The 230,686-nt window shown below is 62.3% G+C and carries 190 protein-coding genes, 1 tRNA gene and 4 pseudogenes (2 of these 195 cut by a window edge); 101 read left to right on the forward strand and 94 right to left on the reverse strand.

Features of this window, described 5'->3' with window-relative positions:
- On the reverse strand, positions 1-554 hold the start of the coding sequence (aspT, locus tag ACYQ47_RS33415) for an aspartate-alanine antiporter (RefSeq protein ID WP_459909052.1). It extends 1,129 nt beyond the left edge of the window; only the first 554 of its 1,683 coding nucleotides appear in the window; it begins with the start codon at positions 552-554; its stop codon lies off the left edge, out of view.
- 481 nt (positions 555-1,035) lie between these two features.
- Between aspT and ACYQ47_RS33420 the strand changes: the two genes are divergently transcribed.
- Together ACYQ47_RS33420 and ACYQ47_RS33425 are read left to right on the forward strand one after the other, a co-directional pair.
- Positions 1,036-2,046 carry a LysR family transcriptional regulator gene (locus tag ACYQ47_RS33420; protein ID WP_250491978.1) on the forward strand — a complete coding sequence of 337 codons (1,011 nt, stop codon included), beginning with the start codon at positions 1,036-1,038 and terminating at the stop codon, positions 2,044-2,046.
- 61 nt (positions 2,047-2,107) lie between these two features.
- Positions 2,108-3,127: a 2-hydroxyacid dehydrogenase gene (locus ACYQ47_RS33425; RefSeq protein WP_250491882.1), complete on the forward strand. Its 1,020-nt coding sequence runs from the start codon at positions 2,108-2,110 to the stop codon at positions 3,125-3,127.
- A gap of 9 nt (positions 3,128-3,136) precedes the next feature.
- On the opposite strand, the gene ACYQ47_RS33430 is transcribed toward ACYQ47_RS33425, so the two are convergent.
- Positions 3,137-3,634, reverse strand: coding sequence for a plasmid fertility inhibition factor family protein (locus ACYQ47_RS33430; RefSeq protein WP_244827195.1), 498 nt, complete (start codon positions 3,632-3,634; stop codon positions 3,137-3,139).
- 171 nt (positions 3,635-3,805) lie between these two features.
- On the opposite strand from ACYQ47_RS33430, the gene ACYQ47_RS33435 reads away from it, so the two are divergent.
- From ACYQ47_RS33435 to pdeM, 4 genes are read left to right on the forward strand one after another with little or no spacing between them, the layout of a single operon-like run.
- The gene (locus ACYQ47_RS33435; protein WP_309961395.1) at positions 3,806-4,903 is read left to right on the forward strand and encodes a ligase-associated DNA damage response exonuclease; all 1,098 of its coding nucleotides are present in this window, start codon (positions 3,806-3,808) and stop codon (positions 4,901-4,903) included.
- A complete protein-coding gene (locus ACYQ47_RS33440) occupies positions 4,900-6,555 on the forward strand; it encodes an ATP-dependent DNA ligase (RefSeq protein ID WP_459909055.1) in 1,656 nt (551 codons plus the stop codon). The genes ACYQ47_RS33435 and ACYQ47_RS33440 overlap by 4 nt, the downstream gene beginning before the upstream one ends.
- A 22-nt stretch (positions 6,556-6,577) precedes the next feature.
- Positions 6,578-9,382: a ligase-associated DNA damage response DEXH box helicase gene (locus ACYQ47_RS33445; RefSeq protein WP_459909057.1), complete on the forward strand. Its 2,805-nt coding sequence runs from the start codon at positions 6,578-6,580 to the stop codon at positions 9,380-9,382.
- Between the two features lie 7 nt (positions 9,383-9,389).
- Positions 9,390-10,052: a ligase-associated DNA damage response endonuclease PdeM gene (gene pdeM, locus ACYQ47_RS33450; protein ID WP_244827191.1), complete on the forward strand. Its 663-nt coding sequence runs from the start codon at positions 9,390-9,392 to the stop codon at positions 10,050-10,052.
- A gap of 1 nt (position 10,053) precedes the next feature.
- Here pdeM and ACYQ47_RS33455 read toward each other — a convergent pair whose 3' ends face one another.
- On the reverse strand, positions 10,054-10,494 hold the full coding sequence (locus ACYQ47_RS33455; RefSeq protein ID WP_250463406.1) for a hypothetical protein: 441 nt from the start codon (positions 10,492-10,494) through the stop codon (positions 10,054-10,056).
- A 313-nt stretch (positions 10,495-10,807) separates the two neighbouring features.
- Between ACYQ47_RS33455 and ACYQ47_RS33460 the strand changes: the two genes are divergently transcribed.
- Complete coding sequence (locus ACYQ47_RS33460) at positions 10,808-11,980, forward strand: MFS transporter (RefSeq protein WP_244827189.1); 1,173 nt, start codon at positions 10,808-10,810, stop codon at positions 11,978-11,980.
- A gap of 52 nt (positions 11,981-12,032) precedes the next feature.
- Positions 12,033-13,205: an MFS transporter gene (locus ACYQ47_RS33465; protein WP_244827188.1), complete on the forward strand. Its 1,173-nt coding sequence runs from the start codon at positions 12,033-12,035 to the stop codon at positions 13,203-13,205.
- A gap of 201 nt (positions 13,206-13,406) precedes the next feature.
- Here the strand turns inward: ACYQ47_RS33465 and ACYQ47_RS33470 are convergent, their stop codons facing one another.
- Genes ACYQ47_RS33470 through hmgA form a run of 3 tightly spaced genes read right to left on the reverse strand, consistent with a single transcriptional unit; the run spans position 13,407 to position 17,376 of the window.
- Positions 13,407-14,741, reverse strand: a complete 1,335-nt coding sequence (locus tag ACYQ47_RS33470; protein WP_459909061.1) for an MFS transporter — start codon at positions 14,739-14,741, stop codon at positions 13,407-13,409.
- 2 nt (positions 14,742-14,743) lie between these two features.
- Positions 14,744-16,042: a fumarylacetoacetase gene (fahA, locus tag ACYQ47_RS33475; protein WP_250525466.1), complete on the reverse strand. Its 1,299-nt coding sequence runs from the start codon at positions 16,040-16,042 to the stop codon at positions 14,744-14,746.
- Positions 16,039-17,376, reverse strand: a complete 1,338-nt coding sequence (gene hmgA / locus ACYQ47_RS33480; RefSeq protein WP_459909063.1) for a homogentisate 1,2-dioxygenase — start codon at positions 17,374-17,376, stop codon at positions 16,039-16,041. Before hmgA ends, fahA begins: the two co-directional genes overlap by 4 nt.
- A 202-nt stretch (positions 17,377-17,578) precedes the next feature.
- On the opposite strand from hmgA, the gene ACYQ47_RS33485 reads away from it, so the two are divergent.
- The gene (locus ACYQ47_RS33485) at positions 17,579-18,400 is read left to right on the forward strand and encodes an EAL domain-containing protein (protein ID WP_244827185.1); all 822 of its coding nucleotides are present in this window, start codon (positions 17,579-17,581) and stop codon (positions 18,398-18,400) included.
- Here ACYQ47_RS33485 and ACYQ47_RS33490 read toward each other — a convergent pair.
- Positions 18,397-19,944, reverse strand: coding sequence for an FGGY-family carbohydrate kinase (locus ACYQ47_RS33490; protein ID WP_459909066.1), 1,548 nt, complete (start codon positions 19,942-19,944; stop codon positions 18,397-18,399). The two genes, ACYQ47_RS33485 and ACYQ47_RS33490, sit on opposite strands and share 4 nt — an antisense overlap.
- A gap of 50 nt (positions 19,945-19,994) precedes the next feature.
- Here ACYQ47_RS33490 and ACYQ47_RS33495 point away from each other — a divergent pair, with 50 nt between their 5' ends.
- From ACYQ47_RS33495 to ACYQ47_RS33510, 4 genes are all read left to right on the forward strand, one after another.
- Positions 19,995-20,201 (forward strand): hypothetical protein, encoded by a 207-nt coding sequence (locus ACYQ47_RS33495; protein ID WP_459909068.1) that lies wholly within the window; start codon positions 19,995-19,997, stop codon positions 20,199-20,201.
- A 78-nt stretch (positions 20,202-20,279) separates the two neighbouring features.
- Positions 20,280-21,659 carry a D-arabinitol 4-dehydrogenase gene (gene dalD, locus ACYQ47_RS33500; RefSeq protein WP_459909070.1) on the forward strand — a complete coding sequence of 460 codons (1,380 nt, stop codon included), beginning with the start codon at positions 20,280-20,282 and terminating at the stop codon, positions 21,657-21,659.
- Positions 21,660-21,767: 108 nt separating this feature from the next.
- A complete protein-coding gene (gene xylB, locus ACYQ47_RS33505) occupies positions 21,768-23,249 on the forward strand; it encodes a xylulokinase (RefSeq protein ID WP_250491870.1) in 1,482 nt (493 codons plus the stop codon).
- A 206-nt stretch (positions 23,250-23,455) separates the two neighbouring features.
- Positions 23,456-24,403, forward strand: coding sequence for a sugar-binding transcriptional regulator (locus ACYQ47_RS33510; RefSeq protein ID WP_250491869.1), 948 nt, complete (start codon positions 23,456-23,458; stop codon positions 24,401-24,403).
- A 55-nt stretch (positions 24,404-24,458) separates the two neighbouring features.
- Here ACYQ47_RS33510 and ACYQ47_RS33515 read toward each other — a convergent pair whose 3' ends face one another.
- The 6 genes and pseudogenes from ACYQ47_RS33515 to ACYQ47_RS33540 all read right to left on the reverse strand — a co-directional run.
- Entirely contained in the window at positions 24,459-25,607 is a 1,149-nt protein-coding gene (locus ACYQ47_RS33515; RefSeq protein WP_244827179.1) for an ABC transporter ATP-binding protein, read from the reverse strand.
- A 48-nt stretch (positions 25,608-25,655) separates the two neighbouring features.
- Positions 25,656-26,324 (reverse strand): HAD family hydrolase, encoded by a 669-nt coding sequence (locus ACYQ47_RS33520; protein ID WP_244827969.1) that lies wholly within the window; start codon positions 26,322-26,324, stop codon positions 25,656-25,658.
- 55 nt (positions 26,325-26,379) lie between these two features.
- Positions 26,380-27,237, reverse strand: a complete 858-nt coding sequence (locus tag ACYQ47_RS33525) for a carbohydrate ABC transporter permease (protein WP_459909074.1) — start codon at positions 27,235-27,237, stop codon at positions 26,380-26,382.
- The gene (locus ACYQ47_RS33530) at positions 27,234-28,169 is read right to left on the reverse strand and encodes a carbohydrate ABC transporter permease (RefSeq protein ID WP_244827177.1); all 936 of its coding nucleotides are present in this window, start codon (positions 28,167-28,169) and stop codon (positions 27,234-27,236) included. The genes ACYQ47_RS33525 and ACYQ47_RS33530 overlap by 4 nt, the downstream gene beginning before the upstream one ends.
- 74 nt (positions 28,170-28,243) lie before the next feature.
- Positions 28,244-29,605: an ABC transporter substrate-binding protein gene (locus tag ACYQ47_RS33535; RefSeq protein WP_244827176.1), complete on the reverse strand. Its 1,362-nt coding sequence runs from the start codon at positions 29,603-29,605 to the stop codon at positions 28,244-28,246.
- 539 nt (positions 29,606-30,144) lie between these two features.
- Positions 30,145-30,244 (reverse strand): annotated as a pseudogene (locus ACYQ47_RS33540) (L-iditol 2-dehydrogenase); the annotation flags it as partial.
- 301 nt (positions 30,245-30,545) lie between these two features.
- Here ACYQ47_RS33540 and ACYQ47_RS33545 point away from each other — a divergent pair.
- The 4 genes from ACYQ47_RS33545 (at position 30,546) to ACYQ47_RS33560 (ending at position 33,645) form a co-directional block, all read left to right on the forward strand.
- The gene (locus ACYQ47_RS33545; RefSeq protein WP_250463381.1) at positions 30,546-31,004 is read left to right on the forward strand and encodes a Fur family transcriptional regulator; all 459 of its coding nucleotides are present in this window, start codon (positions 30,546-30,548) and stop codon (positions 31,002-31,004) included.
- A 76-nt stretch (positions 31,005-31,080) separates the two neighbouring features.
- Positions 31,081-31,962: a metal ABC transporter solute-binding protein gene (locus ACYQ47_RS33550; RefSeq protein WP_459909430.1), complete on the forward strand. Its 882-nt coding sequence runs from the start codon at positions 31,081-31,083 to the stop codon at positions 31,960-31,962.
- Positions 31,959-32,870, forward strand: a complete 912-nt coding sequence (locus ACYQ47_RS33555) for a metal ABC transporter ATP-binding protein (protein WP_459909077.1) — start codon at positions 31,959-31,961, stop codon at positions 32,868-32,870. Before ACYQ47_RS33550 ends, ACYQ47_RS33555 begins: the two co-directional genes overlap by 4 nt.
- Positions 32,863-33,645, forward strand: coding sequence for a metal ABC transporter permease (locus tag ACYQ47_RS33560; RefSeq protein ID WP_459909079.1), 783 nt, complete (start codon positions 32,863-32,865; stop codon positions 33,643-33,645). The genes ACYQ47_RS33555 and ACYQ47_RS33560 overlap by 8 nt, the downstream gene beginning before the upstream one ends.
- 344 nt (positions 33,646-33,989) lie before the next feature.
- Here ACYQ47_RS33560 and ACYQ47_RS33565 read toward each other — a convergent pair.
- From ACYQ47_RS33565 to ACYQ47_RS33625, 13 genes and pseudogenes are all read right to left on the reverse strand, one after another.
- A pseudogene (locus ACYQ47_RS33565) lies at positions 33,990-34,574 on the reverse strand (type VI secretion system baseplate subunit TssG); the annotation flags it as partial.
- Positions 34,538-36,397 carry a type VI secretion system baseplate subunit TssF gene (gene tssF, locus ACYQ47_RS33570; protein WP_459909081.1) on the reverse strand — a complete coding sequence of 620 codons (1,860 nt, stop codon included), beginning with the start codon at positions 36,395-36,397 and terminating at the stop codon, positions 34,538-34,540. The gene tssF and the pseudogene ACYQ47_RS33565, both read right to left, overlap by 37 nt.
- A 14-nt stretch (positions 36,398-36,411) precedes the next feature.
- Positions 36,412-39,969: an ImcF-related family protein gene (locus ACYQ47_RS33575; protein ID WP_459909083.1), complete on the reverse strand. Its 3,558-nt coding sequence runs from the start codon at positions 39,967-39,969 to the stop codon at positions 36,412-36,414.
- Positions 39,926-41,248 (reverse strand): hypothetical protein, encoded by a 1,323-nt coding sequence (locus ACYQ47_RS33580; RefSeq protein ID WP_459909085.1) that lies wholly within the window; start codon positions 41,246-41,248, stop codon positions 39,926-39,928. The genes ACYQ47_RS33575 and ACYQ47_RS33580 overlap by 44 nt, the downstream gene beginning before the upstream one ends.
- A gap of 3 nt (positions 41,249-41,251) precedes the next feature.
- Positions 41,252-41,512, reverse strand: coding sequence for a PAAR domain-containing protein (locus ACYQ47_RS33585; protein ID WP_250463372.1), 261 nt, complete (start codon positions 41,510-41,512; stop codon positions 41,252-41,254).
- Between the two features lie 1,582 nt (positions 41,513-43,094).
- Positions 43,095-43,568 (reverse strand): hypothetical protein, encoded by a 474-nt coding sequence (locus ACYQ47_RS33590; protein WP_459909088.1) that lies wholly within the window; start codon positions 43,566-43,568, stop codon positions 43,095-43,097.
- A gap of 344 nt (positions 43,569-43,912) precedes the next feature.
- Complete coding sequence (locus ACYQ47_RS33595) at positions 43,913-44,557, reverse strand: hypothetical protein (RefSeq protein ID WP_459909090.1); 645 nt, start codon at positions 44,555-44,557, stop codon at positions 43,913-43,915.
- Positions 44,550-47,006 carry a hypothetical protein gene (locus tag ACYQ47_RS33600; protein WP_459909092.1) on the reverse strand — a complete coding sequence of 819 codons (2,457 nt, stop codon included), beginning with the start codon at positions 47,004-47,006 and terminating at the stop codon, positions 44,550-44,552. Before ACYQ47_RS33600 ends, ACYQ47_RS33595 begins: the two co-directional genes overlap by 8 nt.
- A 3-nt stretch (positions 47,007-47,009) precedes the next feature.
- A complete protein-coding gene (locus ACYQ47_RS33605; RefSeq protein WP_459909094.1) occupies positions 47,010-49,361 on the reverse strand; it encodes a type VI secretion system Vgr family protein in 2,352 nt (783 codons plus the stop codon).
- Between the two features lie 651 nt (positions 49,362-50,012).
- Positions 50,013-50,864, reverse strand: a complete 852-nt coding sequence (fghA, locus tag ACYQ47_RS33610; protein ID WP_459909096.1) for an S-formylglutathione hydrolase — start codon at positions 50,862-50,864, stop codon at positions 50,013-50,015.
- Between the two features lie 14 nt (positions 50,865-50,878).
- The gene (locus ACYQ47_RS33615; protein ID WP_244827166.1) at positions 50,879-51,985 is read right to left on the reverse strand and encodes an S-(hydroxymethyl)glutathione dehydrogenase/class III alcohol dehydrogenase; all 1,107 of its coding nucleotides are present in this window, start codon (positions 51,983-51,985) and stop codon (positions 50,879-50,881) included.
- Between the two features lie 32 nt (positions 51,986-52,017).
- Positions 52,018-53,232, reverse strand: a complete 1,215-nt coding sequence (locus tag ACYQ47_RS33620) for an AGE family epimerase/isomerase (RefSeq protein ID WP_459909098.1) — start codon at positions 53,230-53,232, stop codon at positions 52,018-52,020.
- Positions 53,233-53,408: 176 nt separating this feature from the next.
- Positions 53,409-54,821: a xylulokinase gene (locus tag ACYQ47_RS33625; protein ID WP_459909100.1), complete on the reverse strand. Its 1,413-nt coding sequence runs from the start codon at positions 54,819-54,821 to the stop codon at positions 53,409-53,411.
- A 335-nt stretch (positions 54,822-55,156) separates the two neighbouring features.
- On the opposite strand from ACYQ47_RS33625, the gene ACYQ47_RS33630 reads away from it, so the two are divergent.
- Entirely contained in the window at positions 55,157-56,533 is a 1,377-nt protein-coding gene (locus ACYQ47_RS33630) for a nucleobase:cation symporter-2 family protein (protein WP_459909102.1), read from the forward strand.
- Between the two features lie 96 nt (positions 56,534-56,629).
- Here the strand turns inward: ACYQ47_RS33630 and ACYQ47_RS33635 are convergent, their stop codons facing one another.
- The 6 genes from ACYQ47_RS33635 to ACYQ47_RS33660 all read right to left on the reverse strand — a co-directional run bounded on the left by ACYQ47_RS33635 (position 56,630) and on the right by ACYQ47_RS33660 (position 69,133).
- Positions 56,630-58,102, reverse strand: coding sequence for an efflux transporter outer membrane subunit (locus tag ACYQ47_RS33635; RefSeq protein WP_459909104.1), 1,473 nt, complete (start codon positions 58,100-58,102; stop codon positions 56,630-56,632).
- A gap of 1 nt (position 58,103) precedes the next feature.
- Positions 58,104-61,322, reverse strand: a complete 3,219-nt coding sequence (locus ACYQ47_RS33640; protein ID WP_459909106.1) for an efflux RND transporter permease subunit — start codon at positions 61,320-61,322, stop codon at positions 58,104-58,106.
- A gap of 18 nt (positions 61,323-61,340) precedes the next feature.
- Positions 61,341-62,555: an efflux RND transporter periplasmic adaptor subunit gene (locus tag ACYQ47_RS33645; RefSeq protein WP_459909108.1), complete on the reverse strand. Its 1,215-nt coding sequence runs from the start codon at positions 62,553-62,555 to the stop codon at positions 61,341-61,343.
- 526 nt (positions 62,556-63,081) lie between these two features.
- Positions 63,082-64,605: an efflux transporter outer membrane subunit gene (locus ACYQ47_RS33650; RefSeq protein WP_309841550.1), complete on the reverse strand. Its 1,524-nt coding sequence runs from the start codon at positions 64,603-64,605 to the stop codon at positions 63,082-63,084.
- 1 nt (position 64,606) lies between these two features.
- Positions 64,607-67,795 (reverse strand): efflux RND transporter permease subunit, encoded by a 3,189-nt coding sequence (locus tag ACYQ47_RS33655; protein ID WP_244827161.1) that lies wholly within the window; start codon positions 67,793-67,795, stop codon positions 64,607-64,609.
- Between the two features lie 18 nt (positions 67,796-67,813).
- A complete protein-coding gene (locus tag ACYQ47_RS33660) occupies positions 67,814-69,133 on the reverse strand; it encodes an efflux RND transporter periplasmic adaptor subunit (protein ID WP_459909111.1) in 1,320 nt (439 codons plus the stop codon).
- A 453-nt stretch (positions 69,134-69,586) separates the two neighbouring features.
- Here ACYQ47_RS33660 and ACYQ47_RS33665 point away from each other — a divergent pair, with 453 nt between their 5' ends.
- On the forward strand, positions 69,587-70,303 hold the full coding sequence (locus ACYQ47_RS33665; protein ID WP_244827159.1) for a TetR family transcriptional regulator: 717 nt from the start codon (positions 69,587-69,589) through the stop codon (positions 70,301-70,303).
- Here ACYQ47_RS33665 and ACYQ47_RS33670 read toward each other — a convergent pair.
- The 7 genes from ACYQ47_RS33670 to ACYQ47_RS33700 form a co-directional block, all read right to left on the reverse strand.
- Positions 70,250-71,041 (reverse strand): CoxG family protein, encoded by a 792-nt coding sequence (locus ACYQ47_RS33670; protein ID WP_459909114.1) that lies wholly within the window; start codon positions 71,039-71,041, stop codon positions 70,250-70,252. The genes ACYQ47_RS33665 and ACYQ47_RS33670 overlap by 54 nt on opposite strands.
- 85 nt (positions 71,042-71,126) lie before the next feature.
- The gene (locus ACYQ47_RS33675) at positions 71,127-71,504 is read right to left on the reverse strand and encodes a DUF427 domain-containing protein (RefSeq protein WP_250491846.1); all 378 of its coding nucleotides are present in this window, start codon (positions 71,502-71,504) and stop codon (positions 71,127-71,129) included.
- A gap of 151 nt (positions 71,505-71,655) precedes the next feature.
- Complete coding sequence (locus ACYQ47_RS33680; RefSeq protein WP_459909116.1) at positions 71,656-72,138, reverse strand: carboxypeptidase regulatory-like domain-containing protein; 483 nt, start codon at positions 72,136-72,138, stop codon at positions 71,656-71,658.
- Positions 72,139-72,469: 331 nt separating this feature from the next.
- On the reverse strand, positions 72,470-73,987 hold the full coding sequence (locus ACYQ47_RS33685; protein ID WP_244827155.1) for a DegQ family serine endoprotease: 1,518 nt from the start codon (positions 73,985-73,987) through the stop codon (positions 72,470-72,472).
- 191 nt (positions 73,988-74,178) lie between these two features.
- A complete protein-coding gene (locus ACYQ47_RS33690) occupies positions 74,179-76,023 on the reverse strand; it encodes a YadA family autotransporter adhesin (protein WP_459909118.1) in 1,845 nt (614 codons plus the stop codon).
- Between the two features lie 578 nt (positions 76,024-76,601).
- Positions 76,602-77,903 (reverse strand): ATP-binding protein, encoded by a 1,302-nt coding sequence (locus tag ACYQ47_RS33695; RefSeq protein WP_459909120.1) that lies wholly within the window; start codon positions 77,901-77,903, stop codon positions 76,602-76,604.
- On the reverse strand, positions 77,903-78,565 hold the full coding sequence (locus ACYQ47_RS33700) for a response regulator (RefSeq protein WP_244827152.1): 663 nt from the start codon (positions 78,563-78,565) through the stop codon (positions 77,903-77,905). Before ACYQ47_RS33700 ends, ACYQ47_RS33695 begins: the two co-directional genes overlap by 1 nt.
- Before the next feature lie 284 nt (positions 78,566-78,849).
- On the opposite strand from ACYQ47_RS33700, the gene dacB reads away from it, so the two are divergent.
- Positions 78,850-80,457 carry a D-alanyl-D-alanine carboxypeptidase/D-alanyl-D-alanine endopeptidase gene (gene dacB / locus ACYQ47_RS33705; RefSeq protein WP_459909432.1) on the forward strand — a complete coding sequence of 536 codons (1,608 nt, stop codon included), beginning with the start codon at positions 78,850-78,852 and terminating at the stop codon, positions 80,455-80,457.
- Positions 80,458-80,756: 299 nt separating this feature from the next.
- Positions 80,757-81,866, forward strand: coding sequence for an SGNH/GDSL hydrolase family protein (locus ACYQ47_RS33710; protein WP_250463320.1), 1,110 nt, complete (start codon positions 80,757-80,759; stop codon positions 81,864-81,866).
- Positions 81,867-81,971: 105 nt separating this feature from the next.
- Here the strand turns inward: ACYQ47_RS33710 and ACYQ47_RS33715 are convergent, their stop codons facing one another.
- The 6 genes from ACYQ47_RS33715 to ACYQ47_RS33740 all read right to left on the reverse strand — a co-directional run bounded on the left by ACYQ47_RS33715 (position 81,972) and on the right by ACYQ47_RS33740 (position 89,029).
- Positions 81,972-83,009 carry an L-threonylcarbamoyladenylate synthase gene (locus ACYQ47_RS33715; RefSeq protein WP_309961457.1) on the reverse strand — a complete coding sequence of 346 codons (1,038 nt, stop codon included), beginning with the start codon at positions 83,007-83,009 and terminating at the stop codon, positions 81,972-81,974.
- 21 nt (positions 83,010-83,030) lie between these two features.
- A complete protein-coding gene (locus ACYQ47_RS33720) occupies positions 83,031-84,218 on the reverse strand; it encodes a 5-(carboxyamino)imidazole ribonucleotide synthase (RefSeq protein ID WP_250525437.1) in 1,188 nt (395 codons plus the stop codon).
- Between the two features lie 102 nt (positions 84,219-84,320).
- A complete protein-coding gene (gene purE, locus ACYQ47_RS33725; protein ID WP_244827148.1) occupies positions 84,321-84,842 on the reverse strand; it encodes a 5-(carboxyamino)imidazole ribonucleotide mutase in 522 nt (173 codons plus the stop codon).
- Between the two features lie 72 nt (positions 84,843-84,914).
- Positions 84,915-85,805, reverse strand: coding sequence for a phosphoribosylaminoimidazolesuccinocarboxamide synthase (locus ACYQ47_RS33730; RefSeq protein WP_244827147.1), 891 nt, complete (start codon positions 85,803-85,805; stop codon positions 84,915-84,917).
- Between the two features lie 181 nt (positions 85,806-85,986).
- Positions 85,987-87,834: a pyruvate kinase gene (pyk, locus tag ACYQ47_RS33735; protein WP_459909124.1), complete on the reverse strand. Its 1,848-nt coding sequence runs from the start codon at positions 87,832-87,834 to the stop codon at positions 85,987-85,989.
- Positions 87,835-87,838: 4 nt separating this feature from the next.
- Positions 87,839-89,029 (reverse strand): phosphoglycerate kinase, encoded by a 1,191-nt coding sequence (locus tag ACYQ47_RS33740; protein ID WP_250525435.1) that lies wholly within the window; start codon positions 89,027-89,029, stop codon positions 87,839-87,841.
- 667 nt (positions 89,030-89,696) lie between these two features.
- Here ACYQ47_RS33740 and ACYQ47_RS33745 point away from each other — a divergent pair.
- The 6 genes from ACYQ47_RS33745 (at position 89,697) to ACYQ47_RS33770 (ending at position 94,487) form a co-directional block, all read left to right on the forward strand.
- A complete protein-coding gene (locus ACYQ47_RS33745) occupies positions 89,697-90,617 on the forward strand; it encodes a branched-chain amino acid transaminase (protein ID WP_244827145.1) in 921 nt (306 codons plus the stop codon).
- A 78-nt stretch (positions 90,618-90,695) separates the two neighbouring features.
- A complete protein-coding gene (locus ACYQ47_RS33750; protein ID WP_244827144.1) occupies positions 90,696-90,890 on the forward strand; it encodes a zinc-finger domain-containing protein in 195 nt (64 codons plus the stop codon).
- A gap of 169 nt (positions 90,891-91,059) precedes the next feature.
- Positions 91,060-92,136 (forward strand): lipopolysaccharide heptosyltransferase II, encoded by a 1,077-nt coding sequence (waaF, locus tag ACYQ47_RS33755; protein ID WP_244827143.1) that lies wholly within the window; start codon positions 91,060-91,062, stop codon positions 92,134-92,136.
- 180 nt (positions 92,137-92,316) lie between these two features.
- Positions 92,317-92,760: a nuclear transport factor 2 family protein gene (locus tag ACYQ47_RS33760; RefSeq protein WP_244827142.1), complete on the forward strand. Its 444-nt coding sequence runs from the start codon at positions 92,317-92,319 to the stop codon at positions 92,758-92,760.
- 55 nt (positions 92,761-92,815) lie between these two features.
- Positions 92,816-93,898, forward strand: coding sequence for a YheT family hydrolase (locus ACYQ47_RS33765; RefSeq protein WP_244827141.1), 1,083 nt, complete (start codon positions 92,816-92,818; stop codon positions 93,896-93,898).
- On the forward strand, positions 93,891-94,487 hold the full coding sequence (locus tag ACYQ47_RS33770; protein WP_250463308.1) for a DUF2946 family protein: 597 nt from the start codon (positions 93,891-93,893) through the stop codon (positions 94,485-94,487). The genes ACYQ47_RS33765 and ACYQ47_RS33770 overlap by 8 nt, the downstream gene beginning before the upstream one ends.
- A gap of 79 nt (positions 94,488-94,566) precedes the next feature.
- On the opposite strand, the pseudogene ACYQ47_RS33775 reads toward ACYQ47_RS33770, so the two are convergent.
- Positions 94,567-96,753, reverse strand: a pseudogene (locus tag ACYQ47_RS33775) (M48 family metalloprotease); the annotation flags it as partial.
- 648 nt (positions 96,754-97,401) lie between these two features.
- Here ACYQ47_RS33775 and moaC point away from each other — a divergent pair.
- Positions 97,402-97,878, forward strand: coding sequence for a cyclic pyranopterin monophosphate synthase MoaC (gene moaC / locus ACYQ47_RS33780; protein WP_309841509.1), 477 nt, complete (start codon positions 97,402-97,404; stop codon positions 97,876-97,878).
- 27 nt (positions 97,879-97,905) lie between these two features.
- Here moaC and ACYQ47_RS33785 read toward each other — a convergent pair whose 3' ends face one another.
- The 8 genes from ACYQ47_RS33785 to recA form a co-directional block, all read right to left on the reverse strand.
- The gene (locus tag ACYQ47_RS33785; RefSeq protein WP_459909129.1) at positions 97,906-99,714 is read right to left on the reverse strand and encodes a PglL family O-oligosaccharyltransferase; all 1,809 of its coding nucleotides are present in this window, start codon (positions 99,712-99,714) and stop codon (positions 97,906-97,908) included.
- 187 nt (positions 99,715-99,901) lie between these two features.
- Positions 99,902-100,450: a pilin gene (locus ACYQ47_RS33790; protein ID WP_244827965.1), complete on the reverse strand. Its 549-nt coding sequence runs from the start codon at positions 100,448-100,450 to the stop codon at positions 99,902-99,904.
- Positions 100,451-100,711: 261 nt separating this feature from the next.
- Positions 100,712-101,422, reverse strand: a complete 711-nt coding sequence (locus ACYQ47_RS33795) for a TerC family protein (RefSeq protein WP_459909131.1) — start codon at positions 101,420-101,422, stop codon at positions 100,712-100,714.
- A 110-nt stretch (positions 101,423-101,532) separates the two neighbouring features.
- Positions 101,533-102,414 (reverse strand): succinate--CoA ligase subunit alpha, encoded by an 882-nt coding sequence (sucD, locus tag ACYQ47_RS33800; protein ID WP_159835338.1) that lies wholly within the window; start codon positions 102,412-102,414, stop codon positions 101,533-101,535.
- 107 nt (positions 102,415-102,521) lie between these two features.
- A complete protein-coding gene (gene sucC, locus ACYQ47_RS33805; protein WP_244827136.1) occupies positions 102,522-103,688 on the reverse strand; it encodes an ADP-forming succinate--CoA ligase subunit beta in 1,167 nt (388 codons plus the stop codon).
- A 96-nt stretch (positions 103,689-103,784) separates the two neighbouring features.
- Positions 103,785-104,390 carry a DUF2889 domain-containing protein gene (locus tag ACYQ47_RS33810; RefSeq protein ID WP_459909133.1) on the reverse strand — a complete coding sequence of 202 codons (606 nt, stop codon included), beginning with the start codon at positions 104,388-104,390 and terminating at the stop codon, positions 103,785-103,787.
- 490 nt (positions 104,391-104,880) lie between these two features.
- Entirely contained in the window at positions 104,881-105,645 is a 765-nt protein-coding gene (gene recX, locus ACYQ47_RS33815) for a recombination regulator RecX (RefSeq protein ID WP_409014919.1), read from the reverse strand.
- A 357-nt stretch (positions 105,646-106,002) separates the two neighbouring features.
- Complete coding sequence (recA, locus tag ACYQ47_RS33820; protein ID WP_284502972.1) at positions 106,003-107,070, reverse strand: recombinase RecA; 1,068 nt, start codon at positions 107,068-107,070, stop codon at positions 106,003-106,005.
- Between the two features lie 258 nt (positions 107,071-107,328).
- On the opposite strand from recA, the gene ACYQ47_RS33825 reads away from it, so the two are divergent.
- The 6 genes from ACYQ47_RS33825 to ACYQ47_RS33850 all read left to right on the forward strand — a co-directional run bounded on the left by ACYQ47_RS33825 (position 107,329) and on the right by ACYQ47_RS33850 (position 113,336).
- Positions 107,329-108,069 (forward strand): response regulator, encoded by a 741-nt coding sequence (locus tag ACYQ47_RS33825; protein WP_459909136.1) that lies wholly within the window; start codon positions 107,329-107,331, stop codon positions 108,067-108,069.
- 6 nt (positions 108,070-108,075) lie between these two features.
- A complete protein-coding gene (locus tag ACYQ47_RS33830) occupies positions 108,076-109,665 on the forward strand; it encodes a sensor histidine kinase (protein WP_250463298.1) in 1,590 nt (529 codons plus the stop codon).
- A 230-nt stretch (positions 109,666-109,895) separates the two neighbouring features.
- Entirely contained in the window at positions 109,896-111,554 is a 1,659-nt protein-coding gene (locus ACYQ47_RS33835; protein WP_244827131.1) for an MFS transporter, read from the forward strand.
- 98 nt (positions 111,555-111,652) lie between these two features.
- A tRNA-Met gene (locus ACYQ47_RS33840) sits at positions 111,653-111,729 on the forward strand.
- Positions 111,730-112,046: 317 nt separating this feature from the next.
- On the forward strand, positions 112,047-112,715 hold the full coding sequence (locus tag ACYQ47_RS33845; protein ID WP_250525419.1) for a glycine zipper 2TM domain-containing protein: 669 nt from the start codon (positions 112,047-112,049) through the stop codon (positions 112,713-112,715).
- A 141-nt stretch (positions 112,716-112,856) separates the two neighbouring features.
- Positions 112,857-113,336, forward strand: a complete 480-nt coding sequence (locus tag ACYQ47_RS33850; RefSeq protein WP_459909138.1) for a hypothetical protein — start codon at positions 112,857-112,859, stop codon at positions 113,334-113,336.
- Positions 113,337-113,655: 319 nt separating this feature from the next.
- On the opposite strand, the gene ACYQ47_RS33855 is transcribed toward ACYQ47_RS33850, so the two are convergent.
- The 3 genes from ACYQ47_RS33855 to ACYQ47_RS33865 are packed head-to-tail and all read right to left on the reverse strand — an operon-like array spanning position 113,656 to position 115,540.
- The gene (locus tag ACYQ47_RS33855; protein WP_244827090.1) at positions 113,656-114,003 is read right to left on the reverse strand and encodes a hypothetical protein; all 348 of its coding nucleotides are present in this window, start codon (positions 114,001-114,003) and stop codon (positions 113,656-113,658) included.
- Between the two features lie 54 nt (positions 114,004-114,057).
- The gene (gene bamE, locus ACYQ47_RS33860) at positions 114,058-114,612 is read right to left on the reverse strand and encodes an outer membrane protein assembly factor BamE domain-containing protein (RefSeq protein WP_244827089.1); all 555 of its coding nucleotides are present in this window, start codon (positions 114,610-114,612) and stop codon (positions 114,058-114,060) included.
- A 37-nt stretch (positions 114,613-114,649) separates the two neighbouring features.
- Positions 114,650-115,540: a peptidoglycan DD-metalloendopeptidase family protein gene (locus ACYQ47_RS33865; RefSeq protein WP_250491829.1), complete on the reverse strand. Its 891-nt coding sequence runs from the start codon at positions 115,538-115,540 to the stop codon at positions 114,650-114,652.
- A 382-nt stretch (positions 115,541-115,922) separates the two neighbouring features.
- Between ACYQ47_RS33865 and ACYQ47_RS33870 the strand changes: the two genes are divergently transcribed.
- The gene (locus ACYQ47_RS33870; protein ID WP_244827961.1) at positions 115,923-116,174 is read left to right on the forward strand and encodes a GlsB/YeaQ/YmgE family stress response membrane protein; all 252 of its coding nucleotides are present in this window, start codon (positions 115,923-115,925) and stop codon (positions 116,172-116,174) included.
- 77 nt (positions 116,175-116,251) lie between these two features.
- On the opposite strand, the gene ACYQ47_RS33875 is transcribed toward ACYQ47_RS33870, so the two are convergent.
- Positions 116,252-116,911 (reverse strand): VTT domain-containing protein, encoded by a 660-nt coding sequence (locus ACYQ47_RS33875; protein ID WP_244827087.1) that lies wholly within the window; start codon positions 116,909-116,911, stop codon positions 116,252-116,254.
- A gap of 193 nt (positions 116,912-117,104) precedes the next feature.
- On the opposite strand from ACYQ47_RS33875, the gene mutL reads away from it, so the two are divergent.
- The 4 genes and pseudogenes from mutL to ACYQ47_RS33895 all read left to right on the forward strand — a co-directional run bounded on the left by mutL (position 117,105) and on the right by ACYQ47_RS33895 (position 120,727).
- On the forward strand, positions 117,105-119,039 hold the full coding sequence (gene mutL, locus ACYQ47_RS33880; RefSeq protein ID WP_459909142.1) for a DNA mismatch repair endonuclease MutL: 1,935 nt from the start codon (positions 117,105-117,107) through the stop codon (positions 119,037-119,039).
- Positions 119,036-119,980: a tRNA (adenosine(37)-N6)-dimethylallyltransferase MiaA gene (miaA, locus tag ACYQ47_RS33885; RefSeq protein ID WP_250491827.1), complete on the forward strand. Its 945-nt coding sequence runs from the start codon at positions 119,036-119,038 to the stop codon at positions 119,978-119,980. Before mutL ends, miaA begins: the two co-directional genes overlap by 4 nt.
- 101 nt (positions 119,981-120,081) lie before the next feature.
- Complete coding sequence (locus ACYQ47_RS33890; RefSeq protein WP_250463250.1) at positions 120,082-120,375, forward strand: nucleotidyltransferase family protein; 294 nt, start codon at positions 120,082-120,084, stop codon at positions 120,373-120,375.
- A pseudogene (locus ACYQ47_RS33895) lies at positions 120,372-120,727 on the forward strand (HepT-like ribonuclease domain-containing protein). Before ACYQ47_RS33890 ends, ACYQ47_RS33895 begins: the two are co-directional and overlap by 4 nt.
- 80 nt (positions 120,728-120,807) lie before the next feature.
- Here ACYQ47_RS33895 and purM read toward each other — a convergent pair.
- Positions 120,808-121,863, reverse strand: a complete 1,056-nt coding sequence (purM, locus tag ACYQ47_RS33900; protein ID WP_250463178.1) for a phosphoribosylformylglycinamidine cyclo-ligase — start codon at positions 121,861-121,863, stop codon at positions 120,808-120,810.
- Between the two features lie 267 nt (positions 121,864-122,130).
- Between purM and hda the strand changes: the two genes are divergently transcribed.
- The 7 genes from hda (at position 122,131) to ACYQ47_RS33935 (ending at position 127,774) form a co-directional block, all read left to right on the forward strand.
- Positions 122,131-122,934, forward strand: a complete 804-nt coding sequence (hda, locus tag ACYQ47_RS33905; protein WP_244827083.1) for a DnaA regulatory inactivator Hda — start codon at positions 122,131-122,133, stop codon at positions 122,932-122,934.
- Positions 122,935-122,945: 11 nt separating this feature from the next.
- A complete protein-coding gene (locus ACYQ47_RS33910) occupies positions 122,946-123,632 on the forward strand; it encodes a histidinol-phosphatase (RefSeq protein ID WP_459909145.1) in 687 nt (228 codons plus the stop codon).
- On the forward strand, positions 123,625-125,187 hold the full coding sequence (pcnB, locus tag ACYQ47_RS33915; protein ID WP_459909147.1) for a polynucleotide adenylyltransferase PcnB: 1,563 nt from the start codon (positions 123,625-123,627) through the stop codon (positions 125,185-125,187). Before ACYQ47_RS33910 ends, pcnB begins: the two co-directional genes overlap by 8 nt.
- Positions 125,188-125,285: 98 nt before the next feature.
- Complete coding sequence (folK, locus tag ACYQ47_RS33920; protein WP_250463170.1) at positions 125,286-125,846, forward strand: 2-amino-4-hydroxy-6-hydroxymethyldihydropteridine diphosphokinase; 561 nt, start codon at positions 125,286-125,288, stop codon at positions 125,844-125,846.
- Positions 125,843-126,523 (forward strand): deoxynucleoside kinase, encoded by a 681-nt coding sequence (locus tag ACYQ47_RS33925; RefSeq protein WP_244827079.1) that lies wholly within the window; start codon positions 125,843-125,845, stop codon positions 126,521-126,523. The genes folK and ACYQ47_RS33925 overlap by 4 nt, the downstream gene beginning before the upstream one ends.
- 47 nt (positions 126,524-126,570) lie before the next feature.
- A complete protein-coding gene (gene panB / locus ACYQ47_RS33930) occupies positions 126,571-127,386 on the forward strand; it encodes a 3-methyl-2-oxobutanoate hydroxymethyltransferase (protein WP_244827078.1) in 816 nt (271 codons plus the stop codon).
- A gap of 88 nt (positions 127,387-127,474) precedes the next feature.
- The gene (locus tag ACYQ47_RS33935) at positions 127,475-127,774 is read left to right on the forward strand and encodes a hypothetical protein (RefSeq protein ID WP_244827077.1); all 300 of its coding nucleotides are present in this window, start codon (positions 127,475-127,477) and stop codon (positions 127,772-127,774) included.
- A 15-nt stretch (positions 127,775-127,789) separates the two neighbouring features.
- Here the strand turns inward: ACYQ47_RS33935 and ACYQ47_RS33940 are convergent, their stop codons facing one another.
- The gene (locus ACYQ47_RS33940) at positions 127,790-128,731 is read right to left on the reverse strand and encodes a copper resistance D family protein (protein ID WP_459909150.1); all 942 of its coding nucleotides are present in this window, start codon (positions 128,729-128,731) and stop codon (positions 127,790-127,792) included.
- A 467-nt stretch (positions 128,732-129,198) separates the two neighbouring features.
- On the opposite strand from ACYQ47_RS33940, the gene ACYQ47_RS33945 reads away from it, so the two are divergent.
- The 4 genes from ACYQ47_RS33945 to ACYQ47_RS33960 all read left to right on the forward strand — a co-directional run bounded on the left by ACYQ47_RS33945 (position 129,199) and on the right by ACYQ47_RS33960 (position 133,837).
- Positions 129,199-129,942: a c-type cytochrome gene (locus tag ACYQ47_RS33945; RefSeq protein WP_244827960.1), complete on the forward strand. Its 744-nt coding sequence runs from the start codon at positions 129,199-129,201 to the stop codon at positions 129,940-129,942.
- A 21-nt stretch (positions 129,943-129,963) separates the two neighbouring features.
- Positions 129,964-131,262 carry a cytochrome c gene (locus ACYQ47_RS33950; protein WP_250463157.1) on the forward strand — a complete coding sequence of 433 codons (1,299 nt, stop codon included), beginning with the start codon at positions 129,964-129,966 and terminating at the stop codon, positions 131,260-131,262.
- 110 nt (positions 131,263-131,372) lie between these two features.
- A complete protein-coding gene (trhA, locus tag ACYQ47_RS33955) occupies positions 131,373-131,993 on the forward strand; it encodes a PAQR family membrane homeostasis protein TrhA (protein ID WP_250463154.1) in 621 nt (206 codons plus the stop codon).
- A 251-nt stretch (positions 131,994-132,244) separates the two neighbouring features.
- Positions 132,245-133,837: a DEAD/DEAH box helicase gene (locus ACYQ47_RS33960; protein WP_459909153.1), complete on the forward strand. Its 1,593-nt coding sequence runs from the start codon at positions 132,245-132,247 to the stop codon at positions 133,835-133,837.
- Positions 133,838-133,854: 17 nt separating this feature from the next.
- Here the strand turns inward: ACYQ47_RS33960 and ACYQ47_RS33965 are convergent, their stop codons facing one another.
- The 3 genes from ACYQ47_RS33965 to ggt form a co-directional block, all read right to left on the reverse strand.
- A complete protein-coding gene (locus tag ACYQ47_RS33965) occupies positions 133,855-134,367 on the reverse strand; it encodes a hypothetical protein (RefSeq protein ID WP_250463149.1) in 513 nt (170 codons plus the stop codon).
- A 65-nt stretch (positions 134,368-134,432) separates the two neighbouring features.
- The gene (locus ACYQ47_RS33970) at positions 134,433-135,257 is read right to left on the reverse strand and encodes a ferritin-like domain-containing protein (protein WP_244827071.1); all 825 of its coding nucleotides are present in this window, start codon (positions 135,255-135,257) and stop codon (positions 134,433-134,435) included.
- Positions 135,258-135,588: 331 nt separating this feature from the next.
- Complete coding sequence (gene ggt / locus ACYQ47_RS33975) at positions 135,589-137,226, reverse strand: gamma-glutamyltransferase (protein ID WP_459909155.1); 1,638 nt, start codon at positions 137,224-137,226, stop codon at positions 135,589-135,591.
- Positions 137,227-137,670: 444 nt separating this feature from the next.
- On the opposite strand from ggt, the gene ACYQ47_RS33980 reads away from it, so the two are divergent.
- Complete coding sequence (locus ACYQ47_RS33980; RefSeq protein ID WP_244827069.1) at positions 137,671-137,868, forward strand: hypothetical protein; 198 nt, start codon at positions 137,671-137,673, stop codon at positions 137,866-137,868.
- 48 nt (positions 137,869-137,916) lie between these two features.
- On the opposite strand, the gene ACYQ47_RS33985 is transcribed toward ACYQ47_RS33980, so the two are convergent.
- Positions 137,917-138,297 (reverse strand): hypothetical protein, encoded by a 381-nt coding sequence (locus tag ACYQ47_RS33985; RefSeq protein WP_250463143.1) that lies wholly within the window; start codon positions 138,295-138,297, stop codon positions 137,917-137,919.
- Positions 138,298-138,552: 255 nt separating this feature from the next.
- On the opposite strand from ACYQ47_RS33985, the gene glpK reads away from it, so the two are divergent.
- Positions 138,553-140,049 carry a glycerol kinase GlpK gene (glpK, locus tag ACYQ47_RS33990; protein ID WP_459909158.1) on the forward strand — a complete coding sequence of 499 codons (1,497 nt, stop codon included), beginning with the start codon at positions 138,553-138,555 and terminating at the stop codon, positions 140,047-140,049.
- On the opposite strand, the gene ACYQ47_RS33995 is transcribed toward glpK, so the two are convergent.
- Together ACYQ47_RS33995 and ACYQ47_RS34000 are read right to left on the reverse strand one after the other, a co-directional pair.
- Positions 140,046-141,227: an MFS transporter gene (locus ACYQ47_RS33995; RefSeq protein ID WP_250525406.1), complete on the reverse strand. Its 1,182-nt coding sequence runs from the start codon at positions 141,225-141,227 to the stop codon at positions 140,046-140,048. The genes glpK and ACYQ47_RS33995 overlap by 4 nt on opposite strands.
- A 19-nt stretch (positions 141,228-141,246) precedes the next feature.
- On the reverse strand, positions 141,247-141,624 hold the full coding sequence (locus ACYQ47_RS34000) for a VOC family protein (RefSeq protein WP_459909161.1): 378 nt from the start codon (positions 141,622-141,624) through the stop codon (positions 141,247-141,249).
- 103 nt (positions 141,625-141,727) lie between these two features.
- Between ACYQ47_RS34000 and ACYQ47_RS34005 the strand changes: the two genes are divergently transcribed.
- The 14 genes from ACYQ47_RS34005 (at position 141,728) to ACYQ47_RS34070 (ending at position 156,826) form a co-directional block, all read left to right on the forward strand.
- Positions 141,728-142,699, forward strand: coding sequence for a LysR family transcriptional regulator (locus ACYQ47_RS34005; protein ID WP_459909435.1), 972 nt, complete (start codon positions 141,728-141,730; stop codon positions 142,697-142,699).
- Between the two features lie 120 nt (positions 142,700-142,819).
- A complete protein-coding gene (gene miaB, locus ACYQ47_RS34010; RefSeq protein WP_244827063.1) occupies positions 142,820-144,199 on the forward strand; it encodes a tRNA (N6-isopentenyl adenosine(37)-C2)-methylthiotransferase MiaB in 1,380 nt (459 codons plus the stop codon).
- 21 nt (positions 144,200-144,220) lie between these two features.
- Positions 144,221-145,306 (forward strand): PhoH family protein, encoded by a 1,086-nt coding sequence (locus ACYQ47_RS34015; RefSeq protein WP_250463127.1) that lies wholly within the window; start codon positions 144,221-144,223, stop codon positions 145,304-145,306.
- A 4-nt stretch (positions 145,307-145,310) separates the two neighbouring features.
- Positions 145,311-145,772, forward strand: a complete 462-nt coding sequence (ybeY, locus tag ACYQ47_RS34020) for an rRNA maturation RNase YbeY (RefSeq protein ID WP_250463125.1) — start codon at positions 145,311-145,313, stop codon at positions 145,770-145,772.
- A gap of 35 nt (positions 145,773-145,807) precedes the next feature.
- The gene (locus tag ACYQ47_RS34025; RefSeq protein WP_244827959.1) at positions 145,808-146,485 is read left to right on the forward strand and encodes a gamma-glutamylcyclotransferase; all 678 of its coding nucleotides are present in this window, start codon (positions 145,808-145,810) and stop codon (positions 146,483-146,485) included.
- A 193-nt stretch (positions 146,486-146,678) separates the two neighbouring features.
- Complete coding sequence (locus ACYQ47_RS34030) at positions 146,679-147,584, forward strand: HlyC/CorC family transporter (protein ID WP_244827060.1); 906 nt, start codon at positions 146,679-146,681, stop codon at positions 147,582-147,584.
- Between the two features lie 84 nt (positions 147,585-147,668).
- Positions 147,669-149,333 carry an apolipoprotein N-acyltransferase gene (lnt, locus tag ACYQ47_RS34035; protein WP_459909165.1) on the forward strand — a complete coding sequence of 555 codons (1,665 nt, stop codon included), beginning with the start codon at positions 147,669-147,671 and terminating at the stop codon, positions 149,331-149,333.
- A 253-nt stretch (positions 149,334-149,586) separates the two neighbouring features.
- A complete protein-coding gene (glyQ, locus tag ACYQ47_RS34040; protein ID WP_244827058.1) occupies positions 149,587-150,603 on the forward strand; it encodes a glycine--tRNA ligase subunit alpha in 1,017 nt (338 codons plus the stop codon).
- Between the two features lie 17 nt (positions 150,604-150,620).
- A complete protein-coding gene (gene glyS, locus ACYQ47_RS34045; protein ID WP_459909167.1) occupies positions 150,621-152,720 on the forward strand; it encodes a glycine--tRNA ligase subunit beta in 2,100 nt (699 codons plus the stop codon).
- Positions 152,717-153,277 (forward strand): D-glycero-beta-D-manno-heptose 1,7-bisphosphate 7-phosphatase, encoded by a 561-nt coding sequence (gene gmhB, locus ACYQ47_RS34050; RefSeq protein ID WP_244827056.1) that lies wholly within the window; start codon positions 152,717-152,719, stop codon positions 153,275-153,277. Before glyS ends, gmhB begins: the two co-directional genes overlap by 4 nt.
- A gap of 25 nt (positions 153,278-153,302) precedes the next feature.
- A complete protein-coding gene (locus ACYQ47_RS34055) occupies positions 153,303-154,076 on the forward strand; it encodes a lysophospholipid acyltransferase family protein (RefSeq protein WP_244827055.1) in 774 nt (257 codons plus the stop codon).
- A gap of 91 nt (positions 154,077-154,167) precedes the next feature.
- The gene (locus ACYQ47_RS34060; protein ID WP_244827054.1) at positions 154,168-155,049 is read left to right on the forward strand and encodes a M48 family metallopeptidase; all 882 of its coding nucleotides are present in this window, start codon (positions 154,168-154,170) and stop codon (positions 155,047-155,049) included.
- A 124-nt stretch (positions 155,050-155,173) separates the two neighbouring features.
- Positions 155,174-155,560 carry a lactoylglutathione lyase gene (gene gloA, locus ACYQ47_RS34065; protein ID WP_244827053.1) on the forward strand — a complete coding sequence of 129 codons (387 nt, stop codon included), beginning with the start codon at positions 155,174-155,176 and terminating at the stop codon, positions 155,558-155,560.
- A gap of 336 nt (positions 155,561-155,896) precedes the next feature.
- On the forward strand, positions 155,897-156,826 hold the full coding sequence (locus ACYQ47_RS34070) for a DMT family transporter (RefSeq protein ID WP_250491808.1): 930 nt from the start codon (positions 155,897-155,899) through the stop codon (positions 156,824-156,826).
- An 86-nt stretch (positions 156,827-156,912) separates the two neighbouring features.
- On the opposite strand, the gene ACYQ47_RS34075 is transcribed toward ACYQ47_RS34070, so the two are convergent.
- From ACYQ47_RS34075 to ACYQ47_RS34085, 3 genes are all read right to left on the reverse strand, one after another.
- Positions 156,913-157,926: a DedA family protein/thiosulfate sulfurtransferase GlpE gene (locus ACYQ47_RS34075; protein ID WP_244827051.1), complete on the reverse strand. Its 1,014-nt coding sequence runs from the start codon at positions 157,924-157,926 to the stop codon at positions 156,913-156,915.
- A gap of 304 nt (positions 157,927-158,230) precedes the next feature.
- On the reverse strand, positions 158,231-158,434 hold the full coding sequence (locus tag ACYQ47_RS34080; protein ID WP_459909171.1) for a hypothetical protein: 204 nt from the start codon (positions 158,432-158,434) through the stop codon (positions 158,231-158,233).
- Between the two features lie 11 nt (positions 158,435-158,445).
- On the reverse strand, positions 158,446-159,126 hold the full coding sequence (locus ACYQ47_RS34085) for a FadR/GntR family transcriptional regulator (RefSeq protein WP_309845125.1): 681 nt from the start codon (positions 159,124-159,126) through the stop codon (positions 158,446-158,448).
- A 508-nt stretch (positions 159,127-159,634) separates the two neighbouring features.
- Here ACYQ47_RS34085 and dgoD point away from each other — a divergent pair.
- Entirely contained in the window at positions 159,635-160,783 is a 1,149-nt protein-coding gene (gene dgoD, locus ACYQ47_RS34090; RefSeq protein ID WP_244827048.1) for a galactonate dehydratase, read from the forward strand.
- A 39-nt stretch (positions 160,784-160,822) separates the two neighbouring features.
- Here the strand turns inward: dgoD and pabB are convergent, their stop codons facing one another.
- The 8 genes from pabB to hrcA all read right to left on the reverse strand — a co-directional run bounded on the left by pabB (position 160,823) and on the right by hrcA (position 170,421).
- Positions 160,823-162,622, reverse strand: a complete 1,800-nt coding sequence (gene pabB, locus ACYQ47_RS34095) for an aminodeoxychorismate synthase component I (protein ID WP_459909173.1) — start codon at positions 162,620-162,622, stop codon at positions 160,823-160,825.
- Positions 162,623-162,659: 37 nt separating this feature from the next.
- The gene (gene dnaJ / locus ACYQ47_RS34100; RefSeq protein ID WP_244827046.1) at positions 162,660-163,796 is read right to left on the reverse strand and encodes a molecular chaperone DnaJ; all 1,137 of its coding nucleotides are present in this window, start codon (positions 163,794-163,796) and stop codon (positions 162,660-162,662) included.
- 271 nt (positions 163,797-164,067) lie between these two features.
- The gene (gene dnaK, locus ACYQ47_RS34105; RefSeq protein ID WP_250463099.1) at positions 164,068-166,032 is read right to left on the reverse strand and encodes a molecular chaperone DnaK; all 1,965 of its coding nucleotides are present in this window, start codon (positions 166,030-166,032) and stop codon (positions 164,068-164,070) included.
- Between the two features lie 166 nt (positions 166,033-166,198).
- Positions 166,199-166,603, reverse strand: coding sequence for a thioredoxin family protein (locus ACYQ47_RS34110; protein ID WP_250491803.1), 405 nt, complete (start codon positions 166,601-166,603; stop codon positions 166,199-166,201).
- A 17-nt stretch (positions 166,604-166,620) separates the two neighbouring features.
- Positions 166,621-167,211, reverse strand: coding sequence for a nucleotide exchange factor GrpE (grpE, locus tag ACYQ47_RS34115; RefSeq protein ID WP_244827044.1), 591 nt, complete (start codon positions 167,209-167,211; stop codon positions 166,621-166,623).
- A gap of 576 nt (positions 167,212-167,787) precedes the next feature.
- Positions 167,788-168,195, reverse strand: coding sequence for an RNA-binding S4 domain-containing protein (locus tag ACYQ47_RS34120; protein WP_459909177.1), 408 nt, complete (start codon positions 168,193-168,195; stop codon positions 167,788-167,790).
- Positions 168,196-168,209: 14 nt separating this feature from the next.
- A complete protein-coding gene (gene hemH / locus ACYQ47_RS34125; RefSeq protein WP_244827042.1) occupies positions 168,210-169,277 on the reverse strand; it encodes a ferrochelatase in 1,068 nt (355 codons plus the stop codon).
- Positions 169,278-169,404: 127 nt separating this feature from the next.
- Positions 169,405-170,421: a heat-inducible transcriptional repressor HrcA gene (gene hrcA / locus ACYQ47_RS34130; RefSeq protein WP_244827041.1), complete on the reverse strand. Its 1,017-nt coding sequence runs from the start codon at positions 170,419-170,421 to the stop codon at positions 169,405-169,407.
- 189 nt (positions 170,422-170,610) lie between these two features.
- Between hrcA and ACYQ47_RS34135 the strand changes: the two genes are divergently transcribed.
- Both ACYQ47_RS34135 and recN read left to right on the forward strand, forming a co-directional pair.
- Positions 170,611-171,504: an NAD kinase gene (locus tag ACYQ47_RS34135; RefSeq protein WP_309961520.1), complete on the forward strand. Its 894-nt coding sequence runs from the start codon at positions 170,611-170,613 to the stop codon at positions 171,502-171,504.
- A 29-nt stretch (positions 171,505-171,533) separates the two neighbouring features.
- Positions 171,534-173,186 (forward strand): DNA repair protein RecN, encoded by a 1,653-nt coding sequence (gene recN, locus ACYQ47_RS34140; protein WP_250525396.1) that lies wholly within the window; start codon positions 171,534-171,536, stop codon positions 173,184-173,186.
- A gap of 47 nt (positions 173,187-173,233) precedes the next feature.
- Here recN and glnE read toward each other — a convergent pair whose 3' ends face one another.
- Entirely contained in the window at positions 173,234-176,035 is a 2,802-nt protein-coding gene (glnE, locus tag ACYQ47_RS34145) for a bifunctional [glutamate--ammonia ligase]-adenylyl-L-tyrosine phosphorylase/[glutamate--ammonia-ligase] adenylyltransferase (RefSeq protein WP_459909181.1), read from the reverse strand.
- Between the two features lie 205 nt (positions 176,036-176,240).
- On the opposite strand from glnE, the gene ACYQ47_RS34150 reads away from it, so the two are divergent.
- The 4 genes from ACYQ47_RS34150 to aroG all read left to right on the forward strand — a co-directional run bounded on the left by ACYQ47_RS34150 (position 176,241) and on the right by aroG (position 184,475).
- Positions 176,241-180,563, forward strand: a complete 4,323-nt coding sequence (locus ACYQ47_RS34150; RefSeq protein ID WP_459909183.1) for a YhdP family protein — start codon at positions 176,241-176,243, stop codon at positions 180,561-180,563.
- 57 nt (positions 180,564-180,620) lie between these two features.
- Positions 180,621-181,448, forward strand: coding sequence for a carbon-nitrogen hydrolase family protein (locus ACYQ47_RS34155; protein WP_250508573.1), 828 nt, complete (start codon positions 180,621-180,623; stop codon positions 181,446-181,448).
- Positions 181,449-181,581: 133 nt separating this feature from the next.
- Entirely contained in the window at positions 181,582-183,048 is a 1,467-nt protein-coding gene (gene tldD, locus ACYQ47_RS34160) for a metalloprotease TldD (protein ID WP_244827035.1), read from the forward strand.
- Between the two features lie 353 nt (positions 183,049-183,401).
- Positions 183,402-184,475 (forward strand): 3-deoxy-7-phosphoheptulonate synthase AroG, encoded by a 1,074-nt coding sequence (gene aroG / locus ACYQ47_RS34165; protein WP_250463084.1) that lies wholly within the window; start codon positions 183,402-183,404, stop codon positions 184,473-184,475.
- Positions 184,476-184,525: 50 nt separating this feature from the next.
- On the opposite strand, the gene ACYQ47_RS34170 is transcribed toward aroG, so the two are convergent.
- The gene (locus ACYQ47_RS34170) at positions 184,526-185,092 is read right to left on the reverse strand and encodes a cob(I)yrinic acid a,c-diamide adenosyltransferase (protein WP_309961529.1); all 567 of its coding nucleotides are present in this window, start codon (positions 185,090-185,092) and stop codon (positions 184,526-184,528) included.
- Positions 185,093-185,430: 338 nt separating this feature from the next.
- On the opposite strand from ACYQ47_RS34170, the gene ACYQ47_RS34175 reads away from it, so the two are divergent.
- The 6 genes from ACYQ47_RS34175 to proC all read left to right on the forward strand — a co-directional run bounded on the left by ACYQ47_RS34175 (position 185,431) and on the right by proC (position 192,570).
- Entirely contained in the window at positions 185,431-186,852 is a 1,422-nt protein-coding gene (locus ACYQ47_RS34175; RefSeq protein ID WP_459909186.1) for an FAD-binding oxidoreductase, read from the forward strand.
- 157 nt (positions 186,853-187,009) lie between these two features.
- The gene (locus tag ACYQ47_RS34180; RefSeq protein ID WP_244827031.1) at positions 187,010-188,563 is read left to right on the forward strand and encodes an FAD-linked oxidase C-terminal domain-containing protein; all 1,554 of its coding nucleotides are present in this window, start codon (positions 187,010-187,012) and stop codon (positions 188,561-188,563) included.
- A gap of 111 nt (positions 188,564-188,674) precedes the next feature.
- Positions 188,675-189,763, forward strand: a complete 1,089-nt coding sequence (gene glcE, locus ACYQ47_RS34185; RefSeq protein WP_244827030.1) for a glycolate oxidase subunit GlcE — start codon at positions 188,675-188,677, stop codon at positions 189,761-189,763.
- An 8-nt stretch (positions 189,764-189,771) separates the two neighbouring features.
- A complete protein-coding gene (glcF, locus tag ACYQ47_RS34190; RefSeq protein ID WP_244827029.1) occupies positions 189,772-190,998 on the forward strand; it encodes a glycolate oxidase subunit GlcF in 1,227 nt (408 codons plus the stop codon).
- A gap of 41 nt (positions 190,999-191,039) precedes the next feature.
- Entirely contained in the window at positions 191,040-191,735 is a 696-nt protein-coding gene (locus ACYQ47_RS34195) for a YggS family pyridoxal phosphate-dependent enzyme (protein ID WP_459909189.1), read from the forward strand.
- Between the two features lie 22 nt (positions 191,736-191,757).
- A complete protein-coding gene (gene proC / locus ACYQ47_RS34200; RefSeq protein ID WP_250491795.1) occupies positions 191,758-192,570 on the forward strand; it encodes a pyrroline-5-carboxylate reductase in 813 nt (270 codons plus the stop codon).
- A gap of 149 nt (positions 192,571-192,719) precedes the next feature.
- Here the strand turns inward: proC and ACYQ47_RS34205 are convergent, their stop codons facing one another.
- From ACYQ47_RS34205 to recG, 7 genes are all read right to left on the reverse strand, one after another.
- Positions 192,720-193,550, reverse strand: a complete 831-nt coding sequence (locus ACYQ47_RS34205) for an FkbM family methyltransferase (protein WP_250463073.1) — start codon at positions 193,548-193,550, stop codon at positions 192,720-192,722.
- A 114-nt stretch (positions 193,551-193,664) separates the two neighbouring features.
- Positions 193,665-194,522, reverse strand: a complete 858-nt coding sequence (gene ubiA / locus ACYQ47_RS34210; protein WP_244827025.1) for a 4-hydroxybenzoate octaprenyltransferase — start codon at positions 194,520-194,522, stop codon at positions 193,665-193,667.
- Between the two features lie 139 nt (positions 194,523-194,661).
- A complete protein-coding gene (locus ACYQ47_RS34215) occupies positions 194,662-195,150 on the reverse strand; it encodes a Dps family protein (protein WP_244827024.1) in 489 nt (162 codons plus the stop codon).
- A gap of 196 nt (positions 195,151-195,346) precedes the next feature.
- Positions 195,347-195,505: a hypothetical protein gene (locus ACYQ47_RS34220; RefSeq protein WP_244827023.1), complete on the reverse strand. Its 159-nt coding sequence runs from the start codon at positions 195,503-195,505 to the stop codon at positions 195,347-195,349.
- Positions 195,506-195,525: 20 nt separating this feature from the next.
- On the reverse strand, positions 195,526-197,010 hold the full coding sequence (locus ACYQ47_RS34225) for a catalase (RefSeq protein WP_459909193.1): 1,485 nt from the start codon (positions 197,008-197,010) through the stop codon (positions 195,526-195,528).
- Positions 197,011-197,345: 335 nt separating this feature from the next.
- The gene (locus ACYQ47_RS34230) at positions 197,346-198,305 is read right to left on the reverse strand and encodes a hydrogen peroxide-inducible genes activator (protein ID WP_244827021.1); all 960 of its coding nucleotides are present in this window, start codon (positions 198,303-198,305) and stop codon (positions 197,346-197,348) included.
- Positions 198,306-198,445: 140 nt separating this feature from the next.
- Positions 198,446-200,863, reverse strand: a complete 2,418-nt coding sequence (gene recG / locus ACYQ47_RS34235; RefSeq protein ID WP_459909195.1) for an ATP-dependent DNA helicase RecG — start codon at positions 200,861-200,863, stop codon at positions 198,446-198,448.
- An 84-nt stretch (positions 200,864-200,947) separates the two neighbouring features.
- Between recG and queA the strand changes: the two genes are divergently transcribed.
- The 5 genes from queA (at position 200,948) to secF (ending at position 206,994) form a co-directional block, all read left to right on the forward strand.
- Positions 200,948-202,000, forward strand: a complete 1,053-nt coding sequence (gene queA / locus ACYQ47_RS34240) for a tRNA preQ1(34) S-adenosylmethionine ribosyltransferase-isomerase QueA (RefSeq protein WP_459909197.1) — start codon at positions 200,948-200,950, stop codon at positions 201,998-202,000.
- A 111-nt stretch (positions 202,001-202,111) separates the two neighbouring features.
- Positions 202,112-203,272 (forward strand): tRNA guanosine(34) transglycosylase Tgt, encoded by a 1,161-nt coding sequence (tgt, locus tag ACYQ47_RS34245; protein WP_250491790.1) that lies wholly within the window; start codon positions 202,112-202,114, stop codon positions 203,270-203,272.
- A 222-nt stretch (positions 203,273-203,494) separates the two neighbouring features.
- On the forward strand, positions 203,495-203,821 hold the full coding sequence (gene yajC, locus ACYQ47_RS34250; protein WP_244827017.1) for a preprotein translocase subunit YajC: 327 nt from the start codon (positions 203,495-203,497) through the stop codon (positions 203,819-203,821).
- A gap of 123 nt (positions 203,822-203,944) precedes the next feature.
- The gene (gene secD, locus ACYQ47_RS34255) at positions 203,945-206,017 is read left to right on the forward strand and encodes a protein translocase subunit SecD (RefSeq protein ID WP_244827016.1); all 2,073 of its coding nucleotides are present in this window, start codon (positions 203,945-203,947) and stop codon (positions 206,015-206,017) included.
- Between the two features lie 26 nt (positions 206,018-206,043).
- Positions 206,044-206,994, forward strand: coding sequence for a protein translocase subunit SecF (secF, locus tag ACYQ47_RS34260; protein WP_250463062.1), 951 nt, complete (start codon positions 206,044-206,046; stop codon positions 206,992-206,994).
- A gap of 132 nt (positions 206,995-207,126) precedes the next feature.
- Here secF and ACYQ47_RS34265 read toward each other — a convergent pair whose 3' ends face one another.
- From ACYQ47_RS34265 to ACYQ47_RS34275, 3 genes are all read right to left on the reverse strand, one after another.
- Positions 207,127-207,645 carry a YceI family protein gene (locus ACYQ47_RS34265; RefSeq protein WP_244827958.1) on the reverse strand — a complete coding sequence of 173 codons (519 nt, stop codon included), beginning with the start codon at positions 207,643-207,645 and terminating at the stop codon, positions 207,127-207,129.
- Between the two features lie 124 nt (positions 207,646-207,769).
- A complete protein-coding gene (locus ACYQ47_RS34270) occupies positions 207,770-208,333 on the reverse strand; it encodes a YceI family protein (protein ID WP_244827014.1) in 564 nt (187 codons plus the stop codon).
- Positions 208,334-208,452: 119 nt separating this feature from the next.
- Positions 208,453-209,022: a cytochrome b gene (locus ACYQ47_RS34275; RefSeq protein WP_244827013.1), complete on the reverse strand. Its 570-nt coding sequence runs from the start codon at positions 209,020-209,022 to the stop codon at positions 208,453-208,455.
- A gap of 498 nt (positions 209,023-209,520) precedes the next feature.
- On the opposite strand from ACYQ47_RS34275, the gene ACYQ47_RS34280 reads away from it, so the two are divergent.
- The 5 genes from ACYQ47_RS34280 to ACYQ47_RS34300 all read left to right on the forward strand — a co-directional run bounded on the left by ACYQ47_RS34280 (position 209,521) and on the right by ACYQ47_RS34300 (position 213,932).
- Positions 209,521-210,186 (forward strand): paraquat-inducible protein A, encoded by a 666-nt coding sequence (locus tag ACYQ47_RS34280; protein ID WP_244827012.1) that lies wholly within the window; start codon positions 209,521-209,523, stop codon positions 210,184-210,186.
- Positions 210,183-210,872 (forward strand): paraquat-inducible protein A, encoded by a 690-nt coding sequence (locus tag ACYQ47_RS34285; RefSeq protein ID WP_250508562.1) that lies wholly within the window; start codon positions 210,183-210,185, stop codon positions 210,870-210,872. Before ACYQ47_RS34280 ends, ACYQ47_RS34285 begins: the two co-directional genes overlap by 4 nt.
- Positions 210,865-212,532 (forward strand): PqiB family protein, encoded by a 1,668-nt coding sequence (locus ACYQ47_RS34290; RefSeq protein ID WP_250463054.1) that lies wholly within the window; start codon positions 210,865-210,867, stop codon positions 212,530-212,532. The genes ACYQ47_RS34285 and ACYQ47_RS34290 overlap by 8 nt, the downstream gene beginning before the upstream one ends.
- The gene (locus ACYQ47_RS34295) at positions 212,529-213,251 is read left to right on the forward strand and encodes a PqiC family protein (RefSeq protein WP_250491787.1); all 723 of its coding nucleotides are present in this window, start codon (positions 212,529-212,531) and stop codon (positions 213,249-213,251) included. Before ACYQ47_RS34290 ends, ACYQ47_RS34295 begins: the two co-directional genes overlap by 4 nt.
- Positions 213,252-213,323: 72 nt before the next feature.
- Positions 213,324-213,932, forward strand: coding sequence for a glutathione S-transferase N-terminal domain-containing protein (locus tag ACYQ47_RS34300; protein WP_244827008.1), 609 nt, complete (start codon positions 213,324-213,326; stop codon positions 213,930-213,932).
- 422 nt (positions 213,933-214,354) lie between these two features.
- Here the strand turns inward: ACYQ47_RS34300 and ACYQ47_RS34305 are convergent, their stop codons facing one another.
- The 3 genes from ACYQ47_RS34305 to ACYQ47_RS34315 form a co-directional block, all read right to left on the reverse strand.
- On the reverse strand, positions 214,355-214,912 hold the full coding sequence (locus tag ACYQ47_RS34305; RefSeq protein WP_250463049.1) for a TetR/AcrR family transcriptional regulator: 558 nt from the start codon (positions 214,910-214,912) through the stop codon (positions 214,355-214,357).
- A gap of 195 nt (positions 214,913-215,107) precedes the next feature.
- Entirely contained in the window at positions 215,108-216,211 is a 1,104-nt protein-coding gene (mnmA, locus tag ACYQ47_RS34310) for a tRNA 2-thiouridine(34) synthase MnmA (RefSeq protein ID WP_459909203.1), read from the reverse strand.
- Between the two features lie 14 nt (positions 216,212-216,225).
- Positions 216,226-216,717 (reverse strand): NUDIX hydrolase, encoded by a 492-nt coding sequence (locus tag ACYQ47_RS34315; RefSeq protein ID WP_459909205.1) that lies wholly within the window; start codon positions 216,715-216,717, stop codon positions 216,226-216,228.
- 222 nt (positions 216,718-216,939) lie between these two features.
- Between ACYQ47_RS34315 and ACYQ47_RS34320 the strand changes: the two genes are divergently transcribed.
- From ACYQ47_RS34320 to ACYQ47_RS34330, 3 genes are read left to right on the forward strand one after another with little or no spacing between them, the layout of a single operon-like run.
- Entirely contained in the window at positions 216,940-218,085 is a 1,146-nt protein-coding gene (locus ACYQ47_RS34320; protein WP_250491784.1) for a Re/Si-specific NAD(P)(+) transhydrogenase subunit alpha, read from the forward strand.
- Positions 218,086-218,101: 16 nt separating this feature from the next.
- The gene (locus ACYQ47_RS34325) at positions 218,102-218,422 is read left to right on the forward strand and encodes an NAD(P) transhydrogenase subunit alpha part 2 (protein WP_244827003.1); all 321 of its coding nucleotides are present in this window, start codon (positions 218,102-218,104) and stop codon (positions 218,420-218,422) included.
- Complete coding sequence (locus ACYQ47_RS34330; protein WP_244827002.1) at positions 218,423-219,865, forward strand: NAD(P)(+) transhydrogenase (Re/Si-specific) subunit beta; 1,443 nt, start codon at positions 218,423-218,425, stop codon at positions 219,863-219,865.
- A 54-nt stretch (positions 219,866-219,919) separates the two neighbouring features.
- On the opposite strand, the gene ACYQ47_RS34335 is transcribed toward ACYQ47_RS34330, so the two are convergent.
- A complete protein-coding gene (locus ACYQ47_RS34335) occupies positions 219,920-220,639 on the reverse strand; it encodes a hypothetical protein (protein WP_309841352.1) in 720 nt (239 codons plus the stop codon).
- 179 nt (positions 220,640-220,818) lie between these two features.
- Here ACYQ47_RS34335 and ACYQ47_RS34340 point away from each other — a divergent pair, with 179 nt between their 5' ends.
- The 9 genes from ACYQ47_RS34340 to ruvB all read left to right on the forward strand — a co-directional run bounded on the left by ACYQ47_RS34340 (position 220,819) and on the right by ruvB (position 230,679).
- Positions 220,819-222,132, forward strand: coding sequence for a THUMP domain-containing class I SAM-dependent RNA methyltransferase (locus ACYQ47_RS34340; protein WP_250463021.1), 1,314 nt, complete (start codon positions 220,819-220,821; stop codon positions 222,130-222,132).
- Positions 222,133-222,460: 328 nt separating this feature from the next.
- A complete protein-coding gene (locus ACYQ47_RS34345) occupies positions 222,461-223,858 on the forward strand; it encodes an aminopeptidase P N-terminal domain-containing protein (protein WP_459909210.1) in 1,398 nt (465 codons plus the stop codon).
- A 1-nt stretch (position 223,859) separates the two neighbouring features.
- On the forward strand, positions 223,860-225,071 hold the full coding sequence (locus ACYQ47_RS34350; RefSeq protein ID WP_459909212.1) for a UbiH/UbiF/VisC/COQ6 family ubiquinone biosynthesis hydroxylase: 1,212 nt from the start codon (positions 223,860-223,862) through the stop codon (positions 225,069-225,071).
- A gap of 257 nt (positions 225,072-225,328) precedes the next feature.
- Entirely contained in the window at positions 225,329-226,420 is a 1,092-nt protein-coding gene (dusB, locus tag ACYQ47_RS34355) for a tRNA dihydrouridine synthase DusB (RefSeq protein ID WP_250491781.1), read from the forward strand.
- Positions 226,417-226,650: a Fis family transcriptional regulator gene (locus tag ACYQ47_RS34360; RefSeq protein ID WP_040052966.1), complete on the forward strand. Its 234-nt coding sequence runs from the start codon at positions 226,417-226,419 to the stop codon at positions 226,648-226,650. The genes dusB and ACYQ47_RS34360 overlap by 4 nt, the downstream gene beginning before the upstream one ends.
- 64 nt (positions 226,651-226,714) lie before the next feature.
- Complete coding sequence (gene purH, locus ACYQ47_RS34365) at positions 226,715-228,280, forward strand: bifunctional phosphoribosylaminoimidazolecarboxamide formyltransferase/IMP cyclohydrolase (protein ID WP_244826997.1); 1,566 nt, start codon at positions 226,715-226,717, stop codon at positions 228,278-228,280.
- Between the two features lie 111 nt (positions 228,281-228,391).
- Positions 228,392-228,934, forward strand: a complete 543-nt coding sequence (gene ruvC / locus ACYQ47_RS34370) for a crossover junction endodeoxyribonuclease RuvC (RefSeq protein ID WP_244826996.1) — start codon at positions 228,392-228,394, stop codon at positions 228,932-228,934.
- Positions 228,935-228,958: 24 nt separating this feature from the next.
- Positions 228,959-229,540, forward strand: coding sequence for a Holliday junction branch migration protein RuvA (ruvA, locus tag ACYQ47_RS34375; protein ID WP_244826995.1), 582 nt, complete (start codon positions 228,959-228,961; stop codon positions 229,538-229,540).
- Positions 229,541-229,620: 80 nt separating this feature from the next.
- Complete coding sequence (gene ruvB / locus ACYQ47_RS34380) at positions 229,621-230,679, forward strand: Holliday junction branch migration DNA helicase RuvB (RefSeq protein ID WP_244826994.1); 1,059 nt, start codon at positions 229,621-229,623, stop codon at positions 230,677-230,679.
- A 3-nt stretch (positions 230,680-230,682) separates the two neighbouring features.
- Here the strand turns inward: ruvB and ACYQ47_RS34385 are convergent, their stop codons facing one another.
- A protein-coding gene (locus ACYQ47_RS34385) for a histidine phosphatase family protein (RefSeq protein ID WP_459909217.1) crosses the window boundary here: on the reverse strand, positions 230,683-230,686 show its 3' portion. 644 nt of this gene lie beyond the right edge of the window; the window shows 4 of its 648 coding nt (coding positions 645-648); the start codon falls outside the window, past its right edge; its stop codon occupies positions 230,683-230,685.

Consider the following 230,686-nt stretch of genomic DNA (forward strand, 5'->3'; position numbering starts at 1 on the left):
TTAACGCGCAGGATGAGCGGCGCGAACTGGCTCGAAAAGAGCACGATCGTGACGAGCCCGAACAAGTAGCTCACGCTGTACGCGGTCACGATATTCGCCTGCAAGCGCGCGATTTCCGCGGCCGGAAGCCCAAGCCGCCCGATGGCCTCGGACGCCGTGCCGATCACGGCCGATTCGGTGGCGCCGCCGGCCAGAAGTCCCGCCGCCGTGCCTGGATCGAGCCTGAGCAGGCGCACGCTCAGGAGCACGAGCGCCACCACTACGACGACTTCCACGAGTGAGAGGATGCCGTAGCGCCAGCCGCGTCCGACATTCGCGAAAAACTGCGGGCCGCCCGTGAATCCGAGCGCAAAGATAAACAGCGCAAAAGCGATATTTTTCAGATCGGGGGAAATTCGCGCGCCGCTTTGCCCGAGAATCAATGCGACGATGAGCGTGCCGCAAACGCCGCCGAGCTGAATCGGCCCGAGTTTGAAAGAACCAATAAAAAAACCAATCGCGAGACTCGCGAAGAGGGCTATTTCCGGTTGCGCCTTTAACAGAGTCCACAGCATGGTTGGTGTAGATCCGGTTGATTGTCGACAAACCTGGGGATTTATTTATTAACACATAGGCCGGGAAAATCCCGATTGGATTTTATCCATTTCGGCAGAGCGGCGGTATGTTTCTTAACATTAACGCATTACTAATCTCACGGTTAATTAGAATGCTGCTTTTTAGTATCCGCACAATACTTCATACAAGTTCGTTATGGCTTAGCCAGCTTGCATAAGCGCAGTTCCGTGCGATATCGCACCTTCGCGAGCAGATTCGTATAAAAATCAACCATCAAGCCTGTACATCTTCGAAAAACCGAAATAAAAACCCGTCACGTGCGCAATTACTCGATTTACCTTAGAAAATTAAATATTGCATTTCTTTCGTCCTGTCAATATTATCCGTTTAAAGAACAAAACGAGGGTCAACAAAAGTGAACGGCCGTATCTTTGGATGCGCCTAACTCCCTCCATCGCTGTACAACCTGAGGGCTGCACAATGAATCAGATCCATGCAATGCGAGTTTTCGTTCGGGTAGCCGATACCGAAAGCTTCAGACGAGCCGCCCAGCAACTAGACGTCTCAAATGCCTTGGTGACACGGGCAATTGCCATGCTCGAAGCGCATTTGCGAACGCGTTTGATTAACCGGACCACGCGAAATCTTTCTCTCACGGAAGCCGGCACACGCTATCTCGAAGGCTGTCGGGCTCTGCTGGAAGAACTGGATCATCTTGAGTCGGCAGTTACCCATACTGAAGGCGAACCTAGCGGCACTTTGCGCGTGGTGGCATCGAGCGCGCTTTCACTCCTAACCCTTACTCCGTTAATCGACGGATTCAGAAAGCTTTATCCGAAAGTCAATGTGCGCCTGACGCTCGCCGAACGTCACGTCGATCTCGTCGAAGACGGCTATGACGTGGGAATCGTCACCGCGTTCATGGTGTCGAGCACCGCGCTCGTGGAACGTCCCGTCGGCAATAACGCGCTCGTGCCCGTTGCCACGCCCGCGTATCTCGCTGAACACGGCACGCCCGCCACGCCAACCGATCTACAGTCCATGCCGTCCGTTGGGCTACCCAGCGAGATACGAAGCTCTTCCTGGCATTTCCGGCACCGCCATGGAGCAGCGGACCAAGTTGCCCTCGCTCCCGTCTACTCGGTCAACAGTGCGCTGATGGTGCGCCTCGCGACGATGCGTGACATGGGCTTTTCGATCCTGCCCGAAGGCATCGTCAACCGAGATATCGCAGACGGCACGCTCGTGCGGCTCTTGCCCGAGTACACCATCGACGACCCGGAGATGAAAGTGTCGATCGTCTATCCGGGACGTCAATATCTGCCTGCCAAGACGCGCTTTTTCATCGACTACGCGCTTGAAAGGCTCACTCAGGAAGTGACCTCGGCATCGTCCAAGCCAGATGAAATCTATCGGCCGACGCCCCCCGCCTTTAAGCCCGCACCGGGCGCAGGCGTGACGCCTGCCGTCACCTCGGCGACCCACCACTGACCCCAAGGCGTGCGGCTTATCTCACAGGCCGGTACGCGTCGATTCTTGCCTGTGACGAAACATGTCGAGCGCCCATTCCCATCGCCTCATTCTCTTTAGCAGCCGTCAGTACGACGCCGATACGTTTTGTCAGGCTAACGAATCGTTCGGCGTCGAGCTCGATTTTCGCGAAGCTCATCTCGACGCGCAGACGGCCATCCTTGCGCAAGGTTTCACGGCCGTCTGCCCGTTCGTCAACGATCTCGTCGACGCCGCCGTACTCGAAAAGCTCCACGCAGGCGGCACGCGTCTGGTCGCATTGCGCTCGGCGGGCTTCAATCATGTCGATCTGCATGCGGCCAAGCGCCTTGGCATCGCCGTCACGCGCGTTCCCGCGTACTCGCCGCATGCGGTGGCGGAACACGCGGCCGGCATGATCCTCACGCTCAATCGCCGGCTGCATCGTGCGGTGGCGCGCACGCGCGAAGGCGATTTCTCGCTCAACGGCCTGCTCGGCTTCGATCTGTATGGCAAGACCGTCGGCGTGGTCGGCACGGGTATCATCGGGCGCACGTTCGGCAAGATCATGGCGGGCTTCGGCATGCAGGTGCTCGCCTACGATCCAGGACCGCCCGCCACGGACCTGCTCGAACGCGGCGCGCGCTATGTCGCTCTGGACGAACTGCTCGCGAACTCCGATGTCGTCTCGCTGCACTGTCCGCTCCTGCCCGCGACCTATCACATGATCGACGAACGCGCGCTCGCAAGCATGAAGCGCGGCGCCATGCTCATCAATACCGGTCGCGGCGGGCTCGTGGAAAGCAATGCGTTGATCGGCGCGTTGAAGAGCGGCCAGTTAGGGCATCTCGGACTGGATGTCTACGAGGAAGAAGGCGGTCTTTTCTTCGAAGACCATTCGGACCACTTGCTTCAGGACGACGTGCTCGCGCGTCTCCTCACGTTTCCGAACGTCATCATTACCGCGCATCAGGCGTTTTTTACGCGCGAGGCGTTGATCGAGATTGCATCGACCACGCTCGGCAACCTCATCGCATGGGCGAACGGCACGCCGCGTAATCTGGTCGATGCCCCCGCCGCCTGACCGGCGCAATCACATATCGCCGTATTCCGCGCTCGCTTCGCCGGGCGCGGCGCACATGGCAAGCAGCATGGCCGCTTCGCGCTCGTGCACTTCCACCGGCATGCAAAGCGCGCCCGCATGAGCCAGATAGCGCGCGCGATGCTGCCCGTTGCGAAACGCGATCACACCCTCACGATGCACGCCCAGCAAGCCTAGAAAACCCGACGAGCGGCGCACGCTGATGGTCACGTAAGGCATCTCCGGCACACGCGGATTGTCCGGGTCGAGAAACTCGCGGATACCGCGCACCTTGCCCGCGTGCCAGTCGGTGACGGCCTTGAGCACGTAGTCGGTGTCGTCGCGATTGGCGCATTCGAGCAGTTTCCTGACATCGACGAGTACGACCTGATGGCGGGAACCCGGGTCGTTGAAGACCCGTTTCAGGCGCACGAAGTCGTACTGAGGATGGCCTTGCAGCCTGACGATCCAGACCGCTTCTGCGGCGGTCGGCGCTACGATCGTATCCATGTTCGGCACCAAAAAGACGAGCGGCGCGCGCCCCGTGCGCGCGTATCGCGAGATGAAGCGGCGATAGATGAGTCAGTTAAACTTTTACACCCTAGCGGTTAATCGTGAAAGCACCATGACGGGCACGTGGCGTGCTTTTGTGGTCGGAATCGAACACTATTGGCAAGCTGCATGCCTCAACGTCTCGTGGACACCTCCTCCGACCTGATCGTCGCGCGGCCCGAAGGGCTGTTTTGCCCGCCGGGCGGCTTCTATATCGACCCGTGGCGACCGGTCGAACGCGCCGTGATCACACACGCGCATGCGGACCACGCACGCTTCGGACATGCGCGCTATCTCACCGCCGAAGCGGGACTGGGCGTGTTGCAGTCGCGCCTTCCGGGCATCGACGTTCAAGGTCTGCCTTATGGCGAGAGCATCGACGTGAATGGCGTGACCGTCTCGCTGCATCCCGCCGGACATGTGCTCGGCTCGGCGCAAGTGCGCGTGGAGCACGGCGGCCGCGTGTGGGTCGCATCCGGCGACTACAAGGTCGAGCCCGATCCGACTTGCGCGCCCTTCGAGCCCGTGCGCTGCGATACCTTCATCACGGAATCGACCTTCGGCTTGCCGATCTATCGATGGGAACCGTCCAAGGCCGTGTTCGATGGCGTCGATGCATGGTGGCGGCATAACGCCGCCGAAGGCCGCGCTTCCGTGCTCTTCTGCTATTCGTTCGGCAAGGCGCAGCATGTGCTCGCGGGCATCGACAGGAGTATCGGGCCGATCTTCTGTCATGGCGCGGTCGAGCCGCTGAATCGCGCCTATCGCGATGCGGGTGTCGACCTGCCGCCGACGCGCCTCGTCAGTGAAATCGCCGCGCGCGACAAGGCCGAGTTCAAGGGCGCGCTGATCGTCGCGCCACCATCCGCGCAAGGCAGCACGTGGATGCGCCGCTTCGGCGATTACAGCGATGCCTTCGCGTCCGGCTGGATGCGTCTGCGCGGCACGCGGCGGCGCAAGGGCGTGGACCGCGGCTTCGTGTTGTCCGACCATGCGGACTGGCCGGGCCTGCAACTCGCGATAGGCGCGACGGGCGCGGAACGCGTGATCGTCACGCACGGACAGATCGAGCCGATGGTGCGCTGGCTCACCGAGCAAGGTCTCGAAGCAGGCGCGTTCACGACCGAATACGGCGACGACGCCATCGAAGCCGATGCCGCCGATGCGCCCGCCGAAGTCTCTGCGCCAGCCGCGACCGACGCGTCAGCCGAGACGGCGCCGCAATGAAACGCTTCGCGACGCTCTATACGGCGCTCGACGCCACCACATCGACGAACGAAAAGCTCGAAGCGCTGATCGCCTACTTCTCGGGCGCCGCAGCCGAAGACGCGGCGTGGGCGTCGTACTTCCTTGCAGGCGGCAAGCCGCGCCAGTCGGTGCCGACGCGCCTTTTGACCGAACTCGCCCGCGAACGCGCGGGTCTGCCGGATTGGCTCTTCGAGGAGTCGTATCAGGCCGTCGGCGATCTCGCGGAGACGATTGCGCACGTGCTCCCGCCCGCCTCGCGCGAATCGGAACTCGGGCTTGCTCAATGGATCGAGGAGCGCGTGCTGACCTTGCGTGGCGTGTCGCCGGCGGAGTTGCGCGAGCGGCTGCTCGGTTACTGGGACGAACTCAACTGGGGCGAGCGCTTCCTGCTCACCAAGCTGATCGGCGGCGGTTTTCGTGTGGGCGTCGCGCGGCAACTCGTCGTGCGCGCGCTCGCGCAAGTGGCGGGCGTCGATCACAAGCGCATCGCGCAACGCATGGTCGGCTGGACCGATTCGCGCCAAAGCCCGAGCGCGGCGCGTTATCTTCGGCTGATCGCGCCGACAGCCGAAGGCGATGACGTCGATACCCCGCACGAAAGCGATATCGGCTTGCCGTTTCCCTTCTTTCTCGCGCATCCGTTGCAAATCGATCCGGCGACGCTCGGCGCGCCATCGGACTGGATCGCCGAATGGAAGTGGGACGGCATTCGCGCGCAGATCGTCAAGCGCGCGGGCCGCGTGTGGATCTGGTCGCGCGGCGAGGATCTCGTCACGGAGCGCTTTCCGGAGCTTGCCGCGCTTGGCGCCGCACTGCCCGACGGCACCGTGATCGACGGCGAGATTCTCGCGTGGGAACCGGGCGCGGACGCACCGCTGCCGTTCGCGCGTCTGCAGCCGCGCATCACGCGCAAGTCGCTGACGAAGAAAGTGCTCGCCGATTCTCCCGTCGCGATGCTCGCCTACGATCTGCTCGAAGCCGATGGCCGCGACCTGCGCACCGAGCCTTTGGAAACGCGTCGTGCGAAGCTGGATGCGCTGGCGGCATCGCTCGCGGTGGATGTCTTGCGCGTGTCGCCGCTCGTGGTGGCGCCCAATTGGGAGACGCTCGCCGGCTTGCGCGACGAAAGCCGCGCGCGCGGTGTCGAAGGGCTCATGCTGAAAGAGCGCATGTCGATGTATGGCGTCGGCCGCACAAAGGCGTCGGGAACCTGGTGGAAGTGGAAGATCGATCCCTACGCCATCGACGCCGTCTTGCTCTACGCCCAGCGCGGCCACGGCCGGCGCGCGAGCCTCTACACGGATTTCACCTTCGCGGTCTGGGACGAAGCGGACGGCGTGCGCACACTGGTGCCGTTCGCCAAGGCCTATTCCGGCTTGACCGACGAGGAAATGCGCAAGGTCGATGCAATCGTGCGCAAGACGACCATCGAAAAATTCGGTCCGGTGCGCAGCGTCACGCCGACGCTCGTGTTCGAGATCGGCTTCGAGGGCATTCAGGCGAGTCCACGCCACAAATCGGGCATCGCGGTGCGCTTTCCGCGCATGCTGCGCTGGCGGACCGACAAGACGATCGAGGACGCCGATACGCTCGACATGCTCAAGGGGTTTTTGAACGAGGCGGTGGCATGAGAAGCTCGCGCGGAGCATCGGCATGAGTGAACTCGACGATGCGGACGGTATCGACACGCCCGACACGCCCGACACGCCCGACACGCCCGACACGCCCGACACGTCGGCGCGATCCAGGCGCCGTGCGCCGCGTCCGCGTCGCGTGCCGCGCACGCAGGCGGCGCAGGCCAAGCTCGATGCCGCCGCCGAGCTATTCAAACCCGCGCCGTTTGAATACGACGCGCAGGAAGCCGCGAAGCCGATGGACGAACGCATCACGCGCTGGTTCGATTCGCGCGGCTGGCAGCCGTTCGAGTTTCAGCGGGAAGTCTGGCGTGAGATCGAACGAGGCGCGAGCGGCTTATTGCATGCGACCACGGGCGCGGGCAAAACATGGGCCGTGTGGCTCGGGGCGCTTGCGGCGTACGCGGGACCGCCGAAGCCCAAAGCGGGCGCGAAGCGTAAAGGCAAAACCGCCGGCAATTCCCGGCTCGACGAGAAAGGCCGCGCGCTTGCCGTTGCGGACCCTGAGGACAGCGCGCAATCCACCGCAAAGACCGCCGACCGCGTTGCCACCATCACTGACAAAACGCCCCTCCCCGCGCCGCTCACCGTGCTATGGATCACGCCGATGCGCGCCCTCGCCGCCGATACCGCCCGCGCCTTGCAAACGGCGGTGACGGCGCTCTCGGTGCCGTGGACCGTCGGCTTGCGCACGGGCGATACGTCATCCACGGAACGCTCGCGTCAGAACCGCCGCATGCCTTCCGCGCTCGTCACCACGCCGGAAAGCCTCACGCTCATGCTCACGCGCGCCAACGCGCGCGAAGAACTCGCGCACGTGCGGCTCGTCGTGGTCGACGAATGGCATGAACTGCTCGGCAACAAACGCGGTACGCAGACGCAACTCGCGTTCGCCCGCCTCGCGCGCTGGCGTCCCGAGGTGCAGATCTGGGGTCTCTCCGCCACGCTCGGCAATCTCGCGCTCGCGCACGACGCGCTGCTGCATCCCGTGCGCACGCCACGCGTCATCGTGCGCGGCGCGCAGCCGAAAACGCTCGTCGTCGACACGCTGATTCCCGAGACCATCGAGCGCTTTCCGTGGGGCGGCCATCTCGGCGTGCGCCAGGTCGGACCCGTCGCCGATGAAATCGAGCACGCGCAAAGCTCGCTCGTCTTCACGAATACCCGCTCGCAATCCGAGATCTGGTATCGCGCGCTTCTGGAGTTGAAGCCGGAGTGGGCCGGGCTCATCGCGCTGCATCACGGTTCGCTCGACAAGGAAGTGCGCGACTGGGTCGAACTCGGTCTGAAGAACGGGCAGCTGAAAGCGGTCGTCTGCACGTCGAGTCTCGATCTCGGCGTCGATTTTCTGCCGGTGGATCGCGTGTTTCAGATCGGCTCGCCCAAAGGCGTCGCGCGTCTCATGCAGCGCGCCGGACGTTCGGGACACGCGCCGGGGCGTGTGTCGCGCGTGACCATCGTGCCGACGCATGCGCTCGAACTCGTGGAGGCGGCCGCAGCGCGCTGGGCCATCGGCGAGCGGCGTATCGAAGGACGAGACATGCCGCTCAAGCCGCTCGATGTCCTCGTGCAGCATCTCGTGACCGTGGCGATAGGCGGCGGCTTCACGCCCGCCGACATGTTCGACGAAGTACGCACGGCGTATGCGTATCGCGATCTCACGCAGGCCGAATTCGACTGGGCGCTCGCCTTCGTCGAACGCGGCGGCACTTCGCTTTCGGCGTATCCGGATTATCACCGCGTCGTTCATGGCGACGACGGCGTGTATCGCGTGCCGCGCGAGGACCTCGTGCGCAGGCATCGGAACAATGTCGGGACCATCGTCGCCAATGCGACCATCAGCGTGGCCTACATGACGGGCGGACGGATCGGCGCGATGGAAGAATCGTTCATCTCGCGCCTGAAACCGGGCGATGTCTTCACCTTCGGCGGCCGCGCGCTCGAACTCGTGCGCGTGCGCGACATGACCGCCTACGTGAAACGCGCGACCTCCTCGCGCGGCGCGATGCCGCAATGGGCCGGCAGCAAGATGCCGCTCTCGTCCGAGCTCTCCGAGGCCGCGCTCGTCATGCTCGCGCGCGCCAACGACGGCATCTACGACGAACCCGAAATGCGCGCCGTGCAACCGCTGCTCGACTTGCAGGCGAAATGGTCCGCGCTGCCGGGACCGGGCGTGCTGGTCGTCGAAAGCGTGCGGTCGCGCGAAGGACATCACTTCTTTTGCTATCCATTCGCCGGGCGCATGGCGCACATCGGCCTGGGCTCGCTCATCGGCTGGCGCGTCGCGCGCGATCAGCCCAGCACCTTTTCCATTTCGATGAACGATTACGGCTTCGAACTGCTGTCGGCGCGGCCGTTCGACTGGGAAACGCTCATCGAGGAAGGGCTTTTCTCGGCGGAAAATCTCGAGCACGACATTCTCGCGAGCCTCAATGCCTCTGAATTGTCGGCGCGGCGCTTCCGGGAAATTGCGCGCGTGTCGGGCCTGATTTATCAAGGGCATCCGGGGCAGCAGAAAAGCGCGCGGCAATTGCAGGCGTCGAGCGGGCTTTTCTACGAAGTGTTCCGCAAGCACGACAGCGGCAATCTGCTGCTCACGCAAGCCGATCAGGAAGTCATGTTGCAGGAACTCGAACTCGGCCGCATCCGCGCCGCGCTGCAACGCATGAGCGAAAGCCGTCTCGCGCTCACGCATCCGAAGAAGCCGACGCCCTTTGCGTTTCCGCTGATCATCGCGCGTCTCCGCGAAAAGGTGAGTACCGAAAAGCTGTCGGACCGCGTGGAGCGTATGCTTGCCGATCTGGAAAAAGCAGCGCAAGCATAGGATGCAAATGGCAATTGAAGCACTGACGGTCGACGTGAACGGTCACGCGCTCCTGCTTTCGGCGGAGCGCGCGGCCTTCGATCCCATTCTGATGACGCTCTTCATCGCCGACGCCCACTTCGGCAAGGACGCCGTGTTTCGCGCGCGCGGCATTCCAGTGCCAGTCGGCACGACGGCGGAAAGCCTGATGCGGCTCGATACGCTCGTCGCCACGCATAAACCTGAAGCGATCGTGTTTCTCGGCGATCTGCTCCATGCGCGCGAGTCGCATGCCGATGAAACGCTTACGGCGCTACATGCGTGGCGCATGCGGCATCGGCAAATGCGGCTCGTGCTGGTCGAAGGCAATCACGACAAGCACGCGGGCGCGCTGCCCGAAGCGTTCGGCGTGGAACTCGTGAAGGAGCCGTATCGGCTGGGACCGTGGGCGCTTTGTCATCATCCGCAGACCGTGGACGATGCCTACGCGCTCGCCGGACATGAACACCCTGTTTACCGGCTCGCGACGCGTGCCGACAGCGTGCGGCTGCCGTGCTTTCGCTTCGGCCAACGCTCGGGCGTGCTGCCCGCGTTCGGCGCGTTCACTGGCGGTTTCGAGGTCAACGGCGACGTGCGCGGCGAGGCGGTTTATGTCGTGGCGGGCGAACGCGTCTTCAACGTGCGCAACTGAGTCAGTGATACGTCGACGTCGACGATTGCAGCTTGGTCAATGTCCCGCGCTGATAGCCGTACCAGCCGGACGACGTCTGCATGACGACTTCCTCGCCTTGCCAGAACACGCGTTTGACGACGAGCCTCTTGCCGATGCGCTGCACGAGCGGCGGCTTGTGACGAAAGTCGTAAAGCACGGGACCGACGTCGGTCTGCACGAGCGAGCGCGTGAGCGTGTCGGATGCGCCCGTCTGGTCGAAATGCACGACGCGCTTGGCGTCGAAGCGGTCGAAGGTATCGGTTCCGAGCACGGCGGCGAAGCCCGATTCGTCGCGCAGAAAATTGAGCGCGCCCGCCGACGTGGCAATGGGTCCGGTGGCGCTGCTTTGCGCCTGCGCGTGAACCGAGACGAGCAGCGCGGCAGCAAAGGCGGCGCCGAAAAAACTTTTGAGTTGGGACATGTCAATCAGTGGATGCTGCGTTTTTCCAACACTCGCCCAGAACTTCGCTCGCGCAAGCAATGGCGTCCTGTCAGAACATTACTAGAAACATCTGACGTCAACTAGCGGCCGCGCGGGTAAAACTCCGTCGACGAGGCGGCATTCGTCAAAATATCCGTTCGCGGGGGTGCATTGTCGGGGCCGAGCAGACTAAGGGTTTCCACCAGCATCAAAAATGACCTTTCGGTAGAATCCGAGCCTTCACTCGCCGACATTCGCGCCGCTCATTCCGACGACGCGCGCCGCGCGACACACCGCACTCGCAACCTCCGCCATGCCTCTGCCCCTTCTCGCTCTCGCCATCGCCGCGTTCGGCATCGGCACGACAGAATTCGTCATCATGGGCCTGCTGCCCAACGTCGCGCGCGATCTCGCGGTATCGATTCCGGCGGCAGGCATGCTCGTTTCGGGCTATGCGCTCGGCGTGACCATCGGCGCGCCGATTCTTGCCGTCGTCACGGCGAAGATGCCGCGCAAGAAGGCGCTCATGGGGCTGATCGGCGTGTTTATCGTCGGCAATACGCTTTGCGCGCTCGCGCCGAATTACTGGGTGCTGATGGGCGCGCGTATCGTCACCGCGTTCTGTCATGGCGCTTTCTTTGGTATCGGCTCGGTGGTCGCCGCCGATCTGGTCGCGCCGAACCGCCGCGCGCAGGCCATCGCGCTGATGTTCACCGGCCTCACGCTTGCCAACGTGCTCGGCGTGCCGCTCGGCACCGCGCTCGGCCAAGCGGCCGGCTGGCGCGCGACCTTCTGGGTCGTGACCTTGATCGGCCTCGCCGCGGCGGGCGCGCTCGCGGTTTGCCTGCCGAAGCACATCGAGATGCGCGAGACCAGCATCCTGCGCGAATTCGACGTGCTCAAGAACCCGCAGGTGCTGATGGTGCTCGGCATCAGCGTGCTGGCTTCGGCGAGCCTGTTCTCGGTCTTTACCTACATCACGCCGATTCTCGAGGATGTCACCGGTTTCACGCCGCACGCCGTGACCTACGTGCTGCTGTTGTTCGGCCTCGGCCTCACGGTCGGCAGCACGCTTGGCGGCAAGCTCGCCGACTGGAAGCTGTTGCGCTCGCTGCTGACATTTCTCCTGTCGATCGTCGTGATCCTCACGATTTTCGCGGGCACCATGCACGAACCGGTCTCGGCGATGATCACCATCTTCCTGTGGGGCGTGCTCGCGTTCGCGATCGTGCCGCCGCTGCAGATCCTGATCGTGAATCGCGCGAGCGATGCGCCCAATCTCGCCTCCACGCTCAACCAGGGCGCGTTCAATCTGGGCAACGCCACGGGCGCGTGGCTGGGCGGCTGCGTCATCAGCGCAGGCGCGCCGCTGACTTCGCTGCCGTGGGTCGGCGTGCTGATGGCGTGCTGCGCCTTTGCGCTCACGCTGCTTTCCGCGACGCTCGACAAGCGTGCGCGGCGCGTTGCGTTCGGGCAGGCCGCTTGAGGCTGCTGCAGATCCTCTCGGGTTCTCGGCGAAGCGAGCGGCACGGCGGTATATGAAGGGCATTCTTTCTCGCGACTTTCTCGCGCTCATACTGAGTGTCGCGGTGGTCGGCCTCGGGCTAGGCGCAACCATTCCGCTCACCGCGCTTGCACTCACGCAAGCCGGGTTCGGCACGGGCATCGTCGGCCTGATGACGGCGATGCAGGCAGGCGGCGGACTGGCCGTCGCGCCTTTCGCAAGCCGCGTTGCGAGTCGGCTGGGCGCACGCGGGACGATTGTCGGGGCGGTGATCGTCGCAGCGTTCGCGACCATCGCGATGCAGTTCACCGTGAATTTGTGGCTATGGGCCGTGCTGCGCTTTCTATGCGGCGCGGCGCTGATGCTGCTATTCACCATCGGCGAAGCATGGGTCACGCAGCTCGCCGACGACTCCACGCGCGGGCGCGTCGTCGCCATTTACGCGACCAACTTCACTCTGTTTCAGATGACGGGGCCGGTGCTCGTCAGCGCCATCGGCGGCTGGACTTCGGCGCGCTTCGCCGTCTGCGGCGCGATCTTTCTGCTGGCGCTGCCCGCGCTCGCCTCGATTCGCGGCACGCCGCACACGCTTGCATCGCACGACGAACACGCTACCGCTGGCGACTGGCGGCATGTGTTGCCGCGCATGCCCGCGCTCGTGATCGGCACGGGTTTCTTCGCGCTCTTCGACACGCTCGCGCTTTCGCTGATGCCGCTCTTCGCGATCTCGCACGGTGTCGGCGCGGACGTGGGCGTGCTGTTCGCCTCCGCCATCCTGTTCGGCGATACCTTGATGCAGTTTCCCATCGGCTGGCTGGCGGACCGTATCGGGCGCACGAAGGTGCATGTCGGCGCGGGCGTGGTGGTCACGCTGCTGCTGCCGCTGCTGCCGTGGGCGGTCGAGTATCCGTGGTTGTGCTGGCCGCTCCTGTTCGTGACCGGCGCGGCGGCGGGCAGCGTCTATACGCTATCTATCGTTGCGTGCGGCGAGCGCTTTCGCGGCACGGCGCTGGTGTCGGCGACGGCTATCGTCGGCGCTTCGTGGAGCGTGGCGAGTTTCGGCGGGCCGATCATCGCGGGGACATTGATGGATCGCGTGAGTCCGGATGCGCTGATTGGCGTGCTGGTGGTCGCGGCGGCGGCGTTTCTGGGCGCGGCGGCTTGGGAGAAGCGCGCTTCGACAGATGACGCTGATTGCGTTTCCTGAACGTCCAACGCACCGTCTTTCTGTCGCATCCGGTTGCGAGCGCGCCACCGGATGCGTCGCCCTAGCAGGCATGGCGCACACGCCGTTACGCGCGGGCCTTCGTTGCACATCTGGATCGTGCCGACCGAAGGCCACGCGGCGGCGTGGCGCGACATCATGCGCCGGCGCCGGCTTCGCTTGAGGAATCAAGTCTCCATCACATCAAGCCGTCTGCGCCGCCCCACTTCGCTCCCGCCGCACGAAAGCCAGCACGCCAACCAGCAACGCCGAGCAAAACACCGGCAACGCCGCCGCATGAAAGAGCGACGCATTGCTCCATCCGAGCGCGATCATCTGTCCGCCGACGAGCGGCCCGATCACCGACCCCACGCGTCCGATGCCCAGACTCCAGCCGATGCCCGTGGACCGCAGCGAGGTCGGATAAAAATGCCCCGCGAGCGCATTCACCGCAGGCTGTCCACCGACGATGCAGAACCCGCCGGCAAACACCGCGACGAATAGCCAGAACTGCACGTGCGCCACGCCGCCGATCATCCCTACGCTCACCGCGCCCACGAGAAAGCAGGCCAGCAACACACGCACGAAGCCGAATCGTTCGATGAACCAGCCGAGCATGAGCGTGCCTACCACGCCGCCCGTCTGCAACAGCGTGCCGACCAGCACGGCCATGCCCGGCGAGTATCCCGCATCGCGCATGACGGTCGGCAGCCAGTTCGACAGGAAGTACAGATCGATGAGATTCATGAAGCTGATCGCCCACAAGATCAGCGTGACCGGCCCGCGGCCCGCGCGGAACAGTTCGGCGACCGGCGCGCCCGAACTCGCTTTTTCGCGGACGACGAGCCGCGTCGAGGCATCGATGGCAAGCGACGGATCGAACTTCGCGAGCCAGTCGCGGGCGCGCGCCTCGCGGCCCTTCAGCACGAGAAATTGCAGCGATTCAGGCAGCGCGATGACCATCCATACCGCGAGCAACAAAGGCACCAGGCCGCCGACCCAGAACACCGAACGCCAGCCGAAAGCAGGGATCAGCGCCGCGCTCACGAAGCCGCCCAGCGCCGCGCCGAGCGTGAAGCCGCACGAGACGAGCATCATCCGCTTGACGCGATGCTCGGCCGTCGAAAACTCGCCGACGAGCGCCATTGCGTTCGGCATGATGCAGCCGAGGCCAAGACCCGTCACGAAACGCAAGGCCGTGAGCACCGGCAAGCTGTCGGTGAACGCGGTTGCGATCATCGAGAACGCGAAGAAAAACGTCGAGCCGATCAACACCGGCCTGCGCCCGATGCGATCCGCCAGCACCGACAAGCCGAGCGCGCCAAGCAGCATGCCGAAAAGACTCGCGCTGAAAACCGGCCCGAGCGCCGCCTTCGACACGTGCCAGTCCGCGATGACGGCCGGCGCGACGTAACCCATCGCTTGCGCGTCGAAGCCATCGATCACGAGGCATAGTCCGCACAACACGAGCAGCATCGCCTGAAAGCCGGGCCGGTGCGCCTGACCAAGCGCGCTCTCCACATCGACCGCATTCGCCATGTTCAATCCTTGAAATTATTGCGCGCCGCGAGGATGCGCCCCGCGCACTCGCCGAAACCAATGCGATAACCCTCGCCCTGACACCATCCGCGCAAGGTGACTTCGTCGCCGTCCTGCAGGAACGCGCGCTCGCCGCCTTCGACGAGGCTCAACGGCCGTTGTCCGTTCCACGTGCTTTCGAGCAAACTGCCGCACGATTGCGGTGTCGCGCCACTGATGGTGCCGGAGCCCATGAGATCGCCCACGCGCGTATTGCAGCCCGATGCCGTGTGATGCGTAAGCTGCTGCGCCATCGACCAGTACATCAGCCTGAAATTGGTGCGCGAGATGGTCGTGGCGCGGCTCGCGCCTTCCGGCCTCAGCGTCACTTCCAGGTCGATGTCGAACGCGTGCTCGCCCTCATGCCGCAGATACGCGAGCGGTTGCGGCTCCTGCACGGGCGTCGCGGTGCGGAAGGGTTCGAGCGCGTCGAGCGTGACGATCCACGGCGAAATGGTGGTCGCGAACCCTTTCGCGTTGAACGGTCCGAGCGGCACGTATTCCCATTGCTGGATGTCGCGCGCGCTCCAGTCGTTGAGCAGCACCATGCCGAAGATATGCGACTCCGCATCCGCGCAGGCAATCGGTTCGCCGAGCGCATTACCGCGCCCGATGATGAAACCCGTCTCCAGCTCGATATCCAGCTTGCGGCATGCGCCGAACACCGGCCGCTCTTCGTTGGGCGCTTTCAACTGGCCGTTCGGGCGGCGCACCGGCGTGCCGCTCACCACCACCGACGACGCGCGTCCGTTATAGCCGATCGGCATCTCGGACCAGTTCGGCAGCAGCGCATTCTTCGGATCGCGGAACATCGAGCCGACGTTGGTCGCGTGTTCCTTCGAGGAATAGAAGTCCGTGTAGCCGGGAATCTCGACGGGCAGATGGAGCGTTGCATCGGCGCGCGGAACGAGCGTGCGGCGGCGCAACGCGGAATCGTCGCGCAGCGTGGATGCGCCCTCTTGCAGCAGGCCGCTGAGCGCGCTGCGCACCGCGCGCCACGTATCGCGTCCGAGCGCGATGAAGTCGTTCAGACGCGGCGCGTTGAAGGTGCCGTGACCATCGACGAGACGCGCTTCTTCGAGCGCCGCCAGGTCCACGATCCAGTCGCCGATAGCCACACCCGCGCGCGGCCGCGGATTCACCGGGTCGCTGAAGATGCCAAACGGCAGGTTCTGGATCGGAAAGTCGCTCGCCGGATCGTTGGCGGAGTCGAGCCAGCTCTTGAGTTGCGGCGCACGCGTCGCGTGAAGCGCGTCGTTCATCGTTGCTCCGGGTTGAAGTGTTTCGTGAGCCCTTGCCAGCACTCGTAGTAATGCGCCTGCAATTGCGCGGTTTCGAGCGCGAACTGCGTCGGCTTGATGAGCGTGCGCGTCTCGAACATGAAGGCGAGTGTGTCGCCGACCTTCGCGGGCTTCGAGGTATCGCTTCTCGATGCCTTTTCGAAGGTATCCGCGTCCGGCCCGTGTCCCGACATGCAGTTGTGCAGACTCGCGCCGCCCGGCAGGAAGCCCTCGGCCTTCGCGTCGTAGACACCATGCACGAGGCCCATGAATTCGCTCGCCACATTGCGATGGAACCAGGGCGGCCGGAACGTGTCCTCGGCGGCGAGCCAGCGCGGCGGAAAAATCACGAAGTCGATGCTATCGACGCCCGGCGTATCGCTCGGCGATTGCAGCACGAGAAAGATGGACGGATCGGGATGATCGAAGCTGATCGAACCGATGGCGTTGAAGTGGCGCAGGTCGTATTTGTAGGGCGCGTAGTTGCCGTGCCACGCGACCACGTCGAGCGGCGAATGGCCGATATCCGCGCGCCACAGCACGCCGTTCATCTTGGCGATGAGTTCGAACGCGCCTTCGCGGTCCTCATAAGCCGCGTGCGGCGTGAGGAAATCACGCGGATTGGCGAGCCCGTTCGAACCGATAGGCCCGAGATCGGGCAGCCGCAGCAACGCGCCGAAGTTCTCGCAGATATAGCCGCGCGCTTCGCCATCCGGCAGCGCCACGGCAAAGCGCACGCCGCGCGGAATCACCGCGATCTCGAACGGCGCGATATCGAGCTTGCCGAGTTCGGTCCAGATCGCGAGCCGCCCTGCTTGCGGCACGATCAGCAATTCGCCGTCCGCGCTGTAGAAGAAGCGCTCGTGCATCGAACGGTTCGCCGCGTACAGATGAATCGCGCAGCCGCTCATGGATTCGGCGGCGCCGTTGCCGGCCATCGTCACCCAGCCGTCGATGAAATCGGTCGGCGCGGCGGGCATCGGCAGCGGGTCCCAACGCAACTGGTTCGGCGGCGTGGGCGGCACATCGGCGAAATTGGCGACGAGCCGCGCGCGCGAGGCATCGCCAGTCAGTTGCACGAACGGCCGATGCACTGCCGCCGGCCGGATGCGGTACAGCCACGAGCGCCGGTTATGCGCGCGCGGCGCGGTAAAAGCCGTGCCGGAAAGCTGCTCCGCATAAAGACCGTAGGCCGCGCGCTGCGGCGAGTTGCGGCCGATGGGTAGCGCGCCCGGCAACGCTTCGGTCGCGAAGTCGTTGTCGAAACCCGACTGATAGTGCGCGCTGGCGTCGGTATGCGTGTCGAACGTTGGCATGGTCGTGATCCTCGATGAGTGCCATCGCGTGGTATTTACGAATGGTAAAACCAATTACGTTTAGTGAAATTTGTCGTAAACCCTGAGCGTGGCTTATCCCACCCGCATATGAATATGTGAATTTGGCGCAAGCCACGGCGCCATGCGCTGGTACCATCGACGGAATTCGTCCCACCTTGGAAGCCTTAACGCCGAACGCGCCATGATCACCCCGTCCGTGACAGAACTCGTCAACCGCGCCAAGGCGCATCCGTTTCTCGGCGCGCATATCGTGCTGGGCGAAGGCGAGCACGCGGGACAAGCGGTCGCGAACTATGGCGAGTTGCGTATTGCAAGCGCGTATGAGCCGATCTTCGATGTCGGCACGCATAGCTTTCCGCAGGTGTTGAGCGCGTCGCCCGAGAGCGCCGAGCGTTTCGGCGACGAACTCGGCGTGCAGGCGCAGACGCTGATCGAAGGCGATACTCCGCACGATCCCTTTGGCCAACTGGACAACGACCGCGAACTCGTCGCGCTCGACCGGTTATCGCGCGCGCTGCATGCGTTCAATTTCTTCGGCGCGCAAAAGCCCGGTCTGCTGTTTTTGCGCGTGCATGAGCGGTTATTGAAGAGCGTGAAGTACGACCACGGTCTGCACTTCTCGTCGGTGTTGCTGGAGTTCGGCGTGAATCCCGGACGCATCGTGATCGAATTGCCGGCGGCGGCCGTCGCGCACAAGACGTTTCTCGGCTACCTCATCAAAAGCTATCAGCGCTACGGTTTCAAGGTAGCGGGCAATCTGCCCAATGCCGGGCAGATCATGGCGGTATCGGACATGGCGCGGCTCGACTTCATCAAGATGGATGCGCGCGCCGCCTTGCGCGATTCCGTGGTCAAGCATCTGGTGGCGTATGCGCATAGGCTGCGCATTCCGCTCATCTTCAGCAATGTCGCCGATGCCGCGCAGTTCAATGCGCTCGAACAATACGACGTGCACTTCGTGCAAGGGCCGGTGTTCGACGCGCATCCCGGAGAATTGCGTTAGCTGTCGCTGCGCAGGCGATGCATCAGCGGCTTCAGCGCCGGATACAGATCGAGATAGACGCCGAAGCGGTCTCTATAAACGCGTTGCCGTGCTTCGTCCGGCTCTGCGCGATCCACGAGCGTGACCCAGCCGCCTTCCGCCGTTTCGCGTGAGATGAGATTGGCACCGAGCGCCGCGAGCAAGGCCGCGCCCATCGCCGCTTCGACTTCCTGTTCGATGGATTGCACGGGATAACCCGTTACATCCGCGATAATCTGCATCCACAGGTCAGAATGCGCCGCGCCGCCGACCACGATCAGCTTGTCATCCAGCGATTGCGCGCCGCGCCGCCCTGCTTCCATGTTGTGCTTCAACGCAAACGCAACGCCTTCGAGCACCGCGCGATAGAGCGTCGCGCGCGTGTGAAAGAGATTCAAGCCCACGAACGTGCCGCTCGCGTGGGCATCCCAGACGGGGCTGCGCTCGCCCATCAGATAAGGCAGGAACACGACGCCGTCCGAACCCGCCGCGACCTTGGCCGCCGCATCTTCGAGCAGCCGATGCGGATCGCCATCGGGTATTTGCTTGGCTGCCGCGATCTCGGCCTGACAGAACTGATCGCGATACCACGCGACGCATGCGCCCGCCGTGCTGGCGCCACCGAACACGTAGAGATCGCGCTTGCCGTTGTAGACGTGCGGCATGGAGACGAGACCGTGTTGCGCATCGACGCTCTGGTTGATGTAGCCCCAGCACATGCTTGTGCCGATCATCGCGACATGGTGACCCGCGCGCGTCACGCCCGCCGCGAAAGTGGCGACGGCCGCATCGACGCCGCCCGCGACGATCGGCGTGCCCGCCGCAAGCCCGAGCTTGTCCGCCCACTGCGGCAACAGCCCGCCCACGATCTCCGACGACTCGACGAGCCGCGCAGGCATCATCGACACGGGAATGCCGAGCATGTCGAGCGCTTCTTCCGACCACGCGCGGCGGCCGATGTCGTACACGCCGCCGATGTTGCCCGCCGAGCTGTGATCGATCGCGAGTTCGCCCGTGAGGCGCTGGATGATGAACGCGTTCGGCGGCAGGAAATAGCGCGTCTTCTTCCAGACTTCCGGCTGCTGCTCGCGCATCCACAGAATTTTCGTGAAGCCGTAGTAGCTGTCGACGCCGTTGCCGGTGATCGCCTCGATGCGCGCCATATCCACGTTCTGCCGCACCCATTCGACTTGCGCGGTCGCGCGGCGATCCATCCAGATGAGGCACGGGTAAAGCGCTTCCATGTCGTCGTCGACGGGAATGCCCGAGCCGCCGTAGAGACTGCTCACGCAGACCGACTTGATCTGATCGGCCGCGACGCCCTTCGCGCGCGCTTTCGCAACGCAGCCGCTCAAGGCTTTGGTCACGGCATCGAACCAGACGGACGGCCATTGTTCCGCCCAGAGCGGCTTCGGTGTATCCGGATGATAGGCGCTCGAATGTTGCGCGATGATTGCGCCAGTCGTATCGACCAGGAGCGCCTTCGTGCTCTGCGTGCCGATGTCTATGCCGATCACGTAATCCATGCTTTGTCTCCGACTCGTATCTTTCTGTGTGGTTTGCCGCGTCATTGCCTATGGTTGATGCAGACCTTCGTTCAACGCCGGCCATGCTGACTATCCGGGTTATTCCCGATTCGTCCCGTAACGGCGCGCTGGGCTACGTCCGGCGCTTAAGCGCCGCTGCCGCGCGCGGCCGCATGCGGCACCGCGCCTTGACTTTCGCGATGCCCAATACGATCATTCGATCAACCAAAGAGCAAATGCTCACCACGGCTGCGTAAATTGTGAGCGCAAGGCGTCGCAAACGCAAACGGTCGTCCGCGAAGAACGGGCGCACATCCAATCAAAGGAAGCGAGACATGACGAGCGAAAACAATGTGATCCTGCACATCGGCGCGGGGTCTTTTCATCGCGCGCATCAGGCGTGGTACTTGAGCCGGCTGATCGAATCGGGCGATGCGAGCTGGTCGCTCGCCGTGGGCAACATTCGCGGCGACATGAACGCCGTGCTCGATGCGCTCGCCGCGCAAAACGGCGAATACACGCTCGAAACCGTCACGCCGCAAGGCGAGCGCGACTACGAAACGGTGCACTCCATCCGCCGCGTGATTCCCTGGACCGCCGATCTCGACGGACTCATCGCGGCGGGCAGCGCGCCCGAATGCAAGATCGTATCGTTCACCGTCACCGAAGGCGGCTATTACCTCGACGAACACGACAAGCTCGAAACCGGCAACGTCGATCTCGCCGCCGACCTGAAAGGCGCGAAGACCACCATCTACGGTGCCATTGCCGCCATTCTCGACGCCCGCATGAAGAACGACGCGGGCAAGCTGTCGCTGCAGAACTGCGACAACCTGCGCAGCAACGGCGACCGCTTCAAGGCGGGCATGCTCGAATTCCTCGAACTGCGCGGCGAAACGAAATTGCGCGACTGGATGATCGCCAACACCTCGTGCCCGAACGCGATGGTCGACCGCATCACGCCGCGTCCGACACCCGATGTCGCGGAGCGCGTGAAAGCCGCGACGGGTTTCGACGACCGCGCGCCGATCATGGGCGAGAAGTTCATTCAGTGGGTGATCGAGGATCACTTCATCGCGGGAAGGCCCGCTTGGGAGAAGGTGGGCGCGGAGATGGTCGAGTCCGTGCTGCCTTACGAAGAGGCGAAGATCCGCATTCTCAACGCGAGTCATAGCTGCATTGCGTGGGCGGGAACGCTCGTCGGCCTGCAGTACATTCACGAAGGCACGCAGGACCTGGAGATTCGCGCCCTCGCCGAAGCCTATGTCACCGACGACGTCATCCCGTGCCTCACGCCTAGCCCGATCGATCTGGCGAAGTATCGCGATGTCGTGCTCGACCGCTTCAGCAATCCGTATATCAAGGACACGAATCAGCGCGTCGCCGCCGATGGCTTCTCGAAGCTGCCGGGCTTTATCGCGCCGACGCTCGCGGAATGTTTCGAGCGCAACGTCGATCCCGACTCGACCGCGATTCTGCCCGCGCTCTTCTTTCGCTTCCTCGAACGCTGGCACGAAGGCAAGCTGCCTTATACCTATCAGGATGGCGTGATGGACCCCGCCGTCGCGCATGGCTATTTCACGGCCGACGATCCGATCAAGGCCTTCGCCGGCGACAAGCTGCTCTGGGGCAGCATGGCGCAGACCGAGAGCCTGGAGCGCGTGCTGCGCGCGGCAATCGGGCGCGTCGATGCGTGGCTCAAGAACCGGCCTTGATTGGCTCGCTTGGGTGTTGTGCTCATGGCGCATTGAGGCGCACGGCGTTACATTAGCGCCTCCGGTTTTCTGCCGGGCTTCGCGCCTGGCTTCGACAAAGGTCCGTTCATGTATTTAGGTATCGACCTCGGCACCTCCGAAGTGAAAGTGCTGCTGCTCGCAAGCGACGGCAGTGTAATCGGCACGGCGGGCACGCCTTTTACGGTGTCGCGCCCGAAACCGCGCTGGTCCGAACAAAATCCGCTCGACTGGTGGGCAGGCACGCGCGCCGCCCTCTTCGCCTTGCGCGACAAGTTTCCGAAAGAGTTCGCGCAAGTGCGCGGCATCGGCCTGTCCGGGCAGATGCATGGCGCGGTGCTGCTCGATTCGAGCGATCGCGTGCTGCGCCCGGCCATCCTCTGGAACGACATGCGCAGCGACAAGGAGTGCGCCGAGCTTTACGAGCGCGCGCCGAATCTGCACGAGATCGCCGGTAATCTGGCGATGCCCGGTTTCACCGCGCCCAAGCTGCTCTGGGTCGCGCACAACGAGCCGGAAATCTTCCGGCAGACGGCTTGCGTGCTGTTGCCGAAGGATTATCTGCGCATGCATCTCACGGGCACGAAAGTGTCCGATCCATCCGATGCCGCCGGCACGCTTTGGCTCGATGTTGCGCGACGCGACTGGTCGGACGAACTGCTCGCCGCGTGCAGCATGACGCGGCAGCAGATGCCGAAGCTTGCCGAAGGCAGCGAGCCTTCGGGCACCTTGCGTCCGGAACTCGCACGTGAACTCGGCTTGCCCGATGGCGTCATCGTTGCGGCAGGCGGCGGCGACAATGCGGCGAGCGCGGTGGGAATCGGCGCAACCGAACCCGGCGATGGCTTCCTCTCGCTCGGCACGTCGGGCGTGTTGTGCGTGGTGGGCGATCGCTTCAGGCCCAATCCGGCATCGGCGGTGCATGCGTTTTGTCACGCCATTCCGGACCGCTGGCATCAGATGAGCGTGGTGTTGTCGGCGGCGAGTTGCCTGCGCTGGGTATGCAAGCTCACGTCCACCGACGAGCCCACGCTGCTTGCGGAAATCGAGGCGCTGCCCGCCGATGCCTTATCGACCGCGCCTTTGTTCCTGCCGTATCTGAGCGGCGAGCGCACGCCGCACAACGACCCGTACGCGCAGGGCGTGTTCTTCGGCATGACGCACGCCACCGATCGCGCCTTGCTCGGCTATTCGGTGCTGGAAGGCGTGACGCTCGCCCTGACCGATGGTCTCGACGCCCTGCAATCCGCGGGCACGGAAGCGCATGCCTTGTCGCTGCTTGGCGGCGGCGCGCGCAGTGCGTACTGGGGCCAAATGTTCGCCGATGCGCTCGATACGCCCACGCGCACGCACGGCGGCGGCGAGACGGGCGCGGCGCTCGGCGCGGCGCGGCTCGGCTGGCTCGCGGCGGGCGGCGATCCGGCGACGGTGCTGACCAAACCTGCCATCAAGCAAGAGTTCACGCCGAATGCCGAGCGCCACGCGGCGTTGCGCCAGCGGCTCAAGGGCTATCGCGAGCTGTATCAACACGTGCGGCCGTTGTTCGATCCGGCGCGTCCGCGACTAGCCTGACGCCGAGAGACGTTCGAAAGCCGGCTGTTGCCATTAAGCGGGCAGCCGGCCGTTTCGTTTTTCAAACGGCATTCATTGGCCGCCTTGCTTGGCCTGAATGCAGCGTTTCGGTCGTGCGGGTAAATATTCGGCGATGGTTTCCGACGATAAACCGCGCCGCGCGCTATAAAAAGAACTACAACTGAAGCAGACTCAATTCAACGACCGTGCCCAAGCCCAACGAAAAACTCGATCTGGCGACGCGCGCCGCGTGGCTCTACTACGTCGCGGGCAATACTCAGAATGAGATCGCCGAAAAACTGCAAATCTCGCGACCTGTCGCGCAGCGGCTCGTCGCCTTCGCGGTCGAAAAGAACCTGATTCGCGTGCGAGTCGATCATCAGATCGCCGATTGCCTTTCGCTTGCGAAGCAACTCAGCGACCGCTACGGACTCGCGATGTGCGAAGTGGTGCCCATTGACGGCGACAGCAACGAGCAAGTGGACCGCAAGCTCGCGGTAGCAGGCGCGCAGGTGATGGAACGCTATCTCGTCGATGAGAAACCGCTCGTCGTCTCCATCAGCAGCGGGCGCACGCTCAAGGCGGTGGTCGCGCAGATCGGGCAACTGGAGCGGCCGCAGCATCGGCTGGTGTCGCTCGTCGGCGCGATTGCGCACGATGGTTCGTCCAATCGCTACGACGTCGCGCAGCAGCTCTCCGAAAAGACCGGCGGCAAGCACTTCATGCTGCCCGCGCCGCTCATGGCCGATAGCGAAGCCGAGCGCGCGCAATGGTGCAATCACCGTCTTTATCGGATCGTGGATGCGCTCGCGCAGAAAGCGGACGTGGCTTTCGTCGGCATCGGCAATGTGGGCATCAATTGTCCGCTGCACGAGGACGGGTTCATCTCGAACGCCGAAGTCCACGAGTTGATGAAAGCGGGCGCGGTGGCGGAACTGCTCGGCCTGCCGATCGATGCGAACGGAGCGCGCGTCGATTCGAAAACAGGCGCGCGCGCGACGAGCCTCAGGATCGATTCGCCGCCGAAACGGCCGACCATCGGCTTTGCCGGCGGCGAGCGCAAGCGCGCGGCGCTGGTCGCGGCGTTGAAGGGGAAGTGGCTGTCGGGGTTGGTGACGGATGAGCTTTGCGCGCGCGCGGCGCTGGCGGCTTGAATCGCTCGTCCCATGACGCCGGCGTCCACGCGAGACACCGGCGCCACTGCGGAAATCAAGCCCGCGCCACGCTCGGCACAGCCAATTCCGGATGCTCCACGAGATAAGCTTCCACCACGTGCCGCCTGAACGCGATGCCGTCCGCGTTGAACAAATGGCAGTGTTCCGGCGACGCGCCCACCTTCAGCTTCTCGCCCCGCGTGTGCTTCTCCAAGGGCGGAATCCGCGAGATCAAGCCGTCCGGCGCCACCGATGTCTCCGCGTACAGATAAGCCGCGTCGCCGAGCGTTTCCACGGTCATGGTCGAAGCGGACACGCCGTATTCCGAAACGTTCGGCTGTAACGCTTCCGGACGAATGCCGATAGTCACCGCATCGCCGGGCTTGGCATTGCCTGGCAGCACGCCGGCCAGTTGCGTCTCGCCGGTGGAATACTTCACGAGCACGCCATCGTCCTGAATGCGCTCGACCGTGCCCGAGAGAAAGTTCATCTTCGGCGAGCCGATAAAACCCGCCACGAATTTGTTGGCCGGCGCGTGATACAGCGTGTTGGGCGTGCCGACCTGCTCGATATTGCCCGCCGAGAGCACCACGATCTTGTCCGCCAGCGTCATTGCTTCGACCTGATCGTGGGTCACGTAGATCATCGTCGTCTTGAGATCGTCGTGCAGGCGCGCGAATTCCAGGCGCATCTTCACGCGCAACGCGGCGTCGAGATTGGAAAGCGGTTCGTCGAAGAGAAACACTTTCGGCTTGCGCGTGATCGCGCGGCCAATCGCCACGCGCTGGCGCTGCCCGCCCGACAACTGCTTCGGCTTGCGGTCCAGCAAGTGATCGATATGCAAGATCTTCGCGGCGTTCTTCACGGCCGCATCGATCGCGGGCTTCTTCTCGCCCGCGAGCTTGAGTCCGAACGCCATGTTGTCGTAGAGCGTCATGTGCGGATAGAGCGCGTACGACTGAAACACCATCGCAATGCCGCGCTTCGCGGGCGGCAACTCGTTCACGCGCACGCCGTCGATCGACAGATCGCCGCCGCTGATCTCCTCCAGCCCCGCGATCATGCGCATCAGCGTGGACTTGCCACAGCCCGACGGTCCGACGAACACGACGAACTCGCCGTCGTTGATATCGAGGTTGACGCTCTTCATCACCTCGGTGTCTTCATATCGCTTGTTGATGTTACGCAGTGTCAGACTAGCCATGATCCGTCTCCATGTTTCTTTGTTTGCGACGCTTAGCCGAGCCTCTTTTCAAGGCGTCTCGAAGGTCGCATGCTGCAGCCATTGTTCGACGAGTGCGGGCAAGCGCGCCATGTCGTCGAAGACGACTTCCGCGCCCGCGCGCTTCAACGCGCCGATCTGTCCTTCCGTCGCATGTCCTCCGCCGATGAACCCCAGCACCTGCATGCCCGCCGCGCGCGCCGCCGTCACGCCGGTCACGCTGTCCTCCACCACGAGGCAGCGCAACGGGTCGACCTTCAACGCGCGCGCTGCCGCTAAATACACGTCGGGCGCAGGCTTCGGGTTCGCCACCATGTCCGCCGTGAAGCGCCTGTCGCCGAAAAACTGCACGAGGCCCGTGCGATTCAGGACGGTATCCACGTAAGCCGCGAAGCTGTTGCTCGCGCATGCCTTGGTGAGCGGCACGGCGGCAAGCGCCTCGGCGATGCCCGCGACCGGCGGCGCTTCTACCGCCGCCGCTTCGACCGCGCGGCGGATCGACATGATCTGATCCTGCGTGAGCGTGCGGTTCACGGTGTCCGCCGCGCTCGCGAGCACGGCTTCGATGCGCAAGCCGAGCAGCGGCATCACCACGGGTTCGATATCGACGCCTGGCCACAGCGTCTGCAATTCCGTGACGAGCATGCGCGCCGCCACGGCTTCGCTGTCGATGAGCACGCCGTCGCAGTCGCAGATCATCAGTCGATCTGCGAGCGCGGCTTCTCTGGAAGGTGTCAGGTTCACTGGGTACGCCTCACTTCACCGCGCCGAAGGTCAGGCCGCGCACCAGTTGCTTCTGCGAGAGCCAGCCGACGATGAGAATCGGCGCGACGGCAAGCAGCGACGCCGCCGAAAGCTTGGCCCAGAACAAGCCTTCCGGACTCGAATACGACGCGATGAACACGGTAAGCGGCGCCGCGTTCGAGCTCGACAGGTTGATGCTCCAGAACGCCTCGTTCCAAGAGAGGATCACGAGCAGGAGACCGGTCGATGCCAGTCCCGGCAGCGACATCGGCATGAGCAGATAGACGATCTCCTGCCACGTCGTCGCGCCGTCTATGCGTCCCGCTTCGAGAATGTCGCGCGGCACTTCGTTGAAGTAAGTGAACGCCATCCACACGGCAATCGGCAAATTGATCAGCGTGTACACGATGATGAGACCCGACACCGTATCGAGCAGGCCCGTGTTCTTCCACAACAGATAGATCGGCACCAGCACGCCGACCGACGGCATCATCTTCGTGGAGAGCATCCACAGCAGCACTTTCTGCGTCTTCTTCGTGGGGAAGAAGGCCATCGCGTAGGCGCAGGGCACGGCGAGCAACAGGCAGATCACCGTGACGCCCAGCGAGATCAGCACCGAGTTGAGCGCGAAGCCCCAGTAGTTGCTGCGCGCAAAGACCTCGCGGAAGCTGTCGAGCGTCGGCGTGAAGAAAAGCGACGACGAGTATGCCTGCTGCTCGGTCTTGAACGCGGTGATCGTCATCCAGAAGATCGGGAAGAACAACAGGATCGAAACGATCCACGCCACGATGCCGGGCACGATGCGCTTCACATGTTCGAACACGGGCACGGGCACGGGCGGCCTGGTGGAAACCGGTTGAGTGCTCATGACTCGTACTCCCCTTTGAGGTTCTTCGCAAGCATTCTCACGAGGAAGAACGCAACCACGTTCGCGAGGATCACCGCGAGGATGCCGCCCGCCGATGCGAGACCGACATCGAACTGCTGCAGACCGAGCGCATAGATGAGATACGACAGGTTGGTGGTCGCGGTGCCCGGACCGCCGCCGGTGGTCGTATAGATTTCAGCGAAGATCGACAGCAGGAAGATGGTTTCCATCATCACGACGACGGCGATTGCGCGACGCAAGTGCGGCAGCGTGATGAAGAAGAACATGGCGAACGGACCCGCGCCGTCGATGCGCGCCGCTTCCTTCTGCTCCTGATCGAGCGACTGGATCGCCGTGAAGAGAATCAGGAACGCGAACGGCAGCCATTGCCACGACACGATCATGATGACCGCGAAGAGCGGATAGTCTGCGAACCAGTCGATCGGCTGCATGCCCATGGAACGCATCAGCGAGGCGACCAGGCCATACACCGGGTGCAGGATCATGTTCTTCCAGATCAGCGCGGACACCGTCGGCATGACGAAGAACGGCGCAATCACCAGAAGCCGCGCAATGCCCTGCCCGATGAATTTGCGGTCGAACAGCACGGCGAGCAGCACGCCGCCTATCACCGTGATGCCGAGCGTCGAGCCGATCAGGGTCAGCGTATGGCCAATGGACGGGCCGAACGCCGGGTCGGTGGCGAGGAACTCGTAGTTATCGAAGCCCGCGAAACCCTTTACATCGGGATTGAGCAGGTTGTAGCGCGAGAACGAAAACCAGATCGTCATCGCGAGCGGGATCGCCATCCACAAGAACAGGAGACCGGTCGAGGGCGTGATCAGCCAGCGCACCGACTTCGCGCGCTTCTTGTCGCGCTCGGCCGCGGACTCCTGGTAGTGGTCGGAGATAGGGGGATTCAGTTGACTCATCGTGACACCTCTCGATGATTGACCGGCCGCGCATCTTCGGAGGGCGAAGACGCGCGGCCTGCGAACTACGTGACTTACTTCTGATAGCCCGCCTGTTTCACTGCGCGATCGGCTGCCGCGTTGGCGGCCTTGAGCGCGCTATCGACGCTGCCCTGATTCGCGACAACGCCGGCGATCGACTGACCCACCACCGTTCCGAACGACTGGAACTCGGGGATGCCCACGAACTGGATGCCGCTATACGGCACCTTCTTGAGCGACGCATCGTTCGGATTGGCGCTTTCGATCGCCGCCAGCACGAAGTCGCCGAACGGCGCGGCCTGTTTGTACTCGGGGCGCGCGTAGGTGGACTTGCGCGTGCCCGGCGGCACCGAGGCCCAGCCCTCGTCCTTGCCGACCATTTCTATATATTCCTTCGACGTGGCCCACGCGGCGAACTTCTTCGCGGCGTCCTGCTGCTTCGACGTCTTCGGGATCGCGAGCGACCACGACCACAGCCAGTGCGAGCCCTTCGGTGTCACGGCGATCGGCGCGGCGGCAAAGCCGATCTTGTCCGAGACCTGCGACTGCGCCTTGTTGTAGAGCATGCCGGCGGCAACCGTCGCGTCGATCCACATTGCGCACTTGCCCGAGGACATCAGCGTGAGGTTTTCGTTGAAGCCGTTGGAGCTTGCTCCCGGAGGGCCGTCGGCCTTGAGCAAGTCCGCATAGAACGACACGGCCTTGTGCCATTCGGGCGAATCGAGCTGCGCCTTCCATTGTTCGTCGAACCAGCGGCCGCCGAAGGTGTTCACCACCGTCGAAACGAAGGCCATGTTCTCGCCCCAGCCTGCCTTGCCGCGCAGGCAGATGCCGTATTGGCCCTTGGCCTTGTCGGTCAGCTTGTCGGCGAATTGCTTGATCTGATCGTAGGTCGGCTGATCGGGCATCTTGAGGCCGGCCGCGTCGAACAGATCCTTACGGTAATAGGTCATCGAGCTTTCGACGTAGAACGGCAGCGCATAGAGCTGGCCGTTGTACGAGAGACCGTCGCGGGCGGTTTTCACCACGTCGTCGAGATCGTAGTTCGCGGGCAGATTGGCCATCGGCGTGAGCCAGCCACGCTTGCCCCACTGCGGCGCTTCGTACGTGCCGATGGTGAGCACGTCGAACTGGCCGCTGTTGGTCGTGATGTCGGTGGTGGCGCGCTGACGCAGCACGTTTTCTTCGAGAATCACCCACTTCAGCTGGATGTCCGGATTGGCCTTCTCGAACGCGGGCGAGAGCTTCTTCAGCTCGATCATGTCCGGGTTGTTGAGCGTGGCCACCGTGATGGTGGTCGCTGCTTGCGCAGGCGGCACGAAGGCCGCGCTTGCCGCGATGAGCGATGCGACGACGCCGGTCACGGCAAGCTGTGCACGCGGCTCTGTCCGAACGATAGTGTGGATGCGTTTCATTGTGGTGCGTCTCCTTTTTTGTTGGCATGGGCGCCATGCGGGAAACAGGCCGTGCGGCGATGTCTTCGATGCCGTCGGTGCCTGTCTCGCAAGCGCCGGTGTGCCGCTGCCTGCTGCCTCAGGGATGCGCGATGGATATCGCGTGGATTCCGGTTTTGCTTCGGGTTTTCTTTTGAATCTTCGCTGCGGTATCGCCTCTTACCTTTCGCTGCCTTCTTTGGTCTTGCGCCCTACCCTTGCGTGCTTATCGTGCCGTTTCACTATAGACGGTGCGCCTCGCGCTGCAAGGGCCGTCAACTCGTCCGCTTGCCGCTTTTCGACGCTGAGCTCGCGGGCCATGATGTCGTTGATCGCGAAGACATGGCCGTGGATATCCCGCGATTTGCCGAGGATTGGGTGCATGTCGATGAGCGCCGCGTGACTGAAGGGAATGTCGATACCGCCGGAACGCTCGACGGTCTTGGCGCCGATGCGCTCGAACACATGCACGCGTTCGCCAGCGTCTTCGGAGCGCCGACGAAGTTCACTCTCGTCATCGACCACGAGCTTCGCGCCTTCTTCAAGAAAAGACCGCGCCACCGCTTCGCCAATACCACTCGTGGCAACCGTGATGATCGCCACCTTGTCGCTCAATCTCACCGACATCTCCGAGATTTTTGTTTGGTTCGAAGTGAGCGAACGCTCTGGCTTCGATCAATTGCTCTTTGTGTGGTCGAATGATCAGCGTTGTGTGCAGAAGTGTCAAGGCGGGAAAACCAGTTTCGATGGTGCGACGCGCAATTGCGTCCGCGGCGGAAAGCCGCGCCAGTCGCTGCTTCGAGCAACGGTCGTTCCTAAAGGTGCATTCGACGCTGATACGTTATATCATCTCGGAATTCTCCGATGCGGCATTCGACATGAACGCCGTGTCATGCATCAAACCCGAACACCGAGCCTCAACATGACCGCATCCGTCGAAACCATGCTCGCTCGCGCCGAAGCGCTGGCGAGCGAGCGCGGCGTCGCGCTCACTCCCTTGCGCCGGCACGTGTACGAACTCGTGCTGAAGGCGCACAAGCCGATCGGCGCCTACGACCTCATCGACGCGATGGAGCCGAAGCGCGGCGCGCGCGTGCCGCCCACCACTGTTTATCGCGCGCTCGACTTCCTGGTCGAGAACGGCTTCGTGCATCGCATCGAATCGAAGAACGCGTTCGTCGCCTGCTGCGATGCCGGCAAGCCGCACGAAAGCCAGTTCCTTATCTGCGACGACTGCGGCAACACGCTCGAAATACAGGGCCGCGATCTGGCTTCGTCGCTTTCGGCCACGCCGCCCGCGCATGGCTTCGAAGTACGGCATCAGGTCGTCGAATTGAGCGGACTGTGCAGCGATTGCCAGAAGAAGCACCGCCACGCCTGAGCGCACGTCGTTCGAGCCACGAACCATGCCCCTGCCGCACCGCGCCGGCACGCCCTTCAACGACTCAAGGAACCCGATGAAACTCGCGCATGTCCTCACCTGCCTCGTCGCCGCATTCGGCTTTTGCCAGGGAGCTTTCGCGCAAGCCACGCGCGTGCCCGTCGTGGCGGCTGAAAACTTCTATGGCGATGTGATCCGCCAGCTCGGCGGCGATCACGTGCAGGTGACGAGCATCCTCAGCAATCCGGATGAAGATCCGCATCTCTTCGAAGCCAGCCCGAAGACCGCGCGTGCGCTTCAGCACGCGGCGCTGGTCGTCTACAACGGCGCGGACTACGATCCATGGATGGACAAACTGCTCGCGGCATCGAGAAAGAACGACACGCGCACGATAATCGTCGCGGCGCAGCTCGTCGGCAAGAAGTCCGGCGACAATCCGCATCTCTGGTACGACCCGGCGACCATGCCCGCCGTCGCAAAAGCGGTGAGCCAGTATCTCGTAAGCGCGGACCCGTCCCACAAGAGCGATTACGACGCGCGCCTCGCGACCTTCCTGAGTTCGCTCAAGCCGATCGATGCCAGCGTCGCGCAATTGCGCGCACACTTCAAGGGCGTGCCGGTGACGGCCACCGAGCCGGTGTTCGGCTATATGGCCGATGCCATCGGCTTCGAGATGCGCAATCAGCGCTTCCAGATGGCCGAGATGAACGAGACCGAGCCGAGTCCCGCCGATATCGCTGCTTTCGAAAAAGATCTGAGCGAGCGGCGCGTGCACGTGCTCATCTACAACAGCCAGGCGACGGGCGCGCTCACGAAACGCCTGCTCAACGTGGCGAAGGACGCGCATTTGCCTAGCGTCAGCGTGACGGAGACGTTGCCTGCCAACAAGACCTATCAGCAATGGATGCTGAGTCAGCTCGATTCGTTATCGGGCGCCTTGCAAGGATGGCAAAGATGAGCGTTCACTCGGGACCCGCGCTCGAAGTCGATCGCGTGACGCTGGAACTCGGCGGCCGCACGATCCTCGACGACGCGAGCTTTACCGTCCACACGGGCGAATTCATCGGCGTGCTCGGGCCGAACGGCGCGGGCAAGACCACGCTCATGCGCGCGCTGCTCGGCCTCGTGCCGCTCGTCGGCGGATCGATTCGCGTGAACGGCGCGGCGGTGGTGCGCGGCAATCCGACCATTGGCTATATGCCGCAGATTCGCAGCGGGCTTGCGGGCCGGCGAGTGTTGGGCCGCGATTTCGTCGCGATGGCGGCGGACGGACATCACTGGGGCGTGCCGCATCGCAATGCCCGCATTCGCGCGGATGTCGAGCGCGTGCTCGATCTCGTCGGCGCGGTGCAGCTCGCCGGGCGGCCGCTGTCCGAGTTGTCGGGAGGCGAGCGGCAGCGCTTGCTGCTTGCGCAATGTCTGCTCGGCGATCCGCGCCTTCTCTTGCTCGATGAACCGCTCATCAGTCTGGACCCGCGGCATCAGACGAGCGTGGTCGAACTCGTGCGGCGTGTGCAGCGCGAATTGAACATCACCGTGCTGTTCTCGGCGCATGAACTCAATCCGCTGCTCAACTCGCTCGACCGCGTGCTGTATCTCGGCAGTGGACGCGCGGCGCTCGGCACGGTCGATGAGGTCATCTCGAAGCCGGTGTTGTCGAAGTTGTATGGCTCGCCGATCGACGTGATGCGCGTGAACGGCCGCATCTTCGTGATGTCGGGCGATGTGGAGATCGACAAGCTCGATCATGCGCACGAAGAAGGCGACGAACATGCTCATGGGCACGAGCATGAGCACGATCACGGTCATGGCCACGCGCATGCGCACGGTCACGACACGAAGGGAAAGCATACGCACAATGTTTGAATACGACTTCATGGTCAACGCATTCGCGGCGTCGGGGATCGTCGCGGTGCTGTCGGGGATCGTCGGCTATTTTCTGGTGCTGCGCGGGCAGACGTTCGCGGGTCACGCGTTGTCGCACGTCGGCTTCACGGGCGCAACGGGCGCCGTGTTGATCGGCCTGCCGCCGCTTTGGGGGATGATTGGCGTCACGCTTGCGGCGGGCGTCGGCATGGGCGCGCTCGGCGAGAAGCTCGCGGGACGTGACGTGGCGATTGGCGTGATTTTGTCGCTATCGCTTGGCTTCGGTTTGTTGTTTCTGCACTTCTTCACGGCTTATGCGACGCAGGCTACGGCTCTCTTGTTCGGCAATGTGCTGGGCGTGAGTCATAGCGTGTTGATCGTGCTGGCGGGGCTTGCGGTCGTGAGTCTGGGCGCGTTGGCGGTGATCATGCGGCCGCTGTTGTTTGCTTCGCTGCAGCCGGAGTTGGCGGAGGCGAAAGGGGTTTCGCTGCGGCTCGTGTCGACGTTGTTTCTCGCGATTACCGCGTTGGCGGTGGCGGCTTGTACGCAGATCGTCGGAGTGTTGCTCGTTTTTGCGTTGATGGTCGGGCCGGCTGCCGCTGCGCAGAATTTGACGACGCGGTTGTCGTCGGGGTTGGTGTTGGCTGGGCTTTTTGCGCTCGCGCAGGCTTGGGTGGGGTTGACGCTTGCCTACTACACGGATTGGCCTACCAGTTTCTGGATTACGATGCTCGCGGCTTTGGTTTATGGGATTAGTTTGTTGAGGAAGGGTTGAGAAGGTTTTTTGCTGCGTTTGCGGGCGCGGTGGGTTTGGGTTTTGTCGTTGTCTTGCGTTTTGGTTTAGTAGCCGTCTCCTGCCGGAGTAGCTTTCCTTGCGGCTGCAAAAAAGTTACCAAAGAAAGCAGCTTCCGAACCGGTTAGCGGGTTGCATTCTTTATTCGGCGCGGTTGAGAAGTTGGGCCGCTATCTTGCGTTTTTGTTCAGTAGCCGCCTGCCCGGCGGGGGCGGTTACTTTCTTTGCAAAGCAAAGACGGGTTTGAGGCTGAACCCCTCATGGATAGGGATTTACAAGGAAAATCCGGCTTTTTCCGTCCAACATCCCGTCCAACACCGTCGCTCACCGGCGCGCGCGGGCTTGTTGCCCCAACCGAAACCGGCAAGACAGAGCAGGTTTTGCGAATGGGTATCGGCTCCGCCGTAACGGAAGGTTTCGGTATAGCGATACTTCTTCCATGTGCGATACAGCAGCGTCACGAATCGGTGATGGAACTGATCGAGGAACGCTTCGACCGCTTCGTGTCCTTCTTCGCGTTGCGCGATATCGTCGAGGTAATGGCTCGGCATCGCGGCATCGACACCGTACAGACCCATGAAAGTCGTGCGAACGACGGGCGGCAATGGAACAGCGTACGGGCCATCGCTAGAGTCATCGAGTTCGACACGCGCGATCTCGCCCGCAGGGAAACCCATGCAAGGATGCGAGCCAAAGCGCACCGGCTCATGCTCGTGCGTGTCTCGCTCGCAAAAGCCAAAGCCGTTTGCCATCTCGGGGTGGCTTGCTTCAAGCAATCGGTACAATTGCGTGAAGCTCATCGCCGGCGCATGTGCGAGCAAAGCCGCGATAAGCGGTTCGATCGACTGTTGCATATCGGGCAGATCGCGCGGTTTCATAGTGGCGAGCGCCACGTCTTGCCGCGCGGCCATTCGACGCGCTTCTGCGTCGGCAGACTGATGACCTCGAGCTTCGTGAACAGGTTGATCTCCGCGTAAAGCTCGAAGAACCGATGCAGCAGTTCGCCGAACAACATCACATCGCCGTCACCCGAGAACGCCTGCGAATCGATCGTCACTTCGATCAACACGCCACGCTCTACGGCCCCGCCCGACACCTCTTCGAGCAGCGTCTCCGATACCCACAGAATGCCCGCCAGCCGCCTGCGATTGAGTTCGTCATTGGTCCACTCGTAAAGCGCCAGCGCACCGCGCAACACTTCGGCATTCATCATCGACAGGAAGTTGGGCGCGAGGTGTGACAGCACGCGCCACTGGAAGCGATCGCCGGTCGGCGGGTACAGCGGCATCGTCGGCGCGACGAGGTTTCTCACGCCGACAAGCTCCGCTGCGCCGCCCACCATTTCGTCGATGCGTGCTTCACGCAGGCCCTTGCGCGGCAACAGGCCATTCGTGCCGGTCACGCGCAGTGACACGCTTTCTTCCGGCAAGTCCTCCATCGACTCCCATGCGTTGCCGCCGAAGATCAGCCACGTCTCATGCAGGCCGTCCATGCCGGGGCGCACGCGCGTATGGAAATAGCGCTCGGGCGACTCGTGCCGCATCATGCCGCCGCGATGACGGAAGGTCGAGAACGGCACGTATTCGAAACTTTGCGCTGTGACGTGATCGAAGCCGACCACGCCATCGACGGAATAGGTTTCGATGTGCTCGCCCTGATGGCTCGCCGGAATCACGCGGTATTCCGTTTCATGATGGTCGATCACGAGCGGTTCGGCGTCCAGTTCGAACAGATTGATGACCGGCGTGCAGAACAGCCGCACGTTGTCTTTGTTGAAGCGCATGTCGTGCGGATAGGTTTCTTTCAGCACGATGTCCAGTTCGAAATGCGTGGAGCGTTCCGGCAGCTCGTTCACGTCGAGACCGCAGATATCGACGAACAGGAATTTTTCGCGGAACGTGAAGTATTCGAGCAGCAGTTGATAGCCCGCGAACGCCGCGTCGGACTTGGGCCAAAGGCGTTCTTCGGGCGAGAAGCCAGCCGGTTCGATCGTCACGCCATCGAGCGGTAGAGCTTCGCCATCGCGCACTTCAGGGATACGCCAGTCGATCGCATGCACGTGTCGCGTGAGCGCGAGGTGCATGGCGAACGCGACTGGCTGATCGGCGCTCAGGTGCAGGCGCAGGCGCGAGAGGTCGGTTTCGTTGCGCTTGGCGGCGGCATCGAGTCTGAAGGCAAGCCGGATGATCGAGCGGCCATCGTGACGCACGCCCGGTCCCGCCTGCTCCAGACGCACGGGGTGCAAGTCCACCGGCTGCGTCGTGCGATACAGGCATTGGACGTTCTTCTGCGTAATACCGTCCGATGCGTCTCGGGTCACCGGAATCGGTTTCGATCGGACCGTTACGCCTGCGGGCACTTGTTCGGTGCGCTCGTGTTTCTCCATACGCGGGATCAATTCGACGATCGACAGCGCCGGGATCATGCGCAGGTAATGCGGCCATAGCAGGCTCACGAGTCCTTCGGTCAGTTCGGGGAGTTCGTCGTCGAGTTTCTGCTGCAAGCGGCCGGTGAGGAACGCGAAGCCTTCGTATAAGCGTTCGACGTACGGATCGCGGTCACCGACGCGATCGAGATTGAGCATGCGGGCGCGGTCGGGATGAGCGCGCGCGAACTCGCGGCCCGACTCGCGCAGATAGCGCATCTCGGCTTCGTAGTAGCGCAGAACTGGGTCCTGATCCTGGCGAGATGGCGGGAAGTCGGGTTCGATGCCGCTGGTGGTGTCGTGCTTCATTCTGTTCAAACGGGTTACTGCAACTCGGGTGGCAGCGGCGGCAGCACGGGCGTTCCTGCGACCACGCCGCCCTTGCCGACGATAAACACGCGCTGCGGCATCTTGAAACCGCGCAGCTTGAGCAGATCAAGCGGTCCCGCGCCGACCTGTGCCTTCAGGTCGTAGTGAAGCGGAAAGCCGCTGTCCTGATTGAAGGTCAACGCGTAGCTTGTGCTGTCGAGCGGCTTTACTTTGGCGGTGCCAAGCAGACGCAACAGCGCCCAGTCACCATTCGCCTGGAACGCGATGCGCGTGCCCGCCGTATCCGATTCCCACGTCAGCGTCGTGCGCCCATTCTGACCGTTGCTCGGCCACACGATCGACGTGTACTGCTCCAACTGGTTGAAGTACTCGATCTTCGTGCCATCGATCGTCAGCACATTGCGCGTTACCTCAGGCGTCGGATGCGGCATAAGCTGGAACCGATAGTTCGCATCGCCCTGCGTGTAGAGTTGCGCGCCCAGCGTCGATAACTGGCGCAGCGCCGACAGGAACTCGGGATCGAACCGCAGCGCTTGCGGGGCGAGGTCGTTTGGGACCCATGCGTTGCCTTGCTGCTGCAAGATACCGGCGAGTTGCGTCGTCACGAAGCGCGAGATCAGCCCCGTATCGGGCTTGATGTAGCGGCCAAGTTCGACGAAGGACGCGTCGGCGTCCGTGTCGGCGAACGGGTAATGGCCGTCGAATGAACTGGCGAACGGTGCGGCCACTGCCGAGCGCCACAGGTCGTTCAGACTGGCCGCGGCGGGTTGCAGAATCGTTTGCCATGCCACATCGAGCGGACGAGCGAACAGCGCGTCACCGAAGCCCGACCATTGCGAGCCGAGGCTCGCGGCGGTGAGTGCGGCATCGTCCCGCGCCTGCGTGAGTTCGGAGAGCTTGCCCTGAAACACGGCCTGCGCCATTTGACGCGCCATCGCCTGCGCATCCGCGCCGGTGGCGATCTGTTGCAGCTTTAGGCGCATGGTAGTGGCGACTGTCAGAAAGTGCGCGAGGCTGACGCCGCTGAAGTCGGCTGCGTTTTTGCTGCCGGATTTGCCGTTGGCTTTGGCGCCTGTCATCACGTCATCGCCCATCAGCGCGAGCAGCGGGCCGAAGGGTTTGTCGAGTGGATTGACGATCGGTTCGCTCGGGTTGTTCGTCTTTGTACCGATCATGTCCTGAGCCTTGCGCACCAGCGTGTCGGTCAGCGCCTGCGACGGACGGCCCGCTCCGGCCTGATATTCGACCGACTTCATCAGCGCGATCAACGCTGATGTCTGCGCGTCGGTCAGGCGCGTAAGCTGGCTGATCGCTGCACTCAAGTTCGTGGCAGGCCGCCACTGGATGCTGTTGAGCATCGACTGCCACGCGGCGGCGTATTCGGAGAAGTAGCGCGCCCGCAGGCGCAGGCGCACTTCCTCCATGTCCTGCTGCGCTTCGAGCGCCGCACCGGGCACACGTGCGGCGCGTGCATCGGCGAGCACCCAATCGGCGCTGACGCGGCCTTCCTTCGCGGCCTTGTCGATGGCATCGCTCACAATCCCGTCCCACGCGGCGCGCGTATAGACGCCGGGAACCGTCTGCGCCGATGCGAACAGGCCGCGCGCGTCCGCGCCGTTGAGCAGTGTCGGCAAGGTCATATCCGCATACTTGCCTTTCACCTGCGCGATCACGGATTGATAGAGCGTGTCATCGGAGTTTTGCAGACCGATCTGGTTGACCAGCGTGTTACGCGCCATGCCGACGAGATCGCTTGATCCGCTGAGACGCCATTCGGGATGCGCGCGGAGATGATTGGCATAGAAGGAGGCGAGGCGCTGCGAGAGATCGAGCCACTCGCCGGTGCGCATGTCTGGGTTCGCGGGCCATGCGTTTGGGAGTTGCCTGGACAGGAACGCGGCATCGGCGTGCTTCGGGTCAGCGAGCATCAGATAGGCTTTAAGCGCGTCGTAATCGCGTTGTTGCTCGTCGGCGTTAGGCAAAGCGTCGGCGCGGGCTTGCGATAACTGCGTGAGCGATGCTTCGAGGTGACGTCCAATCGGATCGCGCAGGTTTCGTGCGGCGATCGTCGAATACGGTTGCCAGAGTGCGGCCAACAATTCGTCATTGCGATTCAGGCCCGCGCGCAGATACCACGGTGCACCGTGCTGCTGGCGGTATTCGAGCTTCTCGATTTGCTGTTGAAGGTCGAGTTGCCTGCGTAAAGCGGCAGAGGTGTTCGGTTGAGCGGCGAGCGCCGCATCGACCGTACTGCGCGCATCCTGAACGAGGGAGCGGTTGCCGATGAACGAGATCGTCATCGCCGCGCACCAGGCGATGGCGCCGATCATCACCAGAGCCGCCAGCGCGTTCGGCCAATAAAAGCCGATACGCCGTCCTTTGCGCGGATCGACGCGTGCGCCGATTTCACGCCAGATTGGCAGCAGCGCGCGCGGTTGCTCACGCGGCACCGTCGTCTTGTTCGCAATCCGTTCGGCCACTTCCTGCGCAACATCTTCCTCGTGTGCAGGAATTGGCGTCGGAACGGCGGGCGTCGCATAGACCGGCGCAAACATAACGCCCGCGAGCGATGCACGACGCCACTTCGATGCACATAACGTTTGCCATGCGCTCACGATTTGCTCGCGCCGCACATCGAGATACTGCGATATTTCGGCCAGATACCAAACCGGCTTCGCGTTGCCCAATAGCGCCACGCCAACGTCCGCTGCCGCCTTTTCGATCACGCTCAGTTCGTGCGTCAACAAGTTGGTCGATGCTTGCGTGTCCGCGTTCAACGGCGTCGGAATGAATGCGCCCAGCGCATGAAATTCGTCAGGGCGCTCGCCGCGTACGCTCACCGTGTGCAGCAACGTCACCGGGGCTGCCCAGCCCAACTCACGCGCCAGATTCGAGAGCGCACGGGGCCGCTCCTCATTCACCGGCAGCGCTTCGCTGGCCTGCATCACGGGAATGACGGCATCTACCGGGCGCGCGCGGCGCAAACGGCGAAGCTGAGTGCGCCACGTTTCAGGGTCGATGCCATCGGGCGCGGCATGCACGAGGATCGTATCGCCCACCCGCAGTACGGCCGATTGCTTGAGACCGGGCGCGACTTCATCGACGAGCGCTTCTTCGCCCGTGAGCATGAGCCACGGCATCGCGCTTCGCCAGCGCCATCCGATCGAGACGCGCAGTTCGTCGCACAGCAATTGCAGACGAGGATCGCGCTTCTGCGCTTTCGCGGAACGCGTCGCTTTGCCACTTTCACCGATATCGCCGATCCATCGCGCGAACTTCCTGTACAGACCGAGCCACAGCGCCCCCGCGTGCACAACCAACACGACCGCAAGCACAAGAACGATCCTGAGCAACGCAGAAATGCGCATTTCCAGCGACGTGAGACCGGTGATGTCGGCACGTCCCCACCATGCGAGCGCACCCAAAAGCGCAGCGATCAGGAAAGCGCCCAGCGCGACGCCCCAAATGATAAGGAAACCAGACGATAGTGATGTGGAAGCTTTCGATTCAAGCGCTTTCAGGTTGTTGCCCGGCGTACTCGGTGTGGTCATGCAAAGAATTCGTGTTGACGTAGAGAATGGCAGACTGCAAGCGATCGACGATCAGGTGTGGGCCTGCCAAACGCGATTCGATCGCGGCTGCGATGGAAAGCCATGCGTTTGCTGCGCCTGCATCGCCCAATACGCGATCCAGACGGCCATGCGATTCGCGGGTGGTGATGCCGGTGAAAGAGGCTTGTTTGAGCGTATCGAGTAGCGTGCTGTCGTGATTGCGCTCGAGACGCGTGAGCCACGCACGTGTGATGGTCTGAGGTTCGGCCTTGCCCCATATCGTTGTGTTGCAAATGAGATCGCGCAGCGACTCGACGCCGGCCAGTTCCTCGACCGGGCGGTGTAAGGTCGCAAGCACACGTATCGGCTCGGGAAGTTGATAGAAGCCCGGACTCAGCAGCACCGCAACAGCCGCTTCGCTGCTGTTGGCGGGCGGATCGGCGTCATGCCAGGCGAAGGCCAGAATCAACAACGCGCGCCGCTCGCGCGAATCGAGCCAAGCGTCGGCCAGCATCAGATTGTGCGGCGCTGGCTCAGCCGCGCATTCGAGTGCGGGCGCGCCTGCGATGCGCAACGCATCGCGCGCTTGCTGTGTGCGCAGGTCCATTTCGTCGGGATGCGCCAGCACGCGCGCGAGCGGTGCGTATTGCGGACCATATTGCGCGAGCGCTTGCAGCGCCGGAATCAGCGGCGCGAGTGCATCGACGAGCTTCAGTACGACGGTGGCGATTTTAGGTACGGCTTCGCATGCTTGATCATGCTCTTCGTTCGCCTGGTCCTCATTGTCCTCGGGCTCGGGCTGCGGCTCTTCAGACCACGCTTCATCGTCGAAGCGGTTGTGAACGACGAGCCCCGCTCCGCTGCGTGGCATTTGCGATTTGAACAGCGGCGTCGTCATGGTGACGATTGCGCTCAACTTGGACGTCACGGATGGCACGCAGTAACCCACGCCCAGTACCTGCAAGGGCTTTTGCGCGATGCGCAGACGCGCAGCGAGCCGCGCGGCGCGCGCTGTGTTGCAGTTGTGCGCGTAGTGCCACATCGCTTCATATGCGATGCGCGCGAAGCACAACAGGCCGAGAAACACCGCATGCGGGCCGCCAATCACAGCGACCCAGAACGCAGCGCCGCTCGCGGATTCACTCGATGGCCACATCAGCAGGATAAGCGGCGCGCCCACCGCGCAGCACGCAAGCCAGATACCGAGCCACGGCAGCAGGCGCGGGCCATGTGCCGGATACGGATAAGGCTCACCGATGTCGGACAGATCGACCGGCATGTTTTACGCGAAGTTCACGTTTTGCAAGGATGAGATAAGGCGACAGCCGCACGCGCAGCGATGATCCTGCATCGCGTAGGGCTTGCCGTCGCGATCGGGGAACCGTTCGTCGCCCTCGGCAATCGTGGTTTGTCCGTGGAGGTCGCATTGGGCGCTGTCGTCGCGGCGCGCGAGTGCGCGGCCCATGAACGTGCTGAACGGCGAGCCGCTTGTGACTTCGCCGCCGTGCTCGAGTTTGTCGCCGTAGCGGATGGGGGATTTCATTTGCAAACCTTTTTATTTGCATGCCCAACTTGAGGACACGCATTACAGAAAGCTACCACTGACAACCCTTCTCAAGGCTAGGGGTGACGTTTGGATCAAGAGTAAAGCTTGACTTTTTCCGTGTACCATAATTTGTATATACCATTGAATAAATGTTGGCTCCTTGACTTACCATTTCGTATTCACCGGTAATCTTTCCGCGATTAACTTCAAGCCACGTCGAGGTTAATTCGTCCGGCCTACCTGCACTCAACGTCTGTTCGTCAGCAGATTTCAGCACTAGCGGAATTACAGATTTCGAATTCTGGTATCGGACAAACCCGCTTGAAAATTTCGTTGACTGATCGAAGAACATGCGAAATTCGAAGTCTTCAATGCCCTTAATGTCTGATGAGAAGCAGTAAACATCTGCAAATGCATCGCAATGGGCTACCATGGGGATGAAAAGCGATAGAAGGGAAAGCACCTTCATCAGTTTTAATATCATAACTTATTTTTCATTCGGCTCGATCTGGAGGACCGAGGCCCCGTCTTTGCGTTTACGCAAATTAAACAGTTCCAACCCTGCCGTTCCTAGTCGATACGCAGTCATCTATACGCGTTTGAGCAACTAATATTTTGTCTCTTCCCACCTGATACTAAATAGCATTGCGATGGCTTATAAATGTGACTCGCTTGACTCCAAACATAGATTACGTGAGTTTCCGGATAGCCAGGTGATGCCTGCGTCGATGTTTTCCATCGTATCGGCTCTGCTGTCATACTACGTGGGCTCACCGGAGAGAGACTGGCAACAGGCGGTGACGTAAGTACGACGCACCAACCCCCACCAGCGCGTCCCTCAAAAATTGTCCGTGAGGAATTTGTACCCGAAGTACGATCACCCGTGAGAAGTATCTGATATCGGATCGGTTTTCCACTTCTCAGCAGGCATGGTAAGGCCTTCGGCCGTAAGGAAGGGGACAACGCATGATTCTTATCTACACTCTTTCAAGAGCAGCTTAAGTGTGGCTAGCTGTTGTTTTGCGAAATGTAGATCTAGCTCATCTTCCAACCAACCTGGTTGATCCGCTGCTTCCTTTTTTATACGTTCGGATGCTTGCGAAAATATACTCAGATAATCCCTCGCAACCATTACGCATGAGGAACTGACATTATTTATCTGCAAAACAATTTTTTCGGAATTCTGATTCAATTCGGATACCCCCTCCTCGTAGCACTGATGCAAAATCATTCCGCATCCAGAACCACAGGTTAGCCTATCGTTATTTGTGCGAGCCATACATTGCGAAAAAGCATCGTCGCTACTGTTTGGGCTCGCTGAAAAAGCAGAAGCTGAGCAAGCAAGCAGAGCCGCAAAAAATAACGTGTCTTTAACTGTTTTTGGACGCATAAAAATATTGTATGAAATTAAGGCTTCGAAAGATCTATTTTTACCCTCTTGTGTCTTGGTGTTGTGACGACTAGATCCCCTTCGGGTGGTAGCCAATCCGTGAATTCAGCTGCATGAATACGCTGAACGGCGAGTCACTCGTGACTGCGCCGCTGTGTTCGATTCTGTCGCCGTAGCGGATCGGGGATTTCATTGTGGGCTGAGCTTTTTAGACTTTGTTCGACACAGCACGGCTTCGTTTCTTTCGTGATACGTGCTAACCAATTCACGTCTGACGTTGTCAATTTGAAGGTTAACAAAGTCGTCCCCACAAGCAGGCCGAATTTCGACGAATCGATGTTGTTTCAATGAGAATAGAAACACCATTGAGATCGTGTCTTTACCCATTCCTTCGTCCAGATACCACACGGAAAAGCCCTTCGTCCCGTTAAAAGCATAGTCCGCTACAGCCAGATGCAGCGTGCTTTCGGTATCAAATGTCAATACTTGATACCGTTCTTTTTTACCTACCTCCGAAATCTTAACTTTTACTGAGCTATCGACACGATAAATGGACGTCGTCACAGAAGGAGCCACACGAAAATTCTTGTACTGGTCCGCTGCGACAGTTGGTCCGGTCAAAAAAAACCATAGAACAAACGAAAAAAGTTTTAATATTTTCAATTTAGTTCTTTGTGCGAGTCAGATCCGGCTTTATTGCCGAGCGGTGAGCGGGCGTCAGCAACTCAGGGAAGAAGTCAGGCATCGCATCCCATAATTGGTTCAGCATAAACACTGCATAAGCCTGTCTTTCGTTGTAACCATTCGGGCCACCGTTGACAAGTCGATTGACGAAACCTACGTTATCCGCTGAATAATCTCTACGCTGTTGAGGCAAGCACTTCTATTTTTACTAAGTCCATCAACAAGATTCATCAATCGATATATGTGCTGCTGACGAAAATTACTCATGCATCGCCGAATCCTCTTGCTTTTTGTTCACCTTTCGTTGAAGGACGACGCATACCTCATTTAGGTTTTTTGCCAAATAATGAACTACATGCACTACTGTCAGTGACAACCCGCTCATTTTTTAATATGTCCCAAACACCTGGGTAAGAGTTTTCCTCGCAACCAACTTCTCCGTTCGGTGCAACAAATTTACCATCTAAGGAAATGATAGAACTACCGGCATCACCACTGCCTCCAAATGAAAACTTCTTCATAATGGAAAGCGACTGCCTGGGAATATAAGCGCCACGGAGAGAGACTAAATTTTTTGACGTGCCAAGCCTAGCAATGGTTGCCAGCCATGTATAGGGCTGCACTGTCACAAAATCCAGCGCAACGTAGAGCTTTTGCTCAACATTGACATCTGTTAGAACACCAACATGTCCCGGAATATTATGTACATGTATCTTTTTATTGCCGGAACAATCTTCAAGATCTTTTTTTTCTACATATCCGCGACCGGAGACAATGATTGCAGCCTCGTCGTAAGTTTCTGTTGCATAAATAGCTGGTGCGTCCAATTTACACAACTGAGTAGTCGTAGCGTGATTGAATAATCGAATTGCGTCGCCTTGAACCTCATACTGGCCTTCCGCCATTATCGAACCCGAACTTAGCGACAAGAATCCGATTAACAATAAAAGAATATACTTCCTAGTCACAAATAATCTCCTTTGCTGCATGCGTATATTCTAATCTACGCGCGTCATCAATGTAGCCACCATTGATCGCATAGGTGACTGCTCTAGAAATCTCTCGTTCACTATTTCTTTCTTGATCGTTACTCGCAGCACGCAAAGTATCGCGATCAATTTCTTTCACCACTTTTGGCCGCTCAACACGTATATAGAATGCTCCGCTATCGATGCAATTTTCGATAAAGGCGACTCTATGTGGGTCCTCAATATTCGCTGGAGTTTTTGTCATGCCGTTTCGATCATGCCGCCTGAATGCGGCATCACTCCACCATGAATCCGTAAATGAAGAACGCGTAATCCAGCCCCGAAACAGCCAGTAACTTGCGTAATTGCTCCTGCCTGTAAGTTGCTTAAATCCACGCCCGCGAAATTTTTGAGCATCATCCTTGTCACAGTTTCCATTTTTCCAGTCGTAGCTACCCGCTATCCTGCCACCGTGGCTATTGAATTTCTCAGATTTAAACCAGAGATCTTCTTCTGACGGCACTTGTCCGTACCAATGCCCGAGATAGGATTCTGATATTTTCGAGGCTGGATTAATTGCGGCACCGTGAAGCGCGCCCGCGGTGACAGTTCCTAGCATGCTTGTTTCTTGCATTGACATCAGCCATGCACTCTCGACAGCACCTTGCCCCAAAAAATGTGCTAATCGCGAGGGGGTTGCAAGGACAAACTTCCTTGTCGCGAGGTTTAGCGGCGTTAGATATGTAGACCGCAACTCTTCTCCGCTGGGGCGGACATTTCTCGGATAATGGTTGTCGGAATAAATCCGTTTGAATTCATTCGCACTCAACCACCCACACTTCCTAAAGTGCCGAATAAACGCAAGCGGATGGAAGAACCAAAGCTTGTTGTCCTCACCCGACTGCACCTGCACTTGCCCCATGAACTGCGACTGCTCCACAAACTCGATGAAACGCGTGTACCCGTCAGGATCGACATCCTTGCGCTTTCCAAAGAACCCCTCCGGCTCTTTTAAGCCGCCGTATCGAGCTTCATTGTTACTCGCGTCCCACTCGCTCTTCGCGTGACAGATAAAGCCCTTTAGCTTGGCGCGTACCGCCGCCTGTCCCTGTACGTACGATTTCAGGCTCTCCTCTTTACTGAATTCCTGAAGCGTAGCCGCATCAGGCGACTGCAGATCGCTCACGCCGGTGATCCGGCATAGCTCGTCATATCCGCACAGACCAGCTTGATCAAAAGGCGTATTGCCGTCCTCGATCTTCTGCCAGTCCATAAAGAACGGGAAATCCGCATCCGACAGTTTCTTGACTATCTGCTGATTCACATCGATATATCCGACCTTGCCCTGATCGAACGGCACAGCCAGCCACGTCGCCTGCGCCTCTGCCGACAGCGAGGGCGTATCCGTACTCAGAATCCGCCCGAAGCGCAGCATCTCGTAGCCATCGCTCGGACACGTTCCGTAAAGCTTCGTGGCACGTTCGTATAACTGATACTCGTATTCGTCGAACTTATCCTTGATCGGCTCATCCGGCGTAAGCGCGACCAGCGTACCATCGCCCCGATCGATCCACGCGCGCATGAACCGCTCGCCGCGACTGAAATACGTCTGGACATACAGCGTATTGCCATCGCCCAAGACGCCCTCATTCAGCGCCGGAAAAAATGGCTTTGGGGTGTGTCCTCCAGTGTTCAGGCTTGCCATTCCCGGAGGCACGCTGACGAATGCGGATTTCTCAGGGATGACGAAGTACGTATGCCCCCAATAGTCCTTTGACACTGGCGTCTCCGGGTGCGACTCTCCCAGTGCCACCTTATGACCATTCTGCTCAAACCACGCCGTGAAATCCGCCTCGGTCATGAAGATCTCGAAGTGCAGATGCGTCTCGTTGTGATACTTCCCGACATAGCCGAGCTGATCCTTGCGATACACCTTTTTGCTCCCGCCGGGTTGAACGCCTTCGGTCTCGGCGAGCAGCCACTTAGGCAGCGCGTTGGGTGAGCTGTTTTGCGGAGCCTGGCTTGGCTGCAGTTGCGGCACAAGCCCCTGCATGCCCACGATGTCGAGCAGGTGCATGTACAGCGAATAAAACGTGATCGTGCGACCTTCGCCCGTGTCGGTCGTATGTTTGAGTAGCACGAAGCCCGTATTGCTGTTCAGCGCATTGGTGCCATCGGACTTCTTCTGCCCATCCGATACTGCATTCTGCGCCACGCGATACGCCACGACCTCGCCATCAGCAATCGCGCGCACCGGCTCTTTCTGGCCAAGTCCGCAATCAGGCACCAGATGCATGCCGCAATGCCAGCGACGATCCGAGGCAATCGGAAAGACGCCGCTATAGGTCAGCTCGAACTTATCCACCACATCCATCATCGGATCGGTCTTCCACTTCTCGGCGGGCACGGTGAGGCCTTCAGCCGGAAGGAACGGGGGGCTGATAATCATGTTTTAGCGAGATTGAATATAAGTTTCTGCGAGCTTGAAATCGCTCTTGGGTAAATTCGGCAGCGGCGGATTCAGGCTCTGCGGCCCCTCAAACGTGAACGACGCCGCCTTGATCTTGAAATCCCCCGGACAGACCAATTCGATGCTGCCGTTCTCGATCTTGATCGCCGCGCCGCCGCAGGCGAGGACGGCGCGGGTTTTGCCGTTTACGAGCACATTCGCGTTGGCGCTGGAGACGTGCAATTGCTGGTCGGCATAAAGGTTCAGCGTGCTGTCGTGAGCCTGAATATCCACCGGGCCTTTTGCGAACAGCTTCATGCCCAGCTTCTGCGCGCACAGCGAAATCAATTCGCCCGCAGCGACCGTGAAGCGCCTCACCGCACTGATATCGACGTGCTTGCCCGCATTGACGATCACGTTGTCGCCCGCCGCCTGCTGCACCGAGCGCGGCGTCACGAAGGCCATGCCGCCCGGCGCGCTCGCGAGCAGGCCAGCGCTTTTGAGTTGATCGAGCGTGTCCATCAAGCTTGCCTGCGTATCACGATCAGCAGGCTCGGCCTTCGCCTGCGTCGTCGCCCGAACCAGCGACGTGACGCGCGTCAAAGCCGATTGCAGTTCCTTCAGCGCGGCGTTCATCTCCAGATGCGGCGCATTCGGACTCGACAACGCATCCGCAGAAAAGAACAGCCCCTTCGATCCGTGAATGGTCGCGTGGCCCTGCGTGTGAATTTCGACGCCTTCACCGCGAAGCTGCTTCTGGTTATCCACCAGATAGCCCATGCTCACCGACGACTTCTGATAGATCGTCGCCAGCTTCACGCCTTCGCGGCCTTTGAAGTCCTCGAAGCGCACCTTGTTGGCGAGCAGCGCCGAGCGCCACACCGAACGCGAGTTCCAGCCCTCAAGCCCGTGAACGTGATTCGTGTGCGAATAGTCGAAGGCGGCGAATCCTATATAGGGCCTGTCGATATCAGAATTTGTGAAGAAAATTCTGACTTCCGTTCCGGGTAGCAAGGGCGCATGAAACCCGCCTTCGCACGAGGCCGACGGCGTCATCAGCCGCAGCCGCATGCTGTTCGATCCCGACTTGCCCGCGCCACGATGGAAGTGAAACCTGACCAGATACCGGCCATGCGCGTCTAAATCCGCATAGGGGCTGCCCTCGGCGCTCGATTCGATCGTCGCGATGATCGAGCCGTTCATCCATTTCCAGTCGCGCTCGGGGACGTACTCGGGCCGCCATATCTTGTCCGCAGGCGTGGCTTCGAATTCGTTCAGAACCGGCTTGGAGAGCGAACCCGTCGTCTTGAGCTTGACGATCACCAGACCATAAGGCGCTTTCGGCAACTTGTGGTTGGTGGTCGTCAGCACCCAGCCCGGATACAGCCCGGCGATGTTCGTCGTGCCAGTGTGGATGACCTGCTTCGAAGCAATGTCCTGCGCACGAACTTTGGTGAGCGCCTGCGCCTCTTCCGGAGTATGGAAATGCTCGCTGCTCCGATTGATTTGGCCATAGAGCGTTTTGTCGCCTCGATCCACATACGCGATCGCGGACACCGGCGCATTGGGCGTTCGATAGTTGTGATCGCGCAACTCGACGCTTTCAGGCAGCAGCGTCTGCCTGCGCTTGATGCTCAGCAGCGCTTCGTGAAACTCGCCGTCCAGACCATTGGGACGGACGTAGGGCACGTCGATCGAACGCATGTAACCGTTCGCACGGTTATCCACCACGAGCGTATCGCGATGGGTTTTACTCTCGAGCGGAGCGTGCCTGAAGTACCAATACAACCCATGCCGTAAGCACTGACGTCGGAAAAATTCAAGAACACTTTCCTCGTGCATCAGCAGTTGATCGTAGCGCTGATCGACGCCCTCAAAATTCAACTCGATATCATGCGGAAAGAGATGTTCACGATCGACCAATAGCTCGTAGAAAATGTCCTTGAGCGTCTTCTGTAAAAAGACGTTTGACGTCTTCGTCAGATCGAGTAAGGACACACGTGGCGCGATCTTCAGACGGAATTGCGCACCATCGTTGCTTGAACTCTGGTGCGTGAATTCACGGACTACGCCGTGCAAGGTCCGCGCGTGACGCGATGCGGTGTCGAGGTACTTCAGCGCCGCGCGCTCCTCGACGACGAAGGACACGTTCTTGCCGAGAAAGTGGACGCCATCGAGCGTCTGATCGTCGGAATAGATGAGGATATCGAGTTCGAACAACTCGTTCATCGCTTCCGTGATGGTGTATTCCAGCGGACGGACCGGGACCTTAAGTCCTGCGACAGTCAATGAGAGGTGCTGGGAAAGCCATGCGTTGCGATCTTTGATCGCCGTCAGAAAATCGGTTGCAGCCATGTCTTGCGTTGCCTCGTGTTCGAAAGGACGACGAAATTACATTTTCGACCACGGGCCATTGTGACGCAATAAATCGCTGCCATTAGGCAATGAACTGAGCGGGATTCTGTCGGAACCGCTGAATATTCCGCAGATTCAAGAAGTTATATGCGTGTGTGCTGGAACGGTTCAGGTCAACATTCGGACTTGTCCGATGCGACATTCGATGCCTGGGCCACGCTTACCGATATTGGTCCGCACCACACCAGACCGGCGGCTTGCTGTTTGAACTCCGGGGAAAACGTACGTCGTTGCTTGCTCATCAGACACCTCGTCATGGCGACCATTCTCGCCTAAATCAGCGTCCGGATTCATTAGACCACTACACAGCGAAGTCAAAAACGCCGCATTCCTAATAATTGATAACCACGAGCGCGAACAATGGGAAGTGCTCAAAGGGTTTGTGGGAAATAGCGAGGAACCAGTTGTGCTTCAGAAGCCGGTTCCAAAGCTGCTTTCTTTGGTTACTTTCTTTGCAGCAGCAAAGAAAGTAACCCCTCCGCCGGGCAGGCGGTTACTGCAAAGGACCGCAAGAAACCAGAGCAACTTCCCCGAAGAAAAAAAGCGCCCCAACCAGATACAAAAACCATAGTCAGCCGAAACCCAAAAAAATCACTTACACAAAACTCGCGCATGATGCGCAACATGCTCCCCCACGAACGTGGAAATAAAAAAGTACCCATGATCGTACCCATCGTGCTTACGCAAGACGACCCCTCGATGCCCCGCCTCCCGAGCATTCCGCTCGAAAACATCCGGAAAAAGCTGCCCGTCGAGAAACTGATCCGCAAGTCCTTGATCGATCAAGATCCCGCCATCGAAACGCGAAGCCGCATCGCCGATAACGAGTTCGCTGGCATCGTATAGCTTCCACGCTTCGCGATTATCACCAAGATATCCGGAGAAAGCCTTAACGCCCCAGGGACACAAAGACGGCGCGGCAATTGGCGCAAACGCCGACACCGAGCGATAAAGATCAGGATTACGCAACGCGAGCACGAGCGAACCATGCCCACCCATCGAGTGCCCGAAGATGCCAATCCGGTCCTCGCGCAACGGCAGCTCTCGCAAAACCAGCTCACGCAACTCCTGCGTCACATACGAATACATCCGATACCGCTCGGCCCAAGGCGCCACCGTCGCATCGACATAAAAACCCGCGCCAACGCCAAAATCCCACGCATCGGATTCGCCCGGAATACCCGCTCCTCGCGGGCTCGTATCCGGCGAAATCAATGCAATGCCATGCTCGGCGGCGTAACGTTGCGCACCGCCCTTGATGGGAAACGTCTCTTCGGTACAAGTCAGGCCGGCAAGATAAAACAACGCCGGCACGCGCGAATGGGCAGCCTGCGCGGGCAGAAAAACCGAAAAGCGCATCGGCAGGCCAATCACGTCCGACTGATGCCGGTAAATACGCTGCACGCCATCGAAACAACGGTGTTCTTCGACGAGTTCGAGCATGGCTGCATCCTCTCTCAATAGATCACGACGGAACGAATGGATTCGCCCTTCTTCATCAGGTCGAAGCCTTCGTTAATACGTTCAAGCGGCAAATGGTGCGTAATCAGATCGTCGATATTGATCTTGCCTTCCATGTACCAATCGACGATCTTCGGCACATCCGTGCGTCCACGCGCGCCGCCGAATGCCGAGCCCTTCCACTCGCGCCCGGTCACGAGCTGGAACGGCCGCGTGCTGATCTCCTGCCCCGCCGCCGCCACGCCGATGATGAACGACTGTCCCCAGCCCTTGTGCGTGCATTCGAGCGCCTGACGCATCAGCTTCACATTGCCCACGCATTCGAAGGAATAGTCCGCGCCGCCATCGGTGAGTTGCACGATATGGTCGACCACGTTCTCCACTTCGTTCGGGTTGATGAAGTGGGTCATGCCGAACTTCTTCGCAAGCTCCACGCGCCCCGGATTGATATCGACACCGATAATCTTGTCCGCGCCCACCATCTTCGCGCCCTGGATCACGTTCAGGCCGATGCCGCCCAGCCCGAACACGACGACGTTCGCGCCCGCTTCGACCTTCGCCGAATACACGACCGCGCCCACGCCCGTCGTCACGCCGCAGCCGATGTAGCAAATCTTGTCGAAAGGCGCGTCCTCACGCACCTTTGCGACGGCGATCTCCGGCACCACGATGTAGTTCGAAAACGTCGACGTGCCCATGTAGTGAAAGAGCGGCTTGCCGTCGATGGAAAAGCGCGAGGTCGCATCGGGCATCAAGCCCTTGCCCTGCGTCGCGCGAATTGCCTGACAGAGATTGGTCTTGCGCGAGAGGCAGAATTTGCACTGACGGCATTCCGGCGTATAGAGCGGAATGACGTGGTCGCCCTTCTTCAGCGTGCCGACGCCCGGCCCGACATCCACGATCACGCCTGCGCCTTCGTGGCCGAGAATCGCGGGGAACAGGCCCTCGGGGTCGGCGCCCGAGAGCGTGTAGTAGTCGGTGTGGCAAATGCCCGTCGCTTTCACTTCGATCAGCACTTCGCCCGCGCGCGGGCCTTCGAGATCGACTTCCTCGATGGTGAGCGGCTTGCCTGCTTCCCATGCGATTGCTGCTTTGGTCTTCATCGTTCAAGGCTCCTGATGTCGTTTGATAGGAATTAGCGGATCACGTTCAGCGCTTCGTAGCATGCGCCCATCGTGTGATAGTCGGTCTTGCCGGCGGGGCTTTTCTCGTCGTTGTACTGGCGGTTATCGCGCGTGAGGATGCGATACCACGCGCCGTACTTGTGATCGACGAAATGCGCCCAGCTATAGGTCCACAAACGGTCGTAATCGTTCCAGTAGCGCGTCGCGGCGGCGCTGTCGCTATCGCGTTCGGCGCGATCCGCGAGCAAGGCCGCGGCCGCGAACGATTCCGCCTGCACCCAGAAGTACTTGTCCTCGTCGTAGAACTTGCCGTCGGGATCGAAGCCGTAGACCATGCCGCCGTGCTCGTCGTCCCATGACAGTTCCATCGCGCGATCGAAAAGCTCACGCGCACGCGCGACATGCCACGCTTCCGGACAATGCCGGTCGAGAATCATCAGCAGCTTCGCCCATTCGGTCTGATGTCCCGGCTGAAAACCCCAAGGCCTGAAGATGTTGCTGCGATCGCCCTTGTTGTAATCCCAGTCGACAGACCAGTCCGGCTTGTAGTGCTCCCACACGAGCCCGCCCGCAAGCGCTGCCTGACGGTTCACCATGTTGTCGGCGAGGAGCGCCGCGCGGTCGAGATAGCGCGCTTCGCCGGTCGCCTCGAAGGCGGCGAGAAACGCTTCGCACGTGTGCATGTTGGCGTTCTGGCCGCGATAGTCCGACACCTTCCAGTCGGCGCTCGCTTCGTCCTTGTACAAGCCGTGGGCGGCGTCCCAAAAGTGCGTCTCCATCAGTTGCCAGGTTTCGTCGAGATAGGCGCGTGCTTCGTCGAAACCCGCTTCGATCGCCTTCGCATACGCAAGCACGACGAACGCAAGGCCATAACAATGATTCGTCGCATCGGTGACGTCGCGGCCGGAGAGCGTCCACGCGTAGCCGCCCGTTTGCGGGTTGTAGTGAAACTCGCGCAGATAGTCGATGCCGTGCTTCACGCCGCCGCGATATTCGTCGAGGCCGAAGTGCTTGTGCGCCATCGCGTAGTTGAAGACGAAGCGCGTGCTCGACACGAGATGCCGCGACTTGCGGTCGTAGATCGTGCCGTTGTTCTTGTAGTAGTGATAGAACCCGCCGTTCGGATCGAGACAGTGCGGGTGATAGAAGATCATCGTGTGCAGCGCGTGATCGAGCAGGAATTCGCGCGAGCGGAAAGCGGGTTGCGACGGTGCGGATGCGGACATGGCTGATTTCGATGTGGTCAGGGGCAGCTCATATGAAGCGGTTCTTCATGAACCGGACGGCGCGAACTTCGGTCGAGCGCAAAGTTTAAGCGGTAAAAGAAAAACGCGGCGCGGGGTCGGCGTGGGTTCGCTCTAGACATGGCACTTTGCGTAGCCGATGCCCCGAGCGCCCACGCTCAAAACCAGTCATGCGCGCGCTGGTACAGATCGATGAAGCGCGCATACCGCGTATCGAGTGCGGGGTTCGTTTGCGGAATCGCGACCCGTGTCGCGGATGGCGCGAGCGCGTGAATCTCGTCGATACGAAAGTGCCCCGCCGCGATGCCGCCGAGCATCGCCGCACCGCGCGTTGCCGCGTTCGGGCAATCGACGGCATGGAGTTCGGCTTGCAGGGAATCCGCGAGCAATTGACGCCAGCGTGCATCGATGGAACCGCCGCCCGCAAGCCGCAACGAAGTCAGCGGCGTGCCGTGCTGTCTGATGGCATCGAGTCCCGCACGCAATGCGAACGTCACGCCTTCGAAGGCGGCGCGCATCAACGTGCCGCGCGAATCGTTGAGACCGAGACCGAGCCAGCCGCCGCGCGCTGCCGGGTTCATCCACGGCGAGCGCTCGCCGCTCAAGTACGGCAGGAAGGTGACGGAGACGCTCGGGTCGGCGGCGAAGGCGTCGTCGTAAGCGGCCGGCCACGATGCATAACCAAGCCAGCCGCGCACCGCTTCGAGCGCGACGCCCACGTTTTGCATGGCCGCCATGCGATACCACGCGCCGCTCGCCGCTCGATACGTATGCAGTCCGTGCACGGGTGCGGGCGCGGCGTCGCACATCACGATGATCTGGCCGCCGGTGCCCGTGGTGAGAAGCGCGTCGCCGTCGGCGGTGAGGCCGCTGCCGAGCGCGGCGCATGGCGTATCGCCCGCGCCGACGGCGAGCGGAATGCCCGCGCGCAGGCCCAGTTCCGCCGCCGCTGCCGCCGACAACGTGCCCGCCGTTGCATGCGATGCCGCGAGCGGTGCGAACCACGCGCGCTGCAAACCCAGCTTGTCGATGAGCGCATCGTCCCATTCGCCCGATGGCGCGGCGAGCGCCGTGGCGCATGCATCCGATGCATCCGTCACGAACGCGCCGCCCAGACGCGCGCGCAGCCAGTCCTTCGGCTGCAACGCCCAGCGCATCTGCGTGACAAGCGTGTTTTCATGCGCGACGAGCCAGCGCAACAGCGGACCGGCCATGCCCGGCGCGACGGGGTTTTGCTGCGGCTCGGGCCACGCATCGAGCAGATAGCTCGCGCGCGTGTCCGGCCAGAGCATCGCGGGGCGCAACGCGCGGCCGTTGGCATCGGCGGGAACGACGCCATGCATTTGACCGGAGAAGCCGATCGCGCGCACCGCCTGACGTTCGTCGACGGGAAGATGCGCGGCGGCATCGGCGAGCGCGGCGTACCAGGTATCGACGGAAGTTTCGGCCCAGCCGGGATGCGCGCTCGTGACCGAATAGGCACGGCTCGTCATGGCGACCTCGTGGCCGCGTTCATCGATGATGGCCAGTTTCAGCGAACCCGTACCGAGATCGATGCCTAAGAAACGCATGGGATTTCGTGCTTCGGAAGGAGTAAGGGAAAACGCGTAAATCGCGGGTTAACCCCGCCAATACGCGACGAGCATGAAAAACGGACTATACGCGCGCCGCCATGAACATCATAACGAGCACACGAAGATGGCGGCCTTTCGTCACACGACGGTTCTGCTTCGATAACCGCCAAACCCCTTGTAGCAAGGACTTCCGCGAAACGCAAATGATCCGGGCGCGCTAAATATATATCGGCGTGCGAACGCGGCGTATAGCGTCCCGTGGTCTTGTTCGCGCATTTTGATGCACTTACCGTGGAGGCCACACAAATGCCAAGGCATACAAGGAGAGAGACATGGCTTCGAACAAGGTGCATCCGGTGGACGAGCGTTTGCCGACAGGACAGTTACTGACACTTGGCATCCAGCACGTTCTCGTGATGTACGCGGGCGCGGTTGCGGTGCCGCTGATTCTCGGCGCCGCGATGAATCTGTCCAAGGATCAGATCGCGTTCCTCATCAGCGCCGATCTGTTTTCATGCGGCGTCGCCACGCTGATCCAGACGCTCGGTCTCTGGATCTTTGGCATCCGCTTGCCGGTCATCATGGGTTGTACTTTCGCCGCCGTCGGCCCGATGGTCGCCATCGGCACCAATCCTTCGCTCGGCATTCTCGATGTGTTCGGCTCGACCATCGCGGCCGGCGTGATCGGCATCGTGCTCGCGCCGATGATCGGCAAACTCCTGCGTTTCTTCCCGCCCGTCGTGGTCGGCACGGTGATCGCGGTGATCGGCTTGTCCCTGATGGGCGTGGGCATCAACTGGGCGGCGGGCGGTGTGGGCAATCCCGACTACGGCAATCCCGTTTATCTGCTGCTGTCGCTCGTCGTGCTTTCGCTGATTCTGCTCATCAACAAGTTCGCGCGCGGCTTCATCGCCAATATTTCGGTGCTGCTCGGCATTGTCGCGGGCTTCGTGATCGCCGCCATGCTCGGCCGCGTCAACATGGACGGCGTCGCGCACGCCCCGTGGGTCGGCGTCGTGCTGCCGTTCCACTTCGGCTTGCCGCACTTCGACGCGCTGTCGGTGGCGACCATGGTCATCGTCATGTTCGTGACCTTCATCGAGTCGACCGGCATGTTTCTCGCGGTCGGCGATCTCGTCGATCGTCCGGTGGATCAGAAAGCGCTCGTGCGCGGCCTGCGTGTCGATGGCCTCGGCACGCTGATCGGCGGCGTGTTCAACTCGTTCCCGCATACGTCGTTCTCGCAAAACGTCGGGCTGATCGGCGTGACGGGCGTGAAGAGCCGCTTCGTCTGCGCGACCGGTGGCGTGATTCTGGTGGTGCTCGGCCTCTTTCCGAAGATGGCGCAGGTCGTTGCATCGGTGCCGCCGTTCGTGCTTGGCGGCGCGGGCATCGTGATGTTCGGCATGGTCGCGGCGAACGGCATCAAGACGCTGTCCCGCGTGGACTTCTCGACGAACCATCACAACCTGTTCATCGTCGCGGTGAGCGTGGGTATGGGCATGGTGCCGGTGGTCGCACCGAAGTTCTTCACGCAACTGCCGCATGCGCTGGAGCCGATTCTTCACAGCGGCATCTTGCTGGCTTCGGTGTCGGCGGTGATTCTGAATATCGTGTTCAACGGCGTGCGCAAGGAGCGCGATGCGCGCCGCGAGATTCGCGAGGCCGCACACGAGTTCGACGCGGCTCATGCGAGTGAAGCGCAGTAAGAGCAGATTCCTGTAGTGCTTGCGTTGAGCGCCGCGGTGTAAGCCGCGGCGTTTTTTTACGTCGCGCAAGAACAGCAGGCGCTGTTTCGCACGATCTCAACCCGCCGATGCCGCAACCGGCGCATCCGCCTCGCGCGGCATGTCTCCCGTATGCTCGATCCATCCGCCGCCGAGCGCCTGATACAAGCTCACCAGATTAGACAAACGTTCAGTGCGCGCCGTGATCAGCATCTGCTGTGTCGAATACAGATCCTGCTGCGCTTCGAGCACGCCGAGATAGCTATCGACGCCCTGCTTGTAGCGCAATGTCGAAAGATCGAGACGCCGCTGCTGTGCGCTCACATCGCGCGTGAGCGCCGCGATTTGCTGATCGTAAGTGCCGCGGGCCGCGAGCCCATCGGCGACTTCGCGGAAGGCCGACTGAATGGCCCTCTCGTACTGCGCAATCTCGATCTTCTTCTGCACATTCGCCAGATCGAGATTGGCCATGTTCTGACCGCCTTCGAAGATCGGCAGCGTGATGGTCGGCGCGAAACTCCACGCTGCCGAACCCGGCTTGAACAACCCGCCGAGCGACGGACTCAGCGTGCCGAAACTGCCGGTGAGCGAAATGCTCGGGAAGAACGCCGCGCGCGCCGCGCCGATGTTCGCGTTCGCCGCCACCAGATTCTGCTCGGCCTCCATGATGTCCGGACGGCGCGTCAGCAGATCCGACGGCACACCCGCCGGAATATCGGTCAACAGGTGCTGATCGTCGAGCGGCATGCCGCCCGTCATATTGGCGGGCATCGGCTCGCCGAGCAACAGCACGAGCGCATTGACGGCTTGCGCGCGTGCGCGCTCCTGCGCCTGGAAATTGGCCGCCGCGCTTTCGACCACGGTCTGCGACTGACTCAGTTCCAGTTCCGATGCAGTGCCGTTATCGAACTTGAGCTTGTTGATACCGTATGAATCGCGCGCGGTCTTGAGCGTCTGTTGCGTGACTCGAAGCAGGTCGTCAGCCTGCAGCACTTGCAGATACTGCGTCGCCACCTGGGACACGAGCAATAACTCCGCTGCCTTGCGTGCGTACGCCGTCGCAAGATACTTCGCGAGCGCCTGATTCCTGAGACTTTGCACGCGGCCGAACAGATCGATCTCCCACGCACCGTTCAACCCGACCGAATACTGATTCGAGATCGTCTGATCGAGAAACGACAGATCTTTCGGCGTGCGCTGCTTCGACTGGCCCGCTTGCGCGCCGATAGTCGGAAACAGTTCCGAACGCACGACACGGTACTGCGCTTGCGCCGCCTGCACGTTGAGCACGGCGACGCGCAGATCGCGATTGTTCTTCAATGCGATATCGATAAGCTGCTGCAAACGCGCATCGACGAAGAAATTGCGCCAGCCAGTGTCGGCCGCGGCCACGCCGTTTGCATTGTGCGCGCCCGGCGGTTGCGTCTCGTACACACCGCCTGTCGGAAAGCTCGCTGCGACTGGCGGCAAGGGGCGCTCGTATTTCGGCGCCATCGTACAGCCGGTCGCGATCACGGACACGGCTGCTGCAATCAAAGAAACTCTACGCATCTCAATGTCCCTGCTTGCCCGTGCCGTTGCTGTTGCTGTTGCCCTTTCCCTCGCCGTGCGAGGCATTGGCACGTTGCCGTTCGTAGTGCGCGATCGCCGCGTCCGCGTCTTCCTTGTCGCCGCCGAAGCGCGCGCGCACGACGACGAAGAACATCGGGACCATGAAGATGGCGAGGAACGTCGCGGTCACCATGCCGCCGATCACACCGGTGCCAATGGCGTGCTGACTCGCCGAGCCCGCGCCATTGCTGATTGCGAGCGGCAAGGTACCGAGAATGAAGGCGAGCGAGGTCATCAGGATGGGGCGCAGACGCAGACGCGCGGCTTCGAGCGCGGCCTCGATCGGTCCGATCTTTTCGGAAATCTGCAAGTCGCGCGCGAACTCGACGATCAGAATGGCGTTCTTCGCCGACAGTCCCACCGTGGTCAAAAGACCGACCTGGAAGTACACGTCGTTTTCGAGTCCACGCAAGGTGACGGCAAGCAACGCGCCGACCACGCCGAGCGGCACGACCATGATCACGGAGAATGGGATCGACCAGCTTTCATAGAGCGCCGCGAGACACAGGAACACCACGAGGATCGAAATGCCGTACAGAACCGGCGCCTGCGAACCGGATTGAATTTGCTGGAACGACAAACCCGTCCATTCGTAGCCAATGCCTGCCGGCAACTTCGCGGCGATGGCTTCGATGGCCTGCATGGCTTGGCCCGTGGAGCGACCCGGCGCGGCCATGCCCTGGATTTCGACTGACGAATTGCCGTTGTAGCGTTCGAGCTTTGGCGAGCCGAAACTCCATCGGCCGGTCGCGAACGACGAAAACGGTACCATCGAACCGGCGTTGTTGCGCACGTACCAGCTATTGATGTTGTCGGGCGACATGCGGAACGGCGCGTCGCCTTGCAGATACACCTTCTTGATCCGGCTGTCGACATCAAGGAAGTTGTTGACGAACGAAGACGCCCAGGCGATCGAAAACGTCTGGTCGATATCGGACGCCGACACGCCTTGCGCAAGCGCCTTCTCGCGGTCGATGTCGACCTTGAACTGCGGCGTGTCGTTCAAGCCGTTCGGGCGCACCTGCGCAAGCGACGGATCTTTCGCGGCCAGACCGAGCAGCATGCCGCGCGCTTCCATCAGCTTTTCGTGGCCCACGCCGCCGCGATCCTCCAGCTCGAAGTCGAAGCCCGACGCGGTGCCGAGTTCGGGAATCGACGGCGGATTCACCGGAAACACGAGCGCATTGCGATAGCCCGCAAACTGTCCGAAAGTTCGGCCGACGAGCGCCTGCACTTTTTCGTCCGCGCTCTGGCGCTTGGCGAAGTCCTTCATGCGCACGAACACGAGGCCGGAGTTCTGGCCACGGCCCGCGAAGCTGTAGCCGTTGACCGTGAAGACGGACTCGACGATCCCGCTTTCCTTCTTCAAAAGATAATTGGCCACGTCGTTCAGCGCGCGCTGGGTCATTTCCTGCGTGGAACCGGCGGGCGTGGACACGAGCACGAACATCGTGCCCTGATCTTCGTCGGGCAGGAACGCTTTCGGCAGCTTGGTGAACAGGAGGCCAACCACCGCGATGACCGCGAGGTATAACACGAGGAAGCGCCCCGAGCGCCGAATCACACGCGCAACGCCGACCTGATACTTGTCGCGGCCCTTGTTAAAGGTCCGATTGAACCAGCCGAAGAAACCCGTGGTCTTTTCCTCGTGACCTTGCGGCAAGGGCTTCAGGATGGTCGCGCACAAGGCCGGCGTGAGGATCATCGCGGTCAGCACGGAGAGCACCATTGCCGAGACGATGGTCAGCGAGAACTGGCGATAGATCGCCCCGACCGAGCCGCCCGAGAACGCCACCGGCACGAACACCGCCGACAGCACGAGCGCCACGCCCACCAGCGCGCCGGTGATCTGGCCCATGGCCTTGCGCGTGGCTTCCTTCGGCGAAAGCCCTTCCTCGCTCATCACGCGCTCGACGTTTTCGACGACCACGATCGCGTCGTCCACCAGCAAGCCGATGGCGAGCACGATGCCGAACATCGACAGCGTGTTGATGGAAAAACCCACCGCCGCCATAACGCCGAAAGTGCCGAGCAGCACCACCGGCACCGCGATGGTCGGAATGAGCGTGGCGCGGATGTTCTGCAAGAACAGATACATCACGAGGAACACCAGCACGATGGCCTCGATGAGCGTCTTCACCACGTCGGAGATCGACTGGCGCACGAACGGCGTCGTGTCGTACGGATACTTCACGACGAGACCGGGCGGGAAGTACTTCGACAGCTCCTGCACCTTCGCGCGCACCGCGTCCGCCGTCGCCAGCGCGTTCGCGCCCGTCGCCAGATTGATACCGAAGCCCGCCGCCGGAGAACCGTTGTACTGCGTCTCGAAGTTGTAGTTCTCGCCGCCGAGACCCACCTTCGCCACGTCCTTCACCCGCACCTGCGAGCCGTCCTGATTCACTTTCAGAAGCACGTTGCCGAACTGGTCGGGCGTGCGCAGCAAGGTGGCTTCGGTGATCGTGGCCTGCATCCTTTGGCCGGGCACCGCAGGCGTGCCGCCTAGCTGGCCGCCCGAGACTTGCACGTTCTGCGCTTTGAGCGCGTTCTGCACGTCGACCGGTGTGAGCTGGAAGTTGCTGAGTTTGTTTGGATCTAGCCAGACGCGCATGGCGTACTGCGTGCCGAACAGGCTCACCGTGCCCACGCCGTTGACTCGGCTGATGGGGTCCTGCAAATGCGACGCGACGTAGTTGGAGAGATCGTTGCGGCTCATGCTGCCGTCTTCTGAGACGAACGCGAGCACGAGCAGGAAGCTGTTGCTCGACTTCGAAACCGACAACCCGAGTTGCTGCACGATCTGCGGCAAGTTCGGTGTCGCCAGTTGCAACTTGTTTTGCACCTGCACCTGCGCGATGTCGGGGTTGGTGCCCGCCGCGAAGGTCAGCGTGATGGTGGCCGTGCCGAAGTCATCGGAGGTGGACGAAATGTAGAGCAGATGGTCGAGCCCGTTCATCTGCTGCTCGACCACCTGCGTGACTGTGTTCTCGACCGTCTGCGCCGATGCACCGGGATACGTCGCCGTAATCTGGATGCTGGGTGGCGCGACCGTCGGATATTGCGCGACCGGCAGCGTCGAGATCGACGCGAGGCCCGCGAGCATCAGGATGATGGCAAGCACCCACGCGAAAATCGGGCGATCGATAAAAAACTTGGCCATGTGGCGTACCCTCCGTCCCTACGCGCCAGCAACGGCTGAAGCAGCCTTCGCGGGAGCGGCGGCCTGATTGTCGGAAGAAGGCTGCGTGGAAGGCCCGGGCGACTGAACCGTCACCGCTTTCACCGGCATGCCGGGACGCACCTTCTCGATACCCTCGACGATCACCCGGTCGCCCGCCTTCACGCCGCTGTCGACGACCCAGTTCTGCCCGACCATGCCGGAGGTCACGAGCTCGCGTAGCGCGACCTTGCCGTTGGTATCGACGATCAGTGCGATCGGCGTGCCCTTCTGGTCATGCGTGACGCCGGTGACAGGCACGACCAGCGCCTGCGGATTCACGCCCTCTTCGATACGCGCTCGCACGAACATGCCGGGCAACAACACGCGATCCTTGTTCTCGAACACGGCGCGCACGGTTACCGAGCCGGTGGACGGGTCGACGGTCACATCGGAAAACTGCAGGCGGCCTTGTTCGGGATAGACGCGGCCGTCTTCGAGAATCAGCGAAACCTTCGCGGCGTTCGGACCCGACGCGGTAAGACGCCCTTCCTGAATCTGGCGGCGCAGCTTGAGCCCGTCGAGGCTGGATTGCGTGAGATCGACATACACCTGGTCGAGCTGCTGCACGGTTGCCATGAGCGTGGCTTGCGCCGCTTGCACGTAGGCGCCCGGCGTGACCTGCAAGATGCCGATCTGGCCGGTCACGGGCGAGGTGACATCGGTATAGCCGAGGTCGATTCGCGCGGTCTGCACGGAGGCGCGAGCCTGTGCCACGTCGGCGGCGGCCTGACCGGCCGACGCAACAGCGTTGTCATAGTCCTGCTTGCTTACCGCGTTCTCGGCGACCAGTACCTTGTAGCGCTCGGCTTGCGCATTGGTCGATGCGAGATTCGCCTCGGCCTTCGCAAGCGACGCTTTCGCGCTGTCCAGCTTGGCGATGTACGGCGCCGGGTCGATCTTGTAGAGCCGCTGACCGGCCTTGACGAGACTGCCTTCGGTGAATTCACGGCGCAGCACGATGCCATCGACGCGCGCACGCACTTGTGCATCGATGAAAGCGCTGGTGCGGCCCGGCAGTTCGCTCGTGACGGGCACCGCGACCGGCGCAAGCATGACGACGCCGACTTCGGGCGCATGCGCCGGCATGTCCGGATGTTTTTCACCGCATGCGGCCGCTAGCGTGACGACCGACAAAGCGCAGATGAGGCGGTATGGAATCCGTTCGAAACGCATGGAGCGACGACCTCTGTGGTTACCGGGATAAATAGATGAATAGATACGCGCGTCCTCGGTCGAGAACGGACGGAAAGAACGTCGTTGCCAATCGTCTTTTCGGGATACCTAATCTTCCCCATTGAATGAAGCCTGTGGCCAGGAAGCGCTTCGTCGATTGCAGCCCATTTGCAGCCATTCGCAGCCGATTCACATGCAATCGCAACTGATTTGCGTGTCGATTAATGCCGATACGCACGCAGTTGCACAGGAAAGCTGACATGCCTTCAGCACGCAGGCACGTTGGAGGATGCCGATTATAGTTAGCGCGTCGATCAGTAACGCTAAACAAAGGTAATAATTTGCTGAAATTTGGCACGACCTGTCATCGCGCGACGCGTTTTCCCGGTACATTCAGTGTCACGCCGCGACGTGGACCATGGACGAAAAAAAGCCCGACACGAGGTCGGGCTCTTCACTGCATCATCCCACTATCAACCATCACGGACAGCTTGCGAAAGTGACTACCGAGCGCAACTTGCGAACCTCAACTCGCCGCATCGGATGCCGCCTTCGGCGGAGTAGCCGAGCCGAAATCCGTGGGAGTGTCGGCCGGACGCGGGGCATCGCCGGAATGCTCGATCCATCCGCCGCCGAGATACTGATACAGATCGACGAGGTTGGTCAGGCGGTTCAGGCGCGCGCTGATGAGCGTCTGCTGCGCGTCATACAACGAGGTCTGCGCGGTCAGAACAGCGAGATAGCTGTCCACGCCATTGCGATAGCGCAGGTCCGACAACTCCAGCCGCCGGCTCTGCGAACTCACGAAGCGTTGCAGGGAGCGAATCTGCTCGTCGTACGTGCCGCGCGCGGCGAGACCATCGGCCACTTCGCGGAACGCCGTCTGAATGGCCTTCTCGTAGTTGGCAATCTCGATGCGCTTCTGCACGTTCGCCAGATCAAGATTGGCGACGTTCGTGCCGCCCTCGAAGATTGGCACGCTGATCTGCGGTGCGAACGACCACGCCGCCGAACCCGGCTTGAACAATCCGCCAAGCGTGGGCGAGAGCGTACCGAAACTCCCCGTCAACGAAATGCGCGGAAAGAACGCGGCCCGCGCCGCGCCGATGTTCGCATTGGCCGCAAGCAAGCTCTGCTCGGCCGCCGCGATATCGGGACGGCGCGTGAGGAGGTCGGAAGGCAGACCCGCCGGAATGTCGGCGAGCAAGTCCTGCGCATCCAGCGGCATGCCGCCCGGCAGATCGTCCGGCAACGGTTCGCCCACGAGAAGCACGAGACCGTTTTCCGCTTGCGCACGCAGACGCGCCTGCGACTGCAGATTCGCCTGCGCCTGTTGCACCACGCCCTCGGCCTGACGCAGATCGAGTTCCGAACCCGTACCGTTGTCGAACTGCAGCTTGGTGATGCGATACGACTCCTGCGCCGTCTTCAGCGTGTTCTGCGTGACGGTAAGCAGATCGTCGTAGGCAAGCATGGTCAGATACTGGTCCGCCACCGAAGACACCAGCGAGATTTCCGCCGCCTTGCGCGTTTCCGCGAGCGAGAAGTACTGCGCGAGCGCCTGATCCTTCAGGCTGCGAATCCGCCCGAAGAAGTCGATTTCCCACGACGCATTCACGCCCACCGAATACGTGTTCGAGATGGTCTGATCGAAGAACGACAGGTTGCGCGGCGTGCGCTGCTTGCTTTGCGAGCCAACCGCATCGAGCGTCGGGAAGAGGCCCGCGCGCGTGATCTGATACTGCGCGCGCGCCGCATCGACGTTGAGCATCGACACGCGCAGATCGCGATTGTTCTTGAGCGCGAGTTCGACAATACGCTGCAGACGCGCATCGGCGAAGAAGTCGCGCCAGCCGATATCCGGCGCGGTCTGCCCGCTCGCGCTGCGGCTCTTGTCTGCCGCGCCTTCAGCAGTCGGCTGCGTGGCGTACACGCCGCCTTCCGGGAACGTCTGCGTGACGGGCGCGGCCGGCCGGTCGTACTTCGGCTCGAAGGTGCAGCCCGTGGCCACGAAAGCCACGGCGGCTGCGATCAACGAAAGTTTTAGCATTTCAATGTCCTTCCTTGCCAGAGCCCGCGGGCGCGCCGCCATGCGGACCTTCGATATCGCCGCCGGACGAACCCGGTGCCGGCATGTCCTTGCTCTTGCTGAACTTGCTGATCACGACGAAGAACATCGGGATCATGAAGATCGCAAGGAAGGTCGCGGTCAGCATCCCGCCGATCACGCCGGTGCCGATCGCGTGCTGGCTCGCCGAACCCGCGCCGTTACTGATGGCAAGCGGCATCACGCCGAGAATGAACGCGAGCGACGTCATCAGAATCGGACGCAGCCGCAGACGCGCCGCTTCCATCGCGGCTTCCACCGTCGACATGCCCTGCATGCGCAACTCGCGCGCAAACTCGACGATCAGAATGGCGTTCTTCGCGGACAAACCCACCGTAGTCAACAGGCCGACCTGGAAGAACACGTCGTTTTCCAGACCGCGCAGCGTCGCCGCGAGCAGCGCGCCGAGCACGCCGAGCGGCACGACCATGATGACCGAGAATGGAATCGACCAGCTTTCGTACAACGCCGCGAGACACAGGAACACGACGAGAATCGAGATGCCGTACAGAATAGGCGCCTGCGAACCCGACTGACGTTCCTGATACGACAGCCCCGTCCATTCGTAGCCAATACCCGCCGGCAACTTTGCCGCGATGGCTTCGATGGCCGTCATGGCCTGACCGGTCGATTTGCCAGGCGCGGCCGCACCCTGGATTTCCACCGCCGAGATACCGTTGTAGCGCTCGAGCTTCGGCGAACCGTAGATCCAGTCGGTGGTCGCAAAGGCCGAGAACGGCACCATCGTGCCCGAGGTGTTACGCACATACCACTTGCCGATGTCTTCCGGCGACATACGGAAGCGCGGCTCGGACTGCACGTACACCTTCTTGATCCGGTTATCCACGTCGAGGAAGTTGTTCACGTACTGCGACGCCCACGCGATCGAGAAAGTCTGGTCGATATCGGAGATGGAGACGCCGAGCGCATTCGCCTTCTCGCGATCGATGTTCACCTTGAACTGCGGCGTGTCGTTCAGGCCGTTCGGACGCACCTGCGCGAGCACCGGGTCTTTCGACGCCATGCCGAGCAGCATGTTGCGCGCTTCCATCAGCTTCGCGTGCCCCACGCCGGCGCGATCCTCCAGCTCGAAGTCGAAGCCCGACGCGGTGCCGAGTTCCGGAATCGACGGTGGATTGACCGGGAAGATCATCGCGTTCTTGTAGGGCGCGAAGTGCATGAACATCCGGCCGACCAGCGCCTGCACCTTGTCATTGCTCGCCTGACGCTGCGCGTAGTCCTTCATCCGCACGAACACGAGACCGGAGTTCTGGCCGCGACCCGCGAACGAAAAGCCGTTCACCGTGAAGACGGATTCGACGATCGCCTTCTCGTCGTTCAGCAGATAGTTCTGCACGTCGGCGAGCACACCGGCCGTGTATTCCTGCGTCGAGCCGGACGGCGCCTGCACGAGCACGAACATCGTGCCCTGGTCTTCATCGGGAAGGAACGACTTCGGCAGGCGCAGGAACAGCATGCCCACTGCCACGATTACGACCAAATAGATGATGAGCCAGCGCCCCGAGCGCCGGATCACGTGCTGCACGCCCTTGTGATACTTGTCCTGGCTCTTGTTGAAGTTGCGATTGAACCAGCCGAAGAAACCCTTCTTCTCGGGCTGATGCCCTTCCGGATGCGGCTTCAGAATCGTCGCGCACAGCGCCGGCGTGAGCACCAACGCGACCATCACGGACAGCACCATGGCCGCCACGATGGTGAGCGAGAACTGCCGGTAAATGGCGCCGACCGAACCGCCCGAAAACGCCACCGGCACGAACACCGCCGATAGCACGAGCGCCACGCCCACCAGCGCGCCCGTGATCTGGTCCATCGCCTTGCGGGTTGCGTCCCGTGGAGACAAGTGCTCCTCGGACATCACCCGCTCGACGTTTTCCACCACCACGATGGCATCGTCCACCAGCAAGCCGATGGCAAGCACGAGGCCGAACATCGACAGCACGTTGATGGAGAACCCGACCGCCGACATGATCGCGAACGTGCCGAGCAACACGACCGGCACGGCGATCGTCGGGATGAGCGTTGCCCGCAAGTTCTGCAGGAACAGATACATCACGAGGAACACCAGCACGATACCTTCGATCAGGGTCTTGACCACTTCCTCGATCGAAAGCCGCACGAACGGCGTGGTGTCGTACGGATACTTCACGACCAGCCCGTTCGGGAAGTACTTCGACAGTTCGTCGACCTTCTGGCGCACGAGCTTCGCGGTGTTGAGCGCGTTCGCGCCCGTTGCGAGCTGGATACCGAAACCGGCCGTCGGCGCACCGTTGTACTTGGTGTCGAAGTTATAGTTTTCGCCACCCAGATCGATACGCGCCACGTCCTTCAGGCGCACCTGCGAGCCATCCTGATTCACCTTCAGCAGAATGTTGCCGAACTGCTCGGGTGTTTGCAGAAGCGTCGCTTGCGTAATGGTCGCCTGCAACATCTGCCCCGGAACAGCCGGAGTGCCGCCGAGCGAGCCCGCCGCCACCTGCACGTTCTGCGCGGTGATGGCGGTCTGCACGTCGACCGGCGTCAGACTGTAGTTGGTGAGCTTGGTCGCATCGAGCCAGATACGCATGGCGTACTGCGAGCCGAACAGCGTGACCGTACCCACACCATCGATACGCGAAAGCGGGTCCTGAATTTTCGACGCCACGTAATTCGCGAGGTCGTACTTGTTCATGCTTCCGTCCTGCGACACGAACGCAAGCACCAGCAAGAAGCTGCTGCTCGACTTCGTGACCTTCGTACCGAGCTGCTGCACGACCTGCGGCAGCAATGGCGTCGCGAGCTGCAGCTTGTTCTGCACCTGCACCTGCGCGATGTCCGGATTCGTGCCCGCCGCGAACGTCAGCGTGATGGTGGCCGTACCCGAGTCGTCACTGGTCGAGGACAGATACAACAAGTGATCGAGGCCGCTCATCTGCTGCTCGATCACCTGCGTAACCGTGTTCTCGACCGTGCTCGCGGATGCGCCCGGATACGTCGCGCTGATCTGGATGGCAGGCGGCGCGATCGTCGGATACTGCGCAATAGGCAGCGTGAAGATCGACGCCATGCCCGCCAGCATCAAGATAATCGCGATCACCCACGCAAAAATCGGGCGATCGATAAAAAACTTTGCCATGAAACAGGCTCCCTGTTATTACGCGCCCGATGCGGCAGATGCCGGCGCCGCTTGCGCGCCGGATGCGTTGCCCGAAGCTGCGCCCGGCGCGGCTGCGCTCGGGCCCGTGGCGCCGCTCGCGCTGTTGGCGTTGTCGGGTGTCGCGCCCGCGCCGGATGCCGCCGGCGCCTGACCGGCCGCCGCGCCCGAGGCCGGCTGTGCGGGCAGTTGCGCCGCGACCGGCTTCACTTGCATACCGGGCTTCGCCTTTTCCACGCCGTTCACGATCACGCGGTCGCCCGGATTCAGGCCACTGTCGACCACCCAGTTGTTGCCGAACGTGCCACCGGTGACGAGCTGACGCAGTTCGACCTTGTCGTCCTTGTTGACGACGAGCGCGGTCGGCTGGCCCTTCTGGTCATGCGTGATGCCGATTTGCGGCACGACGAGCGCCTTGTCGTTCGTGCCTTCCTCGATACGCGCCCGCACGAACATGCCCGGCAGCAGCACGCGATCCTTGTTGTCGAAGATCGCGCGGACGGTGACCGAACCCGTGCTTTGGTCGACGCTCACATCGGAGAACTGCAGCTTGCCCTGCTCCGGATAGACGCGGCCGTCTTCCAGCACCAGCGACACCTTCGCCGCGTGGATGCCCTGAGTCTGCAGACGCCCGTCCTGAATCTGACGACGCAGCTTGAGGCCATCGACGCTCGATTGCGTCAGATCGACGTAGATCGGGTCGAGCTGCTGCACGGTGGTGAGCAGCGTCGCCGCGCTCGCCTGTACATACGCGCCCGGCGTGACTTGCGACAGACCCGTGCGGCCGGTGATCGGCGAGACCACGTCGGTGTAGCCGAGGTTGATCTGCGCGGTATCGACGGCGGCCTTGCCCGCGGCGACATCGGCGACGGCCTGGCCTTGCGCGGCCACGGCGTTGTCGTAGTCCTGCTTGCTCACCGCGTTGGCCGCGACCAGCACCTTGTAGCGCCCGGTCAAGGCGTTCTGCGACGCGACGTTCGCCTGCGCCTTGGCGAGCGTCGCCTTGGCGTTGTTCAGTGCGGCGATATACGGCGCCGGGTCGATCTTGTACAGACGCTGACCTTGCTTGACTTCCGCGCCTTCCACGAACTCACGGCGCAGGACGATTCCATCCACCCGCGCGCGCACTTGCGCGACCAGGAACGCGTTCGTGCGGCCCGGCAATTCGGCGATGACCGGCACGCTGGTCGGCTGCACGGTGACGATGCCCACTTCGGGCGTTTGCGGCGGAGGTGCTGACTGTTTTTGTCCGCAGGCAGCCAACAAAACGGCAGCCGTCGCGGCGGTGATTAAGCGGAATGGAACCCGTTCGACGCGCATGGAGCGACCTCTGTCTAAGACTGAGAGTGAAGTTGGGTGCGCGACGGCCTTCCCCGGGCGATGCCGCGCACAAGCGTCGCAAGACGCTGACCAATAACCAAGCAGTGAGACCAGTGAGCGCAACGACCGGCCAGTGGCCGGCTCGCTTGCCTGTATTCCTGCCCGTGCGCGGCGCTATGCAAGCGCCGCCGATGGCCAAGAGGACGGCCAGAACGGGCAATCGAAATGAAAGCTTGGTCGGATAGTACTCGCCCTCTCCAGCTTGGGCTATCGGTCGACGGGTGGTATTGTATATACATTCACGAATGAATGTAAAAAACTGAGACAGCGATCCGTCGGTAAGGCGCAGCGAAATCGCCTCGACGGAATCGATTACGTTCGACGAACCTTCGACAACCGGCCTTCGCCCGGTCGAACAGCAAGGCAGGAGCAGACGGCCAACGGCCGCAGAATATGGTCAGACGAACCAAGGAAGAAGCACAGGAGACACGCAACCGCATCCTCGACGCGGCGGAGCGCGTCTTTTACGAAAAAGGCGTGTCGCGAACGACGCTCGCGGATATCGCGCACGCCGCAGGCGTCACGCGCGGCGCGATTTACTGGCATTTCGCCAACAAGGGTGACCTCTTCAACGCCATGTTCGACCGAAGTCTTCTTCCGCTCGACGAACTCGTGGAAGCGACGCTCGACGGCAAGGAGCCCGACCCGCTTGCGCGCATCCGCGAAATCTTCATCTGGTGCATGCGCAGCATCACGGCCGATGAACAGCGCCGCCGCGTCTTCGACATTCTGTTTTTGAAGTGCGAGTTCGTCGAGGAAATGGGACCGGTGCGCGAGCGCCATCAGAACAACATGCGCGACGGCATGGAGCGCATCGAGCGTGCGCTGCGTAATGCCATCGAAAAGAAGCAACTGCCGGCGGCGCTCGACACGCGACGTGCCACCACGCTGTTGCACGGGCTTTTCACCGGCATCCTGCACGATTCGCTGATGCTGCCCGGAAGCGTCGATCCGGAACACGACTCCGAAGCCGTCATCGATGCCTGCTTCGACGCCTTGCGGTGCAGTCCGGCCTTGCTCAAGAACGCCGGATACCCCGAGCGTTCGATGCCCGCCTCATTGCAGGCCAACGTACTCTGCGAAGAACACAAAGAGTCCGACGCAAACTAGCATCGCGAGCCACGCCCAGGCGGGCAGACCGAACACGCGCGGTGCGCCCGCGCCATCGCGACTACGGCGCACGAGGCCATGCGCGGCCAGACGATGACGCAGCACATTGGTCGCGGCGCCATCGACGGAGTTTCCGCCCATCGCGCGAGCGGTCGCGCCGCCGCGACGCGAGAACGCCGCCGACATCGAACCCGGTCGCAAGAAGAGATGCCGGCGCGGCACGGCTCCCTGTTCCGCACGCGCCGATGGCAAACCGTATTTCGCCCGCACGACTTCGCAGAATTCGGCGAAAAAGTCGTCGGCTGCTTCGTGCAGCGCGTTTTCGATCTGCCGTGGCGGCAATGCGGCGAGCGGCCCCGAAACCGTCGCCCAGACCGTATATTCGATCCACGTGTCCGCGCCACCGTCCTCCGCGTTCACCGCGACGGCTATCTGACCGCGCAACGAACCCACGCCTTCGCCGCGCGCCTTGAAACTGAGCGTGCTGGTGTCGTCGTCGATTTCTTGGCTTTCGTCGGCCTGCGTCAGACGCCTGCGACGAGCAATGTGCGCGCGAATTTCGTAACGCGCGCGCAAGGCGCCGATCGGCATGACGAGCGTCAACACGTACTCGCCGCTCGGCGTGAGCGTAAAGGACTCGCAATTATCGAGACTCGCGCGCAACAGCGTGAGATCGCTCAACGCCGCCTTCACATGCGCCGGATCGAGCGGAACGCGCAACGCTTCGGTGACTTCCATCCGCTTCTCCGGGCAAGGACCGCGTTCTGGCTATTGCGTTTCGGCTCGCGCGCCTCGAGTTCGGCGCTTTTATTCGACGCCCTGCCTAGGAAGTCACGTCGATACGATCGACGCGCGATGGATAAAACGCGAGGTATCCGCCGATCTGCCGCGCGCTTTCGAGCGGCGCCTCGTAACTCCAGGCGGCGTTTTCGACCGGACCTTCCTCGGTCATCAGATGGTAGTGCGTGGCCTGCCCCTTGAACGGACAGTCCGATGTATGGATGGAGCGTTGCAGGCGCGCCATGTTGACGTCGGCGCGCGGGAAATAGTGCACGTCGTCGGCGCCCGTTTCGGAAAGCGTCACGGCTTCGTGCGTGTCGGCGTAGGTGACGCCCTGGTGAATCACGCGGCAGCGCCGTCCGTTCGGCGCGATCTCGATCCGATGCGCCGCTTCATGCCCGTCGTTCAGATCCGTGCTCATCGTGGGCCCTCCGGCCTCTGCCGAATTTGCGAGGCGCGTTGGACGCCTCGTCACCAAAAAAAGCCACGAGCGTGCTGCCCGTGGCTTCATTATGAGACAAACTCTGGTCGCCGGGTGGACGGGATTTCGCCCGGACCGGCGGGAATTATCGTTACTGGATGCTCCAGTGAAACGCCGCCTTTGCCTTGCCCGGTCCGGAGACATTGACCGACTGCTTCTTCTCCTGATCCTTGTACTTGGCGTAGACCGTGTAGCTGCCCGCCGGCAGCTTGACAAGCATGTAAGGTCCCATGGAATCGGTGCTCAGCACTTCGCCGCCTTTGCCGCCGACGATCCGCACGTGCACGCCCGACAAGTAATCCGCAGTCGGACCCGTAAAGCGCAGCGATAGCGGCCAATGCGCTTGCTCGCGCTGCAAGGCGTGCGATTCGTCGAGGCCGACGCCGCCCGACGTGTAGGACACATCGCCTTGCTGTTCGATTTGCGGCAGTCCGCCGCCGTTTTCGTTGCCCGCGCTCGACGTATCGCTCGTGCCGGCACTCGATGCCTGCGCCCATGCGCCGCCTGCCAGTCCAGCCGAAAGCGCCGTCACCAGCAACGCGGTCGCCAGTTTTCCCGTGGTCTTGCTCATCATTATGTTGGCTCCTTTATTCGATGCCGCGGCATGCGAACACACCGACGACGCCACGCCCGATGCGTCTTTTGCACGCGATGGGGCACCGAGTGGGGTGTGGAGCATGCTTTGTGCCTGCGCGTTCGGGCGGGGTGTTGTTGATCGTGCGGTGGGGCGCGCTTGATGGAGTGATCCGAAAGCCATTGCAGAACGTGCTATCCATTGCGAGTTCGGAAACGCACGCCGGACGACTCAGCGACGCTACGCGCCATTCATGCCGCATGCGCAAGCGCGTTTCGGAGCGACGCGAACGCGCCACTCCGAACCGCACGACGCGCATCGACGTACACCATCAGCCAAGATCGACCGGCACGAAAATCTGCGCATTGTCCCGCTGAATCAGCAGCGCGATGCTGTCGCCCGCGTGCGAGATCATTGTCTTCAACTGCTGCGCCGTCGTGACGGGCTGGCCATTGACCGCGAGAATCACGTCGCCTGCCTGGATACCCGCATTCGCCGCCGCGCCGTTCGATTGCTGCACGAGCAAACCGCGCGACACCGAGCTTTCCTGCTTCTCTTCCGGCGTGAGCGGGCGCACCGCGACGCCGAGGCGCGCGTCCTGTGCGGCGGCGCCGCCATCGTCGTCGCCCTTCACGTCAGCGCTTGCGGTCTTGGCGTCCTTGAGCGCGCCGATCGTCACGGTCAGATCCTTCGCGCTCTTGTCGCGCCACACCTGCACCTTCGCCGATGTGCCCGGCGAAAGACCCGCGACTTGCGACGGCAACGAGGTCGAATCCGTCACCTGCGTGCCGTTCAGCGAAAGAATCACGTCGCCAGGTTGCAAGCCAGCCTTCGCTGCCGGTCCGCCCGGCTCGACCGAACTCACGAGCGCACCTTGCGGCGACTTCATGCCGAACGAATTGGCGAGCGTCTGATTCAGCCCTTGCACCGTTACGCCGAGCCGGCCGCGATCGACGTGACCCGTTTTGATGAGCGCGTCCTTTACCTTGATCGCCTCGTTGATCGGGATGGCGAACGAAAGCCCCTGGAAACCGCCCGTCTGCGAATAGATCATCGAGTTGATGCCGATGACTTCGCCTTGCAGATTGAAGAGCGGCCCGCCCGAATTGCCCGGATTCACCGGCACATCGGTCTGGATGAACGGCGTGTAATTCTCGTTGGGCAGCGCGCGCGACTTCGCGCTGATGATGCCCGAGGTCACCGTGTTGTCGAAGCCATACGGCGAACCGATGGCAACCACCCACTGCCCGACCTTGCTGCCGTTGGGATCGCCGATTTTCACCGTGGGCAAATCTTTCGCGTCGATCTTCAGCACCGCGACGTCCGATTGCTTGTCCGCGCCAACCACCTTCGCCCGATATTCGCGCTTGTCCGTGAGCTTGACGGTGACGACATTCGCGCCATCGACCACGTGCGCGTTGGTGAGAATGTAGCCGTCGTTGCTGACGATGAAACCCGAACCCAGCCCTTCGCTCGGACGGTCCGCGCCGGGACCCGCGCCATCGCCGCCGCCCATGCCGGGCACGCCGCCATAAAAGCGCTTGAAGAACTGATAGAACGGATCGTCGGGGTCCATCGGCACTTGATTCGCGTTGCCGCGTCGGGCGGATGTTTGCTTCACGACATGCTTCGCGCTGATATTCACCACGGCCGGACCATAGGTTTCGACGAGGCCGGAGAAATCGGGAACGCCGGTCTTCGCCGCGGCTTCGGCAGGCATCAGCGCGGCTTGCGCGGGCGCGATGACCTGCGGCGCAGGCACGTTGTTATGTCCGGCCACGTAGCCCGCCGACAAGGCAACGGCGACCGCTGCTGCGACGGCGCTGCGTGTGAGAATCTTCGCTTTCATCGTGTGTGCTCCTGACGGGTTGCGCTTGAGAAGGCGCCATTGGATGAACGAAGATTACGGGGTGTCGCTTAAAGCTTTCTTAAGGTGCGTAAAAATGCAAAAAAGGCGGCTACCCTTTCGGATAGCCGCCCTGCTTACTGCCTTATTGATGCTTCGTGCTTCTGGTTTGGTCTCGCTCGCGAACCGCGTGCTTAGAACTCGTAGCCGACTTGACCGCGCACGCCTGCGTCGCCGTGCGGCGTGATCGAAGCTGCAGCGTTGACGAGCCAGCGGCTGTCACGCGAACGGTAGGTGCCGCCAACGCCCATGGCCGTGTAGCCCTTGTAGTTCGCGACACCGGCTGCGACCACGGTCTTGCCCGGCTGACTCGGCGTCAGGTTCGGCATGGCCATCGCGGCGGCGATACCGGAAAATGCCTGACGAGCTACCGTATCGACGTTGCTTTGAACTGCGTTCAACTGATTCATGTTGACGCCGTCGGTACCGTTGATGCCCGGCGCGACGTTCGTCAGGCGACGTTCGTTGCCCTTCGAGCCGATCGAGACGGTGTTATCTTCGTCCGCGACAGAACCGCTACCCAGCGCGACGGAGTTGTTACCCGTTGCCTTCGAGCCATTTCCGAGGGCGGTCGAGTCGGTGCCGGACGCAACAGCGGGGGTGTCGGTCTTTTGCGAGGAGATCGTCGAAGCAGCGCCTTCGACGTTGCTCAATTGCTGCGCCAGACTCGAAACGTTTTGGTTCGTTTGATAGAGCTGCGAGCCGTTCACTGCATCTGTACTGTCGGCGCTCAAGGCGCCAGCCGATACGCCGGTCACCGTACGCGTGCCATCGGTGCCCGTCATGTCGACGACCGTGCCGCCCGTGTCCTTCCCGACGGTGATGTTTTGCGTCGTTGCGTCTTGCTTGACGAGGCCAAGACCGCCGCTCGCCAGTTGCGTGTTGATATTGTTGATATCGGAGGTGTTCTTCGCGATATCCGAGGTGTTCTGAGCGACGTTCGTGTTTAGCGAAGCAATATCCGACGTGTTCTGAGCGACGTTTGTACTCAGCGAAGCGATGTCGGACGTGTTTTGCGCGATATCGGACGTATTCTGTGCAACGCTTTGGTTAGTTGCATAGAGTTGCGAACCGTTGATTGCATCGAGACTGGTTGCAGAGACCGCGCCAGCCGCAACGCCTGTCACGGTCCGAGCACCCGCAGTACCCGTTACGTCGACGACCGTACCATCGGTGGCTTTTGCCACGGTGATATTGCGTGTCGTCGGGTCTTGTTGCACCAGGCCGATCGTGCCGCTAGAGAGTTGACTGTTCAAGGATGCGATGTCGCTGGCATTCTGCGTCGTGCGGCCGTCGATATTTGAAATGGCGTCGCCAACCGAATTGGCAGTCGTGCCGCCAACCGAGTAACTCGGAGCCGTGATTGTGCCGTCGCTATTGACAGTTGAACCACCGCCCAAAGCGTTGGCGACGCTCTGTGACGTATTCGTCAGTTGCGTCACGTTCACAGCATCCGTACCCGCGGTGCCTGCGGCTAGGTTATGGATCTGAGTAGACGAGACGTCGACGCCATTTGCTCCGATCAGTGTGACCTTGGAACCCTGCACAGTTGCACCGGCCGAGTCCACAAAAACCCGGTTAGTGGCCGCAGCAGGGCTTCCACCTCCATACCACATACCCGCATTATTGTCGGCTGCCCAGACGCCGCCTGTAGTCCCTCCACCATTACCGCTTAGATAGGCTATATTCGTGCCGGTATAAGAGGTAACGGCACTGCCCCAAAGTGCGCAGCCGCTGGCGAGAGTAGAATTACCGCCGGTCGCGCAATAGTCAACGCCGTTGTTTTCGTAACCGATATATGGGGATGCCAGGGCGTTCGTGCTTCCCATGGCACCCACGGCAGCAACGACGGCACCCGACAGCGCGACGGATGCTGCCATTTTATTAGTGGCCTTCTTGCGTTTAACTTCGGTCGATTGTGGCATTGCTACCTTTTGGCGCGTTGAAACAGTTGATGCGATGACTTTGGTACTTTTCATAACAATTCAAAATGGCTTTAAAAGTGAACAATAGCTTTGACGGCTGTACTGCAATCGACTGATGGGCACTTAGGCTTTAACCCCGCCGTTTAAAAAATCGGATGGAGCGCGACCGCGAAAGAAGCGATTGTCTGAGAACTCGATTGGTGCGCGAGCATGACGTGTATCCGAAGGGTGTTTCGTTAAATCCGCCCTTGCTTGCAAGTTAAAGATTTAAGAGAAAGCTACTCAACGGCTAAGAGAGAATTTACGGTAATTCGCTGCGAGGAGACATAAGCCCGCTCCGAATAAAAGTCTATGTCAATAGACGTTCGTCTAACTGATGAAAATAAGGTTCCAGATCAGTAATAATTCGTACGAACTTGGAACGCTGCAGAGTCGCTTCACCACTGCTTCGCGGTGAAGTTCGCACCCGGCTCTTTTGGTCACCGACCAATATAGAAAAAAGCCAAGCATTCGATTACTCATCGTCTTACGGCCGCTCGGATCGGATGCAGGGTCAGAATTACCGCGCCGTCCAAGGCCAAAGGTCGATCCAGCGCACGCACTGTGACTCCGTATAGATCAGCGTGTAGGAATCAAAACGTGACCACGACTCGAAGTCCGCCTGCGACGGACGCTCCAAGGTGAACAGCCGCCCCATGCTGATCCGCAATCCGCCGCACGATGGCAAGCCCAAGCCCGCTGCCCGCCACATCCGTACGCGCGCGGTCCACGCTTTCGCCCACGCGATAAAACCGGTCGAATACTCTTTCTCGTTCGTCCTCTGGAATGCCCGGCCCGGAATCCGCGATTTCGACTACTGGATGTCCATCTTTTATTTTTAGGCAGACATCCACGCGGCCGCCGCGCGGCGTGTATTTCGTCGCGTTATCGATGAGATTGTTGAACATCACGCGCAATGAATCCGCGTCGCCCGTCACGGTGGCGGGCTCGCTTGCCTCGATGCCGAGGTCCACGCCGCGCTCCTGCGCCACGAGCACGTAACCGCGCACGCACGTTTCGAGCAACGCGGCCAGATCGACTTTCGTCGCCACGCCCTTGCCGTCCGGCTCCGAGCGCGCGAGCGCAAGCAACTGCTCCGCGAGCCGCGTGGCGCGCGCGATGCCTTCGTGCAAATCGAGCAACGCCTCGCGCCGCGATGCGTCGTCCTGCGCGCGCGCCACGAGCTGCGCCTGAATCTGCACGGCGGCAAGCGGCGTGCGCAACTCGTGCGCGGCATCGGCGACGAAGGCTTTTTGCGTATCGAGCGCCGTCGACAGACGCACCAGCAGCGCGTTCAGCGCCCGCACGACCGGCTGCACTTCCTGTGGCAAGCGTTGATTGGGAAGCGGATCGAGTGCTTCGGGATGCCGTGTATCGAGCGCGCTCGTCACACGCTGCAAGGGCGCAAGCCCGCGTCCGACGATCACCCAGATCGCAAGCCCGAGCAGCGGCAGCAACAGGACCAGCGGCCACAACGTGCGCCACGCGACGCCCGCCGCGACGCGGTTGCGTATCGAAAGCGGCTGCGCAAGTTGCACGACGTTGTCGCCGACGATCGCGCTATACACGCGCCACTCGCCGCGCGCCGTCATTTCCGTCGAGAAGCCGAGTTCGGCGTGCGGCGCGAGCGGCACGCGCGGATGCGAGTAGTACATCAGCACGCCGTTGCGATTCCAGATCTGGATGACGACGCCCTCGTCGCTTTCGCTACGCGACGTGAGCACCGACGAAAACGGCTCCGAAGGCAGCGCCGCCGCGATCTGCTGCAATTGATAATCGAAGAGTTCGTTGGCTTCGGCGAGCGCCTGCCGGTAGATGAGCCATCCGGCAAAGCCCACGCCGACAATCACGAGCGCGAGCAGCCAGATGAGCAATTGCCGGCGGATGGACCGCATCAGGCGTCCTTCGCGACCATGTAGCCCAAGCCGCGCACGTTGCGAATGAGGTCCGCGCCCAGCTTCTTGCGCAGCGAGTGGATGTAGACCTCGACCGTATTGCTGCCGATTTCCTCACCCCAGCCGTAGATTTTCTCTTCGAGCTGACTCTTCGAGAGCACGGCGCCCGGACGCGCCATCAACGCTTCGAGCAACGCGAATTCGCGCGCCGAGAGCGCGACGGGCGCGCCCGCGAGCGTCACCTGATGACCGACCGGGTCGAGCGTGAGTTGACCATGACGCACGAGCGATTCGCCGCGTCCCGCGTGACGACGGATGAGCGCCCGCATGCGTGCGCCGAGTTCGTCGAGATCGAAGGGCTTGACGAGGTAATCGTCGGCGCCGGCATCGAGTCCTTTCACGCGATCGGCAATGGCGTCGCGCGCCGTCACGATCAGCACCGGCAATGCGTTCGCACGTGCGCGCAGCGTCCTGAGGACGTCGATGCCATCGCGCTTGGGCAAGCCGAGGTCTAGCAGCATCAGGTCGTAGGGCTCGCCGCCGACGGCCGTCAGCGCGGCCTCGCCGTCCTGCACCCAGTCGACCGCGAAGCCGTCCGCGCGCAGCGCCTTGCGCACACCTTCGGCGATCATCCGGTCATCTTCGACTAGCAGGATTCGCATGGCATCTCGTCTTCGTGGTTGGGGAGACCGGCTTTGAAAGTCGTAGCCATTCTAGCTTTGCCGGGCGCGGGCAGGCTTAAGCAAGGCTTAATGGGTGGATGTGATGGATCTTGCAGGGTGCTGGAATCTATGACGCTTAATCACGCGATGTGACGAGGGGCGCGCTTGCTCGCCGCCCTTGGCCAGCCGACAAACCCCTATTCGTACGATTTTCGCAAGCCAGCTTGTCTACAATGAGCTTTTCGCCCGTGTGGGCTTCGCCTAACAACACCAAAAGCACGCCCATGCCGCTTGTCTCGCTCGTTTCTCGCTGTTCGTCGTTTGCACTCGCCGCCGCAATCGGCCTTGCCGTCATCGCTCACATGCCCGAAGCACAAGCGCGTGGCGGCTCGAAGTCCGAATCGCAAGCGCAGGCGCCCGAGCGCGCGGCGCATGGCGGCGCGAAGGCAAAACGCGCAGGCAAGGCGTCCAGAGCCGAGAAAGCCGTCGCCGCACGAGAACGCGTGCCCGCCGGGCCACTGCCCGCGCCGGTCATGGCGGCGCTCGCTCACGCGCACATCCCGCTTTCGTCGATGAGCGTAGTCGTGCAACGTATCGGCGCGCCCGTGCCGCTCGTGACGATCAACGCGGACCGGCCGATGCTCCCCGCATCGACGATGAAGCTCGTCACGACTTACTCGGGCCTCTCGCTGCTCGGCCCCGACTACCGCTGGAAAACCACCGCCTACGCCGATGGCGATGTCGACGCACAAGGCGTGCTGCACGGCAATCTCTACATTCAGGGCACGGGCGACCCGAAGCTCGTGCCGGAAGAACTGATCGATCTCGTCGATCAGATACGCAAGAACGGCATCACGGGAATCGATGGCGCGCTCGTGCTCGACAAGCGCTATTTCGACGCCTCCACGCGCGATCTGCCCGCGTTCGATAACGACGATGCCGCGCCCTACAACGTCGGTCCCGATCCGCTGCTCTACGCGTTCAAGTCGCTTACCTTCACGCTCACGCCGAATCCGGACGGGCAGGTATCCATCGACGTATTGCCGCAACTGGCGCAACTGCAGATCGACAACGAATTGCGCGTGACGCGCGGCGCGTGCGCGGGCACGTTGCCGTCCGCATCGCCGAGCGTGGCGCAGACGCAGGGCGGCTTCGTGCAGGCGTCGTTCATCGGCGACTATCCGTTGCGCTGCGGCTCGCGCACCATCAACGTCGCCGCGCTCGACCATTCGACGTTCTTCGCAGGCGGCTTCCTCGCGCTGTGGAAGCAGGCGGGCGGCACGTTTCAGGGCGCCACGCGCGAAGGCCCGACGCCTTCGTCGGCGCGGCTCGTCGGCACGCATCGCAGCCCGGTGCTGTCGGATATCGTGCGCGACATCAACAAGTTCAGTAACAACGTGATGGCGCGAAATCTGTTTCTGACCATCGGCGCGGCGCAACTGAAACCGCCCGCGACGACCGCCAAATCCTCGCAGGCCATCCAGACGTTTCTCAAGAAAAGCGCCCTGCCAATGGCCGGTCTCGTGCTCGACAACGGCTCCGGACTCTCGCGCGACGAAACCATCTCCGCGCTCTCCCTTGCCGACCTTCTGCAAGCGGCGAACGCGAGTCCGGTCGCGCAAGTGTTCGTCGAATCGCTGCCCATTGCCGGCGTGGACGGCACCATGCGCAACCGCCTGACCAACGCGGGCGCGTTCGGCAATGCGCACATCAAGACCGGCACCTTGCGCGATGTCCGGGCGATCGCGGGCTACGTCGGCGCGGCCAATGGCGAGAGTTATGTCGTGGTGAGCTTCATCAACGATCCGCGCGCCGAGGCAGCACGCACCGCGCACGACGCGCTCCTCGAATGGGTGTACGAAGGCGCGCGCAAGCCGGGCATCGAAGACTGAACGCGCGTTGCGCCAAGCATAGGAGGCAGGCGCGACGCAATTGAGCCAAACCCGCGCCCGGCAAGGCGGACCGAAGATTTCTTCTACGAAGACCGCCCGCGCCTGCACGCGCGCCGTGTACGCTGTCGGGCACGCATGACGGAAGGATGACTCGACCACCTTCGTGATGCACAATTCGTTCGAGCGCACGCGCGTATCGAGGCGCACGCCGGACGAAACGCAGACAGACACGCGGGCCAACACAAGGCACACGCGCTGCGGATTCAAACACATAACACCGAAAATTGGAGACGAGGTCCATGAAGAAGCAACTCTCGACGCGCGCCGCCCTGGTGCGCTACGCCCGAATCGCCACGGCGAGCGCCGCTTTCGCCCTGATTGCCGCGTGCGGCGGCGGTGGCGACGACAACAACAATTCGTTGCCGCCGGGCGGTGTCAAACTGCAAGTCGTCTCTTTCGGCGATAGCCTCTCCGACGTCGGCACCTACGCGCCGGTGGCGGCGGCCAACTTCGGCGGCGGCCGCTTCACGACGAATCCCGGTCAGGTGTGGGTTCAGGATGTCGCGCAATACTACGGCGACACGCTCACGCCCGCGATGACCGGTGGCTTCGGCACGCCGCCCCAGGCGCAATCGGGGCTCGGCTACGCGCAGGGCGGATCGCGCGTGACCAATCCTATTGGCGTGAGTCATGCGACGACCGATCCGGCCAATTACACGGGCGCGCTGACGGTGCCGGTGGCGCAACAGGTGACGAACTATCTGGCGTCGCACGGAAGCTTCAATTCGAATCAGCTCGTCATCGTCAATGGCGGCGCGAACGATATTCTGTACAACCTCACGGCCGTGCAGGCAGGACAGATGACGCCAGCGCAGGCGACCACCGCCATCGTGCAATCGGCGATCGATCTGGCGGGCGTCATCGGCTCGGTGCTGCAGCATGGTGCGACGCACGTGCTGGTGTCGAACGTACCGGATATCGGCACCACGCCGCAGGGCATGATGAGCAACGCGGCCGTCAAGGCGCTGCTGACGCAGGCATCGCTTGGCTTCAATCAGGCGCTTGCCGCCGCGTTGACGCAATCGGGCCTGATGTCGAAGGTGATTTATCTGGATATCGTGCCGGCGCTCGCCAATATCACGGCCAACTTCGGGCAGTTCGGATTCACAGTGTCGAATACCGGCACGGCGTGCAATCTGCAGGCGATGGCCGCGGCAGCAGCGGCTTTCGGCGAGCCGAATCCGCAAGCATTCGCCACCTCGCTTTTCTGCTCGCCGCAGAACTACACGGTGGCCAACGCGGATCAACTTTATATGTACGCGGACACCGTGCACCCGACGACGCATCTGCATGCGCTGTATGCGCAGACGGCGGAGCAGAAGGTCGCGGCGGCGGGGTTGGGTAAGTAGTCCGGTTTATTGGAAGTCGGCGAGCCGCCCGGAGATGGTCTTCCGGGCGGTTTCTTTTTGCCGTGGACAATCCTTCGCGTCGCTGTCGTAGCGCACATGAGCGAGCTAAGCGCCTTCCCCTTCGAACGCCGCCGCCGCTCTTCCCAGCCGGTCATTCACCGCGATCCACTCGACCGATTCCGGCAGCTTCTCGATGAGAATGCGTTCGACATTCGCCCGATCCAGCGCCCGCAGCAAGCCATACAACTCCCGCGCGTAACTCTGCGGGTCTTCAGGTGCAGCCACGAAGTGCACGCCGGAATCGCGCGCCCAATCGCCTGCGCTCGACGCACGCGCCACCAGCGCGATCTTCTTGTCGCGCGCATTGGCACGGGCCGCAACGAGGATCGGTTCGATCGCCGCGAAAGGCAGCAACGCGAGCGGCGTCCTCGGCGCGTAATGCGCCTTCAGCGTGCCCGAGGCACGCGGCGCGGTGGCATCCGTTCCATCCGGCAATCTCGGCGCGACGCCGATCACATCCGCGATCTGCCGCGGACTCACGTGTCCCGGCCGCAACAAAGCGGGAAAGCCGCGCGACAAATCCAGAATCGTCGATTCGATTCCCACTTGCGCCGTCCCGCCATCGAGCACATGAACGCTCGCGCCGAATTCATCGCGAACATGTTGTGCGCTCGTCGGACTCACGTGTCCGAAGCGATTCGCCGAAGGCCCCGCCACGCCGCCTTGCTTGCCCGTTCCGCTGCGTAAAGCGTGAAACGCCGACAACAGCCGCTGCGCCACCGGATGCGACGGGCAACGAATGCCCACCGAATCCTGCCCGCCGCTCACCGCCGCCGGAATGCGCTCCGCGCGCTTGAGGATGAGCGTCAAGGGTCCGGGCCAGAAGGCGTCGATGAGCCTTTGTGCGTCTAACGGCAACGCGCTTACCCAATAGCCTGGATCGGCTTCGGGCGCGAGATGCACAATCACCGGATGATTCGCCGGCCTGCCCTTCGCGGCATAGATGCGCGCGATGGCTTCGGGATTCTCGGCATCGCCGCCGAGGCCGTAGACCGTTTCAGTCGGAAACGCGACGAGTTCGCCTGCGTCGAGCAGGGCCGCTGCTTCGTCGATCTGCGCGGCGCTCGGATGGATGATGGTCATTGCCTTACTGCTTCAAGTCTTTCAATCGAGCGCGATATGCAGCATGCGCGCACAGTCGCGCGCCGCCGTGCGCGCCTCTTCCAGCGTCGCCGCCGTGAAGTTGATGTGGCCCATCTTGCGGCCATGGCGCGCTTCTTCCTTGCCGTACAGATGCAGGCGCGCAGCCGGCATTGCCACGACGTCGGTCCAGGCGGGAGCGCGTTGCTTGTCGCCGTTGAACCAGATATCGCCAAGCAGATTCAGCATTGCAGCTGGTGAATGCTGGCGCGTATCGCCGAGCGGCATGCCGGTCATCGCGCGGACTTGCTGTTCGAACTGGCTCGTGGCGCAGGCATCGACCGTGTAATGGCCGGAATTGTGCGGACGCGGCGCCATTTCATTGGCGATGAGCGTTCCGTCTTCCAGCACGAAGAATTCGACGCACAACACGCCGACATAGCCCAGCTTCGCCGCGATGGTCAACGCCGAATCCTGCGCCTGCGCGACGAGCGCGGCGGGCGCATCGGGCGCGGGCACGACGGTCTTTGCCAGAATGCCGCCGACATGCGAATTCTGCGCGAGCGGGAACACGGCCGACTTGCCGTCGCCGCCACGCGCGATCAGCACGGACACTTCGTACTTCAACGGCATGCGTTTTTCGAGCACGCACGGCACGCCCGAAAGCGAGCCATACGCGTTCCGCACTTCCTGCACGTTGCGCACGCTCACCTGTCCCTTGCCGTCATAGCCAAGGCGCGCGGTCTTGAGAATGCCGGGCAGCACCGCCGCGATCTTCTCGTCCGACAACGCTGCAAGCGCTTCCGGCGATTCGATCACCACGTGCGGCGCGACCGGCACGCCCGACTCGGCGATGAACCGCTTCTCCGCAACGCGATCCTGCGCAATTGCCACGCAACTCGCCGCCGGGCTCACGAACGTGCACGAAGCTAGGAATTCAAGACTTGCCGACGGCACGTTCTCGAACTCGGTGGAAACCGCCGCGCACAAGCGGCCGAGTTCGGTGAGCGCGGCTTTGTCTTCGTAACCGGCGCGGATGTGACGATCAGCGACCGCGCCCGCCGGACTCGTCTGGTCAGGATCGAGCACGGCGACGCGATAGCCCATCGACTGCGCGGCAAAGCAGAACATGCGGCCGAGCTGGCCGCCGCCGACCATGCCGAGCCACGCGCCGGGCAGGATGGGTGAGTTCGGGGATTTGTTTGGGTTCATCGTGGGCTGGGGCTTGCCGGGACTGATTTGCTGGTTTGATTTCCAGACGCCGCGCATAGGGGCGCGCGGCATCGCACTTCAATGCTTCGACGTTTCAACGCTTCAGAGCGGAGGCAGCGCCATATCGCGCGCGGCCTGGTTCTGCTTCACACGGAACGCGGCCAGCGCTTCGGCGTAACGCGCATTGGTCACGCTCAGAATGGACACCGCGAAGAGCGCCGCGTTCGCCGCGCCCGCCTCGCCGATGGCGAAGGTCGCAACCGGCACGCCCTTGGGCATCTGCACGATGGAATGCAGCGAATCCACGCCCTTCAGATACTTGCTCGCCACCGGCACGCCGAGCACCGGCACCGTGGTCTTGGCGGCCAGCATGCCCGGCAGATGCGCCGCGCCGCCCGCGCCCGCGATGATCGCCTGCACGCCGCGCGCGCGCGCGCTTTCGGCATAACCGAACATCTCGTCCGGCATGCGATGCGCGGACACCACCTTCGCTTCATAAGGCACGCCGAATTCCTGCAAGATCGCGACGGCGTGCTTCATGACGTCCCAGTCGGAGCTGGAACCCATCAACACGCCGACGAGCGGCGCATCGTGCGAATGCGCTCCGGTCTGTACTTCGCTCATTTAGCTGCTTTCCTTGGGCGTTGGTTCGGGCGCGCCGTCATCTCTTCCAAATGACCGCGCGCGATACGGGTGTTACGCGAGCGTCTGCCCGGTCAGGCGCTGCAACGCTTCCTGATACTTCTCGGCGGTCTTGGCGACGACTTCGTCGGGCAGCTTCGGCGCGGGCGGTTCCTTCTTCCACGGCTGCGTTTCGAGCCAGTCGCGCACGAACTGCTTGTCGAACGACGGCGGGTTCGTGCCGACCTGATAGCCGTCGGCCGGCCAGAAGCGCGAGGAGTCGGCGGTGAGCACTTCGTCCATCAGAAACAGCTCGCCCTTGTTGTCGAGGCCGAACTCGAACTTGGTATCCGCGATGATGATGCCGCGCGTCGCCGCATACTCGGCGGCTTCCTTGTACAACTGAATGGAAATGCGGCGGATGGTGGCCGACAGTTCGGTGCCGATGCGCCGTTCCATGTCGTCGTACGTGATGTTCTCGTCGTGATGGCCCATTTCGGCCTTCGCGGCGGGTGTGAAAATGGGCTCGGGCAACTTCTGCGCGTTTTGCAGGCCGGGCGGCAATTCCACGCCGCAGACCGCGCCCGTCGCTTGATAGTCCTTCCAGCCGCTGCCCGCGAGATAGCCGCGCACGACCGCTTCCACCAAAATCGGTTCGAGCCGCTTCACCACGACCGCGCGGCCCGTCACCTGCGCCACCTCGTCCGGCGCGACGACGCTCGCCGGATCGATACCCGTATTGTGATTCGGCACGATATGACCGAGCTTCTCGAACCAGAAGTCGGCCATCTGATTGAGCACTCGGCCCTTGTTCGGAATCGGCTCGCCCATGACGACGTCGAATGCGGAGAGGCGGTCGGTCGTAACGATCAGGAGCTTGTCCTGACCGACGGCATAGTTGTCGCGAACCTTGCCGCGGCCGAGCAGCGGCAGCGATTTGATCGTGGATTCGTATAGCGTGGACATCGTCATGGTCCGAAGAGGTACGGAGAAATGTTGACCGCCGCTCAGGTTGCCATGAGCAGCGAAAAGAAATGGGAACGGGTCCCGTCGCCGGAACCCGTTGATTTTACTTTACAAATAACGCCTGGCTCGGATCAGGCTGAATTCGCGCTCATCCGAAAGCGTTTTTTCGCTCTACGCGCGCTCAGAAATGATCGCCGACGCGCACGATCTTCAGCGTGTTGGTGCCGCCCGCCGCGCCCATCGGCTCACCGACGGTGAGCACGACCATGTCGCCGCGCGCCGCGTATCCCTTCGACACGACCACTTCCAGCGCCTGATTGAGCGCGTCGTCGCGGTCCATGTTGGTATCGAGATGCAACGGCGTGACATTGCGATACAGCGACATCGTGCGCTCGCTCGCCACGCGTGGCGTTAGCGCGAAGATCGGCACATGCGTCCAGTGACGCGACATCCACAGCGCGGTCGAACCGGATTCGGTCAGCGCCACGACCGCCTTCGCGCCGAGATGGAACGCCGTGAACAGCGCGCCCATGGCGATGGACTGGTCGATGCGCGTGAACGTGCGGTCGAGGAAATCGCGGTCCAGTTGCGACTCTTCCGACTTCTCGGCTTCGACGCAAATGGCGGCCATCGTCTCGATGGTCGTCACCGGATACTTGCCCGCCGCGGTTTCGGCGGAAAGCATCACGGCGTCGGTGCCGTCGAGCACGGCGTTGGCCACGTCCGACACTTCCGCGCGGGTCGGCACGGGCGCGTGGATCATGGATTCCATCATCTGCGTGGCGGTGATGACGAGCTTGTTCGACTCGCGCCCCATGCGGATCATGCGCTTTTGCAGCGCTGGCACGGCCGCGTTGCCCACCTCCACCGCGAGATCGCCGCGCGCGACCATGATGCCGTCCGACGCATCGAGAATGCCTTGCAGCGCCGGAATGGCCTCGGCGCGCTCGATCTTCGCGATCATCTTCGGCTTGATGCCGTAAGGCGCGCCCGCGATGTTCGCGAGTTGACGCGCCATTTCCATGTCCGTCGCGTTTTTCGGGAACGACACCGCGACGAAATCCGCGCCGAGCGACATCGCCGTCTTGATGTCCTCCATGTCCTTCTCGGTCAGCGCCGGCGCCGTGAGTCCGCCGCCCTGCCGGTTGATGCCCTTGTTGTTCGACAACTCGCCGCCGACCTTCACGACCGTGTGAATCTCTTCGCCGATCACGCGCGTGACGTCGAGGACAATCAGGCCGTCGTTCAGCAGGAGCACGTCGCCGGCGCGCAAATCGCGCGGCAGGTCTTTGTAGTCGAGTCCGCAGCGCTCGTTGTTGCCGAGTTCGCAATTGGCGTCGAGCACGAAACTGTTGCCCGCGACGAGCATCGTCTTGTTGTTCTCGAACTTGCCGACGCGGATTTTCGGGCCTTGCAGGTCGGCCATGATGGCGACTTCGCGGCCCGTCTGGCGCGCGGCCTCGCGCACCCATTCGGCGCGCTGGCGATGATCGTCGGCGGTGCCGTGCGAAAAGTTGAAGCGAACGACGTCGAGCCCCGCTTGCATCATCTGCAGCAGGATCTCGGGACTGCTCGATGCCGGACCGATGGTGGCAACAATTTTGGTAGCGCGATGCATGGAATTCCTCGTCTCTGTAGGACCGCCCGTGACGCTGCGAGCACGTTGCGACGACGGTGAGGTGTTGCTCACCGGTTGCGCGCGCGCGCCGGATCGTGCCGGCGTCGCTTTATCGATTTGCTTGATTGCATGAGCGGGCAAGCCGCCGATGATGACGGGCGCCGCCGTTGGTGCCGGCGATGCCGCGTCTTCGTTCTGCCTCGGTTGCTGATTCTGCGCGCGGGCTTCGCCGGACGACGGCTCGGTGTTCTGAGCCGCTTCGGCAATGGCCCGCGCCGCGAGCGCGGCGGCGTCGAGCTCGTCGCCCGATGCCCCGCCCGCCACTACATTTCTGATTCCGTCTTTTTGCGCGCCGCCGGCTTCCTGCGCGCCCTTCTTGCCTGCCTTCGCCGGATTTCCTCGGGTCGTCAAGACCTTAAGCCCGCGACTCGAGCACTTCGACCGCGGGCAGCGTCTTGCCTTCCAGGAATTCGAGGAACGCGCCGCCGCCGGTCGAGATGTAGCTCACCTTGTCGTGAATGTTGTACTTCGCGATGGCCGCGAGCGTGTCGCCGCCGCCCGCGATTGAGAATGCCGACGAACTGGCAATGGCCTGCGCGAGCGTCTTCGTGCCGTTGCCGAACTGGTCGAACTCGAACACGCCGACGGGGCCGTTCCATACGATCGTGCCCGCCGTTTCCAGTTGCGCGGCGAGCGCCTTCGCGGTGTCCGGACCAATATCGAGGATCAGGTCGTCGTCGGACACATCCGCGACGGGCTTGGTTTCGGCTTTCGCGGTCGCGGCGAATTCCTTCGCGGTGACGACATCGCTCGGAATAGGCACGGATGCGCCGCGCGTGCGCGCCTGATCGATGATTTCCTTCGCTTCGTCGACGAGATCGGCTTCGGCGAGCGACTTGCCGATTTTCAGGCCCGAGGCCAGCATGAACGTGTTGGCGATACCGCCGCCGACGATCAGTTGATCCACCTTCTCCGCCAGCGACTTCAGAATGGTCAGCTTGGTCGAAACCTTCGACCCGGCGACGATGGCGACGAGCGGACGCTTCGGGTTGCCGAGCGCCTTGCCGAGCGCATCGAGTTCGGCGGCGAGCAGCGGGCCCGCGCACGCGACCGGCGCGTACTTCGCGATGCCGTGCGTGGTTGCTTCCGCGCGATGCGCGGTGCCGAAGGCGTCGTTCACATAGATGTCGCAGAGTTTCGCGAGCTTTTGCGCGAGGCCGTCGTCGTTCTTCTTCTCGCCCTTGTTGCAGCGGCAATTTTCGAGCAGCACGACGTTGCCCGGCTGAACCTCGACGCCATCGACCCAGTTCGCGACGAGCGGCACGTCGCGGCCGAGCAATTCGGACAGACGCTTCGCGACGGGCGCGAGCGAGTCTTCCGGCTTGAACTGGCCTTCGGTCGGGCGGCCCAGATGGGACGTGACCATTACGGCAGCGCCTGCATCGAGCGCGGCCTCGATGGCCGGCACCGAGGCGCGCACGCGCGTGTCTTCGGTGATGTTGCCGGCATCGTCTTGCGGCACGTTCAGATCCGCGCGGATGAACACACGCTTGCCGGAGACTTTGCCTTCGGAGATGAGGTCGGTGAAACGCAATACTTTCGTCATGGGAGTCAACGTAGGTAGAAAAGCGGTTCGGGCGAGGAAGACCGGCTTGTGCCGGCCGGTTCGTGGGGTGGCCGCGTGACTTCGAGGACTTCTTTTAGCCGTGGCAACGACACGCGGATCATGCCGGAGGCGAAGGCCGCGCGAGCGGGCCGAACGCGCGGGCAAAACAGGCAATGCGAGGAACCGGGAAAGCAGGAGATCGAAGGAACAGACAGGCGGCGGCGCTCAAGTAAAAGCACATGCCGGGCGCGCTCCGTTGAGGCGGTGAGCTTGGGAACCGTTGCGCGGTGACTGCCGGACACACTCTCGACCTCGCTTGATGCAACAGGAAAGACCAGCATTTTAACCGATAGCACCGGATGCTTTTAGCGGCCAATCCATGATGACGCGTATTTGGCCGCTTCCAACCGATGCGCCGGGCGCTGGCTCCACGCTGGTTTCGATCCCGCGCGTAATCCGCGCGCAATACCGCGACGAAAGGAAACTTTGCCGGCAACTTGGCGGCGAAAGGGAAATTATAGCGTCGTGAAAGCCGCTTCGAGATCGGTTCCGTCGCGAAATCACGCTAAAATAACGGTCTTTCGCCGCCTTTCGGCCAGCGCCGCACTCATGCCGAACTAAGGCACCAAGCCCCGCATTCACTGAACGAGACAGCTAGGAGAACCGTATGTCAATGGCCGACCGCGACGGCAAGATCTGGATGGATGGCAAGCTGGTCGACTGGCGTGACGCCAATATCCACGTTCTGACCCATACCTTGCACTACGGCATGGGCGTGTTCGAAGGCGTGCGCGCATACAAGACGTCACAAGGCACGGCCATTTTCCGCCTGAAGGAACACACCAAGCGTCTCTTCAATTCGGCCAAGATATTCCAGATGGAAGTGCCGTTCGACCAGGCCACCATCGAAGCCGCGCAGCTCGAAGTCGTGCGCGAGAACAAGCTCGAATCCTGCTATATCCGCCCGATCATCTGGGTCGGCTCGGAAAAGCTCGGCGTGTCGGCCAAGGGCAACACCATTCACGTGGCCATTGCTGCGTGGCCGTGGGGCGCGTATTTGGGCGAAGACGGCATCGCGAAGGGTATTCGCGTCAAGACCTCGTCGTTCACGCGCCATCACGTCAACGTGTCGATGGTGCGCGCCAAGGCCTCCGGCTGGTACGTGAACTCCATCCTCGCGAATCAGGAAGCCATCACCGACGGCTACGACGAAGCCCTTCTGCTCGACGTGGACGGCTATGTCTCCGAAGGCTCCGGCGAGAACTTCTTCCTCGTCAACAACGGCAAGCTGTACACGCCGGACCTGGCTTCGTGCCTCGACGGCATCACGCGCGACACGGTCATCACGCTGGCGCGCGACTTCGGCATTCCGGTGATCGAAAAGCGCATCACGCGCGACGAGGTCTACACCTGCGACGAAGCGTTCTTCACCGGCACGGCCGCCGAAGTCACGCCCATTCGCGAACTCGACAACCGCACCATTGGCTCGGGCGCGCGCGGTCCCGTCACGGAGAAGCTGCAAAGCGCATTCTTCGACGTGGTCGGCGGCAAGAACGAGAAGTACGCAAGCTGGCTCGCCAAGGTTTAATGCAAGCTGTGGCGGGCGAGCTTTCAAGCGTCCCGCCGTGTCCCCGCACGCAACACAAGTCATTCAAAAGAGATTGCAATGAGCGACCTGAAGGAAATGCCGCTGGTTGAACTGTCGGCCAAGGACCTGCCCGCGTTCTGTCCGAATCCGAAGATGCAGCGCTGGAGCACGCATCCGCGCGTGTTTATCGACATCACGCACGGCGAAGCGCGTTGCCCGTATTGCGGCACGCGCTACAAGCTGAAAGACGGCGAAGTCATCAAGGGGCATTGAGCAGCAGCCCTCTTACGGAAGGCCGAAGCCACGCCTCGTGCCCGCTTCGGCCTTCGTCCAATGCGCGAAATCGCAATCACACATTGCGCGCTCAAGCCTCTCACCCACATCAACCGACGACTCGCCATAAGCCGCGAGCCGCGTATATTTTGAGATCGGAAAACGACTGATGCGCCGCGCGCTGGTAATAGCACCGAACTGGATCGGTGACGCACTCATGGCGCAGCCGCTTTTCACGCTGTTGAGAAAGCTGCATCCGCGCATCGTGATCGATGCCGTCGCGCCCTCGTGGGTCGCGCCCGTGCTCGAACGCATGCCGGAAATCCACGACGTCTACGCCACCGACCTCGCTCACGGCAAGCTGCAACTGCTGCGCCGCTGGCAACTGGCGAGCGACCTGCGCGATGTCGGCTACGACGCCGCCTACGTGCTGCCCAATTCCGCGAAATCCGCGCTGCTGCCCTGGATGGCGGGCATCCGGCTGCGCATCGGTTACAAGGGCGAAAGCCGTTACGGTCTGCTCAACGTGCGGCATGCCAATCCGCCAAAGACCGAGCGTCCGCCGATGACCGTGCACTACGCCGCGCTCGCTTATGCGCCGGGCGCGAAGCTGCCGTTCGTCGACAAGTTCGCGCAACCGCAGCCCGAAGGCATCGAAAATCCCGCGCCAACGCTGCCCGTGCCGCGCCTGGAAAACGATCCGAACGAGTCCGCGCGCGTGTCGGCGCGCTTCAATCTCGATACGCGCACGCCGCTCGTCGTGTTTTGCCCCGGCGCGGAGTATGGTCCCGCCAAGCGCTGGCCGCCGGAGCATTTTGCGTCGCTGGCGCAGTTCGTCGCGCAGTCGTTTCCGTATGCGCGGATCATCGCGCTGGGATCGAATAAAGATTCCGCCGTCGCCGATGCCATCGCCGCCCGCGCACCGAATGTGCGCAACCTGTGCGGTCAGACATCGCTCGGCGAAGCATGCGCGTTGATCGCGCGAGCGAGCGCGGTGGTCACCAACGATTCCGGCCTCATGCACGTCGCGGCGGCCATGCGACGGCCGCTCGTCGCGGTGTACGGCTCGACCGACCCGCGCCACACGCCGCCCTTGTCCGATCTCGCAAAGGTACAATGGCTGCATCTTGAATGCAGTCCGTGCTTTGCCCGCGAGTGTCCGCTCGGCCATCTGAACTGCCTTCGCGAACTTTCCGCCGAACAGGTTTTCGGCGACTTGCGCGGCATGCTGCTCGCGCATCGTTGATATCTCGAAGATTGATCCGCTGCGACATCCGCTAGCGGTTCTCCGACGGCATCGACCCAAGTGTGCGGGCGCTCACACGCGAATGCCTCCGAACGGGGGCATGCTTTGACCAATGACCGATGCGGCGCTAGTCCGGCACTACGGGCGCGCGCCGTAACGAAAGCCTGAGACCCACGAGCCATGCCACGTTTCGCCCGCCTCTTCGAAGCCGCAGCCGACACCCTCAACGCTTATTACCAGGCTGTCGCGGACGCCAGCATCGACAGTGTGATGTCGTTGTGGATCGACGAGGAATTCGCCACGTGCATCTGCGCGGACGGCACGCATCTGCATGGTCTGCCGAGCATCCGCGCCGGGATCGGCAAGCAGTTCGAAGCGCAGGCGGTGACCATCGAGCCGCTCGATATCCGCGTGTACGACAGTCTCGGCACCGTCGTGTATGCGATCGCGGAGGCGCATCAGCCAGCGGGAACGGTGGCGCCGCGCATGGTGTTCACGACTTATGTGATGGTCCACGAACGCGGCGAATGGAAAATCGCGCACATTCACGCGAGCGAGATGCCGATGGAAACAGCCGGCCAGTTCGCGGTCAAGATGCGCCACGGTCAGGGGCCGCTGCACTAAAAAATGCGGCCCGGTTGCAGAGCAGCACTAAGAAGACGTATGTCGGGGAGTGGCCATGAAGCGCGATCCTTTGTTGAAACACGATTCGTCATTCGTGGATACGGGGCCCGCAGCGGCGCTTAAGGAAAGCGTGCAGGCAGCCGGGCGAACGCTCGGCGCGCCGGTTGCGGACTGGCTCTACAACGCGCCGCGCTGGCTGCCGACGAGCCACGCGCAGACCATCGTGCCGGCGCTCTTCGGGCGCAAGCCGGCGGTGCAATACCGGCGCGAACGCTGGACCACGCCGGATGGCGACTTCATCGATCTCGACTGGGTAGCCGACGAAGCACCCGCCGACGCCCCGCTCTTCGTGCTGTTTCACGGCCTCGAAGGCAGTTCGGACTCCCACTACGCCCGCACGATGATGGCCGCCGCTCAAGCGCGCGGCTGGCACGGCGTCGTGCCGCACTTTCGCACGTGTAGCGGAGCGCTCAATCTGCTGCCGCGGTTTTACCATCTTGCCGACAGCGCCGAAGTCGACTGGATTCTGCGACGCCTGCGCGCCAATCACGCGGGGCCGATCGTGGCGGCGGGCGTCTCGCTGGGCGGCAATGTGCTGCTGCACTGGCTGTGCGACCGCGGCGCCGAGGCTTCGTCGATCATCAGCGCGGCGGCCGCCATCTCCGCTCCGCTCGATGTTCACGCGGGCGGCGCAGCGATCTCGCAAGGCTTCGGCATGATCTACACACGCAGCTTTTTGAAGTCGCTCAAGCGCAAGGCGCTTGCGAAGCTCGGACAGTTTCCCGGCCTTTACGACCGCGACGCCGTGCTCGCCGCGCGCACGCTGTACGAGTTCGACAACGTCGTGACCGCGCCGCTGCACGGCTTTCGCGACACCAACCACTATTGGTCGACCGCGACCACGCGCGCGCATCTGAACCGCATCGCGGCGCCCGCGCTTATCCTGAACGCGCGTAACGATCCGTTCTTGCCCGAGTTCGCGTTGCCGTCGCAGGCGGAAGTGTCGTCGCGTGTCACGCTCGATCAGCCGAACCACGGCGGACATGTCGGCTTCATGACGGGGCCGTTTCCAGGGCGGATCGACTGGTTGTCGCAGCGTGTGTTCGGCTATCTGGAGAACTTCGTCGCTCATGGATGACATCGTCAGGCAGGCGCTTGCCAAATGGCCGAACGTGCCGCATTGCACGGGCTGGCTTCTGCTCGACCGACGCGGCCAGTGGCGCATGCGCGACGATGCCGCGCAAGCCGCGGGCGAACTCGGCAGTCCCATCCGGCATGAGGCGCTGATCGGCTTCATCAACCGCAATTACGAGCGCGACGACGAGGGTCAGTGGTTCTTCCAGAACGGTCCGCAGCGCGTGTATGTGGAGTTGGCTTATACGCCGTGGATCGTGCGGCTCGATGTATCGGCGGATGGTTCGTTGCAGCTGACCGATCAGGCGGGCGCGGCGTTCGAGCCGGAACAGGCGTGGATCGACGATGAAGGCGGTGTGTTGTTCGCCGATGCTTCCTCGCCGGCTCGCGTGGCCGCCTTGCACGATCATGATCTGGAGGTGCTGGCGGATCATGCTTCGCTGGATGAGGCTGCCTCGCCCGAGCACGGTGGCGTGTTTCATTGGCGCGGCGGCATTGATCTTCCCTTGCAGACGATCAGACGGACGGATGTCGGAGCGCGTTTTGGCTTTGTCGCGAGTCCGGCTGCGCGGGCTATTGGCGTGCAGGGTTAGAGGTTATCGGCGCACGGATCGTGTACGGTCGTGGCCAAGGTCGGGCGCTCGCTTAGAGCTACCCGTAGCCCGCCGCCGTTCAGCTGTTTTTCTCCTCCTCGCGCTCCTCCTTGTAGCGCGTTTCGAAATCGCGCAAACGCGCGGAGATCGTCGAGAGATCGTAGAAACTCGCGGTTTTCAGGTCGCGCGCTTCCTTTAGCTGCCGAATCGCGGATGGCCATGCGCCGTCGAGCGCGAATTTCTCGGCCATCGCCTGATGCTGGCTCAGCGGGTCGTTGAGGCCTGCGCTCGCCTGCGCGAGATAAAGCCACCAGTCGGGGCGTAACGGGTCGGCGCGCGTTTCCTGGCGCGCGAGCGATTGAGCATCGGCGTAGCGGTGCGCCGACAGCAAGGCTTGCAGATGGATATCGATCGCCGCGTGCGAGTCCGGCCAGCGCTTCTGCGCTATTTCCGCGAGGCGGATGGCGTCGTCGTTACGGCCGGCGCGGCGGGCGATATCGGCGGCTAGCACGTCGAGGCTAGGCGTGCTGCGGGGTGTTGCGGGCGCTGGCGGCTGCGGTGACGCGGCGGGTTGTGGGCTCTGGCGCGGGATCGAGGTGCTCGTGACATGGACCGGCGGAAGCGGGATCGTGTTCTTCGAGGTCGGGGTGTTGGATGCGGTCGTGTGGCGGGAGTTGCCGTTCGCGTCGGTGGTTGTTGCAGCGCCCGCGCGATTCGTCTCGGATGGGTTGTTTTGGTGGATCGACGAATCTTTCTCTGCGGTTGAGACGTTTGCGGTTTTCGGGCTTTTTGCGTTTGGGTTGTTTGGGTTGTTTGCGCTGTTAGTGCCGTTCGCCAGCGTTGCGCCGTCTGTGTTGGCCGCGCTCTTGACGTTGAGCGGATTGTTCGGATTACTCGCGCGATTGCCGCTCCCCGAAAAGCTCAGCACATCGTGCGCACTACTGCCGAGCAGCGAAGACATACCTTCCGATAACGCGACGCCATTCGTCCTTGCATCGGTGACGGCAGGCGCATGCCTCGTCTGTGCGGATCTCGCGCCGTCGGTAGCGAGATTCAACCCGGCATCGACGGACGCAGCCGCCTTCACCGACGATGCCGTCCCACGCTGCGCTTTCGAACCCCGTGCGCCGCTAGCCGCATCCGCGCCGCCGATACTCTTCAACTCCTGCCGCGCCTGCGCCGATGCCACCGCCGCATTCGCCTCCTCGCCTTCGAACAGACGGCGCGACTTCGCGAGCGCATCGTTGGCGGCGTCGTAATCGCCGAGCAGCGACTGCGCGAGCGCGACGCCATACCAGTTCGCCGCCGGATTGAGCGCGGTCTGATCGCTGATCTCGGTCTTCAGCCGGCTCGCGACCTCGCGATAATCACTCGCATAATTGACCTGCAACACCCGCGCGCGCGCCCGCACGAACGCGTATTCGGGCGACTGACGCGGCTGCCGATACGGCACGCGCCGCGCACGATCCTCCATATCGGCGATGCGCTCGACGGTCAGCGGATGCGTGCGCGCATAAGGCGGCACGCCGTTATCGGACATCGTCAGGCGGTCCAGACGCGCGAAAAACGCGGTCATCGCGTAGGGATCGTAGCCGGCGGCGGCGAGCATCTGAAAGCCGACGCGGTCCGCCTCGTGTTCCGCCGCGCGCGAAAATTTGAGCTGATTGTCGACGGCGAACGCCTGCCCGCCCATTGCGATACCCATGCCGAGATCGCCGCTGCGCGCCATCACGCCAGCGAGCAAGCCGGCGAGCATGGCAGCGAGCGCGGCATAGCCGCTCTTTTTCTGCGCGCCGATCATGCGCGCGATGTGCCGCTGCAGCACGTGCCCCATCTCATGACCGATGACCGACGCCAGTTCCGACTCGGTCTGCGTCGCGGAAATCAGCCCCGTGTTCACGCCGATGAAACCGCCGGGCATCGAGAACGCGTTGATTTGCGGATCGCGCACGGCGAACAGGTCGAAGTCCGGCCGATAGCCACCGAGGTACTGCGTCGCGGCGGCGGCGGAGAGCTTGGTGGCGATGGAATCGAGGTAATCGCGCATCAGCCAGTCGTCGAGATAGTCGGGGTCGGCGCGGATTTCGCGCATCATCCGTTCGCCGAGCGTGCGTTCGGCTTGCGGTGAAAGCGTGCCGCCGGAGCCATCGCCGAGATCGGGAAGCTGCACCGAGGACAAGGGCGCACGCAGGCCGCTCATTTCGCCAGGCCGATTGGCGAAGCGGCTTTCGGCGCCGCCGTAGACGCCGAAGACGCCGTCGGCCAGGTTGGCGGGGGGTGAGGCGGGGACGGTGGTGGTGGTCGCGGTTGCTGCGGTTGCGGTTGCGGTTGCGGTTGCGGTTGCGGTGGCGGTGGCGGTGGCGGTGGCGGTGGGCGCGTTTGTGGTGGGCGCGTTTGAAGTGCCGGCGTTTGCGGTGATCGCGTTTGAGGTGGCAGAGTTTGCGTTGGTCGCATTTGCGTTGGTCGCATTTGCGGTGATCGCATTTGCGGTGGTCGCATTTGCGTTGGTCGCATTTGCGTTGGTCGCGTTTGCGGTGGCCGCATTTGCGGTGGTCGCATTTGCGTTGGTCGCATTTGCGGTAATCGCGTTTGCGGCGGTCGCGGTCACGTTCGCGGCGGTCGCTTTTGCAGCGCCCCTTGCGCCCGCCTTCGCCGAATCATCCACGCGAGCCACGGACGCACCAACCTGCGCCAACGCAACGGGCGGCATGGCGAGACTCAGGCACAGTACGAAAATGAGCGCACGGCTCGAACGTGTCAGATTCATGGCGCGAAACCGGCGTCGGCGAGCCGGTCAGCTTGATGACGAAAACGGGCTTATCGTATCAAGTGTTCGGCGCTCGGCGGTGGATTGAATCGGACCGAAGACGCCGTATCGCGCTGGTATGATGAGCGCCCGTTCGAAGGAGAGGCTATGTCCGGACTCACACATTTCGATGCCGCCGGCGAGGCGCACATGGTCGATGTCGGCGACAAGGGCGAGACACGCCGCATCGCCGTCGCGCGCGGTTCCATCGCCATGCTCGATGGCACGCTGGCCCTGATCCGCGAAGGCCGCGCGAAAAAAGGCGACGTGCTGGGCGTGGCGCGCATCGCCGCTATTCAGGGCGCGAAGCGCACGGCCGACCTGATTCCGCTGTGTCATCCACTTGCGCTGACGCGCGTGGCGGTGGATTTCAGCATCGACGAAACGCTACCTGGCGTGCACTGCGAAGTGCGTGTGGAAACGGTCGGGCGCACCGGCGTGGAAATGGAAGCGCTCACCGCCGTGCAGATCGGCTTGCTGACGATCTACGACATGTGCAAGGCGGTGGATCGCGGCATGACCATCAACAATGTGAAGGTGCTGGAGAAGCATGGCGGGAAGTCGGGGGATTGGGTGGCGGCGTAGTCCTCGCGCCCGGAGCCGACGCCGACCTCACTCATCATCATCGTCATCATCGGCAGTGGCGCCCCCCACCCCCGGCTCTCCATACAACTTCACCAGATCCGCCTTGAACGAAGCCAGCGGCTTCCCCGTCTCATCGATGAGCTGATAAACCGACGCCAGTTGCTTCGGCCAGTCATGCAGTTGGGTCGCGAAAATCTTGAGCTTCGCCATCGTATCCAGCGCTTCGTCGCGCTGACCAGCAAGCGCCTGCAACACCGCATATCGCCGCAACACCGTCTCGCCCGGCAGTAACGCAATCGCCTTGCGATGCATCGCGAGCTTTTCTTCGAGGTTCTGCGCGTTGATCGGCACGAGCGTCGCCGCGCCGTATTCGCCCCACGCGGTGAAGAGGAACGAAGGATCGTCCCGATACTGCTCCGCCGGCCGCGATCCGTAGTAAAGCACCTCGGCCCGATGATAGTCGAGCATCACCGGATACAACGCCGCCAGCCCGCCCACCACGAGCACCACGTACACGCCGAACGACAACGGCTTCGCCACCAGCCGCAACGGCCGTGTCTCCAGCAAGCCGATCACGAGCATCGCCGGCATCAAAAAGAACATGTATTGCTGCGGATATTCAACCAACGCATGCATCAGCAGAACGCCAAGCAGCGAAAGCCCGAAAATGCGCGCGGGCGTCTGCGGCGCGCGCAGCACGCGAATCAGCCAGAAGACGAACCCCAGCACCAGAATGCCGAGGCCCAGCGCGCCCGTCTTCGCGAGCAAATCGATGAAGATGTCATGCGCATTGTTCGCGATCTCGACGCCGCCCAGCTCGCGCACCATGTCGAACTGATAGCGCGGAAACTCGCCCCAGCCGACGCCGAGGACGGGATGCGTATGGAACATCGTCCAGCCGTATTTCCACAACGCAAGGCGCGGCGCGATCTGATTGGCGTCTTGCATGCGCTCGGCGGCCGATTGCGCGAGGTCGAAGTGGAAGCGCACGTTGGCCCAGCGCACCGCCGCGTTCACCGCGAAGAACACGAGCGCGAGCACCACCGGCATGAGCCACGCGCGAAGATCGCGGCGGCCGGGTCCGTCGAAACCTTCCGCCACTGCCGGCCGCCCCTGCACGAACGCCATCCAGAATCCGGCGACGACGATCACCGCCATCTGCAACCAGGGTCCGCGCGAAACGGTCAGCGCATGTCCTAGCGAAAACACCGCCGTCAGCGCGAGCCACACGATAACGGGCAAACGCCGCGTCTGCACGAAGTACAGCGCGCCCGCCATCGCGAAGGCGATCACCGTTGCGAGGTGATTCGCCTGCGCCATGTTGCCGAACGGCCGCCGCTCAGCCATCACGTTATAAGCGACGACAAACGGCGTGAACTTCACCTCCAGATGCAGCAACTGCACGATCTGGCAAAAGACCGCGAACGAACCGCCCGCCATGAGCGCGGCCGCGCCGATGCGCAACGCCTTCTCCGACAAACCCGCGCGCACGAGCCCGTAGCCGGTATGCACCGCGATGAACGAGGCGAGCAGATACGCGCCGCCGAGCCAGTTCATCGAAGGCTGCGATACCGGCAGCAACACCGTCTGCGCGATGAGCAGCACGCCGAACGCAAGCGGCATGAGCGCAACGACCGGCGAGGCGAACGACACGCGCGGCTCCGACACGCGCACGAGCAGCGCGACCGTCGCCCCGAGCGCCAAGTAAAGCGCCAGCGCGCTGTATTCGGCGTAGAAGGTCGGAATCGGGTACGTGTGGTTGACGACGCCAAACGGCAAGGTCAACGCAAGGCACAGAACGGCAAAACAAAGGTAGCGCGCGTATTGAGAAGGCATGAGGGGCTGTGAACGTCGGCAACCGGCGCACTATACAAAACTTTGCTGCCCATGTCCGGTACACAGCCCGATTTGCGACGAAATCCCCGCGTTTCCAACAAAAAATCCCCGCACCTGACCGCTTCTTGCCGATGGCAGACGAGCGATGCCGACGCACCGCTCGTCTGCCCGTCGTCAGGGATGCACGTCAGCCACGGCATTCCGCCGGCGCGAGATTGGCGGGCAAGCTCGGTGCCTCCGCGGGCGACGGTCCCGCGCCCGGCGCCGGCAACGACGACGCCGCCTTGCCGCCCGCGAAGCATTCCCACGTCAAGGTGCCTGCCTGCACCGATCCACGCGCAAGCGACACGCGGGCCGTCGGAGTCTCGGCGTTGTCGGGCGTGGATGGCACGAGCACGAGCGTGTTCGATCCTGCTGGTGCGACGCGCGTCGAATAGGCAATCGTGATCTGGCCGTTGTCGCTGTCGATGTGGATCGAGTCGACGTTGCGTGTGCCCGGCGGCGAGGCATATCCGCTTGCGAGATCGGCCGCGCTCGCCGCGTTCTCGGCCACGGCAAGCCGCGCCGATGCCGCGAGCGACAAGCCCTCGCCCACCCGGCTGCGCGCCAGATAATCCTGATACGCGGGAATCGCATACGCGGCCACCACGCCGACGATCGCCAACACGATCATCAGTTCGATCAGGGTGAAACCTCGCGTCGCCGCGTCGCCGGCAGAGCGCAGCCAGCCGTGCATCGCGCGCCAGGCACGCGGCGAATTCGTGTTGCAGGTGATCGTTGTCATCGGTACTCCCAAAAGGACAAAAAGCGCCCGGATGCATGATGCAATCCAGACGCTTCGATCTTATTCAGGGAGCTTTAGCGGTGACAGTCGGCCGAATGGCTAACGTGGGGGCCTGGGGTGAGCGTCTTTCGGTAAAGGCCTTAGCGTGAGCGCGTTCCCGGTCAACGCGATTCGGCGGAGTGCGCCTCAATCACCCCACTGCATAGAACAACCTCACCCCGGCGCCCGTTTTCCACTGGCGAGCGCGCGCCGCTTGATCAGCACGCCCGCCGCGACCACGAAAATCGCGCCCACCGCTCTCGCGATATACCCGACGAGCTCCGTGTTCAGCTCGGGCCATCGATCGATGAAGGGATCGTCGATGATCAAGCCGCCCGCGATCCACCCGAGCAACGCCGCGCCAAAAAGCACGATGACCGGAAAGCGATCGAGCAGCTTCAACACCAGCGTGCTGCCCCACACGATGAGCGGAATGCTCACCACCAGCCCGAAGACGACGAGCGTGAAGCGATGCCGCGGGTCCGCCGCCTCCGCCGCGCCCGCAATGGCGATGACGTTGTCGAGGCTCATCACGGCGTCCGCGATGACGATGGTCTTGACCGCTGTCCAGAGCTTGTCCGACGCGTTGATCTCGTGCGCGTCGTGGTCAGGCTGTATTAGCTTCACGCCGATCCACAGCAGCAGGATGCCGCCGACGAACTTGAGGAACGGGATATCGAGCAGAAACACCGCGAACGCGATCAGCACGACGCGCAGCACGATGGCGCCGAGCGTGCCAAGCAAGATGCCACGCGTGCGCTGGCCGTCGGGCAAACCGCGACAGGCGAGCGCGATCACGACCGCGTTGTCGCCACCGAGCAGAATGTCGATGACAATGATCTGAAGCACCGCGCCCCAATGGAGCGTCGCAAAAAAATCGAGCATGTAGTAATAAAAAAAGCGAGGAAGCCAACGCTCCCTCGCTTTCTATTCGGCGGTTACGAAAGGATTCGGTAAGAGTACCAAACCCCAGGCCGTTCTGCCGATAAACCCGCTTAGATCACCGACTTCAACAGACGACCCATTTCCGACGGGTTCTTCGTGACCTTGATGCCGCACGCGTCCATGATTTCGAGCTTGGCATCGGCCGTGTCCGCGCCGCCCGAGATCAGCGCGCCTGCGTGACCCATGCGCTTGCCCGGAGGCGCCGTGACGCCCGCGATGAAGCCAACCACCGGCTTCTTCATGTTGTCCTTGATCCAGTAAGCGGCGTTCGCTTCGTCCGGACCGCCGATCTCGCCGATCATGATGACGGCGTCCGTTTCCGGATCGTCGTTGAACATCTTCATCACGTCGATGTGCTTGAGACCGTTGATCGGATCGCCGCCAATACCGACTGCCGACGACTGGCCAAGACCCAGCGCCGTCAACTGACCCACTGCTTCATACGTCAGCGTGCCCGAGCGCGATACCACGCCGATGCGACCCTTGCGGTGGATGTGACCCGGCATGATGCCGATCTTCAGTTCGTCCGGCGTGATCGTGCCGGGGCAGTTCGGTCCGAGCAGCAGCGTCTTGCGATTTTCGCGGCGCATGCGGTCCTTGATTTCCAGCATGTCGCGAACCGGAATGCCTTCCGTGATGCAGATGGCGAGATCGAGATCGGCCTCGACGGCTTCCCAGATCGCGGCGGCGGCGCCCGCGGGCGGAACGTAGATCACCGATACGGTTGCGCCCGTTTCGGCCTTCGCTTCCTTGACGCTCGCGTAGATGGGAATGCCTTCGAAATCTTCGCCGGCCTTCTTCGGGTTCACGCCCGCAACGTACGCTTCGCGGCCGTTCGCGTATTCGCGGCAGGCGCGCGTATGGAACTGACCGGTCTTGCCGGTGATGCCCTGCGTGATGACCTTCGTGTCTTTGTTGATCAGAATCGACATGTAGTGACCTCTGTTCGTTTGGCGTCGCGACGCTTTCTCATATGGAAAGCCCGCGCCGCCATTCGTGTCTGGTGGAACGCTCTTGTCAGACTAGGAAGCGGGCGCGCTTACTTGCCTTCGGCCGCCGCGACGACCTTCTGCGCGGCTTCTTCCATGCTGTCGGCGGAGATGATCGGCAGACCGGAGTCCGCGAGCATCTTCTTGCCGAGGTCTTCGTTCGTGCCCTTCATGCGCACGACGAGCGGCACCTTCAGGTCCACGGCCTTCGACGCGACCATCACGCCTTCCGCGATCACGTCGCAGCGCATGATGCCGCCGAAGATGTTGACGAGGATCGCCTTCAGGTTCGGATTTTTGAGCATCAGCTTGAAGGCTTCGGTTACCTTCTCGGTCGTGGCGCCGCCGCCGACGTCCAGGAAGTTGGCCGGCTCGCCGCCGAACAGCTTGATGGTGTCCATCGTGGCCATGGCCAGACCCGCGCCGTTCACGAGACAGCCGATGTTGCCGTCGAGCGAGATGTACGCGAGGTCAAACTTCGACGCTTCGACTTCAGCCGGATCTTCTTCGTCGAGATCGCGATACGCGACGATTTCCGGGTGACGGAAGAGCGCGTTCGCGTCGAAGTTGAATTTGGCGTCGAGCGCGATGACCTTGCCGTCGCCGGTCAGGATCAGCGGGTTGATTTCCGCGAGCGATGCATCCGTCTCGTAGAACGCCTTGTAGAGACCTTGCAGAATGGTGCGTGCTTGCGGCAACGATGCGTCTGGAATGCCGATCTTGCGCGCGAGGTCGTCCGCTTCGGCGTCCTTCAAACCCGTGGCGGGATCGACCGGCAGCTTGTGCAGCAACTCGGGCGTCTTTTCCGCGACTTCCTCGATGTCCATGCCGCCTTCGCTCGACGCCATCACGACGACCTTCTGCGATACGCGGTCGAGCACGAGGCCGACGTAAAGTTCCTTCTTGATGTCCGCGCCTTCTTCGATCAGAAGACGGTTCACCTTCTGGCCCTCGGAACCGGTCTGGTGCGTGACGAGCTGCATGCCGAGGATCTGGTTCGCGTATTCGCGGACCTGATCGATCGACTTCGCGACCTTCACGCCGCCGCCCTTACCACGGCCGCCAGCGTGAATCTGCGCCTTGACGACCCATACCGGGCCGCCCAGCTCTTCCGCGGCCTTGACCGCATCATCCACCGAGAACACGGGTTTGCCGCGCGGGACCGCGACGCCGAATTTCCGCAGGATTTCCTTACCCTGGTACTCGTGAATCTTCATGCGTGATTCCTTCAGTCTGAGAGTTGGAGTGAACTTCGATTTGCTGAACCGCTGATTTCATCGATTCTTGTTTGAATGCTGATCGCCGCGTGCGCGCTAGGTGTCGCGCGGCTTGGTGTCGTTTGTGCCTGCGCGCTCGAACCAGCGCGGATAGTACTCCTCGACCGCGGGGCCGTCGAAGCGCAATGCGTGACAGCGCCCGAGTTGAAACGGCGGTGTGTCCGATGCTGCCTTTGCGTCCTTCGAATCGAACGGATTACCCGATTCGGTATTCCAGACCTGACCCGCGAATCCCTGGATGGCGACAGTCGGCAGGACGGCGCACAACTCGGTGAGATGCGTGCAAGCAGTCGCGCCGCCAATACGCTGATTGACTTCGCGGCGAAAATTCTTGAGGAGATTGAGCCCGATGAGCGAGCGATAGGCAGGATTGGACTCGGCGCAGAGACCAGCATAAGGCGCCCACTCCGAGGACGCTTCTGCGTCGACGATAGTGAGTTCGCGGTCGATGGTGATGCGTAGCCAGAGTTCATGGATTGGCTGACCGTATGGCCGCACGCCCGTCACGAGTTGAAAGTCGCGCGTCTTCTCGTCGGTTAGAACGGCTTCGATGTCCCATAGGCCGTCATCTCGCTCGAACGCTTCAATCCGAATCGCGCGACGATGGCGCAATTGTCGGGAAACGGGCGGGGAAAGAGGCATGCTGGACCAAAGCCGGAACGGGAAAACCGTGGAATTTTAGCATATTGGGTATTTCAAGCCGGGGATGACTCAGGCACCAGAAACGTGCGCGGGGAAAGCTTGAAAGCCTGTGCTTATTAACGCTTCGGCGCGGTGCGGGATTTTCTTCCCGCCTCGGAGCTTGCATGCACGCGGTCGTTTGAAATCACTTCTTACTTTGGTGGACTAGAAGCTCAACACGCGGATGTGGAAACATGAGCCCGACCTGTTTGCATGCGCGCGAAACCTGAAATTACTCAGCGGTCGAAATCCGCCAGCACGATGAGGCAAGCGCGTGGAGCATGGAATAATTAACCTAACGCTTCGCGTGCGAATGGTTTTGAACCACGTCGTGATGGAATGCGGCTTCGCCATGAGTCCAGCACGTGAAAGCACGAAATAGATGCACATGGCGCTCGGGCAATCACATGGCGCTCGAATGCGCCCGCACTAAACTAGACGGCGTTCGCCATCAATCGTCGATGACTTCGTCGGTCCAGTCTTCGTCGCTTCCCTTCAACACCTTGCTGATCGTGCTCATGGAGAAGCCGCGCGCCGCGAGAAAGCGCGCTTGCTTCGCACGCTCCGCGGGCGTTTCCGGTACGACGCCGTACTTCCTCTCCCATACGGACTGCGCTCGCGCGGTTTCGGTCTGCGCGAGTTTGTCGGCGGTTTCACCGATGAGTGTCTCGCCCACTGCATGACGCTTCAATTCGTGGATGATCCGGCTGCCGCCCATGCGCGCCGCTCTTCGATGCACGACGCTTTCGACAAAGCGCTCGTTCGAGAGCCAGCCGTCACGTTCGAGGCTATCGAGCAGTGTTTCGAGCGAATCGGCTTCTTCGACGTAGGGACGCAACTTGCGCGATAACTCCGCGCGGCTATATTCCCGACGAGACAGGTAAGCAAGCGCGCGTCCTTTAAGCGAACGTTGCGGACGCTTGGAATCTTTGACTTCGGCAGCGGAAGTTTTGCGAGCGCGTTGACTTGAACGGCTGTAGACCGATTCGGATGCTGTGTTGACGCCTGCATCCGGCGTGCACTGCTCGAAGGGCTCGAAAGGATCGGCGTCTTCGAAGGCGTCGATTGCAGATGATTGGTTTGGATTGGCAATCCGGCTTGCCAAGGGTGACGCGTTCTGCGCACGGTTGGTCGCCAGAGTCGGCCTTTCCACTGCCGGCTTGGAGGTTGCGTTTCTCGACGGTGCGTTGCCCTCACGAATGGACGCTGCCTGCATCAGCAACGCGCGGGCTTGCTCCAGACGCGCCCGGCGATCTTCGGACGACGGTGTCTCACTTTCCCGGACAGCAGCAGCATCAACATCGGCCGCCCTTGCGTCCAACTCAGCAGCATCACGCGCATTCACCGGCAACTCTCGCCGCCAGCCACCACGCAACGCCTTCGTCGAATCGCGCGACTGAGTGTCACGCGACTGAGGATCACTCGCGCCGTTCGGATCATCAGAACCAGCAGACCGCCCGAACCTTCCGTCCGTTCTGCCAGCCTTCGATCCGAACCGGCGTTTCAACATCGTCAGTGACCAAGTGAGTATCTAAAGGACGAGACGACGACTACGTGACGATAAAGCGACAACTCACTCGTCCGCCACCGTGGCGCCCGGCGCCACGGCGTCAGCCATTGCCGCCACGCCGAGCGACTCGCGGATCTTGTTCTCGATCTCGCGGGCGATGTCCGGGTTCTCGCGCAGGAATTCGCGCGCGTTGTCCTTGCCCTGACCAATACGCTCGCCGTTATAGCTGTACCAGGCGCCCGCCTTGTCTACCAGCTTGGCCTGCACGCCCAGGTCGATGATCTCGCCCTGACGCGAAATGCCTTCGCCATAAAGGATGTCGAAAATGGCTTCGCGGAACGGCGGCGAGACCTTGTTCTTCACGACCTTCACGCGCGTTTCGTTGCCGATGACTTCGTCGTTCTTCTTGATGGAACCAATACGGCGAATGTCCAGGCGCACCGACGAATAGAACTTCAGCGCGTTGCCGCCCGTGGTGGTTTCCGGGTTGCCGAACATCACGCCGATCTTCATGCGGATCTGGTTGATGAAGATGACGAGGCAGTTCGTACGCTTGATGGTGCCAGTTAGCTTGCGCAGCGCTTGCGACATCAGGCGCGCTTGCAAACCAGGCAGCGAGTCGCCCATTTCGCCTTCGATTTCCGCCTTCGGCACGAGCGCCGCGACGGAGTCGATGACGATCATGTCGATGGAGCCGGAGCGCACCAGCGCATCTGCGATTTCCAGTGCCTGCTCGCCCGTGTCCGGTTGCGAGATCAGCAGTTCCTGCGCATTCACGCCGAGCTTCTGCGCGTATTGCACGTCGAGCGCGTGTTCTGCGTCGATAAACGCCGCCGTGCCGCCGACCTTTTGCATCTCGGCGATCACCTGCAGCGTGAGCGTGGTTTTGCCCGACGACTCAGGCCCGTAGATTTCCACGACACGGCCGCGCGGCAAGCCGCCGACGCCAAGCGCGATATCCAGACCGAGCGACCCTGTCGAGACCACCTGAATGTCTTCCACCACCTCGCCTGCGCCGAGCCGCATGATCGACCCTTTGCCGAATTGCTTTTCGATCTGCGCGAGCGCGGCGGCCAATGCCTTGCCCTTCTCCGCAGTCATGCCAGCCGGGCCTTTCTTGCTTTCTTCCATGAATCGTCCTTTGCTATGATGAACGGCGTCTGAGGCGGGTGCCGGCAAGCTCGAAACGAACTCGAGCCCGTCTGTAGCACTCCCGCAGACACTGTATAAAAAAACAGTAGTTTTTGCAAGCCCGATCGCGCGACGCAGTCTTTTTTCCACGCCGCGCGCACCGCGCAAAAACCGCAAAACACCTGGAGACCGCCGCGCCGGGCGAAATGCGGTGTCGGCAATGACTGCGCTTTGCCGCGCACGAAGGCGCACAACACGATGCGAATCCTCATTGCCGAAGACGACAGCATACTCGCGGACGGTCTCATTCGATCACTCCGCCAATCGGGATACGCCGTCGACCATGTGAAGCATGGCGTCGAGGCAGATACCGCCCTTTCGCTGCAAACTTTCGACCTCCTGATTCTCGATCTCGGCCTGCCGCTCATGCCCGGTCTGGAGGTGCTGCGCCGCCTGCGCGCACGCAATTCGCAGATGCCGGTTTTGATCCTGACGGCGGCCGACAGTGTCGACGAACGCGTGAAGGGACTCGACCTCGGCGCCGATGACTATATGGCCAAGCCCTTCGCGCTCAACGAGCTCGAAGCGCGCGTTCGAGCGTTGACGCGACGCGGCGCGGGTGGCGGTCCGACTGTCGTGAAGCATGGTTCGCTGGCGTTCGACCAGGTCGGACGCGTCGCGCATATCGGCGAGCAAGTCGTAGACCTGTCCGCGCGCGAACTCGGCGTGCTCGAAGTGCTGCTCCAGCGCATCGGGCGGCTCGTGTCGAAGGAACAGCTCGTGAATCATCTATGCGAGTGGGGTGAAGAAGTAAGCAACAACGCAATCGAGGTGTACGTGCACCGCTTGCGCAAAAAAATCGAAGCGAGCGGCGCGCGCATCATCACGGTGCGCGGGCTCGGCTACACGCTGGAAAAAGCCGGCGCCATTGTCGACAACGGCGCCGTTGCCCAACCCGCGGCGAGCGATTCCCTGCCCGCCAGCCCTCAATACAAGTAGCCGCGCATGGCGTCGCCCGTTTCCACCGAACCAAGCGAAGCCCGGCACGGACACGACCACGCCGCCACCGAAAGCGACACCGACGCCAAGCGCGACGCGCGCTACGCCAACCCGTTCGCGCCTCCCGACGAACTCGAACCCGACAACGAAACGCATCCGCGCTCGCTCTTCGGCGAGATTCTCGACTGGATGCTTGCGCCGCTTCTGCTGCTCTGGCCGATGAGCATCGCGGTGACGTATCTGGTCGCGAAGTCGATTGCCAACGGTCCGTTCGACCGCGCGCTCGAAGCCGACGTCTACATGCTCGCGCGCCAAATCCAGCCGGTGAACGGCGTCGCCGAACTGCGTCTACCCGATGTCACGCGCGATTTCCTGCGCGCCGACAACGTCGACAGCGTGTTCTTTCAAGTGCTCGGCACGCGCGGCGAACTGGTCGGCGGCGACCGTGACATGCCCTTGCCGCATGACGACGATCGTCCGCAGCCGGGCATCGTCGAATTTCGCGACGACGCCCTGCGCGGCAACGACATTCGCGTCGCCTATACGACGGTCGATGTGCCCGGTCTCGCGCCGGGACGCGATCCCGCCGAGACGCAGCCGGTGCTCGTGCAGGTCGCCGAGACGCTGGACAAACGCAGCCAGCTCGCCAACGACATCATCAAAGGCGTGATCCTGCCGCAGTTCGTGATCCTGCCGCTCGCCATCGTGCTCGTGTGGTTCGGCCTCTCGCGCGGGCTCGCGCCGCTGCACGCGCTGCAGTCGAACATTCGCGCGCGGCGTCCGGACGACCTCTCGCCGCTCGAAGCGGCCCGCGCGCCGCCCGAGATCGCGCCGCTCGTGGCGTCGTTCAACGATTTGCTCGTGCGGCTCGAACAGAACATGGAGTTTCAGAAGCGCTTTATCGCCGATGCCGCGCATCAGATGAAAACGCCGCTCGCCGGCCTGCGCATGCAGGCGGAGTTTGCGTTGCGCCAAGAGGTATCGACGGAAGTGCAGCGCTCGCTCGAACAGATCGCCACGAGTTCCGAGCACGCGGCGCGGCTCGTCACGCAATTGCTCGCGTTGGCGCGCGCGGAAAATCGCGCGACGGGGCAGATTTTCTCGCACGTCGAACTGACCGATCTCGCGCGGCTCGCCGTGCGCGACTGGGTGCAGGCGGCGCTCGCGAAGGGTATCGATATCGGTTACGAGGAGCCCGCGTATCCCGTCGAAGTCGAGGGCAACGCGGTGATGCTGCGTGAATTGCTGTCGAATCTGATCGATAACGCCATCCGCTACACGCCTCCGAACGGACGCGTGACCGTGCGCGTGCGGACCGGCGAGCACGATCTCGATCACGTTCATCTCGAAGTGGAAGACACCGGACTTGGCATTCCGAGCGCCGAACGCGAGCGCGTGCTCGAGCGTTTCTATCGCATTCTCGGACGCGAGGGCGACGGCAGCGGCCTCGGTCTCGCCATCGTCAAGGAGATCACGGCGATGCACGGCGGCACGCTCGTCATCGAAGATCATGTGTATCAGGAAGCGCCGCGACTGGCTGGAACGCTGGTTCGCGTGAGCTTACAGCGGGTTTTTCCTATGCGGGACAAACCCTGAGCCCGCCCAGCGCCCAACACCTCGACAAACAACATAAAACGCGCATTGACGCAAGAATGAGCGAGATAAAAAGAAAATAGCAGATGGTTAGCCGAAGATGTACTTTATGCGCCGATTCGACACGCATCCGGGCGAGTCAGAACGCCGTAAGTTTTCGTTCCAATAATCGTTGCACCGGAGCGCCTCGGGCGTTTCCGACACGTACGCGAATTCAAATCAGGAGACGATTCATGGCTACGGTTGAGGGGCGCATTTCCCACGCACCGATGACGAGCGAGGAAAGGAAGGTCATCTTCGCTTCGTCGCTCGGCACGGTGTTCGAGTGGTACGACTTTTATCTGGCGGGCTCGCTTGCCATCTACATCAGCAAGACGTTCTTCTCGGGCGTCAATCCGACCGCTGGCTTCATCTTCACACTGCTCGGCTTCGCGGCGGGTTTCGCGGTGCGTCCGTTCGGCGCGATCGTGTTCGGGCGGCTCGGCGATATGGTCGGGCGCAAATACACGTTTCTCGTGACCATCGTCATCATGGGTTTGTCGACGTTTCTGATCGGCTTCCTGCCCGGCTACGCGACCATAGGCATTGCGGCGCCGGTCATCTTCATCGCGATGCGCTTGCTGCAGGGCCTCGCGCTCGGCGGCGAGTACGGCGGCGCGGCGACCTACGTCGCGGAGCACGCACCGGCCAACAAGCGCGGCGCATGGACCGCGTGGATCCAGACCACGGCGACGCTTGGCCTTTTCATTTCGCTGATCGTGATTTTGGCGGTACGCACGATGGTTGGCGAAGAACAGTTCGGTGCCTGGGGCTGGCGCATTCCGTTCCTCGTGTCGATCCTGCTGCTCGCGGTGTCGGTGTGGATTCGCATGAAGCTGCATGAATCGCCGGTGTTCGAGCGCATCAAGTCCGAAGGCAAGACTTCGAAGGCGCCGCTGACCGAAGCGTTCGGCGAATGGAAGAACCTGAAGATCGTGTTGCTGGCGCTGTTCGGTTTGACGGCGGGTCAGGCGGTCGTGTGGTACACGGGGCAGTTCTACTCGCTCTTCTTCCTCACGCAAACCCTCAAGGTCGATGGCACCAGCGCGAATATCATGGTCGCGGTGGCGCTTTTGATCGGCACGCCGTTCTTCGTGTTCTTCGGGTCGCTTTCGGACCGGATCGGCCGCAAGCCGATCATCATGGCGGGCTGCCTGATCGCCGCGTTGAGCTTCTTCCCGCTCTTCAAGGCGCTCGCGCACTACACCAACCCGACGCTCGAAGCCGCCACGCAGAAGTCGCCGATTGTCGTAATCTCCAATCCGGACGAGTGCTCGTTCCAGTTCAATCCGGTGGGCACGTCGAAGTTCACGTCGTCGTGCGATATCGCGAAGAGCGCGCTGTCCAAAGCCGGTCTCAACTACGAGAACGTCGCGGCACCGGCGGGCACGCTCGCGCAGATCAAGGTGGGCGAAACGGTGGTGAACACCTACGACGGCAAGGCGGCCGACGCGAAGGCGCAAGGCGCGGCCTTCGACAAGACGCTCGCCGGCACGTTGAAGAGCGCGGGCTATCCGGCGAAGGCCGATCCGGCGCTCATCAACTGGCCAATGGCGATCGTCGTTTTGACCATCCTCGTGATCTTCGTGACGATGGTCTACGGCCCGATCGCGGCAATGCTGGTTGAGATGTTCCCGGCGCGAATTCGCTACACGTCGATGTCGTTGCCGTATCACATCGGCAATGGCTGGTTCGGTGGATTTCTTCCTGCGACGGCTTTCGCTATCGTCGCCGCGAGAGGCGATATCTATTCGGGCTTGTGGTATCCGATTGTGATTGCGCTGGCGACGTTCGTGATCGGCATGTTGTTCGTCAAGGACACGCGCAAGACGAATGTCTATGACGAAGATTGATGACGATGGCGCTTTCCTGGCGCTTTCCTGCCGCTTGAATAAAACGAGCGGCGGGGGTTGACAGCGGTTTCACCTATCGCCATAATCTCGCTTCTTTCGGCGAATTAGCTCAGTCGGTTAGAGCGACGGAATCATAATCCGCAGGTCCGGGGTTCGAATCCCTGATTCGCCACCAGCATCAAAAGAAGCCGCTGTTCCGCAAGGATCAGCGGCTTCTTGCTTTCGGCGCGCTTCCCGGCATGCCAGCGTTTTTTTGTCTTCATGCATGACCGGCGCCTTTCCGCATCTCGTTGGTCACGCGCTCGTCGCCATGACTCAACACGCGTGACTTGCGCGCCAAAGTGACGCGACGCTTCTCAAACGCCTCCTCGTTCGAATTAAGCGGAGATGTTTGCTTACAAATGTCACACCGGACGCGTCCACCGGGCAGCAAACGCGGCGTTATAGCAGGCAGGCATCAATGCCTTGCAAGCACTCAACGGAGACGCTGCCATGAACGCCGTACCCCAGTTCGATCAAAAGCCCTCGCGTATTCATCCGCTCATGGCGGCGGCGGCCGTCTCGGTGATCCTCGCTTGCGGCACGGGCGTGGCCGCGATGACCGGCCTTCTGCCGTCATCGAAAGCCACCGCGACGGCCGTGACGGCTTCGCCGCTGGTAGACGCGCAAGTCGCCAAGGCGTCGCCCGCAAGCGCGCCGGCTTTGACTGGAAGCGACGCGGATCGATTGCCGCGTGCGGTTCGCGGGCATCACTTGAAACCGGCGTCGACGACGGCACATAGCGTGGCGGCCGCGGCGCCCGCAGCGGTCGAAGCCCAACCGGCGTACGATCCGTATGCCGGCCAGGTCATGGCGGTGAACGCGGTGCAGACCGCGCAACCCACCACGGGTCTCGGTGCAATAGGCGGCGCGGTCGTGGGCGGTTTGGCGGGGACGCAGATCGGTAACGGTCGCGGACGCACGGCGGCGACGATCATCGGCGCACTTGGCGGCGGGCTCGCGGGCAATCAGATCGAACATGTCGTCCACAAGACGACGACGTATCAGGTGCAAGTCCGCATGAACGATGGCAGCGTGCGCAGCTTCAATTACGACAGCGCGCCCGGCGTCGCGGTCGGCGAGCGAGTGCGCGTGGCGGGTGAATCGCTGAGCCCGGCTTGAGAACGGCGCGCCTTTGCATAGCCTGACGCGTCTTAAGACAACACTAATTATCGAGTGCGATGATGTTTCCATGCTCATTGCACGAAGCGTCCCGGCCCGCCGGTTCGGGTGCGCGAGCAAGAACCTGTTCCGGAGAATTCCGTGAAGAAAAAATCGACGAATATGAAGTCCGGCCGTCCTGCCATGTCGCCGCTGTTGCGCGCGCTGACCTATAGCCGCGCCGCCCGCGAACCGATGACCAACGCCATGCTGCTTCAAGCCTATGCCGCACTCGACGCCCTCCGGCGCGGACACGGCTCGAAGCCGCTTTTCATGGCGCTGTGCCGGCATCTGCTGATCGCGGAAGAACTCGGCCAGCTCGGTCACGTGACGGATCACGCCGACGACATCACCGCAGCCTACGAAGCGCTCGTCGAACTGGACGAGCGGCACACCGGCACGGGCGAGTGGACGCTCGACGACGCGGCGTACGCCAACCTGTGCGATGCACTCGCCATCTATGCCGACCAGCTCGAAGACGCGACGCTCGAACACATCGCGCAAGCCGAAGCACGCATGGTCACGCAATCGCTCGTCGCGGCGAACTTGCGTCACGAGGCCAAACACGAAGAACTGGCTTAGTCGAAAAGCCGATGGGACGGTTAAGGGTTTATCCGCCACGTATCTTGCTTGCGTGTGTTCGAGAACGAACACTCATACAAAACCGTTGCCTCGATACTGTGTCTGCGCACGGGGGAAGTCGATTCAAGCGCAAACGGACCACAAAAAAGATGGGCGGCATTCGACCGAGTTGTGGGTAAAGGCACAGGCGCGCCAGGCAGGTAACAATAAAGAGCGCACGGTTTTGCCAACAGCCCGGCGAGTAGCAGGCGAACCACGCCATCGCTCCGACAAAGAAGCTCAAAAGCCGGCACTCGCCGGCTTTTCTTTTTTGCGCGACTCAGCGGTACTTCGAAAACACCGTCCGGCCGCACTCCGCACACCATGAACGCTGCGCGGATTCGATATCCGCATCCCAGACGTGTCCCCACGCGCATCGCCAGGAAGGCGGCGCCTTGATGTCGGCACGGCCCGGCGATAACAGCGCACCGCCGCGCATCTGCGCGATGCCATGCAAGCGCTGCATCTCTACCTCGCGCCGGTGCGACGCGCAGTTCATGCAACGAATGTTCTGAGCCGCATCTACCGCGTCGTCCCAGTGATGACCACGATCGCAAGCCCAGAGCGTGAGCGTCGCATCGTTCGCGTCTTGCAGATAACGGTCGCGATAGCGCGCGGCGTCATTCATCAAGGCGTTTCGTCTCTTGTCGTTATTCTGATTGTTCATTGCCTCTGCAACCTCTCAATGACGTCCGCCGCCCTCCGCCTCCGAGCGCGAAGTCGTCACCACGATGCCGTTCGGGTCGAAATGCGCGTTGAACATGGCGTCGCGATTCACGCCATCTTCGAGCCAGTGCCAACTCCACACGCGTTCCTGCTTCAGTCGATACTCCGCGACGGTGGTCGGCTTGCCAAGCAACCGGCGCACTTCATCCTGCGTCATGCCGGGCCTTACCTTCGCGATATTCGCCGCGGTCAGAACCTGCGTCACCGACACGAAGAGTCCGTCGGCGTCGAGATCGACGAAATAGGTGTTCGTTCCCGCCGGGCCGCGCGGATATTCGAGCCGCTTGGACCCGTCGGTGAAAGTCCGTTCGATTTCCGGGTCGCCCATCTGACTGCGAATCTGCGCCTCGGTCGTGACGCCAGGCTGCAAATCCTTCAGCAGCAGATTGTCGGGCTTCACGGCATTGAAAATTGCCTTGAGCTTGTTCAACCCATCCTCGCTTTGCTGCTGATCGCAGCCAGCAAGCAATGACAGCGCGACACATGCCGCGCCCATGACTTTCTTCACCATCACTCTCCTTCGACCTTCATGTTTCAACCTTCATTCTTCAACCACCTGCGCCAAGCAGGGGCAACGGGTCAACCGCCGCGCCCGACTTGCGTACTTCGAAATGCAGCTCCGGAGAGCCGCTCGGTCCCGTGCCCATGTCGGCGATGGTCGCACCTTGCTTGACCGTATCGCCTTCGTGCACGAGCAGCTTGTCGTTATAGGCGTAGGCGGTCAGAAAATCGTTGCCATGCCGCACGATGATCATGCGCCCATACGAGCGCAAGCCGCTGCCCGCATACACGACCTTGCCGCCGGCTGCCGCCTTCACGGGCTGCCCGACCTTGCCGGAGATATCGATTCCCTTGTTGCCGCTCGCGCCGAACTTGCGCACGACCTCGCCCTTCGCGGGCCACACGAACGTGCCCCTGGCGGCGCTCACATGTTCTTCGCTGGCTTCGGGCGCGGGCTTTTGCGCGACGGACTTTTCGGTCTTGTCGCTCGATGACTTCTGCGGTGTGGGAATGAGCGGCGGCATGTCTTTCTTTTGCGCCGTGCTCGCGGATGCCACGGCTGCGCCCGGCGGCGCCACGCGCAACAACTGTCCGATATTCACCTGCTTGCTTTCGGGCAGCGTGTTCCATTTGGCGAGGTCGTCGGGCTTCTGCTTGTAGTTTCGCGCGATGCCGTAAAGCGTGTCGCCCGGCTTCACGCGATAGAAGCCCGGCTCCGCTGGCGGCGTGTTGAGCGGCACGACCGGCGCGGGAATGACGGCGGGCGACGTCGTCTGAACGACAGGCGGCGCGCTCGACGCCGAACTCTCGACGATAGGCGCGGGCGTGCGCGGTGTGGAGGAACATCCGGCGAGCACTGCCGCGACCGCTGCCCCCGCGATGCCCGCGCGGCTGAATAGCTTGAAACCTTCCATTTGCATCGACACCAACGTTCTCATTCTCTTGTTCTAGTCTCTTGCAGCGTGTTCAAAGCCCACAGCGCCGATTACAGCAATGCGTCGCGCCGCTCCTGTTGCAATACGTGAAACGATCAACATCCGCCAGCATAAAACATTACCGAAACAATTCCGCCGTCGTGACATAAACGACACACGTGGCCATTCGGTGCACCGGGCGTTTCGGCATTCTAAATTTTGATCAAATTACACACTATCTTCGACGCGCTTGCCGTGTCTGGCGCGAGCCGTGGCATCGACAAAACTTGACACTCAGGCCGGTCCGCGTGGCCGTTCTTTGGGCTAAATTCACCGCGCTCGAAAGCAGGAGCTTCCTGCAGTCCTGCAATCATCCAATCTCTCGGAGTTTTTTCTCATGAATTTCTTGCAACACGGAATCATCCTCTGGCTGATCATCGGCGGCGTCGCGGGCTGGCTCGCCGGTCTCATCATGAACGGCAGCGGCTTCGGCGTGATCGTCGACATTATCGTCGGCGTGGTCGGCGGTCTGATCGGCGGCTGGCTGTTCGGCACGCTCGGTATCTCGTTCGGCGGTGGCATCTTCGGCTCGCTCGTGACGGCCGTGATCGGTGCAGTCGTGCTGCTGTTCCTTATCCGCCTGATTCGCCGCGGATAAAACGCATCGAGCGAGGCGCGCAGTAACACGCGTCTCGCTCGATTTCAGTGCCCCAAAGCAGCAATTGCCGTTACGGCTTACGCCTTCGAGCGCCGCCGCGTCAGCTTCCAAAGCGCACCCAGCGCGATCGGCACCACTGCCGCGCCGATTCCCACCAGCACGATCACGTTCAAATACTGCCGAATGAACGGAATGTTGCCGAAGAAGTAGCCGAGTAGCACGAGCAACAGGACCCAAACCAGCGCGCCCAGAATATTGAAGAACTGAAAGCGCGTGTGATTCATCGACGAAGCGCCCGCCACGAACGGCGCGAAGGTCCGTACCACCGGCACGAAGCGCGCGATCACGATAGTCTTGCCGCCGTGATGCTCATAAAAGTTGTGGGTCTTCTGCAGCGCCGCGCGGTCGAGAAAGCGCTCCAGCACGGGAATGTTGGTGTCGAACACCTTCGGGCCGATAGCACGCCCGATCCAGTAATTCACCGTGTTCCCCAGAACAGCCGCCACGAGCAGCAGCACGATGAGCGCGCTCAAGTCCATCGCGTGGGACGCGGCAAACGCGCCGCCGATGAACAACAGCGAATCGCCGGGCAGGAACGGGAATACGACGAGCCCGGTTTCGCAGAACACGATGAGGAACAACACCGCATAGACCCAAGCGCCGTAGTGCTGGATAAAGACACCGAGCGACTTGTCGATGTGAAGGATCATCCCTAGAAATTGCAGCAGCGTGTCCAAAAGCTTTCCTCGAAAAAAATGGCCCGGCGCGACAGGAATCTGCCCGCCGTCAAGAACCGTGGAAGGTCGCGCCATGATACCGAACGCAAACGCGCCTTCAATTAGGAAGCGCTCATCCAGACGCCGTCTCGACGCCCTTTTGCCGCCAAAATCGCGCATCGGGACGCTCGGATGCGAATCGCTATAATTCGGGATGGCCGAACTCAACGATCCCTCCGCCTACACATTGACCGCAGACGCCGCGCGCGGTTCGCGCGCCATCGCGCCGCTTCCCGACCAGCTCATCAGCCAGATCGCGGCGGGCGAGGTGGTGGAACGGCCGGCATCGGTCGTGAAGGAACTGCTGGAAAACGCGCTCGATGCAGGCGCGCGCACCCTGCGCATCACACTCGATGAAGGCGGCGTGAAGCGAATCGTCATTGCCGATGACGGCAGCGGCATTCCGCCCAACGAACTTCCGCTCGCGCTTTTACGCCACGCGACCAGCAAAATCCGCTCGCTCGCGGACCTGGAAGCCGTCGCCACGCTCGGCTTTCGCGGCGAGGCAATTGCCTCCATCGCTTCCGTCGCGGAGTTGTTCATCACGAGCCGCACCGAGAGTTGTCCGCACGCGACGCGCATCGACGCGCAAACGGGCGCCATTTCCCCGGCAGCCGGCACGGTCGGCACCACCATGGAAGTGCGCGAGCTATACTTCAACACGCCCGCGCGGCGCAAGTTCCTCAAGAGCGAACAGACCGAACTCGGGCATTGCCTCGATGTGATCCGGCGCATGGCGCTCGCGCGCCCGGACGTCGCCATTTCGGTGATGCACAACGGCAAGGCCGTCGAGCATTGGAACGCGAGCGATCCGCGGACGCGCGTCGCGAAGATTCTCGGCGAGGTGTTCGAAACCGCGCATCTGCCGCTCGATGAACGCGCCGGGCCGCTCGCCGTCTACGGTTGCGCGGGCCTGCCGACCGCCAGTCGCGGACGCGCCGATCAACAGTATTTCTTCGTCAACGGCCGCTTCGTGCGCGACAAGCTGCTTACGCACGCGGTGCGCGCGGCCTATGAAGACGTGCTGCATGGCAATCGCTATCCGGCCTATGTGCTGTTCCTCGACTTGCCGCCCGAATCGGTGGATGTGAACGTGCATCCGTCGAAGATCGAAGTGCGCTTTCGCGATTCGCGCTCGATTCACCAATACGTGTTTCATGCCGTGCAGCGCGCGCTCGCGCGGCAAGCGGGCGCGTCGCCGGAAACCACGTCGGGCGGGCATGCGGCGCAGTTGTCGCCGACCGGACCGGCTTCGTTCAGCGCAAAACCTTACGCCACGGGCAGCGGCGATACGGCGCCGATGCGCGGCGAAAACGGCACGTCATGGATGCGCCAGTCGCGCATGACGCAGGGCACTTTGCCCGTCGCGCAGCCGCTTGCGCTGTACGACGCGCTCTTCGGCCGCAAGGACAACACCGCGCCCGAGGCGTCGCCTTCGGTGGCATGGGCCGGCGAAAGCGCGCCGGCTTATGCGCCGCGACCCGCTCCGCTCGATCACGCCGGTGACCAGCCGCTCGGCTTCGCCGTCGGGCAGATTCACGGCATCTACGTGCTTGCGCAAAACGCGCGTGGACTCGTGATCGTCGACATGCACGCCGCGCACGAACGCATTCTCTACGAGCAGTTCAAGAATGCGCTTGCGGATCGTGCGATCGCCGTGCAGCCGCTTCTCATTCCGGTATCGATGACGGCGGATGCGGTCGAGATCGGCATCGTCGAGGAAGAGCGCGCCACGCTCGATGCGCTCGGCTTCGATCTGGCCGTGCTCTCGCCGACATCGATTGCCATTCGCGCAGTTCCCGCGCTGCTCAAGGATGCCGATCTGCAAGCGCTTGCGCGCGCCGTGCTGGCGGATTTGCAGGCGTATGGCGGGTCGCGCGTGCTCACCGAGCGTCAGCACGAGTTGCTTGGAACGCTCGCGTGCCATCACGCCGTGCGCGCCAACCGGCGCCTTACGCTCGATGAAATGAATGGCCTTTTGCGCCAGATGGAAGCAACCGAACGCGCCGATCAATGCAATCACGGCCGGCCGACGTGGTTCCAACTCACGCTCGCGGACCTCGACCGCCTCTTCATGCGCGGACAATGACGGCTCGTTCCATCGCGTGTTTATTGGGGCCGACGGCATCGGGGAAGACAGCGGCGGCACTTGCGTTCGCCGCGCGCTCGGCGCGGCCGGTCGAGATTATCAGCGTGGATTCGGCGCTGGTTTATCGCGAGATGGATATCGGCACGGCCAAACCGAGCGCGGAAGAACGCGCGCTGGCCGCGCATCATCTGATCGATATCATCGATCCCTCACAGAGCTATTCCGCCGCGCAGTTTCGCGACGATGCGCTGCGGCTCGTCGGCGAGATCGTCGCGCGCGGGCATGTGCCGCTGCTGGTCGGCGGCACGATGCTGTACTTCAAGGCGCTCACGCAGGGCTTGAACGACTTGCCTCCCGCCGATGCCGATACGCGCGCTCTTTTGGATGCCGATGCCGCGCGCGACAGCTGGCCGGCGTTGCATGCGCGACTTGCGTTAATCGATCCGCAAACCGCCGCGCGTCTCGCGCCGAATGACTCGCAGCGCATTCAACGCGCGCTCGAAGTGTTCATGCTCACCGGGCAGCCGATGTCGGCGCTGCTTGCCGCGCCGCGTGAGTCTTCGGGCGATGCGCCGTATCGCTTCGTGCCGATTGCACTCGAACCTTCGGATCGCGCGGTGCTGCATGCGCGTATCGCGGCACGCTTCGATGCGATGCTGGCGCACGGTTTCATCGACGAAGTGAAGCGGCTGCGCGCCCGTGGCGACCTCGATCTGTCGATGCCGTCGATGCGATGCGTGGGTTATCGGCAAGCATGGGAGTATCTCGACGGCGCGACACGCTATGACGAAATGCGCGATAAGGGCGTCTTCGCGACGAGGCAGTTGTGCAAGCGGCAGTTGACGTGGCTGCGTTCGATACCGGAGCGGGCGGTGGTGGATTGTTGCGCGGGGGATGCAACGGAGCGGGCGGTGGCGACGGTGTTGGCGGTCGCGGGGTGAGTGGCGTCAAGAAAAGCGGCGGAACCGGTTCTCGCTTGCGCTTCATGCCTCAAGGCAAAGCCGCGTTATCATTCATGCGTGGCTTCTTATCGTTCCGTCCCATGACCAAACCTTCATCAGCGCTCGAAGTGCATCGCAACGACGTTCGTCGCATCATCGCGGCCAACCATGCGGCAAATCCGCGAGTATTCGGCTCGGTTCTTCACGGCGAAGACGACGACGGCAGCGATCTCGACATTTTGGTTGATGCTCTACAGGGAGCGACGCTTTTCGACCTTGGAGCAATTCAGGTCGAACTGGAAGAACTGCTCGGCGTGCCGGTGGACGTCGTGACACCGCAAGACTTGCCAATGAAGTTTCGATCCGTTGTTCTGAGTGAGGCGCGCGCGGTATGAATGCAAAACAGCGCCAGTTGCGCCTGACCGACTATATCGACCATCTGCTGGACGCTTCGCGAACTGCACGCGGCTACGTTCAGAAGCTGAGCAAGGCAGACTTCGTCGCGAATCGGATGGTTCAGCAGGCAGTTATTCTGAACCTCATCGTAATAGGGGAAGCCGCGGTTCAGATTGAGACCGAGTTTCCCGGCTTCGCGAAAAGCAACGCTACCGTACCGTGGAAAAGCTACGCGGCATGCGCAGTCGCATGACACACGGCTATTTCGATACGAATCTGGACATTGTTTGGGAAACGGTGCAAAGCGCGCTGCCCGAACTCGAACGCGTCCTCGCGCAGCCGTCTGAGTAATGTCGTTGCTGTAGTTGAAAAACAAAAACCCCCGCCACCAGCGAGGGTTTTCAACACCGACATCACAACGCGGCAAGCATTCAAACCACCACCGTCTGCGCCTCCCCATCCGCGCTTTCCCGCACCACACCAATCTGCCAAACCTGTTCACCCGCTGCCGACAGCAAGCCGGTGGCTGCCTGCGCGTCTTCCGCCGCGACGATCACCGCCATGCCGATGCCGCAGTTGAACACGCGATGCATCTCCGCATCCGCGACGCCGCCGTGCTTCTGCAGCCATGCGAACAGCGGCGGCAAAGGCCAAGCGCGATGATCCAGCTCAGCCGTCAACCCTTCGCGCAGCACACGCGGAATGTTTTCGACGAGACCGCCGCCCGTGATATGCGCCATGCCCTTCACGGTCACGGTCTGCATGGCCGACAGCAGCGACTTCACGTAGATGCGCGTGGGCGCCATCAGCGCGTCGGCGAGCGAACGGCCGTCGAAATCGGCGTTCAAGTCGGGATTTGCCCGCTCGATGATCTTGCGCACCAGCGAATACCCATTCGAATGGATACCGCTCGACGCGAGACCCAGCACGACATCGCCCGGCTTGATCGCGCTGCCGTCGATAATCTTGCTCTTCTCCACCGCGCCGACCGCGAAGCCCGCGAGGTCGTACTCGCCGTCCGGGTACATGCCCGGCATTTCCGCCGTCTCGCCGCCGATCAGCGCGCAGCCCGCATATTCGCAACCTTGCGCGATGCCCTTCACCACGTCCGCCGCCGTATCCACGTCCAGCTTGCCGCAGGCGAAATAATCGAGGAAAAAGAGCGGTTCCGCGCCCTGCACGAGGATGTCGTTCACGCTCATGGCGACGAGATCCTGGCCCACCGTGTCGTGCCGGTTCAGTTCGAACGCGAGACGCAGCTTGGTGCCGACGCCGTCCGTGCCCGACACGAGCACCGGTTCCTTGTACTTCTTGGGCACTTCGAACAGCGCGCCGAATCCGCCGATGCCGCCCAGCACGCCTTCGCGCAAGGTTTTCTTGGCGAACGGCTTGATCCGGTCGACGAGCGCGTCGCCTGCGTCGATGTCGACGCCCGCATCGCGATACGACAAACCGGGAGCATCAGGGGCGGATTTCGGTTGATTCATGGGGGGAGCGCAAGAAGGTCGGTAAAATGCGATTTTACCCGATGACAGCCGTCCGGCTGGTTTTCCCGCGCGTGCATCGAAGCCTGCCGGCGCTCTTTTCGAGATCGAATACGGTCCGGCGAAAGCAGCGGCGCCGCGCGCGAAAGGCGGCCAGCGGCGGCGTTTCGAACATCGGCGCACCCGAGCCGCCTGTTTTCAAGACACGACGAAGACAAGACGAAGACACAACCGATCCGCCCAAACAGCCCGAACCGACTCCTTTCTCACGTGCAACGCCAACTGACGCTCGACCTGGGCACACCACCGCCCGCCACCTTCGACAACTTCTTCGCCGCGAGCAACCACGAACTGGTGACGCGCCTGCGCGAGCTCGAAGGCGCGCTCGCGGCCGGACCCGTCGCGGATCGCACGTTCTATATCTGGGGCGAAGCCGGCAGCGGCCGCAGCCATCTGCTGCACGCGCTCGTGTACGAGGCGAACGGCCGCGCGCGCTTTCTGAGCCCGCAAAGCGCGCTGAACGCGTTCGGTTTCGATCCGCGCGTGACGCTCTACGCCGTCGACGATTGCGACGGCCTCTCGCCCGCGCAACAAATCGCGCTGTTCAATCTCTTCAACGAAGTGCGCGCTTACCCCGCCAGCGCGCTCGTCGCGACCGGCAACGTCGCGCCAATGCAGCTCGCCGTGCGCGAGGACCTGCGCACGCGGCTCGGCTGGGGCCTCGTGTTCCATCTGCTGCCGCTCGCGGATGACGCCAAGGCGTCGGTGCTGCGGCACGCGGCGCGCGAGCGCGGCATCGTGCTGGCCGAAGGCGTGCCCGCTTATCTGCTCACGCATTTCCGGCGCGACATGCCGAGTCTCATGGCGCTGCTCGACGAACTCGACCGCTTCTCGCTCGAAAAAAAGCGCGCCGTGACCATGCCGCTTTTGCGCACCGTGCTCGCGCGCTTCGGCCAGCCTTCGTGGGACCTGGCCGGGTCCGAGACGGAAAGCGCATCGCCCGATTCCATCGACCTGTTCGGCGAGCCTCACGCGCACGCCGCTACAGACAACGCTCCGACCCGCTTCAAGTAAAATGCGCTCCCATGAACCTAGCCCTCTTTGATCTCGACCACACGCTCATTCCCACCGACAGCGACCACGAATGGGGCCGCTTCATGGTCAAGCTCGGTATAGTCGATGCAGACAGCTTCGCGCGGCAAAACGATGCCTTCTACGCTCAATACCAGGCGGGCGTGCTCGATATCAACGCGTATTTGCACGCCATGCTGGGGCCGCTCGCCAGGCATTCGCGCGAGCAACTAGACGACTGGCACGCGCAGTACATGCGCGAGGTGATCAATCCGCGCATCGTCCCGGCTGCCGTCACGCTCGTGCGCGAGCATCAGGATAATGGCGATCTCTGCTGCCTCGTCACCGCGACCAACGCGTTCATCACCGCGCCTATCGCGGAAGCGTTCGGCATCGAAACGCTGATCGCTTGCGAATTCGAAACCGTCGACAACGACCCGCAAGGGGCGCTCACGGGCCGGCCGACCGGCACGCCGAGTTATCGCGAAGGGAAGATCGTGCGGGTCGAGGAATGGCTCGGCACGCTCGGCAAGTCGCTCGCCGACTTCAAACACAGCTATTTTTATAGCGATTCGCACAACGACATCCCGTTGCTCGAACGCGTGACCGACCCGGTCGCAACCAATCCCGACGACACCCTGCGCGCGCATGCGCAAGCCAAAGGCTGGCGCATTCTGAACCTCTTCGATACACGTGATTAAAAAACTCATCCGCAAGCTGTTCGGACAAGAAAGCGCCGATACCACCGATGGCGACGTTCAAGCCAGCGCTTCGTCAGAAACGAAACCGGCTCGCAAGAGCACGCGCAAGAAAACCGTCGCGCCGCCCAAGCGCGATCCGAGCGTGCCGGTCATCCTGTCGTCGGATGTTCATGGCATCGATCCTTCGCTCATCTCGAAGAACGCGGTGCGCGTGACCGACGGGCTGCAACAGGCGGGGCATCGCGCGTTCATCGTCGGCGGCGCGGTGCGCGATCTCCTGCTCGGCGTCGCGCCCAAAGACTTCGATGTCGCGACCGACGCCACGCCCGACGAAGTGCAACGGCTTTTCAGGCGCGCGCGCATCATCGGGCGGCGCTTTCAGATCGTGCACGTGCAGTTCGGGCAGGAGATCATCGAGACTTCCACGTTCCGCGCGCTCGTGGATGCACCGCCCGCGCAAACCGCGCCCGCCGCCGAAGCGCCACGCCGCTACAAGCGCAGCGAACTCGACACGCGCACGCACGCGGTCGACGCGAGCGGCCGCGTCCTGCGCGACAACGTGTGGGGCGAGCAGCACGAAGACGCCACGCGCCGCGACTTCACCATCAACGCGATGTACTACGATCCGGCCACGCAAACCGTGCTGGATTATCACGACGGCATGGCCGACATCCGCGCGCGCCTGTTGCGCATGATCGGCGACCCGGCCACGCGTTATCGCGAAGACCCGGTGCGGATGCTGCGCGTCGTGCGCTTCGCGGCCAAGCTCGGCTTCGAGATCGACGACGCCACGCGCGCGCCCATTCAAGAACTCGCCGATCTCATGGACAACGTGCCCGCCGCGCGTCTGTTCGACGAGATGCTTAAGCTCTTGCTTTCCGGTCACGCATTGGCGTGTCTCACGCGTCTGCGCAAGGAAGGGCTGCATCATGGCGTCCTGCCTTTGCTCGATGTCGTGCTGGAGCAACCGCATGGCGAGAAGTTCGTCACGCTCGCGTTGACGAGCACCGACCAACGCGTGCGCGCGGGCAAGCCGGTGTCGCCGGGCTTTCTCTTCGCCACGCTGCTTTGGCACGACGTGCAGACGCGCTGGCAACAGTTCACCGCAGCCGGCGACTATCCGGTGCCGGCGCTGCATCGCGCAATGGACGACGTGCTCGACATGCAGACCGAAAAGCTCGCCATTCACAAGCGTTTTTCGTCGGATATGCGCGAGATCTGGGGGCTTCAGCATCGGCTCGAAAAGCGCGGCCGCACCGCCTTGAAGCTGCTGGAACATCCGCGCTTCAGAGCGGGTTATGATTTCTTGCTGCTGCGTTGCGAGTCGGGCGAACTGGATGCCGAGATCGGTCAATGGTGGACCGATTTCATCGAAGCCGATCACGCCGATCGCGAAGCATTGCTTTCGCAAGGCGGCACGAAAGATCGCGGTCCGAAGAAGCGCCGGCGGCGCAGCAACGCGAAGCGCAAGAACGGCGAGACCGTGGAGCACGAAGCACACGAAGCAGGCGCGACGAGCGACTCGGGCCCCGTCGAAGGCGCCGACAACGAATAGCGCCGCTTTTCGTTACAGTAGCGAATACAGGTTTGCCCCCGGGCCGTATCGCCGGGATCTACCCGCTTTTCGCCGAACGACGGCGTAGGACTTCTGCCATGACGATTGCTTATCTGGGCCTGGGAGCGAATCTCGGCGATGCGCGCCAGACCCTGAAAGACGCAGTCGTGTGTCTCGCCCAGCAGCACACGATCACCGTGCTCGCCAAATCGAGCCTTTACCGCACCGCGCCGATCGACTCTTCGGGCGACGACTATTTCAATTGCGTCGTGAAGCTCGAAACATCGTTGCCGGCGCGCGCGCTTTTGCGCTTGTGTCACCACATCGAGGAACAATTCGGGCGCGAGCGGCCGTATCGCAATGCGCCGCGCACGCTCGACCTCGACATCCTGCTGTATGGCCAGTCGGGCATCGACGAAGCGGACCTGATCGTGCCGCATCCGCGCATGACGGAGCGCGCGTTCGTGCTCGTGCCGCTGCTCGAACTCGAACCCGAGCTCGTCATTCCGCAACGCGGCCGCGCCAATGCATTTCTCGCGGGCGTCGCCGATCAGCGTATCGAGCAGGTCGCGACCTGCCAATGTCAGGTGCTCACGCGCGCCGCTCCATCCAGTGCAGCAGAGGCACCCGCTGCCGCCACCAAACCCAATTGCCGATGAGCGCTCCGCCTCTCACTGTCACCGCGCCGCAACTGCGCCCGCCGCACCGCTATATTGCGATCGAAGGTCCTATCGGCGTGGGCAAGACCACGCTTGCAACCTTGCTCGCCGAACGCTGGTCCATGCGCACGCTGTTCGAGCGCCCGCAGGACAACCCGTTTCTCGAACGCTTTTATCGCGACACCACGCGCCATGCGCTCGCGACGCAATTGAGTTTCGCGTTGCAGCGCGTGACGCAGACGCGTGAAGCCGCGGAAATGCTCACCGGCCATACGCCGTTGATCGCGGACTTTCTCACGCAGAAGAGCGAGCTTTTCGCACGCCTCACGCTGCCCGACGACGAGTTCCAGTTGTACAAGGACCTGGCCTCACGCATCGGTACCACCGGGCCCGCGCCGGATTTCGTCGTGTATCTGCAGGCGAGTCCCGAAGTGCTGTTTTCGCGCATTCAAAAACGCGCGCTGCCCATGGAACTGCAGATTTCGGATTCATATCTGCGCGCACTGTGCGATGCGTATAACGAGTTCTTCTATCACTACGATGCAACGCCGCTGCTCACGGTGAACGCGGAGCATCTGAACCCGCTGACATCGGAAGAAGATCTCGCGTTGCTCGTCGAGCGCATCGAGACCATGCGCGGACGCAAAGAATCTTTCGTGAAAGGCGTGTCGGTCTGAGCGCCAGGCTTGCTGCTGTTTTCCCCTAATCGAGTTTTGAAACGACCATGACGTACTTGCAGGAAACGAGCCGTTCGGCGATCACCGTCCCGAAACTCCAGGCCATGCGTGAAGCCGGCGAGAAAATCGCGATGCTCACGTGCTACGACGCGAGCTTCGCCGCGCTGCTCGATCGCGCGGGCGTCGACGTCATGCTGATCGGCGATTCGCTCGGCAACGTGCTTCAGGGCCATGCGACGACGCTGCCGGTCACGCTCGCGGACATCGCGTATCACACGGCTTGCGTGGCGCGCGGCAGCAAGGGCGCGCTGATCGTCGCGGATATGCCGTTCGGCACCATCGGATCGCGCGAGGAAACCTACGCCAACGCCGTGCAACTGATGCGCGCCGGCGCGCAGATGGTGAAGCTCGAAGGCGGCGAATGGCTTGCGGACACGGTGCGCTTTCTCGTCGAGCGTTCGATTCCCGTATGCGGACACGTCGGTCTCACGCCGCAATCGGTGCACGCGTTCGGCGGTTTCAAGGTGCAGGGCAAGTCCGAAGCGGCCGCCGAGCAAATGCGCCGCGACGCGCTGGCGCTCCAGCAGGCGGGCGCCCGCTTACTCGTGATCGAAGCCGTGCCGACGCTGCTCGCGCGCGAAGTGACCGAGAGTCTGGCGATTCCGACAATCGGCATTGGCGCGGGCATCGACTGCTCGGGACAGGTGTTGGTGCTGCACGACATGCTCGGCATCTTCCACGGCAAGCGGCCGCGCTTCGTCAAGGATTTCATGCAGGGACAGCCGACCATTTTCGCGGCGGTCGACGCGTACGTGCGCGCAGTGCGTGAAGGCACATTCCCCGGCCCGGAACACACCTTCTGATTTTTTTGACGCCGATTGCGTTTTGTCGTACATATGGCGAGATTCTTGCAAAGTAAGCTGCGAACAGGCACCAAGAACGAGAACAGCCATGTGGCAAGTCCTTCCCGATGAATATATCCGCGCGCAGATGGCCGTCGGCGCGCTCGTCGTTTTCGGCGTCGCGCGCGTCGTTGCGGCGGCAATTGGCGCGCAGCGTGGCTGGCGCATTCCTGTCGTTACCAACTGGTTCATTGGCGTGGCGGGCATTTTCTGCGCGCCGCAAATGCTCGAAGTGCTGCTCGTTGCAAGCTCGCACACGGCTTATGTCGAATTGCAGGGGAAAGTGATCGGCTGCGCGGTGGCGCTGTTCTGCGCGCCGATCGTCAGCCATCGGCTGGGATACGAGTAAGCGTTCGAAACGCGTTCAGCCGGCGAGCGCCGCGCCTGGCACGCCGTGAGACAACACCGACGCCGTGGCGAACACGCAAAGCATCAGCACCGCTTCAAGGCGCATCACGTTGATGACCGTGTGCGCATCCATCGTCGATGCCGTGCGCTGCAGGCGCGGCAACACCGACCAGCGGTTGAGCGCGCCCAAGGCGAGCGCCGCCAGAACCAGTCCCGTTTTCACGATCAGCGCGTGCCCCCAGTTGCTGTCGACGAGCACCGCCGCCGATCCGTCCGTGCCGCGCCACGCGTTGAACACGCCCGTCGCGATGATGACGATCACCGCGAGCATCGCCACCCGCGACATGCGCGCGACGATGCGAATCAACGACGCACGCGCCACCGATGTTCCGAGCGCCGGCAACATCGCCAGCGCGCCCACGATGACGATCCCGCCCCACACGCCCGTGGCAAGCAGATGCAGCGTCTGCACGGCTTCGGCGAGAGAAAACGCGCCGGCATCGGCGGCATGGCCGATAGCCGCTTTCCCTGCAGCGGCCACGAGCGCGCCGAAGATCGCGAACCCTGTCTTCGATGCGCCTTGCGGTCTGCCCGTCGCGCAGGCCCGCACGATCACCAGGCCGCCCGCCAACGCCACCAGCCAGCCGATGCCCGCTTGCGTGCTAGTCGCGACGAGCCACAGCGACGCGCCCGCATCGCTGACAGGCGAACCGCTCATCGCCGCGGCCTGAAGCCACAAGCACACGAAGTTGCAAGCCACGAAGGTAATTGCGGCCACGGTTCCGGCACGCGCTGCATGCCGCCAACCCCGATGCGCAGGCGAAACGACCGCGTGCGCTCTTTCGCCGCAGAGCCACGCGTCGAAGAGCGCCGCGCCAAGCGCACAGGCAAACGCGGTATCGCTCAATGCTCCGAATACGACCTGCGCGAGCCAGAGGAAGTCGAAATCGCCGTTCATGGCGCCGCCGTGGACGCTTCGGGAACGCCAATTGTTGGATGTAAGGCTGGGGAGATCATGGAAGAACCTGCGAGTCTCGGCCCGCGCAGTCTAAACGAACGCACCTTGCGCGGCACCATTGAAAGGTCTTGAACCTGCGCATCGAGCTTCCTAAGCTTGCCGTGAGAATAGAGTGCAGCGACCCCGTTTTCGCACAATAAAGTCGATGCTTTGTCGACCTGCATGTGTGTTGCGCTATGTCAAAGTTCTTGGTTGCGACGCGGCAGATTGTCGCGATTGCGCCTCAGTGAGGGCGGAAAGTTGTGTCAAATAGTCATCATCATGCATCGATGATAGAATTCCGCGTCGCATCAGAGGCTCGTCGAGCCACGATGGCCGTGGCCCGCCACCCTCCGCCACCCAACGCGTGGCCGTGGTTCGCCACCTTCGCACCGAGCCGCACGAAGCTCGGCAGGTCCCCGAATTTCATGGAGTGTCGCGTGTTTTCAAGACGCATTTTTCGTCCGCTGCTCGCTTTGGCCGTCGTCAGCAGCGCCGGCGTATTCGGCGCGGGTCAGGCACAAGCCCAGGCGCAGAACCAGCCGATCGCCCCGGACACCATGGCAGCGCGCGTGCAAGGCTGCACGGCATGTCACGGTGTTCATGGCGAAGGCACGGACAATGACTATTTCCCGCGTCTTGCCGGCAAGCCTGCCGATTATCTGTACAACCAGCTCCAGAATTTCCGCGAAGGCCGGCGCAAGTATCCGCCTATGAACTACCTCGTCACGTATCTCTCGGACGACTACCTTCATCAGATTGCCGGATACTTCTCGAGCCAGCGCCCGCCGTATCCGCCGCCCGCCAAGACGAATGTTTCGGCTTCCACGCTTGCGCGCGGCCAGCAAATCGTGCTGAACGGCGATGCATCGAAGAACATTCCCGCCTGCGCGGCCTGTCACGGCAAGGGTCTGACCGGCATGCAGCCGGCCATTCCGGGCCTCGTCGGGTTGCACTCGGATTACATCAGCGCGCAAGTCGGCGCATGGAAATCGGGCACGCGCCACGCGAAAGCGCCTGACTGCATGCAGCAAATCGCCTCGCGCCTGACCGACGACGACGTGACCGCCGTCGCCGCCTGGCTCTCAACGCAAACCGCACCCGCCAACCCGGTGCCCGCGCCCGCTGGCTCGTTGAAGATGCCGCTGACCTGCGGCAGCGAACCGCAATAAGGCGTCTGGAGCGACAACATAATGAAACGCAAGTCCCTGTTCGCACTCTCCTCGGCTGTCGTGGTGGCAGCCGTCGCAGCCGCCGCCGTCCTCTGGTCGGGCGGCGACAACCTGCATTCGGGCGGCGCCGTCGCGGCGACGCCTACCGACAAAGCCGCGCTGATCAAACAAGGCGAATACCTCGCGCGCGCCGGCGACTGTATCGCGTGCCACACGGTGCGCGGCGGCAAGGAATTCGCGGGCGGCCTGCCCATGGCGACGCCGTTCGGCACCATGTTCACGCCGAACATCACGCCGGACGATCAATTCGGCATCGGCAAATGGACGTCGGACGACTTTTATCGCGCGATGCACACTGGCCGCTCGAAGGACGGCAGTCTGCTCTATCCAGGCTTCCCGTTCACGAGCTACACGAAGGTCACGCGCGCCGATTCGGACGCAATCTACGCGTATCTGCGCTCCGTCCCGCCGGTCAACGAAGCGAGCCGTCCGCATGAACTGCGCTTCCCGTTCAACAACCGCAATCTGCTGATCGGCTGGCGCACCCTGTTCTTCAGCGAAGGCGAGTACAAGCCGGACCCGACCAAATCGGTCGAATGGAACCGCGGCGCGTATCTGGTCGAAGGCCTCGGCCATTGCGCCATGTGCCATACGTCGATCAACGCCATGGGCGGTCCGGTCAGCTCGGCGGCATTTGCCGGCGGTCTGATTCCGCTGCAAAACTGGTACGCGCCGTCGTTGACGTCGAACAAGGAAGCCGGTCTCGGCGACTGGGACATCAAGGACATCAACGACTTGCTGAAGTCCGGCGTGTCGCAGCGTGGCGCGGTGTTCGGCCCGATGGCCGAAGTCGTCCACAACAGCTTGCAGTACATGACCGACGGCGACATCAATGCGATCTCGACGTATCTCAAGTCGATTCCGCAAAAGAAGGAAGCGCCGGAGTCGTTGCAGCTCGAAACCTCCGAGAAGTTCGGCGGCGAATTGCTGACCATGGGCAAGAAGGTCTACACCGAGAACTGCGCGAAGTGTCACCAGGAGAATGGTCTCGGCAAGCCGCCGGCATATCCGCCGCTCGCGAATAACCAATCCATCCAGATGCCGTCGGCGGTCAACCCGATCCGCATGACGCTCAACGGGGGTTATCCGCCGAGCACGGGTGGCAACCCGATGCCGCACGGCATGCCGCCGTTCGCGCAGTCGCTGTCGGATACGGAAGTGGCCGCGGTCGTGACGTACATCCGTATGTCGTGGGGCAATCACGGCACGCCGGTGTCGCCGCAGCAGGTGAGTAATCTGCGTTCGGCGCCGCTCGACTGACATTCGGGAAAGACAGCGTACAATACGCACTGGGGCGCAGCCTTCAACTTAGGCCGCGCCCCTTGTCTTTTGTGGCGCGTCACCGGCGCGTCTTTCGGTATGGATCGGGCATGTACGTAGGCGAGCGGTTCAACAGCATCAGCCATTTGATCGGCACGGTCTTGTCGATCGCCGGTCTGGTGGCGCTCGTCGTAATGGGTGCGTTGGACGGCGATGCCTACAAGGTCGTGAGCTTCGCCATCTATGGCGCCATGCTCTGCGCGCTCTACCTGATTTCGACGCTGTACCACTGCGTGCGCTCGCCTCGCTTGAAGTCGATTCTGCAAAAGTGCGACCATTCGGCAATTTATTTGCTGATAGCAGGCAGCTACACACCGTTTACACTAGTGACATTGCGCGGTCCCTGGGGCTGGTCGCTATTCGGCGTAAGCTGGGGCCTCGCGGTTCTCGGCATTACGCAGGAACTCACGCTCGGGCGCCGAACCCGCAGCGTTTCGATGGTGCTGTACGTGTTGATGGGCTGGCTCGCGCTCGTAGCCGTCCGTCCGCTCGTGACGGCGCTGCCGCCCGCGGGCACCGCGTGGCTGGTGGCGGGCGGCGTGATCTATAGCGCCGGTATCTACTTTTTCATCAACGACGAGCGTATCCGGCACGGCCACGGTATCTGGCATCTGTTCGTGCTGGCGGGCAGTCTCTGTCAGTTCGTGAGCGTCGCGCGCTATGTCGCGTGAAGCGGCGAACAGCGAGTGAGCCCGGGCATCGCGGCTTCATCGATGCAACTTACGGCCAGCCGGCGTGTCTTGATAACGCGTCGAATCCCCGCGGCAACGCTTCGCGCTCGTCGATAAATCGATGAACGCTCGATGGCAAGCCGCCCGATTTTTTTCCGAGCGTCGCACATGCGCGCAACCGGCAGAACCACGGTTCGCCGCAACGTCATTCGCATGCACGCCGTTCGACACAACGAATTCGAAAATCCCTTATGTCCTTTGATTCACTCGGCCTGTCCGAACCTCTGCTACGCGCTGTCAACGAACTGGGCTACACCGTTCCGACCCCGATCCAGCTCCAGGCCATCCCCGCCGTTCTGAGGGGCGGCGATCTCCTGGCGGGCGCGCAGACCGGCACGGGCAAGACCGCCGGCTTCACGCTGCCCATCCTGCAACGTCTTTCGCAACTGGCGCCCGCTGCCGCCGGAACGAAGCGTCCGATCCGCGCGCTCATCCTCACGCCGACGCGCGAACTCGCCGCGCAGGTCGAGGAAAGCGTGCGCGCCTACGGCAAATATCTGAAGCTCAAGTCGACCGTGATGTTCGGCGGCGTGGGCATCAACCCGCAGATCGACGCGTTGAAGCGCGGCGTCGATATCGTCGTGGCAACGCCGGGACGTTTGCTCGATCACATGCAGCAGAAGACCATCGACGTGTCGCAGCTCGAGATTCTCGTGCTCGACGAAGCCGATCGCATGCTCGACATGGGCTTCATTCACGACATCAAGCGCGTGCTCGCGCGCCTGCCCGCGAAGCGTCAGAACCTGCTGTTCTCGGCTACTTTCTCGGATGAAATCAAGGCGCTGGCCGACAGCCTGCTCGATTCGCCCGCGCTGATCGAAGTCGCGCGCCGCAATACGACGGCCGAGCGTATCGAACAAAAGATTTATCCGGTGGATCGCGACCGAAAGCGCGAGATGCTCACGCATCTGATCCGCACGAACAACTGGTTCCAGGTGCTCGTGTTCACGCGCACGAAGCACGGCGCGAACCGGCTTGCCGAGCAATTGGGCAAGGACGGCATCAGCGCGCTTGCGATTCACGGCAACAAGAGTCAGTCGGCGCGTACGCGTGCGCTGGCCGAGTTCAAGGATCAGACCTTGCAGGTGCTCGTCGCCACCGACATCGCGGCGCGCGGTATCGATATCGATCAGTTGCCGCACGTGGTCAACTTCGATCTGCCGAACGTGCCGGAAGATTACGTGCACCGTATCGGCCGCACGGGTCGCGCGGGCGCGGATGGCGAAGCGGTATCGCTCGTCTGTGTGGACGAGCTTCAGTTGCTTAAGGACATCGAGCGTCTGATCAAGCGCCCGATTCCGCAGGAAGTGATTCCCGGCTTCGAGCCGGACCCGGATGCGCGTCCCGAACCGATTCAGCGCCGCAGCCAAGGGCGCGGCGGTCCGCGTGAAGGCGGCGAACCGAAGCGCAGCAGCGCCCCGCGACGCGAAGGCGAAGCGAAACGCGGTGGCGGCGAAGCGCGACGCGATGGCGGCCGTGCAAGCGGCGCGGCATCTGGCGAAGCGCGCGGCAGTGGCAAGCCGGCGAACGGTAACCGCAACGGCGGATCGCAAGCAGCGAATTCACGCGATGGCCGCGATGCACGCGGTCCCAAGCCTGCCGGCGCGAAGCCCGCCGCTCCCAACGCCAATGCAGGCGCGGCAACGCGCCGTCCGGATGCGGCACGCGCGGCGAATCCGAACGCAAAGGCCGGTAATCCCGGCGCGCTGCTCGGCGGCAAGGCGTGCAGCGACAGCGGCGGCGCGCGGCGCGACGGCATGCGCTCGGGCGGCCGCGGACGTTAAGTATTCGAAGGTGTGTTTTAGGCGGCAGCGCTCGCTGCCCGCTTCAGCCAGTCAAGCTGCTCACGCCAGCGCGTGAGCACGCTCTCGGTCTCCGTCAGTTCGAACGTAATCCCGCTCTTCAAACGCGCATAGGCGACACGTTGCGCTTCGCCGCTTTCGATCGTGGCGACAAAGCATGCGAGCGGGACATCGTCGAGCGCCACGCGGCGCGTATCCAGCTGAACCTGAAAGAACGCTTCGTCGAATACGAAGGCGATGGTCGCGCGCCCGCTCGCGGCGATCGCCTGCGCGGTACGCGAGCCGGGCCACAACGCGAACACGAGCGTGCGCGCGTCGGGCGCGAGCAGCTCGCCCGCACTTAGGAGCGCGGTGCGGACGCGCCCGCCGCTGTCGACGGCACATAGCGACGCCGTGAAGCCGACGGGCGCGCCGGTCAGCGTGCCATCGAAGAGCGTCCTGAGTTCAGGCGGCCATTCATCGAAAGGCGTTTGCGACGAGAGTTCGGCCTGACGCGGCGTGGCATCGGTCATGGGGAAATGACTTGAAAGGCAGATCCACCGAATGCCCGCATGAACCTGAGCGGGCATCGTCCTGATTAGCGGAAAAACAACTGCGTGATCTTGGCAAGCGGATAGTGAACGCCCGGCTGAATACGCGCGGGCAGATCGAGCGGCTTCAGTAGCATCTTGATGCACTGATCCGCCGAAAGATTGCGCCGCACGAGCGCGTTCACCTGCGCGAACAGTTCGCGGTTATAGCTCGAGTCCTTGACGCGCTCGGGATAACGCACCGCAAACACGTGCCGTAGCGCGATTTCCGAGTCTTCGCTCTTCAGTTCCATCACGCGACGGATCAACGCGCCAAGCACGGCGAGACGCCCGTTGCCTTCGATCTTGTTCCACTTCTTGAAGAAGCGGAAAAAGTGCTTGTAGTGGCGCACTTCGTCGGTGCGGATGTTGTCGGTGATCTCCTTCAACACCGGCTCGTCCGAGCAGTCGTTAATCGCGCGATACAGCGTGGCCGTGCCCGTTTCGACAACACACCGCGCCACCATTTCGAGCGCACGCTTTTTCTCGAACGCTTCGTAGGAACACGTTAGCGAGTACTCGTCGAAGAAGCTTTTGAAAGCCCGGTCCCAGTCGAATTCCGGCCAGATGTGGTTGATGTAAGTCTTGAGCGCCCGGCCGTGCTGCATTTCTTCGGGCTCCCATTCGTCGTTCAGCCACGCCGAAATCTCGGGGTCGTCGTGAAAATACTTGCTGAGATTGCTCGTGTAGAGATCCGTGCCGCTCTCGATGAATGAGCATGCGCACAACAGCAAAAGAAGATGTTCGTTGGATGCCGCTTTCTGACGATCGATCCGGTTGAGATCGATGTCTTCGATGCGCCACGGCATCACATGGGTACTATCGGTGTGCATGTATCGCGCTCCCTGGATGGACTGAACGCGCCATCGGCCAACAAGAGCGGGCCGAGGTTCAGGCGACGCCGCGAACCATTCGGCTCGGGCGACTTCAACTTCGCGTCTTAACGGCTTGTTTTTCCATCTTAGCCGTCCTGCAATGAATTTGCAGACATGGGGACAGACTTGCGCCGCATCAGCGCAGTTCCGTCTATGTCAAATTCTTACGAGTCGATGCGCAAGAACGGCTGGCGCACGAAGGAGCACGAAATGTGCCGCCAAGGGAGGTTGCGCGATTTGGCGTCGACGACGCGCCTGCCGCCGTGATTAGCTGCCGGCGCGTGCATGCTCAGAAGCCGGCCGCAAGCCCGTCGCGTCGACTGTCGCTTGCGGCAACGTAACCACGCTCTGGATCGTGGCGATCCAGCTTCCAGATGTATTGTCCCGAGCCGAAATCCATGTATGGATCGTCGACCGACTTGATGGTGTGGCCGAGCCCTTCGAGCGCGCGGGCCGTTTCGAGGTCGAGTGTCGCTTCGATATCGATCGTGAAATCGTGATTCACCTTCCAGCGCGGCGCGTCACAGGCGGCCTGAGGCTGTTGCCCGTAGTCGAGCATGCGCACGATCGACTGCAGATGTCCTTGCGGCTGCATGTCGCCGCCCATCACACCGAAGCTCATGACGGCCTCGCGCTGGCCATCCACTTCTTGCGTGAGGAACGCAGGAATGATCGTGTGGAACGGCCGCTTGCCGCCCTCGACCACGTTCGCTGACTTCGGGTCCATCGAGAACCCGCAACCGCGGTTTTGCAGCGAGATGCCCGTATCCGGCACGACCACGCCCGAGCCAAAACCCATGTAGTTCGATTGAATGAAGCTCACCATCATGCCGCGCTCGTCGGCGACCGACATGTAGATGGTGCCGCCCGCTTTCGGCATGCCGAAGTCGAAATGCCTTGCCTTGTTCGGATCGATCAGCTTGGCGCGTTCCGTAAGGTAGGCGTCGTCGAGCATTTGCTCGGGCGTGACTTCCATCGAGCGCGGATCGGCGACATAGCGATATACATCCGCGAACGCGAGTTTCATCGCCTCGATCTGCAGATGCTGCGACTCGATGCGGTCGACGGTCAGCGCGCGGACATCGAACTTGTCGAGGATGCCAAGCGCGATGAGCGCCGCGATTCCCTGTCCGTTCGGCGGAATCTCGTGCACGGTGTAGCCGCGATAATCCTTCTGAATCGGCTCGACCCACTCGGCGCGGTAATTTCGGAGATCGTCCATGGTCATGGCGCCGCCGCCCTGCCGCGAGAACGCAGCGATGCGCTCGGCGCTTTCGCCTTCGTAAAACGCGCGCGGGCCGTGCTCCGCGAGCCGTCGCAACGTGTTCGCATGGCCGGGAAAACGCACGAGTTCGCTGACTTCGGGCGCGCGTCCACGCGGCATGAAGACATCCGCGAAGCCTGGCTGGTCTTTCAGTTCAGGCACGGCGGCCGCCCATTTATAGGCGACGATGCTGGCCACCGCGTGTCCGCGCTCCGCGATTTCGATGGCAGGTTCCATCAAATCGGCGAATGGCAGCGAACCGAACTTCGCGTGAAGCGCTTCCCATCCGGCGATGACGCCGGGCACCGTCACCGCGTCCCAGCCGCGTTTGGGCTGACGGGCAAGACCGTTCTCTTCGCCGTATTTGGTGCGGAAGTAGTCCACGTTCCAGGCCGCTGGCGCCACGCCCGAAGCGTTCAGTCCATGCAATTTGTTGCCATCCCAGACCAGCGCGAACGCGTCGCCGCCGAGCCCGCATGAAACCGGCTCGACGACCGTGATAGCGGCCGCTGCGGCGATGGCCGCATCCACGGCGTTACCGCCCTTCCAGAGCATGCGTAAACCAGCTTGAGCGGCCAGCGGATGCGACGTCGAAACGATATTGCGCGCAAAAACCGGCAAGCGCGGAGTCGGATAAGGGTTCTGCCAGTTGAAACGAGTCATGTGATTGATGTCCGGATTAACAGCGAGCCGCTCTGGTCTGACGGCTTGCCGCGTCGATCAGCCGACAGTTCAAAAGAACGAATGGTGCATTGTCTGCTTAATTCAAAGCAAATTCATTTGTCGCCGCAATTGATGAGTCAATCGCATGGCGCTGAAAAAGACCTAGTTTGAGGTGTTTGCAGTGCGGCAAAACCTTCAAGTAATTTCTTCAAGTTCGGCTGACTTGGGACCCGCTTGCGCGACGAGGAAATGTCAAAGCCAAAATTTTCACCGGGAGTTTGGCACTCTTCAGACGCTTGCCTACAATCCGAATTCCTGGCAAACGCAGCACACGACAACGCGACTGCCCGGCAGATTGAAGTCTTCCAATTAAACGCTTAGAAGCAAAGAGACCCGGCTCACAAAGCCGGTCGCCTTGCCGTTCGGTCTTAATGGAGAACACGAATGCTGAGTCCGCACGAATTCGCCACGCTGCTGCTGGTTCAGGAAGAGCCCAATCAGGTCGACATGGAACGCGATGAACTCGATGCATTGCTCGAACGTCAACTCGTTCAACTCGAGAACCTGGCTTCGGGCCGACAACAATGGCGCCTTACCGCAACTGGCGACTCCACCATCAAGGCATTCAAGCGGTTCTCCTAGCCTTCGCTTCCCAAGCGATGTCGGACGCGGACTTATCTGCGCCGCGTCCTATCCTGCCCGCAGCGTCGGATCGACTGCCGCACGCCAGCTCAAAGCCTGCGCACGCTGATCCAGAAAGAAGCTGGCCCACGCACTTTGCGCCTCCGGCCCCGAATTCGCGCGATATACGCCGTAGCGCGCGGCGATCGTCCCCTGAAACGCGCAATAGCGATCCTTCGATAACCCGCCGCGCCGTTGCGCCACGTAAGCGTCGAAGAACGCCGTGTAGACGGACGGCGCGTCCCCGCCATAGTCCACCTGCGTGGTCCCGCACATCTCCTGCAACGCGCTGAACGACGGCGCACCGCTCGATCCGTCGATATTCGGCGTCGCTACACAGCCGGCCAGAACAGCCACGCCCAGCACGCCTGACACAACCTGCATTCGCATTGCATTCACCCGTTGCCCGATTTCGAGTTGCCAGTATCGGACGAACCGCGAGTTCGCGCCACTCGGCCAAATGGAATAGGCATTCTTACGGTTTCCTTGGCGCGAACGGCTCCTTAGGGCGCTTTGTGCTAATGGCCTATGCCATCCGGCCAGGTTGTACGCATGCCGCGCGTCCGATAGATTGCGCATGCAGACCTCGCACGGCATCGCTCGATTTCACAAGCACGCCGATCCGTGCACTTTCCGGAGATGAACATGCAGGATCAGTACGTCCTCGCGCTCGACCAGGGCACGACCAGTTCGCGGGCCATGCTGTTCGACAGGAATGGCAATGTCGTTTCGGTGGCGCAGAAGGAGTTTCAGCAGATTTATCCGCAAGCGGGCTGGGTCGAGCACGATCCGCAGGAAATCTGGTCGACTCAGGCGGGCGTCGCCGCCGAAGCCGTGACGCGGGCGGGTTTGAGCGCGTCGTCGATTGCGGCGGTGGGCATCACGAATCAGCGCGAAACGACCATCGTGTGGGATCGGGAAACGGGAAAGCCGATCTATAACGCGATCGTCTGGCAGGACCGGCGCACGGCCTCGCTGTGTGACGAATTCAAGGCGCGCGGGCTCGAAACCATGGTGCGCGCGAAGACGGGGTTGCCCATCGACGCGTATTTCTCGGCGAGCAAGATCCGCTGGATTCTCGATAACGTCGAAGGCGCGCGCGACAAGGCGAAGCAGGGACGGCTCGCGTTCGGCACGGTGGATAGCTGGCTTGTGTGGAATTTCACGCGGCGCGGTTTGCATGTCACCGACATCACCAATGCGTCGCGCACCATGCTGTTCGACATCCACGCGCGCCGCTGGGACGACGAACTGCTCGATGCATTCGAGATACCGCGCAGCATGCTGCCGGAAGTACGCAGTTCATCTGAGGTATATGGCACGACGCAGGGCACCGTGTTCGCGGCCGATCTTCCACTCGCGTCCATTGCCGGCGACCAGCATGCTGCGTTGTTCGGCCAGATGTGTATCGATACCGGCATGGTGAAGAACACTTACGGCACCGGTTGCTTCCTCGTGATGAACACGGGCGAAACGCCGATCGAGTCGAGCAACAATCTCGTGACGACGATTGCCTGGCAAATCGGCGATACGGTGAACTATGCGCTCGAAGGCAGTATTTTTATTGCGGGCGCGGTCGTGCAATGGCTGCGCGACGGGTTGGGACTGATTCGCCGCGCGAGTGACGTCGAAGCCCTTGCGCGCGGCGTGCCGCATAGCGATGGCGTGTATCTCGTGCCCGCTTTCGCTGGCCTGGGCGCGCCGCACTGGAACGCGCGGGCTCGCGGCACACTGTTCGGCGTGACGCGCGGGACGACTTCCGCCCATATTGCGCGGGCGGCGCTGGATTCGATCGCTTATCAATCGGTCGATGTCTTGCGCGCGATGGAAGCGGATTCGGGCATACGCATCGCCCAATTGCGGGTGGATGGCGGTGCTTGCGCCAACGATCTGTTGATGCAGTTTCAGGCGGACATCCTGGGTGTGGATGCGGTGCGACCGCGCATCGCCGAAACGACCGCGCTTGGCGCGGCTTATCTCGCGGGGCTCGCGGTCGGATATTGGAAGGATATCGACGAGCTGAAATCGCAGTGGCAACTTGAGCGGCAGTTCACACCGACGATGCCCGCCGCCGATGTCGAGGCGTCTCTCGCGGGATGGCAGCGGGCGGTGAAGGCGGCGAAGGCGTGGGCGGATGGTTAAGCATTCGAATCCGCCGCCTTCACCCCCGACCTGACCTGCGGCGCATCGAAGCGCGCCGCGAACCACGTCACCCCAAGAGCGGCCACTGCGACCATCGCCGCCGCCCAAGGCAACACATCGAGCCCATAACCATGCGTCAACACCGCGCCGCCGAGCCAGGCGCCACCCGCATTACCGATATTGAACGCGCCGATGTTCAACGTCGAAGCAAGATTGGGCGCGTCCTTCGCCTTCTCGACCACGCGTGTCTGCAACGGCGGCACCGTCGCGAACGCCGCGATGCCCCAGACGAAGATCGTCACGATCGCGCCGACCTGACTGTGGCTCGTCTTCGCGAACACGGCCATCACGATGGCAAGCGCCAGCAAGATGCCCATCAGCGAAGGCATCAACGCGCGGTCCGCGAGCTTGCCGCCAATCGTATTGCCGACCGTAAGCCCGATGCCGAACAGCACGAGCACGAGCGTCACGCCGCGCGGCGAGAAGCCGCCGACCTGTTCGAGAATCGGCGCGATATACGTGAACACGACGAACACGCCGCCGAAGCCGAGCACGGTCATCGTCAGCGCGAGCCAGACCTGTGGGTCGCGCAACACGCGTACTTCGCGGCCGAGTCCGCTTGGTGCCGCATCGTGACGATTCGGCACGAGCGCGGTCACGCCGAGCGCGGACAGCAAGCCGAGACCGGCGACGATCCAGAACGTCGCGCGCCAGCCCAGTTCCTGACCGACGAACGTCCCGAACGGCACGCCCAGCACGTTCGCGAGCGTGAGGCCGGTGAACATGAGCGCAATGGCGCTCGCGCGCTTGTCGGCGGGCACGAGCGACGCCGCGACCACCGCGCCGATGCCGAAGAACGAACCGTGCGCGAACGAGGTCACGACGCGCGCGATCATCAGCAAACCGTAGTTCGGTGCGAGCGCGCAAAACACGTTGCCGACGATAAACACGAGCATCAGCAATTGCAGCGCGAGCTTGCGCGGCATTTTGCTCGTAAGCACGGCGAGCAGCGGCGCGCCGACTGCCACGCCGAGCGCATAGCCCGTGACGAGCAGCCCTGCCGATGGAATCGACACGGAAAGATCGCGTGCGACGTTGGGCAGCAAGCCCATGATGACGAACTCGGTCGTGCCGATGGCGAACGCGCTGATCGCCAGCGCGAGAAGAGGTAAAGGCATGGTCATGCTCCGAAATAGATCAATGGCGCGCGGTCACGAACTCGACAACCACGCCCGGCGCAAGCCGCACGAAAAGCTGACGTTCGCGCGCAAGCGGCACTTCCGCGATCCGATAGGCGTAGCCGCGACATTCGAGACGGTCGATGAGCGTGCGCCACTCGGCTTCGTCGTCGATACGCAGCGCGAGATGGTCGATGCGCGTCGCATCGGGGTGCGCGGCGACAGACGCATCGCCCTTCGCGATCAGATGCACGGCCGGCCGCGCGCCGAGATACAGCCAGTAGCCGCTCACACCGAATGGCGGTCGCGGACCCACCGACATCCCGGCGACATCGACGAAGAAACGCATCATCGAATCGCAGTCCGGCGCGACGATAGTCACGTGATCGAGTTGCATGGCGTTGAACCTGAAACGAGTTGGACGGATTGTGACCGCATGGCGCGCCGTTGATAATTGGGCTAGCCTTTGAATCATTGTCAAACCGGATTTGAAGATGACAATGGATCGGCTTGGCGACATGCGCCTTTTCACCGAAGCCGCCACGCTCGGCAGCCTGTCGGCGGCGGGACGCAAACTCGGCTTGTCGCCAGCGGCGGCGAGCGCGCGGCTCATCAAGCTGGAAAAAGCGCTGCACGCGCGGCTCTTCGAGCGCACCACGCGCCAATTGCGCCTGACGGACGAAGGGCGGCTGTACTTGCAGCATTGCCGTATCGCGCTGCAGGCTATCGACGACGCCGAAGCGGCGCTGCAAGCCGGGCAAAATCGCGTGCGCGGCAAAGTCCGCATTTCCGCGACGTCGGATTTCGGCCGGCACATGCTGCGCGGCTGGCTCGACGACTTCAGCCGCCTGCATCCGGACGTGAGCTTCGCACTCACGCTGTCGGACTCGGTGTCGAATCTGCTGCAGGAGGAAATCGATCTGGCGATTCGCTTCGGCGCGCCGCCGGACAGCGGGCTCGCGGCACGCTCGCTGGCGCCGAATCGGCGCGTGCTGTGCGCGTCGCCGAACTATCTCGCGCGCAAAGGCGTGCCGCAAACGCCCGCCCAACTCACCGGGCACCAATTCGTCGTGATTTTCACCGCTGCGGGAACCCTCAACGAACTGGCTTTCGTGCGCGGCGAGGAGCGCTATTCCTACACCTTGCCCGTTGCCGATGCCTGGGAAACCAACGACGGCGCAATCGCGCGCGCGTGGGCGCTGGCGGGACATGGCATCGCGCATCAGTCGATCTGGGACATTGCCGCCGACGTGCGCTCGGGCGCGCTGCAGTTGATTCTGCCCGACTGGTGCACGCACGAAGCGCCCGTACACGCGCTCTTCCACGCCAATCGATATATGGCGCCGCGCGTGCGCGTGCTGCTGGATTTTCTGATCGGACGCTTCGAGACGACCACGGGCGAACTGCTTGGCGATCTGGCGTATCCGCCCGAGCGCGTCGGGCTTCGTCAGGATTTGTCGCCAGAGCTATAATATCGGCCTAATTACAAGTAGAAGCCGTGCAGATTGCTGCAAAAGCGCGGCACTCACGCGCAAAACCCTCTCAATCTCTTTTAGCGCCCCCAGGTTAACCACTGCGACCGGCGACCATTCATGACCAAGAAAGTATATGTAAAGACCTTCGGCTGCCAGATGAACGAGTACGACTCCGACAAGATGGTCGACGTGCTCGGCGCGGCGGAAGGGCTCGTCAAGACCGACACGCCTGAAGATGCGGACGTCATCCTGTTCAACACGTGCTCGGTGCGTGAGAAGGCCCAGGAAAAAGTGTTTTCCGACCTCGGCCGCGTGCGCGAATTGAAGGAAGCAAACCCGAATCTGCTGATTGGCGTAGGCGGTTGTGTCGCGAGCCAGGAAGGCGCGTCCATCGTTTCGCGCGCACCTTACGTGGATCTCGTGTTCGGTCCGCAAACGCTGCATCGCCTGCCCGCCATGATCGACAAGCGCCGCTCGACCGGCCGCGCGCAGGTGGACATCTCGTTTCCGGAAATCGAAAAGTTCGATCACTTGCCGCCCGCGCGCGTCGAAGGCCCGAGCGCGTTCGTATCGATCATGGAAGGCTGCAGCAAGTATTGCAGCTATTGCGTCGTGCCCTACACGCGCGGCGAGGAAGTCTCGCGCCCGCTCGACGACGTGCTCACCGAAATCGCCGGCCTGGCCGACCAGGGCGTGCGCGAAGTCACGCTGCTCGGCCAGAACGTGAACGCGTATCGCGGCGCGCTGACGCTCGGTTCGCAGGAAATCGCCGACTTTGCCACGCTCATCGAGTATGTCGCGGAAGTGCCGGGCATCGAGCGCATTCGCTATACGACGTCGCATCCGAAGGAATTCACGCAGCGCCTCATCGATACCTACGCCAAGGTGCCGAAGCTCGTGAGCCATTTGCATTTGCCGGTGCAGCATGGTTCCGACCGCATTCTCATGGCGATGAAGCGCGGCTATACCGTGCTCGAGTACAAATCGGTGATCCGCAAGCTGCGCGCCATTCGCCCGGACCTTTCGCTGTCGACGGATTTCATCGTCGGCTTCCCCGGCGAAACCGAAGACGATTTCAACAAGATGATGGCGCTCATTCACGAGATGAGCTACGACACGAGTTTCTCGTTCATCTACAGCCCGCGTCCCGGCACGCCCGCCGCGAATCTGCACGACGACACGCCGCGCGAAGTCAAGCTCAAGCGCTTGCAACATTTGCAGGCGACTATCGAGGAAAACGTCGTCAAGATCAGCAATTCCATGCTCGGCTCGGTGCAGCGTATTCTCGTGGAAGGCCCGTCGCGCAAGGACCCGAGCGAGCTCGCCGGGCGCACGCAGAACAATCGCGTGGTCAATTTCCCGGCGCCGCTTTCGGCTCACAAGCGCCTGATCGGCCAAATGATCGACGTCGAGATCAATCACGCGTACCCGCACTCGTTGCGCGGCGCACTGGTGCTCGCGCCGGATACGGCAGCGACGCCCGAGTTGGCCAACTAAGTTAAGGACACCCCCTTCGCCTTGAAGAACGCTCCTCAGCAGCATCTGGAATTCACCGCTCCGCGCGATGACAACGCGCGGCTCGCCAACCTCTGCGGTCCGCTCGACGAGAACCTGCGGCAAATCGAGCAGGCGCTCGACGTGACGCTTTCGCGGCGCGGCCACAAGATCGCCATTCGCGGCCGTGGCGCAAAGGTCGCGCTTACTGCGCTCGAAAACTTCTACAACCGCGCGCGCGATCCGCTCTCGGTGGACGATATCCAGCTCGCGCTGGTCGAAGCGCGCCACGCAACGCGCCGCGCGAAGGCGAAGGAAGAAGAAGCGCCGATCGATCCGCGTTTTCGCGGCGATCCGGACCATCCCTTCGACGAACCCAGCGCCACCATCGACCTGGGCGACGAAGAAGACCACGGTCCCAAGCTCTACACGCGCCGCGCCGATTTGCGCGGCCGCACGCCCGCGCAACGCGATTATCTGAAGCAGATCATCGCGCACGACGTGACCTTCGGCATCGGGCCGGCGGGCACGGGGAAGACTTATCTCGCGGTCGCCTGCGCGGTGGACGCGCTCGAACGCGATCAGGTCAAGCGCATCGTGCTTACGCGACCCGCCGTGGAAGCGGGCGAGCGGCTCGGCTTCCTGCCGGGCGACCTCGCGCAAAAGGTCGATCCGTATCTGCGCCCGCTCTACGACGCGCTCTACGACCTGCTCGGCTTCGACAAGACCGCCAAGATGTTCGAGCGCCAGATGATCGAAATCGCGCCGCTCGCCTACATGCGCGGGCGCACGCTGAACCACGCGTTCATCATTCTCGACGAGGCGCAAAACACCACGCCGGAACAGATGAAGATGTTCCTCACGCGTATCGGCTTCGGCTCGAAGGCGGTCGTAACCGGCGACACCACGCAGGTCGATTTGCCGCGCGGACACAAGAGCGGCCTGATCGAAGCGCAGCATGTGCTGGCGGAAGTGCGCGGCATCGCGATCACGCACTTCACGTCGGCGGACGTGGTGCGCCATCCGCTGGTCGCGCGTATCGTCGAGGCTTACGACGCGCAATCGCAGAAAGATGCGGCAATCGCGGAAGCGCGGCAAAGGTCCGAGTGAAGTCATGCCTCGCCTCACTTTGACGCTGCAGTTTCCTGCCGCGAAAGCGTATCCGTCGCACAAGGCGCTGTTGCCGCGTGCGACGGTTGCGCGCTGGATCAAGGCTTCGCTCTTCGCGGACGCCGAATTGACCGTGCGTTTCGTCGATGAAGAAGAAGGCCGCATGCTGAACCGGACGTATCGGCAAAAGGATTACGCGACCAATGTGCTGACCTTTGCCTATGCCGAGTCGGAAGAAGATCCGGTCGCCGGCGATCTCATTCTTTGCTGCCCGGTCGTCGAGCGCGAGGCCGCCGAGCAAGGCAAGCCGCTCGCCGCGCATTATGCGCATCTCATCGTGCATGGCACGCTGCATGCGCAAGGCTATGACCACGAGGTCGAAAGCGAGGCGGAAGAGATGGAATCGATCGAGACGGATATCATGCAGTCTCTGGGTTTCACCGATCCCTACGTGCCGCTCGTCTGATCCCCGGTCTTCATCGAGATGCCTTGCCACGCGCCGTGAACGACAAGACGCCTGAACCCACGCCTTTTTACGAACCCGCCACGCCATGCCCCGACTATCCGCCGGTGCTGGGCAACTCCGCGCTGCTCACCGACGAAGAGCTCGCCGCCTCGCGCGCGGTGACTTTCGCCGATTGGGACGGCAAATCCGACATCTGGCTTTTCGGCTATGGATCGCTCATCTGGAACCCCGGCTTGCCGACGCTCGAAGCCGTGCGCGGCAAGGTGCATGGGTATCATCGCGGGCTCTACTTGTGGTCGCGCGTGAATCGCGGCACGCCGGAACAGCCGGGCCTCGTGCTCGCGCTCGATCGCGGCGGCTCGTGCACCGGCATGGCGTTTCGCCTGTCCGGAACCGAGGCGCACGAACATCTCGAAGTGCTCTGGCGACGCGAAATGGCAATGGGCTCATACCGTCCCGCGTGGCTGCCGTGCACGCTGATCGACGGCCGGCGCGTCGATGCGCTTGCCTTCGTGATGCGTCGCGACGTGGTGTCGTACACGGGCAAGCTCGCGGACCCGATCGTTCGGACCGTGCTCGGCTGCGCGAGCGGCCGTTATGGCACGACGCTCGATTACGTGAGCCGCACGGTCGTGGCGCTGCGCGAAAGCGGCATGCCGGACCGCGCGCTGGAAGCGCTGTTGCGGCGCTGCAAGGGGCAAAACGCGGAGTGAAGGCGCGCGCTCGGGCATCGTACGAAGATCGTCCGGATGGCCAATCCGCGCACGAGACACACATCTCGCATAATTCTCGGCTAGCATCTCCTTCGCAGGAGAAGCGCGCGCCGCTTCACCCCGGCCGCTATTTTCCTTGGTGTATGCTTAACTTTCCGCTAAAACGCGCCCGGGCATTCCCGGGCGCTCCGCTATGAACGAACCCTATCCCAGTCGACGACACTCCGAAAAACCGCCGGAAAAGCGCTCGTTGCTCGAACGCCTGACCGACTTCATCTCGCACGAACCCGAGTCGCGCGACGAGCTTCTCGAAGTGCTGCAGGACGCGCACGAACGCAACCTGCTCGACGCCGATTCGCTTTCGATGATCGAAGGCGTCTTTCAGGTGTCCGATCTCTGCGCGCGCGACATCATGGTGCCGCGCGCCCAGATGGACGCCATCAACATCGCCGAAACGCCCGCGGAATTCATCCCGTTCGTGCTGGAAAAAGCACACTCGCGCTATCCGGTGTTCGAGGGCAATCGCGACAACATCATCGGCGTCCTGCTCGCGAAGGATTTGCTGCGTTATTACGCGGAAGAAGAGTTCGATGTGCGCGGCATGCTGCGCCCCGCCGTATTCATTCCGGAATCGAAACGTCTGAACGTGCTGCTGCACGACTTTCGTGTGAACCGCAATCACATTGCCATCGTCGTCGATGAATACGGCGGCGTCGCGGGCCTCATCACCATCGAAGACGTGCTGGAGCAGATCGTCGGCGATATCGAGGACGAATACGATTTCGACGAGGAAGCGGGCAATATCATCGCGTCGCCGGACGGAAAGTATCGGGTGCGCGCGCTGACGGGCATCGAACAATTCAACGAGCAATTCGGCAGCGACTTTTCCGACGAGGAAGTGGACACCATCGGCGGGCTCGTCACGCATCGTTTCGGGCGCGTGCCGCATCGCGGCGAGAAGGTGCGCATCGACGACTTCGTGTTCGAGATACTGCGTGGCGATGCGCGGCAGATTCACGTGCTGCTCGTGAGGCGCGTGCCGAGCGTGGCGCAGCATCGCCGGCATGATGCCGATGACGAGGATGAGCTGCGGGATTGAGGGGTGCGCGATTGATAAAGTCTCGATCGCAAACCACAACCACGCCTCCGCTCCCGCACGGCTCCGCCGTCAACCACGTATTCCATGACCGACTCATCGTTCCGTCTTCTCTCGCGCCGACGCGCGGCATCTGAATCCGCAACCGGCAATACGCCCCGCGCCCTTCCCTTCTGGCATTACCTCGTGGCCGTCGTGCTCGGCGCGGCCAACACGCTTTCGTTCGCGCCGACGCCGCATGGCGGCTGGATCGAGCTCGTGCTCTTCACGCTGTTCTTCGCGTGGCTCTCACGCACGACCAGTTGGAAGAGCGCGGCGGCAACCGGCTGGGCGTTCGGTTTCGGCAATTTCGTCACGGGCGTGTGGTGGCTCTATGTCAGCATGCATGTGTACGGCGGCATGGCCGCGCCGCTCGCGGCGGCCGCCGTCGCGCTCTTTTGCCTGTATCTCGCGATGTATCCGGCATTATCGAGCGCGCTCTGGGCGCTCGTCGCAGGGCGCGCCCGTTTCGGCGATGAAGACGCGGCCACCGTGCAAGATATCGAAACCGCGTCGCGCTACGTGCCCACCTGGCACGGCGCGTTCGCCTTCGCGAGCGCGTGGGCTATCGGCGAGTGGTTGCGCGGGCTCGTGTTCACGGGCTTTCCCTGGCTCGCAAGCGGCTATGCGCAAGTCGATGGACCGCTCGCGGGCTTCGGTTCGGTCGTCGGTGTATATGGCGTTGCATGGGTGCTGGCGCTCGTCGCCGCGCTGATCGTTCAAACGGTCTATCAAGTCAGCCGAGCGCGCGCTGCGCGTTTTGTACCGGGCGCGATTGCGCTCGCGCTGATCGTCGCCGGCATGCTGCTCTCGCTCGTGCAATGGACGACGCCCGCCAACGCGCCGCTCACCGTGCGGCTCCTGCAAGGCAATGTCAAACAGGAGATGAAGTTCGAACAGGCGGGCGTGGATGCATCGCTCGCGCTTTATGAGCGGCTCATCACGGAGAAACCCGCCGATCTCATCGTGACACCCGAAACCGCGCTGCCGGTGCTGGCTGTTCAGGTGCCGCATGATTTCGCCGCCAAGATTCGCAGCTTCGCCGACAATACGAAGTCATCGATCCTGTTCGGTGCAATTGGCGTAACGGTTCTGCCCGATGGCCGCGTGACCGACTTCACAAACAGTCTCTTTGGCATCACGCCGGGGACGCTCGATGTCTATCGCTACGACAAGCATCATCTCGTGCCGTTCGGCGAGTTCGTGCCGCTCGGGTTTCATTGGTTCGTGCAACTGATGGGCATTCCGCTCGGCGATCTCGCGCGCGGGTCGATCGCGCAGAAGGCGTTTTTCGTGCATAACCAGCCCGTAGCCGTCGATATCTGTTACGAGGACATCTTCGGCGAAGAGATCGCGCATACGATCCGCGAGCAGGAAGCGCCTGCGGGCGTGCTGGTGAACTCGACCAATCTCGCGTGGTTCGGCAATACGATCGCGCTCGACCAGCACTTGCAGATCGCACGCATGCGTTCGATCGAAACCGGCCGGCCGATGCTGCGCGCGACCAACACGGGAATGACCGCGGTGATCGCGGCGAACGGCGATATCGTCTCGCGTCTGCCGACGTTCACGACAGGCGTGCTGGAGGCGACGGTGCAGGGAATGTCGGGGCGCACGCCTTATGTGACGAGCGGGAACGTCACCGTGATTGCCGTTTCGTTGTTGTTGCTGGCGTTGGCATTTGCGTTTGCGCCGGGGAGAAAACGCTCGTAAATGCGACTGCGGCGTGCGCTCATGCCGGTGCGCGCGCCGCATCGATCCAAGCTGCCGAGTCACGCGAAGGCTCACCGCGCATGGGATCGGTCCAACACCCTATCCGCGCTCGGCAACCCATACGCAAGCTCCCCCACCCCGCCATACGCTAGAATCGAGAGTTTCGGTATTCCGCCGAGCTTCGGGTCCGTGCCGTCACGAGCACCATGACGTCTGCGTCCACGGCCGCGTCCGGTCCGCATCAAAGGCAATCATGCTCACCTTTCAGCAAATCATCCTGACGCTGCAGTCCTACTGGAACGACAAGGGCTGCGCGCTTCTTCAGCCGATCGACATGGAAGTCGGCGCCGGCACCTCGCACGTTCATACGTTTTTGCGCGCCATCGGCCCGGAACCGTGGCGTGCCGCCTACGTGCAGCCGTCGCGCCGCCCCAAGGACGGCCGCTATGGCGAGAACCCGAACCGCCTGCAGCACTACTATCAGTATCAAGTGGTGCTCAAGCCCGCGCCGGAAAATATCCTCGATCTCTACCTCGGCTCGCTCGAAGCGCTCGGCTTCGATCTGAAGCAGAACGACGTGCGCTTCGTCGAAGACGACTGGGAAAATCCCACGCTCGGCGCTTGGGGTCTCGGCTGGGAAGTCTGGCTGAACGGCATGGAAGTCACGCAGTTCACGTACTTCCAGCAAGCAGGCGGTCTCGACTGCAAGCCGGTGCTCGGCGAAATCACCTACGGTCTGGAACGTCTCGCGATGTATCTGCAAAAGGTCGATAACGTCTATGACCTCATCTGGACCGAATGGCAGGAAGACGGCCCGAATGGCCGCGAACTGCGGCGCCTTACGTATGGCGATGTCTATCACCAGAACGAAGTCGAACAGTCCACGTATAACTTCGAACACGCGAACGTCGATCTGCTTTTCACCTTCTTCAATAGCTACGAAGCCGAAGCGAAAAAGATGATCGAAGCGAAGCTCGCGCTGCCCGCCTACGAACTCGTGCTCAAGGCCGGCCACACATTCAATCTGCTCGATGCGCGCGGCGCCATTTCCGTGACGGAGCGCGCGGCGTATATCGGCCGCATCCGCGCGTTGTCACGACTCGTCGCGCAGGCGTATTACGATTCGCGCGAAGCGCTCGGCTTCCCGATGCTCGGCAATCCGGTGCACGCCGCAGCCGGGCTCATCACCGACAGCGAGGAAGCGGCGCGTCCCGCCTGGGCGCCCGCGTTGAAAGTCGAAAGCAATCCCGGCAACACCGAACAAGCTTGACGAGAGACGACAGAACAATGACGCAATCCACTTCCGCTTCTCTGCTCGTCGAGCTGTTGACCGAAGAACTGCCACCGAAGGCGCTCGCGCGTCTCGGCACCGCTTTCGCCGAAGGCATCGTCGAGCGTTTGGCCGCGCGCGATCTGATCGAAGGCGCGGCTTCGTTCGAAAAATACGCCACGCCGCGCCGGCTCGCCGTGCTGATCGAAAACGTGCGCAACGTCGCCCCGGAAAAGCAGGTGCGCGAGAAGGTGCTGCCCGTGACCGTCGCGCTCGACGCGAGCGGCAATCCCACGCCGCCGCTCGCCAAGAAGCTCGCGGCGCTCGGCTTCCCCGACTTCCCCGTTGGCGAACTCGAACGCGCGCAGGACGGCAAGGCCGAAGCGTTCTTCCTGCGCTACGCGGCGCCGGGCGCAAGGCTCACCGAAGGCTTGCAAGCCGCGCTCGACGAAACCTTGGCCAAGTTGCCGATTCCAAAGGTCATGACGTATCAGCGTCCGGACGGCGCGAGCGTGCAGTTCGTGCGTCCGGTGCAGCGTCTGGTCGCGTTGCATGGCCGCGATATCGTGCCGGTCAGCGCGCTCGGCGTCGATGCGGGCGACACGACCATCGGTCATCGCTTCATGTCGGAAGGCTTCGTTGCAATCGCTCGCGCGGACGACTACGCCGAAACGCTGCGTACCAAGGGCCATGTCGTCGCCAATTTCGACGACCGCCGCGAATCCATTCGCACGCAGTTGCAGGCGTTCGCGGGTGAAGATCGCGTCGTGATGCCCGAAGCGCTGCTCGACGAAGTGAACGCGCTGGTCGAATGGCCGGTCGTGTATCAGTGCCGTTTCGACGACGAGTTCCTGCAAGTGCCGCAGGAATGTCTCATCCTCACGATGCAGACCAACCAGAAATATTTCGCGCTCACGGACCAGGACGGCAAGCTGCGCTCGCGCTTTCTGATCGTCTCCAATATCGATACGAAGACGCCCGGCGAGATCATCGAAGGCAACGAGCGCGTGGTGCGTCCGCGTCTCGCCGATGCCAAGTTCTTCTTCACGCAGGACAAGAAGAAGCGCCTCGAAGACCGCGTGCCGCAACTTGCGAACGTCGTCTACCACAACAAGCTCGGCTCGGCCTTGCAGCGCGTGGAGCGTCTCGAGGCACTCGCGGGCGAGATCGCGCCGCTCGTCGGTGTCGATGCCGCCCTCACGCGCCGCGCCGCGCGTCTTGCGAAGGCGGACTTGCTCACCGACATGGTCGGCGAATTTCCCGAATTGCAAGGCACGATGGGCACGTACTACGCACGCCACGACGGCGAACCGGAGGAAGTGGCGCTCGCATGCTCGGAGCACTATCAGCCGCGTTTCTCGGGCGACGACACGCCGTCCACCGGCGTCGGTTGCGCCGTGGCGCTCGCGGACAAGCTGGAAACCATCGTCGGCATCTGGGGCATCGGCCTTGCGCCGACGGGCGAGAAAGATCCGTTCGCGCTGCGCCGTCATGCGCTCGGCGTGCTGCGCATCCTGCTCGAAAAGAAGATGCCGATCGACCTGCGCGAGCTCGTCAACGCGGCCCAACGCCAATTCGCCGGCATGCCGCAAGTCGCGGATTCGACCGAAGCAATCTACGCGTTCTTCCTCGATCGTCTGCGTGGTCTTCTGCGCGAACGCGGCTTCAACGCGAGCGAGATCGACGCCGTGCTGAGCCTGAATCCTACGCGTCTCGACGACATCGTCGCGCGCCTGGATGCCGTGCGCGAATTCGCCTCGTTGCCGGAGGCGGCATCGCTCGCGGCCGCCAACAAGCGCATCTCGAACATTCTCAGGAAGTCCGAGCAAGGCGTGCCGACGGCGGTCAATCCGGAACTGCTCGTCGAGGCTGCGGAGAAAGACCTTTACGCGCAGATCGAAAGTGTCACGCCGCGCGTGCAGAGCCAGCTCGCCGCACGCAACTACACCGAAGCGCTGACCGCGCTCGCCGCCCTTCGCGCTCCCGTCGACACATTCTTCAACGACGTGATGGTGAACGCGGAAGACGCGGCGTTGCGTAACAACCGCCTCGCGCTCCTCAACGCATTGCATCAGCAGATGAACTGCGTCGCGGACATCTCCAAACTGGCCGCATGACGATGATGAATCGCAAACTGGTCATTCTCGATCGCGACGGCGTCATCAACGTCGATTCCGATGCCTTCATCAAGTCGCCGGACGAATGGGTCGCCATTCCCGGCAGTCTCGAAGCCATCGCGCGGCTGAATCAGGCCGGTTTTCGCGTGGCGATCGCATCGAATCAGTCGGGGATCGGGCGCGGCCTGTTCGACATGGCCGCGCTCAACGCCATGCATCAGAAGATGAATCGCGCGGCGGCGGCAGTCGGCGGGCGTATCGACGCCATCTTCTTTTGTCCGCATACGGCCGAAGACCAGTGCGATTGCAGAAAGCCGAAGCCTGGCATGTTGCAGCAGATCATCGAGCGCTTCGAGATCGACCCGGAAGACACGCCGGTCGTCGGCGACTCGCTGCGCGACCTGCAAGCCGGCGCGGCGCTCGGCTTTCCCGTGCATCTCGTTCTGACCGGCAAGGGACCGATTACGCTCGCGGAAGGCAATCTGCCCGAAGGCTTAAGCGTTCACAAGGATTTGCGCGCCTTTGCGCTCGACTATCTCGCGCGGCATCGTGACTGACCGGCCGCCGCATCACTGACCTTCCATGCGCTTCATCCGTTCGTTGCTGTTGATGCTCTACTTCGTCGCGTACACCGTGCCGTACGCGACCGCGTGCTTCATCGCGTTCCCATTCATGCGGGCCGACAAGCGTTACTGGATGGCGGCCGGCTGGTGCAAGTCGACCATCGTCGTGTTGCGCTATCTGGTCGGCATTCGCTACGAGATCGTCGGCATGGAGAATCTGCCGCATGGTCCGGCGGTGCTGTTGTCGAAGCATCAATCGGCCTGGGAGACGCTCGCGTTTCCGGCGCTCATGCCGCGTCCGCTCTGCTATGTGTTCAAGCGCGAGCTGCTCTATGTGCCGTTCTTCGGCTGGGCGCTCGGACTCCTGAAGATGGTGCATATCGACCGCAAGCAAGGCCGCGATGCGTTCGTTTCCGTCGCGCGGCAAGGCCGTGCGCGCATGGACGAAGGCGCGTGGGTCATCATGTTTCCGGAAGGCACGCGCACACGCACCGGCACACAGGGCAAGTACAAGACGGGCGGCGCGCGCTTCGCGGTGGCGACGGGCGCGCCGGTCGTGCCTATCGCGCATAACGCGGGGCGGCTCTGGCCGCGTAATTCGTTCATCAAATATCCGGGTATAGTCACGGTGTCGATTGGCCAGCCGATCGACACTGCCGGACTCACGCCCGAGGAAGTGAACACGCGAGTCGAGAGCTGGATCGAAATGGAGATGCGCCGCATCGATCCGCTCGCTTATGCGACGCCCGACGTGCGACCGGGTGAACCTGGCGCGGCGGGCGCTGGCCGCTGACGCGGTCGTTCGCATTCGCATCCGATCGAGCCGCGGCGTGCCTTTCTCGTTCTTCTCGTCATTCCTGCGCCGGGAGCGCAAAGCCGAGCCGATGCAGAAGCAACCTTCGCGACAGCGTCCCGCCGTCGCGCTCGATACCCTGCAACTCGATCTACCGTTCGAGCATGCGCCCGAGTTCTGTGCGCCATCCACGGCGCCCGCGCCTCTGCGCGGCGAAGTTCCTCCTTCAAGCGCACCACTGCCGGAAGGCGTGCGTCAGCGCCGCATCGTCCTGGGTGCGCGCGCGCTCGACTATCGGCTGAAGCGGTCGGCGCGGCGCACCATCGGCTTTTGCATCGATGGCACCGGACTCACCATCACCGCGCCGCGCTGGGTGACGATCGCCGATATCGAAAGCGCGATCGGCGGCAAGCAAAGCTGGATCTTCAAGAAGCTGACCGAATGGCAGACGCGTGTGGAAGAGCGCGCGTTGCCGCGCATCGACTGGAAAGACGGCGCGCAGTTTCCGTATCTCGGCAAGACCATACGCGTGGCGCTGAATGCGGGCGCGGGATCGCTTTCGTTCGATGACGAGACCGGCGTGCTGCGTGTGCCGCTTCCCGCACTCGCGGATGCGCAGCAGATCAAGGACCGCGTGCAAGGCTGGCTGCAAAGCGAAGCGAAGCGCATCTTCGGCGAGCAGCTCGCGGTCTATGCACGAAAGCTCGGCGTGGAATACCGGGCGTATGCGCTTTCGTCGGCGGCGACGCGCTGGGGCAGTTGTTCGAGCGATGGCAAGATTCGCCTGAACTGGCGGCTCATTCATTTTCCGATGTCGATCATCGACTATGTGGTCGCGCACGAGCTTGCGCATCTGCGCGAGATGAACCACAGTCCGCGTTTCTGGCAGACCGTCGAATCCATCTTTCCCGAGTTCCGCGAAGCCCGGCATACGCTCAAGCATCATCCGCCGGATTTGCTGCCCGCGCTTTGAGCGCCCGTCAGCGCGCGCCGCGGGTGCCCGGTACAATTCGAGACGAGAACCGCGCCGCCCGACCAATCGATAAAAACGAACCGGGCGTGTCGTCTTTTCGCAATCAAACAACAGGAACCCCACCATGCGACTCCTTCACACGATGCTGCGCGTCGGCGATCTGCAACGTTCCATCGATTTCTATACGCGCATTCTTGGCATGAAAGTGCTGCGTCAAAGCGAGAACACCGAGTACAAGTACACGCTCGCCTTCGTCGGTTACGGCGATGAGAGCGAGACCAGCGTGCTCGAGCTGACCTACAACTGGGGCGTTGAGAAGTACGAGATGGGCACGGCATATGGTCATATCGCGCTGGAAGTGGACAGCGCCGCCGACGCGTGCAACCGTATCCGCGAAGCCGGCGGCAAGGTCACGCGCGAAGCCGGTCCGGTGAAGGGCGGCACGACGGTGATCGCGTTCGTCGAAGACCCGGACGGGTACAAGGTCGAGTTGATCGAAAAACATTCTTGATTGACGTCCGACGTTGGACGTTCGATTCAGCGCGATTGCGGCAATCGGAAGCGGCGAAGTGATGCCGTTTGCTCAAGCAGACCGTGCTTACCGCTTCCAAACGACGTGCGCTTGCGCACGACGGCGCTTGTCGTCAAGCCGAACTCGGCGTGTTCGAACGTCAGGCTGTGGGCGCATGACCGACCACGGCTAAGCCGGCCGTAATCATCGCGCTCGAACGTAAGGCCGGTCACGCTTTCGCATCACCGTCGTGCTACTTCTGGTTTTTCACGCGCAGCGTCACCACTTCGCTGGCACAATCGACGCTCCAAAACAGTGCGACGTCGATGCGTGAACATGAGCACATCCTCTTTCGCCCTGCGCCGCGCGCCCGACCTCACGGCCGTCGCCGTGATGATTGCGCTGTGCGGCGTGTGGGGCTTTCAGCAAGTCGCCATCAAGGAAGCAAACAGCTTCATTCCGCCGATGCTGCAAGCGGGCGTACGCTCGCTCATCGCCACTTTTCTGGTGTTGATCTGGACGCGCACGCGCGGCGTGCCGCTCTTTCAGCGCGACGATACCCTGCCCGCCGGAATCCTTGCCGGCATATTGTTCGGCGGTGAATTCGTCTGCATTTTCTTCGGCCTGAGTCTCACGACAGCCTCGCGCATGGCCGTCTTTCTCTATACCGCGCCCTGTTTCACCGCACTTGGCCTGCATTGGTTCGTCGCCGGCGAGCGGCTCGCGCGCACGCAGTGGTGCGGCATCATGCTCGCGTTTTGCGGCATGGCGCTTGCCTTCGCGGATGGTTTTCTGCACGGCGCGCCGCAAAGCGCATCGACCTTGCGCGGCATCGCAGGCGATGCGCTCGGCGTCATGGCGGGCCTTTTCTGGGCCGCGACGACGGTCGTCGTGCGCGCCTCGTCACTCTCGCGAACGAGTGCGAGCAAGACGCTCTTCTATCAGCTCGCGGTATCGGCGGTCATGCTGCTCGCGCTCGCGGCCGTCACCGGACAAACTCATGTCGACGCGCTGCCGCCACTCGCTATCGCAAGTCTCGTTTATCAGGCCGTGGTGGTGGCGTTCGTGAGCTATCTGACCTGGTTCTGGCTGCTCACGCGCTATATGGCGTCGCGGCTCTCCGTGTTTTCGTTTCTGACACCGATTTTCGGTGTGACCTTCGGCGTATTGCTGCTCGGCGAGCACTTCACCGCGCGCTTCATGGTCGCCGCGGCGATGGTGCTTGCGGGCATCGCGCTCGTCAACCGGCGCGGCGGGAACGCTTGAATTTTTATTCCAGCGCCGACCTGGAGCATGGGTGCTTGCGGCTATCACCCGAGTAAGCCGGCGCGGCAGGACCGCCCGAGTTTCGATTACTCGGGCGCCGTCGCGCGGATCGTGACCATGTCGTCCATGTCGCTGTCTTCGTGCGTATCGACGTGCGGCTTTTCCGGCGGAATGGATTCGATCGGATAGCCGTGCTTCTCCCACGCGTCCAGGCCGCCCTTGAGCGGACGCACGTTGGTGAAACCCTTGGCGCGCAGCCGACGCGAGATAGACTTGGCCGTCGCTTCGTTCGGGCAGACGCAATACACGACGACTTCGTGCTCCGACAGCAACTGATCGACGCGGCCGGGGGAATCGAGATCCAGCGCGACCGCGCCCGGAATGCGATACGGCTCCTTGCGACGTATGTCGATTGGCCGTGCATCGTAGATGACGGGCGGCGTATCGCTTTGCATCATGGCGTCGAGCTGGTCGGGCGTGATGTGATACTTCTCCAGCCACTGGTGAAACTGCACGCGCCGCACCCATCGATACAGAATGAAACCGACGCCCGCGAGCACGAGAATATCGATCACGGTCGCGCCGTTCGCGCGAACCAGCACGACGAGGCGCGCGATCTGCTCCTGCAGCGCCGCGCCGCCCAAAATCCAGAAACTGGCCCAGGCGGTCGCGCCGATCAAGTCCCACAACACGAACACGCGCACGTCGATCTGCGTGGTGCCTAGCAGCGGCGCCGACACGAGCCCGAGTCCGGGAACGAACTTGGACAACGCGAGCAGCGGCACGCCGAAGCGTTCGAACCAGCGACGCGCGGTGCGCAGCGTGGAGTCGATCGAGAGGGAGAAGCGCACCAGCGAGTTGAGGAAGCGTCGGCCGTAGAGACGGCCTGCCGCGAACCAGAGCGAATCGGCGATGAGCACCGCGAGCACGGCCGCGCCGAGCATCGGCCAAAAGGACGACTCGCCGGACGCGACGAGCGAGCCGGCGAGAATCAGCATCGGCGCGGCGGGGACCGGCACGCCAAGTTGCGTCGCGAGGACGCTGACGAACACGGCCCACGCGCCCCACGACGACGCAAGCGAAGTCGGGACGTGCGGCATTCAAACTCCTTCACGAGCTAGCGCACGGTTCTTCGATGCGGGCGTGCTTTCGGTGCGGTGCGCAAGGGCTCCACTGTATCGCGATCGTGAATGGTTTGCCTGAATGTAGCGGTGTCAGCGGGGCGTTTGGGTCGTGCGTGCGTGGCGCTGTCACTGCGGTGTGATGTGCGAGGAAGAAGGCGCGCATTGCCTTCTTGCCGATGAACGCCAGCCGGTTCGGCGACGACACATGCCGAGGTCGCAGGACAGATGGTTCATGCCTCCGATGTACGCCTCAATCTACTGTCTGCTATCTGCGATTGCGTCACACTAAAGCCGACTGGCCGGCGTGCGTCGTGCGTCGTGCGGCGTGCGCCGTGCGTCGTGCGCCGTGCGCCGTGCGTCGTGCGTCGTGCGTCGTGCGTCGTGCGTCGTGCGTCGTGCGTCGTGCGTCGTGCGTCGTGCGTCGTGCGTCGCGCGTCGTGCGTCGTGCGTCGCGCGTCGTGCGGCATCGCACAAGATGATCCACCGACGCCCGCCTCAACTCTCGATCCGCGACCGCGTCACGCCGAGCAGATCCGCCATTGCGCGGCGAGCGGCGCCAGCATTGCGCGCGATGATCGCATCGAACACCGCCGTGTGTTCGGCAAGCGACGCGTTGTACACCTCCGCGCGCTTCGCGTTCAGCCGAAGCTGGCCTTCCAGCGTGCGTTCGATCAGCGCGCCAAGCGGAATCAGCAACTCGTTGCTGCAGGCGGCCAGCACGCACAAATGAAAATCCAGATCGGCGCGTACCCATTCGTCGACGTTCTGCGCTCCGACCATCGCCTGATGCGCGCTCGTGAGCCGCTCGCGCGTCTGCGCTTCGTGATTGTCAGCGGCGAGCGCGGCTGCGTATGGCTCGATCATCTCGCGCATTTCCTGCAGCTTGAGCGCGAATTGCAGCGGCGGCGCCACGCGCGAGTACCAATCGAGCATGTCGGCATCGAGCAGATTCCACGCGTCCTTTGCGCGCACGCGCGTGCCGACCTTGGGCCGCGATTCGATCAGCCCTTTCGATGTGAGCGTGCGCAGCGCCTCGCGCAGCACCGTGCGGCTCACGCCGAAGCGCTCCATCAATTCGGCCTCGCGCGGCAACGAAGTCTGCGGCGCGAAATCGCCGCGCAAAATGGCCATGCCGAGTTCGTGAGCGACGCGGCCGTGTAAATCGCGATGAATGATCTCGTTCTCCTGCTCGTTTGCGCACGATTATCGGGCATTGGCTGGGTGTGCTGAAGCGGTTTCCTTGGAACAAAGCGGCTGTGCATGGATAGCGGATGGGCATGCGCGAGCGTCGCCATATTTCCACCGCTCCACCATCCGACTGTCGTGCACCGATCCGCGACTTCGCCACTCTGCTGTTTCATCGCTCGCACCTTGGTCACTTAACCATCAAGCTACTTACGACTCCCACTACACCAACTCACCACCGAACATCTAGCGAATCTGCGAATCCGCAGATTGGCAAATCCGCCATTCCGCCATTCCGCCATTCCGCCATTCCGCCATTCCGCCAATGCCTTTCGGCCTTTCAGCCATTCCGCCTTGCCGTCTTGCCGCCTTGCCGCCAATCGCCAATCGCCAATCCGCCAATCCGCCAATCCGCCAATCCGCCAATCCGCCAATAGTACTATTAATACTACTTCACGCCGCGTTTTGCTAAGATAGCGAACCCGTTTAGGAGACGTCCATGAAAATCACGAAACTGGAAACCTTCATCGTTCCACCGCGCTGGTGCTTCCTCAAGATCGAAACCGACGAGGGCATCACCGGCTGGGGCGAACCCGTTGTCGAAGGACGCGCGCATACCGTCGCCGCCGCCGTCGATGAACTCGCCGACTATCTCATCGGCAAAGACCCGCGACATATCGAAGACCTGTGGCAAGTGATGTATCGCTCGGGCTTTTATCGCGGTGGGCCTATCGGCATGAGCGCGATTGCAGGCGTCGATCAGGCGCTGTGGGACATTCTCGGCAAGCATCATGGCGTACCGGTTCACGCGCTGCTCGGCGGACAAGTGCGCGACAAGATCAAGGTGTATTCGTGGATCGGCGGCGACCGTCCGAGCGATGTCGCGAACAACGCGCGCGCGGTCGTCGAACGCGGGTTCAAGGCCGTGAAGATGAACGGCTCGGAAGAGCTGCAGATGATCGATACCTTCGACAAGGTGCAAGGCGTCATCGACAACGTGCGCGCCGTGCGTGAAGCGGTGGGACCGAACGTGGGCATCGGCGTCGATTTTCATGGCCGCGTGCACAAGCCGATGGCGAAGGTGCTCGCGCGTGAACTCGATCCGTTCAAGCTGATGTTTATCGAAGAACCCGTGCTGTCGGAAAACGTCGAGGCGCTGCGCGATATCGTCAGTCAGACGAGCACGCCCATCGCACTCGGCGAAAGGCTCTATTCGCGCTGGGACTTCAAGCACATCCTGGCGGGCGGTTATGTGGACATCATTCAGCCGGACGCGTCGCATGCCGGCGGATTGACCGAGTGCCGCAAGATTGCCTCGATGGCCGAAGCGTACGACGTCGCGCTCGCGCTGCATTGTCCGCTCGGGCCGATTGCGCTTGCCACGTGTCTACAGATCGACGCCGTGAGCTACAACGCGTTCATTCAGGAACAGAGCCTCGGCATTCACTACAACAAGGGCAATGACCTGCTCGACTACATCAAGAATCCCGAAGTGTTCGCTTATGCGGACGGGATGGTCGCGATTCCTCAAGGACCGGGGCTGGGAATCGAGGTCAATGAAGAGAAGGTGCGCGAAATGGCGAAAATCGGTCACCGGTGGCGCAATCCGGTCTGGCGGCATGCGGATGGAAGCGTAGCCGAGTGGTGATTTCCTGACGCGCTGACGGCTTGTCGAGATCGCGAGCCGTCACCGTCTCAGACGCGCCTTCACCCCGCCGCGCAACGCATTGCTGATGAGCAACTCATCGGCGCCCTCGAGGTCTTCGGTCGTCATTACGCGCTCGGCGGCTTCAAGTTCTTCGATCAACACCGCGCGCATCACGCCCGGCAGCACGCCCGCCTCGATAGGCGGCGTCCACCACTTTCCGTCGATGCGCGCAAACACGCTCGACCGCCCGCCTTCCGTAATCTCGCCGCGTTCGTTGCAAAAGAGCATGTCGAACGCGCCCTCCGCTTCCGCCGCTTTCCACGCGCGATCGTAGTCGGCACGATGCGTCGTCTTGTGACGCAACAGCGCGTCGCCGGAGTATCGCGGCGCAAACCCGCGATCCGAAGCGAGCAACACATCCACGCTATCCGACGCCAACGGCGCAAGCCGCGCGCTCGTCAATGCAAAGCGTCCGCTCTTGTCGAGCGCGATGCGCAACCGATACGGCGTACCCGCCTCGAAGCCCGCACGATGTTGCGCGAGTTGCGCGTCCAGCTTGCGCTCATCGAACGGAAAACGAAGCCACGCGGCGCTCGCCTTCAAACGAGAAAGATGACGCGCGGCGTGGCGCACGCCGTCATCGCGCGTGGCGTGCGTCGTCTCGAACAAGTCGAAGCCAGGGTCCGCGCCCGTCAGAAAGCGCGCCTTCAACAGACACTCTTCGTACTCGCTCGCGGCATCGCTATCGAGCACGATTCCCGCGCCGATACCGATAACGCCGCGCGTGCCGTCGGCATCCACGACGAGCGTGCGGATCGCGACCGAGAGACAAAAGTCGCCGCGCGTATCAAGCCAGCCGATCGCGCCGGTATAAAGACCGCGCGGCGTGCTCTCGATCTCGTCGATGAGCTGCATCGTGCGGTATTTCGGCGCGCCCGTGATCGAGCCGCAGGGAAACAGCGCGCGGACGATATCGGCGAACGAAGCGCCCGGTTTCACGCGCGCCTCGATGGTCGACGTCATCTGCCACACCGACGCATAAGCCTCGACCGAGAACAACGCCGGCACATGCACCGAGCCCGTCGCCGCCACGCGCGACATGTCGTTGCGCAACAGGTCGACGATCATCACGTTCTCCGCGCGATTCTTCGGGTCGTCGTGGAGCGCGGCGGGATCGGAGTCGCGTGGCGCGGTGCCTTTCATCGGCCGCGCGCGCAAAAGCGCTCCTTGCTTCTCGACGAACAACTCCGGCGAACACGAGACGACCACGCGGCCGTCCGGCATGGAGATGAACGCGCCAAAGCGCACCGGCTGACGCTCGCGCAAACGCCGATACAACGCGAGCGGCGTGCCGAATACATCGAAATTCAACCGGAACGTGAAGTTGATCTGATACGACTCGCCTTCGCGCAGCGCGTGATGAACGGCGGCGATGGCGGTATCGAATTCGTCGCGCGTGATGCTCGGCTCGATGCCCGCCACGCCCGCCACCGAGGGCGTCTCACAACCGCCATCTCGCGATGCAAGCCACGCGCTGGCTTCGTCGCGAGACATGGGCGCGAACTCGCGGAACATGAGCACTCGCAACGCACGATCCTCGCCGCGCCCGATACCGCCGAACTGGAGATTGCGCCCGAACTCGTAATCCGCGACGACGAGCGCATGCAGGCCGCTCTGCAAATCGGCATCGATGGCCGCGCATACGGCGTCGAGCGTGCGCCCGTCTTCGCAGACATGGGCGCGCACGAATCCCGTGTACAAACGACTCGACCGCCTTTCGGCGGTCGCTTCGCAGTCGTCGAGCAGCGCGAACACCGCGCCGCGCTCTTCAGTCTTCATGGCAACACTCGCTGCCGGTCGTGCCACGTCTTACACATCAATCGAAGAAGCTTTTCACGCGGTCGAACCAGCTCTTGCTTTGCGGGCTGTGGCGCGCGCCGCCTTCCGTCAGCGACTTCTCGAACTGCTTGAGCAGATCGCGCTGCTGATCGGTGAGTTTCACGGGCGTTTCGACCTGTACATGCACATACAAGTCGCCCGCGATGCTCGAACGCAAACCCTTGATCCCCTTGCCGCGCAACCGGAACGTCTTGCCCGACTGCGTGCCTTCCGGCACCGTGAAGCTCGCGCGGCCCGCCAGCGTCGGCACTTCGATCTCGCCGCCCAGCGCCGCCGTGGTGAACGGAATGGGCATCTGGCAATGCAGGTCGTCGCCGTCACGCTCGAACACCGAGTGCTGCTTGATGTGGATCTCCACATACAAGTCGCCGCTCGGACCGCCATTGAGACCCGGCTCGCCGTTGCCGGCGGAGCGGATACGCATGCCGTCGTCGATGCCCGCCGGAATCTTCACTTCCAGCGTCTTCGTTTCCTTCACCTTGCCCGCGCCGTGGCAGTTCGTGCACGGGTCCGGAACATAGGTGCCGCTGCCGTGACACTTCGGGCACGTCTGCTGGATGCTGAAAAAACCCTGCGACATGCGCACCTGGCCCTGACCATGACAAGTCGGGCAAGTCTCGGGCTTCGTGCCGGGCTTCGCGCCCGAGCCGTGACAAACATTGCAGTTGGCCCAGCTCGGCACGCGAATCTGCGTGTCGTAGCCGTGCGCCGCCTGCTCCAGCGTGATCTCCATGCTGTAGCGCAGATCCGCACCGCGATACACCTGCGGACCCGCGCGGCCTCCACGCGCCGCGCCGCCTGCGGCTTGCCCGAAGATGTCGCCGAAGATGTCGCCGAAGGCATCGGCAAAACCGCCGAAGCCCTGCGCGCCCGCGCCGCCCATGTTCGGATCGACGCCAGCGTGGCCGTATTGATCGTAGGCCGCGCGCTTTTGCTGGTCGGAGAGCATTTCGTAGGCTTCCTTCGCCTCCTTGAAATTCTCCTCGGCCTTCTTGTTGTCCGGGTTGCGGTCAGGGTGATACTTCATCGCGAGCTTGCGATACGCCTTCTTGATCTCTTCGTCGCTCGCGTTTTTCGCGACGCCCAGAATGTCGTAGTAATCCCGTTTCGCCATGTCGGTTCGATTCCGCCGCGCTTCTAACCCGACGGTTCCTCTGAGATGCTCCGGGCCATTCGACCCGCGCTTGAAACCTCTGACGCCTCGCCCCAAAACTCGGCTCGAAGCAAGACGCCTCTAAAAACAACGTGCCCGGAGAGCCGTCAGGCTCGCCAGGCGCGTTCCACGTCAGACGCTAGACGCGTCCCGATGCCGGTCTTCGCATGACGCATACGCGCCGCGAAACGACCAAGGGCGCATGAATGTCGCCACTCACGCGCCCTTCGGCTTAGTCCTTCTTCACTTCCTTGAAGTCGGCGTCGACCACGTCATCGTGCTGCTGGCTCGCACCCGCTTCCGCCGATGCACCCGCGCCCGCCGCACCGGCCGCACCTGCCGCCGCGCCCGCCGCGCCTTGCTGCGCCTGCATGTCGGCGTACATCTTTTCGCCGAGCTTCTGCGATGCCGCCGCCAGTGCTTCGACCTTCGCTTCGATGGTCGCCTTGTCGCTCGCGTTGTCCTTCAGCGCGTCTTCGAGTTCCTTCAACGCAGCTTCGATCTTTTCCTTCTCGCCGGCTTCGACCTTGTCGCCGTACTCGGCAACCGCCTTCTTCGTGCTGTGGACCAGCGCGTCGCCCTGGTTGCGGGCATCGGCCAGTTCACGCAGCTTGTGATCTTCCTCGGCGTTGGCTTCGGCGTCCTTCACCATCTTGTCGATTTCCGCGTCCGTCAGACCCGAGTTCGCCTTGATGGTGATCTTGTTTTCCTTGCCCGTTGCCTTGTCCTTCGCGCCGACGTGCAGAATGCCGTTCGCGTCGATGTCGAAAGTCACTTCGATCTGCGGCACGCCACGCGGCGAAGGCGGAATGCCTTCGAGGTTGAACTCGCCAAGCAGCTTGTTGCCTGCGGCCATCTCGCGCTCACCCTGGAACACCTTGATGGTCACGGCGCCCTGGTTGTCGTCCGCCGTCGAATACACTTGCGCGTGCTTCGTCGGGATGGTCGTGTTCTTGTTGATCATCTTCGTCATCACGCCGCCGAGCGTCTCGATGCCGAGCGACAAAGGCGTCACGTCGAGCAGAAGCACGTCCTTGCGGTCGCCGGACAGAACCTGACCTTGAATCGCGGCGCCAACGGCCACGGCTTCGTCCGGGTTCACGTCACGGCGCGGTTCCTTGCCGAAGAATTCCTTCACCTTCTCCTGCACCTTCGGCATACGCGTCATGCCGCCGACGAGGATCACGTCGTCGATATCGCCGACCTTCACACCCGCATCCTTGATGGCGGTGCGGCACGGTTCGATCGTGCGCTCGATCAGCTCTTCGACGAGCGCTTCGAGCTTGGCGCGGGTGAACTTGAGGTTCAAGTGCTTCGGACCCGACGCGTCAGCCGTGATGTACGGCAGGTTGATGTCGGTCTGAGCCGTCGACGACAGTTCGATCTTCGCCTTTTCAGCCGCTTCCTTCAGGCGTTGCAGCGCGAGCACGTCTTTCGACAGATCGACGCCTTGTTCCTTCTTGAACTCGCCGATGATGTAATCGATGATGCGCTGGTCGAAGTCTTCACCGCCCAGGAACGTGTCGCCGTTGGTCGAGAGCACTTCGAACTGCATTTCGCCGTCCACGTCCGCGATTTCGATGATCGAGATGTCGAACGTGCCGCCGCCCAAGTCGAACACGGCAATCTTGCGGTCACCCTTTTCGGCCTTGTCGAGACCGAAGGCGAGCGCGGCTGCCGTCGGTTCGTTGATGATGCGCTTCACTTCCAGACCGGCGATGCGGCCTGCGTCCTTCGTTGCCTGACGCTGGCTGTCGTTGAAGTACGCCGGGACCGTGATGACGGCTTCCGTGACCGGCTCGCCGAGGTAGTCCTCAGCGGTCTTCTTCATCTTGCGCAGCACTTCAGCGGAAATCTGCGACGGCGCGAGGCTCTTACCATGCGCTTCGACCCATGCGTCGCCGTTGTCGTGCTTGACGATCTTGTAGGGCATCAGGCTGATGTCCTTCTGCACTTCCTTCTCGTCGAAGCGGCGGCCGATCAGGCGCTTCACTGCGTAAAGCGTGTTGCGCGGATTCGTAACCGACTGACGCTTGGCAGGTGCGCCAACCAGGATTTCGTTGTCGTCGACATACGCGATGATCGACGGCGTGGTGCGCGCGCCTTCCGAGTTCTCGATGACCTTGACCTGATTGCCTTCCATCAGCGCCACGCACGAGTTCGTGGTGCCGAGGTCGATACCAATGATTTTGCCCATTTTTTATACTCTCCTAGCTTTGATCGCTTTAGCGCTGCGGCCGGAAAACGCCGGCTTTTGCGGCCGATTTACCGGGCCGAACGCCCAAATATTCATACCTGTACGCAAGATAAGAACGCGGATTTCGTTTTCAAGACCCTAAAAGCGATGCGGTCTATATCTTTTTTCACTCGGAAGCCTTGCCGCGGATCTTTTCCCGCGCCGCCGCGACCGCCGCCTCGAATTGCGCGAGACCATGCCAGCCGGTGGCGCGCCCGAGACGCTTGCCGCGATGAAAGAAAAACCACGTCGGCACGCCATGCAGCAAAAAGCGCCGTCCCAGTTCCCGATGCTCGTAGACATTGCTGTGAAACCACTTCAGTCCGAGCGCGCGGATTTCGTCAGGCTTCGCGAGCATCGCTTTTTTGGCGATTTCGCAGTTGAAGCAGTCGACGCCCCAGAAGAACACGACGGCCAGATCATCGCCCGCCGAAGCCAGCCCGGCGTCGAAACCGGGGGCGTCCAGCTCCTGCATGGCGAAGACCGAAAACGCGGTGGCATCGACGGGAACGCGATTCTCCGAGGCGGCCATGGCGTTCTCGCGGCGCGTTACTTCGGTGCGGCGACGGTGACGAGAGCCGGACGCAGCACGCGATCCGAAATCACGTAGCCCTTTTGCAGCACGGACACGACGGTATTCGCTTCCTGCTCGGCCGGCACCATGGAAATAGCCTGGTGACGATGCGGATCGAACTTCTCGCCCACCGGATTCAGCGCGGTGACGCGCCCCTTTTCCAGCGCGGCGGTCAGTTGACGCAGCGTGAGTTCGACGCCTTCCCGCACCTTGACGAGATCGGACGATTGATCGGCAAGCGCGGCTTCAAGGCTGTCGAGTACCGGCAGCAGATGTTCGGCAAAGCTTTCGATGGCGAACTTGTGCGCCTTCTGCACATCGTCCTGACCGCGGCGACGCACGTTTTCTGTTTCCGCCTTGGCGCGCAGGAACTCTTCCTGGAGCGCGGCGATCTTCGCCTGCGCTTCGGCCAGCGCGGCTTCGTTCGCGTCCGGCGCGACTTGCGGCGCATCGGCGCCCGTCGGCGCTCCGGTTGCGCCGGCTTGGGTCGGGTCGGCGGCCTGGCGCGCGGTTTCGTCTGCGGGCGTGGGGTTCTGGCTCGCTGGATTCTCTTGCGTGTTTTCCATGTCGCTGAATGTATTGCTGTGAGTGAAATGGATGCGATCGGCCGGGAGTCCTCTTACCGCCGAGAACCAGGCCAGGCTTTTTCGCACTAGCGGCGGAATTTGGGGCATCCGAGGGATTTTCAAGGCTCCAGAAGCGATTTTTCGGACGAAATTTAGCTTTTTTCGCGTGCGCTTCAAACATCGGACAACGGCGGGCCACGCTTGTCGGCGGCATGACGCGTTAAGTGCAAATTCGCCACATTTGACTGCGAGAAACACTTCGTAATGGGCGTTTCGTCGCAGTACGCAAAAATCAGATTGAGGCGATTGCGTTGTTCGCCTACACTTCGAACATGCGTCGCAGGAACACGTTAACCCTAATCCTACGAATGCAGTAACCGCTCAAGCCCTTGCCCGTTTCCTTCCGGTTTTCGCAACCGGTTATCCCGCTCACCGGGGGTACCATGAAACTGACCTTTGCTATCGCGGTGGTCGCTCTGGTACTGGTTGCGGGAACGACCACCATATGTATGTCCGGCGCTGTCACCGCCCGTAACACCGAGTACGGCGGCGTTCATGCGACCATCGAAAACTACTTCAATCCGAACCTGCCAGTTTGTCGATAATGCGCCGGTCGCGCTTCGTCGGCCTGCCCTGAATTCCGGCAGCCGGCTCGCGAAACGTCTTGCGTCGCTCGGCTTCGGCTAACCGCTTCACTCGGCCCTCTTCCGTTTCCGCGTAAAGCGTCTGGGCCACGCTAGCCGGTCCGCGCACGTCGCACACGCCCTGTACTTCCACTTGCCAGACGATCCGCTCGATATCGATCTCGACGAGATCGCCGACGCGCACGTCCTTCGACGGCTTCACGTTCGCCCCGCCGATCTTCACGCGGCCTTTTTCCACCGCGTCGCTCGCGAGCGAACGCGTCTTGAAGAAGCGCGCCGCCCAAAGCCATTTGTCGATGCGCAGACGCGCGCCCGGTTCCGTCGAAATCGTGTAGTTCATGAATAACCGTTCGTTCAGGCGGCAACCGTCAATGGCTGCACGGCCTGCACCGGCCAGCCTTGCAGATTCTGCGCCGCGATTTCTCCCAGCGCCTTGATCCACGCCGGCGATGCATTCAGGCAAGGAATGCGGTGAAACTGCTTGCCGCCTGCGTGCAGAAATTCGTCGCGCACCTCGATGCCGATTTCCTCGATCGTCTCAAGACAATCCGCCGTGAAGCCCGGACAAAAAACGTCCACGCGCGCAACACCCGCCGCGCCGAGCTCCGCGAGCGTCGGCGCGGTGTATGGCTGCAGCCATTCCGCGCGGCCGAAGCGCGACTGGAACGTGACGCGGCATTCCACCGGCGTGAGCCCCAACGCGGAGGCAAGCAGCGAGCCCGTCAATTGGCACTGGTCGTGATACGGATCGCCGAGATCCATGGTTCGCTTGGGGACGCCGTGAAAACTCAGCACGAGCTTGTCGCCGGCGGCAAAATCCGGCACGCCGTGATGACGCCAGTAATCGCGCACCTGCTCTGCAAGCGCGGAGATATACGCCGGATGATCCGCGTAATGACGAATGGTGCGAATCTCGGGCTGATTGCGCACGCGCTTGAGCGCGGTAAAGGCGTCGTCGAAAGCGGTCGCGGTGGTCGAAGACGAGTACTGCGGATACATCGGCACCAGGAGAATGCGCTCGGCGCCTTCGAGCTTGAGTTGATTGAGCATGACGCCGATGCCCGGCGTGCCGTAGCGCATCGCGTAGTCGACGAGCACGTGGTAGTCGTTTGCCGCAAAGAGGCGCCGCAAGCCCTCGACCTGCTTCTCCGTATAGACACGCAAGGGCGAGCCTTCCGCCATCCAGACCTGCGCATATTTCTTTGCCGACGCGCGCCCGCGAAACGGCAGGATGATCAACCGCAGAATGATCTGCCAGAGCAAGGAGGGAATCTCGACCACGCGCGGATCGGAGAGGAACTGCGCCAGATACTTGCGCACGGCACGCGGCGTGGGCGCGTCCGGCGTGCCGAGATTGATCAGCAGCACCGCGACACGATGCGAAGCGCTAGGCTGCGAAGGCAACTCGAGATCGAAACGCATAGGGCAAGGCGGCCGGAAGTGGTCGAAAGGTGAAACCCATTATAGCGGCGCGTTTCACGCCGCATCATTGGCCGAACGGCCTAGTGGCGGCGCGGCGCGCGGGCCGGCATGATGGCGGAAGGAAAAGCTATTGAGAACTGAGCGACATGGACAACAGGCGCGCGGTGATATCGACAATGGGAATCACGCGGTTGTAGGCCATGCGCGTGGGTCCAATCACGCCGAGCGTGCCGACGATCTTGCCGTTGACTTCATACGGCGCCGTCACGACGCTCATTTCCTCGATCGGCACCAGATTAGATTCCCCGCCGATGAAAATCTGCACGCCCTGCGCGTGACTCGAAACATCCAGCAATTGCAGGAGGCTCGTCTTTTGGTCGAACAAATCGAACAGCTTGCGCAGCCGCGCCATGTCGGACGAAAGGTCCGCCACTTCGAGCAGATTGCGCTCGCCGGAAATCAGCACGGTCTCGCCCGGATCGGTTTCGGCGGTGCTCGCGACCACGGCCGCCTGCATGAGCGCGGTCATATCGCCGCGCAATTCGTCGATTTCCTGACGCAGCCGCAGACGCACTTCGTCGAAGGACAGGCCCGCGAAATGCGCGTTGATGTAATTGGAGGCTTCCGTGAGCTGCGACGGCGAATAGTCGCGCTGCGTCGCCATCATGCGGTTCTGCACGTCGCCTTCGGGCGTCACGATGATAAGCAGAATGCGCTTGTCCGACAGCCGCATGAATTCGATCTGCTTGAACATGTGACTGCGGCGCGGCGTGAGGATCACGCCCGCGAACGACGAGAGACTCGACAGCACGCTCGCCGCCGCCGCGACGATCTTCTGCGGCTCCTCGCCTTGCAGGCGCGTCTTGACGGCGGTGGTCATGGCTTCGTCTTGCGGCGCTTCCACGGTGAGCATGGTGTCGACGAAGAGCCGATAGCCGCGCGGCGTGGGAATGCGTCCCGCCGACGTGTGCGGGCTGACGACGAGACCGAGGTCTTCCAGGTCCGACATCACGTTGCGAATGGTCGCGGGACTCAGCTCCAGGCCGGAATGCCGTGATAACGTGCGCGAACCGACCGGCTGACCTTCGGCGATGTAGCGCTCGATCAGCGTTTTGAGGAGGGTTTGTGCACGTGGGTCTAGCATGGGGAAATTTTAGCCTAACGTGTCGTGGCGCGGCGAACGTACCCGCCGCGATGAATCGCTTGTCGAGCGATTCAATGTCCGCTCCATTCTAGCGATAAACAACGGGCGTGCCCCGGCGTGATCGGGTGGCGTCGCAGCCACCCTTCGCGCACGGTTCTTTTCGCCTTCCACCTATGGTGTAATGCCGGCATGGAAATTGGCCAATTCAAGACTGTCGCGCTCATCGGGCGCACCAATACGCCCGGCATCGAGACGCCGCTGCGCCTGCTCGCGGAGCTGATCTCGAAGCAGGGTTTCGAGGTCGTGTTCGAGGCCGGCACCGCGAAGGATGTCGGCGTGACCGATTACCCGGCGCTCTCGGTCGCCGAAATCGGCGCGCGCGCGGACGTGGCGGTCGTGCTGGGCGGCGACGGCACCATGCTCGGCGTGGGCCGCCAGCTTGCGCCGTACAGGACGCCGCTCATCGGCGTGAATCACGGGCGGCTCGGCTTCATCACGGACATCCCGCTCACCGAGATGCGCGAGATCGTGCCTCAGATGCTCGCCGGACAGTTCGAGCGCGAGGAACGCAGCCTGCTCGAAGCGCGTATCGTGCGCAACGACAAGCCCATCTATCACGCGCTCGCCTTCAACGATGTCGTGGTCAATCGCAGCGGCTTTTCAGGCATGGCGGAACTGCGCGTGTCGGTGGATGGCCACTTTATGTACAACCAGCGCTCGGATGGTCTGATCGTCGCGACGCCCACTGGCTCGACCGCCTACGCGCTTTCGTCGGCGGGGCCGATTCTTCATCCGCAGTTGCAGGGCTTCGTGCTCGTGCCGATCGCGCCGCATTCGCTCTCGAACCGTCCGATCGTGCTGCCCGACGACTCCAAGGTGACCATTCAGTTCATCGGCGGGCGCGATGTCAACGTGAACTTCGACATGCAGTCGTTCACGGCCGTCGAGCTGAACGACGCCATCGAAGTGCGGCGCTCACGGCACACGGTGCCGGTGCTGCATCCGGTCGGCTACAGCACGTACGCCACGCTGCGCAAAAAGCTGCACTGGAACGAGCATCCCTCGCAAGACTCCGCCCTCTGAAGCGCTCACCACGCCCTTTCCAAGCGTCCATGCTCCGTCATCTCTCCATTCGGGACTTCGTCATCGTTGCCGCGCTGGATATCGAGTTCGACTCCGGCTTCACGGTTTTTTCGGGTGAAACCGGCGCAGGCAAATCCATCCTGATCGACGCCCTTGCGCTCACGCTCGGCGCCCGCGCCGACGCGAGCGTCGTGCGCACGAGCGAAGCGCGCGCCGACATCACCGCTGAATTCACCACGCACGCGCAAGTGGCGCGCTGGCTGGACGAGCACGCGCTCTCGCAAGACAGCGACACCGTCATGTTGCGCCGCGTGATCGATTCCGGCGGCCGCTCGCGCGCGTTCATCAACGGCACGCCGGCCACGCTCACGCAACTGCGCGAAGTGGGCGAAATGCTCGTCGACATCCACGGCCAGCACGCGCATCAATTGCTGATGCGCCCCGACGCGCAACGCGAACTGTTCGACACGCACGCCGGTCTCGTCGACACAGCGAGCACCGTGAATCGCGCGTGGCGTGCGTATCGCGAGGCCCAGCAGGCCGTAGAAGCCGCGCAAAGCCGCGACCGCGAACTGCAACTGGAACGCGAGCGTCTCGCATGGCAGTTGAGCGAGTTCGACAAGCTCGCGCCGCAGCCGGGCGAATGGGAGGAAGTGAGCGCGGAGCATCATCGGCTCTCGCACTCGGCAAGTCTCATCGACGGCGTGCAGAGCGCGCTGTCCGCATTGTCCGAATCCGACGAAGCCATGATTTCCCAACTCGCCGCCATCATCACGAAGCTGCGCGATCTGGCCGATATCGATCCCGCGTTGAGCGACGTGCTCGCCTCGCTCGAACCCGCCGAGATTCAGTTGCAGGAAGCGTCGTACTCGCTTTCGCACTACGCGCAGCGCCTCGAACTCGATCCTGACCGGCTCGCGCAGGTCGAGCGTCGCATGGATCAGCTTCACTCGACGGCGCGCAAGTTCCGCCTTCAGCCCGAAGCGCTGCCCGAAGAACATGAAGCGCGCCGCAGCCAGCTAGCCGAACTCGATGCCGCCGCGGACCTCGACGCGCTCAACGCCGTCGCCGAGAAAGCGAAGGACGCTTATCTCGCGGATGCAAAAGCGCTGTCGAAGGCGCGCGCGAAAGCGGCCAAGACTTTGTCGAAGGCGGTCACCGAAGGCATGCAGGAATTGTCGATGGCGGGCGGCAGCTTCGAAGTCGCACTCGTGCCGCTTGCGGAAGGCGGCGCAAACGGCCTGGAACAGATCGAGTTTCGCGTGGCGGGCCACGCTGGCGTCGCGTTACGGCCGCTCGCGAAGGTCGCATCGGGCGGCGAACTAGCGCGCATCAGCCTCGCGCTCGCCGTGATCGCGAGCACCGCGAGCCCGACGCCCACGCTGATCTTCGACGAAGTGGATACAGGCATTGGCGGCGGCGTGGCGGAAGTGGTCGGACGGCTCTTGCATCAACTCGGACGCGACCGGCAAGTGCTGTGCGTCACGCACTTGCCGCAAGTCGCGGCGCGCGGCGATCAGCATTTCCAGGTGGCGAAAACTTCCGACGATGCCGGCGGCACGGTCAGCACGGTGACGCCGCTCGACAAGTCGAAACGCATCGAAGAAGTGGCGCGGATGCTTGGAGGAATCGAAATCACGGCGACGACACGCAAGCATGCAAAGGAGATGCTCGCGGCTTGAGGCGCGGGCGAACGAGGCGGCGCAAAAACGCTGCGCCGCCTTCCACCTTACTCGGCAATCGAGAACACGCGTCTCCACAACGCCGTCACCGCTTCCCTTTCGCCCTTTACCGCATCCGGCGCGACGCGCGCCTTCTCCATTCCATCGAGCCGCAGCGTGTGCTGCAGCTTGCGGTAGTGCCGGTACACCGCGCCAATCGTTTCCGCTTCGTCCGCGCTGATCAACCCGCTCTGCGCCGCGATCTTGAGCAAGGTGATATTGCCCGCATTGCGCACGAACTCGCGATGCTCGCGCGAGTGCAGCAACACCCAGTACTGCACGATGAACTCGATATCCACCATCCCGCCGCGATCGTGCTTCAGATCGAACAATTCGCTGCGATTGGGATGCCCCGCCGCCACACGCTCGCGCATCGCGACGATTTCGCGGGCAAGCAATGCCGCATCGCGCTCCATCACCAGCACGTCCGCGCGAATGGCTTCGAAGTGCGCGCCGATCTCGGCGTCGGCGGCGCTGTAGCGAGCGCGCGAAAGCGCCTGATGCTCCCAGACCCACGCGGTATTCGCGGCATCGCCTTCACGAATCTGATAGCGGCGAAACGACTCCAGACTCGTCACCAGCAAACCCGATTCGCCGTTCGGCCGTAGACGCAAGTCCACATCGAACAGCGTGCCCGCGCCGGTCGCCGCCGTGAGCCACGTGATGAGACGGCGCGCGAACATCGCGTAAATGTCGGCGGCGCTGTCGTTCGAATCGTCGGGATCGTCGTAGAGAAAGATCAGATCGAGATCGGACGCATAACCCAGTTCCTTGCCGCCGAGCTTTCCATACGCGATGACGGAGAAGCGCGGCGTATCGCGATGCCGCTTCGGAAACTGCCGCCAAACCGTCTGCACGGTTACGTCAAGCACGGCATCGGCGAGTTCGGACAGACGGTCGCTCACATGTTCCACCGACAGATGTCCCGCCAGATCGATCAGCAGAATGCGGAACACTTCGGCTTGATGCGCGTGACGCAGCAAGTCCATCTGATGCTCCGCGTCCTCCGCTGCCGCAAGCCGGGCGAGCAGCGAACGCTTGAACCCATCCCAGTCGAACGGGCTGGCAATGGCTTCGTCATCGAGCAATTCGTCCAGCAATTGTGGATGGCGAATGAGATAACCCGCCGCCCAGCGCGAGCCGGACAACACGGACAGCACGCGTTCGAGCGCCGCCGGATATTCAGTCAGAAGCGCGAGATACGCGCCGCGTTTGCCGATGGCTTCGAGCAAGTCGAAAAGCCGCGCGATCACATCGCCGCGACGCGCGGCATCGATCGACTGCACGACTTCGAGCGCGCGCTGCGCGACCACGTCGAAGCGCTCGCGGCTGTGCTCGTTCAGGCTCGCGTAACGCGTGGAATTCCACACGCCCGTTAGACGCGCGAGCACCGGCGCCGGGTCCGCGAAGCCGAGTTCGGACAGACGGCCGGCGAGTTCTTCCTGCGCGGAATCGTCGGCGAGCGCGCTGCTCCAGATCCACGATGCAGCCGAATCGTCCGACACGCCGCAGCCGTTTTCACCGCCGATCTTGTCGGCGAAGATGGCATCGAACTGTTGTTCGACGAATTCGCGATGCGCATCGAGCTTGTCCATCAACGCGGCGTAGTTCGCAAATCCGAGCGATGCCGCGAGCAACGCGCGCTCGTCGTCGGCAACCGGCATCGCATGCGTCTGCGCGTCGTTGCGATACTGCAGCCGATGCTCCACCGTGCGCAGAAACAGATACGCGTCGGTGAGCGAGTCGCACACGTTCTGCGCGATCAGCCCGTGCGCGGCGGCGCGTTCGAGCACCTTGAGCGTCGGACGAATGCGAAAATCCGCCGCCTGTCCGCCGCGAATCAACTGGAACACCTGCGCGCTGAACTCGATCTCGCGGATACCGCCGCGTCCGAGCTTGATGTCGTCGGCCTTGTCGGGGCGCATGGACGCGCGCCGCCGCGCTTCCTGCCGAATCTGCAGATGCAGCGAGCGAATCGCGGCGATCACGCCGTAGTCGAGATATCGCCGATAGATGAACGGCGTCGCAATGGCTTCGAGTTGTTTGACGAGACGGCGCGCGGCATCGCTCTTCGTCTCCGAGACGACGCGCCCCTTGATCCACGCGTAGCGTTCCCATTCCCGCCCTTGCACATAGAAATACTCTTCGAGCATGCCGAGACTGCACACGAGCGGACCCGAATCGCCGTTGGGACGCAACCGCATGTCGACGCGAAACACGTAGCCGTCTTGCGTCATCTCCGCGAGCGCGCCGATCACGCGCCGCCCGAGCCGTGTGAAGAATTCCTGCACCGAGAGCGGCGAGCGCTTGCCGCCGGCGGTTTCGCCATCGTCTTCATAAACGAAGATCAGATCGATATCCGACGACGCGTTCAGTTCGCGCCCGCCAAGCTTGCCCATGCCGACGACGCCGAGCGTAAGCCGTTCGCCTTCGGGTGAGCGCGGCTCGCCGAAGAGCGCTTCGAGGTCGGCCGCGAGTACCGCGATGGCGCGTTGGATCGTTACTTCGGCGAGATCCGTCATTGCGCCGGTGACTTCGGCGACATCCGCCGTGCCCGCTAGATCGCGCTCCATCGCCGTGCAGAAAACCTCCATGCGCAAGCGGCGCAACGCCGTCTTGAGCGCGGCTTCATCGAGCGTGCCGGTCTCGACGCACAGCACGCAATGAGCGTCGAGGCGCGCTTCGATCCATTGCCGCGTGATCGGCGTCCTTGCCCATTGGGCGACATCGGAGGCTAGTTCCGGACGCGCCGAATAAGCGCGCGACGCGTAGTTGGAATAGCTGGAACTGAGGAGTTTCGCGTCGGTCATGAAAGGGTAGGCTCGCTCGTTGCTTGGTACAGAAGCTGATCGTACACCGGCAGCGAAGCGGTTTGAACCAACGGTCCGCGAGGCTTGTCCGAAGCGGCTCCGAGAGACTTTTCCAGAGCGGCGCGGCCAAGCCTTGCCCGCTTTTCCCTGTGTTACATTGCAGCGTCAAACACGCAAAACTACCATATCGCCGACTAGCCGCAGCATGTCCGACAGCAGACGATCCGTCGACCCGACCGAAGTTGGACAAGCCCAGCCCAGCGGCAACGCCGAGCGCGTGCTTTCACGCGTCTTCAAAATCGTTCTCGTGTTCGCAGCCGTGGTGTACTTCGCGGTTGCGGGCATCTATCTCGCGCTGCGCTATATCGTGTTGCCGCAGGTCGATTCGTTCCGGCCGCGCATCGAGCAACTCGTTTCCTCGCGCATTCACGCGCAGCTACATATCGGCCGGATTACGGCGGTCATGGCGGGTTCGCAACCCACCTTTCTGATCGACAATTTGCGTATCGACGCCGCCGACGGATCGCCCGGCGTAGCGGTGCCGCATGCGCGCGCGAGCATTGCGTGGGGCTCGCTGCTGCATCTTCGGCCGAAGCTTGCCGATCTCACCGTCGATGGTCCCGATGTCATCGTCGCGCGCAATGCCAAGGGCGAACTGACCGTGGCGGGCGTGCCTGTTCCCACGCATCGCACGGGTTCTGGCGCGTTCACGAACTGGCTGCTCGGACAAGACCGCATTCGTCTGCGCGACGGCACGCTGCGTTGGCGCGATGCCGAACGCGACGCGCCCGAGGTGGCGTTCAAGCGCCTGCAACTGACCATCCTCAACGACGGCTTGAGGCATCGGCTCGCACTCGATGCACCCGCCGACGGCGACGTGCTGCACGGCCCGCTCGATGTGCGCGCGGACTTTCGCCACGAGCCGTTCACCGCGATGGGCGCGCCCGCAAACTGGACCGGACGTCTCTACGTTTCCACCGGGCCGCTCGACCTGCCGACGCTCGGCCGCTACGTGAAGCTGCCTTTTCAGATCTACGATGGCCGCGTCGAAAACCGTATCTGGGTGGACTTCGCGCGCGGCCAGTTGCAAAAGGCAGGCGGCGATCTGAACGGCGGCAACGTTGCGCTGCGCGTGCGCGCCACCCAGCCGCGCCTCGAATTGCCGATTGCGCGCTTCGACTGGACCATCGACAAGAACGACACGGCCTACACGCTGAATCTGTCCGACATCCATGCCGAACTCGGTCAGCCCGCGCTCTCGGACGGCACGCCGGTCGCGCGTCTTCTGGCGGCGCATACGCTCACGGGCACGTACCGGCCGGCATCGGTTGGCAAGGGATTGATGTTTCGCGTCGCGGGCGATCACGTCGATCTCGGCATCCTCGCGGACTTCGTGCGGGCGCTGCCCGTGCCGCCGCGCGTGCTCAACGAACTCGTGCGCTTCAATCCGCGCGGGCAGATTGCGAACTACTCGATCTACACGGAGCGCGCGGCGCCGCGCAATGAAGAAGAGGTAAAGCAGCAGCACGAAAAAGGCGACGCCAAGCTCTTGCACTTCACGCTCAAGGCCGACTTGCAGGGTATCAGCGTGCAGGCGCAGGAACCGCCGCCGGGACTTACCGTGAACAACCATCCGCGTGCGGGCATTCCGGGCATCGAAAACCTGTGGGGTCATGTCGATGCCAACGAGGCGCAAGGCGCTATCGACATCGATACGAAAAATGCGGCCATCACCATTCCCGGCGCGTTCGATGATCCGCGTCTGACCTTCGATACGCTGCAAGGCCACGCAACCTGGACCGTCGCCGATGAAATCGCGCCCGGCGAATTGCGCCGCGCATTCACCATTCACCTCGACACGCTGCGTGTGAAGAACGCCGATGCCGAAGGCGACGTCACCGCTTCATATTGGAATCAGGGCCACGGGCGCGGCAATCTCGATCTCAAGGCGAAGATCGCGCACATGCAGGTCACAAGGCTCGTGCGCTATCTGCCGACGAGTCTCAACGAACGCGTGCGCGTCTATCTCGGGCATGCGCTGCAAGCGGGCGTGGCGCGCAACAGCGTGCTCGAAGTGCATGGCGACCTCACCAAGTTCCCGTATGCAAAGGCGCCGGACGCAGGCGTGTTTCGCATCGAGGCGCCGTTCACCGGCGGCCGTTTCGATCCGACGCCGTTCCCGCCGCGCAAACTCGCCAACGGCATGCCGAGCATCTGGCCGGGTTTCGACGGGATCGACGGCACGTTCAAGCTCGCGCAAAACAAGCTGCGCTTCGATGTCGAGCGCGGACATTATCGCGGCGTGAAGGTATCGAATCTGAGCGGGCGAATCGACGATACCGGCGACCGCGAATCGAAACTGTGGATCGACGGGCAAGCACGCGGACCGCTCTCGGACATGCTTCAGTATGTCGACGACAGTTCGCTCGGCCTGATGGCCAAGCACGCCACGCGCAAACTGCAAGCTAAAGGCGATGCCGCGCTCGCGCTTACGCTCGGCATTCCGCGATTCCGGCCGCCGCCGCCCGCGCCGCCGCTTCGCACCGAATACAAAGGCTCGCTCACGTTCGCGGACAACGAAGTCGCTTATGGCAATCTGCCGCCGCTCGAACATCTGCGCGGCAAGGCGAATTTCGCGGCGAAGACCGTGACGCTCGACGGACTGAACGCGCAACTGCTCGGCGGCGACGTGCGCGCGAAAGGCGGCGTGCAACCGGACGGCAGCTACACGTTCGATGTGAACGGGCGCATCGGCGTGGACGCGGCACAGCGTCTGAACACGCGTATAACGCCGCAGGTAGCGCAGTTCCTGAAGCGCATCGACGGTTCCGCGCCGTATCAGGCGCACGTGCATGGCGTGAAGAACGCGTTGCCTGTCGTGCAGGCGAGTTCTGATTTGACGGGCATCGGCTTCGATCTGCCCGCGCCGTTCGGCAAGGCAAAGGGCACGCCCATGCCGTTCGCGTTCACCTTTCAGCCCGCGCCTGGCGGGCCTTCGGATCTGCATGACGCGCAACTCACGTTCGGGCCCGTGCAGGCGCATTACTCGCTGCAGCAAATCGGCCGCGCGCAGGTCACGGTCGATCCGCAGAACCCCGCCGAGCCGATGAACATGCGCGCCCGGCTGAAGGTCGCGCGCGGCGCGATCGCCGTGAACAAGCCGGCGGCGTTGCCCGCCGAAGGCGTGTCGGCATCCGTCGATATGGACACGCTCGATGCCGACGCGTGGCGCAAGTTCATCGCCGATATCAACGCATCCGCGAGCGCTTCACCCGTGGCCGATACGGCCGCGCCCGCCTCGCCACCGATGAACGATATGGTCAGGCAGTTCATCCCGACGCGTGCCGACATCCACTTCACCACGCTCAAGCTGCTCGACCGCCGCTGGGACAACGTGCGGATCGGCGCGAACCAAGAGCCGGCGAATCGCAAATGGCAGGCGAACGTGGCGTCGAATCAGGTGACGGGCACGCTCGCGTTCACGCCGGGCGCGCTCAAGGGAAGTCCGGGCGCATTGCAGGCGCGCCTCGACAAAGTGGTCATTCCCGAGAAGATAGCGGCGACGAACGCGCCGGACGAACGCATCGTGAGCAAGCCGCCGCGCAACATGCCCGCGATCGATCTCATCGTGAACGAGCTCGTATATCGCGAGCACGATCTCGGCCGGCTTCAGGTCGATGCGCATAACGAAGTCGTCGCCGATCAACCCGTCTGGACGCTCGACAAGCTCGAACTCGCGAACCCCGACGCCACGCTCACCGCAAACGCGACGTGGCGCACGCTGCCGGGCGGCGTGGTCTCGACCGCTGTGAAACCCGCGAACGACGACACCCTTCCGCGCCGCACGGCACTCGACTTCAAGCTCGACGTGGACGACGCCGGTCAGTTGATCGACCGCTTCGGTCTGCCGCGCACGGTCAATCACGGCGCGGGCACGGTGTCCGGTCACGCGGCGTGGAACGGCAGCCCGACGACAGTCGATCCAAATTCGCTCGATGGCAACGTCGCTGTCGATTTGCGTCACGGCCAAATTCTGCGCGCGCCCGGCGCCGCGAAATGGCTCGGCATCTTCAGCTTGCGCAGCCTTGCGAATCTGCTCACGCTGCATTTTCAGGATGTCGTCGGCAAGGGACTGCCGTTCGAGAAAGTCACGGGCGACGCGCATATCGAACAGGGCATCGCGAGGACGGACGATCTGGTGATGATCACATCGCCCGCGCGCGTGCAGATGCAAGGGCTCGTCGACCTGCCGCAACGCACGCAGGATTTGCACGTGAAGGTCATACCGACCGTCGGCGCGGGCGCGGTCGCAATCGGCGCGGCGGTCATCAATCCGCTGCTCGGTCTGGGCGCGCTGGCCGCCGATCTCGCATTGTCGAAGTCCATTCAAAAGGCGTTCGAACTCGACTATTCGATCACCGGTCCCTGGTCCAAACCCGTCGTTCAGCGCCTGCGGGGCGATCAGGGTAAGATCGAAACACCTGCCGCCGCCGCTGTCCCTGCTGCCGTACCAGCAGTCGCTCCGTGAAGGCGGCACGGTTCCGCCCTATTTTCGTCACCTTTTTTGGCAAATGCGCACAAAAATATGAACGATAAATCGAGCGAAAGCGCGAATTTCCGCGTCGCCGCGCTGCAGATGGTCAGCGCGCCGGACCGCGATCGCAACCTGACCGAAGCCGGCCGGCTGATCGCGGAAGCCGCGCGCGACGGCGCCCAACTCGTGCTCCTGCCCGAATACTTCTGCTACATGGGCTTCAAGGACACCGACAAACTCGCCATTCGCGAGACGCCGGGCGCGGGTCCGATCCAGCAATTCTTGTCCGATGCGGCGCGCGAGCATCGCGTGTGGGTGATTGGCGGGACTTTGCCGTTGCAGTCGGCGGAGCCGGATCGCGTGCTGAACACCACGCTCGTGTTCGACCCCGCCGGCAAGCAAGTTGGGCGCTACGACAAGATTCATCTTTTCAATTTCGAGAAAGGCGAGGAATCGTTCGATGAAGCGCGCACCATCTGCCCCGGCAGCGAAGTGCGGACTTTCGACGCGCCATTCGGACGAGTCGGCCTTTCGGTGTGCTACGACCTGCGATTCCCGGAGCTGTACCGAAAAATGGGCGACTGCGCGTTGATGGTCGTCCCCTCCGCGTTCACCTACACGACCGGCAAGGCACATTGGGAAATCTTGCTACGCGCCCGCGCCATTGAAAACCAGTGCTACGTCCTCGCTGCGGCACAAGGCGGCAAACATGAAAACGGCCGGCGCACTTTCGGCCACAGCATCCTGATCGACCCTTGGGGCGAAATCATCGACGTGCGCGATGAAGGCGCGGGCGTCGTGGCCGGCCAGATCGATCCGGCGCGCATCGCGTCAGTGCGACAGAGCTTGCCGGCGTATCGGCATCGCGTGATCGGCTGAGACGCGCGCGCCAAGTATCTTGAAAATAGGTTTTCCGACGGTCTTGAAAGCGCGATTTTTTCTCCGCACATGACCGAACCCCGTCAGCCATTAGAATGGTCTGAAATATCACCGAACTCGCAACAGGCACCGCATGAACATCATCGAACCCGGCATTAGGAATCTGGTCACGGCGAAGGACGTTTTGCTTACGCCGTATGGCCTCGACGAGGGGCTTATCACGCGTACGCTTGCGGAAATTTTCACGCATCGCGTCGATTACGCCGACCTCTATTTTCAGTCCACGCGCAGCGAAGCGTGGAGTCTGGAAGAAGGCATCGTCAAATCGGGCAGCTTCAGCATCGATCAGGGCGTCGGCGTGCGCGCCGTCTCGGGCGAGCGCACGGCTTTCGCCTACTCCGACGATCTTTCGCCCGAATCGATTCGCCAGGCGGCGCACGCAACACGCGCGATCGCCAAGGCGGGCGGCGGCAAGCACAAAATCAAGTCGGCGAGCACGCTCACGGGCGTGTCGGGCCGCGATCTGTATCTACCCGCCGATCCGCTGCATTCGCTCGATTCCGACGCGAAGGTGAAGCTGCTGGAGCGCGTCGAGCAGATGGCGCGCGGCCGCGATCCGCGCATCACGCAAGTCATGGCCGGGCTCGCCGGTGAATACGACGTCGTGCTGGTGGCGCGCAGCGACGGCGCGCTCGCCGCCGACGTGCGACCGCTCGTGCGCGTATCGGTCACGGTGATCGCCGAGCAAAACGGACGCCGCGAGATCGGCACGGGCGGCGGTGGCGGACGCTTCGACTACGGCTATTTCACCGACGACATCCTGAACCGCTACGTCGACGACGCGGTGCACGCGGCGCTGGTGAACCTGGAAGCGCGTCCGGCACCCGCAGGCGCCATGACCGTCGTGCTCGGGCCGGGCTGGCCGGGCGTGCTCTTGCACGAAGCGATCGGGCACGGGCTGGAAGGCGACTTCAACCGAAAGGGATCGTCGGCGTTCGCGGGTCGTATCGGCGAACAGGTCGCGGCGAAGGGCGTGACCGTGGTCGATGACGGCACGCTGCCGAATCGGCGCGGCTCGCTCAACATCGACGACGAAGGCAATCCGACGCAGTGCACGACGCTGATCGAGGACGGCATTCTCAAGGGCTACATTCAGGATTCGCTCAACGCGCGTTTGATGAAGATGCCCGTGACGGGCAACGCGCGCCGCGAATCCTACGCCGCCCTGCCAATGCCGCGCATGACCAACACGTACATGCTCAACGGCGACAAGGACCCGAAGGAAATTCTGGCTTCGGTGAAGAAAGGCTTGTACGCGGTGAATTTCGGCGGCGGTCAGGTAGATATCACCAACGGCAAGTTCGTGTTTTCGGCGTCCGAGGCGTACATGATCGAGGACGGCAAGATCACGTATCCGGTGAAGGGCGCGACCTTGATCGGCAGCGGACCGGAATCGCTCAAATACGTGACGATGATCGGTAACGACATGTCGCTGGATACGGGCGTCGGCGTGTGCGGCAAGGAAGGCCAGAGCGTGCCGGTGGGCGTTGGGCAACCGACGTTGCGCATCGAAAAAATGACGGTGGGCGGCACGGTTTGATGTTTCTCGATGCGGGCTTTCCGCGTCGCTTCGGGCTGGGTTTGCGATTGCACGGGCCGGCGATGCGGGAATCCCGCGTTCTTCGATTGGAAGGCTTGCCAGCGCCGCGTGTTTGCGGTTATAAAAGCAGCTACCTGATTTTTTTGCGACAGACTTTTCTCTCTTAAGCCATGACCGCCAAGTTTTATTTTTATTTCTTTTGGCATCTCAAGCCGCTGGCGGATGGAGAGGGGTCGTTGCAAGTACGGTAAGTACGCAAAACCAAATTCCCGAAAAACCGCCAGCGAGTCTGGCGGTTTTTTTTTCGCCCTTCACACGTTGGTTTTGATTGAAAGAGACGCAGGAGAAAAGAAATGCCCCCGCACAATACCGACGATGTCCGCATTCGTGAGCTGAAAGAACTGACGCCTCCCGCGCATCTAATCCGCGAATTCCCTTGCGCCGAACCCGTGTCGGAACTGATCTACAACGCGCGCAAGTCGATGCATCGCATACTGCACGGAATGGATGATCGCTTGATCGTGATCGTCGGACCGTGCTCCATTCACGATCCCAAGGCGGCGATGGAATATGCGGGACGACTGATCGAACAGCGTAAGCGCTTCGCGGGCGAATTGGAAATCGTGATGCGCGTGTACTTCGAAAAGCCGCGTACCACGGTGGGCTGGAAAGGGCTGATCAACGATCCGTATATGGATAACAGCTTCAAGATCAATGATGGATTGCGGGCTGCGCGGGAATTGCTCATGCATATCAACGAGCTTGGTTTGCCGGCCGGCACCGAGTATCTGGATATGATTAGTCCGCAGTACATTGCGGACCTGATTTCGTGGGGCGCGATTGGGGCGCGGACTACCGAATCTCAGGTTCACCGTGAGCTTGCATCGGGATTGTCTTGTCCGGTGGGCTTTAAAAATGGCACAGATGGAAACGTCAAGATTGCCGTCGATGCTATCAAGGCCGCTTCGCAGCCGCATCATTTCCTGTCGGTCACGAAGGGCGGACATTCGGCGATCGTTTCCACCGCCGGCAACGAGGATTGCCATATCATTTTACGCGGCGGTAAATCGCCGAATTTCGATGCCGCTAGTGTCGATGCGGCTTGCAGCGATATCGGCAAGGCGGGATTAGCGGCCCGCTTGATGATCGATGCGAGTCACGCGAATAGCTCGAAGAAACACGAGAATCAGATTCCGGTTTGCGAGGATATTGGCAAGCAACTCGCTTCCGGCGATGAGCGAATTATCGGCGTGATGATTGAATCGCATCTGGTTGGCGGCCGGCAAGACCTCAAGCCGGGATGCGAGCTGACTTACGGACAAAGCGTGACGGATGCTTGCATCGGCTGGGATGAGAGTGTGACTGTACTCGAAGGATTGGCAGCGTCGGTTAAACAGCGGCGCATTGCACGAGGCGGTGGTAATTAAGATATAGACAGCGGCCGCTAACTCAGCGGCCGCTGTCTATTCATTCACGGTTAATCGGTTGCCGCGTCGCGCTGATGCTTCCACAAAATATCGTTCTGGCCATCCGCGCGATTCAAAACCCGCGCCAGTACAAAAAGCAAATCCGACAGCCGATTGACATACCGCCTCGGCGCTTCATTTACTCCGGCTTTATCGATTTTCCCCAGCGCCACGATCGACCGCTCCGCTCTTCGGCAAACCGTCCGCGCCACATGCGCCACTGCCGCCGCTCTCGATCCGCCCGGCAGAATGAATTCAGCCAACGGCGGCAACGTCCCGTTGTATTCCGCGAGCCAGTCATCGAGCTGCGCCAAATGCGATTCCTCGATCATCGAATGCCCAGGAATCGATAACTCGCCGCCTAAATCGAAGAGATCGTGCTGAATCGTCGTCAACGCATCGCGCACGTCCGTTGGCAGCGGTTCGCATAGCAATACGCCCAAAGTCGAATTCAATTCATCGACATCGCCGATTGCGGCAATCCGCGCATCGTCCTTGGAAACGCGACGGCCGTCGCCGAGCCCCGTGGTGCCATCATCGCCGGTACGGGTGGCGATCTTGCTCAGACGGTTGCCCATCGTTTTCTCCTTGCTCGTTGATTCATCGCTCGAAACGCGCGTTCACGCTTTGAACCGCGCCGAAACTCCGACCCATTATAGGCACGCGGTCCCACGGTTTTACCCGCCTGCCGCCCTCCATCTCATCGGCGTAAAATGAAATGGAAGTCGTGAAGCAAGCACTCGACCACGCCGAGCGCAGCAGCCCAACGAGCGCGACGATTAAGCACCGGCGCGCAAAACGCAACGTGCTCGATCCGTCGCCTGAAGCGTTTAGTGGCACGAATAAGCAACACGCGACGAATCCGCCGCGAAAATCGACCGAACAATCGCAGCGCCCAAGCTGCCCCGGAGACACCGTGAACCACCCCGCCGAAGCCGCACGAACCGCCTTCCGCCGCCCGTTCCCCGCCGCCCTGCTCGATGCGCTGCGCACAAGATTCGCGGAGCGCGTTTCCACCGCCCAGGCGGTGCGCGAGCACCACGGCCGCGACGAATCCCCGTTCGACCCGCAACTGCCCGACGCCGTCGTCTTCGCGCGCAGCACAGATGACGTGCAGGCCATCGTCAGACTTTGCGCCGAACACGACACGCCGATCATCCCTTACGGCAACGGCTCGTCGCTCGAAGGGCATCTGCTGGCAGTGCAAGGCGGCGTTTCCATCGACTTGTCGGAGATGAAAAACGTCATCTCGATCAACGCCGAAGACCTCACGGTCACCGTCGAACCCGGCATTTCGCGCAAGCAACTGAACGAAGCGCTGAAAGACACCGGCCTCTTCTTCCCGATCGATCCCGGCGCGGACGCGAGCATCGGCGGCATGTCGGCAACGCGCGCTTCCGGCACCAACGCCGTGCGCTACGGCACGATGCGCGAAAACGTGCTCGGCCTCACGGTGGTTACCGCCGATGGCCGAGTCATCAAAACCGGCACGCGCGCGCGCAAATCGTCGGCGGGATACGACCTGACGCGTCTTTTCGTCGGCTCGGAAGGCACGCTCGGCGTCATCACCGAAATCACCGTGCGGCTTTATCCGCAGCCCGAAGCCATTTCCGCCGCCATCTGCGCTTTCCCGTCGATGGGCGATGCGGTACGCGCCGTCATCGAAACCATTCAGATGGGCGTGCCCATTGCGCGCGTCGAATTCGTCGATTCGCTCGCCGTGCGCGCAATCAATCGTCATTCGAATCTGACGCTCGCCGAATCGCCGACGCTGTTCTTCGAATTTCACGGCACGGAAGCGGGCGTCAAGGAGCAAGCACAAACGGTGCAGGACATCGCCGCCGAGAACGCCGGCACCGGTTTCGAATGGGCGACCCGTCCCGAAGACCGCAGTCGTCTTTGGAACGCGCGCCACAACGCCTACTTTGCGATGCTGCAACTGAAACCCGGCTGCCGCGCCGTCACCACGGATGTCTGCGTGCCGATCTCGCGTCTCGCGGAATGCGTCGAGGAAACGGAAAAAGACCTGGTGGATTCGCCGCTTCCCTGCCCAATCGTCGGCCATGTCGGCGACGGCAACTTCCACGTCGCCATGCTGCTCGATCCGGCCAAGCCCGAGGAACTAGCGGAAGCCGAACGGCTGAATCACCGCATCGTCGAACGCGCGCTGATGGTCGGCGGCACCTGCACGGGCGAACACGGCGTCGGCTTGCACAAGATGGGCTTCATGATCGAGGAGCACGGCGAGGACGCCATCGCCGTGATGCGCTCGATCAAACACGCGCTCGACCCGAAAAACCTCATGAATCCGGGCAAGATCTTCGCGTTCGAGCAGTAATCGCGCGGTTTGCGCTTCATTTTGCGCACACGGCGACGGCAATGGACGCTGTCGCCGCAAGCGGGCAAGATGGACCGCGGTATCCGAATCATTCGTCGACGAAGAGCATCTGCGTCGATCAAACCGAACGAAGCGCCGCCGAGCGCCCGGAGGAGACATGAACGCACCCGACGAGCTCAAGACCGCACTCGTGACCGACACTTCGCCGAATTTGCCGCATGCGGACGCGCCTCGGTTCTCCGAGGAACAACTCGCGGCGCGTCAGCGCGATGTCGTGCAGGCGCTGATGGCGGTGCTGCCCACGCATTGCCTCCTGTTTCGCGAGGAAGACACGGCGCCATACGAGTGCGACGGTCTCGCGGCGTATCGCCGTCTGCCGCTTGCGGTCGCATTGCCGGAAACCGAAGCGCAGGTGCAGCGCGTCGTGCAGATTTGCGCGCGCCTCGACGTGCCGATCGTGCCGCGCGGCGCGGGCACGGGGCTCTCGGGCGGCGCGATGCCGATCCGTCATGGCATCGTGTTGTCGCTTGCGCGCTTTCGCAAGATCATCGAAGTCGATCCGTACGCGCGCACCGCGACGGTTCAGCCGGGCGTGCGCAATCTCGCCATATCGGAGGCCGCCGCCCCTTACGGGCTCTACTACGCGCCGGACCCATCGTCGCAGATCGCGTGCACTATCGGCGGCAATGTCTCCGAAAATTCGGGCGGCGTGCATTGCCTGAAATACGGCCTCACCGTGCATAACGTGCTGCGCGTGCGCGCGGTCACCATGGACGGCGATGCCGTCGAATTCGGCTCGCTCGGACCCGACGCGCCCGGCCTCGATCTGCTCGCCGTGCTGATCGGCAGCGAAGGCATGTTCGCCATCGTCACCGAGATCACCGTCAAGCTGATCCCGAAGCCGCAGACGGCGCAAGTCATCATGGCGAGCTTCGACGACGTGGTCAAAGGCGGCAACGCGGTCGCGGCGATCATCGCGGCGGGCATCATCCCGGCCGGTCTCGAAATGATGGACAAGCCCGCGACGCGCGCCGTCGAGCAATTCGTCAACGCTGGCTACGACCTGGACGCCGCCGCCATCCTGCTGTGCGAATCCGATGGCACGCACGACGAAGTCGCCGAGGAAATCGTCCGCATGACGGCGGTGCTGCGCGAGTTCGGCGCGTCGCGCATCCAGATTTCGCGCACGGAAAGCGAGCGGCTCAAGTTCTGGTCGGGCCGCAAGAACGCCTTTCCCGCCGCCGGCCGCATGTCGCCCGACTATTACTGCATGGACGGCACGGTGCCGCGCCGCTCCATCGGGCCGCTGCTCAAGCGCATCGAAGAGATGGAACAGAAGTACGCGCTTCGCTGCATCAACGTGTTCCATGCGGGCGACGGCAACATGCACCCGCTCATTCTCTTCAATGGCAACGATCTCGACGAATGGCATCGCGCGGAGGCGTTCGGCAGCGATATCCTCGAAACCTGCGTGGAACTGGGCGGCACGGTGACGGGCGAACACGGCGTGGGCATCGAGAAGATCAATTCGATGTGCGTGCAGTTCTCACCCGAGGAGCGCGACGCCTTTCACGCGGTCAAGCGCGCGTTCGATCCGCCCGGCCTGCTCAATCCCGACAAGGGCATTCCCACGCGCGCGCGCTGCGCCGAATACGGGAAGATGCACATTCGCGGCGGGCTTTTGCCGCATCCGGAGATTCCGCGCTTTTGACGAGTGCGCGATCCCGCTATCCACGTTTGTCCGACTGTGGCTGCGTTAAGCGCCCGGTACAATCGACCGGACGAGACGGAATAGAAAAAGCATCAATCAAGCGGGACACCCATGGAACAGGACGACATCGTCGCCGGCTGGTCGGAGCGAATTGCGCACGCCACCGAGACCGGCACGCCGCTGCGCATTCGCGGCGGCGGGACGAAGGACTGGTACGGACAGACGCTCCAGGGGGAGATTCTCGACACGCGCGCGCATCGCGGCATCGTCGAATACGATCCGGCGGAACTCGTGATCACTGCGAAGAGCGGCACGCCGCTCGCGGAAATCGAAGCAGCGCTCAGGGAGCACGGGCAGATGCTGCCCTTCGAGCCGCCGCACTTCGGCCGCAACGCGACCTTCGGCGGCTGCATCGCGGCGGGACTTGCCGGCCCGCGTCGCGCATGGACCGGCGCGCCGCGCGATTTCGTGCTCGGCGCGGTGGTGATGAACGGGCACGGAAAAGTGCTGCACTTCGGCGGCCAAGTGGTGAAAAACGTGGCGGGCTATGACGTCGCGCGCTTGCTCGCGGGCTCGCTCGGCACGCTCGGCCTCATGCTGCAACTGTCGATCAAGGTGCTGCCCCGCCCCGTCGCCGAAGCCACGCTAAAATTCGACATGCATGCAACGGACGGCGTGCGCAAGCTCAACGAATGGGGCGGTCATCCCTTGCCGATCACCGGCAGCGCGTGGCGCGACGGCACGCTCGCGCTACGTCTCGCGGGCGCGGAAGCTGCTGTTAAATCCGCGCGCAACACGCTCGGCGGCGAGGTGGTCGACGCCGTCGAAGCCGACCGTTTCTGGATCGGCATGCGCGAGCAGACCGATCCGTTCTTCGCGGTCATTCAGCCGCGCTCGGCGCTTTGGCGGCTCGCGTTGCCGTCCATTGCGGAGCCGCTGCATTTGCCGGGCGCGCAACTCATGGAATGGGGCGGTGCGCAGCGCTGGTGGATCACGGACACCGACCCGCAGACCGTGCGTATCAGCGCGAAACAAGCAGGCGGGCACGCGACCATCTTCCGCGCCGGTTCCGCGTATGACCGCAATGCAGGCGTGTTCACGCCGTTGCCCGCGCCGCTGATGAAGATCCATCGCGGGCTGAAGGCGGCGTTCGATCCGGCGCGCGTGTTCAATCGCGCCCGGCTGTACCCCGATTTCTAGGCGCCTCGATGCAAACCAATCTCGCCGATTTCATCCGCGGCACGGCCGATGGCGACGAAGCCGACGCCATCCTGCGCAAATGCGTCCATTGCGGCTTTTGCACGGCGACTTGCCCGACCTATCAAATTCTCGGCGACGAACTCGACGGACCGCGCGGGCGCATCTATTTGATGAAGCAGATGTTCGAAGGCGCGCCGGTCACGCGCAGCACGCAACTGCATCTGGATCGCTGCCTTACCTGCCGCAATTGCGAGAGCACATGTCCGTCGGGCGTGCAGTACGGGCGGCTCGTGGAGATCGGCCGCAAGGTGGTCGAAGAGAAAGTCGAGCGCCCCATGCGCCAGCGTTTGCAGCGGCGCTTGCTGGCGAGCTTTCTGCCGAACAGCACGCTCTTCACGCCGGCGATGAAGCTCGGCCAGCAGTTTCGCGGCATCCTGCCACGCAATCTGCGCGCGAAGATTCCCGTCCCGGAGAAGCCGCTCGCCGCGCCCACGCGCAAACACGAGCGCAAGATGCTGATGCTTTCCGGCTGCGTGCAACCGGCCATGATGCCCAACGTCAACACGGCGACCGCACGCGTATTCGACGCGCTCGGCATCGAGATCGTCACCGCGCCGGATGCGGGCTGCTGCGGCGCAATCCGCCTGCATCTCGGCTACAACGACGAAGCGCTCGACGACGTGCGCAACAACATCGACGCATGGTGGCCGTATGTGGAGAACGGCGTCGAGGCAATCGTGATGAACGCGTCGGGTTGCGGCGCGACGGTTAAGGAATACGCGCACCTCTTGCGCGACGATCCGGTCTACGCGGACAAGGCGGCGCGCATCGTCGAGCTTACGCGCGACCTCGCCGAAATCCTGCCGATGTACGAGGAAGAACTCATCGCGCTGGCAAGACGCCGCAGCGTGCATACGGTCGCCTACCATCCGCCGTGTACCTTGCAGCACGGGCAGCAGATTCGCGGACGCGTCGAGCATCTGCTGACCGCGCTCGGGCTCGAAGTGCGTTTGCCCGCGGATAGCCATCTCTGCTGCGGATCGGCGGGCACGTATTCGGTGCTGCAGCCAAAGCTTTCATACACGCTGCGTAATCAAAAGCTCGACCGGCTGGAAAAGACCGAGCCGCAGATGATCGTGTCGGCGAATGTCGGGTGTATCGCGCATTTGCAAAGCGGCACGTCCACGCCCGTCGCGCACTGGATTCAGTTGCTCGAGCATCTGCTTTACGGTTGAGCGCTTCGTATAATGGCTGGATTGCTTTTCAGGCGGCCAGCATGTCTATCGCTCAACATCTAAAAGAAGTCCGGCAGCGTATTGCGAAGGCCGCGGCGGACGCCTCGCGCGACGCCGCGTCCGTGCAGCTTCTCGCCGTCTCCAAGACCTTTCCCGCCGAAGACGTGCGCGCCGCGTTCATTGCCGGCCAGCGCGCGTTCGGCGAAAACTACGTGCAGGAAGGCATCGCGAAGATTGCCACGCTCGCCGACTTACGCAGCGACATCGAGTGGCACTTCATCGGGCCGCTGCAATCGAACAAGACCAAGCTCGTCGCCGAGCAGTTCGACTGGGTGCATTCCATCGACCGGCTGAAGATTGCCGAGCGGCTGTCCGCGCAACGGCCCGAAGGCACGCCCGCGCTCAATGTCTGCGTGCAGGTCAACGTGAGCGGCGAGGCTTCGAAGAGCGGCGTGGAACCGGCAGAAGCCGCCGCGCTCGCGCATGCGGTCGCGGCGCTTCCTGCCCTGCGCTTGCGTGGCCTGATGGCCGTTCCCGAAGCCGCCGACACACTCGACGCGCGACGCGAGCCGCACGCGCGCCTTCGCGAACTCATGAACAAGCTGCGCGCAGACGGTCTCGATCTCGACACGCTTTCCATGGGCATGTCCGCCGACCTCGAAGCCGCCGTGCTCGAAGGCGCGACCATGGTGCGCATTGGCACCGCGATCTTCGGCGCGCGCGACTATTCGCATTGATTTCACTCTCGACTACTTCACCATGAAAATTGCATTCATCGGCGGTGGCAACATGGCTGCCGCGCTCATCGGCGGTCTGGTCAAGCGCGGCGTCGCGCCGGCGGATATCTATGCCGTCGATATCAACGACGAAGCGCGCGAACGCACCGCGAAGCAGTTCGGCATTGCGACGGGCGCGGCCATCGACGAGAAACTCGCGGCCTACGACGCGATCTTGCTTGCCGTGAAGCCGCAAGTGCTCAAGAGCGTGGCCGAATCGCTCGCGCCGCATCTGTCGAAGCAAACCATCATCAGCATCGCGGCGGGCATTCGCGCGACGGATCTGTCGCGCTGGCTGAACGGCTATACGCAGATCGTGCGGACCATGCCGAATACGCCCGCGCTGATCGGCATGGGCGTGACCGGACTCGCCGCGCTGCCGGGCGTGAGCGACGACGCGAAGGCGCTGGCATCGCAAGTTCTGGAAGCGGTGGGCTCCTCCGTCTGGTTCGACGACGAAGCGAAACTCGATGCCGTCACCGCTATTTCCGGCAGCGGTCCGGCCTACGTGTTCTACTTCATCGAAGCGATGCAGGAAGCCGCGCGCGCACTCGGCCTTGACGAAGCCCAGGGCCGCGAACTCGCGGTGGCGACCTTCACCGGCGCGGCACAGCTTGCCGCGCAATCGGGCGAAGCGGCGAGCGTGCTGCGCGAACGGGTGACATCGAAAGGCGGCACGACGGCGGCGGCGCTGGCATCGTTCGAGGCTGAAGGTGTGAAGGACGCCATCGTGCGTGGCGCGCTTGCGGCGCAGGCGCGCGCGAAGGAGATGGGTGACGAGTTGGGCGGCTTGTGAAAACGTGAATCGTGCGCGGTGCGCTGGCAACTCGCATGCGCACAAAAGGAACTGGCGGCACGGCAACACGTAAATCTTTCGAGGTGCGCGGGCTTCGCACCCGCGCATTGAAGGATTCGCTCGCGCTCACCGCCGCCGCGCGAGCTCGCTCAACCGATATTGAGCACGCCATCGCGCTCGTTCAAATGAGCATGCAGCGGATCACCCTTGGCGATGGCAAGCACATTCGGTTCGACCGAATAAAACGTCTCGTAGCCAACGCCTCTCAGATAGTCGCGAATATCGTTCTCGCTGCCCTTGATCCATTCGACCAAAAGCGCAGGCTTGCATCGAAGCAAGGTCTCGCGCGCGCCTCTCAACACATCCATTTCCATGCCTTCGACGTCGATCTTCAGAAGATCGACGCGTTCGAGCTTCAGGGAGTCGATACTGATCATCGGCACCGTCGTGCTTGCGGCGGCATCGTAAGAGATAGCCTGGCCGATGAACTCGGTGTGCTCGCGCGGCCTGATTTCCAGACTGCCGAAGCTCGCCGAAGAGAAGTAATCCGGTTGCGGAATGCCGATCTCGCCCACGGACTCACCCAATGCAGCCAGCCTGGCCCTCGCATTGAGGCAGTTGTTGAGCGCGAGATTGCCGGCCAGCGCGTAGTAGATGATCTCCTGCGCCTCGAAACTCAGCACGCGTCCCCAGCCGTTCATGTGACGCGCCCATTCCACGGAATGCACGCCGATATTCGCGCCGCCGTCTATGGCGAATACGCCGTCACCGAAATAACGACGACGCAGCGCGAGAAGAGAGAGCACGAACTGCACTTCTTGCGGATCGAAGCTGGACTTGCTGAGGATCTGATGCCCGACGCCGTAGGTGTAGTTCGATACGGCGTTCTGCACGGCGTTGAAGTCGTTGCGATTGACGATCAGCGTGCCATGGTTTGACGCGGCGAGAATGAAGGCGATGGGGCGCTCGATGTGACTCATGCGGTTTTAAGCGTGTAAGTAAATCCGCAAGAGTCTAGCCATTGGACGGCTTCGCGCAATCAGTCGATGGCCCGAAAACTGTCATAAAGATGCCAGTCGGCATCATTCGGCGCATCAAGCCAGCGCGTAATGCAGCGCAATTCCCACGAACAACATGCCGCCGAGCCAGTTGTTATGTTTGAACGCAGCGAAACATCCCATGCGGTCGCGCTCGCGAATCAGCGCGTAGTGATAGACGGCGCATGCCGCGGCGGCAAGCCAGCCGAGCCAGTACGCCCAGCCAAAGCCAAGCGCCACGCCTATGCCCACATAGATGGCGAGCGTCACGGCATAGCAAAGCATGACGGCGAACACGTCGTATCGCCCGAAAGTGAGCGCCGATGTACGGATGCCTATCTTGATGTCGTCGTCGCGATCGACCATGGCGTATTCGGTGTCGTAGGCCACCGACCAGAACACGTTGGCCGCGAGCATGATCCACGCGAGCGCGGGCACGTGATTCTGCACGGCGGCAAACGCCATGGGAATGCCGAAGCCGAACGCAATGCCGAGATACGCCTGCGGTATGGCGAAGAATCGCTTGGTGAAGGGATAGCTGCCCGCGACGAACAGCGCGAACACCGACAGCTCTTTCGTGAGTGTGTTGAGCGGCAGAATCAGCAAAAACGCAAGGAGCGATAAAGCCGCCGCGAGCGCCACCGCTTCCCATGCCTTGATCTTGCCCGACGTGATCGGACGCTCGGCCGTACGCTTCACGTAGCGGTCGAAATCGCGGTCGGCGTAGTCGTTGATGGCGCAGCCCGCCGAGCGCATGAGAATGGTGCCGATCACGAAGATGACGAGCAGCATTGGCGAAGGATGCCCGTTGGACGCGATCCACAATGCGTTGAGCGTCGGCCACAACAGCAGCAGGCTGCCGATGGGTTTATCCAGGCGCACGAGGCGCATATACAGCGGAAGGCGGGCGAGCATGGCAAGGCAGCGAAAGTTCGATCGCCTATTTTAGACCAGCGTGCTGGCGCAAGCCCGCGCATTGCGCCCACAAAAAAACCCCGCGCACGGGGTTTTCATCGAAGCGTTTGAAGCTTTCCAAGCGTTTGAAGCCGAGACGTCAGGCCAGCATGGCGCGCAACATCCACGCGGTCTTCTCATGCGTCTGCATGCGCTGCGTGAGCAAGTCGGCGGTCGGCTCGTCGTTGGCGGCGTCCGTCGCGGGGAAGATTTCGCGCGCCGTGCGCACCACCGCTTCCTGACCTTGTACCAACTGGCGAATCATCTCTTCGGCCGAGGGCACGCCATCCGCTTCCGGAATGGTCGACAGCCGCGCGAAGTCTTTGTAGCTGCCCGGTGCATGCACGCCCAGCGCGCGAATACGTTCGGCGATGGCATCCACGGCGAGTGCGAGTTCGTTGTATTGCGTCTCGAACATCAGATGGAGCGTGTTGAACATCGGCCCCGTGACGTTCCAGTGAAAATTATGCGTCTTCAGGTATAGCGTGTACGTGTCGGCCAGCAGACGGGACAGCCCGTCGGCGATCTTCTTGCGATCCTCGTCGTTGATGCCGATGTTGACGGGAGGTGCAGCGTCTTTGTTCGCCATATTGACTCCGTGAAAGTGTGATTCGAACGTTGAGTGCGCCTATTGCTCAAGCGAGGCGCGAAGCTACAGACCGTCCGCTAGTTTATCGTAGAAACAAGGTCACTTTTTTATATGGCGCGGCTTTGCATGCATGGAAGACAGGCCGCCGCGTCGTGCTGACAGAGCGGCCTGTCTTCGTGTCGATAGACGTCCTGCCTCAGGCAAAAACGCCCGCGCCCGCGCCATGCAATGCACTGGCAACGACGAGCCCGTAACCCATCGCGACGGCGCCAAACGCAAGCGTCACGCGCACTTTGCGACTAGTGGCTTCGATATGTTTCATGGCCTGCTCGATGGTGTTGAATGCCTGATTCATGGTCGTTTCTCCCTGGCCGATCACGCGGCCGCCGTATCTTCCTCGTCCTGCTTCACGGCTACTTTCTGTCCGAGCTTGATAAGAGCATCTATCACGCCTGCCGCATAAGCCGGGTCCGCGCGGCGGAAGTGTTCGATCTGACGCGCGACGATCTCATCCGGTACGCCGAAGATATGCCGCGCGATATTGCCGAAGAACCGCTCGCGCTGCGCTTCGTCGAAGAGACGGAAAAGCGCGCCTGCCTGGCTGTAGTAGTCGTCGTCCTCACGGTGATCGAAGCGATACACCGTCCCCGCCGCGAGCGGCGGCTCGTTCACGCTCGCGTCCTGCGCGAATTCGCCAAAGCGGTTCGGCTCGTAATTGACGCGCGATCCGAGATTGCCGTCGACGCGCATTCCGCCATCGCGATGAAATGCATTCGCCACCGGCACGCGCGGCGCATTCACCGGAATCTGATGATGATTGATGCCAAGCCGATAGCGCTGCGTGTCGCCATAAGAGAAGAGGCGCCCTTGCAGCAAGCGGTCCGGCGAGAAGCCGATGCCCGGCACCACGTTGGCGGGCGTGAACGCGGCCTGCTCGACTTCCGCGAAATAGTTCTGCGCATTGCGGTTCAATTCGATCACGCCGACATCGATCAGCGGATGGTCCTTGTGCGGCCACACCTTGGTGACATCGAACGGATTGATGCGATAGCGCGCCGCTTCCTCCTCGCTCATCACCTGAATGCGGAAATTCCAGCGCGGAAACTCGCCACGATCGATGTTGTCGACCAGATCGCGCTGCGCGCTTTCCCGATCGTTCGCGATCACGGCGCCGGCTTCGGCATCCGTGTAGTTTTCGAGCGGCTGCTGCGACTTGAAGTGGAACTTCACGTAGAAGCGCTCGTTATCGGCGTTGATGAACGAGAACGTGTGCGAGCCGAAGCCATGCATCTGCCGATAATTCTTCGGAATACCGCGATCGCTCATGAGAATCGTCACTTGATGCAGCGATTCCGGATGACGCGACCAGAAATCCCAAGCGGCGACATTGCTGCGCGTGTTCGTGTATGGGTCGCGCTTCTGCGTGTGGATGAAGTCGGGAAATTTCAGCGGATCGCGGATGAAGAACACCGGCGTGTTGTTGCCGACCACGTCCCAGTTGCCTTCCTCGGTGTAGAACTTGATGGAGAAGCCGCGCACGTCGCGTTCGGCATCGGCGGCGCCGCGTTCGCCTGCCACCGTCGAGAAGCGCATGAAAATCGGCGTTTCCTTGCCGATCTCCGAGAAAATCTTGGCTTTCGTATAGCGCGAGATGTCGTGCGTGACGCGGAACGTACCGAAGGCGCCCGAACCCTTTGCATGCACGCGGCGCTCGGGAATCACTTCGCGGTCGAAATGCGCGAGTTTTTCGATCAACCAAAAATCCTGCAAGGTCACGGGACCGCGCGGACCGGCGGTTTGCGAATTCTGATTGTCGCCGACGGGTGCGCCAGCGGCAGTCGTGAGGCGTTCGTTGGTCATCGTGATACTCCTGTTTTTGCGTTGGCTTGAGATGAGTGATGCGACGGTTCGCCGAGATTCAGGCGACGCGGGCGAAGTCCGCTAGAACGCGCACGGCGACATGGCGCAGTTCGTTCCATGATTTGGCGATGGCGGCGCGGCGGTGCATGACGTTCCTCCGTGGGCTTGGCCGGAGTGGCCAAGCGCTGTCGATGGAGGAATCTTATAGAAAACTATCGAAAACAAAAATTTGATTGAATTTATCTATTCGATAGCTGGGGGCGGCACCCAAATAAAAAAGCCGTGACTTCGATGAAGGCACGGCTTTGCAATGAAACGTGAAACTTGCGGCGAACTCAGTTCACCGCCACTGGTATGTCCAGCTTTCTCACGCCAGGCAAATCGCAGGCAGCGATGGCATCACTGATCGCGTCGATGGCAGGCACGCGCGTGAAGCTCTTGCGCCACGCCAGCACGACGCGCCGGTCCGGGACGGGGTCATCGAACGCGACGTAACTAAGCAGGCCGGAATCGATGCCCGCCGCGTGCGGCTTCACTTCATGCACCGACATACGCGGCAGGACCGTGATGCCGACGCCGCTTGCCACCATGTGCCGGATGGTTTCCAGCGACGAGCCTTCGAAGGTCTTTTGAATGCCGTCCGCGTTCTGCGAGAAGCGCATCAGCTCCGGACACACGCCGAGAACGTGATCGCGGAAGCAATGGCCGCTGCCGAGCAGCAGCATGGTTTCCTGCTTCAAATCGTCCGGATCGATCTTCGCGCGGTTTTCCCACGCATGACCCGAAGGCATGGCGACGACGAACGGCTCGTCGTACAGCGCGCGCACCATGAGGCCCGTTTCGGGAAATGGCAGCGCCATGATCGCCACATCGATCTCGCCCTGCTTCAGCAGTTCGATCAGCTTGAGCGTGTAGTTTTCCTGGAGCATTAGCGGCATCTGCGGCACCGCCTTGATCATCTGCTTGACGAGCGTCGGCAGCAGATACGGCCCGATCGTATAAATGACGCCTAGGCGCAGCGGTCCGACAAGCGGGTCCTTGCCCTGTTTGGCGATTTCCTTGATGGCGAGCGTCTGTTCGAGCACGCGCTGCGCCTGCGTGACGATCTGCTCGCCGATGGGCGTCACGCTGACTTCGCTCGTGCCGCGCTCGAAGATCTGCACGTTGAGTTCGTCTTCGAGCTTCTTGATTGCCACCGACAGCGTCGGCTGGCTGACGAAGCACGCTTCGGCGGCGCGGCCAAAGTGCCGCTCGCGCGCAACCGCGACGATGTACTTCAGTTCAGTGAGCGTCATTGGAGGCCAATGGAATACATTGATTCGATAGGTTTATCTTATACACCCGCCAAGCGCAATTCGACAACTCTCGCGGCTATTGCAAACGCGGCTGTGTATTTAGCAAATAGGGACCGACGACGCCTGCTCAAGTTCATCCATCATGCTTTTAAATACTGTTCGCGCACGCCCAGCCAGCGGGTGAGATGGCGCGTAACGGCGTCCGGGAATGCTTCGAGCATGCGATCCGCGGCCGCGCGCGCGGGTTCGATCAGCCAGCCGTCGTTTTCGAGGCTGGCAAAACGCAGCATCGCCTCACCGGACTGGCGCGCGCCGAGAAACTCGCCGGGACCGCGAATTTCAAGATCGCGGCGGGCGATCTCGAAGCCATCGGTCGTTTCGCGCATCGTTTGCAACCGGGAGCGCGCGGTTTGCGAGAGCGGATTCGCGTACATCAGCACGCACACGGAAGCGGCGCTGCCGCGCCCCACGCGTCCACGCAACTGATGCAGCTGCGCGAGCCCGAAACGCTCCGCATGCTCGATCACCATCAGCGATGCATTCGGCACGTCCACGCCCACTTCGATCACCGTGGTCGCGACCAGCAATTGCACTTCGTTACGCGAGAAGGCGTCCATGACCGCCGCCTTTTCAGCGGGCGCAAGCCGACCGTGAACCAGCCCGACGCGCAGTTCGGGCAGCGCCGCGACGAGCGTTTCGTAAGTCTCGACGGCGGTTTGCAACTGCAGCGTCTCGCTTTCCTCGATCAGCGGACACACCCAATAAACTTGCCGGCCAGTCAGCGCCGCCTCGCGCACGCGGCCGATGATCTCGTCGCGGCGGCTGTCGGAGACGATTCTCGTGAGAATCGGCGTGCGGCCAGGCGGCAATTCGTCGATGGTCGAGACATCGAGATCGGCGTAATAGGTCATGGCGAGCGTTCGGGGGATCGGCGTCGCGGACATCATCAGCTGATGCGGCTGGAAGTCCTTCGCCCCGTTCGATGCTTTCTGCGCCTTCGCCCGCAGCGCAAGCCGCTGCGCGACACCGAAGCGATGCTGCTCATCCACGATCACGAGGCCCAAACGCGCGAACTCGACCGAGTCCTGAATGATCGCGTGCGTGCCGATGACGAGGTGCGCGGTGCCGAGCGCGGCGGCCTCGCTTGCGCTGCGTTTGTCCCGGGCTTTGAGACTGCCGGCGAGCCACGCGACCGACACGCCGAGCGGTTCGAGCCAGCCGCGCAGCTTGCGCGCGTGCTGTTCCGCGAGAATTTCGGTCGGCGCCATGAGCGCGGCCTGATAACCGGCGTCGATGGCCTGCGCCGCCGCGAGCGCCGCGACGATGGTCTTGCCGCTGCCGACATCGCCTTGCAAAAGACGTTGCATCGGATGCGCGAGCGTCAGTTCGTGCGCGATTTCCGCGCTGACGCGCTGCTGCGCGCCGGTCAGCGAAAACGGCAGCGCTTTCAGTAGACGCACGACGAGCGAGGCGGAATCGCCAGCGGCACGGCGCGGCATGGCAGGCGCGGCGCGAGTGCGGCGCTCGGCGTGCGCGCGCTTGAGCGACAACTGCTGCGCGAGCAGTTCCTCGAACTTGATGCGCGTCCACGCCGGATGCGTGCCGTCGATGAGCGCGGTTTCGTCGGAATCCGCGCGCGGATGATGCAGCGTGCGCACCGCGTCGAGCAGGCCGGGCACGTTGAGCGGGGCGAGATGCGCGCGCGCGATCGGCTCGGGCAGCAACTCCGGCAGAAACACGCGAAAGAGCGCGCTGTCGATCGCCTTGCGCAGATACGCCTGCGAGACGCCCGCGGTCGCCGGATAGACGGGCGTGAGCGCTTGCGGCAGCGGCGTGTCGTCATCGACGGGGCGCACGACCGGGTGCACCATCTCCAGGCCGAAAAAGCCGCCGCGCACGTCGCCGCGCACGCGCAGGCGCACGCCGACGGACATCTGCTTGACTTGCGAACCGTAGAAGTTGAGAAAGCGCAGCGTCAGGTCGTCGCCGGCATCGTCGCGAATCTTCACGAGCAATTGCCGCTTCGGCCGATACGCGATCTCGTTATCGAACACGACGCCTTCCGACTGCGCGATGTCGCCGGGAATGAGTTCGGCGATTGGCGTGAGCGACGTTTCGTCTTCATAGCGCATCGGCAGATGCAAGACGAGGTCGATGTCGGTCTTCAAGCCGAGCTTGGCGAGCTTGTCGGCGGGTTTGACGAGCTTGGGCGCGGTTTTGCCGGCGCTAGTCAGACCGGCGTTCCCAGTTTTCGCGGCCGACGCGGGTTGGGCGGCGCGAGTGGAGTGCGCGTCCGCCTCGCTCGGCTCCTCGAAGGTTTCGGCGGCGCTGTCGAAACCCGCGTCTTGAGCCTTCGCCGCCGAAGCAGTCGGCTGCGAATCACCGTCGTCGAGCGCGGACGCCCGCACCTCGCCTTCCGGCTGGATCGTGCCCGCCATGACCGGCTTCGGCGCTTTCTTCCGCGTGCGCGCGGCCTTCCCTTCGACACGCGCGCCGCTGTCTTCGGCGCTCGGAAACGCTTCGTCGGGAGAAGTCACGCGGCGGTCGGACAAGGGCATCTGCTCTCTTCGCAAGTACAATATGGGGTTTTGGTCGGCGCGCCTGTGCCGCCCTCAGGCAACATCGGGCAACTATCAAACGCCATGTTCACGCTTTCCGATTTCGATTTTAATCTGCCGCCCGAGCTGATCGCGCAGAGTGCGCTCACCGAGCGCAGCGCGAGCCGTCTGCTCGAAGTGGATAATCGCGTTTCGCCGGCCACGCTCATCGACCGGCGTTTCTCCGATCTGCCGAACCGGCTCGACGCCGGCGATCTGCTCGTCTTCAACGATACCAAAGTACTCAAGGCGCGCTTCCTCGGCCAGAAGGCCAGTGGCGGACACGTCGAAGTGTTGGTAGAGCGTCTGACGGGCGCAACCACCGCGCTTGCGCAGATTCGCGCGAGCAAGAGTCCCGGGCCGGGCACGACCATTCGCCTCGCCGATGCATTCGATGTCACCGTCGGCGAGCGCGTCGAACCGTTCTATACGCTGCATTTTCCGGCCGAATGCCTGACGCTCATCGAGCAATACGGGCGCTTGCCGCTTCCGCCGTATATCGAGCACGACCCCGACGCCTACGACGAAACGCGTTATCAGACCGTCTACGCAGCGAATCCCGGCGCGGTGGCGGCGCCGACAGCGGGCCTCCATTTCGACGATGCCCTCTTCGCCCGGCTCGACGCGCGTGGAGTCGAACGCGCCACGCTCACGCTGCACGTCGGCGCGGGCACGTTTCAGCCGGTACGCGTGGACAATATCGCCGAGCACAAGATGCACAGCGAGTGGTACGAGTTGCCGCAGTCGCTCGTCGATAAAATCGCGGCGGTGAAGGCGCGCGGCAATCGCGTGATCGCCGTGGGCACGACGTCCATGCGCGCGCTGGAAGCCGCCGCCCGCGACGCCGCCGAAGCCGGCCGCCCGCTCGCCGCGACGAGCGCCGAGACGGATATCTTCATCACGCCGGGCTACACCTTCCGCGTGGTCGACCGGCTCGTCACCAATTTCCATTTGCCGAAGTCGACGCTCCTGATGCTCGTGTCCGCCTTCGCCGGCATGGACGCGATCCGCGCGGCTTACCAGCACGCCATCGACGAGAAATACCGCTTCTTCAGTTATGGCGATGCCATGCTTTTGACTCGCCATTCCCAAACTTAACCATCTACGCGCCGGACGTATCGACCGAAGCTGACGGCTTGACTTCCATGGCCAGCGACAGCGCTTACCATGGCGACAATCTCTGCGCTCCCCGGCGGCCCAGGAACCACAATGACCGAGAATCACACTCCGCCCGACAACGGCCTCAAGTTCGAACTGCTCGCCACCGACGGACAGGCGCGTCGCGGCCGTCTGACGCTGAATCACGGCGTCGTCGAAACGCCGATCTTCATGCCGGTCGGCACCTACGGCACCGTCAAGGCAATCCAGCCGCGCGAACTCGAAGAGATTCGCGCGCAGATCATCCTCGGCAACACGTTTCATCTTTGGCTGCGTCCGGGTCTCGAGACCATCGGCGCGCATGGCGGGCTGCACAGGTTCATGGGATGGAACCGTCCCATTCTCACGGACTCGGGCGGCTTTCAGGTGTTTTCGCTGGGCGAACTGCGCAAGATCACGGAAGAAGGCGTGACGTTCGCTTCGCCGATCAATGGCGACAAACTCTTTCTCTCGCCCGAAGTGTCGATGCAGATCCAGAAGGTGCTGAATTCAGACATCGTCATGCAGTTCGACGAGTGCACGCCTTACGCCACGAACGGCGTACCGACGACGCACCAGGAAGCCGCCGACTCCATGCGCATGTCCATGCGCTGGGCGAAGCGCTCCATCGACGAGTTCAACGGGCTCGGCAATCCGAACGCGCTGTTCGGCATCGTGCAGGGCGGCATGTTCGAGGACTTGCGCGACGAGTCGCTCGCGGGTCTCTCGGAAATAGGCTTCCATGGGCTCGCGATAGGCGGCCTTTCGGTCGGCGAACCGAAGGAGGACATGATGCGCGTGCTCGATCACATCGGCCCGAAGCTGCCCGCCGACAAGCCGCATTATTTGATGGGCGTCGGCACACCGGAAGATCTGGTCGCGGGCGTGGCCGCAGGCGTCGACATGTTCGATTGCGTGATGCCCACGCGCAACGCGCGCAACGGCTGGCTCTTCACGCGCTTCGGCGACCTCAAGATCAAGAACGCGACGCACAAGAACTCGCAAAAGCCGCTCGACGAAAGCTGCGGTTGTTATACGTGCCGCAATTTCACGCGCGCTTATCTGCACCATCTGCATCGCGTCGGAGAAATTCTGGGCGCGCAGCTGAACACCATTCACAACTTGCATTACTACCTGGAACTTATCGGCGAAGTGCGCCAATCCATCGAAACGCACACGTTCGAGGCATTTCGCAAGACGTTCGCGGAGAATCGGGCGCGCGGCGTCGACTAAGGCGGGACGGATATCGCCCGGACAAGCATTACAATCGCCTTTCCGTCGCTCGCAACGGACTCTCGAAAGTCGCGGTAACGGCTTGATGCCAAAGCGCATTCCAGCCATTTGAGGGGCGCTGCGAGTGGTAGAATATCGGGCTAATTTCTGGCCCAGGTTTTCAAACGCATTTGCGAACGTCATTTCGAACGCAATTCTGAACGTATTAACGGAGAGACCAACGTGTCGTTCATTTCCAATGCCTTTGCACAAGGCACCGCCAGCAGCGCGGAATCGAGCCTGATGAGCTTCCTGCCGCTGATCCTGATGTTCGCCGTGTTGTACTTCATCATGATCCGTCCGCAGATGAAGCGTCAGAAAGAGCATCGCAACATGCTGTCGGCCATGGCCAAGGGCGATGAAGTCGTCACGAACGGCGGCATCGTCGGCAAGGTCACGAAGGTGTCGGAAGCTTACGTTGGCGTTGAAATCGCCGAAGGCACGGAAATCACCGTGCAGAAGGCTGCCGTCACGACCATTCTCCCGAAGGGCACCATCAAAGCGCTGTAAGGCCACGTTCCTTCGCGTCCGGCGCGGCCTCGCCACCGAGCCACCGGGTCTTCCCATGCGGTTCGCAGCGCATGACGCCGGACGCCCCCTCCCCCGCAGCCAACTTTCCGTTCGGCCATCCCCATGAATCGTTATCCCCTCTGGAAATATGTCGTGATGCTGGTGGCGCTCGTCATCGGTCTCGTCTACACGCTTCCCAATTTCTTCGGCGAAGCGCCTGCCGTGCAGGTATCGAGCGGCAAGGCAACCGTCAAGCTCGACTCCGCCACGCTTTCGACTGTCGAGAGCGCGCTCGCCGCGGCAAAGATCCAGTCCGACGAAGTCACGTTCGACAACTCGTCGGCGAGTGCGAACATTCGTGTGCGTCTGAAAGACACGGACACGCAGTTGCATGCGAAAGACATCATCACGAAGGCGCTGAACAGCGACCCGACCGACCCGCAGTACATCGTCGCGCTGAACCTGCAGAGCGCATCGCCGCGCTGGCTCTCCGCGCTGCATGCATTGCCAATGTACCTCGGTCTCGACTTGCGCGGCGGCGTGCACTTCCTGCTGCAAGTGGACATGGCCGGCGCGCTCAACAAGAAGCTCGATTCCGACGCCGCCGACGCGCGCACTTACCTGCGCGACCGCAATATCCGCGATGGCGGCGTGAATCGCGTGGGGCAATCGGTGGTGGTGAATTTCGCCGATGCGGCCGCGGCCGACAACGCGCGCACGTTGCTCACGACGGGCGTCGCCGAATTGCAATGGACCACGCGTCAGGGCGGCGACGGCTACCAGGTGGTCGGCACCTTCACGCCGGGCACGCAGCGCACGGTGGAAGACGGCGCGCTCAAGCAAAACATCACGACGCTGCATAACCGCGTCAACGAACTCGGCGTGGCCGAGCCCGTGATTCAGCAACAGGGTTCGGACCGGATCGTCGTCGAGCTGCCGGGCGTGCAGGACACGGCGAAGGCAAAGGACATCATCGGCCGCACGGCGACGCTCGAAGCACGTCTCGCCGATCCCGTGAACACCTACGGAAACGCGACCGACCCGGTGCCGCCGGGCGACGAAGCGTTCAAGCAAGGCGACCGCACCGTGTTCCTGCGCAAGCAGATCATCTTCACGGGCGACCGCATCATCGACGCGTCCACGGGCTTCGACGATCATCAGCGTCCGTCCGTGAATCTTCGCCTCGACTCGGCCGGCGGCCGCGCGGTGTCGAGCGTGTCGCGCGACAACATCGGCAAGCCGATGGCCATGGTTCTGTTCGAAAAGGGCAAGGGCGAAGTGCTGACGGTCGCGACCATCCAGTCCGAACTCGGCGACCGCTTCCAGATTACCGGCCAGCCGACGCCGCAAGCCGCCACGGATCTCGCGCTGCTCTTGCGCGCCGGTTCGCTCGCAGCGCCAATGGACATCATCGAGGAGCGCACGGTCGGGCCGAGCCTTGGCGCCGACAACATCAAGAAGGGCTTCGATTCGGTGCAGTACGGTTTCGCCGCGATCGCCATCTTCATGATCGTGTACTACATGCTGTTCGGCCTGATCTCCATGTTGTCGCTGTCGGTCAACCTGCTGCTGCTCGTCGCGATCCTCTCCATGCTGCAGGCCACGCTGACCTTGCCGGGTATCGCGGCTATTGCGCTTGCGCTCGGCATGGCGATCGACGCGAACGTGCTGATCAACGAACGTATCCGCGAAGAACTGCGTAACGGCGCGCCGCCGCAAACGGCGATACAGGAAGGTTTCAAGCACGCCTGGGCGACCATTCTCGACTCGAATGTCACCACGCTGATCGCCGGTCTCGCGCTGCTCGCGTTCGGCTCGGGTCCGGTACGCGGCTTCGCGGTCGTGCACTGTATCGGCATTCTGACCTCGATGTTCTCGGCGGTGTTCTTCTCGCGCGGCCTCGTGAACCTGTGGTACGGCGGCAAGAAGAAGCTGAAGTCGCTGGCTATCGGTCAGGTGTGGCGCCCGGAAGGCGGCAACACCGAAGCTGCGGCGGCCGCGTATCTCGCCGCCCAACGCGGTGACGATTCGCCCGTCGACGAAATCATCAAGACGGCGAAAGGCAAGACCAAGACGGCTGTTCCCGTCGCGGCGCCGCGTGCTCAGGTTCAGACGCCTGCGCGCGGCGGCAAGCCGAGCGTGCGCCGCCGTTCTGGTCCTGGCATCGATGAGGAAAAACCGGGTTCGCCCCGCTGATTGACTGAACCCCGGAGAAACGAAACATGGAATTCTTCCGCATTCGCCGCGACTTGCCGTTGATGCAGCGCGCGTTGATCTTCAACGCGATCTCGCTCATCACGTTCCTCGCGGCCGTTTTTTTCCTCGTGCATCGAGGCCTGCATCTGTCGGTGGAGTTCACGGGCGGAACGGTCATCGAGGTGCAGTATCCGCAAGCCGTGCCGCTCGAACCCGTGCGCGGCACCATGGCCAGGCTCGGTTACGCCGATGCGCAAGTGCAGAACTTCGGCACATCGCGCGACGTGCTCATCCGTTTGCCGATCAAGCAAGGCCTCACGTCGGCGCAGCAGAGCGATCAGGTGATCACCGCGCTCAAGGTCAACGACCCGCAAGTCACACTGCAACGTGTCGAGTTCGTCGGGCCCCAGGTGGGCAAGGAACTCGTGACCAACGGGCTGTTGGCGCTGGCTTGCGTGGTGATCGGCATCGTGATCTATCTGTCGTTCCGCTTCGAGTGGAAGTATGCGGTGGCGGGCGTTATCGCCAACTTGCACGACGTGGTGATCATTCTCGGCTTCTTCGCTTACTTCCAGTGGGAGTTCTCGCTGTCCGTGCTGGCGGCGATTCTCGCGGTGCTCGGCTATTCGGTGAACGAGTCGGTGGTTATCTTCGACCGGATTCGTGAAACCTTCCGCAAGCAGCGCAAGATGACGGTGATCGAGGTCATCAACCACGCGATCACGAGCACGATGTCGCGAACCATCATCACTCACGGCTGTACGGAAATGATGGTGCTCTCGATGTTCTTCTTCGGCGGTCCGACGCTGCATTACTTCGCGCTGGCGCTGACGGTGGGTATTCTGTTCGGTATCTACTCGTCGGTGTTCGTGGCTGCCGCGCTCGCGATGTGGCTGGGCGTGAAGCGCGAAGATCTCGTCAAGGACAAGAAGGACAGGTTCGATCCGAACGATCCGAACGCGGGCGCTCAGGTTTAAGGCGCGTCGTAACGATGGACAAGCAAAGGGCCGGTCTTCGAAAGGAGACCGGCCCTTCGCATTTGGCGCGGGCGCAAAAAAACCGCCTCACGTACAGCACGCGAGGCGGTTTCATTCCACAATCGATGAAACTTACTGCTTCACGCCTTCGGCCTGGATATGCAGCGTCGTCTTCAGGCTGAAGCCGTACGACTTGCCGTAGTCCATGCCGAAGTCGCCGCGATCGAACGTCGCCGACGCTTCCGTGCCGCACACTTCCTTCTTCATCATCGGATTGACGAAGCACTTGAAGGTGTCGAGCTTCAGGTTGAGCGGCTTGGTCACGCCGTGCATGGTCAGCGTGCCGATGACTTCAACCGGCGTGTCGCCGTTGAAGCGGATCGACGTGCCCTTGTACACCGCGGTCGGGTACTTGGCGACATCGAAAAATTCGGCTTTTTGCAGATGCTCGTCGAGCTTCGCGTTGCCGGTGTTGATCGATGCAATGTCGATCGTCACTTCAGCCGTGCCGGTCTTTGCCGCGCGATCGAGCACGACGGTGCCGCTGCTCTTGTTGAACTTGCCGCGCCACGTGGACACGCCGCCGAAGTGATCGGATTCGAAGCTCGGATACGTGTGGTTGGGATCGAGCTGGTAGGTATCAGCGGCCATTGCGCTGAACGAAAGGCTGGCTGCAAGCGCGCCTGCGGCGAAAACGGAAAATTTGTTCAAGTGCTTCTCCTGGTTGAATCGTTGCGATGCAATGAGTTGGCTTTGATTTGCTTGAGTCGGCCGCTTACTTCTTCGCGGCGACGATATGAAACTTGATGACGACATCGTCGGCGACCACCGACGTGTCTTTCCATTCACCCGTTCCAATGTCGAACTGGTTGCGCTTGATCGGCAGCGAGCCGTCGAACGTTTCCGTTGCGCCCTGCTGCGTGATGGTCACGGGCACCGTGACCGTCTGCGACTTGCCCTTGATGGTGATTTTGCCCGTCACCTTGTATTGATTGCCGCCCGCCGGCGCAATGGCGCTCGAAACGAACGTGGCGGTCGGATAGGTCGCGGCATCGAACCATTCCTTGCCGCGCACCTGCTTGTTGTAGTCGTCGTCGCCGAGATCGTAGCTGCCGGTATCGATCGTGATATTCGCGCTGCCGGCGGCGGGCTTGGCCGGATCGAACGAAATCTGCGCCGTGAACTTGTTGAACTTGCCGTCCGTGGGCACGTTCATCTGCTTCGATGTCGCGGTCACGCTGCTCTTGCTCACGTCCACTTGCGCATGTGCGCCGATGGCGAGCGCAAGCGAGCTCGCCGATACGGCGGCCAGCATCCAACGATTGAGTTTCACTTTCATGTGTACCTTTTCCTGATCGGGTCCGACGAACATCCGGTATTGGAAATCAAAAGAATGCTGGAACAAACAGCAGGCGGGAAACGCCTTGCCAACGCACAGGAAACAATCGCATCGGCGGCTTAGCGCAGAAACGGAAGCATGCGGCCGAGCAAGCCATCGCGATCGACGAAATGATGCTTGAGTGCCGCGAGCACGTGCATCACGACGAAGAAGAGCAACGTGTAGTTCAGCGCAATATGCACGATTCTCAGCGTCGCCTTCAAAGCCTTGTCCGGCCCGATGATGGTTGGCAACGGCAACACGCCGAGATAAACCACCTGCAAGCCGGCCGCGGAACTATAAAGATAACCCGATGCGGGAATCACCAGCATGAGTGCGTAAAGGAGGAAATGCGTGAGATGCGCCGCGCCCTTCTGCCAGCCCGGCATGTCGACGGGCATCGGCGGCGCGCGATGCGTGGCGCGCCACACGAGCCGCAGAACGGCAAGCGCGAACACGGTCACGCCAATCCACTTGTGCCACGAAAAATACTTGAGCTTGGTCGGCGTGAACCCCGGAATGTCCGTCATGATCCAGCCGAGATAAAAGCCGCATACGATCAGCAACGCAATCAGCCAGTGCAGGCCGATTGCCGTGGCGCTGTATCGTCCGGTCGACTGAGCCGACGCGATGCGAACGCTGCTTTCCATTTTGCTTCACCCTGATATTCATCGTTATGCGGCTGGCCGTCCGGAACGACGGGTCTTCAAGGCCGCAATCCTACATCAACAATACGGAATTGCCAGCGCGTGCGAGGTGTCTGCCCAATAGCCGCAAAGCCCCGCCGCCATTGACGCTGCGCGCTCTTTTGCTGCTACGTCGCACTGTTGCAACGAACTATTCCGCCCATGCAACGGTCGATTGATTCATTCGGCTTCAGTCGCCCGCACGCCCTGCAAGACGCCAATCACACGCCCGACGGACGCCCGACCGACGCCCAATGAGAGATAACGATGGAGCATGCGCCAATATTCCCGCGCTCATTTCACCGCGTCCACCACCTGTCCGCGCCGCCAGATAAGCGTCAGTCCCGCGACGTTTGTTACCATGCTGCTTCCGATCGCGCTGGCTCGTAATTTGCTGTGCTCGCTCCGAGCCGATCTTCGCGGCGCCAGATCAACCCGCATCAGAAGGCTCGGCTTCAGACCATGAACGAGAACGAACCGGATGAACTCATTGCGTGCCACGAATGTGACGCGCTTTTCAAGAAGCGCGCGTTGCCTCGGCATACGTCGGCGCGCTGTCCGCGTTGCGGTGCGCTGCTCTATCGCAGTATCGCGGGCAATCTCGATCGCATCAGCGCCATGACGCTCGCCGCGCTGATCACCTTCGTGATCGCGCAGGCGTTTCCCATCGTCGAACTGGACGCCAACGGCATCACTTCGCAGACCACGCTGATCGGTGCAATCGTTTCCTTGTGGAACGAGCAGATGGAGATCATCGCGGTGCTGGTGTTCTTCGCCACCATCTTCGCGCCGCTCGCCGAACTGCTCGCGCTGCTCTACGTGCTCGTGCCGCTGCGCGCGGGTTACGTGCCGCCGGGCTTCAATGCCACGTTACGCACCATTCAGTTCGTGCGTCCGTGGGGAATGATCGAGGTGTTCATGCTCGGCGTGCTCGTCACGCTCGTGAAGATGGTGAGTCTCGCGCGCGTGATTCCCGAAGCCGCGCTGTTCGCTTTCGGCGCGCTGACGCTGATGGTCGCCGTGGTCGTGAGCTTCGATCCGCAACGGCTGTGGGATATCGCCGAAAGGTTGCCCAAGCGCGCGGAACGCAGACAACGCATCGCACCGACGGTGAGGCAGAAATCATGAATCCGGATCAAACCAGCGCGGCCGTCGATGAACCCGCAGCGCCTCCGCCTACGCTCTACACCACGGCATCGCGCCAGAACGTCGTGGCGTGCCACGCATGCGGTCTGGTGCAGCCGCTCGCGCATACCATCGAAAGACAGCGCTGCACGCGCTGCGACGCGGTCGTGCACCGGCGGCACCCGGATGCCATCGCGCGCACGTGGGCACTTCTTATCAGCGCGGCGATTTTGTACATTCCGGCAAACCTGTTTCCGGTCATGCACACGTCGTCCATTCTCGGCTCCGAGGACGACACCATCATGTCGGGCGTCGCGCTCTTCTGGAACGATGGCGACTATCCGCTCGCGGCAATCATCTTCATCGCCAGCATTCTCGTACCGATGATGAAGCTCGCCACGCTCGGCTTCCTGCTCATCAGCGTACAGCGACGCTCGGTGTGGCGACCGCGCCAGCGGACCACGCTCTTTAGAATCGTCGAAGGCATCGGACGATGGTCGATGCTCGACGTCTTCGTGGTCACGCTCACCGTCGCGCTGGTGCGTTTCAAGTCGCTCGCGGTCATCACGGCGGGACCGGGAACCATCGCCTTCGCTTCGGTGGTCGTGCTTACCATGCTCGCATCCATGCAATTCGACCCGCGCCTCATATGGGACAACATAGAACCGTCAGGAAAGAAACATGACTAGTGGCCAGGGGCCGAACGGGCCGAACGAATCCACGCGTGGTGACGAGCCGTCGAAACAAGGCGGCGGACTGCCGCCCAATCTGCCGGAACCGGTGATCGAGCCACGCAGCCGCTGGCTGCCTTCGCTCGTGTGGGTCATTCCGCTCGTGGCGGCGTTGATCGGCATCTTTCTGGTGGTCAAGACGGTGACGAGCCGTGGACCGACGGTGACCATCAGCTTCGTCAGCGCGGAAGGGCTCGAGACCGGCAAGACCAAGGTGAAGTACAAGGACGTGGACATCGGCACGGTCAAGTCGATCACGTTGTCGAAAGACCATTCACGCGTACTCGTCGATGTGCAACTCACCAAGGAAGCCACCGATTTCGCCGTGAAGGACACGCGCTTCTGGGTCGTGCGCCCGCGCGTGGCGGCAAGCGGGGTGACGGGGTTGTCCACCTTGCTCTCGGGTGCGTATATCGGTGTCGATGCGGGCAAGTCCTCCGAGGATCAGAGCTATTTCGTCGGGCTGGAGACGCCGCCCGCCGTCACGGCGGATCAGAAAGGCCACACTTTCACGCTGCACGGAGAATCCCTCGGTTCGTTGGATATCGGCTCGCCGGTCTATTACCGGCGCGTGCAGGTCGGTCAGGTGACGGCGTTTTCGCTCGACAAGGACGGCACCGGCGTCACCATGCAAGTGTTCGTCAATTCGCCCTACGATCAATACGTAGGCGGCAATTCGCGCTGGTGGCATGCGAGCGGCGTGGATCTGCGCCTGGATTCGAGCGGCTTCACGCTGAACACGCAGTCGCTCGCGACGGTGATTCTCGGCGGCATTGCGTTCCAGACGCCGCCGAACCAGCAGTCGGGTGCGCAGGCAAAGGACAACTCCACGTTCCGCCTCGCCGCCGACCAGGCCGACGCCATGCGCGATCCGGACGGCGAACCCGTGCACGTGGTGATGAACTTCAATCAGTCGCTGCGCGGCTTGTCGGTCGGCGCGCCGGTCGATTTCCGCGGCATCGTGCTCGGTCAGGTGACGGGTATCGGCGTGCGCTACGACCAGGAATCGCATTCCTTCATGATGCCGGTGACGATCGACCTCTATCCGGACCGCCTCGGCCGGCGCGCGAAGGAAGCGCTCCCCGACAAGGGGTCGCCGGCGAGCCAGGACATGCTCAATCTGCTCGTCAAGCGCGGTCTGCGCGGCCAGTTGCGCACGGGCAATTTGCTGACGAGCCAGCTTTACGTCGCGCTCGACTTCTTCCCGAAGGCGCCGGCCGCGAAGGTGCTCGCCAACACAGACCCGATCGAGTTGCCGACCGTGCCGAACACGCTCGACGAATTGCAATTGCAGATCGCCGACATCGCCCGCAAGCTCGACAAGATTCCGTTCGACGAGATCGGCACGAATCTGAACGGCTCGCTCAAGCAGGCCAATGCGCTCTTCAAGCAACTCGATACGGAAGTCGTGCCGGAAATGCGCAGCACGCTGACCGAGGCGCAGAAAACCTTCGGCGCGGCGCAATCGACGCTTTCGCAAGATTCGCCGGTCCAGTCCGACGTGCGTCAGGCCATGCAGGAACTCACGCGGACGCTGCAATCGCTCAATGCGCTCGCCGATTATCTGGAACGCCATCCGGAATCGCTGTTGCGCGGGAAAACGGGAGAAAAGCCATGAGGTTCGTCGCGTCGTTGTTGACTCTGGGCGCGGCAGGCGTGCTCGCCGCCTGCGCCTCGTCGCCGTCGAGCCGCTTCTACACGCTCACCGGAACGGACGCGCCGGGCGCGGCGCCCGCGCAGCCGGCCTCGCTCTATTTCGAACTCGCGCCGGTGGACATGCCGCAGCAGGTCACGCGCAACCAGTTGGTCGTGCAGACGAGCCCCGCGCAGGTCAAGGTGCTCGAAACGGAACGCTGGGCCTCGCTGCCGTCCGACGAAATGCGGCGCGCGCTGTCCGCGGATCTGACACGCCAGCTCGGGGCAATCGATGTCTCGGGCACGGCGCGGCCGGAAGGAACGCCGCTGTATCGCGTGAAGGTGAACGTGCAGCGCTTCGAATCGTGGCCGGGCTCGCGGGCCGTGATCGACGCCGTGTGGAGCGTGCAGACATCGGCGGGAGCGCAGACGACGCTCACGTGCCGGACCGTGGCGCAGGAACGCGTCGGCGATGGTTTCGATGCGCTCGTCGACGGGCATCGGCAGGCGGTGAGCGAGATTGCATCGGCGATTTCGAGCGGCGTGCGAAGTGTCGCCGCGCTGCCGCCCGCGCCCGCCGTGTCGTCGTCCGCGAAGGGCAAGACGCCCGCCAGCCCGCCGAGTGCGCCGCTCTTGCCGTGCCCGGCGGGGAATCTGGCGGCGTTGTCACCAGACGACACCCACGCGCGGCGTCCCCTGTAATTTGCCGATGGCTTGCGTGCGTCCGTTAAGATCATTCTCGACTGCATTAAGAAATGATCGCGAAGATAGATAATGAAACTGATCGGTTCGCACACAAGTCCATACGTCCGCAAGGTTCGGATCGTCATGGCAGAGAAGAAGATAGATTGCGAACTGGTGCTCGAGGACGTATGGGCATCCGATTCCAAGATCCACGACTACAACCCGCTCGGCAAGGTGCCCTGCCTGATTCTGGACGACGGCGAAGCGGTGTTCGATTCGCGCGTGATCTGCGAATTCGTGGATACGCTCACGCCTGTCGGCAAGCTTCTGCCGCAGGAACGCCGCGAGCGCACCGAAGTGCGCTGCTGGGAAGCGCTCGCCGACGGCATGCTCGACGCCGCCGTGCTGATTCGCCTGGAAGGCGTGCTGCGTGAGGAAGGACAGCGCAGCGAGGCGTGGATCAAGCGGCAGCGTTTGAAGATCGACGACGGCATTCGCGCAATGGCGCGCGGTCTTGGCTCGAAGCAATGGTGCTCGGCGAACCGCTTCACACTTGCCGATATCGCCTGTGGCTGCGCGCTCAGTTATCTGGATTTCCGCCTGCCGGAGTTGAATTGGCGCGATGCGCACCCGGCGCTCGATAAGTTTTACGCGCGGCTTGCGCAGCGGCAGTCGTTCGTGGATACGGCGCCGGCTTGAACGCGAGCGGACGCTTCGCTTCCCGGATTGACGCGGCCTCGACGGCCGCGTTTGCTTTGTTAAACGCTACGCGTGGCCCATTCAGCATTGGCAAATCGATCTTGTCACGATAATCGCGGCAAATTTGCGATTGTTTTGCGGCTTGCTTCATACGACGACTGCTGCACGAAATCGTCACTAATCCGCAATTCAAATTGAATCTACTCCTAGATAGATTTTCGTAACGTTTAACCCGTTGCACATAATTAATATGCGACGGAATTCAAGCCGCAAGCTTTAAACGGCGGCTACTGTCGCTCAATTGTCCGCACCGACACCATTCGAAGGCAAAGTAAAACACCTCCCGTCAAAATCTATCTACCTAGAGATAGGTTACACAACGCGAAAATCCATGAAATCCACATAGTTATCCACAGGGTTATCTACCGTCTGACAGCGTCGACAACTTCGTCCAGTCTGGCGCGCGTTTGAAACAGCCGGCAAGCAAGCAAACTGCCTTGAAATGCGGCATATAAGGCGCGCGCCGCCGCTTCTGGCTTGCCACCCGCATCGAGCGTGTCTTGCGCTTCACCTTCCGCGAGCACTTTCGCCAGCCAATTCTCGTTCGCCTTGAAAAAACCCTGCACGGCTTGACGAACCTTTTCGGGTAACGAATCGAAATCCGCCGAAAGCATGCCGCACAGGCACACTTGCTTCCCGTCGCCGAGAATGCGCCCAAACAGTTTCGTGTATCGATCGAGTTTTTTGTCGGCCGCCGCGGAACTGTCGATGGCATAGACCGACGACATGACATCCGCGCTGTAGGCGTTCACGGCTTCCAGCGCCAGGTCTTCCTTGGCGGGAAAGTAGTAATGGATGCTCGACGTCTTTACGCCGACCAAATCGGACAAATCGCGATAACTGAAGCCGTTGTAACCGCGCGTCATGATGAGCGTCTGTGCATGTTCCAGCAGTGCTTCGCGTACGGTGTTCTTGTCCATTGCGCAGTCTCCGGATTTTTTGACACTAACAATAGTTATCGCATCCCACGCCGGAGAATTTATCTATCGCTAGATAGACAGTCAAGCACTTGTATCAAAAAAGCTTTATTGCGTCGGTGGAAGTCGGCGAGTTTCGATGATCCTGAAAACTCGCCGATAAGCGTCAAAGCGCCTGCGTGGCCAACTGCTCCGCGCTCATCGCGGAGTCTGCCCCGAAGCCGCCTGTTCGATGATGCCGCCGCCAAGACACACATCGCCCTGATACAGCACCGCCGATTGCCCCGGCGTCACCGCCCATTGCGCGTCGTCGAAATGGAGCGCGAAGCGGGCATCGTCGGCGCGCGAGAACTGGCACGCGGCATCCTGTTGCCGATAGCGCGTCTTCGCGCCACAAGCCGCGCCTTCTTCCGGCGCGAACCCGGCGACCCAACTCGTGTTTCCCGCTTCCAGCGTGTTCGACAAGAGCCACGAATGGTCATGCCCCTGCACGACATAAAGCGTGTTGCTTGCCATGTCCTTGCCCGCGACGAACCATGGCTCGCCGCTGCCGTCCTTCGCGCCGCCGATACCAATGCCCTTTCGCTGCCCAAAGGTATAGAACGCCAGTCCGATATGCTCGCCGACGACCTTGCCATCCGGCGTCTTCATCGGACCGGGCTTGGTCGGCAAATAGCGATTCAGGAATTCGCGAAACGGCCGTTCGCCGATAAAGCAGATACCGGTCGAATCCTTCTTCTTCGCGTTCGGCAAACCGATCCGGGCCGCGATCTCGCGGACCTGCGTCTTCGGAATTTCTCCGAGCGGAAACAGCGTCTTCGATAACTGCTGCTGATTCAACCGATGCAGAAAGTACGACTGATCTTTCGTGGAATCGGTCGCCTTGAGCAACTGGAACAGGCCGTCTTGCTCGCGCACGCGCGCGTAATGCCCAGTCGCGATGGTTTGCGCGCCGAGCGACATCGCGTGATCCAGGAACGCCTTGAACTTGATCTCGGCATTGCACAGGACGTCCGGATTCGGCGTGCGGCCGGCCGAGTACTCGCGCAGGAACTCCGCGAAGACGCGGTCCTTGTATTCCGCGGCGAAGTTCACGGCTTCCACGTCGATGCCGAGCAGATCCGCCACCGACACCACGTCGATCCAGTCCTGACGCGTCGAGCAATATTCGCCGTCATCGTCGTCTTCCCAGTTCTTCATGAAGAGGCCGACGACGTCGTAACCCTGCTCTTTCAGAAGCCATGCCGTGACCGACGAATCCACGCCGCCCGACATGCCCACCACTACTCTGCGCTTGCTCATAGGAATACCGCGGCTCAAGTCTGCTTAAGAGGCGCGACCGGCGCGACCGAATGCGTATGAATGAAATCGAGCGGCACGCGCCGCCCGGATAAATAATCGTCGACCCGCTGCATGACGAGCGGCGTCCGATGCCGCTCGCTGATCGCGCGGAGCTCGTCGGCGGTCAACCACATCGCGCGGACAATGCCTTCGTCCAGCGCCCGCCCCGCCGTCTCGCCGAGCGACTTGCCGCAAAACGTAAAGCTCAGATACGTGACATCGCCGCTCGCCCGCGTGAAGTGCGTCATGTACGCGCCGACGAGGGCCTCGGGTTCGAAGCGATGCGCCGTTTCCTCCAGCGTCTCGCGGATAGCTGCCTGAACCAGCGATTCGCCTGCTTCCAGATGACCGGCAGGCTGGTTGATTTTCAGGCCGCCGGATGTGTGCTCCTCGACGACGAGGAAGCGTCCATCGGCTTCGATGACCGAAGCCACCGTGACGTGAGGAACCCAAGTATCTGATTTCATGTTCGATATTTTATCGTGCCGACGCTCATCGCGCCCGGCGCCGTCGAAGCTCGCTCGTGAAAACGAGTGACAACCCTCGGCGGGAAAGAACGAGTGCCGGATCGGCTCATTCTTCGGTTACAGTGGAGACAGCCGTTGATTCCAGCATTTGAAACGAAACTCAGCCCCGAGTTTCCTGACGCCAGCCCCGGCGCGGAAGCGAGAAGACAGGAGGATTCGAATATGCACATCGGAGTGCCTGCTGAAACGGGGGCGAACGAGGCGCGCGTCGCCGCCACGCCCGAAACGGTCAAGAAACTCGTCACTCAGGGGCATCGTGTTTCGGTGCAAAGCGGCGCGGGCTTGCGAGCAAGTTATGTCGACGACGCCTTCGCGCAATCGGGCGCCGATCTCGTCGATGCCGCCACCGCTTTTTCCGCCGAACTCGTTCTGAAAGTTCAGTCTCCGGGCATCGACGAACTCGCGTGGCTCACGCCGGGCGCCGTGGTCATCGGCATGCTCGATCCATTCAATACCGAAAACACCGCGCGGATCGCCGCCACCGGCGTGACGGCGTTCGCGCTCGAAGCCGCGCCGCGCACGACGCGCGCGCAGAGTCTCGACGTGCTGTCGTCGCAGGCGAACATCGCGGGATACAAGGCGGTGCTCGTCGCCTGCCAGTATTACCAGCGCTTCATGCCGATGCTGATGACCGCCGCCGGCACCGTGAAAGCCGCGCGCGTGCTCGTGCTGGGCGCGGGCGTCGCGGGACTGCAGGCGATTGCGACTGCCAAGCGCTTGGGCGCCGTGGTCGAAGCGTCGGATGTGCGGCCAGCCGTGAAAGAGCAGATCGAATCCCTGGGCGCGAAGTTCGTCGATGTCCCCTTCGAAACCGACGAGGAACGCGCGGCGGCGGAAGGCGTGGGCGGCTACGCGCGGCCCATGCCGCCGAGCTGGCTCGCGCGTCAATCAGCGCAGGTGCATGAACGCGCGAAGGCGGCGGATATCGTCATCTCGACCGCGCTGATTCCCGGCCGTCCCGCGCCCACCTTGCTGTCCGTGGAAACGGTCAAGCATATGAAACCGGGCTCGGTGATCGTCGATCTCGCGGCGGGACGCGGACCCGAATTCGACGGCCGCAAAGGCGGCAACTGTCCGCTCACCGAAGTCGATCAGGTGGTGATGAAGCATGACGTGCATATCGTAGGCTTCACGAATCTGGCGTCGATGGTCGCCACCGACGCCTCCGCGCTCTACGCGCGCAACCTGCTCGACTTCCTGAAGCTGATCATCACGAAGGAAGGCACGCTCAACATCGACCTTGCGGACGATATCGTCGCGGCCACGCTTCAGTGCCGCGACGGACAAGTCACGCGCCCGGCGGCTTAAGCACACGGAGATCAACATGGACGTCATCAATCACACGGTGATCAATCTCATCATCTTCGTGCTGGCGATTTATGTCGGCTACCACGTGGTCTGGAACGTCACGCCCGCGCTGCACACACCCTTGATGGCGGTGACGAATGCAATCTCGGCAATCGTCATCGTTGGCGCGATGCTCGCGGTCGGTCTGACAATCGGCGGCGCTGGCAAGTTCTTCGGCACGCTCGCGGTGCTGCTTGCGGCGGTGAACGTGTTCGGCGGCTTTCTCGTGACCCGGCGAATGCTTGAAATGTTCAAGCGCAAAGAGCCGAGAAAACTCATCAAGAAGGAGGGCGCGTAAATGAGCATGAACGTCGTCACTCTTCTGTATCTCGTCGCTTCGGTATGCTTCATTCAGGCGCTGAAGGGCTTGTCCAATCCGAAGACCGCGCGCATCGGCAATACGTTCGGCATGGCGGGGATGGCGATCGCCATCGTCACCACGCTCGCGCTCATCGCGAAGCAGGCTTCCTATCTCGGTTCCAATCTCTCGCTCGGACTCACGCTCTTGTTCGCGGCGCTTCTGATCGGCGGCGCGGCGGGCGCCTATATCGCGGCGAAAGTCGAGATGACGAAGATGCCCGAACTCGTCGCCGCGATGCACTCGCTGATCGGGCTCGCGGCGGTCTGCATTGCGTATGCCGTGGTGTCGGAACCTTCGGCGTTCGGCCTTGCGCCGCCGGGCTATTACATGCCGTACGGCAATCGCGTCGAGTTGTTCATCGGCACGTTCGTCGGGGCGATCACGTTTTCCGGTTCGGTGATCGCGTTCGGCAAGCTGTCGGGCAAGTACAAGTTCCGGCTCTTTCAGGGCGCGCCCGTCACGTATTCGGGACAGCATCTCATCAACTTGCTCCTTGCCGTGGCGATGATCGGCTTCGGCGTGATTTTCATGCTGACGCAATCATGGTTGCCGTTCATCGTGATGACGTTGATCGCGTTCGCGCTGGGCGTGCTCATCATCATTCCGATTGGCGGCGCGGATATGCCGGTGGTCGTGTCCATGCTCAATTCGTACTCGGGCTGGGCGGCGGCGGGCATTGGTTTCTCGCTCAACAATCCGATGCTGATCATCGCGGGTTCGCTGGTGGGATCGTCGGGCGCGATTCTGTCCTACATCATGTGCCGGGCGATGAACCGCTCCTTTTTCAACGTGATTCTCGGCGGCTTCGGCGGCGAAGCGGGCGGCCCGGCGGTGGGCGGCGCGCAGGAACAGCGCCCGGTGAAATCCGGTTCCGCCGATGACGCGGCCTTCATGCTCGGCAATGCGGAAAGCGTGGTGATCGTGCCGGGTTACGGGCTTGCGGTGGCGCGCGCGCAGCATGCGCTGAAGGAATTGACGGACAAGCTCGTGGAGAAAGGCATCGACGTGCGCTATGCGATTCACCCGGTCGCGGGGCGCATGCCGGGGCACATGAACGTACTGCTCGCCGAAGCGGAAGTGCCCTACGAAATGGTGCAGGAGATGGACGACATCAACAGCGAGTTCGGGCAAGTGGATGTGGTGCTCGTGCTCGGCGCCAACGACGTGGTGAATCCCGCGGCGAAGACCGACCCGAAATCGGCGATTGCGGGCATGCCGATTCTTGAAGCGTACAAGGCGCGCACGATCATCGTGAACAAGCGGTCGATGGCGGCGGGCTACGCCGGGCTCGATAACGAACTGTTCTATATGGACAAGACGATGATGGTTTTCGGGGACGCGAAGAAGGTGGTGGAGGATATGATGAAGGCGGTGGATTGAGGGGCTGACGTTCATTTTTGCCTGGTCCGAGGGAGCATCTGGACCAGGCAAGCATCAGTTATGAAAATCTTGAATCCGCATTGCGAGCGAGAGCAGATCACGATGATAGTCGTAACGCGCGACCACGCTGCTCAGGAAGAGCGCACCGATGGCAAAACCCACTTGCGTAGAAGTGGTCCCCAGCGCGACGAGACCCGCTGCTGCAGCCTCGAAGCTCTTAAAGTGAATAATCGCATCCACACCTTTAAGGGTTCCACTCGCTTCGACAAGAGTCGCGACTAGTGCCGATAGCGCGATTTTGTCGACGGACCCAATGCATCGTGCAATGGCGGCTTTTCGACGCTCGGAGACAATACGAATCCATTCGGTGGCGCTCTGCAAGTCTGCTGTTGGAAATGCAGCTAACCTGCTGGCAAACGTCATATCGTGCTCGAACTCTTTTCGTTCGCGCAGGTTCTCGTACTGCCTAAACTGAAAGGCTAGCTTTAATTGGCCGCTTTCTGGCCAAGCGATAACAAGATTGGAAACCAGCCAGATCAACCAGACGACTGTAAAGGTTAGCAGCCAACCCGTCCTCCCAGGCAGAAATTGATGTTTTGCCATCCAAGCGAAAAACCCTGCGAGGAAGACAACGAAGAAACCTCCATAAAAGACAATACTTGTTAGCCGCTTTCTCTTTTGATGTTGCGGCTTTTTTTCTTTCTCAAGAGCTTTCGCTCTGAGTGGCTCTGCATCTCTGAGCGCGTCTAGTACATGCTGCACTGCGGCTTCCATCTTTTTTCCCGACAAGTTGGACGAGCTACTATCTGGCCGCCATGAAAGCAACGGCGGTGCGACGGTAAATGTTAAGCGGCTGGTACACAACGTGAATCGTCTGAAATGCGCCGCCGGTCGGCCGAACCACCTGCCGCGTACAATGTCGCCTTCCGATTCACGCAAACGAAAGCCCCCTCATGTCCTCCCCCCTCTTCGACTGGTTTGTCCCCTGCCCGCGCGGTCTCGAAGCGCCGCTTGCCGCCGAGCTCGCCGAGATCGGGGAGCGCCATGTCGCAAGCGCGCCGTTATCCGGCGGCGGAACGCTTGCCGTCGGCGCACAGGTTCCCGGTGGCGTGCACTTCCGGGGCGGCTGGGTCGCGGGCATGGCGGCGAATCTGCATTCGCGTATCGCGAGCCGCGTGCTCTTGAAGATCGCGCAGGGCCCGTATCGCAACGAACACGATATCTACGAACTCACGCACCAGCAGCGCTGGGAGCAATGGTTCACGCCGAGCCAGACAATGCGCGTCGATCTCACCGCCATCAAGTCGCCGGTGAAGAGCCTCGAATTCACGACGCTGCGTGTAAAAGACGCCGTCTGCGACCGCCTGCGCGATGTTGCCGGCGCGCGCCCGAGCATCGACACCGCGCAGCCGGACGTGCGCGTGTTCGCGTTCCTCACGGTGAACGAATGCACGCTCTATCTCGATACCTCCGGCGAGCCGCTCTTCAAGCGCGGCTGGCGTCTGGACAAGGGCGCGGCACCCCTGCGCGAGAATCTTGCAGCCGGCATCCTGCGTCTCACGGGATGGACGCCCGGAACGCCGCTCTTCGATCCGATGTGCGGCAGCGGCACCTTCCTCGCCGAAGCCGCGCAGACCGCGCTCGATATCGCGCCGGGTAGTGAACGGCGCTTTGGCTTCGAGAAGCTCAAGCCGTTTCATCCGGGCATGTGGCAGAAGCTCAAGTCGGCCGCTGGCGAAGCGAAGCGCGCCGCGCGCTCGGCGCGCTCGGAGTTGAACATCTTCGGCAGCGACATCTCCGGCGACATGCTGGAAAAGGCGCGCGCCAATCTGAGCCGCGCCGGTGTATCGAACCTGCAGCTCAAACAGGTCGATGCCCGCAACATGATGCCGCCCACGGAAGCGCCCGGCATTCTCGTGGCGAATCCGCCGTATGGCGAGCGGATCGAAGTGCGTGGACGCGGCCCGCGAGGCGAGATTCGCGACACGCCGCGCTCGCGTCGCGACGATCGTGACGACGAAGAAGCCTTCGCGCGCGCTCAACCCGATCCCGCCGATACCGAATTCTTCATCTCCTTCGGCAACGCGCTCAAGCAACGCTTTCCGGGCTGGCGCGCTTACGTGCTGACTTCGGACCGAAAGCTGCCGGGCATGTTGCGATTGCGCGAATCGACCAAGACGCCGCTCTTCAATGGCGCGCTCGAATGCCGTTTGTTCCGCTTCGATCTGATCGCGGGCAGCGTGCGGAATCGGGCGAGCGAAGAGTAAGCAGCTTGTTTTGCGAGTAGGCGACACGTCGCAGTGCGGCGTTCGCCGCTTCGCTTCGGTGACTCGACTGCCGACAGCGCGCATCGCGGAAGTCGAAGACATGCGACGAATCAATCCGTGATGCTGCGTAGATCCATCGGGCCTGAAACCCTTCGCATCGTCGCAAATCGACATTCCGCGCGCCGATTCGTCCGCGACGAAAGCACATACGCCCCGCGCGCTCCACTCGACCGCAAATTCCGCCCTACCCTCACCGTACGCACCGCACTCACCAGCAGGCCGAACGGCCGAGTCCCCCTGCATCGAAACCCGGCGCTACAATCGGCGAATGAACTCACTCACCGAACTCGCCAGCCCCATCGCCGTCGACGTCTATCGCGGCCGCCGCGAACGCGTGCTCGCCGCGATGCGCGCTCAAGGCGGGGGCATCGCCGTCGTGGCTACCGCGCCGGAAGTCTTGCGTAACCGCGACGCCGACTACCCCTTTCGCCACGACAGCTATTTCTACTATCTGACAGGCTTCACCGAGCCCGAGGCGACGCTCGTGCTGAACGCGAGCGCGCAAGACGGCGAGCCTGCATTCATCCTCTTTTGTCGCGAAAAGAACGCCGAGCGCGAAACCTGGGAAGGCTTTCGGTTTGGCCCCGAAGCCGCGCGCGATGCCTTCGGTTTCGATGCCGCCTTCGCCATCGATTCGCTCGACGAGGAGATGCCGCGTCTCATCGCGGACAGACCCGCGTTGTACTACGCGCTCGGGGCATCGGCGGAAGTGGACGCGCAAGTGCGCGGCTGGCTCGCCGCCGTGCGCGCGCAAGGCCGCAGCGGTGTTCGCGCGCCGGAAGAGGCACGCAATCTCCTGCCGCTGCTCGACGAGATGCGGCTCGTGAAAGACGCGCACGAAATCGCGATCATGCGACGCGCCGGGTCGATTTCCGCCGAAGCGCATCGGCGCGCCATGCGTGCGTGTCGTCCCGGCATGCACGAATACGAGATCGAAGCCGAACTGCTCTATACGTTCCGCCGACGCGGCGCGCAGGCGCCCGCTTACGGTTCCATCGTCGCGGCGGGGGCGAATGCCTGCGTGCTGCACTATCCGGCGGGCAATGCCATCGCGCGGGATGGCGACCTGATCCTCATCGACGCCGCCTGCGAACTCGACGGCTACGCCTCCGACATCACACGCACTTTCCCGGCAAGCGGTCTGTTCACGCCGCCGCAGCGCGAGCTTTACGACATCGTGCTGGCCGCGCAAAGCGCCGCCATCGAAGCGACCCGCGCCGGCGTCAGTTTCGACGCACCGCATCAGGCCGCGGTGAAAGTGCTGTCGCAAGGTTTGCTCGATACCGGCATCCTCGATAAAGCGAAGTTCGGCACTATCGATGACGTGATCGGCGAACGCGCCTTCGCGCGCTTCTACATGCATCGCACGGGGCACTGGCTCGGCATGGACGTGCATGACGCGGGCGACTATCGCAACGCCGACGGCCCGCACGATGCGCAGGGCGCGCGCGAGTGGCGCACGCTCGCGGCGGGCAACGCGCTCACCATCGAGCCAGGCCTTTACGTGCGCGCCGCCGAAGACGTGCCCGAGCGCTACTGGAACATCGGCATTCGTATCGAGGACGACGCCATCGTCACGCCCGATGGCTGCGAGCTACTCACCCGCGAAGTGCCCGTCGATGCCGACGAAATCGAAGCGCTGATGCGCGAATCGAACCAAGACTGATATGAACGACACGACCAGGCCCGTGCACGACGAAGGGCATTTCGACCATGACATCGCCATTGTCGGCGCGGGGCCGGTCGGGCTCGCGCTCGCGGGCTGGCTTGCGCGGCGCAGCGCCACGCAACGCTTGTCGATCGCGTTGATCGACGCACGCACGCCTGAAGCCGCCGCGAGCGATCCGCGTTCGCTCGCGCTCTCGCATGGCAGCCGCGTGATGCTTCAGCCGCTCGGCTTTCCCGCCGATGCCACGCCGATCCGCCGCATCCACGTGTCGCAGCGCGGGCACTTCGGCCGCACGCTGATCGAGCACGACGAACACGAGTTGCCCGAGCTGGGCTACGTGGTGCGCTACGGTTCGCTCGTCAGTGCGCTTGCCAGCGGGGTGCGCGCAACGAACGTGGACTGGCTCACCGAGACCTCCGCGCTGCCGCCGCTGCAGGACGACGAGGGCGTCACCTTGCCGCTCAAGTCGTCGGCGGGCGAACGCACGATCCGCGTGCGCGTGCTGGTGAACGCGGAAGGCGGGCTGTATCAGCAGACTTCGGGCGAGAGCGCCGTCTCGAACGAACGGCACGCGCGCGATTACGGGCAAACGGCGATCGTCGGTACGGTGAGCGTATCGGAGCCTCAGGCGAACGTGGCATGGGAGCGCTTCACGCGCGAAGGTCCGATTGCGTTGCTGCCCTGCGGCGGCGCGCGTCACGCGGACTATTCGCTCGTCTGGTGCGGTTCGCCCGATGAAGCCGCGCGGCGCATGCAGCTCGACGACTCGGCGTTTCTCGCCGAACTCGGCGATGCCTTCGGTACGCGCATGGGCCGCTTCACGCGCATCGCGTCGCGGGCGGCGTTTCCGCTCGGGCTCACCGCGCTCAACGCGCTGGTGGATCGCCGCACGGTCGCAATCGGCAACGCGGCGCAGACCTTGCACCCGGTCGCGGGTCAAGGCCTGAACCTGGGCTTGCGCGATGCACGCGCGCTGTCGGATGCCTTGTCCGCCGATGGCGCGCGTCCGCTTGCGCTTCTGCGCTTCGCTCAACGCCGCGCGCTCGACCGGCGTCTGACGATCGGCGCCACCGATACGCTCGCGCGCATCTTCACGGTGGACTTCGCGCCGCTTGCCGCGATGCGCGGGCTTGCCTTGACGGCGCTCGAGTTCCTGCCGCCATTGAAGACGGCGCTCGCCCGTCAGATGATGTTCGGGCAAAGACGCTGATCCGCTTTCTATCTGTATTTGGCGGCCCGTCGCACGACGCGACGCCGCCTCATTCGTCAGCACAAAGCCCGACTTATCCTCTATGAGCTCGTCCGCTTTCATAGAAGATTTAAAGACTTGCGCGCGATTGCTCTTAATTTCAGCACCCGCTTCGCGTTAAAATACGCGTTTCCCTTCAGCACTAGCAAACGCTCGACGCAGCGCGGCGCTTTTCATGGCGCCTTGCTTCATGTCGTCGGCGCCATGCCCAAGCCTTCATGCCAAGCATTGGTTCACACGTTCTGCGCAACAACCTGTTCGTCGCCCCGATGGCAGGCGTCACCGACCGTCCGTTCCGTCAGCTCTGCAAGCGCATGGGCGCGGGCTACGCGGTGTCGGAGATGGTCGCTTCGAACGCGCAGTTGTGGAAGAGCGAAAAGACCATGCGGCGCGCCAACCACGCGGGCGAAGTCGAGCCAATCTCCGTTCAGATCGCGGGCGCCGACCCGCAGATGCTGGCCGAAGCCGCGCGCCACAACGTCGCGAACGGCGCGCAGGTCATCGACATCAACATGGGATGTCCCGCCAAGAAGGTCTGCAACGTCGCGGCGGGTTCCGCGCTCTTGCAGAACGAAGAACTCGTGGCGCGTATCGTCGAGACGGTGGTGCAGGCCGTCGGCGTGGGGCCGGATGCCGTGCCCGTCACGCTCAAGATTCGCACGGGGTGGAATCGCGAGAACAAGAACGCGCTGAATATCGCGCGGATCGCGGAAGATGCCGGCATCTCCATGCTCACCGTGCATGGCCGCACGCGCGCGGACCTCTATAAGGGCGACGCCGAATACGAGACCATCGCGGCCGTCAAGAACGCGGTGAAGATTCCGGTGGTCGCGAACGGCGACATCACGACGCCCGAGAAGGCGCGGCACGTGCTGACGGTGACGGGCGCGGACGCGATCATGATTGGCCGCGCGGCGCAGGGTCGACCGTGGCTCTTTCGCGAGATCGAACATTTTCTGACGACGGGCGAACGGCTGCCGCCGCCGCTCATCGAAGAGATCCAGCAGGTGATGAACGAGCACCTCGAAGATCACTACGCTTTCTACGGGGAATTCACGGGCGTACGGACTGCGCGCAAGCACATCGGCTGGTACACTCGCGGCCTTTCCGGCGCCAACACCTTCCGGCACCGGATGAATACGCTGGACACGACCAAAGAACAATTGCTCGCGGTCAACGAATTCTTCGACGCGCAAAAAGCGTTGTCCGACCGTCTGGTCTATGTCGACGAGAGCGGCGACGACTGCGACGCGGCTGCCGAAGAATCGTGCGGCGGGCATCACGACATAGACCGACAAAAAGCCGCATGAGCAGACATAACATCGAACAATGCGTCCGCCAGAGCCTGGACAATTATTTTCAGGATCTGGACGGCTCCAACCCGCACGACGTCTACGACATGGTGATTTCGTGCGTGGAAAAACCGCTGCTCGAAGTGGTGCTCGAGCAGGCAGGCGGCAACCAGTCGCTTGCGGCCGAGTATCTCGGCATTAACCGCAACACCTTACGCAAGAAGCTTCAGCAGCACGGACTGATTTGATTCATCGGACCGGGGCGTCCGCCCTGGTCTGGCCTGGCTATCCTTTTTGGTTTCAGTGTTCACCATGATCAAGCAAGCGCTCATTTCCGTTTCCGACAAATCCGGCATCATCGACTTCGCCAAATCGCTGGCGGAGCTTGGCGTCAAGCTCCTCTCGACCGGCGGCACGGCGAAACTGCTGGCCGACGCGGGCTTGCCCGTCACGGAGGTCGCCGACTACACCGGCTTTCCGGAAATGCTCGATGGGCGCGTGAAGACGCTGCATCCCAAGGTTCACGGCGGCATTCTCGCGCGCCGCGATCTGCCGGAGCACATGGCGGCGCTGGAGAAGCACGACATTCCGACCATCGATCTGCTGGTGGTGAATCTGTATCCGTTCGTCCAGACCGTGGCGAAGGAAGAGTGCTCGCTGGAAGACGCCATCGAGAACATCGATATCGGCGGGCCGACCATGCTGCGCTCGGCGGCGAAGAATCATCGCGATGTCACCGTGATCGTCGATCCGGCCGATTACGCCACCGTGCTCGACGAAATGCGCGCGAATCACAACAGCGTGGCCTACAAGACGAACTTCCGTCTCGCCACCAAAGTGTTCGCGCATACCGCGCAATACGACGGTGCGATCACGAACTATCTGACGAGTCTGACCGAAGAGCTTCAACACGCAACTCGCAATACGTATCCGGCAACCTTCAACGTCGCTTTCGAGAAGGTGCAGGATCTGCGTTACGGCGAGAATCCGCATCAGAGCGCGGCGTTCTATCGCGATCTCGCGGTGCCCGCTGGCGCGCTCGCTAACTACGAGCAGTTGCAGGGCAAGGAACTCTCGTACAACAACATCGCTGATTCCGACGCGGCATGGGAATGCGTGAAGACCTTCGACGCGCCCGCCTGCGTCATCATCAAGCATGCGAATCCGTGTGGCGTGGCGCTCGGCGCAAACGCGCACGAAGCCTACTCGAAGGCGTTCAAGACCGATCCTACGTCGGCGTTCGGCGGCATCATCGCGTTCAATCGCGAAGTGGACGAAGCGGCGGCGCAGGCCGTAGCCAAGCAGTTCGTCGAAGTGCTGATCGCGCCTTCGTTCAGCGATGCCGCGCGCGCGGTGTTCGCGGCCAAGCAGAACGTGCGTCTCTTGCAGATCGCGCTCGGCGACGGTCATAACGCGTTCGACCTGAAGCGCGTGGGCGGCGGGCTGCTGGTGCAATCGCTCGATTCGAAAAACGTGCAGCCGCATGAACTGCGCGTGGTGACGAAGCGCCACCCCACGCCCAAGGAAATGGACGACCTCATGTTTGCGTGGCGCGTGGCGAAGTTCGTGAAGTCGAACGCCATCGTGTTCTGCGGCGGCGGCATGACGCTTGGCGTCGGCGCGGGGCAGATGAGCCGCGTGGATTCGGCGCGCATTGCGGGCATCAAGGCGCAGAACGCGGGTCTCACGCTGACCGGCTCGGCCGTGGCTTCGGACGCGTTCTTCCCGTTCCGCGACGGGCTCGACGTGGTGGTCAATGCAGGCGCGACCTGCGTGATCCAGCCAGGCGGCTCCATGCGCGACGACGAAGTGGTCGCCGCAGCCGACGAGCACAATGTTGCGATGATTCTCACCGGCACGCGTCATTTCCGCCATTAATCGCTGCGGCATCCTTTATTATTGGCCTGTTTGCGCTGCCTGCTGATTGGCGGCACAAACAGGCCAATTTCATTTCGAACGACCGCCACGCCGGAGCGCATTTCCGCAAACATGAGAATTCTAGGCATCGATCCGGGCTTGCGCGTGACCGGCTTCGGCATCATCGACAAGTCCGGGCACTCGCTCACCTACGTGACGAGCGGCGTGATCAAGACAGCCGACGCAGACCTGCCTTCGCGTCTGAACACCATCTTCGAGGGCATTTCCACGCTCATCGGGCAGCACAATCCAGATCAGGCGGCGATCGAAAAAGTCTTCGTGAACGTGAATCCGCAGTCCACGCTGCTGCTTGGCCAGGCGCGCGGCGCGGCCATCTGCGGCATGGTGGCGAGCGGCCTGCCGGTCGCGGAATACACCGCGCTGCAATTGAAGCAAGCCGTGGTCGGCTATGGCCGCGCGACCAAGGAGCAAATGCAGCAGATGGTCGTGCGTCTGCTCGGCCTGACAGGCGTACCCAGCACCGACGCAGCGGATGCGCTCGGCATGGCGATCTGCCATGCGCATGGCGGCACCGGCCTCGCGGCGCTCGGCACCATCGCGCCGTCGCTGGCGAAAAAAGGCTTGCGCGTCAGGCGCGGTCGTCTCATCGGCTAATCAACCTCGATACTTACTGCAAATATGATCGGTCGCATTGCCGGCGTTCTGCTGGAAAAAAATCCGCCGCATCTGCTCGTCGATTGTGGCGGCGTCGGCTACGAAATCGACGTGCCGATGAGCACCTTCTACAACCTGCCGCATGCCGGCGAAAAGGTCGTCCTGCTCACGCAGATGATCGTGCGTGAAGACGCGCATCTGCTGTACGGATTTCTCACCGCGCAGGAGCGTTCGACGTTTCGCGAGTTGTTAAAGATCAGCGGCATCGGCGCGCGCATGGCGCTGGCCGTGCTCTCCGGCATGAGCGTGCAGGAGCTCTCGCAAACGGTGACGACGCAGGACGCCGCGCGCCTCACGCGCGTCCCGGGCATCGGCAAGAAGACGGCCGAGCGTCTGCTGCTCGAACTCAAGGGCAAGCTCGGCGCCGATCTCGGCGCGATGGCAAGCGCGGCTTCGCAGTCCGATCACGCCTCCGACATCCTCAATGCCCTGCTTGCGCTCGGCTATTCCGAGAAAGAAGCGCTCACTGCGATCAAGAACGTGCCTGCCGGAACCGGCGTCTCCGAGGGCATCAAGCTCGCGCTCAAGGCGCTCTCGAAAGGCTGATTCTGCGGGCGTTTCGCGTGTTGCGCCATTAGGCCGTTCGGCCAGGTTCATCGCGGGAAAGCTCGCTGTACAATCGACGGATGATCGAAACCGACAAACTCGCCGCTGAGCGCATCATCGCGGCCACGCCCGTCTCGCCGAACGAAGAAGCCTTCGAGCGCGCGTTGCGACCGCGCCAGCTCGACGAATACGTTGGCCAGGAAAAGGTGCGCGGCCAGCTCGAGATTTTCATCGAGGCGGCCAAGCGCCGTTCGGAAGCGCTCGATCATGTACTCCTGTTCGGGCCGCCGGGTCTCGGCAAGACGACACTCGCGCACATCATCGCGCGGGAAATGGGCGTTAATTTGCGACAGACCTCGGGGCCGGTGCTGGAGCGCGCGGGCGACCTCGCTGCCCTCCTCACCAATCTCGAAGCGAATGACGTGTTGTTCATCGACGAGATCCATCGGCTCTCGCCGGTCGTCGAGGAAATTCTTTATCCGGCGCTGGAGGATTATCAGATCGACATCATGATCGGCGAAGGCCCGGCCGCGCGTAGCGTGAAACTGGATCTGCAGCCGTTCACGCTCGTCGGCGCGACCACGCGCGCGGGCATGTTGACCAATCCTCTGCGCGACCGCTTCGGCATTGTGTCGCGGCTCGAGTTTTATAACGCGAGCGAACTGGCGCGTATCGTGTCGCGTTCGGCTTCGTTGCTGAAGGCGGAGATCGTGCCCGAGGGCGCGCTCGAGATTGCGCGGCGTTCGCGTGGCACGCCGCGTATCGCGAACCGGCTGCTGCGCCGCGTGCGCGATTTCGCCGAGGTGAAAGCGGACGGCAACATTACCGCCGAAGTCGCGGATGCCGCGCTGAAGATGCTCGATGTCGATCCCGTCGGCTTCGACCTGATGGACCGCAAGCTGCTCGAAGCCATCCTGCAGAAGTTCGATGGCGGCCCGGTGGGCGTGGACAATCTCGCGGCGGCTATCGGCGAAGAGCGCGATACCATCGAAGACGTGCTGGAGCCGTATCTGATTCAGCAAGGGTATTTGCAACGCACGCCGCGCGGGCGCGTGGCGACGTTGCTGACTTATCGGCACTTCGGGCTGGCTGCGCCCGATGCAGGGCCGATTCGGGAGCTTTGGGATGCGAAGGGGTGAGGGTTAG

The organism is Caballeronia sp. HLA56, assembly GCF_054655155.1.

Bases quoted from the DNA above. Each gene is read 5' to 3' on its own strand.
- ACYQ47_RS33420 (WP_250491978.1), top strand. From the start codon at position 1,036: ATGAATCAGATCCATGCAATGCGAGTTTTCGTTCGGGTAGCCGATACC.
- ACYQ47_RS33425 (WP_250491882.1), top strand. From the start codon at position 2,108: ATGTCGAGCGCCCATTCCCATCGCCTCATTCTCTTTAGCAGCCGTCAG.
- ACYQ47_RS33430 (WP_244827195.1), bottom strand. From the start codon at position 3,634: ATGGATACGATCGTAGCGCCGACCGCCGCAGAAGCGGTCTGGATCGTC.
- ACYQ47_RS33435 (WP_309961395.1), top strand. From the start codon at position 3,806: ATGCCTCAACGTCTCGTGGACACCTCCTCCGACCTGATCGTCGCGCGG.
- ACYQ47_RS33440 (WP_459909055.1), top strand. From the start codon at position 4,900: ATGAAACGCTTCGCGACGCTCTATACGGCGCTCGACGCCACCACATCG.
- ACYQ47_RS33445 (WP_459909057.1), top strand. From the start codon at position 6,578: ATGAGTGAACTCGACGATGCGGACGGTATCGACACGCCCGACACGCCC.
- pdeM (WP_244827191.1), top strand. From the start codon at position 9,390: ATGGCAATTGAAGCACTGACGGTCGACGTGAACGGTCACGCGCTCCTG.
- ACYQ47_RS33455 (WP_250463406.1), bottom strand. From the start codon at position 10,494: ATGTCCCAACTCAAAAGTTTTTTCGGCGCCGCCTTTGCTGCCGCGCTG.
- ACYQ47_RS33460 (WP_244827189.1), top strand. From the start codon at position 10,808: ATGCCTCTGCCCCTTCTCGCTCTCGCCATCGCCGCGTTCGGCATCGGC.
- ACYQ47_RS33465 (WP_244827188.1), top strand. From the start codon at position 12,033: ATGAAGGGCATTCTTTCTCGCGACTTTCTCGCGCTCATACTGAGTGTC.
- ACYQ47_RS33470 (WP_459909061.1), bottom strand. From the start codon at position 14,741: ATGGCGAATGCGGTCGATGTGGAGAGCGCGCTTGGTCAGGCGCACCGG.
- fahA (WP_250525466.1), bottom strand. From the start codon at position 16,042: ATGAACGACGCGCTTCACGCGACGCGTGCGCCGCAACTCAAGAGCTGG.
- hmgA (WP_459909063.1), bottom strand. From the start codon at position 17,376: ATGCCAACGTTCGACACGCATACCGACGCCAGCGCGCACTATCAGTCG.
- ACYQ47_RS33485 (WP_244827185.1), top strand. From the start codon at position 17,579: ATGATCACCCCGTCCGTGACAGAACTCGTCAACCGCGCCAAGGCGCAT.
- ACYQ47_RS33490 (WP_459909066.1), bottom strand. From the start codon at position 19,944: ATGGATTACGTGATCGGCATAGACATCGGCACGCAGAGCACGAAGGCG.
- ACYQ47_RS33495 (WP_459909068.1), top strand. From the start codon at position 19,995: ATGGTTGATGCAGACCTTCGTTCAACGCCGGCCATGCTGACTATCCGG.
- dalD (WP_459909070.1), top strand. From the start codon at position 20,280: ATGACGAGCGAAAACAATGTGATCCTGCACATCGGCGCGGGGTCTTTT.
- xylB (WP_250491870.1), top strand. From the start codon at position 21,768: ATGTATTTAGGTATCGACCTCGGCACCTCCGAAGTGAAAGTGCTGCTG.
- ACYQ47_RS33515 (WP_244827179.1), bottom strand. From the start codon at position 25,607: ATGGCTAGTCTGACACTGCGTAACATCAACAAGCGATATGAAGACACC.
- ACYQ47_RS33520 (WP_244827969.1), bottom strand. From the start codon at position 26,324: ATGATCTGCGACTGCGACGGCGTGCTCATCGACAGCGAAGCCGTGGCG.
- ACYQ47_RS33525 (WP_459909074.1), bottom strand. From the start codon at position 27,237: ATGAGCACTCAACCGGTTTCCACCAGGCCGCCCGTGCCCGTGCCCGTG.
- ACYQ47_RS33530 (WP_244827177.1), bottom strand. From the start codon at position 28,169: ATGAGTCAACTGAATCCCCCTATCTCCGACCACTACCAGGAGTCCGCG.
- ACYQ47_RS33535 (WP_244827176.1), bottom strand. From the start codon at position 29,605: ATGAAACGCATCCACACTATCGTTCGGACAGAGCCGCGTGCACAGCTT.
- ACYQ47_RS33545 (WP_250463381.1), top strand. From the start codon at position 30,546: ATGACCGCATCCGTCGAAACCATGCTCGCTCGCGCCGAAGCGCTGGCG.
- ACYQ47_RS33550 (WP_459909430.1), top strand. From the start codon at position 31,081: ATGAAACTCGCGCATGTCCTCACCTGCCTCGTCGCCGCATTCGGCTTT.
- ACYQ47_RS33555 (WP_459909077.1), top strand. From the start codon at position 31,959: ATGAGCGTTCACTCGGGACCCGCGCTCGAAGTCGATCGCGTGACGCTG.
- ACYQ47_RS33560 (WP_459909079.1), top strand. From the start codon at position 32,863: ATGTTTGAATACGACTTCATGGTCAACGCATTCGCGGCGTCGGGGATC.
- tssF (WP_459909081.1), bottom strand. From the start codon at position 36,397: ATGAAGCACGACACCACCAGCGGCATCGAACCCGACTTCCCGCCATCT.
- ACYQ47_RS33575 (WP_459909083.1), bottom strand. From the start codon at position 39,969: ATGACCACACCGAGTACGCCGGGCAACAACCTGAAAGCGCTTGAATCG.
- ACYQ47_RS33580 (WP_459909085.1), bottom strand. From the start codon at position 41,248: ATGCCGGTCGATCTGTCCGACATCGGTGAGCCTTATCCGTATCCGGCA.
- ACYQ47_RS33585 (WP_250463372.1), bottom strand. From the start codon at position 41,512: ATGAAATCCCCCATCCGCTACGGCGACAAACTCGAGCACGGCGGCGAA.
- ACYQ47_RS33600 (WP_459909092.1), bottom strand. From the start codon at position 47,006: ATGATTATCAGCCCCCCGTTCCTTCCGGCTGAAGGCCTCACCGTGCCC.
- ACYQ47_RS33605 (WP_459909094.1), bottom strand. From the start codon at position 49,361: ATGGCTGCAACCGATTTTCTGACGGCGATCAAAGATCGCAACGCATGG.
- fghA (WP_459909096.1), bottom strand. From the start codon at position 50,864: ATGCTCGAACTCGTCGAAGAACACCGTTGTTTCGATGGCGTGCAGCGT.
- ACYQ47_RS33615 (WP_244827166.1), bottom strand. From the start codon at position 51,985: ATGAAGACCAAAGCAGCAATCGCATGGGAAGCAGGCAAGCCGCTCACC.
- ACYQ47_RS33620 (WP_459909098.1), bottom strand. From the start codon at position 53,232: ATGTCCGCATCCGCACCGTCGCAACCCGCTTTCCGCTCGCGCGAATTC.
- ACYQ47_RS33625 (WP_459909100.1), bottom strand. From the start codon at position 54,821: ATGCGTTTCTTAGGCATCGATCTCGGTACGGGTTCGCTGAAACTGGCC.
- ACYQ47_RS33630 (WP_459909102.1), top strand. From the start codon at position 55,157: ATGGCTTCGAACAAGGTGCATCCGGTGGACGAGCGTTTGCCGACAGGA.
- ACYQ47_RS33635 (WP_459909104.1), bottom strand. From the start codon at position 58,102: ATGCGTAGAGTTTCTTTGATTGCAGCAGCCGTGTCCGTGATCGCGACC.
- ACYQ47_RS33640 (WP_459909106.1), bottom strand. From the start codon at position 61,322: ATGGCCAAGTTTTTTATCGATCGCCCGATTTTCGCGTGGGTGCTTGCC.
- ACYQ47_RS33645 (WP_459909108.1), bottom strand. From the start codon at position 62,555: ATGCGTTTCGAACGGATTCCATACCGCCTCATCTGCGCTTTGTCGGTC.
- ACYQ47_RS33650 (WP_309841550.1), bottom strand. From the start codon at position 64,605: ATGCTAAAACTTTCGTTGATCGCAGCCGCCGTGGCTTTCGTGGCCACG.
- ACYQ47_RS33655 (WP_244827161.1), bottom strand. From the start codon at position 67,795: ATGGCAAAGTTTTTTATCGATCGCCCGATTTTTGCGTGGGTGATCGCG.
- ACYQ47_RS33660 (WP_459909111.1), bottom strand. From the start codon at position 69,133: ATGCGCGTCGAACGGGTTCCATTCCGCTTAATCACCGCCGCGACGGCT.
- ACYQ47_RS33665 (WP_244827159.1), top strand. From the start codon at position 69,587: ATGGTCAGACGAACCAAGGAAGAAGCACAGGAGACACGCAACCGCATC.
- ACYQ47_RS33670 (WP_459909114.1), bottom strand. From the start codon at position 71,041: ATGGAAGTCACCGAAGCGTTGCGCGTTCCGCTCGATCCGGCGCATGTG.
- ACYQ47_RS33675 (WP_250491846.1), bottom strand. From the start codon at position 71,504: ATGAGCACGGATCTGAACGACGGGCATGAAGCGGCGCATCGGATCGAG.
- ACYQ47_RS33680 (WP_459909116.1), bottom strand. From the start codon at position 72,138: ATGATGAGCAAGACCACGGGAAAACTGGCGACCGCGTTGCTGGTGACG.
- ACYQ47_RS33685 (WP_244827155.1), bottom strand. From the start codon at position 73,987: ATGAAAGCGAAGATTCTCACACGCAGCGCCGTCGCAGCAGCGGTCGCC.
- ACYQ47_RS33690 (WP_459909118.1), bottom strand. From the start codon at position 76,023: ATGAAAAGTACCAAAGTCATCGCATCAACTGTTTCAACGCGCCAAAAG.
- ACYQ47_RS33695 (WP_459909120.1), bottom strand. From the start codon at position 77,903: ATGCGGTCCATCCGCCGGCAATTGCTCATCTGGCTGCTCGCGCTCGTG.
- ACYQ47_RS33700 (WP_244827152.1), bottom strand. From the start codon at position 78,565: ATGCGAATCCTGCTAGTCGAAGATGACCGGATGATCGCCGAAGGTGTG.
- dacB (WP_459909432.1), top strand. From the start codon at position 78,850: ATGCCGCTTGTCTCGCTCGTTTCTCGCTGTTCGTCGTTTGCACTCGCC.
- ACYQ47_RS33710 (WP_250463320.1), top strand. From the start codon at position 80,757: ATGAAGAAGCAACTCTCGACGCGCGCCGCCCTGGTGCGCTACGCCCGA.
- ACYQ47_RS33715 (WP_309961457.1), bottom strand. From the start codon at position 83,009: ATGACCATCATCCATCCGAGCGCCGCGCAGATCGACGAAGCAGCGGCC.
- ACYQ47_RS33720 (WP_250525437.1), bottom strand. From the start codon at position 84,218: ATGAACCCAAACAAATCCCCGAACTCACCCATCCTGCCCGGCGCGTGG.
- purE (WP_244827148.1), bottom strand. From the start codon at position 84,842: ATGAGCGAAGTACAGACCGGAGCGCATTCGCACGATGCGCCGCTCGTC.
- ACYQ47_RS33730 (WP_244827147.1), bottom strand. From the start codon at position 85,805: ATGTCCACGCTATACGAATCCACGATCAAATCGCTGCCGCTGCTCGGC.
- ACYQ47_RS33740 (WP_250525435.1), bottom strand. From the start codon at position 89,029: ATGACGAAAGTATTGCGTTTCACCGACCTCATCTCCGAAGGCAAAGTC.
- ACYQ47_RS33745 (WP_244827145.1), top strand. From the start codon at position 89,697: ATGTCAATGGCCGACCGCGACGGCAAGATCTGGATGGATGGCAAGCTG.
- ACYQ47_RS33750 (WP_244827144.1), top strand. From the start codon at position 90,696: ATGAGCGACCTGAAGGAAATGCCGCTGGTTGAACTGTCGGCCAAGGAC.
- waaF (WP_244827143.1), top strand. From the start codon at position 91,060: ATGCGCCGCGCGCTGGTAATAGCACCGAACTGGATCGGTGACGCACTC.
- ACYQ47_RS33760 (WP_244827142.1), top strand. From the start codon at position 92,317: ATGCCACGTTTCGCCCGCCTCTTCGAAGCCGCAGCCGACACCCTCAAC.
- ACYQ47_RS33765 (WP_244827141.1), top strand. From the start codon at position 92,816: ATGAAGCGCGATCCTTTGTTGAAACACGATTCGTCATTCGTGGATACG.
- ACYQ47_RS33770 (WP_250463308.1), top strand. From the start codon at position 93,891: ATGGATGACATCGTCAGGCAGGCGCTTGCCAAATGGCCGAACGTGCCG.
- moaC (WP_309841509.1), top strand. From the start codon at position 97,402: ATGTCCGGACTCACACATTTCGATGCCGCCGGCGAGGCGCACATGGTC.
- ACYQ47_RS33785 (WP_459909129.1), bottom strand. From the start codon at position 99,714: ATGCCTTCTCAATACGCGCGCTACCTTTGTTTTGCCGTTCTGTGCCTT.
- ACYQ47_RS33790 (WP_244827965.1), bottom strand. From the start codon at position 100,450: ATGCACGGCTGGCTGCGCTCTGCCGGCGACGCGGCGACGCGAGGTTTC.
- ACYQ47_RS33795 (WP_459909131.1), bottom strand. From the start codon at position 101,422: ATGCTCGATTTTTTTGCGACGCTCCATTGGGGCGCGGTGCTTCAGATC.
- sucD (WP_159835338.1), bottom strand. From the start codon at position 102,414: ATGTCGATTCTGATCAACAAAGACACGAAGGTCATCACGCAGGGCATC.
- sucC (WP_244827136.1), bottom strand. From the start codon at position 103,688: ATGAAGATTCACGAGTACCAGGGTAAGGAAATCCTGCGGAAATTCGGC.
- ACYQ47_RS33810 (WP_459909133.1), bottom strand. From the start codon at position 104,390: ATGCCTCTTTCCCCGCCCGTTTCCCGACAATTGCGCCATCGTCGCGCG.
- recX (WP_409014919.1), bottom strand. From the start codon at position 105,645: ATGCAGGCAGCGTCCATTCGTGAGGGCAACGCACCGTCGAGAAACGCA.
- recA (WP_284502972.1), bottom strand. From the start codon at position 107,070: ATGGAAGAAAGCAAGAAAGGCCCGGCTGGCATGACTGCGGAGAAGGGC.
- ACYQ47_RS33825 (WP_459909136.1), top strand. From the start codon at position 107,329: ATGCGAATCCTCATTGCCGAAGACGACAGCATACTCGCGGACGGTCTC.
- ACYQ47_RS33830 (WP_250463298.1), top strand. From the start codon at position 108,076: ATGGCGTCGCCCGTTTCCACCGAACCAAGCGAAGCCCGGCACGGACAC.
- ACYQ47_RS33835 (WP_244827131.1), top strand. From the start codon at position 109,896: ATGGCTACGGTTGAGGGGCGCATTTCCCACGCACCGATGACGAGCGAG.
- ACYQ47_RS33845 (WP_250525419.1), top strand. From the start codon at position 112,047: ATGAACGCCGTACCCCAGTTCGATCAAAAGCCCTCGCGTATTCATCCG.
- ACYQ47_RS33855 (WP_244827090.1), bottom strand. From the start codon at position 114,003: ATGAATGACGCCGCGCGCTATCGCGACCGTTATCTGCAAGACGCGAAC.
- bamE (WP_244827089.1), bottom strand. From the start codon at position 114,612: ATGGTGAAGAAAGTCATGGGCGCGGCATGTGTCGCGCTGTCATTGCTT.
- ACYQ47_RS33865 (WP_250491829.1), bottom strand. From the start codon at position 115,540: ATGAGAACGTTGGTGTCGATGCAAATGGAAGGTTTCAAGCTATTCAGC.
- mutL (WP_459909142.1), top strand. From the start codon at position 117,105: ATGGCCGAACTCAACGATCCCTCCGCCTACACATTGACCGCAGACGCC.
- miaA (WP_250491827.1), top strand. From the start codon at position 119,036: ATGACGGCTCGTTCCATCGCGTGTTTATTGGGGCCGACGGCATCGGGG.
- ACYQ47_RS33890 (WP_250463250.1), top strand. From the start codon at position 120,082: ATGACCAAACCTTCATCAGCGCTCGAAGTGCATCGCAACGACGTTCGT.
- purM (WP_250463178.1), bottom strand. From the start codon at position 121,863: ATGAATCAACCGAAATCCGCCCCTGATGCTCCCGGTTTGTCGTATCGC.
- ACYQ47_RS33910 (WP_459909145.1), top strand. From the start codon at position 122,946: ATGAACCTAGCCCTCTTTGATCTCGACCACACGCTCATTCCCACCGAC.
- folK (WP_250463170.1), top strand. From the start codon at position 125,286: ATGACGATTGCTTATCTGGGCCTGGGAGCGAATCTCGGCGATGCGCGC.
- ACYQ47_RS33925 (WP_244827079.1), top strand. From the start codon at position 125,843: ATGAGCGCTCCGCCTCTCACTGTCACCGCGCCGCAACTGCGCCCGCCG.
- panB (WP_244827078.1), top strand. From the start codon at position 126,571: ATGACGTACTTGCAGGAAACGAGCCGTTCGGCGATCACCGTCCCGAAA.
- ACYQ47_RS33935 (WP_244827077.1), top strand. From the start codon at position 127,475: ATGTGGCAAGTCCTTCCCGATGAATATATCCGCGCGCAGATGGCCGTC.
- ACYQ47_RS33940 (WP_459909150.1), bottom strand. From the start codon at position 128,731: ATGAACGGCGATTTCGACTTCCTCTGGCTCGCGCAGGTCGTATTCGGA.
- ACYQ47_RS33945 (WP_244827960.1), top strand. From the start codon at position 129,199: ATGGAGTGTCGCGTGTTTTCAAGACGCATTTTTCGTCCGCTGCTCGCT.
- ACYQ47_RS33950 (WP_250463157.1), top strand. From the start codon at position 129,964: ATGAAACGCAAGTCCCTGTTCGCACTCTCCTCGGCTGTCGTGGTGGCA.
- trhA (WP_250463154.1), top strand. From the start codon at position 131,373: ATGTACGTAGGCGAGCGGTTCAACAGCATCAGCCATTTGATCGGCACG.
- ACYQ47_RS33960 (WP_459909153.1), top strand. From the start codon at position 132,245: ATGTCCTTTGATTCACTCGGCCTGTCCGAACCTCTGCTACGCGCTGTC.
- ACYQ47_RS33965 (WP_250463149.1), bottom strand. From the start codon at position 134,367: ATGACCGATGCCACGCCGCGTCAGGCCGAACTCTCGTCGCAAACGCCT.
- ACYQ47_RS33970 (WP_244827071.1), bottom strand. From the start codon at position 135,257: ATGCACACCGATAGTACCCATGTGATGCCGTGGCGCATCGAAGACATC.
- ggt (WP_459909155.1), bottom strand. From the start codon at position 137,226: ATGACTCGTTTCAACTGGCAGAACCCTTATCCGACTCCGCGCTTGCCG.
- ACYQ47_RS33980 (WP_244827069.1), top strand. From the start codon at position 137,671: ATGCTGAGTCCGCACGAATTCGCCACGCTGCTGCTGGTTCAGGAAGAG.
- ACYQ47_RS33985 (WP_250463143.1), bottom strand. From the start codon at position 138,297: ATGCGAATGCAGGTTGTGTCAGGCGTGCTGGGCGTGGCTGTTCTGGCC.
- glpK (WP_459909158.1), top strand. From the start codon at position 138,553: ATGCAGGATCAGTACGTCCTCGCGCTCGACCAGGGCACGACCAGTTCG.
- ACYQ47_RS33995 (WP_250525406.1), bottom strand. From the start codon at position 141,227: ATGCCTTTACCTCTTCTCGCGCTGGCGATCAGCGCGTTCGCCATCGGC.
- ACYQ47_RS34000 (WP_459909161.1), bottom strand. From the start codon at position 141,624: ATGCAACTCGATCACGTGACTATCGTCGCGCCGGACTGCGATTCGATG.
- ACYQ47_RS34005 (WP_459909435.1), top strand. From the start codon at position 141,728: ATGGATCGGCTTGGCGACATGCGCCTTTTCACCGAAGCCGCCACGCTC.
- miaB (WP_244827063.1), top strand. From the start codon at position 142,820: ATGACCAAGAAAGTATATGTAAAGACCTTCGGCTGCCAGATGAACGAG.
- ybeY (WP_250463125.1), top strand. From the start codon at position 145,311: ATGCCTCGCCTCACTTTGACGCTGCAGTTTCCTGCCGCGAAAGCGTAT.
- ACYQ47_RS34030 (WP_244827060.1), top strand. From the start codon at position 146,679: ATGAACGAACCCTATCCCAGTCGACGACACTCCGAAAAACCGCCGGAA.
- lnt (WP_459909165.1), top strand. From the start codon at position 147,669: ATGACCGACTCATCGTTCCGTCTTCTCTCGCGCCGACGCGCGGCATCT.
- glyQ (WP_244827058.1), top strand. From the start codon at position 149,587: ATGCTCACCTTTCAGCAAATCATCCTGACGCTGCAGTCCTACTGGAAC.
- glyS (WP_459909167.1), top strand. From the start codon at position 150,621: ATGACGCAATCCACTTCCGCTTCTCTGCTCGTCGAGCTGTTGACCGAA.
- gmhB (WP_244827056.1), top strand. From the start codon at position 152,717: ATGACGATGATGAATCGCAAACTGGTCATTCTCGATCGCGACGGCGTC.
- ACYQ47_RS34055 (WP_244827055.1), top strand. From the start codon at position 153,303: ATGCGCTTCATCCGTTCGTTGCTGTTGATGCTCTACTTCGTCGCGTAC.
- ACYQ47_RS34060 (WP_244827054.1), top strand. From the start codon at position 154,168: ATGCAGAAGCAACCTTCGCGACAGCGTCCCGCCGTCGCGCTCGATACC.
- gloA (WP_244827053.1), top strand. From the start codon at position 155,174: ATGCGACTCCTTCACACGATGCTGCGCGTCGGCGATCTGCAACGTTCC.
- ACYQ47_RS34070 (WP_250491808.1), top strand. From the start codon at position 155,897: ATGAGCACATCCTCTTTCGCCCTGCGCCGCGCGCCCGACCTCACGGCC.
- ACYQ47_RS34075 (WP_244827051.1), bottom strand. From the start codon at position 157,926: ATGCCGCACGTCCCGACTTCGCTTGCGTCGTCGTGGGGCGCGTGGGCC.
- dgoD (WP_244827048.1), top strand. From the start codon at position 159,635: ATGAAAATCACGAAACTGGAAACCTTCATCGTTCCACCGCGCTGGTGC.
- pabB (WP_459909173.1), bottom strand. From the start codon at position 162,622: ATGAAGACTGAAGAGCGCGGCGCGGTGTTCGCGCTGCTCGACGACTGC.
- dnaJ (WP_244827046.1), bottom strand. From the start codon at position 163,796: ATGGCGAAACGGGATTACTACGACATTCTGGGCGTCGCGAAAAACGCG.
- dnaK (WP_250463099.1), bottom strand. From the start codon at position 166,032: ATGGGCAAAATCATTGGTATCGACCTCGGCACCACGAACTCGTGCGTG.
- ACYQ47_RS34110 (WP_250491803.1), bottom strand. From the start codon at position 166,603: ATGGCCGCCTCGGAGAATCGCGTTCCCGTCGATGCCACCGCGTTTTCG.
- grpE (WP_244827044.1), bottom strand. From the start codon at position 167,211: ATGGAAAACACGCAAGAGAATCCAGCGAGCCAGAACCCCACGCCCGCA.
- ACYQ47_RS34120 (WP_459909177.1), bottom strand. From the start codon at position 168,195: ATGAACTACACGATTTCGACGGAACCGGGCGCGCGTCTGCGCATCGAC.
- hemH (WP_244827042.1), bottom strand. From the start codon at position 169,277: ATGCGTTTCGATCTCGAGTTGCCTTCGCAGCCTAGCGCTTCGCATCGT.
- hrcA (WP_244827041.1), bottom strand. From the start codon at position 170,421: ATGCTAGACCCACGTGCACAAACCCTCCTCAAAACGCTGATCGAGCGC.
- ACYQ47_RS34135 (WP_309961520.1), top strand. From the start codon at position 170,611: ATGGAAATTGGCCAATTCAAGACTGTCGCGCTCATCGGGCGCACCAAT.
- recN (WP_250525396.1), top strand. From the start codon at position 171,534: ATGCTCCGTCATCTCTCCATTCGGGACTTCGTCATCGTTGCCGCGCTG.
- glnE (WP_459909181.1), bottom strand. From the start codon at position 176,035: ATGACCGACGCGAAACTCCTCAGTTCCAGCTATTCCAACTACGCGTCG.
- ACYQ47_RS34150 (WP_459909183.1), top strand. From the start codon at position 176,241: ATGTCCGACAGCAGACGATCCGTCGACCCGACCGAAGTTGGACAAGCC.
- ACYQ47_RS34155 (WP_250508573.1), top strand. From the start codon at position 180,621: ATGAACGATAAATCGAGCGAAAGCGCGAATTTCCGCGTCGCCGCGCTG.
- tldD (WP_244827035.1), top strand. From the start codon at position 181,582: ATGAACATCATCGAACCCGGCATTAGGAATCTGGTCACGGCGAAGGAC.
- aroG (WP_250463084.1), top strand. From the start codon at position 183,402: ATGCCCCCGCACAATACCGACGATGTCCGCATTCGTGAGCTGAAAGAA.
- ACYQ47_RS34170 (WP_309961529.1), bottom strand. From the start codon at position 185,092: ATGGGCAACCGTCTGAGCAAGATCGCCACCCGTACCGGCGATGATGGC.
- ACYQ47_RS34180 (WP_244827031.1), top strand. From the start codon at position 187,010: ATGAACGCACCCGACGAGCTCAAGACCGCACTCGTGACCGACACTTCG.
- glcE (WP_244827030.1), top strand. From the start codon at position 188,675: ATGGAACAGGACGACATCGTCGCCGGCTGGTCGGAGCGAATTGCGCAC.
- glcF (WP_244827029.1), top strand. From the start codon at position 189,772: ATGCAAACCAATCTCGCCGATTTCATCCGCGGCACGGCCGATGGCGAC.
- ACYQ47_RS34195 (WP_459909189.1), top strand. From the start codon at position 191,040: ATGTCTATCGCTCAACATCTAAAAGAAGTCCGGCAGCGTATTGCGAAG.
- proC (WP_250491795.1), top strand. From the start codon at position 191,758: ATGAAAATTGCATTCATCGGCGGTGGCAACATGGCTGCCGCGCTCATC.
- ACYQ47_RS34205 (WP_250463073.1), bottom strand. From the start codon at position 193,550: ATGAGTCACATCGAGCGCCCCATCGCCTTCATTCTCGCCGCGTCAAAC.
- ubiA (WP_244827025.1), bottom strand. From the start codon at position 194,522: ATGCTCGCCCGCCTTCCGCTGTATATGCGCCTCGTGCGCCTGGATAAA.
- ACYQ47_RS34215 (WP_244827024.1), bottom strand. From the start codon at position 195,150: ATGGCGAACAAAGACGCTGCACCTCCCGTCAACATCGGCATCAACGAC.
- ACYQ47_RS34220 (WP_244827023.1), bottom strand. From the start codon at position 195,505: ATGAATCAGGCATTCAACACCATCGAGCAGGCCATGAAACATATCGAA.
- ACYQ47_RS34225 (WP_459909193.1), bottom strand. From the start codon at position 197,010: ATGACCAACGAACGCCTCACGACTGCCGCTGGCGCACCCGTCGGCGAC.
- ACYQ47_RS34230 (WP_244827021.1), bottom strand. From the start codon at position 198,305: ATGACGCTCACTGAACTGAAGTACATCGTCGCGGTTGCGCGCGAGCGG.
- recG (WP_459909195.1), bottom strand. From the start codon at position 200,863: ATGCCCTTGTCCGACCGCCGCGTGACTTCTCCCGACGAAGCGTTTCCG.
- queA (WP_459909197.1), top strand. From the start codon at position 200,948: ATGTTCACGCTTTCCGATTTCGATTTTAATCTGCCGCCCGAGCTGATC.
- tgt (WP_250491790.1), top strand. From the start codon at position 202,112: ATGACCGAGAATCACACTCCGCCCGACAACGGCCTCAAGTTCGAACTG.
- secD (WP_244827016.1), top strand. From the start codon at position 203,945: ATGAATCGTTATCCCCTCTGGAAATATGTCGTGATGCTGGTGGCGCTC.
- secF (WP_250463062.1), top strand. From the start codon at position 206,044: ATGGAATTCTTCCGCATTCGCCGCGACTTGCCGTTGATGCAGCGCGCG.
- ACYQ47_RS34265 (WP_244827958.1), bottom strand. From the start codon at position 207,645: ATGGCCGCTGATACCTACCAGCTCGATCCCAACCACACGTATCCGAGC.
- ACYQ47_RS34270 (WP_244827014.1), bottom strand. From the start codon at position 208,333: ATGAAAGTGAAACTCAATCGTTGGATGCTGGCCGCCGTATCGGCGAGC.
- ACYQ47_RS34275 (WP_244827013.1), bottom strand. From the start codon at position 209,022: ATGGAAAGCAGCGTTCGCATCGCGTCGGCTCAGTCGACCGGACGATAC.
- ACYQ47_RS34280 (WP_244827012.1), top strand. From the start codon at position 209,521: ATGAACGAGAACGAACCGGATGAACTCATTGCGTGCCACGAATGTGAC.
- ACYQ47_RS34285 (WP_250508562.1), top strand. From the start codon at position 210,183: ATGAATCCGGATCAAACCAGCGCGGCCGTCGATGAACCCGCAGCGCCT.
- ACYQ47_RS34290 (WP_250463054.1), top strand. From the start codon at position 210,865: ATGACTAGTGGCCAGGGGCCGAACGGGCCGAACGAATCCACGCGTGGT.
- ACYQ47_RS34295 (WP_250491787.1), top strand. From the start codon at position 212,529: ATGAGGTTCGTCGCGTCGTTGTTGACTCTGGGCGCGGCAGGCGTGCTC.
- ACYQ47_RS34300 (WP_244827008.1), top strand. From the start codon at position 213,324: ATGAAACTGATCGGTTCGCACACAAGTCCATACGTCCGCAAGGTTCGG.
- ACYQ47_RS34305 (WP_250463049.1), bottom strand. From the start codon at position 214,912: ATGGACAAGAACACCGTACGCGAAGCACTGCTGGAACATGCACAGACG.
- mnmA (WP_459909203.1), bottom strand. From the start codon at position 216,211: ATGAGCAAGCGCAGAGTAGTGGTGGGCATGTCGGGCGGCGTGGATTCG.
- ACYQ47_RS34315 (WP_459909205.1), bottom strand. From the start codon at position 216,717: ATGAAATCAGATACTTGGGTTCCTCACGTCACGGTGGCTTCGGTCATC.
- ACYQ47_RS34320 (WP_250491784.1), top strand. From the start codon at position 216,940: ATGCACATCGGAGTGCCTGCTGAAACGGGGGCGAACGAGGCGCGCGTC.
- ACYQ47_RS34325 (WP_244827003.1), top strand. From the start codon at position 218,102: ATGGACGTCATCAATCACACGGTGATCAATCTCATCATCTTCGTGCTG.
- ACYQ47_RS34330 (WP_244827002.1), top strand. From the start codon at position 218,423: ATGAGCATGAACGTCGTCACTCTTCTGTATCTCGTCGCTTCGGTATGC.
- ACYQ47_RS34335 (WP_309841352.1), bottom strand. From the start codon at position 220,639: ATGGAAGCCGCAGTGCAGCATGTACTAGACGCGCTCAGAGATGCAGAG.
- ACYQ47_RS34340 (WP_250463021.1), top strand. From the start codon at position 220,819: ATGTCCTCCCCCCTCTTCGACTGGTTTGTCCCCTGCCCGCGCGGTCTC.
- ACYQ47_RS34345 (WP_459909210.1), top strand. From the start codon at position 222,461: ATGAACTCACTCACCGAACTCGCCAGCCCCATCGCCGTCGACGTCTAT.
- ACYQ47_RS34350 (WP_459909212.1), top strand. From the start codon at position 223,860: ATGAACGACACGACCAGGCCCGTGCACGACGAAGGGCATTTCGACCAT.
- dusB (WP_250491781.1), top strand. From the start codon at position 225,329: ATGCCAAGCATTGGTTCACACGTTCTGCGCAACAACCTGTTCGTCGCC.
- ACYQ47_RS34360 (WP_040052966.1), top strand. From the start codon at position 226,417: ATGAGCAGACATAACATCGAACAATGCGTCCGCCAGAGCCTGGACAAT.
- purH (WP_244826997.1), top strand. From the start codon at position 226,715: ATGATCAAGCAAGCGCTCATTTCCGTTTCCGACAAATCCGGCATCATC.
- ruvC (WP_244826996.1), top strand. From the start codon at position 228,392: ATGAGAATTCTAGGCATCGATCCGGGCTTGCGCGTGACCGGCTTCGGC.
- ruvA (WP_244826995.1), top strand. From the start codon at position 228,959: ATGATCGGTCGCATTGCCGGCGTTCTGCTGGAAAAAAATCCGCCGCAT.
- ruvB (WP_244826994.1), top strand. From the start codon at position 229,621: ATGATCGAAACCGACAAACTCGCCGCTGAGCGCATCATCGCGGCCACG.